The sequence below is a fragment of the Streptomyces sp. NBC_01320 genome (genome assembly GCF_035974375.1).
GTDB lineage: Bacteria > Actinomycetota > Actinomycetes > Streptomycetales > Streptomycetaceae > Streptomyces > Streptomyces yanii.
The window spans coordinates 1,148,482-1,379,167 of sequence record NZ_CP108390.1 but is presented as its reverse complement, the minus strand read 5'-3'; the positions used below and the strand labels follow the sequence as shown (position 1 = coordinate 1,379,167).

Annotated in this window: 189 protein-coding genes and 12 pseudogenes (2 of these 201 running past the window's edge); 112 read left to right on the top strand and 89 right to left on the bottom strand. The window is 69.8% G+C overall.

The features are described from left to right. The 5 genes from OG395_RS06730 to mmsB form a co-directional block, all read right to left on the bottom strand. Nucleotides 1-986: the 5' portion of an acyl-CoA mutase large subunit family protein gene (locus OG395_RS06730; RefSeq protein WP_327242062.1), read on the bottom strand. Its footprint begins 604 nt before the window's first position; the window shows 986 of its 1,590 coding nt (coding positions 1-986); its start codon is at nt 984-986; its stop codon lies off the left edge, out of view. Nucleotides 987-1,000: 14 nt separating this feature from the next. Then, the gene (locus OG395_RS06725; RefSeq protein ID WP_327242061.1) at nt 1,001-2,176 is read right to left on the bottom strand and encodes a CaiB/BaiF CoA transferase family protein; all 1,176 of its coding nucleotides are present in this window, start codon (nt 2,174-2,176) and stop codon (nt 1,001-1,003) included. A 3-nt stretch (nt 2,177-2,179) separates the two neighbouring features. Further along, on the bottom strand, nt 2,180-3,673 hold the full coding sequence (locus OG395_RS06720; RefSeq protein ID WP_327242060.1) for an aldehyde dehydrogenase family protein: 1,494 nt from the start codon (nt 3,671-3,673) through the stop codon (nt 2,180-2,182). A 53-nt stretch (nt 3,674-3,726) separates the two neighbouring features. Next, nucleotides 3,727-5,118: an MFS transporter gene (locus OG395_RS06715; RefSeq protein WP_327242059.1), complete on the bottom strand. Its 1,392-nt coding sequence runs from the start codon at nt 5,116-5,118 to the stop codon at nt 3,727-3,729. An 80-nt stretch (nt 5,119-5,198) separates the two neighbouring features. Beyond that, a complete protein-coding gene (gene mmsB, locus OG395_RS06710) occupies nt 5,199-6,086 on the bottom strand; it encodes a 3-hydroxyisobutyrate dehydrogenase (protein ID WP_327242058.1) in 888 nt (295 codons plus the stop codon). Between the two features lie 108 nt (nt 6,087-6,194). Between mmsB and OG395_RS06705 the strand changes: the two genes are divergently transcribed. The 6 genes from OG395_RS06705 (at nt 6,195) to OG395_RS06680 (ending at nt 11,994) form a co-directional block, all read left to right on the top strand. Beyond that, on the top strand, nt 6,195-7,103 hold the full coding sequence (locus OG395_RS06705) for a LysR family transcriptional regulator (RefSeq protein ID WP_327242057.1): 909 nt from the start codon (nt 6,195-6,197) through the stop codon (nt 7,101-7,103). 92 nt (nt 7,104-7,195) lie between these two features. Further along, nucleotides 7,196-8,344, top strand: a complete 1,149-nt coding sequence (locus tag OG395_RS06700) for an acyl-CoA dehydrogenase family protein (RefSeq protein WP_327242056.1) — start codon at nt 7,196-7,198, stop codon at nt 8,342-8,344. Continuing rightward, nucleotides 8,341-9,423, top strand: a complete 1,083-nt coding sequence (locus OG395_RS06695) for an enoyl-CoA hydratase/isomerase family protein (protein ID WP_327242055.1) — start codon at nt 8,341-8,343, stop codon at nt 9,421-9,423. Before OG395_RS06700 ends, OG395_RS06695 begins: the two co-directional genes overlap by 4 nt. Beyond that, nucleotides 9,420-10,211 (top strand): enoyl-CoA hydratase, encoded by a 792-nt coding sequence (locus tag OG395_RS06690; protein ID WP_327242054.1) that lies wholly within the window; start codon nt 9,420-9,422, stop codon nt 10,209-10,211. The genes OG395_RS06695 and OG395_RS06690 overlap by 4 nt, the downstream gene beginning before the upstream one ends. Nucleotides 10,212-10,224: 13 nt before the next feature. Continuing rightward, nucleotides 10,225-11,016, top strand: coding sequence for an electron transfer flavoprotein subunit beta/FixA family protein (locus OG395_RS06685; protein WP_327242053.1), 792 nt, complete (start codon nt 10,225-10,227; stop codon nt 11,014-11,016). Nucleotides 11,017-11,037: 21 nt separating this feature from the next. Next, entirely contained in the window at nt 11,038-11,994 is a 957-nt protein-coding gene (locus OG395_RS06680; protein WP_327242052.1) for an electron transfer flavoprotein subunit alpha/FixB family protein, read from the top strand. A gap of 71 nt (nt 11,995-12,065) precedes the next feature. On the opposite strand, the gene OG395_RS06675 is transcribed toward OG395_RS06680, so the two are convergent. Next, complete coding sequence (locus OG395_RS06675; RefSeq protein ID WP_327242051.1) at nt 12,066-13,754, bottom strand: AMP-binding protein; 1,689 nt, start codon at nt 13,752-13,754, stop codon at nt 12,066-12,068. Between the two features lie 121 nt (nt 13,755-13,875). On the opposite strand from OG395_RS06675, the gene OG395_RS06670 reads away from it, so the two are divergent. Continuing rightward, complete coding sequence (locus OG395_RS06670; RefSeq protein WP_327242050.1) at nt 13,876-14,493, top strand: response regulator transcription factor; 618 nt, start codon at nt 13,876-13,878, stop codon at nt 14,491-14,493. 67 nt (nt 14,494-14,560) lie between these two features. Here OG395_RS06670 and OG395_RS58130 read toward each other — a convergent pair whose 3' ends face one another. Beyond that, nucleotides 14,561-15,304: a sensor histidine kinase gene (locus tag OG395_RS58130; RefSeq protein WP_442818739.1), complete on the bottom strand. Its 744-nt coding sequence runs from the start codon at nt 15,302-15,304 to the stop codon at nt 14,561-14,563. 717 nt (nt 15,305-16,021) lie between these two features. Beyond that, nucleotides 16,022-16,531: pseudogene (locus OG395_RS06660) on the bottom strand (site-specific integrase); the annotation flags it as partial. A 128-nt stretch (nt 16,532-16,659) separates the two neighbouring features. On the opposite strand from OG395_RS06660, the gene OG395_RS06655 reads away from it, so the two are divergent. From OG395_RS06655 to OG395_RS06645, 3 genes are all read left to right on the top strand, one after another. Then, the gene (locus tag OG395_RS06655) at nt 16,660-17,067 is read left to right on the top strand and encodes a hypothetical protein (RefSeq protein WP_327242049.1); all 408 of its coding nucleotides are present in this window, start codon (nt 16,660-16,662) and stop codon (nt 17,065-17,067) included. Further along, complete coding sequence (locus OG395_RS06650; RefSeq protein ID WP_327242048.1) at nt 17,067-18,626, top strand: hypothetical protein; 1,560 nt, start codon at nt 17,067-17,069, stop codon at nt 18,624-18,626. Before OG395_RS06655 ends, OG395_RS06650 begins: the two co-directional genes overlap by 1 nt. Before the next feature lie 449 nt (nt 18,627-19,075). Beyond that, the gene (locus tag OG395_RS06645) at nt 19,076-19,282 is read left to right on the top strand and encodes a hypothetical protein (protein ID WP_327242047.1); all 207 of its coding nucleotides are present in this window, start codon (nt 19,076-19,078) and stop codon (nt 19,280-19,282) included. 152 nt (nt 19,283-19,434) lie between these two features. Here OG395_RS06645 and OG395_RS58125 read toward each other — a convergent pair whose 3' ends face one another. The 3 genes from OG395_RS58125 to tnpA form a co-directional block, all read right to left on the bottom strand. Next, nucleotides 19,435-19,740: a GNAT family N-acetyltransferase gene (locus OG395_RS58125; protein WP_442818738.1), complete on the bottom strand. Its 306-nt coding sequence runs from the start codon at nt 19,738-19,740 to the stop codon at nt 19,435-19,437. A 257-nt stretch (nt 19,741-19,997) separates the two neighbouring features. Then, nucleotides 19,998-20,603, bottom strand: a complete 606-nt coding sequence (locus OG395_RS06640) for a hypothetical protein (protein ID WP_327242046.1) — start codon at nt 20,601-20,603, stop codon at nt 19,998-20,000. 178 nt (nt 20,604-20,781) lie between these two features. Then, the gene (gene tnpA, locus OG395_RS06635; protein WP_327241271.1) at nt 20,782-21,210 is read right to left on the bottom strand and encodes an IS200/IS605 family transposase; all 429 of its coding nucleotides are present in this window, start codon (nt 21,208-21,210) and stop codon (nt 20,782-20,784) included. Between the two features lie 50 nt (nt 21,211-21,260). On the opposite strand from tnpA, the gene OG395_RS06630 reads away from it, so the two are divergent. Then, nucleotides 21,261-22,460, top strand: a complete 1,200-nt coding sequence (locus OG395_RS06630; protein ID WP_327242045.1) for an RNA-guided endonuclease InsQ/TnpB family protein — start codon at nt 21,261-21,263, stop codon at nt 22,458-22,460. A 545-nt stretch (nt 22,461-23,005) separates the two neighbouring features. Next, nucleotides 23,006-24,346 carry a group II intron reverse transcriptase/maturase gene (gene ltrA, locus OG395_RS06625; protein ID WP_327242044.1) on the top strand — a complete coding sequence of 447 codons (1,341 nt, stop codon included), beginning with the start codon at nt 23,006-23,008 and terminating at the stop codon, nt 24,344-24,346. Nucleotides 24,347-24,422: 76 nt separating this feature from the next. Here ltrA (OG395_RS06625) and OG395_RS06620 read toward each other — a convergent pair whose 3' ends face one another. From OG395_RS06620 to OG395_RS06570, 12 genes and pseudogenes are all read right to left on the bottom strand, one after another. Further along, a complete protein-coding gene (locus OG395_RS06620; protein WP_327242043.1) occupies nt 24,423-24,623 on the bottom strand; it encodes a hypothetical protein in 201 nt (66 codons plus the stop codon). After that, complete coding sequence (locus OG395_RS06615; RefSeq protein WP_327242042.1) at nt 24,620-25,384, bottom strand: AAA family ATPase; 765 nt, start codon at nt 25,382-25,384, stop codon at nt 24,620-24,622. Before OG395_RS06615 ends, OG395_RS06620 begins: the two co-directional genes overlap by 4 nt. Then, nucleotides 25,384-25,539, bottom strand: a complete 156-nt coding sequence (locus OG395_RS06610) for a hypothetical protein (RefSeq protein WP_327242041.1) — start codon at nt 25,537-25,539, stop codon at nt 25,384-25,386. Before OG395_RS06610 ends, OG395_RS06615 begins: the two co-directional genes overlap by 1 nt. After that, complete coding sequence (locus tag OG395_RS58120; protein ID WP_442818520.1) at nt 25,536-25,841, bottom strand: Mu transposase C-terminal domain-containing protein; 306 nt, start codon at nt 25,839-25,841, stop codon at nt 25,536-25,538. The genes OG395_RS06610 and OG395_RS58120 overlap by 4 nt, the downstream gene beginning before the upstream one ends. A gap of 428 nt (nt 25,842-26,269) precedes the next feature. Next, nucleotides 26,270-26,539: pseudogene (locus tag OG395_RS06605) on the bottom strand (2'-5' RNA ligase family protein); the annotation flags it as partial. A 42-nt stretch (nt 26,540-26,581) separates the two neighbouring features. Beyond that, nucleotides 26,582-27,814: pseudogene (locus tag OG395_RS06600) on the bottom strand (IS256 family transposase). A gap of 238 nt (nt 27,815-28,052) precedes the next feature. Further along, nucleotides 28,053-29,654, bottom strand: coding sequence for a peptide-N4-asparagine amidase (locus OG395_RS06595; RefSeq protein ID WP_327242040.1), 1,602 nt, complete (start codon nt 29,652-29,654; stop codon nt 28,053-28,055). 366 nt (nt 29,655-30,020) lie between these two features. Further along, nucleotides 30,021-30,746, bottom strand: coding sequence for an IS6 family transposase (locus OG395_RS06590; RefSeq protein WP_327249261.1), 726 nt, complete (start codon nt 30,744-30,746; stop codon nt 30,021-30,023). Nucleotides 30,747-30,923: 177 nt separating this feature from the next. Further along, complete coding sequence (locus OG395_RS06585) at nt 30,924-31,055, bottom strand: hypothetical protein (RefSeq protein WP_327242039.1); 132 nt, start codon at nt 31,053-31,055, stop codon at nt 30,924-30,926. A gap of 498 nt (nt 31,056-31,553) precedes the next feature. Next, a complete protein-coding gene (locus tag OG395_RS06580; RefSeq protein WP_327242038.1) occupies nt 31,554-32,207 on the bottom strand; it encodes a hypothetical protein in 654 nt (217 codons plus the stop codon). A gap of 259 nt (nt 32,208-32,466) precedes the next feature. Continuing rightward, complete coding sequence (locus OG395_RS06575; protein ID WP_327242037.1) at nt 32,467-33,534, bottom strand: aldose 1-epimerase family protein; 1,068 nt, start codon at nt 33,532-33,534, stop codon at nt 32,467-32,469. After that, nucleotides 33,531-34,277 (bottom strand): SDR family NAD(P)-dependent oxidoreductase, encoded by a 747-nt coding sequence (locus tag OG395_RS06570; protein ID WP_266991460.1) that lies wholly within the window; start codon nt 34,275-34,277, stop codon nt 33,531-33,533. The genes OG395_RS06575 and OG395_RS06570 overlap by 4 nt, the downstream gene beginning before the upstream one ends. Nucleotides 34,278-34,478: 201 nt before the next feature. On the opposite strand from OG395_RS06570, the gene OG395_RS06565 reads away from it, so the two are divergent. Genes OG395_RS06565 through OG395_RS06545 form a run of 5 tightly spaced genes read left to right on the top strand, consistent with a single transcriptional unit; the run spans nt 34,479 to nt 39,879 of the window. Continuing rightward, the gene (locus OG395_RS06565) at nt 34,479-35,687 is read left to right on the top strand and encodes a CaiB/BaiF CoA transferase family protein (RefSeq protein WP_327242036.1); all 1,209 of its coding nucleotides are present in this window, start codon (nt 34,479-34,481) and stop codon (nt 35,685-35,687) included. Further along, complete coding sequence (locus OG395_RS06560; RefSeq protein WP_266991456.1) at nt 35,684-36,781, top strand: extracellular solute-binding protein; 1,098 nt, start codon at nt 35,684-35,686, stop codon at nt 36,779-36,781. The genes OG395_RS06565 and OG395_RS06560 overlap by 4 nt, the downstream gene beginning before the upstream one ends. Beyond that, nucleotides 36,778-37,581: an enoyl-CoA hydratase/isomerase family protein gene (locus tag OG395_RS06555; RefSeq protein WP_327242035.1), complete on the top strand. Its 804-nt coding sequence runs from the start codon at nt 36,778-36,780 to the stop codon at nt 37,579-37,581. Before OG395_RS06560 ends, OG395_RS06555 begins: the two co-directional genes overlap by 4 nt. Before the next feature lie 10 nt (nt 37,582-37,591). Then, complete coding sequence (locus tag OG395_RS06550; protein ID WP_327242034.1) at nt 37,592-38,764, top strand: fumarylacetoacetate hydrolase family protein; 1,173 nt, start codon at nt 37,592-37,594, stop codon at nt 38,762-38,764. Then, complete coding sequence (locus tag OG395_RS06545) at nt 38,761-39,879, top strand: LacI family DNA-binding transcriptional regulator (RefSeq protein ID WP_327242033.1); 1,119 nt, start codon at nt 38,761-38,763, stop codon at nt 39,877-39,879. Before OG395_RS06550 ends, OG395_RS06545 begins: the two co-directional genes overlap by 4 nt. A gap of 83 nt (nt 39,880-39,962) precedes the next feature. Here the strand turns inward: OG395_RS06545 and OG395_RS06540 are convergent, their stop codons facing one another. After that, the gene (locus tag OG395_RS06540; RefSeq protein ID WP_327242032.1) at nt 39,963-40,622 is read right to left on the bottom strand and encodes a ThuA domain-containing protein; all 660 of its coding nucleotides are present in this window, start codon (nt 40,620-40,622) and stop codon (nt 39,963-39,965) included. 510 nt (nt 40,623-41,132) lie between these two features. Here OG395_RS06540 and OG395_RS06535 point away from each other — a divergent pair. Next, entirely contained in the window at nt 41,133-41,882 is a 750-nt protein-coding gene (locus tag OG395_RS06535; RefSeq protein ID WP_327242031.1) for a FadR/GntR family transcriptional regulator, read from the top strand. 63 nt (nt 41,883-41,945) lie between these two features. Here the strand turns inward: OG395_RS06535 and OG395_RS06530 are convergent, their stop codons facing one another. The 10 genes from OG395_RS06530 to OG395_RS06485 all read right to left on the bottom strand — a co-directional run bounded on the left by OG395_RS06530 (nt 41,946) and on the right by OG395_RS06485 (nt 55,028). Continuing rightward, complete coding sequence (locus tag OG395_RS06530) at nt 41,946-44,645, bottom strand: right-handed parallel beta-helix repeat-containing protein (RefSeq protein ID WP_327242030.1); 2,700 nt, start codon at nt 44,643-44,645, stop codon at nt 41,946-41,948. Nucleotides 44,646-44,927: 282 nt separating this feature from the next. After that, the gene (locus tag OG395_RS06525) at nt 44,928-45,269 is read right to left on the bottom strand and encodes an L-rhamnose mutarotase (protein ID WP_327242029.1); all 342 of its coding nucleotides are present in this window, start codon (nt 45,267-45,269) and stop codon (nt 44,928-44,930) included. 144 nt (nt 45,270-45,413) lie between these two features. Beyond that, complete coding sequence (locus OG395_RS06520; protein ID WP_327242028.1) at nt 45,414-46,256, bottom strand: carbohydrate ABC transporter permease; 843 nt, start codon at nt 46,254-46,256, stop codon at nt 45,414-45,416. After that, on the bottom strand, nt 46,253-47,164 hold the full coding sequence (locus tag OG395_RS06515) for a carbohydrate ABC transporter permease (RefSeq protein WP_266991439.1): 912 nt from the start codon (nt 47,162-47,164) through the stop codon (nt 46,253-46,255). Before OG395_RS06515 ends, OG395_RS06520 begins: the two co-directional genes overlap by 4 nt. A gap of 2 nt (nt 47,165-47,166) precedes the next feature. After that, nucleotides 47,167-48,435, bottom strand: coding sequence for an ABC transporter substrate-binding protein (locus tag OG395_RS06510; protein WP_266991438.1), 1,269 nt, complete (start codon nt 48,433-48,435; stop codon nt 47,167-47,169). 87 nt (nt 48,436-48,522) lie between these two features. After that, nucleotides 48,523-49,968 (bottom strand): hypothetical protein, encoded by a 1,446-nt coding sequence (locus OG395_RS06505; RefSeq protein WP_327242027.1) that lies wholly within the window; start codon nt 49,966-49,968, stop codon nt 48,523-48,525. A 62-nt stretch (nt 49,969-50,030) separates the two neighbouring features. Beyond that, on the bottom strand, nt 50,031-51,032 hold the full coding sequence (locus tag OG395_RS06500) for an aldo/keto reductase (RefSeq protein ID WP_327242026.1): 1,002 nt from the start codon (nt 51,030-51,032) through the stop codon (nt 50,031-50,033). A 5-nt stretch (nt 51,033-51,037) separates the two neighbouring features. Continuing rightward, a complete protein-coding gene (locus OG395_RS06495; RefSeq protein WP_327242025.1) occupies nt 51,038-52,060 on the bottom strand; it encodes a hydroxyacid dehydrogenase in 1,023 nt (340 codons plus the stop codon). Further along, entirely contained in the window at nt 52,057-53,277 is a 1,221-nt protein-coding gene (locus tag OG395_RS06490; RefSeq protein WP_327242024.1) for a mandelate racemase/muconate lactonizing enzyme family protein, read from the bottom strand. Before OG395_RS06490 ends, OG395_RS06495 begins: the two co-directional genes overlap by 4 nt. 593 nt (nt 53,278-53,870) lie before the next feature. Beyond that, on the bottom strand, nt 53,871-55,028 hold the full coding sequence (locus OG395_RS06485; protein ID WP_327242023.1) for a GntR family transcriptional regulator: 1,158 nt from the start codon (nt 55,026-55,028) through the stop codon (nt 53,871-53,873). A gap of 588 nt (nt 55,029-55,616) precedes the next feature. Between OG395_RS06485 and OG395_RS06480 the strand changes: the two genes are divergently transcribed. Together OG395_RS06480 and OG395_RS06475 are read left to right on the top strand one after the other, a co-directional pair. Then, a complete protein-coding gene (locus tag OG395_RS06480; protein ID WP_327242022.1) occupies nt 55,617-57,497 on the top strand; it encodes a right-handed parallel beta-helix repeat-containing protein in 1,881 nt (626 codons plus the stop codon). Between the two features lie 173 nt (nt 57,498-57,670). Next, the gene (locus OG395_RS06475) at nt 57,671-60,103 is read left to right on the top strand and encodes a glycoside hydrolase family 95 protein (protein WP_327242021.1); all 2,433 of its coding nucleotides are present in this window, start codon (nt 57,671-57,673) and stop codon (nt 60,101-60,103) included. Nucleotides 60,104-60,219: 116 nt separating this feature from the next. On the opposite strand, the gene OG395_RS06470 is transcribed toward OG395_RS06475, so the two are convergent. The 8 genes from OG395_RS06470 to OG395_RS06435 all read right to left on the bottom strand — a co-directional run bounded on the left by OG395_RS06470 (nt 60,220) and on the right by OG395_RS06435 (nt 70,139). Then, nucleotides 60,220-61,185, bottom strand: coding sequence for a sugar-binding transcriptional regulator (locus OG395_RS06470; RefSeq protein ID WP_327242020.1), 966 nt, complete (start codon nt 61,183-61,185; stop codon nt 60,220-60,222). Between the two features lie 205 nt (nt 61,186-61,390). Then, nucleotides 61,391-62,845: an FGGY family carbohydrate kinase gene (locus OG395_RS06465; RefSeq protein ID WP_327242019.1), complete on the bottom strand. Its 1,455-nt coding sequence runs from the start codon at nt 62,843-62,845 to the stop codon at nt 61,391-61,393. Next, a complete protein-coding gene (locus tag OG395_RS06460; protein ID WP_327242018.1) occupies nt 62,842-63,798 on the bottom strand; it encodes a transketolase family protein in 957 nt (318 codons plus the stop codon). Before OG395_RS06460 ends, OG395_RS06465 begins: the two co-directional genes overlap by 4 nt. Continuing rightward, entirely contained in the window at nt 63,795-64,703 is a 909-nt protein-coding gene (locus tag OG395_RS06455; RefSeq protein WP_327242017.1) for a transketolase, read from the bottom strand. The genes OG395_RS06460 and OG395_RS06455 overlap by 4 nt, the downstream gene beginning before the upstream one ends. After that, nucleotides 64,700-65,743 (bottom strand): TIM barrel protein, encoded by a 1,044-nt coding sequence (locus OG395_RS06450; protein ID WP_327242016.1) that lies wholly within the window; start codon nt 65,741-65,743, stop codon nt 64,700-64,702. Before OG395_RS06450 ends, OG395_RS06455 begins: the two co-directional genes overlap by 4 nt. A gap of 97 nt (nt 65,744-65,840) precedes the next feature. Then, on the bottom strand, nt 65,841-67,241 hold the full coding sequence (locus OG395_RS06445) for a glycoside hydrolase family 28 protein (RefSeq protein WP_327242015.1): 1,401 nt from the start codon (nt 67,239-67,241) through the stop codon (nt 65,841-65,843). Nucleotides 67,242-67,443: 202 nt separating this feature from the next. Then, nucleotides 67,444-69,399 carry a glycoside hydrolase family 127 protein gene (locus OG395_RS06440; protein WP_327242014.1) on the bottom strand — a complete coding sequence of 652 codons (1,956 nt, stop codon included), beginning with the start codon at nt 69,397-69,399 and terminating at the stop codon, nt 67,444-67,446. Between the two features lie 8 nt (nt 69,400-69,407). After that, complete coding sequence (locus OG395_RS06435) at nt 69,408-70,139, bottom strand: GntR family transcriptional regulator (protein ID WP_266991407.1); 732 nt, start codon at nt 70,137-70,139, stop codon at nt 69,408-69,410. Nucleotides 70,140-70,598: 459 nt separating this feature from the next. Here OG395_RS06435 and OG395_RS06430 point away from each other — a divergent pair, with 459 nt between their 5' ends. The 12 genes from OG395_RS06430 to OG395_RS06375 all read left to right on the top strand — a co-directional run bounded on the left by OG395_RS06430 (nt 70,599) and on the right by OG395_RS06375 (nt 86,649). Further along, nucleotides 70,599-72,116, top strand: coding sequence for a pectinesterase family protein (locus tag OG395_RS06430; RefSeq protein WP_327242013.1), 1,518 nt, complete (start codon nt 70,599-70,601; stop codon nt 72,114-72,116). A gap of 10 nt (nt 72,117-72,126) precedes the next feature. Beyond that, the gene (locus OG395_RS06425) at nt 72,127-73,332 is read left to right on the top strand and encodes a hypothetical protein (protein ID WP_266991403.1); all 1,206 of its coding nucleotides are present in this window, start codon (nt 72,127-72,129) and stop codon (nt 73,330-73,332) included. Between the two features lie 79 nt (nt 73,333-73,411). Then, nucleotides 73,412-75,700: an Ig-like domain-containing protein gene (locus OG395_RS06420; protein ID WP_327242012.1), complete on the top strand. Its 2,289-nt coding sequence runs from the start codon at nt 73,412-73,414 to the stop codon at nt 75,698-75,700. 187 nt (nt 75,701-75,887) lie between these two features. After that, nucleotides 75,888-76,847 (top strand): dihydrodipicolinate synthase family protein, encoded by a 960-nt coding sequence (locus OG395_RS06415; RefSeq protein WP_327242011.1) that lies wholly within the window; start codon nt 75,888-75,890, stop codon nt 76,845-76,847. Beyond that, complete coding sequence (locus tag OG395_RS06410; protein WP_327242010.1) at nt 76,847-78,850, top strand: ABC transporter substrate-binding protein; 2,004 nt, start codon at nt 76,847-76,849, stop codon at nt 78,848-78,850. Before OG395_RS06415 ends, OG395_RS06410 begins: the two co-directional genes overlap by 1 nt. Nucleotides 78,851-78,868: 18 nt before the next feature. Further along, nucleotides 78,869-79,870, top strand: a complete 1,002-nt coding sequence (locus OG395_RS06405) for an ABC transporter permease (RefSeq protein WP_327242009.1) — start codon at nt 78,869-78,871, stop codon at nt 79,868-79,870. A 6-nt stretch (nt 79,871-79,876) separates the two neighbouring features. Further along, a complete protein-coding gene (locus tag OG395_RS06400) occupies nt 79,877-81,028 on the top strand; it encodes an ABC transporter permease (protein ID WP_266991393.1) in 1,152 nt (383 codons plus the stop codon). A 9-nt stretch (nt 81,029-81,037) separates the two neighbouring features. Beyond that, a complete protein-coding gene (locus OG395_RS06395; protein WP_327242008.1) occupies nt 81,038-82,087 on the top strand; it encodes an ABC transporter ATP-binding protein in 1,050 nt (349 codons plus the stop codon). Continuing rightward, nucleotides 82,084-83,148 (top strand): ABC transporter ATP-binding protein, encoded by a 1,065-nt coding sequence (locus OG395_RS06390; protein WP_327242007.1) that lies wholly within the window; start codon nt 82,084-82,086, stop codon nt 83,146-83,148. The genes OG395_RS06395 and OG395_RS06390 overlap by 4 nt, the downstream gene beginning before the upstream one ends. Next, nucleotides 83,145-84,257, top strand: coding sequence for a sialidase family protein (locus tag OG395_RS06385; protein WP_327242006.1), 1,113 nt, complete (start codon nt 83,145-83,147; stop codon nt 84,255-84,257). Before OG395_RS06390 ends, OG395_RS06385 begins: the two co-directional genes overlap by 4 nt. Further along, nucleotides 84,254-85,675 carry a DUF5060 domain-containing protein gene (locus tag OG395_RS06380; RefSeq protein ID WP_327242005.1) on the top strand — a complete coding sequence of 474 codons (1,422 nt, stop codon included), beginning with the start codon at nt 84,254-84,256 and terminating at the stop codon, nt 85,673-85,675. The genes OG395_RS06385 and OG395_RS06380 overlap by 4 nt, the downstream gene beginning before the upstream one ends. Further along, nucleotides 85,672-86,649 (top strand): DUF5605 domain-containing protein, encoded by a 978-nt coding sequence (locus OG395_RS06375; protein ID WP_327242004.1) that lies wholly within the window; start codon nt 85,672-85,674, stop codon nt 86,647-86,649. Before OG395_RS06380 ends, OG395_RS06375 begins: the two co-directional genes overlap by 4 nt. A 1-nt stretch (nt 86,650) precedes the next feature. Here OG395_RS06375 and OG395_RS06370 read toward each other — a convergent pair whose 3' ends face one another. Then, nucleotides 86,651-88,135 (bottom strand): ABC transporter substrate-binding protein, encoded by a 1,485-nt coding sequence (locus OG395_RS06370; RefSeq protein WP_327242003.1) that lies wholly within the window; start codon nt 88,133-88,135, stop codon nt 86,651-86,653. Nucleotides 88,136-88,281: 146 nt separating this feature from the next. Between OG395_RS06370 and OG395_RS06365 the strand changes: the two genes are divergently transcribed. Further along, on the top strand, nt 88,282-90,339 hold the full coding sequence (locus tag OG395_RS06365; protein ID WP_327242002.1) for a hypothetical protein: 2,058 nt from the start codon (nt 88,282-88,284) through the stop codon (nt 90,337-90,339). Here the strand turns inward: OG395_RS06365 and OG395_RS06360 are convergent. Genes OG395_RS06360 through OG395_RS06345 form a run of 4 tightly spaced genes read right to left on the bottom strand, consistent with a single transcriptional unit; the run spans nt 90,285 to nt 96,430 of the window. Next, the gene (locus OG395_RS06360) at nt 90,285-91,964 is read right to left on the bottom strand and encodes a DapH/DapD/GlmU-related protein (RefSeq protein WP_327242001.1); all 1,680 of its coding nucleotides are present in this window, start codon (nt 91,962-91,964) and stop codon (nt 90,285-90,287) included. The genes OG395_RS06365 and OG395_RS06360 overlap by 55 nt on opposite strands. Beyond that, nucleotides 91,951-93,303: a glycoside hydrolase family 28 protein gene (locus OG395_RS06355; protein ID WP_327242000.1), complete on the bottom strand. Its 1,353-nt coding sequence runs from the start codon at nt 93,301-93,303 to the stop codon at nt 91,951-91,953. The genes OG395_RS06360 and OG395_RS06355 overlap by 14 nt, the downstream gene beginning before the upstream one ends. After that, nucleotides 93,300-94,712 carry a glycoside hydrolase family 28 protein gene (locus OG395_RS06350; RefSeq protein ID WP_327241999.1) on the bottom strand — a complete coding sequence of 471 codons (1,413 nt, stop codon included), beginning with the start codon at nt 94,710-94,712 and terminating at the stop codon, nt 93,300-93,302. Before OG395_RS06350 ends, OG395_RS06355 begins: the two co-directional genes overlap by 4 nt. Beyond that, on the bottom strand, nt 94,709-96,430 hold the full coding sequence (locus OG395_RS06345) for a hypothetical protein (RefSeq protein WP_326793486.1): 1,722 nt from the start codon (nt 96,428-96,430) through the stop codon (nt 94,709-94,711). Before OG395_RS06345 ends, OG395_RS06350 begins: the two co-directional genes overlap by 4 nt. A 237-nt stretch (nt 96,431-96,667) precedes the next feature. Here OG395_RS06345 and OG395_RS06340 point away from each other — a divergent pair, with 237 nt between their 5' ends. Genes OG395_RS06340 through OG395_RS06320 form a run of 5 tightly spaced genes read left to right on the top strand, consistent with a single transcriptional unit; the run spans nt 96,668 to nt 105,975 of the window. Beyond that, nucleotides 96,668-97,675, top strand: a complete 1,008-nt coding sequence (locus OG395_RS06340) for a zinc-dependent alcohol dehydrogenase (RefSeq protein WP_327241998.1) — start codon at nt 96,668-96,670, stop codon at nt 97,673-97,675. A gap of 32 nt (nt 97,676-97,707) precedes the next feature. Beyond that, nucleotides 97,708-98,973, top strand: a complete 1,266-nt coding sequence (locus OG395_RS06335) for a RuBisCO large subunit C-terminal-like domain-containing protein (RefSeq protein WP_327241997.1) — start codon at nt 97,708-97,710, stop codon at nt 98,971-98,973. Further along, nucleotides 98,970-100,358, top strand: a complete 1,389-nt coding sequence (locus OG395_RS06330; RefSeq protein ID WP_327241996.1) for a four-carbon acid sugar kinase family protein — start codon at nt 98,970-98,972, stop codon at nt 100,356-100,358. The genes OG395_RS06335 and OG395_RS06330 overlap by 4 nt, the downstream gene beginning before the upstream one ends. Continuing rightward, nucleotides 100,355-102,907, top strand: coding sequence for a family 78 glycoside hydrolase catalytic domain (locus tag OG395_RS06325; protein ID WP_327241995.1), 2,553 nt, complete (start codon nt 100,355-100,357; stop codon nt 102,905-102,907). The genes OG395_RS06330 and OG395_RS06325 overlap by 4 nt, the downstream gene beginning before the upstream one ends. A gap of 56 nt (nt 102,908-102,963) precedes the next feature. Next, nucleotides 102,964-105,975 (top strand): glycoside hydrolase family 2 TIM barrel-domain containing protein, encoded by a 3,012-nt coding sequence (locus OG395_RS06320; RefSeq protein ID WP_327241994.1) that lies wholly within the window; start codon nt 102,964-102,966, stop codon nt 105,973-105,975. On the opposite strand, the gene OG395_RS06315 is transcribed toward OG395_RS06320, so the two are convergent. After that, entirely contained in the window at nt 105,918-108,152 is a 2,235-nt protein-coding gene (locus OG395_RS06315) for a beta-galactosidase (protein WP_327241993.1), read from the bottom strand. The two genes, OG395_RS06320 and OG395_RS06315, sit on opposite strands and share 58 nt — an antisense overlap. A 50-nt stretch (nt 108,153-108,202) precedes the next feature. Between OG395_RS06315 and OG395_RS06310 the strand changes: the two genes are divergently transcribed. Together OG395_RS06310 and OG395_RS06305 are read left to right on the top strand one after the other, a co-directional pair. Continuing rightward, nucleotides 108,203-109,729: an alpha-L-fucosidase gene (locus tag OG395_RS06310; RefSeq protein WP_327241992.1), complete on the top strand. Its 1,527-nt coding sequence runs from the start codon at nt 108,203-108,205 to the stop codon at nt 109,727-109,729. Between the two features lie 11 nt (nt 109,730-109,740). Further along, nucleotides 109,741-112,578, top strand: a complete 2,838-nt coding sequence (locus OG395_RS06305; RefSeq protein ID WP_327241991.1) for a family 78 glycoside hydrolase catalytic domain — start codon at nt 109,741-109,743, stop codon at nt 112,576-112,578. A gap of 11 nt (nt 112,579-112,589) precedes the next feature. Here the strand turns inward: OG395_RS06305 and OG395_RS06300 are convergent, their stop codons facing one another. Then, nucleotides 112,590-113,585 (bottom strand): aldo/keto reductase, encoded by a 996-nt coding sequence (locus tag OG395_RS06300; RefSeq protein ID WP_266991365.1) that lies wholly within the window; start codon nt 113,583-113,585, stop codon nt 112,590-112,592. A 260-nt stretch (nt 113,586-113,845) separates the two neighbouring features. Between OG395_RS06300 and OG395_RS06295 the strand changes: the two genes are divergently transcribed. From OG395_RS06295 to OG395_RS06285, 3 genes are read left to right on the top strand one after another with little or no spacing between them, the layout of a single operon-like run. Continuing rightward, a complete protein-coding gene (locus OG395_RS06295) occupies nt 113,846-115,273 on the top strand; it encodes a four-carbon acid sugar kinase family protein (protein ID WP_327241990.1) in 1,428 nt (475 codons plus the stop codon). After that, a complete protein-coding gene (gene pdxA / locus OG395_RS06290; protein WP_327241989.1) occupies nt 115,270-116,322 on the top strand; it encodes a 4-hydroxythreonine-4-phosphate dehydrogenase PdxA in 1,053 nt (350 codons plus the stop codon). The genes OG395_RS06295 and pdxA overlap by 4 nt, the downstream gene beginning before the upstream one ends. Beyond that, nucleotides 116,319-117,104, top strand: coding sequence for a DeoR/GlpR family DNA-binding transcription regulator (locus OG395_RS06285; RefSeq protein ID WP_327241988.1), 786 nt, complete (start codon nt 116,319-116,321; stop codon nt 117,102-117,104). Before pdxA ends, OG395_RS06285 begins: the two co-directional genes overlap by 4 nt. 148 nt (nt 117,105-117,252) lie before the next feature. Here the strand turns inward: OG395_RS06285 and OG395_RS06280 are convergent. Next, nucleotides 117,253-117,751: pseudogene (locus OG395_RS06280) on the bottom strand (diaminopimelate decarboxylase); the annotation flags it as partial. A 121-nt stretch (nt 117,752-117,872) separates the two neighbouring features. On the opposite strand from OG395_RS06280, the gene OG395_RS06275 reads away from it, so the two are divergent. The 3 genes and pseudogenes from OG395_RS06275 (at nt 117,873) to OG395_RS58115 (ending at nt 119,146) form a co-directional block, all read left to right on the top strand. After that, entirely contained in the window at nt 117,873-118,775 is a 903-nt protein-coding gene (locus tag OG395_RS06275) for an IS5 family transposase (protein ID WP_442818519.1), read from the top strand. Between the two features lie 21 nt (nt 118,776-118,796). Beyond that, nucleotides 118,797-119,066, top strand: a pseudogene (locus OG395_RS06270) (IS110 family transposase); the annotation flags it as partial. Beyond that, a complete protein-coding gene (locus tag OG395_RS58115) occupies nt 119,030-119,146 on the top strand; it encodes a helix-turn-helix domain-containing protein (RefSeq protein ID WP_442818737.1) in 117 nt (38 codons plus the stop codon). The pseudogene OG395_RS06270 and the gene OG395_RS58115, both read left to right, overlap by 37 nt. A gap of 39 nt (nt 119,147-119,185) precedes the next feature. On the opposite strand, the gene OG395_RS06265 is transcribed toward OG395_RS58115, so the two are convergent. Together OG395_RS06265 and OG395_RS06260 are read right to left on the bottom strand one after the other, a co-directional pair. Further along, entirely contained in the window at nt 119,186-119,344 is a 159-nt protein-coding gene (locus OG395_RS06265) for a hypothetical protein (protein ID WP_327241986.1), read from the bottom strand. 142 nt (nt 119,345-119,486) lie between these two features. Beyond that, entirely contained in the window at nt 119,487-119,876 is a 390-nt protein-coding gene (locus OG395_RS06260) for a hypothetical protein (protein WP_327241985.1), read from the bottom strand. 190 nt (nt 119,877-120,066) lie between these two features. Between OG395_RS06260 and OG395_RS06255 the strand changes: the two genes are divergently transcribed. Beyond that, nucleotides 120,067-121,299 (top strand): helix-turn-helix domain-containing protein, encoded by a 1,233-nt coding sequence (locus OG395_RS06255; protein WP_327241984.1) that lies wholly within the window; start codon nt 120,067-120,069, stop codon nt 121,297-121,299. Here OG395_RS06255 and OG395_RS06250 read toward each other — a convergent pair. Next, on the bottom strand, nt 121,280-121,942 hold the full coding sequence (locus OG395_RS06250) for an HAD family hydrolase (RefSeq protein WP_327241983.1): 663 nt from the start codon (nt 121,940-121,942) through the stop codon (nt 121,280-121,282). The two genes, OG395_RS06255 and OG395_RS06250, sit on opposite strands and share 20 nt — an antisense overlap. A gap of 449 nt (nt 121,943-122,391) precedes the next feature. Further along, nucleotides 122,392-122,625: a hypothetical protein gene (locus tag OG395_RS06245; RefSeq protein ID WP_327241982.1), complete on the bottom strand. Its 234-nt coding sequence runs from the start codon at nt 122,623-122,625 to the stop codon at nt 122,392-122,394. A 338-nt stretch (nt 122,626-122,963) separates the two neighbouring features. Between OG395_RS06245 and OG395_RS06240 the strand changes: the two genes are divergently transcribed. From OG395_RS06240 to OG395_RS06225, 4 genes and pseudogenes are all read left to right on the top strand, one after another. Beyond that, nucleotides 122,964-124,502, top strand: a complete 1,539-nt coding sequence (locus OG395_RS06240) for a pentapeptide repeat-containing protein (protein ID WP_327241981.1) — start codon at nt 122,964-122,966, stop codon at nt 124,500-124,502. A 490-nt stretch (nt 124,503-124,992) separates the two neighbouring features. After that, nucleotides 124,993-125,367 carry an FAD-dependent oxidoreductase gene (locus tag OG395_RS06235; RefSeq protein WP_442818518.1) on the top strand — a complete coding sequence of 125 codons (375 nt, stop codon included), beginning with the start codon at nt 124,993-124,995 and terminating at the stop codon, nt 125,365-125,367. Between the two features lie 47 nt (nt 125,368-125,414). Beyond that, complete coding sequence (locus OG395_RS06230) at nt 125,415-126,677, top strand: IS701 family transposase (protein ID WP_442818486.1); 1,263 nt, start codon at nt 125,415-125,417, stop codon at nt 126,675-126,677. A 120-nt stretch (nt 126,678-126,797) separates the two neighbouring features. After that, nucleotides 126,798-127,547, top strand: a pseudogene (locus tag OG395_RS06225) (FAD-dependent oxidoreductase); the annotation flags it as partial. Between the two features lie 12 nt (nt 127,548-127,559). Here the strand turns inward: OG395_RS06225 and OG395_RS06220 are convergent. The 7 genes and pseudogenes from OG395_RS06220 to OG395_RS06190 form a co-directional block, all read right to left on the bottom strand. Further along, nucleotides 127,560-128,132, bottom strand: coding sequence for a helix-turn-helix domain-containing protein (locus OG395_RS06220; RefSeq protein ID WP_327241980.1), 573 nt, complete (start codon nt 128,130-128,132; stop codon nt 127,560-127,562). Between the two features lie 122 nt (nt 128,133-128,254). Next, complete coding sequence (locus tag OG395_RS06215; RefSeq protein ID WP_327249760.1) at nt 128,255-128,392, bottom strand: hypothetical protein; 138 nt, start codon at nt 128,390-128,392, stop codon at nt 128,255-128,257. Between the two features lie 48 nt (nt 128,393-128,440). Further along, nucleotides 128,441-129,534 (bottom strand): annotated as a pseudogene (locus OG395_RS06210) (integrase core domain-containing protein). Nucleotides 129,535-130,019: 485 nt separating this feature from the next. Then, the gene (locus OG395_RS06205; protein WP_327241979.1) at nt 130,020-131,276 is read right to left on the bottom strand and encodes a M20 family metallopeptidase; all 1,257 of its coding nucleotides are present in this window, start codon (nt 131,274-131,276) and stop codon (nt 130,020-130,022) included. Further along, entirely contained in the window at nt 131,273-132,028 is a 756-nt protein-coding gene (locus tag OG395_RS06200) for a trimeric intracellular cation channel family protein (RefSeq protein WP_327241978.1), read from the bottom strand. Before OG395_RS06200 ends, OG395_RS06205 begins: the two co-directional genes overlap by 4 nt. A gap of 138 nt (nt 132,029-132,166) precedes the next feature. After that, entirely contained in the window at nt 132,167-132,340 is a 174-nt protein-coding gene (locus OG395_RS58110) for a hypothetical protein (protein ID WP_442818517.1), read from the bottom strand. A gap of 124 nt (nt 132,341-132,464) precedes the next feature. After that, nucleotides 132,465-132,695: an integrase core domain-containing protein gene (locus tag OG395_RS06190; RefSeq protein WP_327241977.1), complete on the bottom strand. Its 231-nt coding sequence runs from the start codon at nt 132,693-132,695 to the stop codon at nt 132,465-132,467. A gap of 47 nt (nt 132,696-132,742) precedes the next feature. Here OG395_RS06190 and OG395_RS06185 point away from each other — a divergent pair, with 47 nt between their 5' ends. The 4 genes from OG395_RS06185 to OG395_RS06170 all read left to right on the top strand — a co-directional run bounded on the left by OG395_RS06185 (nt 132,743) and on the right by OG395_RS06170 (nt 136,695). Next, nucleotides 132,743-133,000 carry a DUF5372 family protein gene (locus OG395_RS06185; RefSeq protein ID WP_266977827.1) on the top strand — a complete coding sequence of 86 codons (258 nt, stop codon included), beginning with the start codon at nt 132,743-132,745 and terminating at the stop codon, nt 132,998-133,000. 174 nt (nt 133,001-133,174) lie between these two features. Continuing rightward, a complete protein-coding gene (locus tag OG395_RS06180; protein ID WP_266977828.1) occupies nt 133,175-133,678 on the top strand; it encodes a helix-turn-helix domain-containing protein in 504 nt (167 codons plus the stop codon). Nucleotides 133,679-133,772: 94 nt separating this feature from the next. Continuing rightward, entirely contained in the window at nt 133,773-133,952 is a 180-nt protein-coding gene (locus tag OG395_RS06175; protein WP_266977829.1) for a hypothetical protein, read from the top strand. Between the two features lie 664 nt (nt 133,953-134,616). Next, nucleotides 134,617-136,695 (top strand): recombinase family protein, encoded by a 2,079-nt coding sequence (locus OG395_RS06170; protein WP_327241976.1) that lies wholly within the window; start codon nt 134,617-134,619, stop codon nt 136,693-136,695. A gap of 3 nt (nt 136,696-136,698) precedes the next feature. Here the strand turns inward: OG395_RS06170 and OG395_RS06165 are convergent. The 9 genes and pseudogenes from OG395_RS06165 to OG395_RS06125 all read right to left on the bottom strand — a co-directional run. Then, nucleotides 136,699-137,052, bottom strand: a pseudogene (locus OG395_RS06165) (DDE-type integrase/transposase/recombinase); the annotation flags it as partial. Nucleotides 137,053-137,113: 61 nt separating this feature from the next. After that, nucleotides 137,114-138,328, bottom strand: coding sequence for an IS110 family transposase (locus OG395_RS06160; protein WP_327241975.1), 1,215 nt, complete (start codon nt 138,326-138,328; stop codon nt 137,114-137,116). 187 nt (nt 138,329-138,515) lie between these two features. After that, the gene (locus OG395_RS06155; protein WP_327241974.1) at nt 138,516-138,917 is read right to left on the bottom strand and encodes an IS3 family transposase; all 402 of its coding nucleotides are present in this window, start codon (nt 138,915-138,917) and stop codon (nt 138,516-138,518) included. Continuing rightward, nucleotides 138,914-139,225, bottom strand: coding sequence for a transposase (locus tag OG395_RS06150; RefSeq protein WP_327241973.1), 312 nt, complete (start codon nt 139,223-139,225; stop codon nt 138,914-138,916). Before OG395_RS06150 ends, OG395_RS06155 begins: the two co-directional genes overlap by 4 nt. 69 nt (nt 139,226-139,294) lie before the next feature. Then, nucleotides 139,295-139,618: pseudogene (locus OG395_RS06145) on the bottom strand (transposase); the annotation flags it as partial. Between the two features lie 78 nt (nt 139,619-139,696). After that, complete coding sequence (locus tag OG395_RS06140) at nt 139,697-141,025, bottom strand: FAD-dependent oxidoreductase (RefSeq protein ID WP_327241971.1); 1,329 nt, start codon at nt 141,023-141,025, stop codon at nt 139,697-139,699. A 26-nt stretch (nt 141,026-141,051) separates the two neighbouring features. Continuing rightward, nucleotides 141,052-141,762: a maleylpyruvate isomerase family mycothiol-dependent enzyme gene (locus OG395_RS06135; protein ID WP_327241970.1), complete on the bottom strand. Its 711-nt coding sequence runs from the start codon at nt 141,760-141,762 to the stop codon at nt 141,052-141,054. Continuing rightward, nucleotides 141,762-142,610: a fumarylacetoacetate hydrolase family protein gene (locus OG395_RS06130; protein WP_327241969.1), complete on the bottom strand. Its 849-nt coding sequence runs from the start codon at nt 142,608-142,610 to the stop codon at nt 141,762-141,764. The genes OG395_RS06135 and OG395_RS06130 overlap by 1 nt, the downstream gene beginning before the upstream one ends. Further along, nucleotides 142,607-143,788 (bottom strand): cupin domain-containing protein, encoded by a 1,182-nt coding sequence (locus tag OG395_RS06125; protein WP_327241968.1) that lies wholly within the window; start codon nt 143,786-143,788, stop codon nt 142,607-142,609. Before OG395_RS06125 ends, OG395_RS06130 begins: the two co-directional genes overlap by 4 nt. Nucleotides 143,789-143,947: 159 nt before the next feature. Here OG395_RS06125 and OG395_RS06120 point away from each other — a divergent pair, with 159 nt between their 5' ends. Further along, nucleotides 143,948-144,625, top strand: coding sequence for an IclR family transcriptional regulator (locus OG395_RS06120; protein ID WP_442818736.1), 678 nt, complete (start codon nt 143,948-143,950; stop codon nt 144,623-144,625). 99 nt (nt 144,626-144,724) lie between these two features. Here the strand turns inward: OG395_RS06120 and OG395_RS06115 are convergent, their stop codons facing one another. Then, a complete protein-coding gene (locus OG395_RS06115) occupies nt 144,725-145,462 on the bottom strand; it encodes an IclR family transcriptional regulator (protein ID WP_327249260.1) in 738 nt (245 codons plus the stop codon). Between the two features lie 246 nt (nt 145,463-145,708). Between OG395_RS06115 and OG395_RS06110 the strand changes: the two genes are divergently transcribed. The 6 genes from OG395_RS06110 (at nt 145,709) to OG395_RS06085 (ending at nt 152,745) form a co-directional block, all read left to right on the top strand. After that, nucleotides 145,709-147,109 carry an MFS transporter gene (locus tag OG395_RS06110; RefSeq protein WP_327241966.1) on the top strand — a complete coding sequence of 467 codons (1,401 nt, stop codon included), beginning with the start codon at nt 145,709-145,711 and terminating at the stop codon, nt 147,107-147,109. Next, the gene (locus OG395_RS06105) at nt 147,106-147,471 is read left to right on the top strand and encodes an NIPSNAP family protein (RefSeq protein WP_327241965.1); all 366 of its coding nucleotides are present in this window, start codon (nt 147,106-147,108) and stop codon (nt 147,469-147,471) included. The genes OG395_RS06110 and OG395_RS06105 overlap by 4 nt, the downstream gene beginning before the upstream one ends. Before the next feature lie 10 nt (nt 147,472-147,481). Beyond that, a complete protein-coding gene (locus tag OG395_RS06100; protein WP_327241964.1) occupies nt 147,482-148,306 on the top strand; it encodes an SDR family NAD(P)-dependent oxidoreductase in 825 nt (274 codons plus the stop codon). 65 nt (nt 148,307-148,371) lie between these two features. Next, a complete protein-coding gene (locus OG395_RS06095) occupies nt 148,372-149,766 on the top strand; it encodes an FAD-dependent oxidoreductase (RefSeq protein ID WP_327241963.1) in 1,395 nt (464 codons plus the stop codon). Nucleotides 149,767-149,780: 14 nt separating this feature from the next. Beyond that, nucleotides 149,781-151,175 carry an FAD-dependent oxidoreductase gene (locus tag OG395_RS06090; RefSeq protein ID WP_327241962.1) on the top strand — a complete coding sequence of 465 codons (1,395 nt, stop codon included), beginning with the start codon at nt 149,781-149,783 and terminating at the stop codon, nt 151,173-151,175. A 31-nt stretch (nt 151,176-151,206) separates the two neighbouring features. Next, nucleotides 151,207-152,745: an FAD-dependent oxidoreductase gene (locus tag OG395_RS06085; protein WP_327241961.1), complete on the top strand. Its 1,539-nt coding sequence runs from the start codon at nt 151,207-151,209 to the stop codon at nt 152,743-152,745. 109 nt (nt 152,746-152,854) lie between these two features. On the opposite strand, the gene OG395_RS06080 is transcribed toward OG395_RS06085, so the two are convergent. Continuing rightward, nucleotides 152,855-153,247, bottom strand: a complete 393-nt coding sequence (locus tag OG395_RS06080; protein WP_442818516.1) for a helix-turn-helix domain-containing protein — start codon at nt 153,245-153,247, stop codon at nt 152,855-152,857. A 437-nt stretch (nt 153,248-153,684) separates the two neighbouring features. Between OG395_RS06080 and OG395_RS06075 the strand changes: the two genes are divergently transcribed. The 16 genes from OG395_RS06075 (at nt 153,685) to OG395_RS06000 (ending at nt 172,466) form a co-directional block, all read left to right on the top strand. After that, nucleotides 153,685-154,248, top strand: a complete 564-nt coding sequence (locus OG395_RS06075) for an amino acid synthesis family protein (protein ID WP_327241960.1) — start codon at nt 153,685-153,687, stop codon at nt 154,246-154,248. 46 nt (nt 154,249-154,294) lie between these two features. Beyond that, the gene (locus tag OG395_RS06070; protein WP_327241959.1) at nt 154,295-155,653 is read left to right on the top strand and encodes an aminotransferase class III-fold pyridoxal phosphate-dependent enzyme; all 1,359 of its coding nucleotides are present in this window, start codon (nt 154,295-154,297) and stop codon (nt 155,651-155,653) included. Between the two features lie 50 nt (nt 155,654-155,703). Then, entirely contained in the window at nt 155,704-157,125 is a 1,422-nt protein-coding gene (hydA, locus tag OG395_RS06065; RefSeq protein WP_327241958.1) for a dihydropyrimidinase, read from the top strand. A 118-nt stretch (nt 157,126-157,243) separates the two neighbouring features. Further along, nucleotides 157,244-158,251 carry an LLM class flavin-dependent oxidoreductase gene (locus OG395_RS06060; protein ID WP_327241957.1) on the top strand — a complete coding sequence of 336 codons (1,008 nt, stop codon included), beginning with the start codon at nt 157,244-157,246 and terminating at the stop codon, nt 158,249-158,251. A gap of 5 nt (nt 158,252-158,256) precedes the next feature. Beyond that, a complete protein-coding gene (gene npdG, locus OG395_RS06055) occupies nt 158,257-158,958 on the top strand; it encodes an NADPH-dependent F420 reductase (RefSeq protein ID WP_327241956.1) in 702 nt (233 codons plus the stop codon). Further along, nucleotides 158,955-159,788 (top strand): nitrilase-related carbon-nitrogen hydrolase, encoded by an 834-nt coding sequence (locus OG395_RS06050; protein WP_327241955.1) that lies wholly within the window; start codon nt 158,955-158,957, stop codon nt 159,786-159,788. Before npdG ends, OG395_RS06050 begins: the two co-directional genes overlap by 4 nt. Continuing rightward, nucleotides 159,785-160,468 carry a 2-phospho-L-lactate guanylyltransferase gene (gene cofC, locus OG395_RS06045; RefSeq protein ID WP_327241954.1) on the top strand — a complete coding sequence of 228 codons (684 nt, stop codon included), beginning with the start codon at nt 159,785-159,787 and terminating at the stop codon, nt 160,466-160,468. Before OG395_RS06050 ends, cofC begins: the two co-directional genes overlap by 4 nt. 29 nt (nt 160,469-160,497) lie before the next feature. Next, a complete protein-coding gene (locus tag OG395_RS06040; protein ID WP_442818735.1) occupies nt 160,498-163,086 on the top strand; it encodes a bifunctional FO biosynthesis protein CofGH in 2,589 nt (862 codons plus the stop codon). A gap of 405 nt (nt 163,087-163,491) precedes the next feature. Further along, nucleotides 163,492-164,436, top strand: coding sequence for an ABC transporter permease (locus OG395_RS06035; RefSeq protein ID WP_327241952.1), 945 nt, complete (start codon nt 163,492-163,494; stop codon nt 164,434-164,436). Nucleotides 164,437-164,466: 30 nt separating this feature from the next. After that, nucleotides 164,467-165,261 carry an ABC transporter ATP-binding protein gene (locus tag OG395_RS06030; protein WP_327241951.1) on the top strand — a complete coding sequence of 265 codons (795 nt, stop codon included), beginning with the start codon at nt 164,467-164,469 and terminating at the stop codon, nt 165,259-165,261. Next, complete coding sequence (locus tag OG395_RS06025) at nt 165,258-166,076, top strand: ABC transporter permease (RefSeq protein ID WP_327241950.1); 819 nt, start codon at nt 165,258-165,260, stop codon at nt 166,074-166,076. The genes OG395_RS06030 and OG395_RS06025 overlap by 4 nt, the downstream gene beginning before the upstream one ends. A gap of 76 nt (nt 166,077-166,152) precedes the next feature. After that, nucleotides 166,153-167,319, top strand: coding sequence for an ABC transporter substrate-binding protein (locus tag OG395_RS06020; RefSeq protein WP_327241949.1), 1,167 nt, complete (start codon nt 166,153-166,155; stop codon nt 167,317-167,319). Nucleotides 167,320-167,423: 104 nt separating this feature from the next. Then, the gene (locus OG395_RS06015) at nt 167,424-168,215 is read left to right on the top strand and encodes an IclR family transcriptional regulator (protein WP_327241948.1); all 792 of its coding nucleotides are present in this window, start codon (nt 167,424-167,426) and stop codon (nt 168,213-168,215) included. 100 nt (nt 168,216-168,315) lie between these two features. Further along, entirely contained in the window at nt 168,316-169,800 is a 1,485-nt protein-coding gene (locus OG395_RS06010) for an NAD-dependent succinate-semialdehyde dehydrogenase (RefSeq protein ID WP_327241947.1), read from the top strand. After that, nucleotides 169,797-170,666, top strand: a complete 870-nt coding sequence (locus tag OG395_RS06005) for a nitrilase family protein (protein WP_327241946.1) — start codon at nt 169,797-169,799, stop codon at nt 170,664-170,666. The genes OG395_RS06010 and OG395_RS06005 overlap by 4 nt, the downstream gene beginning before the upstream one ends. A 264-nt stretch (nt 170,667-170,930) precedes the next feature. Further along, nucleotides 170,931-172,466, top strand: coding sequence for an NCS1 family nucleobase:cation symporter-1 (locus OG395_RS06000; protein ID WP_327241945.1), 1,536 nt, complete (start codon nt 170,931-170,933; stop codon nt 172,464-172,466). 180 nt (nt 172,467-172,646) lie between these two features. Here the strand turns inward: OG395_RS06000 and OG395_RS05995 are convergent, their stop codons facing one another. Next, entirely contained in the window at nt 172,647-172,838 is a 192-nt protein-coding gene (locus tag OG395_RS05995; protein ID WP_327241944.1) for a hypothetical protein, read from the bottom strand. Nucleotides 172,839-173,361: 523 nt separating this feature from the next. Here OG395_RS05995 and OG395_RS05990 point away from each other — a divergent pair. Further along, on the top strand, nt 173,362-173,853 hold the full coding sequence (locus OG395_RS05990) for an IS110 family transposase (RefSeq protein ID WP_327241943.1): 492 nt from the start codon (nt 173,362-173,364) through the stop codon (nt 173,851-173,853). 426 nt (nt 173,854-174,279) lie between these two features. Here OG395_RS05990 and OG395_RS05980 read toward each other — a convergent pair. Continuing rightward, nucleotides 174,280-175,179, bottom strand: a pseudogene (locus OG395_RS05980) (integrase); the annotation flags it as partial. A 313-nt stretch (nt 175,180-175,492) separates the two neighbouring features. Here OG395_RS05980 and OG395_RS05975 point away from each other — a divergent pair. Continuing rightward, nucleotides 175,493-176,116: a TetR/AcrR family transcriptional regulator gene (locus tag OG395_RS05975; RefSeq protein ID WP_327241942.1), complete on the top strand. Its 624-nt coding sequence runs from the start codon at nt 175,493-175,495 to the stop codon at nt 176,114-176,116. 23 nt (nt 176,117-176,139) lie between these two features. On the opposite strand, the gene OG395_RS05970 is transcribed toward OG395_RS05975, so the two are convergent. The 4 genes from OG395_RS05970 to OG395_RS05955 all read right to left on the bottom strand — a co-directional run bounded on the left by OG395_RS05970 (nt 176,140) and on the right by OG395_RS05955 (nt 181,494). Further along, entirely contained in the window at nt 176,140-176,892 is a 753-nt protein-coding gene (locus tag OG395_RS05970) for an SDR family NAD(P)-dependent oxidoreductase (protein WP_327241941.1), read from the bottom strand. A 71-nt stretch (nt 176,893-176,963) separates the two neighbouring features. After that, nucleotides 176,964-178,475: a 3-hydroxyacyl-CoA dehydrogenase gene (locus tag OG395_RS05965; protein WP_327241940.1), complete on the bottom strand. Its 1,512-nt coding sequence runs from the start codon at nt 178,473-178,475 to the stop codon at nt 176,964-176,966. Between the two features lie 27 nt (nt 178,476-178,502). Next, the gene (locus tag OG395_RS05960; protein WP_327241939.1) at nt 178,503-179,603 is read right to left on the bottom strand and encodes a 2-oxoacid:ferredoxin oxidoreductase subunit beta; all 1,101 of its coding nucleotides are present in this window, start codon (nt 179,601-179,603) and stop codon (nt 178,503-178,505) included. Then, the gene (locus tag OG395_RS05955) at nt 179,596-181,494 is read right to left on the bottom strand and encodes a 2-oxoacid:acceptor oxidoreductase subunit alpha (protein ID WP_327241938.1); all 1,899 of its coding nucleotides are present in this window, start codon (nt 181,492-181,494) and stop codon (nt 179,596-179,598) included. Before OG395_RS05955 ends, OG395_RS05960 begins: the two co-directional genes overlap by 8 nt. Nucleotides 181,495-181,965: 471 nt before the next feature. Here OG395_RS05955 and OG395_RS05950 point away from each other — a divergent pair, with 471 nt between their 5' ends. The 23 genes and pseudogenes from OG395_RS05950 (at nt 181,966) to OG395_RS05845 (ending at nt 206,286) form a co-directional block, all read left to right on the top strand. After that, nucleotides 181,966-183,561, top strand: a complete 1,596-nt coding sequence (locus OG395_RS05950; RefSeq protein ID WP_327241937.1) for a class I adenylate-forming enzyme family protein — start codon at nt 181,966-181,968, stop codon at nt 183,559-183,561. Then, nucleotides 183,558-184,331, top strand: coding sequence for an SDR family oxidoreductase (locus OG395_RS05945; protein WP_327241936.1), 774 nt, complete (start codon nt 183,558-183,560; stop codon nt 184,329-184,331). The genes OG395_RS05950 and OG395_RS05945 overlap by 4 nt, the downstream gene beginning before the upstream one ends. A 40-nt stretch (nt 184,332-184,371) precedes the next feature. Continuing rightward, nucleotides 184,372-185,403, top strand: coding sequence for an LLM class flavin-dependent oxidoreductase (locus tag OG395_RS05940; protein WP_327241935.1), 1,032 nt, complete (start codon nt 184,372-184,374; stop codon nt 185,401-185,403). 337 nt (nt 185,404-185,740) lie between these two features. Then, nucleotides 185,741-186,976, top strand: coding sequence for a Rieske 2Fe-2S domain-containing protein (locus OG395_RS05935; protein ID WP_327241934.1), 1,236 nt, complete (start codon nt 185,741-185,743; stop codon nt 186,974-186,976). Next, on the top strand, nt 186,969-187,400 hold the full coding sequence (locus OG395_RS05930) for a nuclear transport factor 2 family protein (protein WP_327241933.1): 432 nt from the start codon (nt 186,969-186,971) through the stop codon (nt 187,398-187,400). The genes OG395_RS05935 and OG395_RS05930 overlap by 8 nt, the downstream gene beginning before the upstream one ends. After that, on the top strand, nt 187,397-189,073 hold the full coding sequence (locus OG395_RS05925) for an FAD-dependent oxidoreductase (protein ID WP_327241932.1): 1,677 nt from the start codon (nt 187,397-187,399) through the stop codon (nt 189,071-189,073). Before OG395_RS05930 ends, OG395_RS05925 begins: the two co-directional genes overlap by 4 nt. After that, the gene (gene fdxA, locus OG395_RS05920; RefSeq protein ID WP_326791441.1) at nt 189,070-189,420 is read left to right on the top strand and encodes a ferredoxin; all 351 of its coding nucleotides are present in this window, start codon (nt 189,070-189,072) and stop codon (nt 189,418-189,420) included. The genes OG395_RS05925 and fdxA overlap by 4 nt, the downstream gene beginning before the upstream one ends. Before the next feature lie 24 nt (nt 189,421-189,444). Continuing rightward, nucleotides 189,445-190,152 carry a PIG-L deacetylase family protein gene (locus OG395_RS05915; RefSeq protein ID WP_327241931.1) on the top strand — a complete coding sequence of 236 codons (708 nt, stop codon included), beginning with the start codon at nt 189,445-189,447 and terminating at the stop codon, nt 190,150-190,152. Further along, nucleotides 190,152-190,850, top strand: a complete 699-nt coding sequence (locus tag OG395_RS05910; protein ID WP_327241930.1) for a 4-carboxy-4-hydroxy-2-oxoadipate aldolase/oxaloacetate decarboxylase — start codon at nt 190,152-190,154, stop codon at nt 190,848-190,850. Before OG395_RS05915 ends, OG395_RS05910 begins: the two co-directional genes overlap by 1 nt. A 36-nt stretch (nt 190,851-190,886) precedes the next feature. Beyond that, a complete protein-coding gene (locus OG395_RS05905; protein ID WP_327249259.1) occupies nt 190,887-191,792 on the top strand; it encodes a fumarylacetoacetate hydrolase family protein in 906 nt (301 codons plus the stop codon). A gap of 6 nt (nt 191,793-191,798) precedes the next feature. Continuing rightward, complete coding sequence (locus tag OG395_RS05900) at nt 191,799-192,737, top strand: hypothetical protein (RefSeq protein WP_327241929.1); 939 nt, start codon at nt 191,799-191,801, stop codon at nt 192,735-192,737. 35 nt (nt 192,738-192,772) lie between these two features. Further along, nucleotides 192,773-193,921 (top strand): acyl-CoA dehydrogenase family protein, encoded by a 1,149-nt coding sequence (locus tag OG395_RS05895; RefSeq protein WP_327241928.1) that lies wholly within the window; start codon nt 192,773-192,775, stop codon nt 193,919-193,921. Next, a complete protein-coding gene (locus OG395_RS05890) occupies nt 193,921-195,348 on the top strand; it encodes a CoA-binding protein (RefSeq protein WP_327241927.1) in 1,428 nt (475 codons plus the stop codon). Before OG395_RS05895 ends, OG395_RS05890 begins: the two co-directional genes overlap by 1 nt. Nucleotides 195,349-195,358: 10 nt before the next feature. After that, nucleotides 195,359-196,150, top strand: coding sequence for an enoyl-CoA hydratase/isomerase family protein (locus OG395_RS05885; RefSeq protein WP_327241926.1), 792 nt, complete (start codon nt 195,359-195,361; stop codon nt 196,148-196,150). A 4-nt stretch (nt 196,151-196,154) separates the two neighbouring features. Then, nucleotides 196,155-196,355, top strand: coding sequence for a ferredoxin (locus tag OG395_RS05880; RefSeq protein ID WP_327241925.1), 201 nt, complete (start codon nt 196,155-196,157; stop codon nt 196,353-196,355). Continuing rightward, nucleotides 196,352-197,077 (top strand): annotated as a pseudogene (locus tag OG395_RS58105) (NAD(P)/FAD-dependent oxidoreductase); the annotation flags it as partial. The gene OG395_RS05880 and the pseudogene OG395_RS58105, both read left to right, overlap by 4 nt. A 128-nt stretch (nt 197,078-197,205) precedes the next feature. Next, the gene (locus OG395_RS05875; RefSeq protein ID WP_327241924.1) at nt 197,206-197,559 is read left to right on the top strand and encodes an oxidoreductase C-terminal domain-containing protein; all 354 of its coding nucleotides are present in this window, start codon (nt 197,206-197,208) and stop codon (nt 197,557-197,559) included. 133 nt (nt 197,560-197,692) lie between these two features. Next, a complete protein-coding gene (locus OG395_RS05870) occupies nt 197,693-198,877 on the top strand; it encodes a cytochrome P450 (RefSeq protein ID WP_327241923.1) in 1,185 nt (394 codons plus the stop codon). Beyond that, entirely contained in the window at nt 198,874-199,962 is a 1,089-nt protein-coding gene (locus tag OG395_RS05865; protein ID WP_327241922.1) for a zinc-binding dehydrogenase, read from the top strand. Before OG395_RS05870 ends, OG395_RS05865 begins: the two co-directional genes overlap by 4 nt. Next, nucleotides 199,959-201,425: an aldehyde dehydrogenase family protein gene (locus tag OG395_RS05860; RefSeq protein WP_327241921.1), complete on the top strand. Its 1,467-nt coding sequence runs from the start codon at nt 199,959-199,961 to the stop codon at nt 201,423-201,425. Before OG395_RS05865 ends, OG395_RS05860 begins: the two co-directional genes overlap by 4 nt. 136 nt (nt 201,426-201,561) lie before the next feature. Beyond that, complete coding sequence (locus OG395_RS05855) at nt 201,562-202,743, top strand: ABC transporter substrate-binding protein (RefSeq protein WP_327241920.1); 1,182 nt, start codon at nt 201,562-201,564, stop codon at nt 202,741-202,743. After that, a complete protein-coding gene (locus OG395_RS05850; protein ID WP_327241919.1) occupies nt 202,740-203,618 on the top strand; it encodes a branched-chain amino acid ABC transporter permease in 879 nt (292 codons plus the stop codon). Before OG395_RS05855 ends, OG395_RS05850 begins: the two co-directional genes overlap by 4 nt. After that, nucleotides 203,611-206,286 carry an ATP-binding cassette domain-containing protein gene (locus OG395_RS05845; RefSeq protein ID WP_327241918.1) on the top strand — a complete coding sequence of 892 codons (2,676 nt, stop codon included), beginning with the start codon at nt 203,611-203,613 and terminating at the stop codon, nt 206,284-206,286. The genes OG395_RS05850 and OG395_RS05845 overlap by 8 nt, the downstream gene beginning before the upstream one ends. A gap of 1,399 nt (nt 206,287-207,685) precedes the next feature. On the opposite strand, the gene OG395_RS05840 is transcribed toward OG395_RS05845, so the two are convergent. Next, nucleotides 207,686-208,495, bottom strand: coding sequence for a helix-turn-helix domain-containing protein (locus OG395_RS05840; protein WP_327241917.1), 810 nt, complete (start codon nt 208,493-208,495; stop codon nt 207,686-207,688). 83 nt (nt 208,496-208,578) lie between these two features. Here OG395_RS05840 and OG395_RS05835 point away from each other — a divergent pair, with 83 nt between their 5' ends. The 3 genes from OG395_RS05835 (at nt 208,579) to istA (ending at nt 211,595) form a co-directional block, all read left to right on the top strand. After that, nucleotides 208,579-209,508, top strand: a complete 930-nt coding sequence (locus OG395_RS05835) for a transposase family protein (RefSeq protein ID WP_327241440.1) — start codon at nt 208,579-208,581, stop codon at nt 209,506-209,508. Nucleotides 209,509-209,571: 63 nt separating this feature from the next. Then, complete coding sequence (locus tag OG395_RS05830; protein ID WP_327249258.1) at nt 209,572-209,967, top strand: group II intron maturase-specific domain-containing protein; 396 nt, start codon at nt 209,572-209,574, stop codon at nt 209,965-209,967. Between the two features lie 119 nt (nt 209,968-210,086). Then, nucleotides 210,087-211,595 carry an IS21 family transposase gene (gene istA, locus OG395_RS05825; RefSeq protein ID WP_442818734.1) on the top strand — a complete coding sequence of 503 codons (1,509 nt, stop codon included), beginning with the start codon at nt 210,087-210,089 and terminating at the stop codon, nt 211,593-211,595. 6 nt (nt 211,596-211,601) lie between these two features. On the opposite strand, the gene OG395_RS05820 is transcribed toward istA, so the two are convergent. Further along, the gene (locus OG395_RS05820) at nt 211,602-211,892 is read right to left on the bottom strand and encodes a hypothetical protein (RefSeq protein WP_327241915.1); all 291 of its coding nucleotides are present in this window, start codon (nt 211,890-211,892) and stop codon (nt 211,602-211,604) included. 49 nt (nt 211,893-211,941) lie between these two features. Here OG395_RS05820 and OG395_RS05815 point away from each other — a divergent pair, with 49 nt between their 5' ends. Beyond that, complete coding sequence (locus tag OG395_RS05815; protein WP_327241914.1) at nt 211,942-212,931, top strand: ATP-binding protein; 990 nt, start codon at nt 211,942-211,944, stop codon at nt 212,929-212,931. A 107-nt stretch (nt 212,932-213,038) separates the two neighbouring features. Here OG395_RS05815 and OG395_RS05810 read toward each other — a convergent pair whose 3' ends face one another. The 3 genes from OG395_RS05810 to OG395_RS05800 form a co-directional block, all read right to left on the bottom strand. Beyond that, nucleotides 213,039-214,418 carry a tyrosine-type recombinase/integrase gene (locus OG395_RS05810; RefSeq protein WP_327241913.1) on the bottom strand — a complete coding sequence of 460 codons (1,380 nt, stop codon included), beginning with the start codon at nt 214,416-214,418 and terminating at the stop codon, nt 213,039-213,041. Between the two features lie 271 nt (nt 214,419-214,689). Beyond that, a complete protein-coding gene (locus OG395_RS05805) occupies nt 214,690-215,004 on the bottom strand; it encodes a helix-turn-helix domain-containing protein (RefSeq protein WP_327241912.1) in 315 nt (104 codons plus the stop codon). Beyond that, entirely contained in the window at nt 215,001-215,927 is a 927-nt protein-coding gene (locus OG395_RS05800; protein ID WP_327241911.1) for a tyrosine-type recombinase/integrase, read from the bottom strand. The genes OG395_RS05805 and OG395_RS05800 overlap by 4 nt, the downstream gene beginning before the upstream one ends. Before the next feature lie 92 nt (nt 215,928-216,019). Between OG395_RS05800 and OG395_RS05795 the strand changes: the two genes are divergently transcribed. Beyond that, on the top strand, nt 216,020-217,447 hold the full coding sequence (locus OG395_RS05795) for an IS1182 family transposase (protein WP_442818733.1): 1,428 nt from the start codon (nt 216,020-216,022) through the stop codon (nt 217,445-217,447). 62 nt (nt 217,448-217,509) lie between these two features. Here the strand turns inward: OG395_RS05795 and OG395_RS05790 are convergent, their stop codons facing one another. After that, entirely contained in the window at nt 217,510-217,773 is a 264-nt protein-coding gene (locus OG395_RS05790) for a hypothetical protein (protein WP_327241910.1), read from the bottom strand. Nucleotides 217,774-217,906: 133 nt separating this feature from the next. On the opposite strand from OG395_RS05790, the gene OG395_RS05785 reads away from it, so the two are divergent. The 3 genes from OG395_RS05785 to OG395_RS58100 all read left to right on the top strand — a co-directional run bounded on the left by OG395_RS05785 (nt 217,907) and on the right by OG395_RS58100 (nt 220,774). Continuing rightward, nucleotides 217,907-219,640 carry an IS1182 family transposase gene (locus OG395_RS05785; protein ID WP_327241909.1) on the top strand — a complete coding sequence of 578 codons (1,734 nt, stop codon included), beginning with the start codon at nt 217,907-217,909 and terminating at the stop codon, nt 219,638-219,640. A gap of 152 nt (nt 219,641-219,792) precedes the next feature. Next, nucleotides 219,793-219,921 (top strand): ATP-binding protein, encoded by a 129-nt coding sequence (locus tag OG395_RS05780; RefSeq protein ID WP_327241908.1) that lies wholly within the window; start codon nt 219,793-219,795, stop codon nt 219,919-219,921. A 181-nt stretch (nt 219,922-220,102) separates the two neighbouring features. Further along, nucleotides 220,103-220,774 carry a helicase associated domain-containing protein gene (locus tag OG395_RS58100; RefSeq protein WP_442818515.1) on the top strand — a complete coding sequence of 224 codons (672 nt, stop codon included), beginning with the start codon at nt 220,103-220,105 and terminating at the stop codon, nt 220,772-220,774. 16 nt (nt 220,775-220,790) lie between these two features. Here OG395_RS58100 and OG395_RS05775 read toward each other — a convergent pair whose 3' ends face one another. The 5 genes and pseudogenes from OG395_RS05775 to OG395_RS05755 form a co-directional block, all read right to left on the bottom strand. Beyond that, nucleotides 220,791-223,112 (bottom strand): serine/threonine-protein kinase, encoded by a 2,322-nt coding sequence (locus OG395_RS05775; RefSeq protein ID WP_327241907.1) that lies wholly within the window; start codon nt 223,110-223,112, stop codon nt 220,791-220,793. Between the two features lie 259 nt (nt 223,113-223,371). After that, nucleotides 223,372-224,712, bottom strand: coding sequence for an IS4 family transposase (locus OG395_RS05770; protein WP_327241906.1), 1,341 nt, complete (start codon nt 224,710-224,712; stop codon nt 223,372-223,374). A 10-nt stretch (nt 224,713-224,722) separates the two neighbouring features. Further along, complete coding sequence (gene ltrA, locus OG395_RS05765; protein WP_327241905.1) at nt 224,723-226,165, bottom strand: group II intron reverse transcriptase/maturase; 1,443 nt, start codon at nt 226,163-226,165, stop codon at nt 224,723-224,725. 606 nt (nt 226,166-226,771) lie between these two features. Then, a pseudogene (locus OG395_RS05760) lies at nt 226,772-226,963 on the bottom strand (transposase domain-containing protein); the annotation flags it as partial. 510 nt (nt 226,964-227,473) lie between these two features. After that, nucleotides 227,474-229,078, bottom strand: coding sequence for a PucR family transcriptional regulator (locus tag OG395_RS05755; protein WP_326791675.1), 1,605 nt, complete (start codon nt 229,076-229,078; stop codon nt 227,474-227,476). A gap of 128 nt (nt 229,079-229,206) precedes the next feature. Between OG395_RS05755 and OG395_RS05750 the strand changes: the two genes are divergently transcribed. Next, a protein-coding gene (locus OG395_RS05750; protein ID WP_327241904.1) for a purine-cytosine permease family protein crosses the window boundary here: on the top strand, nt 229,207-230,686 show its 5' portion. 89 nt of this gene lie beyond the right edge of the window; only the first 1,480 of its 1,569 coding nucleotides appear in the window; it begins with the start codon at nt 229,207-229,209; its stop codon lies off the right edge, out of view.

Here is a 230,686-nt window from a genome sequence, read left to right as displayed (position 1 = left end):
CCGAGGACGGCCGCCAGGCCCTGGACGGCGACCCGTACCAGGTTGACCTCGGGCTGCTGGGCGGTCAGCTGGACACCGGCAGTCTGGGTGTGGAAGCGGAGCATCAGCGACTTCGGGTTCTTCGCGCCGAACTCCTCCTTCATCACCCGCGCCCAGATCCGGCGGGCCGCACGGAACTTCGCGACCTCCTCCAGGATCGTCGTCCGCGCCACGAAGAAGAATGACAGGCGCGGGGCGAAGTCGTCGACATCCATACCCGCCGCGACGGCCGTACGCACGTACTCGATGCCGTCAGCCAGCGTGAACGCGATCTCCTGCGCCGGCGACGCACCCGCCTCCGCCATGTGATACCCGGAGATCGAGATCGTGTTCCACTTCGGGATCTCGGCCCGGCAGTACTTGAAGATGTCCGCGATCAGCCGCAGCGACGGCTTCGGCGGGAAGATGTACGTGCCTCGCGCAATGTACTCCTTGAGTACGTCGTTCTGGATCGTGCCGGTCAGCTGGTCCGCCGGAACCCCCTGCTCCTCGCCGACCAGCTGGTACAGGAGGAGAAGGAGCGCGCCGGGGGCGTTGATCGTCATGGACGTGGAGACCTTGTCCAGCGGGATCCCGTCGAACAACACCCGCATGTCGTCGATCGAGTCGATCGCCACACCCACCTTGCCGACCTCACCCGAGGAGATCGCCGCGTCCGAGTCGTGGCCCATCTGGGTCGGCAGGTCGAAGGCGACCGACAGGCCCATGGTGCCGTTGGCGATGAGCTGCTTGTAGCGGGCGTTGGACTCGACGGCGGTGCCGAAGCCGGCGTACTGCCGCATCGTCCAGGGCCGCCCGGTGTACATCGAGGGGTACACACCGCGCGTGAAGGGGTACGAGCCCGGCTCGCCCAGCTTCTCGGCGGGATCCCAACCGTCCAGGGCGTCCGGCCCGTAGACCGGCTCGATGGGCAGCCCGGATTCGGACGGACGTGGTGTCGCTGTCATGTGCGTTTCTTTCCTCAGGCGTCCAGGCCGTGCAACCAGGCACGGACGGTGTCGTCGTGTTCGCCGAGCCGGGGCGGGGCGATGTGCCGTGCCCGCCCGCCGTCGTCGAACCGGACTGCGGGGCCCGGGAGTTCGATGGTGCCGAGCGAGGGGTGGTCGACCTCGATGACCAAGCCCTGGGAGCGGGTCTGCGGGCAGTCGTAGACCTGGTCGAGGGTGCGGACCTCGCCGGCCGGTACCCCGGCGGCGTCGAGCAGGGGCAGCCAGTGCGAGGCCGGCCGTTCGAGCAGTGCCTTCTCGATGTCCGCGACGAGCTCGTCGCGGTGGGCCACACGCCGCACGTTGCTGTCGTAGCGGGCGTCGGCGGTGTCCAGGCCGAGGATCTCCGTGAACCTCACCCACTGGGCGTCGTTGGCGGCCGCCACCTGTATCGCTCCTCCGTCGCAGCGGAACAGTCCGTACGGGGCGATCGCCACGTGGTGGTTTCCGGCGGCCCGGCCCACCTCGCCGGCCACCGTGTAGCGGGTGCCCTGGAATGCGTGGACGCCGACGATCGAGGCCAGCAGTGAGGTGCGTACGACTTTGCCCCGCCCGGTGTGCTCGCGCTCGTACAGTGCGGACACCACCCCGTACGCGCCGTTCATCCCGGCGAGTACGTCCCCGATGGGCACCCCGACCTTCGTCGGGCTCTCGGGGTCGGGCCCGGTGAGGCTCATCAGACCGGCCTCGCCCTGGGCTATCTGGTCGTAGCCGGCGCGTCCGCCCTGCGGTCCGTCGTGGCCGAAGCCGCTGATGGAGAGGATCACCAGGCGCGGGTTGAGCTCGTGCAGGCGGGCGGCGGAGAAGCCGAGCCGGTCCATCACACCCGGCCGGAAGTTCTCCACCAGGACGTCGGCGTGCCGGACGAGTCGGGTCAGCAGATCGACGCCCTCGGGAGACTTCAGGTCGGCGGTGACCGACTCCTTGTTGCGGTTGCAGGACAGGAAGTACGTCGACTCGGGCGCTTCGTCGGGGCCGACGAACGGGGGTCCCCAGCCGCGCGACTCGTCACCGGTGCCCGGGGCCTCGACCTTGATGACCCGGGCGCCCATGTCGCCGAGCATCATGGCGGTCTGGGGTCCGGCCAGGGCGCGGGAGAGGTCGACGACGACCAGGCCCGCCAGCGGACCCGTGGTGGTGGCGGTGTTCATGGCTCAGCGCTCCAGGTGGACGGAGACGTGCTTGCGCTGGGTGTAGCTGTCGAGCATGCCCTCCAGGGAGAACTCCCGCCCGATGCCGCTCTGCTTGAAGCCGCCGTACGACTGGCCGAGCACCTGGCCACCGCCCTGGTTGACCTGGACCCAGCCGGCCTCCAGAGCGTGCGCGGTGCGCAGTGCGGCGCCGAGGTCGTGGGTCCAGACGTATCCGGCGAGGCCGTAGTGGGTGTCGTTGGCCATGCGGATCACGTCCGCCTCGTCCCGCCACGGGATGGCGCAGACCACCGGGCCGAAGATCTCCTCGGCGGCGATCCGCCAGGAGTTGTCGACGCCGGCGAAGACCGTGGGCCGGTGGTACCAGCCCTGGGCGAGGGGGCCTTCCGTGGGCGGCAGGCCGCCGAGCGCGAGGTCCACGCCGGGCTGCTCGATCCCCTCGGCGATGTACTCGCTGACCCGGTCGAACTGTCGGGCGTTGACGATCGTGCCCAGGTCGCTGGCCTCGTCGACCGGGTCGCCGATGACCAGCTTGGACAGCCGGTCCACGAGCCTGCCGACGAAGGAGTCGAAGACGGACTCGTGGATGAAGAGCCGGGAGCCGGCGGTGCAGGACTGGCCCTGGCGGAAGAACCGCATTCCGCTGATGGTGCCGTCCACCACCCAGTCCTCGTCCGCGTCGGAGAACACGATCTGCGGGCTCTTGCCGCCCAGTTCCAGCGACACCGGGACGATCCGCTCGGCGCCCTTCTCCATCACGCGGCGGCCGACGGCCGTGGAGCCGGTGAAGGACAGCTTGGCGACCGAGGGGTGGGAGGTGAGGGCCTCGCCGGCCTCGGTGCCGTAGCCGGTGATCACGTTCAGCACGCCCTTCGGCAGGAACTCCTGGCAGACGCGTGCGACGGCCAGGACGGCCAGCGGGGCGTCCTCGGCCAGCTTGAGGACCAGGGTGTTGCCGGTGACCAGGGCCGGGGCGATCTTCAGCGCGGAGAGCATGAGCGGGGCGTTCCAGGGCACGATGGCGCCGACGACGCCGAGCGGTTCGCGCCGTGAGTAGTCGAGCACCTGGGGGTTGAGGGGGATGCTCTCGCCCTTGGCCTCGCCGGCGACTCCGGCGAAGTAGCGGAAGGCGTCGACGACGAACTGCATCTCGCCGCGCGACTGGGTGCGGATCGCATTGCCGTTCTCCAGCGAGAGGAGCCGGGCGATGCGCTCCTGCTCCGGCTCCAGGGCGTCGGCGATCCGGCGGAAGAGGTCGCCGCGGTCGCGGGGCCGCAGGTCCCGCCACCCGGGGAAGGCGCGGGACGCGGCGTCCACGGCCCTGCGGACGTCCTCGGCTCCGCCGCGCGGGACCCGGCCGAGGATCGTCCGGTCGCGCGGGCTCTCGACGTCGATCCACCAGCCGTCCGCGGCCTCGGTCCACTCACCGGCGATCAGCATGGGGGCGTCACCGACGTGGTGCTCGGACAGGGGGGTGGTGTGCTGCTGGATGGTCATGATGGTCGGGTCCTTCGGAGCGTGAGGTGTGAAGGGGGTGGGGAGGGAGCGGATCAGCCGAGTGGTGCGGTGAGGGCTCCCGGCGCCGGCTCGGTGCCGTCGGTCCGCCGGCGGACGGGTGCCTCGTCGTCCATGTCGTTGCCGCGAGTCTCCCGGGCGAGCAGGACGCCGATGGCCGAGACGAGCGCGGCCGCGGCGAGATAGACGGCGATCGGCTGCCATGAGCCGAAGCGGTCGAGGAGGTAGAGGGCGATGAGCGGCGCGAGGCCGCCGCCGACGATGTTCGTGACCTGGTACGTGAACGAGGCGCCGGAGTAGCGGATCCGGGTGCTGAACATCTCGGCGAAGAACGCCGCCTGGGGGCCGAACATCAGGGCGTGCACGACCATCCCGGCCACCAGCGTCGCGGTGACCACGACCGCGTCGCGGGTCTCCAGGAGCGGGAACATCACGAACCCGAAGGCGCCCATCAGCACCGTGCCCGTCAGGTAGACGGGCCGTCGCCCGAGCCGGTCGGACAGAGCACCGAACGCCGGGATGGCCAGCAGGTGGCAGGCGTTGGCCACGATGAGCCCGCCCAGGACCAGATCGCGGCGCATGCCGAGGGTGTCGGCGGCGTAGGCCAGGGCGAACGCGGTGATCACGTAGTACGAGATGTTCTCGACCAGCCGCGCGGCCATCCCGCACAGCACCTCGCGGCGGTGCCGGCTCAGCACCTGGAGCAGCGGTGCGCGCTCCTTCGGTCCGGCGTCGGCGGCCCGCTCGGCCTCGGCGAGAGCCTGGGCCTGACGGAAGGCGGGGGACTCGTCGACCGAGACGCGGATCCAGTAGCCGACCGCCACAAGGACCGCTGACAGGAGGAAGGGCAGGCGCCAGCCCCAGGCCAGGAAGGCTTCCTGGCTGAGCGTCACCGACAGGATCCACAGGACGAGGGCCGCGAGCAGGTTGCCCGCCGGTGCGCCGGCCTGCGGCAGGCTCGCCCACAGTCCGCGGCGTCGCCGGTCGCCGTGCTCGGCCACGAGGAGGACGGCGCCGCCCCACTCCCCGCCGATCGCGAAGCCCTGCACGAACCGCAGGGCGACGAGCGCCGCGGCGGCGCCGGCGCCGAGGGTGGCGTACGTCGGCAGGAGGCCGATGAGGAACGTGGAGCCGCCCATCAGGATCAGGCTGAGCGTCAGCAGCTTCTTGCGGCCGATCCGGTCGCCGAAGTGACCGAAGACGATGCCGCCCACGGGGCGCGCCACGAATCCGACGGAGAAGGTGAGGAAGGCGAGCATGGTGCCGACGAGCGGGTCGGCTGAGGGGAAGAAGAGCTTGCTGAAGACCAAAGCGGCGGCGGAGCCGTAGAGGAAGAAGTCGTACCACTCGACGGTGGTGCCGACGACTCCAGCGCCGATGACCTTAGCCAGGGAGGTGGAGGGGCGAGTGCTGGGGGAGTGGGGCATGGCGGAACACCTTGCGGAGGCGGAGCGGGGGGAATGGGGGCGCAGGGGCGGGGAGGGAAGGCCCGAAGGTGAGAGCGGGGTCAGTCCCTGCCGCGGATCTCGCGGATCACCGCGGACGCGTCGAGGTGACCCTCGGTCGAGGCGAGCGCCGCGAACACCGCGTCGGCGCGGCCCGAGACAGGTAGCTCGACCCCGGCCTCCTCGGCGGCGGTCAGGGCGAGGCGGAGGTCCTTGCTCATGAGCGCGGCGGCGAAGTTGGCCCGGTAGCCGTTGTCGGCGGCCGAGCCCTCGACGAGGCCGGGCCAGGGGCAGAAGTTGCGGAGCGCCCAGCTGTCGCCGGAGGAGCTGCTGACGATGTCGTAGAGGCTGCTGGCGTCCAGACCGAGGCGCTCGGCGAGGACGAAGGCCTCGGCGACGGCCGTCATCGTGGTCCCGAAGAGCATGTTGTTGCAGATCTTGGCGGCCTGCCCCGCACCGGCGGCGCCGGTGTGGACGATGTTCGCCCCCATCGCCTTGAGGTACGGGGCGGCGAGCGCGAAGGCGTGCGGGGTGCCGCCGACCATGAACGTGAGCGTGCCCGCCCTGGCCTTGGCCACGCCGCCGGATACCGGGGCGTCCACCATGGGCAGCCCGCGGTCGGTCAGCGCCTCGTGGACGGCGCGCGCGCTCTGGATGTCGATGGTCGACGAGTCGATCAGGAGAGTGCCGGGGCCGACGTGCGCGAGCACGCCGTCCTCGCCGAGGACCACGTCCTGCACGTGCCGCCCGGTCGGCAGCATCGTGACGACGACCTCGGCCTTCGTGACGGCGTGCGCGACGGAGCCGGCGATGGCGACTTTGGCCTCGCGGGCGGCCACGACGGCGTCGGCCGAGAGATCGAAGCCGTACACCTCGTGCCCGGCGGCCACGAGGTTGGCGGCCATGGGGCCGCCCATGTTGCCGAGACCGATGAATCCGACGGTCGTCATCGTGCTACCTCCGGGAATCGTGGAGTTCGTGTCGGGGTGTTGGCGTCCAAGGTCGGACCTGCACACCTGCACGAGCAAGAGGCACTTCGGCACAGGTAGTGTGCAGATATGCACAGCTACGGAAAGGTCAACCTCGACGACCTGCGCTTTTTCCTCGCGCTGGCCCGCCATGGGCGCATGGTCGCGGCCGGGGAACGGCTCGGCGTCGAGCACACCACGGTCTCCCGTCGGGTGGCCGCCCTGGAGAAGGCCGTCGGCCACCGGCTCTTCGAGCGGACGCCCACGGGCTGGACCATGACCGGAGCCGGGCGACGGCTGCTGCCGCACGCCGAGCGGATCGAGGCGGAGGCGGTCCTGGCGTTCACCGACGCGGACGACGAGAGCCGCCCGGTCTCGGGTCTCGTACGGCTCATCGCCACGGACGCGGCGGGTTCGCTGCTCGTCACGCCGGCGCTCGCGCCGCTCCATGCCCGGCACCCGCGCATCGACCTGGAACTGGTCACGACCAGCGCGCTGATCAGCCACCAGACGGGCCAGTTCGACGTGGCCGTCACGCTGCACCGGCCGGAGCTGCCCCGGATGCACGCCAGACCGCTCGGCACGTACGCGATGCGGCTGTACGCGTCCCCCGGCTATCTGCGGGAGCGGGCACCCATCCGTACCCCCGACGACCTCGCCGAACACGAGATGGTCTGGTACATCGAGTCGCTGCTCGACCTGCCCGAGCTGCGGGTCTTCCACCAGGTCTCCGAGACGGCCGCCTTCGCCTTCCGCAGCAGCAGCGTGTTCGCTCAGCTGGAGGCGGTCGCCGCCGGGATGGGCGTCGGCCTGCTGCCGGCCTTCCTCGCCGAGAGCGACCCCCGGGTCGTCCCCGTCCTCGCGGCGGAGCTCGAGGTCACGCGCACGTTCTGGATGATCGTGCCGTCCGCCCTGCTCAACGTGGAGCGCGTACGGATCGTGTGCGAGCACCTGACGGAGTGGTTCGAGGAGCGGGCGGACGTGTTGCACCCCCGCTGAAGAGTTCCCTCTCTATCCGGAGGTACTGGTCCCTCCGCTTCGCCCTCAGCATGAGCGCATGAGCGACACATCCATGAACGGACGGTGACTCCATGCTGACCACCAACCTCACCGAGGACCAGCTGGCCATCGTCGAGACCACGCTGGACTTCGCGCAGGAACACCTCGCCCCGCGGGCCGACGCCTGGGACCAGCAGAAACACTTTCCCGTCGACGTCCTGCGCAAGGCCGCCGAACTCGGCCTCGGCGGTGTGTACGTGGGGGAGGAGTGGGGCGGCTCCGGCCTCACCCGCTCCGACGGCGTCCTCGTCTTCGAAGCACTCGCCGTCGGCTGCCCCACCATCGCGGGCTACCTCTCCATCCACAACATGGTCGCCTGGATGATCGACCGCTTCGGCGACGACACCCAGCGCGCACGTTGGCTGCCCGGCCTGTGCTCCATGGACGCCCTCGGCAGCTACTGCCTCACCGAGCCCGGTGCGGGATCCGATGCCGCCGCACTGCGTACCCGTGCTGAACGGGACGGCGACCACTACGTCCTGACGGGCGTGAAGCAGTTCATCTCCGGTGCGGGCGCCACCGACGTCTACATCGTCATGGCCCGCACCGGCGAGGACGGACCTGGCGGAATCACTGCCTTCGTCGTCGAACGCGACGACGCGGGGCTGTCGTTCGGGCCCAACGAGAAGAAGATGGGCTGGAACGCCCAGCCCACCCGCCAGGTGATCCTGGACGGCGTCCGCATCCCCGCCGACCGCAGGATCGGCGGCGAGGGCGACGGGTTCCGCATCGCCATGAAGGGACTCAACGGCGGCCGGCTCGGCATTGCCGCCTGCTCCCTGGGCGGGGCCCAGAGCGCCCTAGACCGCAGCCGCGCCTACCTCTCCGACCGCGAGGCCTTCGGCGCCCCACTCATCGAGTCCTCCGCGCTCCAGTTCCGCCTCGCAGACATGGCCACCGAACTCGCGGCCGCCCGCGCCCTGGTCCGGCAGGCGGCCGGCGCCGTCGACCGAGAGGACCCCCAGGCCCCCCAACTGTGCGCCATGGCCAAACAGTTCGCCACCGACACCGGCTTCGCCGTCGCCGACCGCGCGCTCCAGCTGCACGGCGGATACGGCTACCTGAGCGAGTACGGCATCGAGAAGATCGTCCGTGACCTCCGGGTCCACCAGATCCTCGAAGGATCCAACGAGATCATGCGCCTCATCGTCGCCCGGAGTCTGATCGGAGCCGCCCGATGACCGGCCCCGCGTCCCCCCGGATCACCGACGACTCCGTCCTCGTGGAGGTCCGGGGCCGCACCGGATACCTCACCCTCAACCGCCCCAAGGCCCTCAACGCCCTGAGTCACATCATGGCGCGCCGCATCGACGACGCGCTGACCGCATGGGAGACCGATCCCCGGATCGACACCGTGGTGATCAGCGGGGCGGGGGAACGGGGACTCTGCGCGGGCGGTGATATCCGCTCCATCCACGACGACGCCCGCAGCGGCGGGATGGCCTCGGCGGACTTCTGGTACGACGAGTACCGGCTCAACGCCAGGATCGCGCGCTACCCCAAGCCGTACGTCGCACTGATGGACGGGATCGTCATGGGCGGCGGCGTCGGGATCTCCGCCCACGGCAGCGTGCGCGTGGCCACCGAGCGTTCCCGGATCGCGATGCCGGAGACGGGCATCGGCTTCGTCCCCGACGTCGGCGGCACCTACCTGCTCTCCCGTGCCCCCGGAGAGCTCGGCACCCATCTGGCGCTCACCGGCGCACCCATCGGCGCCGCCGACGCCCGACTCTGCGGCCTGGTCGACTGCTTCGTCCCGTCGCAGCGGCTGCCCGACCTCGTCGCGGCACTCAGCTACACGCCCGCGAACGAGGCGGTCGGCCGTTACGCCGCCGAGCCGCCGCCCGGTGAACTGGCCGACCAGCGCGACTGGATCGACGAGTGTTATGCCGCCGACACCGTGGAGGAGATCGTCCGCAGGCTGCTCGACACCGGCGTCGCCGCCGCCAAGGAGGCCGCCGGAACGATCCACACCAAGTCGCCGACCGCGGTCAAGGTCACCCTCGCCGCCCTGCGAAGCGCGCGTGAACTCGACTCCCTGGAAAGGGCCCTGGAGCAGGAGTACCGCATCGCCTGCGCCGCCCTCTCCTCCCCGGACCTGGTGGAGGGAATCCGTGCCCAGGTCATCGACAAGGACCGCGACCCCCACTGGTCCCCGCGCACGCTCGCCGAGGTGACGGACGCCGACGTGGCCCGCTTCTTCAGGCCGCTGGGCCGGCATGACCTCTCCTTCGCCGAAGAGATCGGAGCACAGTCATGACGGACACCGCCGCCACGCCGTACGAGACCATCCTCGTCGAACGCAAGGGCAGGACCGCCCGGCTCACGCTCAACCGGCCCAAGGCGCTCAACGCCCTCAACCTCCAGGTCATGGAGGAGGTCGTGGCCGCCACCGAGGCCCTGGACCGCGACCCGGAGATCGGCTGCATCGTGCTCACCGGCTCCGCCAAGGCCTTCGCCGCCGGCGCCGACATCAAGGAGATGCAGCCCCAGGGGTACATGGACATGTACCTCAGTGACTGGTTCGGGGCCTGGGACCGGCTCGGGCGGGTCCGTACCCCGACCGTCGCGGCGGTCTCCGGGTACGCCCTGGGCGGCGGCTGCGAACTCGCCATGCTCTGCGACATCCTGCTCGCCGCGGACACGGCCGTCTTCGGCCAGCCCGAGATCAAGCTCGGCGTGATCCCCGGCATCGGCGGATCCCAGCGCCTTACGCGTGCCGTGGGCAAGGCGAAGGCCATGGAGCTGTGTCTGACCGGCCGCACGATGGACGCGGCGGAGGCCGAACGCGCCGGCCTGGTCTCCCGCGTCGTCCCCGCCGACCAGCTGCTCTCCGAGGCCCTCGCGGTCGCCGAGACGGTCGCGGGCATGTCGAAGCCCGTCGCCATGATGGCCAAGGAAGCCGTCGACCGCGCCTTCGAGACGACCCTCGCCGAAGGGGTGCGGTTCGAACGCCGCCTGTTCCACGCGGTGTTCGCCACCGCCGACCAGAAGGAAGGCATGGCGGCCTTCGCGGAGAAGCGCCCGTCCACGTTCACGCACCGCTGAAAGGAACAGCGCTATGAAGATCGTTGTCTGTGTGAAGTACGTGCCCGACGCCACCGGCGACCGGAAGTTCGCCGATGACCTGACCGTCGACCGCGAGAACGTCGACGGCCTGCTCTCGGAGCTCGACGAGTATGCGGTCGAGCAGGCGCTCCAGATCGCCGAAGAGGCGGACGACGCCGAGGTCACCGTGCTCACGGTCGGCCTCGAGGACGCCAAGGAAGCGCTCCGCAAGGCGCTCTCCATGGGCGCCGACAAGGCGATCCATATCGAGGACGACGACCTGCACGGCACCGACGCCCTCGGCACCTCCCTGGTCCTTGCCAAGGCGATCGAGAAGGCCGGCTACGACCTGGTCATCTCGGGGATGGCGTCCACGGACGGCGCGATGGGCATCCTCCCGGCCCTCCTGGCCGAGCGCCTGGGTGTCCCGCAGGTCACCCTGCTCTCCGAGGTCGAGGTCGAGGTCGAGGTCGAGGGCGGGCTGGTGAAGGGCCGCCGTGACGGTGACACCGCCTCCGAACAGCTGCAGGCCTCCCTCCCGGCCGTCGTCTCCGTGACGGACCAGTCGGGCGAGGCCCGTTACCCGTCCTTCAAGGGCATCATGGCCGCCAAGAAGAAGCCGGTGGAGTCCTGGAACCTGTCCGACCTCGACATCGAGGCCGAGGAGGTCGGCCTGGAAGGCGCGTGGACGGCGGTCGACTCGGCCGCCGAGCGTCCGGCTCGCACTGCGGGCACCGTTGTCACCGACGAGGGCGTGGGCGGCAAGCAGCTGGCCGAGTTCCTCGCGGGCCAGAAGTTCGTCTGAGATCCCAGGAGTCGATGTCCCATGACTGAAGTCCTCGTCTACGTCGACCACGTCGACGGAGCCGTCCGCAAGCCCACCCTTGAGCTGCTGACCCTCGCCCGCCGTCTCGGCGAGCCAGTCGCCGTCGCGCTGGGCAACGGCGCCGCCGACACCGCCGCCGCGCTCGCCGAGCACGGGGCGACCCGGGTGCTGACCCACGAGGCGTCCGAGTACGCCGAGTACCTCGTCGTCCCGAAGGTCGACGCCCTCCAGGCCGTGTACGAGGCCGTCTCCCCATCCGCTGTGCTGATCCCGTCCTCCGCCGAGGGCAAGGAGATCGCCGCGCGTCTGGCGCTGCGCATCGGTTCGGGCGTCATCACGGACGCCGTGGACGTGGAGGCCGGCGACGGCGGCCCGGTAGCGACACAATCGGCCTTCGCCGCGTCGTACATCACCAAGTCCCGTGTCTCCAAGGGCACCCCGGTCATCACCGTCAAGCCGAACTCGGCCCCGGTCAAGGCCGCCCCGGCCGCCGGCGCCGTCGAGGCCCTCACGGTCTCCTTCGGCGCGATGGCCACCTGCACCAAGGTCACCGCGCGCACCCCACGCGAGTCCACCGGCCGCCCGGACTTGACCGAGGCCGCGATCGTGGTCGCCGGCGGCCGAGGTGTCAACGGCGACTTCACCGCCGTGGAGGCACTGGCCGACGCGCTCGGCGCGGCCGTGGGGGCCTCGCGAGCCGCGGTCGACGCCGGCTGGTACCCGCACTCCCACCAGGTCGGCCAGACCGGCAAGTCGGTCTCGCCGCAGCTGTACATCGCCGCCGGCATCTCCGGCGCGATCCAGCACCGCGCGGGCATGCAGACCTCGAAGACCATCGTCGCCGTCAACAAGGACGCCGAGGCCCCGATCTTCGACCTCGTCGACTACGGCGTTGTCGGCGACCTCCTCGACGTCGTCCCGCAGCTCACCGAGGAGATCAGGACCCGTAAGGGCTGATCCGCCGCCCTCAGGCCCGAGGCCCCCTGCTCCAGGAGCAGGGGGCCTCGGCGTTGGGGGTGCTCTCGGGGTCAGCCCTTGAGGTCGGGGAAGTCCGACTCCCAGTACTCGTTCGGGCGGCGCCGCTCGTCGCGCTGCTGCTCCTGCCCGCGCAGCTCGACCCGCCGGATCTTCCCGGAGATGGTCTTGGGAAGGTCGGCGAACTCCAGGCGGCGGATGCGCTTGTAGGCGCTGAGCCGGTCGCGGGTGAACCGCAGGATGTCGCGGGCGAGCTCCGGGCTCGGCTCGTGGTCGCCGGTGAGGATCACGAACGCCTTGGGGACGGCAAGCCGCACCGGGTCCGGCGAGGGCACCACGGCGGCCTCGGCGACCGCCGAGTGCTCGATCAGGACGCTCTCCAGCTCGAACGGTGAGATCCGGTAGTCGCTCGCCTTGAACACGTCGTCGGCGCGGCCCACGTACGTGACGTAGCCGTCGGCGTCCTGCGAGGCGACGTCCCCGGTGCGGTAGAAGCCGCCGCGCATGGCCTCGGCGGTGCGCTCGTCGTCGTCGCGATAGCCGCGCATCAGGCCGGCCGGGCGGCGGGCCAGGTCGAGGCCGATCTCGCCCTCCCCGGCCGGATTGCCCTCCGGGTCGAGAAGCGCGATGCGGTAGCCGGGCAGCGGGCGGCCCATCGAACCGGGCTTGAGCGGCTGACCGGGGGTGTTGCCGATCTGGGCGGTCGTCTCGGTCTGTCCGAAGCCGTCACGGATGGTGAGGCTCCAGGCCTTGCGGACCTGGTCGATGACCTCCGGGTTGAGGGGCTCCCCGGCGCCGACCAGCTCGCGCAGCTTGACGTCGTACTTCTCCAGGTCCGTCTGGATGAGCATGCGCCACACCGTGGGAGGGGCGCACATGGTGGTTACCTCGCAGCGGACCAGCACGTCGAGCAGCTGGGTGGCGTCGAAGCGGCCGTAGTTGAACACGAGCACCGTGGCCTCGGCGTTCCACGGCGCGAACAGGTTGCTCCAGGCATGCTTCGCCCAGCCGGGGGACGAGATGTTCAGGTGCACGTCGCCGGGCTGGAGCCCGATCCAGTACATGGTGGACAGATGCCCGATCGGATACGAGGTGTGGCTGTGCTCCACCAGCTTCGGCTTCGAGGTCGTCCCCGAGGTGAAGTACAGCAGCATCGGGTCGTCCGCCGGCGTCTCGCCGTCCGGCGTGAAGTCCTCCGAGGCCGTGTCGACCGCCGCGTACGACATCCAGCCCTCGGGCGCGCCCGGTCCCACGGCGATCCGCAGGTCCGCCCCCGGCAGACCCGCGAAGCGCTCCGTGACGTCCTCGGCGGCGATCACGGCACGCACCTGGCCGCGATCCAGCCGGTCCGCCAGATCGTCGGGGCTGAGCAGCAGCGTGGCCGGGATGACCACGACCCCGAGCTTTATCGCGCCGAGCATGACCTCCCACAGCTCGGGGACGTTGCCCAGCATGACAAGCACTCGGTCCCCGCGCCGCAGGCCGAGGGCCCTCAGATGGTTGGCCACCTGGTTCGAGCGCCGGGACAGCTCGGCGAACGTGCGTGTCTGCTCGCCGCTGTCCTCGTCCACGACCCACAATGCGCGCCGGTCGTTGCCGTCGGCGATACGGTCGAAGTAGTCCAGGGCCCAGTTGAACGTCGTCGGCCGCGGCCACTCGAACTCGCGGCGTGCGGCGTCGTAGTCGACCCGGTGACGCAGGAGCACCTCGCGGGCGGAAAAGAAGTCATCGACCGAGCCCATGGCCCATCTCCTTGATGTTTCGGTACTGTCACCCCGATATTTCATCCCCCTGGTCCGTTCCGGTTCCTCCAGGTGGAGAGGAGAGTTCATCAACGTGGTACATGTTTCCGCAGGACAGACCGTGCGACTGCTCATCGTCGACGACCATCCAGTGGTCTGCGACGGAGTCCGCTCGCTCGTCCGCGACGCCCCTGACCTGGAGGTCGTGGGCTCGGCCCGTATGGCGCGCGAAGGGGTCGAGCTGGCCGCGGCGCTCCGTCCGGACGTCGTCCTTCTCGACCTCAGGCTCCCGGACATGCTCGGGAGCGAGGCGCTGCCGCGTGTGCTGGCCGTCTCGCCGGCCACCCGTGTTGTGATCTTCACCGCATTCGAGGACCACGCGGCGCTCGACGCGGCGATGTCGGCCGGCGCCCATGGCTGTCTGCTCAAGGACGTCACCCACACGGACCTCGTGGAGCAGTTGCGGCGCATCGCCGCGGGAGTCCGGGTGGTCGACCCGCGCCTGATGGAGTCGGGCGGGGCGATGCTCCAGGCCCGCCTGTTCCAACTGTCGCTGAGCCGACGCGAGTACGAGGTCGTACGGCTCGCCGCGACCGGCAAGACCAACCCCGAGATCGCCGAGGATCTCGGCCTGGCCCGCAACACCATCAAGACGTACCTTCAGACGGCCATGCAGAAGCTGGGCGCCCGTAACCGGGTCGAGGCTGTACGGCGGGCCCGGGAGGAGCATCTGCTCTGACCGGGGGCGGCTGGTCGTCGGCCCCGGTCGGTACCGGCGGGGCTACCCCGCCGATACGCCATTGCCGTCAGGACACCGACGGGCGCGGGAGCGGGACATCGCACCGCAGGGTTGTGCCGTCATCCTCCAGCACCAGCCGCAGCGAGCCGCCCAGCCGCCCCACCCTGGTGCGCAGGGCGGGCAGGCCGACGCCGGTGCCAGTCGTCGCCGGACCATCCTCCGCCGCCGCGGAACCGCCCCTCGCCCGACCCTCCGGCGTCTCGTCCGGTTCCGGGTGGCCCACGCCGTCGTCCATGACCGCGATGCTCACCCGGTCGTCGTAGGCGGCGAGGGTGACCACCACGGACCGGGCCCGTGCGTGCTTCTCCACGTTGAGCAGCGCCTCGTCCACCGCGCGGACCAGGACCGCCCGTCGCTCGGGGTCCAGCTCCGGCGTACGCCCGACCGGTACGAAGCTTGCGGGGATGCTCGTACGAAGCTGAAAGCTGTGCACGGACCCCGCGACATCGGCCGCGAGGCGGCCGGGGTCACGCTCGGACCGTGCGTCGTGCAGCCGGGATACGGACTCGCGCAGCGTGCTGCCCGCGAGCGACAGCTGGTGCTCGATCACGGCGAGCCGCTGGGCCACGTACGGTGTCTCGCGCGCCTCGGTCTGCAACTGGCGCAACGAGGAGCCGATGCCGAACAACATCGCGCCCACGCTGTCGTGCAGCGACTCGGCGATGCGCCGCCGCTCCGCGGCCACCGAGGTGTCGGCGAGCGTGGCCGCGCCGTCGGCCACGTCCACCGCGAGGGTCGCGAGGCGGGACATCCGCCCCAGTGCATCGACGGTCCTGTCACTGATCTCCGTCGCGTTCCGCTGGGCACCGTAGATCACACCCCGTGCCGTCCCACTGCCGATCGGCAGGCCGACCATGCCCGTGACCCGCTCCCGGCTGACCTGGGAGTCGAAATCATGGGTGATCCGGTCGGAGCGGCAGTAGTCGCCGACGACCACCGGCCGGCCGACGGCGGCCACCCGGCCGCCCACGCCGAGCCCCAGGGGAATGGGCAGGTCGTGGAGGGCGTCGAACTGGGTTCCCGCCCAGATGCGCAACACCAGGTCACGGTCCTCGACCAGTCCGGCGAGGGCGATGTCGAAGCCGTGCTCGTGGCGTATGCGGTCGGCTAGGGCGCGCAGCACCGCGTGTGTGTCGAGGAGGCTGAGCCGCTGCTCACGCTCCGTGTCCAGATGGAAGAGCCGGTCCAGCCCTTCCAGGACCTCCTGCTCGCGCTCACCGTGACCGCTCATGTCGGAGCCCTTCTCGTAGGGGCATGGTACGTGGGGGCCCGCCTCGACAGCCAGAGGCGCCCACGGCGGTTCGCCAGCCACCTTGGCGTGGCGCAGGTCACAGCACCACCTCCAGACGGAGATGCGGTTCCCCCAGGGGCTGTGGCCGGTCCGGGAGCGTTGCCCGTGGGCGCCATACGTGATCTTCTCTGCGGGCCGCGGTCGCCAGGTATCGGCGAACTGCGTCGGTGGTCCGGTCCGGAGGCCGAGGAGTTCGCCCTTGCGGAGTCCGGTGCGCAGTGCGAGTTCGTACAGCGCGTGCAGCCGGTCGTTGTTGGCCTTGTAGAGGAACTGCCGGGCTTCGGAGGCGGTGAGAGGCTGGAAGCGTCTGGGGCGGGGCGTGGCGGTCTTGACGTTCCGGGCGACATTGCGTGGCAGCTCGTCCTCGCGGACGGCTTGTTTCAGGGCGGATTTGAGGACCGCGTGGACGTACGTCACGGTCAGCGGGGACAGGCGCTTTTCGCAGCACTGTCCGATGGCGCAGCAGGACCGCCGGACGGAGTCTCGTTCCTGGGCGCAGCGTTGGCAGGTGGTGCGGAGCCCGTCGAGGAAGGTGGGGACGTCGCGGGTGGTGAGCTGGGCGAGCTTCTTGGTGCCGAGGCCGAGGCCGGGGTTGAGGTGGAGGTGGATGGAGGCGGCGTAGCGGGTGTGGGTGTTCTCCCGTAAGTGGTGAACGGCGACGCCGTCCAGCCAGTACGCAGGGAGATCCGGGTGTCCTTTCAACCGGACACGTCGTTGTCCACAGAGACCTCTCTGTCCACAGGGGGCTGGGAGCTTTGACGGGGACGGTGTCACGATTGCCTTATGCGCATATTTTCAGGGAGGGGATCGAGGTCATGAGCGCAGGGCTGAACAGAGTGAGTGAAGCGCTGTCGGAGTCGGACGCATACACGGTTCTGGCCGGCGCATGGGATGCGCTGGACCTCGCGGGCCGTCTGGCGGACGCCATCGCTTGGGACGAGGGGAGCGACGAATTGCAGGCGCTCATCGTTGCGCAGGAATGCGTCACCGCCCGGGATCTGCTGCCTGTGCCGGAGACGGGCGTTCCCCTCAACCTGGCAGAGATCGAGCCCGGAACGGCCGGTCTTGCTCCCTACATCGGTCTGCTCGATCGGACCCATGGGGCGCTTGTTCGCCTCGCCTCGGCCGGGGACAGCAGCTCAGGCGCGCAGAGCCGCCTGAGCGAGGCGGCCCGACACGCATCCGCCGCGCGGGAGGCTCTCACGACGGTCCGGGAGCAGTAGTGGCCACTCTGGGAGAGCTCTTCGATACAGCCGGCGCGAATCTGCGAGCCGCGGCCGAGCAGCCCGTCACGTCTGACCGGGCAGCCGTAAGCCGCCTCTTAGACCAGTTCCTGGCGGACCTGGCGGCGGGGCTCAGCGTCATCGACGACGCCTCGCCGGCGAGCGACCTCGGCTTCCACCTTGCCCAGGCCCGAGACGCCTTGCAGACAGCCCAGCGACTGCTGCCATCCCCGTCGGCGATCGCGTCCGACTCGGCGGGGGACGGCATCTCGGGTGCGACCGCAGCTGTGAACGCGGTGCGTGATCTCATCGAGAGCCATCACGGGCCCGACCGGGCCCCGCTGACCGCTTACGCCTACGCGTTCAGTACCCGTCCCGCTCGCGAATACCTCGCCCGACGGTCCGCCGAACTGGCGTGGGAGGCAAACCGGATCGCTATCGTCCTGGGCAGGGGCGCCGAGGACCCCGGCGTTGAAGCAGCCTTCGCCGATGTCCGGTCATCGCTGGCCAAGGCTGCGGTATTCGGCCGGGAGGGGACCCGGAACGCCGACTGGGGGATCGCGGCCTTCTCGCTCGCATTGCCCGTCGAGCCGGTCCAGGCGCACGGCAGCGACGACACCCGGGATGTCCCCGAGCGCCTGGCTGAGGACTGCGACCGGTTGTCCCGGGTCGCGTTCGACACCCTGCACGACCGATCCGGTCACCGGCTGAGCGGATCGGACCTGCAACAGCTGTCCCGCTGGACAGCGATGGGACGCCTGCTGTCGGGCCGATTGCTGTTGCACGTCGCCGAGCAGCTCCCAGACCCGGCGGTCGCTGCAGTTCAGCGGGAGGCAGCCGGGGCCCTGCGGAGTTCCGCACAGGCGTGGCAGCAGTCTGCGGCCGCGTGGCATCGGATTGTGGACCTGGCCGACCCACGGGCCCATCCCAAACTGCCGCCGCCCAGCTATGACATCGTCCGTCGCGGCCAGGTGGTCCGCCTGCCACAGGTCGTCCCCCATCCGGCCACCGTGATCGCCCACACGTCGGCCGTGAGGGTGGGCCAGCTGCTGTTCGGTGCGCAGTGGCGACCGGACGGAGCAGGACGCCCCGAAGCGCGGCCGGTCCGCGACATCCTGGACGACGTGCGGGGTGTGGGCGCTCTGGCGGCAGTGCTGTACCGGCTGCCTGCCACCGGGTGGCAGCTGGCCGCCGCCACGCCACTGGCGGTGAAGCGGGCGCAGAGCGGACTGGTCACCGATTCCGTCGAGCACCGACCCGGCCCCGACCATCCGGGACAGCGGCGCTTCTACCCCGTTCACCACCGACAACTGGACTCGCTGACCGACACGTACCGGACCGTGATGCCCGCCGAGCAGATCGCTGCGGCAGCACTGCTGGAGACGGCACGCCAGGGCGGAGCCACCGTCCCGCGAGCTCTCCTCGATGCCGCGGCGCACCGCAACATCGCGGCACAGCAGCAATGGGGCCATGCGCAAGCGCCGCGTCCCGCCGTACGAGCGGGGATCCCCGGGCTGCGCACGCAGCCGTCCGCACGGCGTGGAGGATCCCGTGTGTAGCTCTTGCCTGGCAGATTCGTCCCCTGCAGATCGGCCGGATCGTGCGTCGCAGGGCGGCGTTTCTGCCGGCCGGAGCAGGCATGGTGGGGGATGCACAGGCTTACGAAATCAAATAGGGCCATCCTTCACGCCCAGTAGCCCAATGAGCTGTGGCCCTACAACCGCCTCGTGTGGGTGATGTCCCATGCGCTGCACGCACTTCTGCGAGGGAGAGCCGTTGACCCTGGCATGCGAAGGATCATGTGTATGACAGTCGGTGTCGTACTACTCGTGTCGGCCCCGATGCTCGCGGAGGCCCACAGCAAGGCCAGCTCGGTGGAGACTCACCGATGTACCCGGAGTAAGGACTACTGCATCGTCATCGAATACACCGAGGCGTCGCCCCACCGGGTGCCGCTGATCATCGCCCACAAGGTGTCGGGCAAGAAGGGGTACGCCTACTGGGCCCGGTGGACGTACAGGAAGTCCGGAGGGGCCCGAAGGCCAGCCGATGGAAGAAGTCCAGCTGGACCGGCGACAACGGCAGGGCACCCGGGGTTGCAGTGGAGACCCTGTGGGGCCACAGCGGACGGGCGGGCGTGCCAAAGCTGACCAAGGGGACGGTCTGTACCCAGTTCAAGGGCTCGAAGCAGAAGGCATGCTTCCGGCTCGACTGACGCGGCGACCTACCATCGTTCGCCCTCCACGGACCGCCCACACTGCTTTGGCCGGGACACACGCCTTCACGCTGAATTCGCAGACCACTTGTGATCGAAGGTCGCGTGCACGGCCGAGCGAGTCCCTACATTGTCCGTTCCGCAGGATGCGCTCAGAGATACGGCTCGCCTCCACGAGTCCGGCCCGCGTCATCGTCCGCGCCGATCCCGTGTCGAGGGGGAGCGGGCCCCCACACCCGGTGCCGGCCCAGGTCCTTGAACCCGCACGCGAGGAGCAGGCGGACGGTTTCGATTCCGTAGCCGACGCCCCACGCGCCGGAGCGCAGCACGAGGCTGAACGTGGCGCCAGGGGGCTGGTCCGGGTCGTCGACTCGACGAGCTGCGTGGCGCGTACCGTCCCACCTGGGCTGTTCGTACGGGCACCGGCGGCTCGTCGCCGCGAACCTCCAGGAGTGCACCCGGCTCGACACGCTCGGCTGTCAGCAGCCGCGTTGCTCGGCCTCGGCCGGGACGGTGACGGGATGGTCGGACCGGTGCCGAGACGGCGGCGCATCGTGATCGCGACCGTATGCGTGCCGTCCGGAGTGCTCGAGGGAACCCCCTTCGTCCTCCCGGATATCCGGGAAGGACGAAGGGCGCCGGGAAGCTGTCGTCTGCCATGGGGATGCCAGTTGGTTCTGCCACTGGCATGTCAGTGGTTCTGCCATGAGGCGTGTCAGTAGGTAGGCGTCTCGTCGGAGTCGAGGAGGCGGAGGCCGTACTGGACGTCGTCGGCGAGGACGGCGGTGTCACTCTTGGTGTGCACGAGGAGGCCGGGGTCGATGACGCCCGCAGTGGCGGTGGCCCACTCCGGTGAGTCCCGGTCGTCCGGGGAGACGCTTCCGTCGTGGTGCGCGTGGAAGAGCACCGCGGCGTCGAGGTCGGTGAGGACGTCGCGCTCCAGGGGCTGGCGTGGGTTGCGCCAGGTCAGGTTGTGGTGGGCGGGGTGGAGCCAGGTCATCTGCTGGTCGGTGAGGACGTCGTTGCGCGGGCTCAGGGTGAAGTGGTGGGGTGCCGCGCGGCGGAGGGCGTGCGGGCCACCGAGGTCGGGGCGGGCCCAGGCGTGGGCGAGGGCGTCGGTGGTGCGGTCGTAGGTCCAGCGCAGCGACTCGGCGAGGTAGTCCGCGGTGAGCGGGCGGCCGGCGTGGGCGAGCGCGTTGAGTACGGCGGTCGCGTCCGCGTCGGCTCCGGGGTCCTCGGGTGGGCACTGGGTGTCGTGGTAGCGGGGCAGGCCGTAGACGGCTTCGGTGTACGGGGTGAGGTCGGCAGGGTGGAGGTCCACGATGCTCAGGCGGCAGGTCCGTACGGCGGCCGGGTTCTTGCCCGCGCCAGCCAGGACATCCCATCCGTCTTCTTCGGAGGGAATCCCCGTCTTCAGGCGGGGAGGGAATCCGATCCTGAACCCTGCGGCGCGGAGCGCCGCAGTTTCGCTCCGGAGTGCCTCGCCCGCGGAGCCGCGCTCAGTCGGGCCGCTTCTGGTTCTCGATGTAGTCCTTCACCACCTGGAGTGGTGCGCCGCCGCATGATCCGGCGAAGTAGGAGCCGGACCAGAAGCGGCCGTGCATGGTTGCGCGGTTGATGCGGTCGGGGAACTCGGCGCGCAGGTACCGTGAGCTGACGCCCTTGAGGCTGTTGACCAGGCTGGAGAGGGCGACTTTCGGGGGGTAGTGCACGAGCAGGTGCACGTGGCCTTCTTCGCCGTTGAACTCGATCAGATCCGTCCCGAAGTCGGTACAGACGTTCCGCATGATCTCCTCGCAGCGCGTCAGCATCTCGTCATTGAAGACGTTGCACCGATATTTGGTGACGAACACCAAGTGTGCGTGAAGGTTGTAAACTACGTGACGGCCGCGCCGCACATCGGGGTTGGGTTCCCAGCGTGGTGACATGCGCCAAGTCTAGTGCGGTCGATGGAATCGACGCGGAGGAGGTGGGCTGGATGATCCGTGCATACAAGTTCCTCATGCGGCCCACCGCCCGGCAGGAACAAGCGCTCGGTGAGATGCTGCGCGATCACGGTTCCCTCTATAACGGGGCATTGCAGGAACGCCGCGACGCCTACCGGCACGCCTCGAAGACGACGGTCCGGTACGGGCAGCAGTCCGTGCAGCTCAAGGAGATCCGGGCATGCGACCCGGAGCGTCAGGGCCGCTGGTCGTTCTCCTCGCAGCAGGCCACCCTGCGCCGGCTGGACAAGGCGTTCGCCGCGTTCTTCCGGCGCATCAAGGCCGGGGACAAGCCGGGCTGTCCGCGCTTTAGGGGGATCGGCCGCTTCGACACGGTGGACTTCCCCAAGGACGGTGACGGCTGCCGGTGGGACTCCACCGCGCATGACCCGGTCACCCGCGTCCGCTTTCAGGGCATCGGGCACGTCAAGGTGCACCAGCACCGGCCGGTGGTCGGCCATGTCAAGACCGTCTCGGTCAAGCGTGAGGGCAAGCGCTGGTATGTGATCCTGACCGCTGAGCGGCCCCGGCCCGAGCCGCTGCCCGCGACCGGCAGCGTGGTCGGCATCGACCTGGGCATTGCCAACTTCCTCGCCGACTCGAACGGCGAGTTCGTGCCCAACCCGCGTCACGGGCGAAAGGCCGCAGCGAAGCTCGAAGCAGCTCAGCAGGCACTGAGCAGGTGCAAGCGCGGAAGCAAGCGCCGCCGCAAGACCGTGGAGAAGGTCGCTACCCTGCACCGCAAGGTGCGCCGCCAACGGCTCGACCACGCCCACAAGACCGCCCTCGACCTCGTACGCGAACACGACCTCATCGCGCACGAAGACCTCAAGATCCGCAACATGAGCAAGGCCCCCGAACCGAAGCCCGACCCCGACCAGCCGGGCAGCTTCCTGCCCAACGGGGCAGCGGCCAAGGCCGGGCTCAACCGCTCGATATCGGATGCCGGCTGGGGGGTGTTCCTCGCGATCCTGAACGCAAAGGCTGAGAGCGCCGGGCGGGAAGTGATGGCCGTGGACCCCCGCAACACCTCCCGGCGATGCCCCGAATGCGGGCACACCGCCAAGGAGAACCGGCCCACCCAGGAGACGTTCCACTGCGTCTCGTGCGGCCACAGCGCGCACGCGGACACCGTCGGTGCTCTCAACGTTCTACGGGCCGGGCTGGTCCGTCGCGAAGCCCAACCGGCATAGCGAGAAGCCACCCCGTTCACGGGGTGGAGGAGTCAGTACGCCCGACATGGGCAGCAGCTAAAGGGTGAAAGTCCCGACGAGAAGAGGTGAGACTAACTCGCTAGCCGAACGGCAAGGGCGTCATCGCGAGGTGGGGTCCGAAGGAAGCCGGAGGCAAAACCGGGTACCGATGTACAAGAACCGCATTTGAGGCTAGGCGTCTTGGGCAAGGTGGCTGACTGCATCGAAGCCCGTTCTCACCAAGAAAGACGCAGAGTATATGCGGCGGCGATCCGGGGAAAGTTGCTGTTCTTATTCGGGGAGGTCTGCCCGGGTGTCACCTGTAACGGTGTGTCGGCCGCGATTGTGACGACCGATGCCAGCAATGGCACTGGTTTGCCGGACAGAAGTCAGCAGAGGTCATAGTACCGAGACGGGAAGGCAGTAGGCCGACAAGGACTCGGGAAGGGCCGAACGTTTAGCGGATTGGAAGAAGGGTGTCTGCTCGCGCAGGTCACGATGACCGCCGTAAATCTGCCCCGGCAGACCCTGGGGTGACGGGGTCGGTGCATACGACCGCCCAGCCCAAGGGGCGCAGTGACCAGCCGGCGCTACACGCGGACAACAATCACCGCGAGGTCTCCCTCTGGGAGACGGTGTTCTCGAAGGAGAACCTTCTCGCGGCGCTCAGGCGCGTCGAAGCAAACCGGGGTGCCCCCGGCGTTGATGGGATGACGACGGATGAACTCCGGCCATGGATCGCCCAGAACTGGCCCAAGGTATGGGCTGAGCTCGATGCGGGGACATATAAGCCCGCTCCTGTCCGTCGGGTGACCATCCCTAAGCCGAATGGTGGGGAGCGGATGCTAGGTGTCCCACGGGTGCTGGATCGCTTGATCCAGCAGGCAATTGCGCAGGCCCTCGTGCCCGTCTTCGATCCCCACTTCTCTGGGGCGTCGTTCGGGTTCCGACCAGGGCGTTCGGCCCACCAAGCCGTAAGGGTTGGTCGCCGGGCCGTCCAGGACAGAAACCGTTGGGCCGTGGACCTGGACCTCGACAAGTTCTTCGACCGAGTGAATCACGATGCGCTTATGGCGCGGGTGGCTCGCCGGGTGAGGGACAGAAAGGTCCTGAAGTTGATTCGGCGGTACCTGGAAGCCGGGATTATGAGCGACGGCGTGATGGTGAGGAACGAGGAAGGGACCCCGCAGGGTTCCCCTTTGTCCCCGTTGCTGTCGAACATCATGCTGGACGACCTTGACCGCGAACTCTTCAAACGCGGACACCGGTTCGTGAGGTACGCGGACGATGTGATGATTTTCGTCCGGTCCGAGCGAGCGGCGCAGCGGACCCTCGCCTCGGTCACGGCCTTCATTGAGAAGACCTTGAAACTGAGGGTGAATCGTGAGAAGTCGAAGGCGTGCCCCATCTGGTGGACGTCACTCCTGGGATTCGGGTACTACCTCGCCAAAGGGCAGGTGAAGATCCGGGTGGACCGGAAGGCCGTGAGACGGCTAAAGTCCACCGTTCGGCGAGTCACCTCCCGGACGTGGGGCGTATCGATGGCCCACAGGATGGACAAACTCAACCGTTTCTCGGTCGGCTGGGTGGCCTACTTCAGTCTCTCCGACAGCCTTCGGGTTTTCGAGGAGATTGATCACTGGACCCGCCGCAGGCTACGGCAGGCCCAGTGGGTGCAGTGGAAGACCAGTCAGCGCAAGAACTCCATGCTCCAGAAGCTCGGTTACGAATTTGGAGACCAGGAGCAAGGCGTTGCAGTGCAACGCAAGCGATACTGGCGGGCCTCCCACCTGAAACCACTGGAAATCGCTATGAATAAAGCCTATTGGGATGCGCAGGGCTACAAGTCGTTCAAGGGCTCGTGGTCCCGCCTGAAGCTCGCCTGAGATCAGCTGGACGAACCGCCGGATGCGGGCCCGCATGTCCGGTGGTGTGGGGGGCGGGCCGGGCAAACCGGCCCGCCTACCCGATCACCAGGTCGTAGGAGGACCGCACCGGGTTGGGGCAGACGACGATCCGATCCGCGGCCTCCAGCGCAGCCAGTCGGCGGGAGAGGTACGGGTCATCGTTGGCGTCGACCACGACGCGCACAGTGCGGTGCGGTTCGGGTGGCCGGGCGGCGGGGGCGTCGGCCTGCGCGGCGGCGGGCCGGGTCTCGGTCACTGGAGGCCGCCGCCGAGGAGGGCGTAGGCGTTGTGCACGGTGGCCTCGTCGACGGTGGTGATGCCCTGGTCCACGCACAGGGAGGCGGCGGTGTGGGTGAAGACCGCCCAGTCGCGCATGGTGCCGTGGCCGTACGAGCTGTCCACCTCCGCGAGCAGCTCGGCGTCCGCCTCGGCGTAGATCGGGTGGTAGCGGCGCATGAGGGCGGGGACCTTGATGGGGTCGAGCGGGGAGAAGGGCAGGCGGCGGAAGACGCGCGAGCGGAGCATCGGCTCGCGGGAGAGGACTTCCCAGCAGCCGTCACCGCCGACGTAGAGCAGGGCGAAGCGGGTCTTGGGGTGGTCGTGGAGGTGGCGCAGCAGCTCGATGCAGTCGCCGGTCAGCCGCTGGGCCTCGTCCACGACGACCAGGCGCATCGGGGTAGCGAGCAGGCCGACCAGCTTGGTGGTGAGGTCGAAGCGGTTGCGGGAGGAGGGGTTCTCCGTGCCGGTGAGCTCGCGCAGCAGCTGGTCGGCGATCATGCGCATGGTCGGGCGGGCGGGGAAGGTCAGCACGCACAAGCGCGGCCGTGCCAGGGGTTCGAGCGCGTCGAGGGCTTCGAGGGCGGCCTCGACGGCGAAAGTCTTGCCGGTGCCGGCCGGGCCGTGGACAACGCCAGTGACGGCGTGCGCAACGAGGTCGTGGACGATCCGGGCGGTCATCTGGAAGTGGCCGTTGGGCAGGGCGGCGGCCCCGGTCAGGTCGACGAAGTGGCGCGGCATCAGCTCTCCGGGTCGGCGGTGGGGTCGATCAGTCCGAGCAGGCTGGTGCTGGCCCTGGCGGCGAGCGCCTGGTCGCGCTCGCGCTGGGTACGGGAGCGGCCGTCACCGGCGGGCACCAGACGGGACTCCGCGGCCGGGGTGCCGTCGCCGGTCATCGGCGCGAGGGTGCGCCGGGCCTGCCGGGAGGTGCGGCGCCGCTCCCTCCGTCCGAGGCGTTCGGCCTCCGCGCGGGCGTGCTCGCGGAAGGCTTCGGTCTGTTCGGGGGTGAGCTGCGCGGTCGGGTAAGCGGTGCACAGGTGCTCGGTCCCCAGGTAAACCTCGATGGTCCGGTCGTCGTGCGGCTGTACCGGATCTGGACCCGCTGTCCGCCACGCCCGTCCAGCTCGGGCGCGACGTAGGCCAGGCCCTGGAAGTTGATGCCGTCCTTCTGCACGATCCGTGTCGCCCCGGCGAGCATGAGGTGGCGTAGCTGGTCGGCGTCGATGCGCCGCAGCGGTGCTGGGGGTCTCGCCGTTCTAGCCGTGCGTGGGCGGGTAAAACGCTAGGGAGCCACTCACATGAGACACGGAAATGTGTCTGGAGAACCGTCGAATTTCGGTTATGCGCTGTTGAACTGTCCGCGAGTACTGTCCGGCCTCATGTCGATCACGGGATGGCGGGCGCACTTCACTCGCCGGGAGGCGGCGTGGCCACGCGAGTCAACGCCGCTCATGTGGGAGTTCGCCGAGCTCTTTGCGTAGTTGGACGAGAAGCTTGACGAGGGCATGGTATCGGAGGGGCAGCCGTTCTTGATCGGGCCGACCGGCGAGTACGACGTGCCGCACTCGACGATTTTATCGCCCGCCAGGTCGAGTACTGCCTGTCGGCTGGCCCTGGTTGGTTCGTTCAAGATCCAGCGCAGTTCTCGTTGCCGAGGGCCCAGGTCTTGATGTCGCGGTATTGGATCGGTCCACGGCTACGGCCGACGTTGCTGCCGACCAGGTGCAGACGTTCGGCAGGCCATTGGCGGCCGGTGAATCCGGCGAGCCCTTCGGCGATTTCTCCTGCCGAGGAGCGGTCTCCTCGGCGGGCACGGGCCAACGTTAGATGGGGGCGCAGGGGCCGGTCCTCGAAGGCGACACCGCAGCTCTTGACTGCGGTTCGTACATCGGCGGCGGGGTCTGTAAAGTTAACGGTGGTTCTGGAGTTGTTAGTGGGTCAGCGGCGGGCGGCGGAGAGCCGACCGTCGAAGGTGATCTCGAAGGCGTTGAGTGCGGCCTTCCATCGCTGTGACCAGCGTTTGCGACCCTGCCCCGTCGGGTCCAGGCTCATGACGGCCATGTAGACGCACTTGATCGCTGCCTGCTCGTTCGGGAAATGTCCGCGGGAGCGGACGGCCTTGCGGATGCGCGCATTGACCGACTCGATGGCGTTCGTCGTGCACACAACTCGCCTTATTTCTGTGTCGAATTGGAGAAACGGCACGAACTCGGCCCAGGCGTTCTCCCACAGCCTCACGATCGCTGGATACTTCCCGCCCCAGGCGTCACTGAACTCCAGGAACCGTTCCGTGGCGGCGTCCTCGGTCGGGGCTGTGTAGACCGGCTTGAGCGCCTTCGAGATCTTGTCCCAGTCCTGCCGGGCCGCGTAACGGAACGACGCCCGCAGCAGGTGAACGACACAAGTCTGCGTGATCGCCTGCGGCCAGACCGCCCCGATCGCGTCCGGGAGACCCTTGAGGCCGTCGCAGACGACCATGCAGACGTCTTCGGTGCCGCGGTTCTTGATCTCGGTCAGCACCTGGAGCCAGTACTTGGCGCCCTCGCCGCCGTCGCCGGCCCACAGCCCGAGGATCTCGCGGGTACCCTCGACGGTGACCGCCAGGACCACGTAGATCGGCCTGTTGGCCACCTTCCCGTCGCGCAGCTTCACGTGCACGCAGTCAATGAACAGGACCGGGTAAACCGAGTCGAGGGGCCGGTTCTGCCATTCGTTCATGCCGTCGATCACCTTGTCCGTGATCGTGGAGATGGTCGTCTTGGAGACTTCGGCGCCGTAGACCTCCGCGAGATGGGCGGAGATCTCCCCGTGGGTCAGGCCGCGGGCCGACAGCGAGAGCACCATCTCATCGACGCCGGTCAGCCGGCGCTGGCGCTTCTTGACGATCTGCGGCTCGAAACTGCCCGCCCGGTCCCGAGGGACCTCGATCTCGACCGGCCCGACCTCGGTCACCACGGTCTTCGAACGAGTGCCGTTACGGGTGTTGCCATCGGCGGCCCTCTCATGCTTCTCGTGGCCGAGATGATCGGTGATCTCACCCTCGAGAGCGGACTCCAAGAGCCTCTTCGTCAGCTGCTACAGCAGCCCGCCCTCACCGGTCAACTGGATCCCGCCAGCCTTCGCGCGGTCCACCAGTTGCCCGATCAACTGGTCATCCAGGGCCTCCGGCATCCCAGCGGGCTGCACTTCCTCGACGGCCTCAGCCGAGACGATCACGTCTGTCATCAGGTGTCACTTCCTGTTCGAAGATCCACCGTTGACCGTACAGACCCGGAATTAGCCACCAAGATCGCGCAGGGCTGCAAGCTCTCCTCCGGGGATCGTATCGCGGTCGAAGGGAACTGACATTCGAAATCACATGAGTTGGAGAGCGCGGGGCCCGGCACGCACAGCCGGGCCCCGCGTGGGCTCAGCAGCCCGTACGGTCCTCCGTCAGGGTGCCCTGCTCGGTCCGCAGTGTGCGGTCGTAGCAGCCCTCCGACCCGTCCAGCCGGTAGCGCTCGCTCGACGTGCCGACGGCATGGCGTTCGTCACGCGGGACACCCAGCGTCCAGGTGGCGTCGCCGGTGTACGTATCGTCGAGCCGCGACCAGGAGATGCGCTTACCGGCGCGGACGACCGAGGTGTCCGCCCGGTCACCGAGCGTGAGGACGGTGCGCAGCCGGTTGTCCGTGCCGATCGTGGTCTCGCCGTCCATGGTGTAGACGCGATGGGTGTGCGCGACCCGCGCAGGGCCCCGGCCGTCCACGGTCACCGTCTCGTCGTCGTCCCAGCGGGCCGTGAGCCCGTCGGTGTTCTCGTCCTCCGTCCAGTGGTGGGCTGAGGTGTTGGCGAGGGTGCGCGAGACGGTGGTCTCGACGCGCCCATGCGAGGTGTTCACATAGCCGGCGACGGTGAGCCGGTGGCCACCCTTGGTGTCGAGCCGGTTCAGTGAACCGGGCGTGATCGTCGTCGAGTTGGAAAGATCACTCTGATCGTGCTTCGTGAGCGCCCCGGTGACGTGCTCGCTGCCCTCGTCCTGCCAGACCAGCACGTTGGCGGGCGTGCTCCAGCCGCTCTGTCCGGCGGGCAGTCCGGCGACGGACACCTCGACGCGGTGCTCGCGCCCGTCGTTGAGGATGCCCGCGAACGGCGTCAGGTCGTACTCGATCGGCTTCACGTCGAAGGCACGCGGCGCCGGAACGACATACCACAGGAAGGGGTTGGACCAGCCGCCGGTCCACACGTTCGGGAACGGCGCTGCGATTCCCGCGAGTTGGCCGTCGACCTTGACCTGCACCTCGCGGTACGGACCCTTGTCCGCCTTGCACGAGTAGGGCTCGGTGTCCGGCACGGTCAGGTACCAGTACTCCTCGCAGCCGCCGCCGGATCCGGTGCCGTACACCTCGGCGACGATGCGCTCGGAGTTACGCGGCGTGGTCAGCGTGGCGCCCTCCAGCGGGACCACCTTGTCGGGCGTTTCGGCGGCCTTCGTACTGCCCTTCGCGGCGTAGAAGGTCAGCGTGACCTTGACGTCGATGACGCCGGTGTACGTCTCGTCGACGACATTACCGATGAGCATTTCGACGGGCTGCTCGCGGCGCAGTGTGTCGCTGTAGTGGGTGACGTCCTTCTCCACCGACCAGGTGATCCCGTCGACGGAGGGCTCGGGCGTGGACGTACGGAACACCTCGACGCCACCCATACGGAGGTAGCCGAGCCGGTCGTACTGACGGCCCTTCACCTTTCCGTCGAGGCGCAGCACCACCTTGCTCCAGCGGTCTCCGCACTCCATGGGCGGGGCGTAACTTCCCCTGTACGGCGTGAAATCGCGGAACTGCGCCTCTGCGATGGTGACTTCGCAGGATCGGGTGTCGGGCTTCTCGATGGCCGACGCCGCGGTCAGCGGGTCGTGCCAGTCGGTGCCGAACTCCACGGGAACCGGCTCGGCCGCGGCCGCCGGGCTCGCGCCGAGCGCCGATCCGGCGGCCAGCACCAGTCCGGCGAGCATGGACGTGATCTGTCGTTTCATGAGTCAGGAGTGAAGCGCGGGACGAACAAGTGCGCCAGGGGTGAATGTTCGATCTTGGTATGATCTGTGCGCTCGTGCGGAAAAATCGATTGCCGCGAACTCCGGCGGAACGCGAACCTTGCACGGTTTCATCACTCGCCACCCCTCAGCGCTCCATAGGACGTCATGCAGATTGGCGACCTTCCGTATTCCGATCCCGTCGGCCTTGACGTACGCTCAGGTCCTCACACCTTGCTCAGACTCGACCCAGAAGTCCTTGCGCCGGCCTGACCTTCTACGCGGGCCGCCGCGGGCATTGTCAACTTGTTGGTGTGCGGTTACTTGAGGGTGTGCGGGGGTGTGCTGGGCTTGGTTTCCGCCTCTGGTTCAGGCCTCGGTGGGCATGGCGGTAGTGCCGGTGATCTCGTTCCAGGTTCCGAAGCGGTGGCGCCTCTCGGTGCGGTAGCCGGTGGCGGTCATCCGGTGGCGGCGGGGCCGGAAGTGCGGTGAGATCTGGCTGAACGCGGACACGAACCTCTGGGCTATGCCGACTGTGCGGAAGCCCTTCATCGCGCGTTCGCGCTGCCTCGTCGGCTGATGGGAGTTCTCCGCACGGTTCTTCAGGCCCTTGTGGGAACGGTGATCGACCGAGGACATCAACTCTCTGTGGGCGACGCCGTAGGAGCGGAGCTTGTCGGTGACCAGCACCCTGGGTATCCCCCGCTGCTTCTTCATCAGCTTGGCCATGAACCGCCTCGCGGCCTTCGCGTCCCGCTTGGACTGCAGCAGGATGTCGAGGACAGTGCCGTCCTGGTCCACGGCCCGCCACAGGTAGTGCCGCTCCCCGTTGATCTTCAGGAACACCTCGTCCAGGTGCCACTTGTCGCCGGCCCGGTGTCGGCGGCGGCGCAGGGCGGCCGCGTACCAGGGGCCGAACCGGTCGCACCACCGGCGGATCGCCTCATGGGAAACGGTGATCCCGCGGGCCAGGAGCAGCTCCTCGACTTCGCGGAAGGAGAGCGGGAAGCGGTGGTACAGCCACACCCCGTGGGAGATGACCTCCGCCGGGAACCGGAACCCCTTGTACGACGGCCCGTCCCCGGCGCCCTCCACCACCGGCTCCTCCCGAACGATCAACAAACCCGGCCACCATCCCAGCCCGGAGACCACTCACTCAACTTGACAGTGCCCGACAACGACCTCCCCCAAGTCGCGCAACGCATCCTGGCCCGAGGGAACCTGACCGCCGCGGAGCGCCCACGTGACACACTGATGTCTTGTCTCTCGAGGTCAGGCTTTGAGGGTGTCCAGGGTGGCGCAGCCACGGTACCCCGAGATGCAGATCTTGATGGAGATGGTCTCGCCCTCGTCGATGTCCAAGTCTGCCGTGCCGCTATCACCCTTGTCGAGGTCGCCGGCCAAGACTGGCCAACCGTTCGCGGTCGCCAAGTACGAGACGGGTACGGAAGTGTCGTTGTAGACGGTGAAGTGTTCACCGTGGGCGAGGAATCCGATGTACGCCCGGATGGAGTCGTTGCCGGACCAGTAACGGGCGGCCGATCCGCTGACTCCTCCGGCGTCGCCGTCGGTGGTGTCCCTCCAGTACTCGTTCGTCCACTGCGCCGCCCAAGCCGGTCCCGTCGAACTTACGCGGCGCCCAACGCCAACCCGCAGACCGCCGCCGCCTTCGCGGCCCTGATTATTCGTGTTCCCACGGTGTTCCCCCTATGTTGTGTGCCGGATGATTCAAGCCGCCCCGGCAAGGCCGAGCGTCAGCCCCAACACCAGTGACGGTAGCCGTTCCCGGAGATGTGCCGACAACCTTTTCTTCCTGCTGCAATAGTTCACCGTGGAACCGCACGAACCGTCCGGCCGTCCTCAGTGCAGGAGCTACTCGGGGAGGACACTGTTGCTGCGGTTTCACCTCTCGGCCCATGACCTGACCCGGATGCGCGTGGCTCCACGGCCCATCCGCTCTGGGAGATCTACTTCAGCCTCTTGCTGCTGCAGAGCCGCGAGGCGGCCGTGGACTTCGACCCGTGGCGTCAGACGGTCCGCAAAACGCTCGCCCAAGCGGAACTGACGGGTGCCGTCCATACGCTGACCCGCCTGTACCCCCCGCAGGCTTACTCCCCGGACTTCCTCGTCCCCGGAGACGAACCCGTCGATCTGGAAGTCGGCCTGGACCTGCTCATGTCGACACCGCGCAGCACACTCAGGACCCAGATGACAGCGATGGCCCGCAACGGACGGCGTCTTCCGGACTGGTGTCGCTACGTCGCCGATGGCGATTCGGCCATGATGAAGCGGCTCGGTGACCTGCTGCGCCGTTATCACGGGATCGCGGTCGCTCCCTACACCCACCACCTCCAGCAGGCGTTCACGGCGGAGCACGAGCTGCGTGTCGACGTCCTGCTCGGCAGTGGCGTGGAAGGCCTGCTCACGAGCTATTCGTCGCAGCTGCTGGCCTGGCGCGGCGGCACGCTGAGCATGCCGTGCTCCCTGCAGGAGGACGTCGACTTCTACGTCGACGGCCGTGTGCTGACTCAGCTGCCATCCCTCTTCAGCGTCCACCTGGCGACGAGTGCGGCTCAGGATCGCCCCCTGACGCTCGCCTATCCGGTCACCCGCCGACTCGGCTGGCAGCGACGAGCCGGTACCCGTGCCGCAGCGCGTCGCCTTCCGGCGGGTCCGGGCCGAGCAGGTTGCGCGTACACGCCCCGGGGCCCGGCGGCCTCCCGCCCTCGCCCCCCTGTGCGCACGTATCCGGAGCGGCCGTGCCGTTGCCGGGGCCGGTGCTCGGCCCCGCGACGCGGTCCGCTCCGTCGGGTGATCAGCCGGTCCGGCCTACCCGGAACGTCGTCGTGTACAGGCGTTCCTCACCCGGCTCCAGGAACGTCATGGACCCGTCCTCCCGGGCCGCGGTCTCGCCCTGCACATGGTGCGTGGAGGGCTCGAAGCCCACGGCGTAGGCGCCCTCGCGCAGGTGCATCCACTGGAAGAAGGACGGGAACTGCGCCTGGTCGTACTCCAGCTCGAAGTACATCCCCAGGCGGTCGTTCACCAGCCGGGGCCGTACCGAGCCGTCGGCGTCCGGTTCCAGTTCGTGCTCGTAGACCTGCTCGACGAATCCGGACAGCGGGCCCGGCATCTCGGTGTTCGAGACGCCCTGTTCGGCGACACTGTCGCTCTGCCACAGCGTGCGGCGCAGCGGCATCTCGTAGCGCGCGCCCTCGTCCAGGAAGGGCCAGCCGACGTTGATGTGGTAGAGGAACATGTGCGGTGTGGGGTCGAAGCCGGCGTTGCGCACCCGGTCGATGAGCCGGATCTCCGTGCCGCCGAGATCGGCCTCGATGCGACGGGTGAGCCGCAGGTGCTCACCGAAGATCGCGGCCTGGCGGACCTCGCCCTCCGCCCAGAGGACGCAGTGGTCCTCGTCCTGCCACTGCTCGCCGTAGCCGGTGAGCCGGGCGGGCAGGTTGCCGACCCGGCCGTGCAGTGCGTGGGAGGCGGTGCGGCGCGGCGGGTAGCGGTACTGCGAGGCGTCCACCTCGGCGCCGAACAGCGTGTGGTCGAGACCGGCGGTGAGCAGCAGACCCGAGAAGCTGCGCATCATCGACAGGCCGTCGTCGTCGCGGTACTCGTGCAGGCCGGGGTGGCGGAACCCGGTCGCGGAGCGCCAGCCGAACCCGCGGCCCAGGAACTCCGCCCCGCCGAGGTCCATGGCCCGGTCCACGAGCACATCGAAGGAAAGTCCGGCGCCGGTACGGAACTCCAGCGTGCGGATGCCGCGTTCGGAGCCGTCGTCCAGGACGACGGACCGCACACCGCCGGCGGCTGCGAGGTCGCCCGCGTGCCGGGCGAGGGCGTGACGGTCGTAGTCGCGTCCGTTCAGCTTCACGCCATCACCCACCCTCCGTTGACCTCCAGGCACTGGCCGGTGACGAAGGAGGAGTCCGGTCCGGCGAGGAAGGAGACAGCCGAGGCCAGCTCCTCGGGGCGGCCGCGCCGCTTGAGAGCCTGATGGTCGAGCACATGCCGCGTATAGGCCTCGGGATCGTCGTGGATCTCCTCGGCCGCCGTGGGGAACGCGCCGGGGGAGACGCAGTTGACGCGGATCTCCGCAGGCCCGAGCTCGCGGGCGAGTGCGCGGGTGAAGGCGACGGCCGCGCCCTTCGTGGAGATGTAGGCGGCGAGCGAGTCCCAGCCCCCGTGCATGGTGATCGAGGCGACGTTCACGATCGCCCCGCCGCCCGTGCCGGCCATGCGGCGCGCGGCCGCCTGAGCGGCGACCCAGTAGGCGCGCTGGTTTACCGCGACCACATCCTCGTACTCCGCCAGCGGCACATCGAGGAAGGGCCGGCTCGGGTACACGGCGGCGTTGTTGACCAGGACGCGCAGGGTGCCCAGCTCGGCCGCGGACCGTTCGACGGCCGCTTCGACCGCCTGTGCGTCGCGCAGGTCGGTGGTCAGAGCCAAGACGCGGGCACCCGACTTCCGCACCTCCTCGACTGTCTGCTCCAGCGATGCGGCGTCGCGGTCGAGCACGGCCACATCGTGCCCGTCGGCGGCCAGACGGGAGGCTATGGCGCGCCCCAGGGCGCCGCCGGCGCCGGTCACGAGTGCTGCTTGCGGTTGACTCATCGGTGGTTCCCATCTTCCCGGTGCCGGCCGGGCGCCGCGGGGCGGATCGAGGCGTTGACACTGCGAGCGGTGCCCGCATAGCGTGAATGTTAGCGCTGCCGGTAGCGCTAACAACAGAGCTTGGAACAACAAATGCGGCGACGGCGCGGCGAGTTCCCTTCCCTCCCTCCTCTTCGCCTCCCTCCCCTTTCAAGGAGTCCCATGACGACGCCTGACAAGCCCGGGATACTCACCGGGTACCGGGTTCTCGACTGCTCCATCGCCATGGCCGGCCCGTTCGCGGCCCAGCGGCTCGGCGACCTCGGGGCCGACGTGGTCAAGGTCGAGCCGGTCACCGGGGAGTGGCAGCGTCATGCAGCCGCGGGAGGCGCGGGCGGGAACCGGATCAACGTCTCCTTCCTCTCGCTGAACCGCAACAAGCGCTCCCTCGCCGTCGACCTCAAGGACCCGGACGGCAAAGAGGTGCTCCGCCGGCTCGTGGCCGACGCCGACGTCTTCCTGCAGAACTACCGCCCCGGCGTCGCCGACCGCCTCGGCGTCGACTACTCCTCGCTGGCGGAGATCAACCCGTCGCTCGTGTACGTCTCCATCTCCGGCTACGGCGAGGACGGTCCCTACGCCCAGCGCCCCGGGCAGGACCTGCTGCTCCAGGCGATGTCCGGTGCCATGCTCTCCGCGGGCCGCGCCGGCGAGGCACCGCAGGCCGCGGGCCAGTACCTCGTGGACGCCGTCACCGCGTCCACCGCCTTCGAGGGGGTGCTCGCCGCGCTGCTGCACCGCGAACGCACCGGTGAGGGACAGCTCGTGACGGTGAACATGCTGGACGCCGTCACCACACTCCAGATGCAGGAACTGTCGGTGCACACCGTGGGCGGCCTGGCGCAGAACCGCTCCGGCGAACCGCACGCACATGTCTACATCCGCGCACCCTACGGTGCGTTCGAGACCGCCGACGGCTACATCGTCCTCGCCTTCCCGCCGCTGAAGACACTCGGCGAACTCCTCGGCGAGGACAGCTTCCTGTCCATGGAGGACGAGGAGCACGGCTGGACCCACCGCGACGAGCTCTTCTCGCGCACCGCGTCCCGGCTCCGTACCCGTACATCGCGCCACTGGCTCGACGTCTTCGAGACCGCGGGCGTATGGGCCGGACCGGTCTACGGCTACGCGGACCTGGTCGACGACCCGCAGATCCGCCACAACGGCACCTTCATCACCTACGACCACCCCACCGAGGGCCGTGTGAAGGTGCCCGGGTTCCCTTACAAGTTCTCCGCCACGCCGCCCCATATCGACCGCGGCGCCCCGCTCACCGGCCAGCACTCGCGCGAGATCCTGGCCGAAGCGGGCCTCGGCCAGGAGGAGATCGAGGCGCTGTTCGCCTCCGGCACCGTGACGGAGACCCAGTGACCTACGCCGGACTGACCTGGGACCACCCGCGCGGCCACGACGCCCTCGCCGCGGCGGCCGGCGACCTCGTGCACTGGTCCGTCCAGCCGCTGGAGGGTTTCGAGTCCCATCCCGTCGACGAGCTCTGTGCCCGCTACGACCTCGTCGTGCTGGACCATCCGCACCTCGGCGAGGCACTCGCCTCGGGCTGCCTTCGCCCGCTGGACGATCTCTTCGGCAGGGAGGAACTGGACGGCTGGCGCGCCGGCTCGATCGGACCCACCATGCGCTCGTACGCGATGGACGGCAGTCAGTGGGCCCTGCCCCTGGACGCGGCCACCCAGGTCTCCGCGACCCGCACCGATCTTGCCGGGGAGCCGCCCACCACCTGGGAGGAGGTGCTCGGCCTCGCGAGCCGCGCGCCGGTGGCCCTGTCGCTCGCCGGACCGCACGCCTTCCTCACCTTCGCCTCCGTCGCGGTCGCCCTCGGCGAGGAACCGGCCGCCGACCCCGGTGAACTGATCAGCGACACGACGGGACGCGCCGTCCTGGACCTCATGGCCGGGATCGACGCCCGCGCACCCGCCCGTACGCGCACTCTCAACCCGATCGGGCTGCTGGAGCTGATGGCGGGCACCGACCGCCTGGCGCACTGCCCGCTGGTGTACGGCTACGTCACCTACGCGGACCGGCTGACGTTCACCGACGCCCCGGCCGCCCGACCGGGGGGACGGCCGGGCTCCACCCTAGGCGGCACCGGACTCGCCGTCAGTTCCCGCTGCACCCCCACCTCGGAACTCCTGGACCACATCCGCTGGCTGATGTCGCCCTCCGCCCAGTGCGGATTCCTGCCCCGGCACAGCGGGCAGCCGAGCGCACGCGCCGCCTGGACCGACCCGGCGATCGTCGCAGCGGACTTCTATCGCCGGACCACCGCCACCTGTGAACAGGCGTGGGTCCGCCCCCGCCATGCCGGCTACATCGGCTTCCAGAGCGCCGCCTCCGCCGTTGTCCGGGACGCCCTGGCCGGCGAGACCGGCCACCGGGCGGCAGTCGGCCGGCTGCGAGCTCTCTACCGCGCGAGCCGGACCACGAAGGAAGTAGGACGAGCATGACCGATACCACCAGCACCCCGCCCGACCTCGGCACCGGACACGTCCTGCTCGACGTCGCCGACAGTGTGGCCACCCTCACGCTGAACCGGCCCGAGAAACTGAACGCCGTGACCCCCGAGATGTCCCGCGCCCTGGTCCGGGCCGTGCAATGGTGCGACACCACGGACGACGTCCGCGCGGTGATCCTGACCGGTGCGGGCGGGCGCGCCTTCAGCGCCGGATCGGACATCCGCGAACTCGACGGATACCGCACGCCGTGGGAGTTCCGCAACCGCGTCGACTACTGCGACGCCATCCGCGAGGCCCGGACGCCCACGATCGCGGCCGTCGGCGGCTACGCCCTCGGCGGCGGGCTGGAGACCGCCCTGTCCTGCGACATCCGGATCGCCTCACGGACGGCGTCCTTCGGAGCACCGGAGATCACACTCGGCTGGATCGGGGGCGGCGGCATGGCGGCCTTCCTCAGCCGCGCGGCCGGCCCGAGCAACGCGGCACTCATGCTGCTCACCGGCGACCGCATCGACGCCGCACGGGCGCTGGAGTGGCACCTGGTCAGCGAGGTGGTCGCCCCCGGCGAACTGCTCGACCGGGCCCAGGCCCTTGCCGCGGTCATCGCCTCCCGGGCCCCCGTGGCGGCGGAGACCGCCAAGATCAACCTGCGGGCGGCCGGGAATCTGCCCGAGGACCAGGCTCTCGCCTACGAACGGGACCTGCAGACCATCTGCTTCGCCACCGAGGACGCCGCCGAAGGCCGCCGCGCGTTCGCCGACAAGCGCCCGCCCGTTTTCCGCAAAGCCTGAGAGGAACGACATGACCCAGTGGCCCGACGCCGCTACCACCCTGCCCGACGACGGCACGGAAGGGGCCCTCGTCGGCCGGGTCTGGCAGCCCGGCATCGGTCCCTGCGTCGTCGCCGTCCGCGAGAGCGGTGTGCACGACGTGACGGGGACCTTCCCGACCGTCCGCGACCTCTGCGAAACACCCGACCCGGCGGCGCAGTTGCGCACGGCCGACGGCGAGTGCCTCGCCGGACTCGACGAACTGCTGGCCAACACACCGCCCGAGACACGTGATCCCGCACGTCCCTGGCTGCTCGCCCCCGTGGACCTTCAGGCGGTCAAGGCCGCCGGCGTGACCTTCGTGGTGTCCATGCTGGAGCGGGTGATCGAGGAACGTGTGCGGGGCGAGGCCTCCGGCGCCGCCGAGGTGCGCGAGCGGATACGCGGACTCGTCGGGGACGATCTGGCATCCCTGCGGCCCGGCTCCGCGGAGGCCGCCGCGCTGAAGGAACTCCTGGTCGCCCGGGGGATGTGGAGTCAGTACCTGGAGGTGGGCATCGGGCCCGACGCCGAGATCTTCACCAAGGCCCCCGTGCTGGCCGCCGTCGGCACCGCGACCGATGCCGGGGTCCTTTCCACCTCGCGGTGGAACAACCCCGAACCGGAGATGGTGATGGTCGTCTCCTCCGCAGGGAAGGTCGTGGGCGCGACTCTCGGGAACGACGTCAACCTCCGTGATGTGGAGGGCCGTTCGGCACTCTTGTTGTCGAAGGCGAAGGACAACAACGCCTCTGCCGCCCTGGGGCCGTTCGTGCGGCTCTTCGACGCGACCTTCGGGATGGACGACGTGCGGGAGGCGGCGGTGACCCTGACCGTCGAGGGCGAGGAAGGCTACCGACTCGACGCGGTGTCCTCCATGTCCGCCATCAGCCGCGATCCACTGGATCTCGTCGGTCAGCTGATCGGTCCGCACCACCAGTACCCCGACGGTGCGGTGCTCTACCTGGGCACGATGTTCGCCCCCGTCGAGGACCGTGACACTCCGGGCCAGGGCTTCACCCATCACGACGGAGACCTGGTCACCATCGCCACGCCCCGGCTCGGTTCACTCGTCAGCCGGATCAGGCCGAGCGATGCCTGCGAGCCGTGGAACTTCGGAATCTCCGATCTGATGCGCTCCCTGGCCGCACGAGGAGCGCTGTGACGCAGGGCGCGCCGTCCGCCCGGACCGGCCGGGCGGACGGCGCGGCGGCGGGCGCAATGGATATCGTCTCGGATGTGACCCAGCCACCCCGCCGCCCACGCAAGCGTTCCGCCACCCGTTCGGTGACCCTGTCGGACGTGGCGGCGGCGGCCGGGGTGTCCGCCCAGACGGTCTCCCGGGTCGTGCGCGACCCGCGGTCGGTGCCGGACGAGACCCGGGCCAACGTCGAAGCGGCCATCGCGGCGACCGGCTACGTGCCCAACCTCGCCGCCAGCAACCTGGCGTCGAACCGCAGCCGCACGGTCGGTGTCCTGGTCCCGCAGATCAACGCGTCGGTCTTCGCGGACACCGTTCACGCCTTCTCGACCGCCCTGGCGGCCCACGGCTACCAGATCTTCGTCGGCACGACCGACTACCGGCCGGAGCACGAGGAGGACGTGCTGCGGAGTTTCCTCGGCCGGCGGCCGGACGGACTGCTCATGGTGGGAACCGACCACACCCCCGGAACCCGTGCCCTGCTGGCCGCTGCGGGAGTGCCCGTCGTGGAGACCTGGGGCTGGTCGGACGATCCGGTGGACCTGCTGGTCGGCTTCTCCAACGCGGCGGCGGCCGCCGCGATGGTCGGGCACCTCGTCGAGCGGGGCCGGCGCAGGATCACGTTCGCCGGGCGGCACACCTCCGGCGACCCCCGGGCCGCCGAGCGGCTCGACGGCTACGCGACCGCTGTCCGTGAGCTGCTGGGGACTGCTCCCCGCACGGTGGACGCGGGACCGGAGCCGGTCACCATGGACACCGGCGTCACGCTCCTGGACCTTGTGCTGGAACGGCATCCGGACTCCGACGCCGTGATGTTCTCCAGCGACGTCTTCGCCGCCGGCGCCCTGCAGGCGTGCGTGCGCCGGGGGATCGACGTCCCCGGCACGCTGGCCCTGGCCGGGTTCGGCGACTTCGAGCTGGCCCGGCACCTCGTCCCCTCGCTCACCACGGTGGCGGTGCCCGGCACCCTCATCGGCGAGCTGGGGGCCGAGTTGCTGCTGGAGAGGATGCGCGGCACCCCGGTCGGCGTTCCGCACCGCGACGTGGGCTACCGGGTCGTCGCCCGCGCAAGCTCCTGACGCAGGGGCGCCGCCCGGGCCGGGGCGGATCCCGCTGAGGCCCGGGGGCGGCCGGCGCACCGGCGAGCGGCCGCCCTTGGGCCTCAGCGTGCTGCCCAGACCAGGCCCCGTTCGACCATCTTCGCGGTCTGCGGCACCTCCAGGTCCGCGACGCGGTGGCCGAGGGTGCAGACGAAGACCCGGCCGGCTCCCCAGCGGCGCGTCCACACGACGGGGAACTCGACCGGCTCGTCCCACTGGCCGCCGTCGGGGGAGAGCACCGAGGTGGCCAGCACCGTGTTCAGAGTGTCCGTCAGCACCCAGTAGTGCTCGGTGACGACGTCGAAGTCCTCGATGCCCTGGGTGATCTCGCCGTCCCGCTCCGGCAGGGCCGTGATGCGGACGGTGAAGTCCTGGAACCCGTCCGGGTGCCACAGGAACCGTCCCCCCACCATGCGCAGATAGCGAGCGGCGGCGACATTCGTTCCGATGACGCCGCCGTGCCAGCCGGCGAAACCCGTTCCCGCCTCCACGGCCGAGACGAGCGTGTTTTCCTGAAGGGGCGTCAGTTCGCCCCCGGACCATGAGTGGACGACGAGGTCGGTGGCGGCGAGCAGGTCCGCATCCTCGTACACCGAGAGGTCCTCGGCGACGGATACATCGAACCCCGCGCGTTCGAGCCGGGGAATGAACATCCGGGTGCATCCGACCGGGTCGTGCCCCTCCCAGCCGCCGCGTACCACCAGGGCGTTGCGCTGACTCACTTCGGATTGCCTCCGTACGGTGTCGGTTGTCCCTGCGGCTGTGGTGGTTCCGCTCGGCCGCTGCCGGGCGGAACCGCGCCCGGTCGATTGCTGCCGGCTCCCTCAACTCCCCGTCCCTGAGTGCGAATTAAGGACCGGGGAGTAACCTGGCGCGAAGCGCTCCGAGCCTTCCGGTGGTCAGGCTTCGTTCGCTCCTTGGCCCGCTGTTCCCGTCGTGGCCGTGGACCGGAACCCAGTGACATGCGTCGCACCCCGCCTTCGGTTGAAGCGTGTCGCACGGTGGTGACGGGCGAATCCTGCCCCCGGAGCCCTGACCGGGCATGCCCGAAGTGCCTTTCGCGGGCGGCCGGTCCGGCCCCGGGCGTGCTCTCGCCTCCGGGGCGGTGGCGTGACCGGAAACCTTGGTCATCACTTATGATACGAGTGATGACCTTAGCATGTTCCGCTAGCCTTGAGCCCTCGGACAGTGGGGACCGGGCACACCTGCACACATTGGGAGTCGCTGACCAGATGAGTAACCCATCCGCGGACGCCGTTGCCGTGTCCCCCCGTCAACGGCGTCGGCCTCCCCTCGCCGCCGCCGTCGTGCAGAGCCTGGCGACGGCCATCGTGCTCGGCGAGTACCCGCCCGGAACGGCACTTCCCTCGGCGGGCGTCCTGTGTGAACAGTACGAGGTGAGCCGCACCGTCATCCGCGAGGCGACCATGGCCCTCTCCGAGAAGGGCCTCGTCGCGACGCGCCAGGGATGGGGGACGGTCGTGCTCGATCAGGAGCAGTGGAGTCTGCTCGACCCCCTGATCCTCGACGCGCTCTTCCAGCGGAAGGACCGGCTGGTCTTCCTCGACAACCTGATCGAGATCCGGACGACCCTTGAGTGCGCCATGTCCGCCCGCGCCGCCCGTCTCATGGACGACACGCAGGCGGCGGCGCTCTCGGCCAAGCTCGACGAACTCGCGGCTCTGCGAGGCGACCCGGAGGCCTACTCCCGCGCCGACATCGAGTTCCACGAGATCATCCACCGTGCGTCGCGGGACGCGTTCGGGCGGGCCATCGTGTCGAGCATCCAGGGCAAGGCCGTGCGCTACCCCCAGTACAGCGGCGATCCCACGCGTGAGCACATCGAGCTGACGCACGAGGCGCACGCACGGATCGCGGCCGCCCTGGTCGCCCAGGACGCCGACGAGGCGGCCGAGGCGATGCGGGACCACATCACGTCCTCCTGGGAGCGCCGGCGACCACTCGACACGTCCGGCGCGTGACGTACGCCGGGGCATCCGTGTGCGGTGGATGCCCCGGCGCGAGGAGACGGTGTCACCCGGCGGCTACCGGTGGACGGCGTCCGTGTCGCGGTTCGCCGGGCGGCCGATGCCTTGCGTCGTGACGCTGCGGTTCCACTCCCGGACCCACGCGGCCCCGTACGACCGCGCCACCGAGCCGGAGGCCGAGAACCTGAGCGTGCCGAGGTCGAGGCCGGTCTCCGCCACCGAGGCGGCCAGGACGGGGTTGGTGTTGACCCGGTTGCTCCACCGCGACAGGCTGTACTGTGATGCCGGCTCGGCGAAGTCGGCCTTCGTCTCGATGAAGCCGCAGCAGCCGACGATCACCGCGTGGTCGATCTCGACCCGCGACGGCACCCAGACCGAGTCGGGATCCTCCCACACCGACGCGCGGCTGCAGCCGTTGGTCCCGGACGTGGTGTAGACGGCGGCCGTGCACTCCTCGCCCGTCGCGGTCACGCGTGGCACGTACCAGTCGGTGATCTCCGGATACGTGATCGGCTTTCCGTCGGAGTACTTCTGCTTCCCGTTCGTGTAGTGCGCGTGCCAGGCGGCGACGGTCCGGGGGGTCGCGCTGTACTTCTCGCCCTCGCGGACGTCGAGGAACGTGTTGTAACGGCTCTCCAGCACCCAGCTGTTGGCCGGCGGAAGGCGCGTCTCGCCGTTCTTGTGGTAGATGCCGCCGTGGCCCACGTGGTCCACCCCGATGAACACGTTGTCGTTCGCGGTGTTGCTGTGGCCGGAGTTGAAGTTGACGCCGGACTTCGCGTCGCTCACGACATTGTGGTGGAAGCGGACTCCGGTCGCGCCGTCGTCCATGTACAGGGCGTCGTTGGAACCCCCGATCTTCTCGAAGTGGTTGTAGGCGATCTCGTTGCCGAGGTAGGTGAAGTCCCGCCCGGCGTAGACGACCCCCATGTCGCCCGCGTTCTTCACCACGTCGTAGAAGTGGTTGTGGTTGACGCGCATGTCGTTGCCCATGATCTGCACGGCCATGTGCGGCGCGTCGTGGACGTAGTTGTACTCGAACGTGTTCCCCACGCCGTACATGTAGCCGGCCGGGGTGTACGTGGCGAGTTTGGAGAAACGTGTGATCTCGTTGTGGCGGGCGACGTTGTTTCCGCGTTCGAGCGTGGCGCGGTCCCCGCCGCCGAGCAGTACGCCTCCGCCGCCGAGACCGTGGAGGTAGGAGTTCTGCACGACGTTGTCGTGCCCGCCCTGCACGGTCTCGTAGTCCGGCATGCTGGTGATCGTGTCCGTCGTACGCCCGATCCGGATCGCGTCCATGCTCACATTGGAGATGTCGACCCCGTCGATGAGGGTCCCGACGGCGTCCAGCAACTGCACGCCGCTGATCAGCGACCCGGTCATGGCCAGGCCCCGGACCGTCACGCCCCGGGTGCCGTCGAGCAGCATGAAGTTCTTGTCGAACGTCTGCAGCGTGGTGGTCCTCCCCTCGATCGTGCCGTTCTGGGGCCGGTAGTAGAGGACGTCGTTGTCGTGGTAGCGGTCGATGTAGTACTCGCCGGCCGTGTCCATCTCCGACAGGACGTTGAGCACCTTGACCTTGGTCCAGGAGTCCTGCGGGATGTACATGGAGGGGTACTTCGTGTACAGCTTGTCGCCGCTCCACGACAGGATGCGCAACATGTCGTTGGCGTAGTTGTTGCCGAGGTAGCCCGAGAGCCAGCCCTCTGTCTCGGACTTGGTGTTGTCGATGTCCTCGATCCAGCGCGGATCCAGCTGGACCGGTACGTCGGAGTACTCGCCGAATCCGCGGGTGCCCGGATCATCCACCGCGGGCACCGCCTCGGGTGCCCAGTTCCGGTAGCGGTCGCCACTGGCGGCGCGGCCGCCGACCGCGAAGACGGACGGGGTCATGCGCCGCATCTCCTCCGGGCTCCAGGTGTCCCGCTGCCCGGTGTCGGGGAGGAGCTGCTTCTTGTCCTCGAACTGGGCGCGGGGCGTCGTGCCGGAGCTGTTCCAGGCGCTCTCCGGCCCGAAGCGGGCGTCCAGATCCACATTCATCAGGTCCCGGGGGCCGTCGGCCTTCCACTTGGCTCCCGTCCCCCACAGGTGGCAGGCGGTCTCCGTGGTGGTGCACGAGTTGCCGTCCGGGTACTCGGCCAGGGTCTGGGTGCCGCCGTCGACGACGAGTTCCGGAGCGAACGGCTGCTGGACCCAGTTGAAGCCGTTCTTGTAGAGCGTGCCTGGGTCGATCCCGTGCGCGCCGAGGTCGAACACCCACACACCGTCACGCAGTTCCGGTGTGTTCAGGCGGGTGTTGGAGGAGTACCGGGGCTCGGCGAGCGTGTCGTCCGAGAGGTCGGTGAGCCTCTGCCACCCGTCCGCCGGAAGTTCGTGCGACCCGGTCAGCGTGACCGTCTCATCGCGGTACGCGGCGTACGTCACCCATGAGTTCTCCTTGCCGCTGAGCCGGATGGTGTCGTCGAGGACGTACGTCCCGCCCCGGATGTACACCGTGCCCCGCGCCCCGGGGGAGGTGCGGCCGGCCAGTGCGTCCCGCGCCGCCGTGATCGTCCGCAGAGGGGCATCGCGGCCCCCGCTGTTTCCGTCGTCGCCGTCCGAGGCCGACACGTATACCGTGAGGGCCCCGGAGGAGGCCGCCTGGCCGGACGGCGTGGCCGACGCGGTGCCGGCCGCCGGCACGCCGGCGCTCGTCACCAGCGCCAGGGCGACGGAGGCCAGTAGGGTCCGCGCCGGTCGTCTCCCGGTTCTCGACATGGAGGAGCCTTTCGTTGGATTCCGTGATTCCGTCCCGGCCGCGACATCCGGTCCGCTTCGAGGCGTCCCGGCGTCCGTGAGCGGACGCCGGAGGGGGCGTCCGACAGCCCCTGTGCCGCCTGGGTCAGCGCCGCAGGCAAACAGAACATGTATGACATGTGCAGACTATGACTCCCGTTGACCCCGCACAAGCGTCACGACAGAACCGGGCGCCGGAGAGCGGGCGCGAGGGAACGCGGCGGTGGGAGGTGGCCGGGCCGGGCGGAGTCGGCGGACGGCGGGTCAGTCCAGATGGAAGACCTCCTCCGCGTCCACCCAGCGCTCCCCGGGCTCCGCCGAGCCGAGAGGCTGCTGGCAGGGATCGGTGAGGGTCCACCACCGCTGGGTCTCCGGGTCGGCGGCGACGGCGGCCATGTCGGCGTCGTAGTCGTCGCCGGTGTACTCGTAGTAGGCGAACAGTGTGTGGTCGCGCAGGAAGATGGAGTACGAGGTGATGTGGGCGCGGGACAGGGTGTCCAGGACCGGCTGCGGGACCGACCGGTGCAACTCCCGGTACATCTCTTCCTGTTCCGGACGCAGACGGATCACGGACGCGACACGGCGCGGGGTACGGGGGGCGGGCATGGCGGGGCTCCTTCATGACGCGGGCCGGTCGGCCCGCCAACGGCCTTTGCCGGCCGGGCGGAAGGGCCGGGCCGGTCGGGTCTGGGGGAGGAGAGGGACGGGCGGGCCCGCCGGGAGATGTCCGGCCGGCCCCGCCATCGGGGATCAGCCCTTCACGCCTCCTGCCGCGAGGCCGCTCATGACGTGACGTTGCATCACGACGAAGATCACCAGAATGGGGATCACGGCGAGCAGCAGGGTCGGGAACACCTTGGTGTAGTCCGTCGAGTACTGGCCGACGGCGGCGTACACACCGGTGGTGACGGTGTAGACGTCACTGCCGGGGCCGAGGATCATCTGCGGACTGGCGAAGTCGTTCCACACGCTCAGGGAGTTCAGGATGAACACGGTGGCGATGATCGGCCGCATCAGCGGCACGATGATCCGCCACAGCGTGTAGTACTTGCCGGCCCCGTCGATGGCCGCGGCCTCGTCCAGCGACCGGGGCAGCACGCGGATGTAGCCGAAGAAGACGAACAGCGTGAACGGGATGGTGGTGGCTGTCATGAAGAGGATGAGGCCGGGCATCGTGCCCATCAGTCCCACGGCGCGGAGCACGAAGATGACCGGCACCAGGATCACCTGGGTCGGGATGAACATCCCCGCGATGAAGAAGAACAGCAGCAGCCGGGAGATTAGCTTCGGTGTGCGGGCCAGTACGTAGGCCGCGGGCGCGCACACCACCATGGCCAGCGCGTTCACGCAGAGCACCAGCGCGAGCGTGGTGCCGTAGCCCTTGAGAATGCTGAAGTCGGGGTTGTTCCACGCGTCCGCGAGGTGCTGGAACGTCGCGGTGCCGAGGTCCAGGGTGAACGGGTTGCTGAGGATCTCCCGCTGACTCTTGAAGGCGTTGACCACCAGGAGGTACATCGGCACGAGCATGCCGAGGGACGCCAGGGTGACGAACGCGACGCGCAGGGCGGCGGCCGAGGTGAGTGTCTTCTTCATCCGATGGACTCCGCGTCGTTCTCGGCGCGCCTGCGCAGGAAGAGGACCGTGAGGGACAGGACCGCGGCCGCGAGGATCAGCAGCACGGCCTGGGCCGATGCCAGGCCGATGTTCCGCTGGGGGAACGAGACCGCGAGGATCGAGTAGGCGAGGGTCTTGGTCGATCCCGCGGGACCGCCCCCGGTCAGCGACACGACGACGTCGTACGTCTTCAGCAGCGAGATGCCCGAGGTGATGACGGCGACCGTCACCGTGGAAGCCAGCGATGGCCAGGTGACGGCACGGAAGGTCTGCCACCGGCCGGCTCCGTCGAGCTTCGCCGCCTCCAGCAGATCCTCCGGCACGGCCTGGAGCCCCGCCAGATACAGGATCAACTGCACGCCGAACAGGGACCAGACGATGACGAGGATCATTGACCACAGGGCCCAGTCGGGGTCGCTGAGGAAGGGCAGGCTGTCGGTTCCGACCTTCTCCAGCATGGTGTTGACCACACCCTGGGGCCCGAGGATCGCCTGCCACAGGAAGCCGACGACCAGCGCGCTCAGGACATGCGGGTAGAACATGACCACCCGGCCGAAGGTGTTGAACCGGTTGGTGCGCTTCAGCAGCAGCGCGAGGCCGAGCGCCGCGACGTTGACGGCGACCGCGCCCACCACGGCCACCACGGCGGTGATCACCATGGTGCCCGTCATGTCGTCGGAACCGAAGATGGTGCGGTAGTTGTCCAGCCCGATGAACTCGGGGACGCGGGTGGGGAATCCGTTGTACTCGGTGAAGCTGTAGTAGAACGCGTAGATCACCGGTACGACCAGGAGTGCGGCGTAGATCAGCACCGCGGGGACGACCATGCTGATACTGACGCCCGCGTTGCGCCATCGCCGCTGCTTCGAGGGGAGTGTGCGTGCCATGGTCAGCGGTTCTCGTCGGTCCACTGGTCGATGGCCTTGGCGGCGTCGGCCGGGCTCGCCCCCGTGTAGAGGCTCTGAGCGACCTCGGTGAACTTGGGGTTGAAGCCCGTCACCGGCAGCCGGACGTTGCCCTGGCCCTCGCCCACGGCGACGAGCGCGGGAGCATTGTCGAGAATGCCCTGGATCAGGGCGTCGGTACCGGTCTGCTTGACGTCGGACTCCTGGCGGAACACCCCGTCGGAGCCGAGCTGCGCCTTGACGGCCGCCGGGTCGGTCACGAGGAACTCCACCAGCTGCTTCGCGCCGGCCTCGTCCGACGCGCCCTTGTGCACCATGTACGGGTTGGCCATGGTGGCGCCCTGCGGACCGGGATAGCTCTTGCCGTCGGCGGCCGGCGGGGAGAACACGCCCACCTCGAAGGGCAGTTTCCCGGCCTTGGCCAGCGTGGCGGCGAACCAGCTGCCGTTGGTGTAGAGACCGGCCTTGCCGGCGATGAAGTTGCCGTCCGCCTGCGAGGGGTTGAGTCCGGCGTCGCTCTTGGCTATGTATCCGGCGTCGATCCAGTCCGCGTACATCTGGAAGGCGGGCTTGTAGGCATCGCCCACGGTGAGCTTCTGGTCCGTGACGGCGCTCTGCCACTTCGGGTGGAGCTCGTTGAGCGTCGGGTGGTAGATCTGCTGGAGCTGGAGGCCGGTCTGGTAGTCGCCTGCGGTCTGCATCGGCGTGTAGCCGGCCTTCTTGAGCTTGCCCAGATCGGCGGTCATCTCCTTCCAGGTGGTCGGAGTCGCGGTGATGCCGGCCTTCTTGAACGCGGTCTTGTTGTAGTAGACGAGCGACTGGGTCTGGGTGCCGACGCCGACGGCGAAGTGCGTGTCGCCGATGGCGTACGCGTCGAACATCGGGGTCCCCTTGGCCCAGGCCTCACCGCTGAGGTCGACCAGCTCCGGAGCCGTGTCGTCGTCCGGGAAGATGGACTGGATGACATCGGGGGCGGTCCCCGCGGCCAGTTGCTGGGGGAAGGACTCGGCGACGGACTTGCCGGTCGGGCCCTCGATCTTCACCTTCAGACCGGTCTTGTCCTCGAACGGCTTGACCAGCTTCTCCCAGTAGGCCCGGTCGAGGTTGTCGGTCAGGTTGACCATCATCCGGATCTCGCCGTCCTTGCCGCCGGACGTACCGGAGCCCGACGAGCAGGCCGCGAGGAGCAGCAGCGGAACCACGGCGGCAAGGGCGGCTCCGCGCGCCTTGCTCCCTCGGTTGGCAGACATCATTGTCGACTCTCTTTTCCTCGGTAGGGAAAGCTGGTGATCAACGTTCGCTGGACTGCGGGGCGTGCGGATGCGGGTCGTGCTCCGGTGTCACAGCCGCCCCCGGTAGGGCAGGGGGCCGACGGCCGTGATGTCGGTGGGTGCCTCGTCGCCGTCGACGCGGTAGATGCCGTCGTTGGCGACGAAGAACTCGAGCGCGTCCGGATACCGCAGGTCCTCGGGCAGCGGCTCGCGGTCGGTCCAGGCGAAGAACTCCCGGGTGAAGGTGTCCTTGTCCTTGCGGCCGTAGATGTGCAGGTCCCCCGCGGTCAGCGGTGAGCGCACGCACCAGTGGACGCCGGACTCGGCCCAGAAGGCGCGGTCGCTGATCAGTACCGACTGCCGGTCCCTGGGGGCAAGCACCTTGTCCCAGAAGCCGTCGCCCGGTCCCAGCCGCGCCATCAGGAACATCAGGTCGTGGGCGTGCCAGGCGGTGCTGGGTGCGATGTCGGCCTCGTTGTGCCAGCCGCTGGCGGAGGCGAAGTAGCCACCGGGCGTCTGGTAGCCCGCATAGGTGGCCAGGCACGCCTCGGTGAACGCTTCCAGCTCGGCGTCGGGACCCTCGGCCAGCACCTCGTGGATGCCGTAGAGCGTCAGGCCCATGCCCGCGATCAGCATGGGCGTGTCCGTCTTCAGGGCGCGGTCGCCCTGGACGTACCAGTAGCGGTGGTAGCGGACGGCGCCGGTTTCGTCGGTCCACGCCGAGCGGGCCACGTGCCGGCACAGCCGCCTCGCCTCGGCCAGCAGTTCCGGATCGCCCTGGGCGCGGTAGCCGAGCACCAGGGGGACGATCATGAGGCCGTAGTACTCGGCCGGTTCCAGGATGCCGCCCTCGGTACGGTCCCGCACGGTGCGGAACGTGCCGGAGCTGTCCGCGTCGGGTACGCCGCGGTGGTGGAACAGGCGGACCAGGGTGGCGAGGTCCTCGGGTATCTGCTCCGCGTAGGTCTTGTCGTCGGCCAGCTCCGTGTAGAGCTGCTTGACCCACACCCGGGCGTACTCCTGGTTGCAGGTACCGTCCTCACCGGCCCGGCCGCCCCCGTACATCTCGCACGCGTCGAGATTGCGGCGTACGGCCGCGAGCGCGGCGTCCACCTCGTCGTCGGGCAGCAGATGACGTGCGTGCTTCAGCGCGAGCAGCACACCGAGGCTGCCGACGGCGTTGTGGATGAGACCGGTGGTCGCCGACTCACCGACCTGGAAGCCGATGTGCCGGTACTGGCCGTCGTCCTGGAACTCCGTGGCCTGGTAGCGCACCAGCCGCCGCAGCAGCTCGACGCCCCGCTCGTCGGGCTGTTCGGCCAGGGCCTGTGCCAGGGCCCCGACGGCCGGGCCGGCGAACGTGGTGTGCCCGCTGGTGAAGTCGAGGAAGGTGAAGGGGTTCGTGCCCCACACGCTGTGGTTGTGGAAGCCGTTGACCGCGCCCTCCTCCGTGATCCAGCTGTGCAGCCAGCCGGCGAGTGCGGCCGTGTCCGGCTCGGTTGTGCGGTGTTCCATGGCGTTCCTTCCGTAGTGGTTACACGGCCGTGCGGCGTCCGGCCGCGCGGAGTCGGTGACGTTCATGTCCGTCCCCCCGCGGGCCGCGTCGCCCGGCTCGCGGGAAGCAGGGACAGCGCGGTCAGTTCGTCCCAGAGCGCGTCGGGGACAAAGGCCGCCAGCCGGTCGGCGTTGGTACGGGACTGGTGGGCGTTCCGTGCGCCGAGGACCACCGAGGTGACCGCCGGGTGCCGCAGGGGGTGGGCGATGGCGGCCTCCGGGAGGCTGCTGCCGTGCCGCTCGCAGACATCGGCGATCGCGGCGGCCCGGCCGAGCAGTTCACGGGAGGCCGGCCGGTAGTCGTAGGTGGCGTGCATCGGTGGGCGGGGGGCCGCGAGCAGCCCGGAGTTGTACACCGCGGCGGCGACGACGCCCACGCCCCTCTCCAGGGCGAGCGGGAGCAGCTCGTCCGCGGCGGAGTGGTCGAGCAGGGTGTGGCGGCCGGCCACCATGACGATGTCCACGTCGCAGCGGCGGACGAACTCGGTGAGCATCCCGGTCCGGTTCATTCCGGCGCCCACCGCCTTCACCACCCCCTGGTCGCGCAGTTCGACGAGGGTGTCGACGCCCGTCGTGGACGCCTCCTGCCAGTGGTCGTCGGGGTCGTGGAGAAAGACGATGTCGACGTGGTCCAGGCCGAGACGTTCCAGACTGCCCTCCAGGGACCGCAGGATCCCGTCCCGGCTGAAGTCCCAGCTGCGGCGGGACGCCGCGGGCACCACGAATCCGCCGTCGTCCCCGAGGTGCGCCGTCTCCGGACTCGGCACCAGCAGCCGGCCCACTTTGGTGGAGACGGTGTACTGGGACCGGGGACGCCGCGAGAGGGCCGCGCCGAGGCGGCGTTCGGACAGCCCGAGCCCGTAGTGCGGGGCCGTGTCGAAGTAGCGGACGCCGCTCCGCCAGGCCGCGTCGACAGCGCCCGAGGCGTCCTCGTCGCTCGTGACCCGTCCGAGGTTGCCCAACTGGGCCGCGCCGAAGCCGAGTTCTGTCAGAGCCGGGGTGCGGGCGGCGGTTCGGGTACGCATGCGCCTCACCGGACCCTGGCGCGCGCGGAGGCCGCGAGGTCCTCCGGGTGGGCGAACGGACGGCCCGACGCGAACCGCTCCACCTCGTCGACGACGGCGTCTCCGATGCGGTGCAGCTCACCGCCCATGGAGCCGGCCAGGTGCGGGGTGAGCACGACGTTGTCCAGCGACCACAGGCCGCTGTCCGCGGGGAGCGGTTCCGGGTCGGTGACGTCGAGCACGGCGTCGATCCGGCCGCTGCGGAGCTCCGCGGTCAGGGCGTCCTGGTCGACGACGGCTCCACGGGCGGTGTTCACGAGCGTTGCCCCGTCGCGCATGAGGGCGAGCAGGCCCGCGTCGATCTGCCCCCGCGTTCGCGGTGTCAGCGGCTGGTGCAGGGACACCACGTGACTGCTTCTCATGAGTTCGTCGAGCGGCACCGGCCGTGCACCGAGGCCGATGGCCTCCTCCGCGGTGAGGGTGGGGTCGTACAGGAGCACGTCGACATCGAAGGAGCGGAGCAGGGCGAGGACCGCGCGGCCCACGGTAGAGGCGCCGACGATGCCCACGGTCTGCCGGTAGTTGCCGGGTACGGAGTGCGTGGCCGGATGGTCCGGAACGCTCCTGGACCGCCGGTACGCCCGCGCGGCGGGCAGCGCCCGCTTGCCGGCCAGAAGGATCATGGCGAGCGTGTACTCGGCCACCGGGACGGAGTTGGCGGCCCGGGCGTTGGCGGCGACCACCCCGCGGGCGGCGAAGGACTCGGGGTCCTCCAGGCAGGTCGCGGCGACACCGCCCGCGTAGACCACGGCCCGCAGCCGGGAGACGTACGGGAGGTGGGCGGCGCGGACGACGGGTGCGTTCCAGCCCGCGACGAGGATGTCCGCCCCGGCCAGGGCCTCCCGTGAGCGGGCGGATTCCAGCTCGGTGAGAACGAGGCCGGTGTCGATGTCGGCGGCCCGGCGAAGGCGGGCGAACGCGTTCTCGTCGAAGAGGGAGCCGGGCAGACCCGGCGGGTTCATCGCGAGGACGGCACGTGGTCGTGTCACGGGGCGATCCCCTTCCGGGCGCGCCCGACGGCACGAGGGTGCCCGGCGGCGGCGCTGTCGGTGGGCTGGCCGTCGTGTCCGGACTCGGCCACGAGGCGCAGGCCGGCATCGGGCGGCCGGACGTGGGGTCCGGCCGGCTGGGCCCAGCCGGCCGTCTCCTCAAGACGCGCGATCGCCGCCTCGTCGACGGTGATGCCGAGCCCCACGGAGTCACCGAGGACGATGCCGCCGTCGGCGATCTCCTGGTCCACGGTGAGTCCCACCGGGGCCGAGGTGTCCTGCACTTCGGTGACCAGGTGGTTGGGGGTCGCGGCGGCGGCGTGGGCGAGGGGGTTGGTCTCGTATCCGACCGGGCTGACGGGCAGGTCCTGGCCGTGGGCGAGGGTGGCGACCCGGAGGAAGTGGGTGATGCCCCAGACGCTGCCGGTCTGAACCACCTGCACGGCGTCCCCGGCCAGGAGGGGCCGGAACTGCTCCAGTCCGGTCAGGTTCTCGCCGGTGGCGACGGCAGTGCGTGCGGCTCGCCCCACGGCCCGGTTGCCTGCCACGTCCCACCGGCGGACCGGTTCCTCGATCCAGGTGAGATCGACGTGCCTCTCGATGCGGGCCAGCAGCCGCACCGCCTGGTGTCTGCCCCAGGTCTCGTTGACGTCGAGCATCAGGGCGGGGGAGCGGGTGGTGGCTCGTAGCACGTCCGCCACCGCGTTGAGCCGTGTGATGTCGCGGTCGGTGTCGAGTCCGCCCTTGATCTTGGCTCCGGTGAAGCCGCGTTCGGCCCAGCCGGTGTACAGCGCGACGAGTTGCTCGTCGTCCAGGGCGATGTCCAGGCCGGAGGCGTAACCGGGAACCAAGCGGTCGGCGGCGCCGAGTGTGCGCCACAGTGGTTCGCCGGCCATTTTCGCCTTGAGGTCCCACAGCGCCATGTCGAAGGCGCCAATGGTGCCGAACACGGTGCCACCGTGGCCGGTCTTGAACGTGTGGGCCAGCATCCGGTCGTAGAGGGCGGTGACGGCCCGGGGGTCCTGACCCTCGATGGCGGGGAAGATCCGATGGGCCTCGGTGTGGGCCCCCAGGCCCACGCCGGTGAGACCGTCGTCGGTTTCGACCAGGACGACCGGGACTTCGGTGACCCCGCTTGCGACGAAGCCGTTCGCGTCCCCGACGGGGCGGCCCCAGTTGTGCACGGTCCGCAGGGACCGGTATCCGGTGATCTTCATCTGCTCCCCCTCTGAGTGCTCGTTAGCAGCCCCTGGATGGAGGCGCGGGAGGCCTCCGGGGTGGCTGGTGCGTCCCTGGACCGGTGACCTGTGGTCCGGGAAGGCCGGGCGCGGGCCGCGGGGGATGGTGCCGGGGCACGCGGCTCGCGCTCGACGACCGCGCCGTTTGCTGATGGTTCGGGGGCGTTTTCTCTTGGCGCGGGCCATGGCGTCGCGCCGTCGAGGGGGAGGCCCCGTGCCACCCCTTCAACAGTCGTAACGTATCATACAAGTGACGACCTGGAAGCTCTGCGGTAACGCCGAACTCGCCTGTGCTGCACGGTTCGTGGACGGCAAAACGCCATGTCGGAGCACATGCTGTGCCCGATGAGCCCGGATCCGACCCCGGCAGGTCCGTCGCCCGCACCAGGGGGCGACCCTGAACGCGCGGGCCGGTCGTGCATGGTCCATCCCGGCCGGCCCGCCTCCCGTCCGCCCGTGCGGCTGTGTCCGGTGATGCCCCGCCCACGCCCATCGACCGGGGGCCCGGTTCCGCGTTCTGCCCCGCGCCGTGCGGACCGTCGAGCCGGAGCATTCCCGAGGCCGCCCGGCTGTCAGCCCGAGGTGCCCGGGCCTGTCGGACCGGCGAGGTAGCCGTCCACCTCGCCCGCGGCGTGGGCGGCGAACATCGGCCCGGCGATCTCGGGATCCCCGGAGCGCAGGACCTCCAGGAGCTCCGCGTGGTGCTCGGCCAGCGCGCCCCAGCCACCGTCGTAGCGGGGGTCGCCCAGTACGTGGAGATCCCAGAGGCTGGACTCGATCACGCGCCACAGCCGGATCAGCGCGTCGTTGCCGGCGGCCGCGCACACATGCCGGTGAAACGACATGTCGGCGCCGCGGAAGGCCGCGATGTCGCCCTTGTCCACGGCGAGGCGCAGCCGTGCCACATCGTCCGTCAGTAGCCGTGTGTGCTCGGCGTCCAGGCGGCCGGCCGTGCGACGGGCCACGTACTCCTCGAACATGACCCGAATGTCCCTCACGTCCTGGGCCTGTTGCTCGGGGATCCGGGCCACGCGCGTGCCGCGGTGCGGCTGGGAGGTCACCAGGCCCTCGTGCGCCAGACGCTTGATCGCCTCGCGCGGCGGTGCCTGACCCGTGCCCACCCGGCGGGCGATATCCGCCTCCACGAGGCGCTGGCCTGGCGCGAGTTCACCGCTGACGATCCAGTCACGCAGCAGCGCGTACACGTGGTCCGAGGGCGGCCGGTGCGGGAGGCGTGCCGGGGACGGGGCCGTTCCCGCCGCGCTTCGGCCGCCCCCTCGCCGGCGCCCGCCCTTCGGCGGTTGCACCCCCTCGGGCAGCTCGGCGGCCTGCTCGCGCCGGATGCGCGCCACGGTGGACTGCGACAGGCCCAGGGCGTCCGACAGGGTGCGGGTGGACGGCACCGGAGTGCCGTCGCCAGCCTGCGCGAGCACCTCCGCGATACGCGCCTCCGCCTCCCGTCTGGTGACGCTGCGCGGTCGGCCCGAGCGGGGAGCGTCCCTCAGTCCGGCCACGCCCCGGCGCACGTAGCGGTCCCGCCACTTGGCCACCGTGGCGGGACTGACCTGGAACCGCTGAGCCACCTCGGCGTTGGTCAGCCCTTCGGCCAGGGCCAGGACGATGCTGCTGCGCAGACGCACGGCCCCGGGCAGTTGACGCGAGTAGTCGGACAGAGCCGCCCGGTCCTCCTCGCTGAGCTGGGGAAACGCCTGCGGATCGGAAAATGTCATGGCTTTGCCACTCCACGGTTGGGTGAATTTATGACTCGGAGGGCCACGGGAATGACGTCCCGCACACATCAACTTATTGTTCGCTCCGGCGTATTGACGGCGACCGGGCGCGAACATCTTACTTATCGTGCTCAGCCAGTGACCCACCAGATCGTGCTCCGCGAAGCCCCCCGAGGAGGAAACGCTGCGTGAACGAAGGACCGGAGGGACGGGGTCCGGAAGAACCGGCGCCGTGTCTCCCGTCCGCACCTGAACACCGTCCCCGGCCCGGCCCGGGACACCAGGAACCCCCCGGGGACAACCGCCCCCGATCATGACGGCCCGCGCGACGGCACCCCCGTGCCCGCGCTTACCCGGGCCGAATCCTTCCTGCGCCCTTCCGCGCACGTACGGCCCGGGCGGAGCGTTCCTGCTCCCCGGTGACCGGCGGGCGATGACAGACCGAACGTGAAGCCGCGATGACGTGCTCGGACGTCGTCATTGCGTGCAGGAGCACGGCCCGGTGCGGCACGACCCGTGCCCCGCCCGGCGGCCGCACGTCCACGGCCGAACGACAAAGCCACACAACGCACGTGGCAAGGAGACCTCATGCCCCTCACCACCCTCGTACGAAACAGGTCAAGACTTCCCCTGCTGCTGGCGGCCGGCGCCCTGCTGGTCAGCGGAGCGACACTGAACGTCCCCGACGCGCAGGCGCAGGCGACCGGCTGCAAGGCCACCGATCTCTTCGTCGCGCCCGACGGGAGCGACCGGGCCAAGGGCACCGAGGCCAGCCCCTTCAAGACCATCGAAGGCGCCCGCGACCACATCCGTGACAAGGGCCTCAACCGCCCCGGGCGCATGCGTTGCGACATCAACGTCAATCTGCGCGCGGGCGACTACCCGGTCTCCACCACGATCGACTTCGACGACCGGGACTCGGGTGCCGACGGGCACCGGGTCGTCTACCGCTCCTACGACGGCGCGGGCAAGGCCCGTGTGATGGGCGCGGCCCCGGTCACCGGCTGGGAGGAGTACAAGGACGGCATCTACCGTGCGGACGTCGGCACGGACAAGCCCTTCTACACCCTCTTCGAGGATGGCAAGCGCGCCACCACGGCCCGCTACCCCAACCGCAAGTCCGACGACGAGTGGGCCCCCTACATGACCTCCGTGCTCGCCGAGCCGGAGAAGGAGGCCGTCCGCCAGTGGCTGTACTCCAGCCCCGGCGACTGGGACGCGAGCTGGAATCTCGACCAGGCCTCGGCCGTCGTCTGGTCGGGCGGCAGCTGGAGCTGGTTCACCGACACCGTCCCGATCCGGGACTGGAACGCGGCGAAGAACCAGATGACCCTGAAGTACTGGACCCGCTACGCCCTGATGAACTCCCGCGGGGGCTCCCGGTACTTCCTGCAGAACTCGCTGGACTTCCTGGACCAGGCGGGCGAGTACTACATGGACTTCAAGAAGGGCCAGGTGTACTACAAGCCGCGTGGTGACATCAACGACGTCACCGTTCTGCGGCCCACCGTGAAGACCCTGTTCAACCTGGCCGGACCCAGCCCGGACCGGCGCGTGCAGAACCTCTCCCTCGACGGGCTCTCGCTCCAGTACACCGACTTCGTCGACTGGTACCGCTACGGCTGGATCAGCGACGGCGACTCCGGCGAACCGCACAAGTACCCGGAGTACGACCGGCAGATCGAGCTTCCCCGCAACCGCTTCGGCGCCGTCACCGTGACCAACAGCAAGGACATCACCCTGTCCCGGCTGCACATATCCGACACCGGTTACCACGCGGTGTACGCGCTCTTCGCCAACGACGGACTGACGGTCAGGGACAGCCTGCTGGAGAACATCGGCGGCGACGGCATCAAGGTGGAGGGCCCGTACCCGGGCGAGGGCAACACCTCCAACGGACACCTGCTGACCAACAACTACATCACCCACTACGGCGAACTGGTGCCCGGCGACGCCTCCGGCATCGAGCTCCAGAACACCGGTCACAACACCATCAGCCACAGCCACATCAAGCACAGTGCGCGCTACGGCGTGAGCCTCGAAGTGCGGCCCGAGGTCGCTCCCGCGGACGACTACGCCCGCGACAACACCTTCGAGTACCTGCGCATCGACCAGGCCGGCCTGGACAGCGGTGACATGGGCGCCTTCTACACCTACGGAGTCAGCAACGTCGAACCGCACACGATCGACAACCACGTCCGCCAGATGGTCATCGGCGATGTGATTCCGGACGGTTCCATGCCGGACAGCGGAACCCGCGGTGTCCACATGGACGCCGGCGGCTGCGGGTTCAGCTTCGAGAACATCGAGGTCGGTAAGACCACCGACCAGAGCTACCAGAGCTACCGGTGCAACGACGTGAAGAACGCCAACTGGGAAGACGGCTACGACGCCTCGAAGATGGAGTACGACAAGATCGGTGTCTCCGCCGACTTCCCGTACCCGCTGCCCGAGGGCGACACCCAGTGACCGGTCACTGACCGGACACCCCGAGAGGTACGGGCCCGTCCGCGGGACCGGCGACGGTCCCCACCCGGACGGGCCCGTACCTCCGCACCCCGGGGGCGGGACGCGGCCGCGCCCCCCGCCCCGCGACCGGCACGTCACCTGCCCGCACCGCACCACACATCTGGAGGCACCCCATGTCCGAGTTGTCCCGACGGAACGTCCTGGCCGTTGCCGGAGCATCCGCGGCGTCGATGGCCCTGAGCGCCGGAAACGCACAGGCGGCCGGAGCGGCCGGTGCCGCCGCACCGGCGGCCGGCGGCTCTGCGCACGGTCCCAACCCCATGCGCCTGTGGTACCGGTCCCCGGCGGCGGAATGGCTGGAGGCACTGCCGGTCGGCAACGGGCGGATCGGCGCCATGGTCTTCGGCGGTGCCGACACCGAGCGGCTCCAGCTCAACGAGGACAGCCTGTGGGCCGGGGGCCCGCACGACTACGTCCGTCCCGGTGCCGGAACACACCTGGACGAGATCCGCCGCCTGGTGGTGGAGGAGAAGTGGAACCAGGCGCAGCGGCTCATCGACACCGACTTCATCGGCAGCCCCTCCGAGCAGGTCGCCTACCAGGTGCTCGGTGACCTCGAACTCGTCTTCGACGGCACGGGCGAAGTGACCGACTACGAACGCGAGCTGGACCTGGAGACCGCGGTCGTGCGCACCGGCTACACGCGCGCCGGAGTCCGCCACGTGCGGGAGGTCTTCGCCAGCAGCCCCGACCAGGTCATTGTCGTACGGATGACCGCCGACACACCGGGCGCCATCGGTTTCACCGCCCGCTTCACCACTCCCCAGCAGGCAACCGGCTCCACCGTGGACGCGCACACCGTCGCGCTCGACGGCGTCAGCGGCGACTGGTACGGCCTGCCCGGGTCCGTGCACTTCCGCGCGCTCGCCCATGCGCGGACCGAGGGCGGCCGCGTGTCCACCGCTGACGGCGCGCTGACCGTCGAGGACGCCGACAGCGTGACCCTGCTGATCTCCATGGCGACCAGTTACCGCAATTACCTGGATGCCGGAGCCGATCCCAAGGACCGAGCCCGCCGACACCTCGCCCCGGCGGCCGGACGGCCGTACCAGCACCTGCGCACCCGGCACGTGGCCGACTACCGGCAGCTGTTCTCCCGGGTCGCAATCGACCTGGGTCCCTCGGAGCGGACCGCTCTGCCCACCGATCAGCGCATCCCGCTCTTCTCGGACGGCAAGGACCCGCAGTTTGCCGCCCTGTACTTTCAGTACGGGCGCTACCTGCTGGCCTCCTGCTCCCGGACACCGGGCCAGCCCGCCAACCTCCAAGGCCTGTGGAACGACAGCCTCAACCCGGCCTGGGAGTCCAAGTACACCGTCAACATCAACTTCGAGATGAACTACTGGCCGGCCGGACCCGCCAACCTGGCGGAGTGCTGGGACCCGGCCGTGCAGATGGTCCACGAACTGGCCGAGTCCGGAACCCGTACCGCCAAGGCGATGTACGACGCACCCGGCTGGGTGCTGCACCACAACACGGACGGCTGGCGGGGGACCGCGCCCGTGGACGCCGCACAGTACGGCATGTGGCCGACCGGTGGCGCATGGCTCTGCCTGATGCTCTGGGACCACTACCGCTTCACGGGTGACAGGGGCGAGCTGAGCCGCAACTACCCGGTGATGAAGGGCGCGGTCGAGTTCTTCGTCAACACGCTCGTCGTGGATGCGAAGACCGGCTGGCTCGTCACCAACCCCTCGCAGTCCCCCGAGGTCACCCATCACCAGGACGAGGGCGAGAGCGTCAGTATCTGTGCCGGTCCCACCATCGACATGCAGCTCCTGCGGGACCTGTTCGACGCCTACCGGAAGGCCGCCCGGGAACTGGGCCGGGACGCCGGACTCGTCGAGCGGGTCAGTGAGATCCGCGACCGTCTCGCGCCCACGCGGGTCGGGTACCTCGGCCAGATCCAGGAGTGGCTGGAGGACTGGGAGGAGGCCGCGCTGGTCCGCAGCCGTCATGTGTCCCACCTGTACGGCGTCTTCCCGAGCGCGCAGATCAATCCGCGCACGACTCCCGAACTCGCCGCTGCCGCGGTGAAGAGCCTGGAACTGCGCGGAACGGCCGGTCAGGGATGGTCCCTCGCCTGGAAGATCAACATGTGGGCCAGGCTCCTGGACCCGGCACGGGCCTACAAGCACCTGGCGGACCTGCTCACCCCCGCGCGCACCGCCCCCAATCTCTTCGACCTGCACCCGCCGTTCCAGATCGACGGCAATTTCGGCGGGATCTCCGGCATTACGGAGATGCTGCTGCAGAGCCACGCCGACGAGATCGCCCTGTTGCCGGCGCTTCCCGAGTCCTGGCCCGCCGGCTCCTTCCGCGGGCTGCGGGCCAGGGGCGGATTCGAGGTCGACCTCGCATGGACGGCGGACGGGATCACGCACGCCGAGGTGCGCTCGCTGCTCGGCAACCCGGTGCGTGTCCGGACCCCGCACCCGGTGGACGTCGAGGGTGCCGGTGCCGACCGGCCCGAGGAGTGCGTGGTGTCCTTCGATACCCGCTGCGGCGGACGGTACCTGCTGACCGCCCGGTCCACGGGGCGCTGACGCGGGGGAGCGGCCCACCGGTCAGCGGCGCGACGACGGGCTGCGCCGCGGCCCGATCCTCGGTGGTCCGGAGCCGCGGCAGCAGCTTGTGCGTCCAAGTGCCGTAATCTGGCGGGTCACTTCAGCAGTTCCCTCGCCACTTCGACATCGGTGATCAGGATGTTGGCCCATTTGCCGAGCATCGCACCGCGGATCGCGGCAGCCTTGTCCATGCCTCCGGCAACCGCGATCCGGCGTTCCACCGCCCGCAGCCGGTCGGGTTCGATGCCGATGAGGCGGTCGTTGAAGCGCGCGTCGACGGCATGCCCGTCGGCGTCGAAGTACCGGGCGCACACGTCACCGACTGCCCCCAGTTCTCTGAGGTGCCGCTGGTCCTCGTGGGTGATCGCGTTGCCGGAGCGGCGCAGCAGAGGCGACGGGTCGAGGCTGCCGACCCCGAGCAGGGCCAGCGTGAGCCGGGACCACGCCTGCATGGTCTCGGCCATCGCCGGTTCCTTTGAGAGCAGGTCACGCAGCTGCGGGCTGCCGACCAGCGCGGCGGACGGAGCGAACACCGGCTGGGCGCCTGTCAGTTCGGCGAGGCGGCTCGTCAGGCGTGTGGCGTGCAACTGTACTTCCGGGCTGCCGGAGCCGCCGAGGAGCTGGACGACCTCGTGGGCGACGGACGACGTCTTGGCCCGCATGATCTTCACGGACTCCAGGAGCGTCGCGCTCCAGGAGGAGACCCCGATGGTGTCGCCCCCCTTGAGCGTGGCGTCGAGGTAGGTGGCGGTCGCGGCGGCGAGGGCCGGGATCACGTCCGTGCCCGGGCCCTCCACCTCGACCACGACGGCGTCCCGGAGCGCGAAGCGCTCGACCAGGGCCTCCTCGAGCTCGGCGTGGACGCCGTCGGGGGAGACGACCACCGTGCGCACCACACCGCGGTCGACCGCTTCCTTGAGGAGCCGGGAGACACGGGGCTGCGACATGCTCAGCTGCGCCGCGATCTCGGGCTGCCGCATACTACGCTCGTGGTACATACGGGCCACCTTGACCAGCAGCCGCACATGGTCGGGTCCGGGATCCGACGATCCTGCCGCCATCGTGCCTCTCTTCTCCAGGTCCGAACGTGTCCAACGTGGTCAATGTATCGCCGGGTGAATGCTCGGGTGAGCAGCCGGTCGCCGCGTGATTCGCCGGATCTCACGCAGGCTCGCTGCTCGCCTTCGTGCCGCGCTACGGGTGGGGCCGGGCCTGCCGGATCCACGCTGGTCATGACATCTGTGTGCCCTTCGGATACTTGAGTCCTCACCCACTGGGCGGGCGGATCGAACCGAGATCGCGGGCAGCGCCGAGTCGGCGTCGCCACCGGGCCCGGGCAGCGTCACGCCGCGCACGGTCCCATGCGGGCCGGCTGATCCGCAGGCGGCTGTCGGCCCGTTCCGACAACTCGTCGAGCGTCCACAGACCCAGGCCGAGCCCGGCGAGATGGGCCGCTCCCGCAGCGGACATCTCATGGTGCGCGGTGCGGGCCACGGTCACGCCCGAGACATCGGCCTGGAGCTGCATGAGGGCGTCGCTGCGACTGAGCCCGCCGTCGGCCACCACGTACCGTGCCACAGGGAGGGCAGCGAGCACATCCCAGACCTGGAAGGCGACCGACTCCAGTGCCGCGCACGCCAGTTGAGCACGACCGGTACCGAGATCGAACCCGGCCAGCACGGGCACCGCCCGCGCGTCCCACCAGGGAGCGCCGATCCCGCCGAAGGCCGGGACCAGCGTCACGTCACCCGCGTCGGCGCCGGCCGCGAGCCGGATCAGTTCGTCGGGGGAGGCGCCGAGGAGATCTGCGAGCCAGGTAACGGTGCGCCCTGTGGAGCGGATGTTGGCCTCGTGGGCGTAGGCCGGGCGGCCGGTGGACCAGGCGATGGTGGTGCACAGGTTCTCGGCCGCCCGGGGTTCGTCCGTGACGGTCATGACGGAGGAGCCGGTGCCGTACGTGGCCTTCACGATGCCGGGACGCCATCCACCGTGTGCGAACAGCGCGGCGTGTGAGTCGCCCATCACCGCGAGCACGGGGGTGCCGTCCGGCAGCGGATCCAGCCGCCGTACCGTTCCGAACGGCCCGGTGGAAGGCACGACCCGGGCCAGCGCCTGGCGCGGGATGTCGAACAGGCCGAGCAGTTCGTCGTCCCACTCGCCGGTGGCGAGGCTGAGCAGTTGGGTCCTGGAGGCGTTGCCGATCTCGGTGACCGGCTCTCCCGTGAGCGCCTGCAGGAGGAACGCGTCCACTGTGCCCAGTCGCAGCCCACGGGTGCGGCCGGGGTCGTACTCGTCGAGCAGCGCAGCCATCTTCAGGGCCGAGAACATGGGGTCGAGGGGGAGCCCGGTACGCCGCCGGATGTCGTCGCCGTGACCCTCGCGGCCGAGGCGGGCCGCCAGCTCGCCACCCCGCTGGTCCTGCCAGCTGACCAGCGGGGCCACGGGCTCTCCCGTCGCCGCGTCCCACAGGACGACCGACTCGCGCTGCGTGCTGAGAGCGAGACCGGCCACGCTGCGCGGATCGGCGTCCCGCAGGCAGTCGGCGACGGCGGCCCGCACACTCTCCAGGAGCGTCCAGGCGTCCTGCTCCACGCGGCCGGGGCCGGGGTGCGATTGTGCCAGCGGGATCACGGCCCGGGCGACGACGTCTCCGACCGCGTCGAGGAGCAGGGCTTTGGTGGAACTGGTGCCCTGGTCGACAGCGAGCAGATGCGGTCTCATCGAGCCCGTCCCAGGGCCGATCGTGCGGCGCCGGCGATCCCCTCGGCGTTCAGGCCGAAGTGGTCGAGCAGGAAGGACGCGCTGCCCGTCGGCGCGAAGCCCGGAACACCCAACATCCTTACGGGTACGGGATGTTGCTCGGCCGCCACCTTCGTGACCGCGGCGCCGAGCCCGCCGGAGAGCAGTCCTTCCTCCGCGGTGACGATGGCCCCGGTCTCCCGCGCGGCGGCGACCACGGCGGCCTCGTCGAGCGGTTCGACGGACGCCATGTTGAGAACGCGGGCCGACACGCCCTCCGCGCCGAGGATGCGGGCGGCCTCCAGCGCACGCGAGACCATGGTGCCGACGGCGATCAGAGTGACGTCCCGGCCTTCGGTGAGCCGCGTGGCCCGACCGGTCTCGAACCCCGTGCCCTCCGGCATGACGGCGGGCACCTTGAACCGGGGGATGCGGATGTACGCGGGCCTGCCCGACGCGGCGGCGTAGCGCACCGCGCCACGGGTCTCGGACGGATCGGCCGGAACGATGATCTCCAGGCCGGAGACCGCGCGCATCCACGACAGATCCTCGATCGAGTGATGGGTGGGGCCCAGTTCGCCGTACGCCATGCCCGGGCTCTGGCCGCACAGGACGACATGCCGTTGCGTGTAGGCGATGTCCGCCTTGATCTGCTCCAGCGCGCGACCGGTAAGAAACGGCGCGGCGGCGGACACGAACGGGACGAATCCCGCATTGGCGAGCCCCGCGGCGACACCGACCATGTCCTGCTCGGCGATGCCGACATTGATCAGCCGGGTGGGGAACTCCGCCCGGAACCGCACGAGGTTGCTGGAGCCGACCGAGTCGTTGCACACCGCCACGATCCGCTCGTCGGCACGCGCCAGGGCGGCCAACTCGGCGGCGAAGTCCACCCGGCAGTCGTACAGCACCGTCTCCCGCGCAAGGCTGTTCATCGGCCCAACTCCGCAAGTCCGAGGCGTACTTGTTCGTCGGTGGGTACTTTGTGGTGCCACTCGACCCGGTCCTCCATGAACGAGACGCCCTTGCCCTTCACCGTCTGCGCGATGACCGCGACGGGGCGTCCGGCGGTCGACGGCGCGTACGCCTCCTTGATCGCCCGGTGGTCGTGACCGTCGATGACGCGGACCTCCCACCCGAAGCTCGCCCACTTCCTGCCGAGGGGTTCCAGGGACGAGGTGTCCTCCGTGCGGGCCCCCTGCTGAAGCCTGTTCCGGTCCACCACGGCAGTGAGGTTCGCGAGACCGTAGTGGGCGGCCGTCATGGCGGCCTCCCAGTTGCTGCCTTCCTGCATCTCGCCGTCGCCGAGGACGACGACGGTTCGCCAGCTCTCCCTCCGCAGGAGCGAACCGAGTGCGATGCCGGTGGCGACGGGGAATCCGTGACCGAGCGGACCGGTGTTGGTCTCCACGCCGGGCACCTTGAGCCGGGCGGGGTGGCCGTTCAGCGGCGACAGCGGTGCCATGAACTCGCGCAGCCGGGCCCGTGGGAAGAACCCGCAGGAGGCGAGCGTCGAGTACAGAGCCGCGGCGCAGTGTCCCTTGCTGAGCACGAAGCGGTCGCGCTGCGGGTGGTCCGGCTCGTCCGGGTGCATGCGCAGGGTCCCCCACAGCGCGGTGACCAGCAGATCGGTGACGGAGAGGTCGCCGCCGACATGCCCCATCCCCGCCGCCTGGATCGTGGTCAGGACATCGCATCGTACGGAGGCGGAGAGTCCGGCGAGTTCGGCGGCTGCCTCGGTGGGCGAGGCGGCGCGCAGGCGCGCGCCGATCCCGTGGTACGCCCGGGCCGCGGGTGCGTCAACGGCGAGCGGGGCGGTGGCCTCCGCGGTGGCGGTCACGCGGACTCGCTCTCCGACTCGGCGAGGGCACGGAACAGTGCCCGCTTCGCGATGCGCTGGGCGCCGAGCGCGTCCTGCGAGGCCTGAGCGGCGGCCAACGCATCGCGGTCGAGGTAGCCGAGGGCGCGGTGGAAGGCGCGCATCGTGCGGATGCCGGCGCGCGCGGCCTCGACGGGGTCCTCGCGGAAGGGGAACTGATCCAGCTGCCACACCCCGTCCCACCCGGCCTCGTGCAGGGCGAAGAAGAACTCGAACGTCTCGAGAAGGTGGACGGATCCGACGACCATGTCGTCGTCCCAGCCGCGGAAGTTGTCGTTGACGTCGATGGCGAAGAGCTTCGAGCGGGCGATCGCCATCCGGGCGGCCTCCGCGGGGGTCTCGCCCCCGTACAGCGAGTGCCCGAAGTCGAGCAGCACCCCCACGTTGTCCACCCCCATGTCCTCGATGGCGAGAAGGGTTCGCGCGACGGAGGAGAAGACCATCCGGTTGCGGGGCTCACGCGGCTTGTACTCGATGGCGAAGTTCAAGTCGGGGAAAGACTGGGCGAGTTCGCGCAGCGCGCCCACCGACTTGGCCCACAGGTCCGTGTAGTCGGCCTGGAAGGGGTAGTCGTACCCGTCCTGCCCCGGCCAGATCTTCACGTACTCGACACCGAGCTCGCGCCCCACTTCGGCGGAGGCGGCGACCAGGTCGATGGCCTGGCGGCGCACGGCCGGGTCGGGGTTGGTGAAGCCGCCCCTGGCGAACTTGCCGGTGTAGAACTCAGGGGTCACGGCGATGGCCCGCAGCTTCTGTTCGGCCAACGCGTCGCGTACCTCGGCGGTGCTGATGCCCCCCGGCGGGAAGGGCCAGTTGAGGTCCAGCACGGACAGGTCGCCGACGGCACCGGCCAGCTTGATGGCGTCCAGGACCGTGCGGGGTTCGCCGTATCCGTCGGTGGCGTAGCGGTCGACGTACGTGGCGAAGTGCCAGACGCCGGCGCCGTAGACCGGTTCACCCGGACTCGGCGAGTGAATATCTATGCGTTGGTGAGTGGACATGCAAATCAACGTACGAATGCGCGTCGAGTGCGTCAACCCCCGTGCAACGACAGCTATTGGCCACGCGTGCGGCAGGGCCGGGGGAGGCCTCCTGGGGTTACGGCGCGCCTTCCTGGAGGCGGCCGTTGACCATGACGTGCCGCACGGTCAGGTCGTTCACGGACTGGAGCAGGATGTCCTGTGCGGCGTCGTCGAAGGTCAGGCGGTCCAGGGTGACGTCGCTGACCGGCGCCTCGGGCCGGGCCCGTACGCGCACCGGGTACTCGCAGGGGCCGCGCATCGACCAGCGCGCCGCCGACAGCCGGGTCACCTCGGCGGGCGTGGCACCGCCGGCGTCACCGGCGTACTGGAACGTGACCTCGAACGGCACGTACGTCCAGGCCGGCGCATCCACGTCGACGACACGGATGTTTCTGACGTAACCGCCCCTTGCCGGGGTGGACTTGACGACCAGGACCGAGGCGACGGACGCCTCGCCCAGGGCGGGGTCGAAGGGCAGGCGGAGCCGCTGGGCGAGCACATCCGACACGCCGCCGCTCATCTCGCTGCCGATCGCCACAGCGGCTCCGCCGCTGAGGTACACGCAGTCCCGGATCCGGATGCGCCGTGACGGCACGCCCACCCGTCGGCCGTCCTGGTCGCGGCCGGACTTGATGGCGATGCAGTCGTCGTGCGTGGCGAAGGTGACGCGCTCGATCGTGACGTTCTCGCACGAATCGGGGTCGCAGCCGTCGCTGTTGGGTCCCTCGCACTCGATCCGGACGTCGCGCACGGTGATGTCACGGCTCAGCACCGGATGGATGTTCCAGAAAGCGGAGTTGCGGAGCGTGACGCCCTCGATCAGGAAGTCCGTGCATGCGTACGGTTGGATGAAGCTGGGGCGCAAGTAGTGACCCTCGCCGAGCACGCGCTCCGCGACCGGCACGTTCTGTGCGCCCCACTGCTCCAAAGTCGCCCAGTCGGCCCGTTCATTGGGCATTCCGGGCTTCCAGCCGTACTGCCCGGAGCCCTTCCACGGCCACCAGTGTGTGTTGTCGCTCCGAGCGTCGAGGATTCCTCGCCCGGTGACCGCGATGCCGTGCTGGCCGTAGGCGTAGATCATCGGTGAGTAGTTGAACACCTCGATGCCCTGCCAGCGGGTCCGCACCACCGGCAGGTAGGCGGCCGGATCGGTGCTGAACAGCACCGTCGCGCCCTCGGCCACGTGCAGGTCGACGCCGCTGAGCAGGTGGATGGGGCCCGTGGCCCAGCGCCCGGCGGGTATCAGTACGTGCCCACCGCCGGCCGCATGGCACGCGCTCACGGCCGCCCGGACGGCGGCGGTGCAGTCGGTGGCGCCGTCGCCGACCGCACCGTGGTCGGTCACGGGGAACCAGGCGTCGGGGAAGCGGGGGCCGCCGCGGTCGGCGGCTGCCGCGCCGCCGGAGCGGGCCAGCGGGAGCGCGGCGGCGGCCAGGGCTCCGAAGCGGAGGAGTTGTCTGCGTACCGGATCACTCATGGATGTGTCCCTCGGTGAGATGGGTGGTGGTCCGCGGTCGCTTCACTGCCCGCGAGAGGCGTCCGGCCCGGCTACCCGGTCGAGGCCACCGGCGCGAAAGCGTTCCGTCCCGGGGGATCCCTGGTGCCCTTCGAGGCTGCCCGCGCGCCGGTTACCGGCCGGCCGGCCGCCGGGGCCGGTGGCCCGGGCGGACGCCGGGGGGTCACGCGGAGGCCGGCCCCGTGTCCCCGACGTACAGCGGCATCCAGACCCGCATCGCGCCCTCACCGCGGTTGTCCCACAGGTGGTAGGGCACCGCGGTGGCGGTGACGGGCCGTGCGGTGTCCACCGCGGCCGGGCCGCCGAGCGTGCGGTAGGGGAGCCCCGCCTCATGGGCTCCTGACACGGCGACGGCGGGGGCCCGCAGGGTGACGGCGGGGCCGAGACCGTCCAGGTCGCCGTGCGCGACCTCCTCGAAGACCGTGTCGGGGAAGATCGCCAGGTCGTCCACCTCGACGCCGTCCTGCTGGTCCGCCTGCTCGAAGCAGTAGACCAGCGGGCCGCGTTCGACGGCGGCACAGCCGCGCACCGCGTCGACGCGCGGGTGCGGAAGCGTCAGCCGGGGAGCCATGTCGAGATTCAGCACCACGGTGTCCCCGGCCCGCCACTCACGCTCCACCACCGCGTACCCGTCCTGGTCGGCGGTGACCGCGACGTCCTTGTGGTCCGGGGTGTCCAGCCGGGTCCGGGCGGACCACGGCGGGACGCGCAGCGCCAGCGCCCACGGTCCTTCGGGTGCCTCGGCGACGGTGATCGCGACACGGCCCTGCCAGGGGTAGTCCGTCTCGGCCCGCAGCCCGATCCGGCCGCCGGCGAAGGGGGCGGTCAGGGAGAGCGGCGCGTACTGGTGCAGATGCAGGGTCGGCACACCGGCGTGCTCGGAGACAGTCGCGGCGTAGTGTTCAAGGGAGGCGACCAGCCGGGTGACCGCCGGCGGACAGCAGGCGGAGAAGAACCACTCGTCGCGGCAGCGTGGATCGCCGACCGCCTCGGCGTGGTCCGCCCGGCGCTGGAGCGGGTTGCCCTTGTAATAGGTCCGGCCGTCGGCCGAGCGCGCGGCGGCGAAGGCGTTGAAGAGGGTGCGCTCGATCAGGTCGGCGTACCGTGCCCGGCCGGTGGCCAGCAGCAGCCGCCAGCTCCACTGGATGCTCGCGGCCGACGCGCACGTCTCGTTGTACGAGAGGTCCGGCGGGAGTTCGTACCGTTCGCCGAACACCTCGCCGACCTGGCGCGAGCCGAGACCGCCGGTCAGGGACGTCCGGGCGGCGACCATGTCCAGCCAGCGGCGCTCCGAGGCATCGAGCAGGGAGGCGTCGCCCGTCTCCGAGGCGAGGTCGACGACCCCCGCCTCCAGATAGAGGCCCCGCACCGCGTGACCGGTGACCGCCGGGGCCTCGCGCACCGGCAGATGGTCCTGACGGTGCCTTCTGCCGTGCTTGTGCGCGCCGACCAGCCCGCGCCCGCGCCGCTCCACGAAGACGGAGGCCAGCGCGAGATGGCGTTCCTCACCCGTCGTCCGGTACAGCTCGACGAGCGCGGTCTCGATCTCGGGATGGCCGTCCAGTCCAGGCCCCTCGTCCTCCAGGAACACATCGGCGAGGTGGTCCGCGAACCGGCGCGCGACGTCGAGCAGCGCGGTGTCGCCGGTGGTGCGGTGGGCGGCCACCGCGGCCTGTATCAGATGGCCGGCGCAGTACATCTCGTGGCTGTCGACCAGCCGGGTGTAGCGCTGACCCGGCTGCTTCACGTCGTAGGCGGAGTCGAGATAGCCGTCGTCCCGCTGGGCGCGGGCCAGCAGCCGGGTCGTGTCCGCGAGGAACCCGGCCAGATCGGGGTCGTCGGCGGACCCGAGTTCCCAGGCCGCCGTTTCGAGGACCTTGTACACGTCCGAGTCCATGTAGACGGGACCGCGGTGCTCACCGGCAGCCTCCCCCGCGGCGATCCGGAGATTGTCCAGATTGCCGGCGCGCTCCAGCCACTCCCGGGCGAGTGGCAGGCTGACGGCGCGGTTGACGTCGCGCCACCGGCGCCACGGTCCGCCGGTCAGCTCCGGTTGCTCCAGTCGGAGCGGACGGTGTGCGGTGCGCGCGTTGCTGGTGGGTACCGCAGGTCCCGACATGGTCTCCCCTAGATGGTGGGACGGGCTAGGAAGGCGATGGTCTGGTCACGCACCCGCAGGATGTGCGCCTCCAACAGGTCCCGGGCCGCCGACCGGTCGCCACGTTCCAGCGCGTCGACCACGGCGCGGTGTTCCGAGACGGCGGTGTTCAGCCTGGACGCGGTGATGGGGGCCTCCATGCCGGTGCGGGTCACATGGATGCTGAGATGCAGGTCGTCGTGGAGCTCCAACAACCGGGGGAGTCCCCCCAGTTCCACCATGGCGCGGTGGAACCGGCCGTCGTTCTCCCGGAAGTCGATGTAGCGCGTGTGGTCCTCCACCGACTCCCGGGCCAGTACGTCGGCCTCGTCAACGAGTTCGCGCAGCCGGGCCGGCGGCTGCCGGTCGGTGCGCTCCCCGAAGAGGCGCAGGGCGTGCGATTCGAGCATCAGCCGCAGCTCGAATAGTTCGTAGATGCTGGACAGCGAGGGAATGGCGACGGTGAAACCGGCGACGGGGTCGTAGGCGAGCAGGCCGCGCTCGTAGAGACGGCCGACCGCGCTGCGCACCGGGGTACGGCTCATCCCCAGCCGCCGGGCGAACTCCCGCACAGGGACCGGCTGGCCGGGAGCGGGGTGCTCCTTCGTCAGCCAGTCCACCAGTGCCTTGCGCGCCCGGTTCTCCAGGCTCTCCTCTGCCGTGACGGCGATCGACGACGTGGCCGGTTCGCGCGGGGTCGAATCCGCCTTCGGTGGGGTCATGCCGTCCTCCTGGCACTCCGTGACTGTGGTCCGGGCCACCGTACCGTTCGCCCTGCACGCCCGTGACGAATGGTATGCCACTGGTAGGCCAACTGTCCGCCCGTTGGGCGAGATCGTTCCCGCGAGTACCTTGAGGGCCGCCGTCGGCGCACCCCGGGGCGGTCTCCCGCGGCGGCCGGGCACAGGGGAGTGCTGCTCTCCGGGATGCGATCGGACCAGACGGTCGAGGGTGACCCCGCGCCGCCGCGACCAGCGGTTCCGAGGGCGGGCTTCCGTCCGGACAGGTGCCGGACCATGGTGAAGGGGCCCGGTCGGTCCGGCTGGTCCGCCTTGTCCGCCTCGGTCCCCAGTCGTCGTGTGGGCCGTCGTTCCGGCGCTGTACAAGGGGTGTTCACCCTGCCGGTCATGTGCTTCCATCGCTGGCATGCCATAGGTATGCCGGGATGAGGAGCCGTTCCCATGCGAACGAAATTACGTCAGCTCGTTGCCCTCGTACGACCGGTGCTGCGCGCCGGTTCCGTCCTCGCCGTCCTGCTCGCCCCGACGGCCGTGCCCCTGCCCGCGGTGGCCGGGGTCCTGCCCGACCCCCCCGGACCGCCGGCCGCGGTCGCCCCCAGCGGCACCGCACGCGCCGTCTGCGCCGACACACCCCTGCGCCTCACCTTCGACTCGGACGTCCGGGTCGGTTCCGGGGGCCGCCTGACCGTGCACCGCCCCGACGGCAGCGCCGTCGACACCATCGACCTCGCCGACCCGGCGTCGTATCAGCGCCTCATCGGCGGGGCACGCTCCGACTACGGCGAACCGCATCGCTGGACCTACGAGCCGGTCGTCGTCGAGGGCCGCACCGCCACCGTCCTGCTGCACCGCTCCCTGGACCCGGGGAAGCAGTACTACGTCACCGTGGACCCGGGCTTCTTCGAAGGGCACGCGGGCATCACCTCGCCCCGTACGTGGCGGTTCCGCACCGCCGCCGCGCCCCGCCCCGGAACCGCGGAACTGCGCGTGGACGCACACGGCGGCGGCGACTTCTGCACCGTGCAGGGCGCCGTCGACTTCGTCCCGGAGGGGAACGAGCAGGAGATCACGATCGATGTGGCCCCCGGCACCTACCGGGAGATCGTCTACATCGGCCAGAGCCGGCCGCACCTGCGGGTGAACGGCTCCGGAGCAGGCCGCACCGTCGTCGCCTACCCCAACAACAGCGTGCTCAACGGCGACTCCGCCATGGCCGACGTGCCCCCGGAGCAGAGCTACTGCCCGCGACGGGTACTGCCGCAACCGGACCGGTTCAACTGCTGGCGTGCCGCGTTCGGCGTGGACGCCGACGACTTCCGGCTGCGGAGCATCACCGTACACAACCTCACCCCCGACGGCGGCTCGCAGTCCGAGGCGTTCCGGGGCAACGGCGACCGCATCGTCCTGGACCGGGTGCGCATCCTCAGCCACCAGGACAGCCTGCGCCTCCAGGGACGCGCGTACGTGGCCGACTCGTACATCGAGGGAGACGTCGACTTCTTCTGGGGGACCGGCGGCGTGTTCGTCCGTAACTCCGAGCTCAAGGCGCTCGACCTCGGATACATCAGCCAGATCCGCAACGCTCCCGACGGGCCGGGCGTGGTCTTCTCCGGCACCCGGCTCACCCGCGCGCCGGGCGTGGCCGACGGCAGCGTCCTGCTCAGTCGCATCGACAGCCGCTTCCCCGCCAGCCAGGCCGTCTTCATCGACACCGCCATGGACGCCCATGTGGCGCCCGTCGGCTGGGGCCTGACCGGATTCGACTGCACGACCGGTCAGCAACTGCGCTTCTGGGAGTACGGCAGCACGGACCTGCGCGGGGCTCCGACGGACACCTCGCAGCGACTGTCCTGCTCACGGCAACTGACCGAGGCCGAGGCGCTCACCTGGCGCGACCCGGCGACCCTGCTGGACGGCTGGGACCCGTCCGCCACGACCGGCCGCGGCCGGGGAAACTGAGGTGCCCGCCATGCCGAACGTCAGCCGCAGATCCCTCCTGGGAACGGTGGGCGCCGCCGCGACCACTGCCGCCCTCGGAACCGGTACCGCCCGGGCGCAGAGCGCCGCGCCCGCGGCCCGCCCCGCACGCCCCCGCCCGGTGGCGCCCGTCAATCAAGAGGTGGCCGCCGCCCACAGCATCGACTACAAGGCCCTGCCCCAGCAGGTCGTCGGGGTCGACGTCGAGCAGTTGATGACCGTGCACACCGAGGCGGACGTGGAACGGCTCCGCGCACAACTCGTCGCCGAGGTCTGGAAGTCCGCCGACGGCCGGCTGCCCGACACGCTGCCTGAGGTCGAACAGGGCGTCGTCGTACCCGATCTGCCCGCCTTCACCGGGCTCCGGCGCGTCGACCGGCTCACCGTCACCCTGCCGTACGACCTGAAATCCGTCGTCTACCTGCTGCTGCCGCGCCGCCCCGCCGCCCACGGGCGCTTCGCCATTTACCACAACGGACACGGCGAGACGCCCGAGACCATGCAGCGCACCGCACAAGCCCTGGTGGACGCCGGATACGGCGTACTGCTGTGTGCCATGCCGCTCTACCACTGGAACCCCAAGCAACTGCGCAGCCCCACGGACCCGGACACCTTCGTGACCCCGGAGAACCACAACGACTTCGGCACGTGGGAGACCGCGGAGTTCTCCACCCTCCGGTTCTTCCTGGAACCCCTCACGGTCGCCGTCAACCACGTCACCCGGACCTACCGGCCCCCCTCCCTCCAGATGATCGGCCTGTCCGGCGGCGGCTGGACCACCACGGTCTACCCGGCGCTCGACCCGCGCATCACCCGCAGCTACCCGACGGCCGGATCGCTGCCGTTCTTCCTGCGCTCCGCACCGCCCAAGCCGAGCCCGACCACGGGCGACTGGGAGCAGCGGCTCGACCGGCACCCGGTCTTCTACGGGATCAGCGACTTCCCCGACATCTACGCGCTGGCGTCCGTCGGGCGGCACCGCCGGCAGACGCAGATCCTCAACCGGTTCGACGCCTGCTGCTTCAACGGCGTCGGCCACCGCAGCTACGAACCGGTGGTGCGGCAACGGATCGAGGTGATCGGCAACGGCCACTGGGAGCTCCTGGAGGACGCCACACACGGCGAGCACACCATCAGCCCGCACGCGCTCGACGTCATCCTCTGGGACCTCGACGTGAACTGCTCCGACGAGCCCTGAGCCGCGCCCGCCCCCACGGCGCACCGGAGCCGCACGCCCGGCGCGCGACCACCTTCCACTCACCGAGGAGAGCAACGTCATGACCCCACTGAACGGAACCGCCGCCACGGGCAAGGAGAAGGGCGAAGCGATGGCCCGCCGTGCCTTCGTCGTCGGAGCCGGCGCGCTCCTGGGCACCGCGGCGCTTCGAGTGCCGACGGCGCAGGCGTCGGAGAAGCTCGCCGCGGCGGCCGAGGCAGCAGGCGATGTCCTCGCCTTCCCCGGGGCCGAGGGCGGCGGCCGGTACGCCACCGGCGGCCGCGGCGGCTCGGTCTACGAGGTCACCACCCTCGCCGACTCCGGGCCCGGCTCGCTGCGCGACTCCGTGTCCGGCAGTGACCGCACCGTCGTCTTCCGTGTATCCGGCAACATCGAGCTCAAGGGCGGACTCGACATCACCGGGTCCAACCTCACCATCGCGGGCCAGACGGCCCCGGGCGACGGCATCTGCGTGGTCGGCAACGAGACCAAGGCCAACGGGGTCGAGAACATCATCATCCGGCACCTGCGCTTCCGCGGTACGGACATGCTCGGCACCGCGATCGACACCTTCGGGATGGAGGGCTGCCGCAACGTCATGATCGACCACTGCTCCTTCAGCTGGGCGGTGGATGAGTGCTGCTCCGTCTACGGCAACGAGAACCTCACACTCCAGTGGTGCATCATCGCGGAGGGGCTGTCGGTCTCCGTCCATCCGAAGGGCCGGCACGGCTACGGCGGGCTGTGGGGCGGCGACAACGTCACCTACCACCACAACCTGCTGATCCACCAGGGCGGCCGCAACCCGCGCTTCAGCTTCGTCGAGGACGTCCCCATGCGCACCGACCACCGCAACAACGTCATCTACAACCACGGCTACACCTCCTGCTACGGCGGCGAGTGGGCCGACGGGGTCAACATCGTCGGCAACTACTACAAGCCGGGCCCCAACACCCTGGCCGAGATCGCGCCGGTCATCGTCTCGCCCGACCGCGGCGGGAGCTGGCACGTCGAAGGCAATGTCGTGGAGGGGCAGGCGGAGGTCACCGGCGACAACGGCCGGGGCGTCAAGTTCCCGCTCGGCGGCGTCACGTTGCGCGAGGAGCCGTTCGAGGTCCTGGACCCGATCCCGTCGCAGACCGCCAAAGAGGCGTACAAGGCGGTGCTCGACGGCGTCGGCGCCCTGCTGCCGCGCCGCGACGCGACCGACGCCCGTCTCGTCGCCGACGTGCGCAACGGGACCGGCCGCATGATCAATTCGCAGAAGGAGGTCGGCGGCGTTCCCCCGCTCGCCTCCGCCGAGGCGCCGAAGGACTCCGACAAGGACGGCATCCCCGACGTCTGGGAGAAGCAGCACGGCCTGAAGGGCAAGGACGCCGCCGACGGCAGCGCCATCGACCCGGCCACCGGCTACAGCAACCTGGAGCTGTACCTGAACTCCCTCACCCGTACCGGGGCCGCCAACCCGGTGGTGAGACTGACCGCCCCGGCGATCGACGCGGTGCACACCTCGGACACCGGGGCCCACGACATCACCTTCCGTGCCGAGGCGGAGGCTCAGGACGGCGCGACGATCGCCTCCGTGGTCTTCTTCGCCGACGACAAGCGGGTCGGCGAGGCGACCTCGGCCCCCTTCGAGGCAGTCTGGAAGAACGCCCCCGAGGGCACCCACCACCTCACCGCGCGTGCCACCGACTCCACCGGCACGTCCACCACCTCCAGCATGGTGCCCGTCCACGTCGACCGGGTCGGACCGCTCGGGAACTGGACGGCCGTCGACATCGGCCCGGTGCCCATCCAGGGCGGATCGGCCCTGGCCGGCAGCTCGTTCACACTGCGCGGCTCGGGCAAGCTCCGCGGCCGTTCGGACTCCTGTCACTTCGTGTACCAGGAGGTCGATGCCCCCGGCGACGAGGTGGTGGAGCTGATCGCCCGCCTCGACTCGGTCAGCGACGTCTACCAGGAGGTGCTCGGCGGCATCATGATCCGGGAGAACCTCACGCCGGACTCGCCGTTCAACCTCATCGGTGTCCACCTCGGCGACGGCGGCCACAAGGGCGTCGTCAAGCGCATCCATTCCCACGGCACCGAGATGAGCGTCGGTACCTGGCCCTACGAGGAGGACGAGGTGATCGACGCGAAGCCGTACTGGCTGCGCATCACCCTGCGCGGCGACGAGTTCACCTCGGAGATCTCGCCCGACTCGCTCCAGTGGACCCGCATCGGCTACGAACGCATCCCCATGGGCGACAAGGTCTATGTGGGCATGTTCGTGGACGGCAACAAGGAGGCCAACGGTGTCGCCCACTACACGACCGCCAAGTTCAGCCAGGTGAAGATAAACCACTGACCGTACGCCCGGCCTCCCGGGCCGCGGAGGGACGTCCGGACGTCTGTGAAGACACCTGGTATGCCGCAGGTGGACCACTACTGATGGAACATCACGTGCACGGACTATTGCCTTTGTCGAAAGGGTTGACGACCGATGTCACACTCAAGAGACTCGTGGCATTCCACCGACATACCGCGAGGAATCGATGCCGACACATGAGCTCCACGGGATCATCGCGCCCACCGTTCTGCCCATGGACGAGAAGGGGTGCCTCGCGCGGAAGTCACTGGAACGCCACCTGACCGGACTGATCGAGGCCGGGATCCACGGACTGTGGATCAACGGAACCACGGGCGAGTTCCACGCCCTGGACCACGACGAGCGGGCGCTCGCCGTGGCCGTCGCCGCCGAGGTGGCGGGCGGCCGGGTACCGGTCATCGCCCATGTGGGCGACGCGGCCACCGCCGTGACGGTGCGTCACGCACGCGCCGCCATGGCCGCCGGAGCCGACGAGATCGCCGTCATCGCCCCGTACTTCGCCGGCTACGGCAAGGAGGAGCTCCGCGACCACTACCGCGCCGTCGCCGAGGCCGTGGGCATCCCCGTCCTCGCGTACCACATGCCCCAGCTCACCCCGTCCGCCCTGACCGTCGACTGCGTCGTCGAACTCACCCGCGAGGGCGTGCTCTGCGGCATCAAGGACAGCGCGGGCGACATGAGCTGGCTGCGGCTGCTGCTGCGCCGCGGCGCACGGCAGGGAGTGGAGGTGCGCTGCTTCGCCGGCGGGAGCAGCCTGACCGACGTCTCGCTCTACGCGGGGGTGGCAGGCGCCACCACCTCGCTCGCCAACGTCACCCCCCGTCTCCTGGTCGACCTCTACGAGTCCGCCCGTGCCGGGGACTGGCAACACGCCCGGAGCCTCCAGGAACAGCTGGAGGACCTGCTCGATCTGATGCGCGAGGCCCGCCGCGAACCGACGCTCGCCGCACTCGTCGCAACCTTCAAGTTCGTCCTGGCGGCCCTCGGCCGCATCGACGAAGCCCACGCCGCCGAGCCGCTGGCACGCCTGGACGACGAGGAGCGGGGCCGGCTGACCGCGACCGTCGTCCCCAAGGTCCGCGAGCTGGAAGAGGCGGCACGTACACGCAAAGGAGCGTGGACCTGATGACTGACCGCACGCCATCCCCCGACCGGCGCGGCATGCTCGACCGGCGTTCGCTCCTGCGGGCGGGCGGTGGCCTGTTGGTGGCCGCCTCGCTGTCCGGTTGCGGGTTCTTCGACACCGAGCCCGAGGGCGCGGGAGCGGCGACCGGCGCCAAGGGCAAGGAAGCACCCGCGCTGAAGAAGCTCGCGGACGCGGGGAAACTGCCCAAGGTCGCCGACCGGCTTCCGGCCGCCCCGCTGAAGGTGACCCCGCTGGAGAAGTCCGGCGCCTACGGCGGCACCTGGCACTCGGCCATGATCACGCAGGAAGACGTGATGTGGCTGCACTACAGCATGGGTTACGAGCCGCTCGTCGCCTGGGGCCCCACCTGGCAGGGCATGACGAAGACGGAACTCCTGCCGAACGCCTGCGAGAAGTACGAGGTCAAGCAGGGCGGCGCGGAGTTCGTCTTCACCCTGCGCAAGGGCCTGAAGTGGTCCGACGGCCGGCCGGTGACCACGGACGACTTCGCCTTTGCCTACCACGACTACAACGTCGACCCGGACCTCCACCCGGGCGGCGTCTACGACCTGTGGATGTCGAAGTCCGGGAAGAACGCGAAGTTCGAGGTGGTCGACGACCACACCGTCCGTTACGAGTACGAGGAGCCCAAGCCCGGCTTCCTGGAGGAGATGGCGGGCACCTCCGGCATCGTCATGCTGCTGCCGGCCCACTACATCAAGCAGTTCCACCCCAAGCACGGCAAGACCGCCGACGCGCTCGCAAAGAAGGCCGGCCTGAGCAGTTGGACCGACTACCTGCCGCTGCGCGCCGACTGCTGGGCCAACCACCAACTGCCCACCCTCAACGCCTGGTTGTCCAAGAACGAGCTGGGCAAGGGCAGCAGCCTGGTCGCCGAGCGCAACCCGTACTACTGGAAGGTCGACCCGGACGGAAGCCAGCTCCCGTACATCGACAAGGTCGTCGTGGAGAACATCCAGGACGTCGAGGTCGAGGTCCTCGAGGTCACCAACGGCGACCTCGACATGCAGCTCACCCACTTCGGGACGATCCGCAACAAGCCAGTGATCTCCCGCAACCGGAAGAAGGGCGCCTACCGCCTGATCGAGGTGAAGTCGGCCCTCGCCAACACGATGATCATCGGGTTCAACCAGACCCACTCCGACCCCAGGAAGCGCAAGCTCTTCGCCAACAAGGACTTCCGGATCGGCCTGTCGTACGCCATCGACCGGAAGAAGATCATCGACACCATATACGGCGGCCAGGGCATCCCCTGGCAGTGCGGACCCGCGGAGGGCGACGAACTCTACAACAAGCAACTCGGCAGCCAGTTCACCGAGTACAGCGTCGACCGTGCCGCCGAGTACCTCGACAAGGCCGGCTTCACCCGCCGCAACGGCGACGGCATCCGCCTCACGAAGGACGGCGACACGGTCGCCTTCACCGTGCTGGTCGTCTCCGACCAGCCGGACCAGGTGGACGCCTGCGACCTGATCCGCGGCGACTGGGCGAAGGTCGGCGTCAAGGCCAACATCCAGCGGCTCGCCGAGACCCTGTACTGGGAGCGCGTCGAGGCCGGCGAATCCGAGGCCGCGACCTGGCAGGGCGGCTCGTTCGACCTCCGCACCGGCGCCGGCGGCAACCACTACTACCTGCCGACCAATCCCCGTGGCTCCTCCCGCTTCGGCGGCAAGTGGGCCGAGTGGTACACCAGCGAGGGCAAGTCGGGCGAGGAGCCGCCGGCCCGCGTACGCGAGCAGCTCGAACTCAACGACAAGCTGCGGGGCACCTTCGACGCCGACGAGGCGCTGGGCCTGGCCAGGAAGATCCTGGCGATCACCCAGGAGGAGTTCTACTACATCGGGATCTCCACCCCGCCGTCGGAGTACGGCATCGTCCGCAACAACATGTTCAACGTGCCCGAGGAGTTCAGCGCGGCGGTGGCGCACCAGGCCCCCGGGCCGAGCAATCCCGCGACCTACTTCTTCTCCGGCAAGGCCTGACCCGGACGGGGGACACCCATGCTCTCGTTCCTCTCCCGCCGTGTCATGTGGATGGTCGTCACCCTGTGGGCGGTCTCCCTGGCCTCGTTCTTCATCATCAGCCTGCCGCCCGGCGACTACGTCTCGACTCTCCAGGCCGAGGCGGAGAGCCGCGGCGAGATGATGAGCGATTCGCAGCTGTCCGCCCTGCGCTCCCGCTACGGCCTGGACCAGTCCTTTCTCGCCCAGTACTGGAAGTGGATCTCCAACATCGTCTTCCACGGGGACTTCGGGCAGGCGTTCGCCTGGAACAGCCGCCCGGTTTCCGACCTCATCTGGGACCGCGTCGGACTCTCCTTCTTCCTCTCCGTCTCCACCCTGCTGTTCGTCTGGGCCATCGCTTTCCCGATTGGGATATTCTCCGCGGTGCGCCAGTACTCGCCCGGCGACTACCTGGCCACCTTCTTCGGCTTCTTCGGCATGGCGGTGCCCGAGTTCCTGCTCGCCCTCGTCTTCATGTGGGCCGGCATGCGGTTCTTCGGGACCAGCCCCGGCGGCCTGTTCTCCCCCGAGTACCAGGACGCCGCCTGGAACCTCGGCAAGGTGCTCGACATGGGCGCCCATCTGTGGCTCCCCATCGTCATCATCGGGCTGTCCGGTACCGCCGGCCTGATCCGCATCACTCGCGCCAACCTCCTGGACGAGCTGTACAAACCGTACGTCGTCGCGGCGCGCGCCCGCGGGATGCCCGAATGGAAGCTGCTGCTCAAGTATCCGGTCCGGATGTCCATGAGCCCGTTCTTCTCCACCGTCGGATGGCTGCTGCCGGGCCTCATCAGCGGCGAGACCATCATCTCCATCGTCATGAGCCTGCCCACCACCGGACCGCTCCTGCTGAGCGGGGTGGAGAACCAGGACATGTACCTCGTGGGCAGCTTCGTCCTGATCCTGTCCACCCTCACCGTCATCGGGACTCTGATCAGCGACCTCGCCCTCGCCTGGTGGGACCCCAGAATCCGGCACCGCTACGAGGGAGGGTGAGCCGCCGTGCTGACCAGGAACCACAAGCCGGCCGCACCGCCGGCCGAGGCGGACCCGGAGCTCGAATTCGATGCCGCGGCCGCCAGGAGCTCCCCCTGGCGGCTCGTGTGGCGCAAGTTCCGCAAGCACAAGCTGGCCGTGGCGGGCGCCGTGGTCGTGCTCCTCGCGTACGTCGTCGTCGTCTTCGCCGAGTTCCTCGCGCCCACCTCGACCAGCACCAGTGACTCCACCCTCACCTACGCCCCGCCCCAGATGGTCAAGGTCGACCTGAGCTGGTCCGACGGCCTGCAGATGTACGTCAACGGCTACCGCACCGAGCGGGACCCCGAGACCTTCGAGCAGATCCACACCCTCGACCCCGACCTGCGCGTCCCCTTGAGGTTCCTCCCGCGCGGCGACTCCTACGAGATGTGGGGGATCATCCCCTGGGACCGCCATCTCTTCGGCGCGGCCCATGCCAAGGACAAGGTCTTCCTGCTCGGCAGCGACCGGCAGGGACGTGACCTGCTGTCCCTGATCATCCAGGGCTCGCGGGTCTCGCTCTCCATCGGCCTCATCGGGGTCGCGGTGAGCTTCCTGCTCGGCCTGCTGTTCGGCGGCGTCTCCGGCTACTACGGCGGCGCCCCCGACACGCTCATCCAGCGCGTCATCGAGTTCCTGATGGCGATCCCCACCCTGCCCCTGTGGCTCTCCCTCTCCGCCGCCGTGCCGGCCGACTGGGGGCCCATGATGCGGTACTTCGCCATCACCACCATCCTTTCCGTCCTCGGCTGGACCGGACTCGCCCGCGTCGTGCGCGGACGGTTCCTCTCGCTGCGCGAGGAGGACTTCGTGACGGCTGCGCGGCTGGACGGCTGCGGCCGCATCCGGATCATCTTCCGGCACATGGTCCCGTCGATGTCCAGCCATGTCATCGCCTCGCTCACCATGGCCGTCCCGGCGATGATCCTCGGCGAGACCGCCATGAGCTTCCTCGGCCTGGGCCTCCAGTCGCCCGCCGTGAGCTGGGGCGTCCTGCTCCAGGAGGCCCAGAACGTGCGGACGCTGGAGACGGCGCCGTGGCTGCTGATACCCGGCGTCGCGGTCTTCGTGACCGTGCTCGCCATGAACTTCGTCGGTGACGGGCTGCGGGACTCCGCAGACCCGTACAAACAGTAAGGGGGTGCGATGCCGACGACAGAGGCATCGTGGGAGCGTCAGCAGACGCCACCGCGGCAGAACATTCTCGAAATCGAGGGTCTGCACACGCAGTTCGAACTCGATGACGGCGTCGTGAAGGCCGTCAGCGGCGTCGACCTCGCCATCGCCCGGGGTGAAGTCCTCGCCGTGGTGGGGGAGTCGGGCTGCGGCAAGAGCGTCATGGCGCGCTCCGTGCTGCGTCTCGTGGACCGGCCCGGCAGGATCACCGGCGGACAGATCCGGGTGCGCACCGACGACGGCGCGGCCGACATGGTGAGCGCCGCCCCCGAGACCGTCCGGGAGGTGCGGGGCAAGCGGGTCGCCATGGTGTTCCAGGAACCGATGTCCTCGATGAGCCCCATGCACACGATCGGCAACCAGATCGGCGAGGCGATCCGGCTCCACGAGCGTGTCACCAAGGCCGAGGCCCGTGCCCGCGCCGTCGAACTCCTCGGCCGCGTCGGCATCCCCGCACCCGAACGGCGCGTCGACGAGTACCCGTTCCAGATGAGCGGCGGCATGCTGCAGCGCGTGATGATCGCCATGGCGCTCTCCTGCGGCCCGCAGCTGCTCATAGCCGACGAGCCGACGACCGCGCTCGACGTCACCACCCAGGCCCAGATCCTCGACCTGCTGCGCGGCCTCCAGGAGGAGACAGGAATGGCGGTCATGCTGATCACCCACGACCTCGGGGTCGCCGCCCAGATGGCCGACCGCGTCGCCGTGATGTATCTGGGCACCGTCGTCGAGGAGGGGCGCGTCGAGGACGTGTTCCGAGCGCCGCGCCATCCGTACACCACAGCGTTGCTGCGCTCGGTGCCCAAGCTCGGGTCCGGATCGCGTGAACGGCTCCGGCCGGTCCGGGGCATGGTGCCCCATTCCTACCGGCGGCCGTCCGGATGCCCCTTCCACCCGCGCTGCGACGAGTTCATGGCCGGCCGTTGCGACGTGACGGTCCCGGAGCCGCTGCGGGACCAGAGCCGTCCGGGCGCGGTGAGCTGCCTGCTGTACGAGGAGCACGAGGAGACCACCCCATGACGGCACCGCCCTCCGAAGTCACGGCCACGGCCGCAGCCACGGCCACCGGAACCGCCCCGCTGCTGCGGACACACGGCCTCACCAAACACTTCCCCATCCGGCGAGGACTGCTGGGCCGCGCCGTCGGCCGGGTACGCGCGGTCGACGGAGTGGACCTGACCGTCCCGGCAGGCCGCACGGTAGCCCTGGTGGGAGAGTCGGGCTGCGGCAAGAGCACCCTGGGCCGCTGTCTGATGCGGGTCTTCGAACCCACCTCGGGCGAGATCTCCTACCGTCGCACCGACGGCACGGTGATCGACCTGGCCAAGCTCGACGAGCGTGCCCTCAAGCCGTACCGCAGCGAGATCCGGCTGGTCTTCCAGGACCCGTTCGCCTCGCTCAACCCCCGCATGACGCTGCTCCAGATCATCGGCGAACCCCTGCGCGTCAACCTCGGTCTCGGCACCGCCGAGACCGAGGAACGGGTCGCGGAGCTCCTGCGCCGCGTCGGGCTGCGCCCCGAGTACCTGCGGCGCTACCCCAACGCCTTCAGCGGCGGCCAGCGCCAGCGCGTCGGCATCGCCCGTGCCCTCGCGCTCGCCCCGCGCATGGTCGTGGCGGACGAGGCTGTCAGCGCGCTCGACGTGTCGGTGCGGGCGCAGATCCTCAACCTGCTGAAGGACCTCCAGGACGAGTCCGACCTGACGTACCTGTTCATCTCCCACGACCTGGGCGTCGTGGAGTACATGGCCGACGAGATCGCGGTGATGTACGTGGGCAAGGTCGTGGAGACGGGGGCGACCGACGAGCTGTACGGGCAGCCGCTGCACCCCTATACCGAGGCCCTGCTGTCCGCGGTGCCCGAACCCGACCCGGGGGCGCGCCGCCGGGAGCGCGTGGTGCTGCGCGGTGAGGTGGCCGACGCCTCGAACGTGCCGCGGGGCTGCCCGTTCCACCCGCGCTGCTTCTACGCGCGCGACCGCTGCCGCACGGAGGTGCCGGCGCTGCGGGAGATCGCACCCGGCAGGACGTCGGCCTGCCACTTCGCCGGAGAACTGGAACTGAAGGGATGCCGAGCATGACGGGAACGGAACAGGGGAGGGGGCCGGCGCACGACCCGAGATTCGATGGTGTGCTGCGGCCCCGGCCGGGCGATCCCGGTGTGCGGGAGGCGCTGCTGCCCGCCCCGCACCCGGGCGACAGCCACTCCGCGAGCCTCCTCGAACTCGACGACGGCGACCTGCTGTGCGCCTGGTTCAACGGCCCCGACGAGGGCGACCGCGACACCAATGTGGTGCTGTCCCGGCTGCCGCTCGGCGGCGACCGCTGGACCGGGGCCATGGCCATGTCCGCCGACCCGGACCGCTCCGAGCAGAACCCGGTGCTCGACCAGCGGCCGGACAGCACCGTGTGGCTGTTCCACCCGTCCAACGAGCCGCACGACCAGAAGACCGCGCACCTGGTCGCCCGCACCTCGCACGACGGCGGCCGCACCTGGGACCCCGCGCACATCGCCCATGAGGGACCGGGCGTCTTCGTACGCAACCCGCCGCTCGACCCCGGTGACGGAAGCCTGCTGCTGCCCGCCTACCGCTGCCGCGCCGAGGGGGAGCACAGCACCGTCCTGATCAGCGAGGACGAGGGCGCCTCCTGGAAGGAGTACGACGTCGAGGGGAGCGACCACCTGGTCCAGATGAGCGTCGTCCGGCGCGTCGACGGTTCGCTGCTCGGCCTGCTGCGCAGCCGCGCCGCCGACCGCATCCACGCCACGGTCTCCACCGACTCCGGACGCAGCTGGAGCAGGGCGGTACCGACCGAGCTGCCCAACAACAACTCCGGCGTCCAGGTCACCCGGCTCGACAGTGGTGCCCTGGCGCTGGTCTACAACCACGCGAGCCTGGAACGCGGCGAGTTCCGCTGGGTCGGCGAGGGCGAGGGCCGCCGCAGGAAGGCACTGCGCACCCCGCTCACGGTGGCCCTCTCCGACGACGACGGCCGCACCTGGCCGGTGCGCCGCGACCTCCAGTGCGCCGACGACGAGTACTGGGAGGCCGGCGAATTCGGCTACTCCTACCCCTGCGTCATGCAGAGCCGCCGCGACGGCCTGCTGCACATCGCCTACTCCTACCTCCGCAGGACGATCAAGCACGTCACCGTCTCCGAGGACTGGGTCAGGGAAGGACGCTCATGACCACCGGCACCACGGTGGAGCGCTGGGGCACCTTCGAGCTGACGCTCGGCGGCCCGGCCGACGGGAACCCCTACCGCGACGTCGAGTTCGGCGCAGAGTTCCGCCACGGCCACCGGGTGGTGCCCGTCGACGGCTTCTACGACGGAGACGGCGTCTACCGCGTCCGGTTCATGCCGGACCGGGAGGGCGCCTGGACGTACACCACGCGCTCCCGCGCCCCGGCCCTCGACGGCACCGCGGGCGGCTTCACCTGCACCCCGGCCGGCCCGGGCAACCACGGCCCGGTCCGGGTCGCGGGCCCGAGGACCTTCCGGTACGCCGACGGCACCCGGTACCTGCCGTTCGGCACCACCTGCTACCACTGGACCCACGACGAGGACCTCAAGGCGGAGGAGGAGACACTGCGCACCCTCGCCGCGTCCCCCTTCAACAAGGTCCGCATGTGCCTGCTGCCGACGCTCGACATGGCACCGCCCCGGCTGGTCTTCCCCGGCCTCGGCCCGGGCCGGCCCCGGCCCGGCGAGCTGGACAGGTCCCGTTTCGACCCGGCGTTCTTCGCCCACTTCGAAGCACGGGTGCGCGACCTGCTGGAGCTGGGCGTCGAGGCCGACGTCATCATCCTGCACCCGTACGACAAGGGGCACTGGGGTGTGGACGACATGAGCTCCGAGGAGGACCTGTTCCTCGTCCGGTACGTCGTCGCCCGCCTCGCCGCATACCGCAACGTCTGGTGGTCGGTCGCCAACGAGTACGACTTCAACAAGGCCAAGACCGTCGAGGACTGGACCCGCATCGGCCAGTACGTCCAGCGCCGCGACCCGTACCAGCACCTGCGGTCCATCCACAACGGCACCCGGATGTACGAGTACGAGCGGATCTACGACTTCCGCCACGCCTGGACCACCCACCAGTCCATCCAGCACTGGGACGCGCGGATGACCCCCGAGTGGCTGGACCGGGTGCGAAAGCCGGTGGTGATCGACGAGATCGGCTACGAGGGGGTGCTCGGCCGCCGCTGGGGCAACCTCTCGGGCCGGGTGCTCCTGCGCCAGTTCTGGCACGGTATGGCCGCGGGCGCCTATGTCGGACACGGCGAGTGCTTTCCCGAGCAGGATCCGGACGACTGGGCCTGGATCTCCCGAGGTGGCCGGCTGCACGGCGAGATCCCGGCGCGCATCGCGTTCCAGCGCCGGCTGTGGGAGGAGTCGCCCGATGCGCGGTTTTGGTACTTCGGCGACCGGCTGCACCGCCATTACGACGTGGAACTGCCCGACGACGGTGTCCCCCGGGTCCTCGACCTGATCGACACCTGGAACATGACGGTGAGTCCGCTGCCCGGCGGGCCGCACCACGGCACGGTCCGCGTTCCAATGGACCACCGGCCGGACCTGGCCCTGCGTATCCGGAAGGTGACATGACAACGCACTCTGCGGCTCCGCGCACGGACCACGGGCCCGTGCGCGTACACGGAACCCGCTTCCGGCACGAGGACGGCACCCCCTTCCATCCGTTGGCCACCAGCGTCCCGCAGGCCGACGAGAAGACCCTGCGGGCCCTGAAGGACGCCCCGTTCACCAAGGTGCGGCTGCTCGACCACGCCCTTCCGCTGGACGTCCTCGATCACCAGGTCGCGGCGCTCGGCGCACTCGGCCTGCAGGCGGAGGTGATGCTGGACGGCCGGGACATCCCCCGGACCGTCGCCCGGCTGGCGGGGCGGCCCAACGTCTGGTGGTGCGCGCCCCCCGTCCACGAGGCGCAGACCGATGTGCAGGAGCACGACCACGGACACCACCCGCTCACCGTGCACGGCCCGCCCGGGACCGACTTCGGCGCCCCGTGGATCACGCACGCCTCGGTCGCGCACCCGCAGACGCGGGCCGTTTCGGGCCTGGTGCGGGATCTCCGCAAGCCGGTCCTCGTCGACGACTGCGGCGCCGAGGGCGACGACCCGGAGGATCCGGAGCGTGCCCTGACCGGAACGGAGCTGCTCTGCCGCCTCTGGGAGGCGGTGTGCCGTGGCGGCTACGGCGGGCACGCCGAGGCGTGGGGCGAGGACGCCTGGAGCGACGGCGGCGGCCGGCTGAGCGGCACCGCCGTGGAGCGCGTCGCCTTCCTCGGGGATGTGCTCGGCGCGGCCCCGGCCGGCCTCGGCCACACTCCCGAGACGTACGACGCCTCGACCTTGGAGGCGCCCGGCGAGTACGTCCTGCAGTACCTCGGGCCGCACCGCTACCCCAGGCGTTCCTTCGCGCTGCCCGGCGGCACCTGGAGCGTGGAGGTCCTGGACACCTGGAACATGTCGGTGCGGGCGCTCGACGACGCCGGCGGCGACCGGGTGACGGTCGAACTGCCCGCGGAGCCGTACCTCGCGATACGGCTCCGCAGGCGGTGACTCACCAGTCGAAGCCTGCCGCCACCTGGGACTTGATGTAGGCGGGGATGTCGGTCTTCTCGGTGATCTCCAGCGCCGAGGAGACCTTCAGCCCGTCCCGCAGGACGTGCTGCCGGAACACCATGTACAGCGGCAGGTCCCAGAACTCCGTGTTCTCGTAGTCCCGCACGACGGCGTTGTCACCCCAGAAGACCGCCGAGGTGTCGATCCTGTCCAGTTCGGGGATCGCGGTGCCGAAGGCGGCCTCGACGGCGCCCGAGCGCAACGCGGGCTTCAGGGCGTGCCGGGACAGCTCGGTCTGGCCCTCCTGGGACACCAGCCACTTGAGGACCTGGAGGGCCTGGGCCTTCTTGGAGGACTGCGGCGGCAGGAACGCGGCGATGGTGTTGGGCTGGTAGACGGCGTTGTCGCCGCTGCCGAGCACCGGCACGGACGTGATGCCCAGGTCGATCTTCTTGGCCAGCTCGCGCCACTCGTCCGCGTCGTCCTCCTCCAGGTACAGCGAGCTTCCCGCGTACGCGGGAAGTTTGCGGAGGTTGTCCACCGCCATCGCCACGCTGCCGGTGGTCAGGTAGTCGTCCACCGTCGTGAAGATGTTGTGCGGGTGGAGCAGGAAGCGCTCCAGGTTGCTGCCGAGCCGCTGCCAGCCCTCCGAGGTGATGTTCACCTTCACGTCCTCGGGCGCGGGCGTGCCGCCCCGCCCGGGCACGAACGGATACAGACCGAGCTGGTTGAACTCCAGGTACATGTCCGGATGCTGGAGGTATCCCTTGTACGCGACCAGGTCCTGCTCGAAGGTCAGCTTCTTGGCGAGGCGGAAGGCCTCGTCGTAGGTGACGCCGTCGGCCGGGGTCCTCAGACCCTTCTTGTCGAAGACCTTCTTGTTGTGGAACATGATGTATTCGTCCAGGAACACCGGCACGCCGTACAGGCCGCCGTCCGAGCGGGCCTTGATCTGGGCGACGGCGCCAGGGTTGAGGGAGCCGAGGTCGATGCCGGTGGCCCGCAGGTCGTCGGTGAGGTCGCGGGTCCAGCCACGTGGTTCCAGATCACGGTCGATGCGCCGGCGTGGGTCCTCCAGGATGATGTCGGGAACGACGCCCGCCTTGTCCAGGTCCTCGTACCGGACCGGCTGGTCCCAGGCCACGGCCTTGATCTTGAGGCCGGGGAAGGCCGCGCGCATCGCGTCGCCCACGACCGTGTCGAAGAAGCCGGGGTACTCGAACGGCTTGTAGTTGGCCATGAAGACGAACAGCTCGTCGTCGCAGACTTCGAACGGCTCGTCGTACTTGTTCGGGATGGCGGTGCAGGAGGCGCCGGACGCGGAGGTGGTGACCCGCCCGGTGGCGGTACGGGCCTGGGCCGGAGTGGACGCGCCGATGCCGACTCCGGTGAGCGTCGCGGCGCCGACCGCGGCGGCGGCTCCGCCGACGAACTTCCGGCGGCTCGGCGGCTGCTGTTCACTCTGCTGCGGGTGCGGGGTCATACGTGTGCCTCTCCTTCTAGGGGGAATCGCCGACGGGCCAGACGATAAGGCCGGCAAGGAACGCCACTGGTATGCCAGTCGAATGCCACAATGGTTCACCTGACGGTTCGAACGGTCAACAGTGCCTACAGAAAAGGGAGTTGTGAATGTTGAGGATCAGCAGCGGAGCCAGATACGTCGAGTTCGCCGAAGGCGACGGACGGAGCCCGTCGCGACTGGTGCTCGGCCACGACGACGGTGGGGAGCCGGCCCGGCTCGCGGTCCCGCTGGATGACCTCCTCGTCCTTTCCGTCGGCCGCCCCTGGGCCCCCACCCGGCCCGGCGTCGGAGCCTGCGAGGTCCGGTCCGCCGGGGACCGGCTGGAGATCCACTGCACCCTCGCGGACCCGTCCGAGCTGGAGGTCCGGCTCTCCCTGGTCTTCGAGGACGACCTGCTGCACCTCCGCACCACCTGGCGCTGGAACGGCGGCACTCCATGCCGGGACGTCGTCCTGGGCATCGCCCTGCCGCTGCCCGCCCGGCGGCCGGAAGCGGTCACGCTGCCCCTGGTCCTCTACCGCGGCAACCCCTCGGCCGACCCCGGCCGCGTCGTCCCGCGCCTGGCGGCGGACACCGGCGGACTCGTCGTCGAGGACCACCGGCTGCCCGTCCCCTGCGCACACGCCGAGTGGGGGAGTGGCGGCGAAGACCGGTATGCCACTCTGTTCGCGGCCCGGCCGGGACCGGGCTCCCTCGGTGCGATCCACCGGCCCCGGGGGGTCACCCTGCTCGGCGTGAGCGGCGCCCTGCTCCTCAACGGCGAGCCCGACGTCGCCTACGTCCACAAGGCCCGCACCGCCCCGTGCGCGGCGGGCTACCGCGACCTGGCCCCGGGCGAGGAGCACCACGCCCACCACGCCCTCGACTGGGGCCGCACCAGCCGGCCAGGACACGGCTTCCGCACCCTCGTCCACCGCGGTCTGGCCCTGTACCGGCCGCGCGGCGCGAACCCGCTCTCCCAGGACGCACTGGTCCGCCTCAAGACCGAGGCCCTCGACCGGCGCTGGTACGACGACGGCGACGCCGCCGGCTACCTCAAGTTCACCGGCCCCGGCCACCGGGCCGGGTTCATGTACGGATGGACGGGCCAGAGCCTCCGGCTCGCCTGGTGCGACGCCCGCCTGGGTATCGAGAACGACGAACCCCGGCGCGTCGAACGCTGCCGCAAGGCCGTGGAGTTCCATCTCGCTGGCAGCGCAGTCCCTGGCGCGCCTGGACTGCACCTCAGCTTCTACGCCACCCGGGAACGCCTCTGGGCCGGGTTCGACGGGGAGGAGGGCCCGTACGTCTCGGCCCGGGCCTTCGGCGACAACCTCTGCGATCTCGCCGACATCGTACGGCTGTTCCGCCGGCACACCCTCGACGTCCCCGGCGCGTGGGTGCGGACGCTCACCGAGGGCGTCGCGGCGGCCTGCGGTGACGGGCCGCCGCCCTTCGGCTGGCTCACCGACGGCACGCCCCTGACCTCCTTCGCCGGGACGGCCGGGCTGCCCTGTGTCCTCGCGATGCTCAAGACGTACCGCGTCACCGGCGAGCCGCACCTGCTCCGGGACGCCGGGGCGCTCGTGGAGGAGTACCACCGGCGCTTCGCCGACGACTACACCACCCCCTTCGCCCGCGCCACGCTCGACGCCGCCTGCGAGGACAAGGAAGGCGGCATGGCCTACTTCCTGTGCGCCTACGAGCTGCTGCGGCTCACCGGCGAACAGCGGTGGGCCGACCGCGCCCAGGAGGCCGCCGACTGGCTCCTCACCTGGGTCTACCAGTGGGACACGCCCTTCGGACACGGCTTCTCCACCACCGGCTGGCCCGGTGTCAGCGTCCAGAACCACCACATCGACGTGTTCTTCCCGGCGTACGAACTCGCCCGGCTGGGCGACCTCGTGGACCGGCCGGTCTACCGCGAGCTCGGCGAGCTCATCCTGAACGCCTTCGGCCAGGGCATCTGCACCCGGCCGGGGGAGTGGGGCTTCGACGACCCGGGAGAGCAGGCCGAGGGCTTCTTCCCCACCAACTGGCAGGACCGCGGAAGCGGCAACACCTGGAACCCCTCCTGGGTGACGGCCCAGGTGTTGTCCCAGGTGCTGCGCATGCGGTCCGGCCGGTCCCCTCAGCCGGCGCCGCCGGGTGCCGGCTCGGGCCGGTGGATGCCCCGGGGGCGGTAGCCGAGCGCCTCGCCGACCCCGAGCAGGTCGGCGAGCAGCCAGGTCACCGCGAGCCACATCTCGGTGCCCTGCAGTCCGGGGAGGCGGTCCTTGCGCTCCCCGGGCTCCAGGGCGAAGGAGAACCCGGCGCCGTCCTGCCACCTGGTCAGCACCCGCTCCAACTGCCCCCGCGCCCAGTCCCGGCCCTCGCCGGCCCGGTGCCTGGTGCGCCGGGCGCAGAGCCACAGCGGATGGGCCACGTCCAGGACGTCGCACGCCGTGCCCCGGTCCGGACCGAACCATGCCGGATCGAGGCTGTGCGCCAGCACCGTGTCCACGACCCGCTCCGGATACGGAACCGGAAGCCCGAACTGCGCGAAGGACCCGCGCGAGACCCGGTAGAAGCCGTTGACCGGCTGTCGCCAGCCCTCCCTGGCATCCGGCTCGCCCCACAGGCCGTGCCGTGGGTCGGCCCGCGACAGCAGCCAGCCGAACAGCGCCTCGGCCTGCGGTGAGGCGCTGGGGGAGGCGTCCAGGGAGGCGAAGTGCAGCGCCGTCCCCACCCCGTCCACCCAGTTCCCGCTGCGCCACGCCTCGGTCCGCCACGGCAGCGCGTCCAGCCGCTCCACCAGCCGCTCGGCCGGCAGTCCGGTGACGGCCCGCACCGGGTGCGCGAAGCGTGAGCCGAGCAGGCCGAGCGCGTAGCCGACACAGAGGATGTGGTACATCGCCGCGTGGTCGTCCAGCGACGGGGCGGGACCACCGATCTCCGGCACCAGCCCCGTCAGAGGGTCCTGGAGCGCCCGCAACCGCTCCACCAGCGCGTCGCGGTCCTCACCGGGCGGCGGGCCGCCCAGCAGCAGGTCCGCGATCTCCACCGCGTCGCAGCCGGCGCGCACCGTCGGCGCGGCCCCCGGCCGGTCGGCCGGCACGCCCTCCTTACGGCAGCGGTCCAGCACCCCGGCCGCCTGCTCCCGGGCCCGCCGCGCGAACGCCTCGAGCCGTCCGTCGAGACCGCCCGCCGACGGCCGGGCGGAGGAAGGGCCCGGGCCCGGCGCGGTGTCCCGCCGGTCCCGCAGCCGCCGTGCGGGGCTGCCCGCCGCCACCGACCAGGCCGGCAGGTCCTTGGTGACCACCGCCCCCGCCCCGACGACGCAGTGGTCGCCGATGGTCACCCCGTCCACGACCACCACGTGGGAACCGATCCACACGTCGTCGCCCAGGACGATCCCCTTCGAGGTCAGGGGCTGCTTGTGGACCGGCGCGCCCGGGGCGAAGCCGTGGTTGAACCCCAGCAGCGAGGTGTGCGCCCCCACCCGCACCCCGTCTCCCATCAGCACCTTGCCGCGGGCCGTGGAGAACGGGTTGAGCGTGCAGTTGCGGCCCATCGACACCTCGTCGGTGACGACCGCGTGCGCGCCGACGTACGACCGGTCGCCCATCCGCAGGGAATCGGTGTGGACCCCCGCCCACGGAGACACGAACACCCGGTCGCCGAACTCGGCCGTACCGCCGTCCGCGCGCAGCCGCTCCGCGAGCGCCTCCTGGTGGGCGAGCTGCGCGGCACGCTCCTCGTCGTCGCTCCTGCTCCAGAACTCCCAAGGACAGTGATCGAACCGCCCGGGGCGTGCCTCACCCTCCGTCACGGCCACCGGTCACCTTCTCCCTCGCGTATCCGGACACGTGCGTGACGATGTCCTCCTCCGCCAGTTCCTCGAACCTCACGTCCTCCAGGAGCAGTTCCCGGATCGGCGCGTGGGCGTATCCCCGGGCGAGCACGCCCCGGCGGGCCCGGCCGACCGTCGCCCGGCTGACGCTGACGTTCTCCACCCGGGGCGGGTAGGCACCCGTGTCACCCTCGCCCCGGTCGAAGTCGCAGGTGATGAACTCCTTGGTCAGGTGGGTGACCGTCAGGTCCGTGAGGTGGACGTTCTCCGCGAAGCCGCCGCGCACCGAGTTGGTCTTGATGTACAGGCCGAAGTACAGGCCCGGGCCGCCGATGCGGCAACGCCGTACGTACACGTTGCGGATGCCTCCGGTCATGTCGCTGCCCAGGGTGATCGCTCCGTAGCGGTGACGCAGCACGCAGTCCTCGATCACGATGTTCTCGCTCGGCGTGGCGACCCGGCGGCCGTCGGCCTCGCGCCCCGACTTGATGGCGATGCAGTCGTCGCCGGCCGTGATGTCGCAGCGCCGGATCACCACGTCCCGGCAGGACTCGGGGTCGATGCCGTCGTTGTTGGGGCCGATGCTGTCGATCACCACATCCTGGACGGTGACGTTGGTGCACAGCACCGGGTGGATCTCCCACATAGGTGAGCGGACGATCGTCACCCCCTCGATCAGCACGCCGTGACACCGCCGGAACTCGATGAAGTCGGGGCGGAAGTGCCGTCCGTCGGCGTACACACGCTGTTCGACCGGGTCGTTGTCCTCGGCCTGCCGCCACAGCTCGGGCCAGTCCTGCTCCTGGTGCGGCATGCCCGGCCGCCAGCCGAACTCCTCCTGCCCGGCCCAGGGCCACCAGTGCTCCTCGTCGGCCTGACCGTCCAGCACACCGGAACCGGTGACCGCGATGTCCCGCTCGTCATGGGCATGGATGAACGGCGCGTAGCCGTAGCACTCGACGCCCTGGAACCGGGTGAGCACGGGCGGCAGGTACCGGGCCGGTTCCTGGACGAAGCGCAGCGTGGCGCCCTCCTCCAGATGCAGCTCCACCTGGCTGCGCAGTCGCACCGGACCCGTGAGGAAGACTCCGGGCGGGACGGTGACCCGGCCGCCGCCCGCCGAGTGGCAGGCGGTGACGGCGTGCCTGATCGCGAGCGTACAGTCGGTCCGCCCGTCACCGGCGGCGCCGTACGCGGTCACCGGGAAGTCGCGGCCGGGGAACCGGGGCGGCACCACCCGGGCCGTCACCGCGTCCGCCTCGGCCCACGGGTCCCCGACCGGAGGATCTGCCGGAGTTCTCATCTGCGGGCCGGTCAAGGCGACGCCTCCTGGCCGTTGATGGTGACGTCGCGCAGCACCAGGCCCTCGATGTTGCACTGCTCGTTCGGACCGGTCATGCCGTTGAAGGCGCAGTCGCTCAGCAGCACGTCGTGGATCGGGTTGGCGTCGTTGCCGATGAAGGTCCAGGCGCGCGGTCCCGCGCTGGTGGTGACCCGGTGGATCTCGATCCGCCGCACGTCCGGGTAGAAATCGCCGGTCTCCACCCGTTCGTAGTCCAGCGCGATCTCCACGACCGCGTCCCCGACCTCGCCGACGGTGATGTCGTGGCACAGCACGTCGCGCAGGTAACCGCCGCGCAGCGGGTTCGACTTGAGGCGGATCGCCCGGTCCAGGCGCGGGCTGTCCATCACGCAGTGCCGGGCGACGATGTCGGAGATGCCGCCGGAGTTCTCGCTGCCCAGGGTGACGCCGCCGTGCCCGTCGCGCATCTCGCAGCGCTCGACCAGGGCGTGCTCCATCGGCACACCCACCCGCCGGCCGTCGGCGTTCTTGCCGGCCTTGAAGGCGATGCAGTCGTCACCGGTGTCGAAGAGGCAGTCCTGGATGAGGACGTACGAGCACGACTCGGGGTCCACCCCGTCGTTGTTCGGCCCGACCGGGCTGTCCACGGTGACACCGCGCACGGTGACGTTGGTGGACAGCACCGGGTGGATGTTCCACATCGGCGAGTTGCTGACCGTGACGCCCTCGACGAGCACGTCCTGGCAGCGGTAGAACTGGATCATGTTGGGCCGCAGGAAGTGCCCCGCGCCGAACACGCGTTGCGGCACGGGGGTGCCCGCGTCTCCCATCGCCAGCAACTGCTTGATGTCGGGGTTCTGCGGCGAAGGGCCCCCGTCCACCCCCTTGGTCCAGTCCCACCAGTGCGTCCAGTCGGCCTGCCCGTCGAGGGTGCCCCGCCCGGTGACCGCCACCGTGCGGCACTCGAAGGCGTACACCAGCGGCGAGTAGTTGAAGCACTCGACGCCCTCGTACCGGGTGTAGACGGCCGGCAGATACGCCTCCGGCTCCTGCCGGAACCGCAGGGTGGCCCCCTCCTCCACGTGGAGGTCGATCCGGTCCCGGAGGTGGACCGCCCCCGTCAGCCATTCGCCGGGCGGCACCACGACGTGTCCGCCGCCCGCTCGCGCACATGTCTCGATGGCGTCCCGGATGGCGTCCGTGCAGTCGTGCACGCCGTCCCCGACGGCTCCGTGGTCGGCGATCGACACCCGCAGCTCCGGGAAGCGCGGGTCGTGGATCCTGGCGAGAATGCGGGCGGCCCGGCGCTGCGCCCCGGGCACCGTGGACCCTTCCGCGTGCGTGGTGGATGCGGTGCCGGCCGCCACCCCGGCGGCGGCGAGACCCGCCGTGGCGAGGAAGGTCCTGCGGTCGGGGGCGTTCACCAGGACCACTCCTTCGCGGGAACGTGCAGCGTGTACTCGCGCAGGGGGGCCTGCGGCGAGGGGGTGCGGTTCGGATACATGGGTCGGGTGATTCCTTCCGGGTCGATGCCGATGACGTCGTCGCCGCGCCAGCGCGTGCGGTAGACACGTCCGGCGGCGGTCTCGTCGGTGACGTTCTCGGGCAGGGGAAAGGTGACGGTGACGCGCTCGCCCGCGCGGGGCTCGCGCACCGAGAGCGAGCCGTCAGAGGCCCACAGGCCGGGCTCGTGCCCGTGCCGGGTGCGCTCGCTCCCGCCGGGCGCGGTGCGGACCACCCGCACCTGCGCGTAGCCCGCCCAGGCGGGGACGCGCAGCCGCAGTTCGCGGCAGTCCTCGCGGACGTCGAGGTCCACCCTCCCGGTGTGCGGGAGGTGGCTGAGCACGTGGGCGAACCGGCTGCCGCGGTTGAGCAGCAGGTTGACGCGGACCAGCCGCTCGTCGCCGGTGACGGCGAGGGACCAGCCGGTGAACAGGCCGCGGACGCCGGATCCGACGCAGCAGGCCTGTACGTCCGCGGTGTGGCCCCGGCCGAGGACGCTGTCGCAGACATAGTCGTTGGGCGCGCCGTACCCGGCGAACGCGCCGCGCAGCCGCTCACCGACCCGGTGGTGGGTGACCCACCCCGGCTCGTCCAGCGTGCGGTCGGGGGCCGAGCGGACCCAGGAGACGTCCAGGAGCTGAGCGGAGGTCAGATGGCCCCGCAGGAAACGCTCCAGTACGCCCCAGTAGCGGTGGTGGCCCGCGCCGGCCAGGGTGCCCGCGATGGCGATCAGGTCCACCAGGGAGCAGGTCTCGTGCTCGTAGCGCTGGCCGGCCAGGTCGCCCGGTGTCCACCCGAAGGCGGTGCACCGGCCGAGCGCCCAGTCGAAGGAGCGGCGCACGAACTCGGTCAGGGCGTGGTCGCCCGAGTCCACCGCGTACCGCGCCAGGCCGTCCAGGGTGCCGAGCCGGGTGTGGAAGTGCCCGCTGCGGTAGGCGAGCGCCGAGTTGAACGAGCCGTCCGGAAGGAACACCCCGCTGTGCTCGGTGATCAGCCGGGCGAACCACCCGCACAGTTCCCAGGCCTGCTCGTTGCCGGTGAGCCGGTGCCAGCGCAGCAGCGGCATGATGAGCCGCCCGCAGAACGACGCCGGATCCGGGGCCAGATGGAGTTGTACCGCGTTGGCGGAAGGCCAGCCGCGGTCGGTGTACTCGGACGCCGGGTAGTACCAGACGTCGCGTTCCTTGACCGCGATCCGGTGCAGTGCCGCCACCAGCCGGTCGGCCGCGGACGCGGCCTCCTCGTCGCCGCTCTCCTGGTACCAGGTGGTGAGCGCGAGCAGGGTGGCGCGCTGGTCGATCATGTTCGCGTTCGGCTCCCAGTGGCCGCGCGGATGGCTGCGCCGCCGGGTGAGCCCGTCGTCGCCGATCAGGGCGAGCAGTGTCTTCCTGTACACCGCCTCGACGTCGCTCCACGACGAGACGCCGGTCATCTGCCGGGCGAGCACGCAGGCGTCGGTGAGCCGGCCATGGCTGGAGCCGTAGTCCCAGTCGCCGTGCCGCAGCGCGGCCGGCTCGGCGGTCAGGTCCGCACCGAAGAAGGGGATGCCGCCGAGATCGGGGTCGGCCAGCCCCACCACGGCGTTCATGGCCAGCTCGGCCCGTTCTTCCAGGAGCAGGGTTGCTGGTATGCCAGTCATCGTTTCCACGCCGTCTCTGAGTCCGGTGAATCAGTGGTGCGCGCGTCGGGGAAAGACGCTAAGCGCGGTAGTGAAGGGCGTCAAGAGCCGCGAAAGTGCTGTACATGACCGCGTGTTGGGGAGCTGGAGGGTGTTGACGCCACCTTTCAAGGGTTCTACGGTTCCGGACGTTCGCCCCTCTCCAAGTGGCATGCCAGCCACCGGCGAGGCAGGGGCGAGGGAGTGGGCGGAGGGCTGATGCGCAGTGCCGTGCTGAAGCGGGCCGGCGGGATCGAGATCGAGGAGTCCGGGGTTCCGCCATTCGGCGAGGGGGAGACCCTGGTCGAGATGCGGGCGGTGGGCCTGTGCGGCAGCGACACCGCGGCCTTCCGCGGCCGCCATCCGTTCCGGGAGCCACCGGTGGTTCTGGGCCACGAAGGAGCGGGCCGGGTGGCGGAAGCCGCTGACGGCACGGTTGCGCGGGGCACCAAGGTCGCCGTGCTGCCACTGGCCTCCTGCGGGCGGTGCGGACACTGCGAGAGAGGGCTGTCCCACCTGTGCGCGTACCGGCGGCTGCCCGGCGCGGGCCTCCCCGGGCTTCTCGCCCAGTACGTCGTGCTGCCGCGGCGCGCACTGGTGCCGCTGCCCGGTGCACTGTCGTACGCGCAGGGCGCGCTGATCGAGCCCGCCGCGGTGGCCTGGCACACCGTCGGGACGGCGGGCGTGCGGTTCGGGACCCGCCTCGCGGTGCTGGGCGCGGGCACCATCGGCCATCTGACCGCAGCGGTCGCCCGCCTGCACGGTGCCGAGGACGTCCTCGTCACCGACGTGCGCCCCCGGGCACTCGACCTGGCCGCCCGCGCCACCGGCTGCCACACCCTGGACACCCGCTACGGAGCGGTGGCGGGTGAAGGACGGGCCGGCGCCTTCGACGCCGTCGTCGTCGCCTCCGGGCACCCGGGCTGCATGGACGAGGCGCTCGCCCTCTGCCGCCCGCGCGGCACCGTCGTCGTGCTGCCGATGTTCGGCGAGACGGTGCGCGCCGGGCTGAACCCACTGGTGCTCAAGGAGATCCGGGTCAAGGGCTCCTCCCTGTACACCCCCGGCGACTTCCGCGCCGCGGCCCGTGCCGTGGCCGGCGGCGCGCTCGACGTACGCCCCCTGATCACGGCCGAACCGGCGCCGCTGGCCGCGGCCCAGGACGCCTTCGAGGAGCTCGACCGGGGGAGCGACGTCATGAAAGTCCTGCTGGACCCGGCGCGCTGACCCCGAAGAGCCCGTACAGAAGAGAGGCAGGCATGGCGGACGAACAGGTCGTCGCGGTCTACGACGTCGAAAGCTGGCTGCCGCCCCGGGCGGCGGCCGCGGTACTGGCGAACGAGCAGTCCACCGGCACCTTCGTACGCGTCCCGGGCGAGAGCGACGCACTGCGCACCCGGTTCGGGGCGACCGTCCTCGAGGTGACCGCCCTCCCCGACTCCGGGAACCCCCCGCTGCCCGGGGCGACCAGACCCCCGGAGGCCGGCCCGCGCCCACACCGTGCCCGCGTCCGGATCGCCTTCCCGCTGCACAACTTCGGCCCATCCGTACCGAACCTGCTGGCGGCGGTCGCGGGCAACCTCTTCGAACTCCGCGAGATGGCCGCCGTGCGTCTGGTCGACCTCGACCTGCCCGCCGCGTTCGCCGGACGCTACCCCGGCCCGGCCTTCGGCACGGCGGGCACCCGGCGCCTCATGGGCGCCCCCGACGGCACCCTGATCGGCACGATCGTCAAGCCCGGGGTCGGCCTCCGGCTCGATGCGCTGCGCACCCTGGTGCGTGAACTGGCCATGGCCGGGATCGACTTCGTCAAGGACGACGAACTCAACGGGAACCCGCCGCACGCCCCCCTGCCTGAGCGGATCAAGGTCGTCAACGAGGAGCTCGACCGGGCCGCCGACCTCACCGGCCGCCGCACCATGTACGCCTTCAACATCACCGACGACATCGGACGCCTCGAAGCCAACCACGACCTGGTGCGCGAGGCCGGCGGCACCTGCGTGATGGTGTGCGTGCAGACCGTGGGTCTGGCGGGCGTCGCCCATCTGCGCGAACATGCGACGTTGCCGATCCACGGGCACCGCGCCATGAGCGGGGCGCTGCTGCGCAGCCCCCAGCTCGGCCTCGGCCCCCTGGTGTTCCAGAAACTCGCCCGGCTCTCCGGCGTCGACCAGCTCCACGTCGGCGGCATCGACAGCAAGTTCTACGAGACCGACGAGGATGTGGTCGCCTCGGTCCACGCGATGCGCACCCCGTTCCTCGGCGGCTACGAGGCCCTGCCCGTGCTTTCCTCCGGCCAGTGGCCCGGCCTCGCCCACCGCACCCTGGAACTCACCGGCACGCCCGACCTGCTGGTCCTGGCCGGCGGCGGCATCCACGCCCACCCGCAGGGCCCCGGCGCCGGCGTCGCGGCGATGCGCTCGGCGTGGCGGGCGGCGGCGGAGGGCGAACCACTGGCCGAGGCCGCCGCCCGGGACCGGACGCTGGCCCTCGCCCTCGAGCGGTTCGGCGGGATCCGCGGATGACGGCCGCACCCACCGGCCACGGCCCGGCCTCCTGCGTGACCCCGCCCCTGGCGGCGTTCTACGGCGACGACGTCACCGGGTCCACCGACGCTCTGGCCCAGTTCCACCGGGCAGGCCTGCGCGGTGTGCTGCTCTTCGACCCCGGCGCGGTGCGGAAGGCCGCCGCCGCGGGCGGGTTCGATGTGATCGGGGTGGCGGGCGCCGCCCGCGCGCTGCCCACCGCCGAGATGGCCGACGTGATCCGGCCCGTCCTGGAGGAACTGCGCGCCACCGGGGCCGGATTCGTGCAGTACAAGATCTGCTCCACCGCCGACTCCTCACCCGGAACGGGGAGCCTGGGCCGTGCCGCCGAGACCGGCCACGAGGTGTTCGGCCGGGCGCCCGTGCCCGTCCTGGCCGCGCAGCCCGACTTCGGGCGGTACACCGCCTTCGGCCACCACTTCGCCCGGGACGACGACGGCCGGGTGCACCGTCTCGACCGCCAGCCCACCATGTCCCGTCACCCGGTCACCCCCATGGGCGAGTCCGACCTGCGCAAGCACCTCGGCCGGCAGACCGGACTCCCCGTCAGCGGCCTCGACCTGACGGTGTACGAACTGCCCCTCGCCGAGGCCCGGCTCGTCTACGAGGCGGCGGCCGCCGGCCGCCCCGGACTCGTAGTGCTGGACGCGCTGACGCCCGCGCACGCCCGGCACGCGGCCCGACTGGCGCTCCTGGGCGGCCCGTCCCCCGTCTTCGCACTCGGTTCGGGCGGCCTCAGCCTCGCGGTCGGTCAGGTGCTCGCCGGCACCGGGCGGACACACCCCTACGGCGCGCCGGAACCCGCCCGTGCGATCGTCGTCTCAGGCAGCCGCGCCCTCCGTACCGCCGCCCAGATCCGCCACGCCACGGACCACGGCTGGGCAGGCGTGCCGGTGCCGGTGGACCCGGACCACGGCTGCGACACCTCGCCCGCCGCCCTGGCCCGGCTCCGCGGGGCGGTGCTGCGCGCCCTCGGCGGCCGCGCACCCGGTGTCGTCGTGCACGCCGTGCCGGCCGGCCGCCGCGACGCTCCGGGCACCGACCCCGCGGACTGCCTCGGCGGCATCCTCGTCCACGCCGTACGGGCCGCCGTCGACGCCGGAGTGCGCCGCGTGGTGGTGGCGGGCGGTGACACGGCGGGACGGGTCGCCGCCCGCCTGGGCACCCGCACCGCCGAGATCGACACCCTGCTCGCCCCCGGCGCGGCCCTGTGCCGGCTGACGTTCGAAGACCCGCGCCTCGACGGCGTGTCGGCCGTCCTCAAGGGCGGCCAGGCCGGTCCGGTCGACCTCTTCGACCGGGTGGCCGGACGCATCCGCTCCATTGACCCGACCACCGACCCACCCAGGGAGCCCGGGACGTGACGACCGCACCGCACACTCTGCGTACGGCCCATCTCGCCGACCCGCTCGGCATCGACGAGCAGCACCCGGACCTGTCATGGCGGCCCGCCGGCCGGCAGCGGGCCTACCGGATCCAGGCCGCCACCGACCCCGGCCTGCTGGCCTCCGGCGTCTGCGACCTCTGGGACAGCGGACCGGTGGAGGATCCGCGCAGCACCTGCGTCCGCTACGACGGCAAACCGCCCGGCGCCCGCCGGCGCGTCTGGTGGCGGGTCCGGGTCCGGTACGACGACGGACTCTCGCCCTGGAGCTCCGCCGCGACGTGGGAGACCGGGCTGCCCACCGCAGCCGACTGGTCCGGCGCCCGGTGGATCACCGCCCCGGACACCGGCGGGCCCGCCCGGCTCCCGCTGCTCGCCGTGGACTTCCACCTGCCGTCCGCCCCGGTCACGGCCCGTCTCCACGCCACCGCCCTCGGCTCCTACGAGGCCTCCGTCAACGGCGTCCGCGCAGGCCGCGCCCTCCTCGAACCCGGCTACACCGACTACGGAACCCGTCTGATCTACGCCACCTACGACATCACCGACGCACTGCGCCCGGGCGACAACACCGTGGGGCTGAGCCTCGGCAACGGCATCGCGCACGCACCGAGGGTCCCGGGGCGCTACGCCAAACTCCACATCGACCACGGCCGCCCCCGGGCCATCGCCGTGCTCCACGCCGTCCTCGCCGACGGCACCTCCACCACTCTGGTCACCGACGGGGCCTGGCATGCCGCCGGGGGCCCCGTGACCCTGTCGGCCTGGTTCGGCGGCGAGGAGTACGACGCCCGCCTCGAACGGCACGGATGGGACCGCCCCGGACACGACCGCGCGCAATGGAGCGCCGCCGTCGAGGCCCCGCTGGAGGGCGTGACACTGAACGCCCGCACCCACCCGCCCGTCGAGGCGGTCGACACCGTCGCGCCGGTATCGGTCGCCGAACCGAGGCCCGGCATCCATGTCTTCGACCTCGGCGTCAACATCGCGGGCCGCCCGTGCCTCACGGTCACCGGACCCGCCGGGGCGTCCGTCGTGATCCGCCCCGCCGAACTGCTCGCCGACGACGGCACGGTGAACCAGCGCTTCACCGGCACCCCCTGCTACGACCGCTACACCCTGCGCGGGGACCCGGGAGGCGAGGTATGGGCCCCGGCGACGGTGTACCACGGATTCCGCTACCTCCAGGTGGAGGGACTGCCCGGCGACCCCGCGCCGGACACCGTACGCGGCGACGTCATGCGGACCGCCAACGCGCGTGCCGGTGGCTTCAGCTGCTCGTCGGACCTGCTGAACGGCATCCACCGCATCATCGACCGGGCCGTTCAGGGCAACATGTTCAGTGTCCTCACCGACTGCCCGCACCGCGAGAAGCTCGGCTGGCTGGAGCAGGCCCACCTCGTCTTCCCCGTCGTGGCCGGCGGCTACGACGTCGCCGCGTACTACCGCAAGCTGGTGCGCGACATGACCGACGCGCAGACCGCCGAAGGCCTCGTGCCGGGCATCGCCCCCGAGTACACCGTGTTCGAGGACAAGTTCCGCGACGACGCCAACTGGGGCGGCGCCCTGGTCCTCGCCCCCTGGCACCTGTACCGCACCTACGGCGACACCACGACACTGCGCACCCACTACCCGGACATGCTGCGCTACCTCGGCCACCTGCACTCCCGCTCGGACGACGGCCTGCTGCTGCACCACGGACTGGCCGACTGGATCGCGTTCGACAACTCCACCCCCAGGGCAGTCACCGCGACCTACGCCCACCAGCGCATCGCCGCCGCGCTGGGCGACATCGCCGAGGCGATCGGCCGGCCCGACGACGCCGCCGCCCACCGCCGGCTCGCGGACCGCGTCGCCCGGGCCTTCCACACGGAGTTCTTCGACCCGGCCCGCCACACCTACGGCAGCGGCAGCCAGGCCTGCGACGCGCTCGCCCTGGAGATGGGCGCCGTCCCTGCCGAAGAGGTCCCGACCGTGCTGGACCACCTGGTCGACTCGGTCTGGGCAGCGGACGGCCACGTCACCGTCGGCGAGATCGCCCTGCCCGCACTGCTGCGCGTCCTGTCCGCGCACGAACGCGACGACGTCGTCGCGGACCTGCTGAGCCGCACCGACAGCCCCAGTTACGGCTACCAGCTCGCCCACGGCGCGACCGCGCTGACCGAACGCTGGGACGGCCCCACCCGCGGCTCCTCCCAGAACCACTTCATGCTCGGCGCCGCCTCCGAATGGCTCACCGCCTCCCTGGCGGGACTGCGGCAGGCGGCGGACTCCGTCGCGTACGAGCGCATCGTCGTCCGGCCCGCCCCGGTGGGCGGCCTCACCCGGGCGAGCGCCTGGTACGAGACACCGCGGGGACGCACCGCCGTGGCCTGGCACCGACGACCGGACGCATTCCGGCTGACCGTCATGCTGCCGCCCGGCGCACCCTCCCGGGTGGAACTGCCACTGCCTGGCGGCGGCCGGGACGTACGGGAAGTGGAGCCCGGCAGCTGGGAGTTCACGGTCCCCGGCGACTGGACGGCGCGATGAGCGAGCGACCGCTACCAGAAGTGCGACAGCGGCCGCCGGCCGAAGGTGAGGGACCGATGACGGACACGGACCGCCCGGCGGCGTCCGCACCGCACCACGGCGACCCGATGGACACCACCGCCTCCGCGGCCTACTGGGCCGATCTGACCCCGGGGAGCGGCCGTCTCGCGCCGCGCGCCCATTTCCCCCTCGGGGGCCGGCGGCTGGACCTCGGCGGCACCTGGTCCTTCCGCCTGTCGCCGGTCGCCGACGCGCCCCTCGACTTCCTCGCGCCCGGCGGCCCTGCCGAGGACGACCCCTCCTGGTCACCGCTGACCGTCCCCGGCCACTGGGTCCTCCAGGGCCACGACGTGCCGCGCTACACGAACACCGCCTACCCGTTCCCCATCGACCCGCCGCACGTCCCCGACGCCAACCCGACCGGCGACCACCACCGCACCTTCGACCTGCCCGACGACTGGCCGGTCACTGGCGACGGCTCCACCGTGCTGCGCTTCGAGGGTGTCGACTCCTGCTTCAAGGTCTGGCTCAACGGTGTCGAACTCGGCACATCGAAGGGCAGCCGGCTGCCCGCGGAGTTCGACGCCGGACCCGCGCTGCGCCGCGGCCGCAACGACCTCGCGGTACGCGTCCACCGCTGGTCTTCCGGCAGCTACCTGGAGGACCAGGACATGTGGTGGCTGCCCGGCATCTTCCGCGACGTGACGCTGCTGGAGGTCCCGCCGGGATCGATCGGCGACTACTTCGTGCACGCCTCCTACGACCACGAACGGGGCAGCGGGACCCTGCGCATCGAGTCCGACGTCCCCGCTCTCGTGTCGCTGCCCGGCCTCGGCGTCCACGACCACCCCGCTGACCGGCCGATCCAATTGCCCGGCGTCGAACCGTGGAGTGCCGAGCTGCCCCGCCTGTACGCCGCCGACCTCGCCCCCCTCTCCGGCGCCGCACCCGTCCGCCTGCGCATCGGCTTCCGCACCGTGGCGATCCGCGACGGCCGCTTCACCGTCAACGGCGTCCCCGTGCTGCTGCGCGGCGTCAACCGGCACGAGCACGACCCCGACCGGGGCCGCGCCATCGGCCGCGACACCATGCGCGAGGACCTGCTCCTGATGAAGCGACACAACATCAACGCGGTGCGTACGGCGCACTACCCCCCGCACCCCGCCTTCCTCGACCTCTGCGACGAACTCGGCATGTGGGTCGTGGACGAGTGCGACCTGGAGACCCACGGCTTCATCCACGCGGACTGGGTGGGCAACCCCGTCGACGACCCCCGGTGGCGCCCGATGATCCTGGACCGGATGCGGCGCACCGTCGAGCGCGACAAGAACCACCCCAGCGTCGTCATCTGGTCCCTGGGCAACGAGAGCCACCACGGAACCAACCTGGGAGCCCTCGCCGACTGGACCCGGGAGCGCGACCCGTCGCGGCCGCTGCACTACGAGCGGGACCGCACCTACCGCCACTCCGACTTCTACAGCCTGATGTACGCCCCCGTGGACGAGGTGGACCGCATCGGCCGCCATGAGGAGGAGACGCCCCCCGAGACGGCCGACGCTCCCGAGGTGGAGGCCCGTCGACGACAACTTCCCTTTCTTCTCTGTGAGTTCGCGCACGCCATGGGCAACGGTCCCGGCTCGCTCACCGAGTACCAGCGCACCCTGGAATCCCACCCGCGCTGTGCCGGAGCCTTCGTCTGGGAGTGGATCGATCACGGTCTGCGCCGCACCGGCGAGGACGGCGGGACGTACTTCGCCTACGGCGGCGACTTCGGGGACAGCCCCCACGGCGGTACCTTCTGCATCGACGGGCTGCTCTTCCCCGACCGCACCCCCTCGCCCGGCCTCGCGGCGTACAAGAAGGCCGTCGAGCCGGTCGGGATCGGCCTCGACCCCGCGGCCGGCCGGATCGCACTGCGCAACCAGTACGACGCACGGGACCTGGCGCACCTGCTGTTCCGCTGGACCCTGGAGACGGACGGGACCCCGGTCGCAGACGGCGAGCTGAGGACGCCACCGGTGCCCGCGCGCCAGGACGCGGACATGCCCTTCCCGGAACTGCCCTGCCCCCCGGAACCGCCCGGCCGGGCTGCCGGGCCCGCGGGGGAGACCTGGCTGACGGTTCGGGCCGTGCTGGCGGCCGACGAACCGTGGGCGCCGGCCGGTCACGAGGTCGCCTGGGCCCAGGCCCGCGTCGGCGGGCCCGTCCCCCGCCCGGCGGCCACCGGACCCGGGCGGACCCCGGCGGCCGGCACCTTCGACGAGCGCACCGGGCTGCTGGCAGACCTGGCCGGCCTGGAACTGGAGGGCCCGTACCTCGACGTGTGGCGGGCGCCCACCGACAACGACCGGGGAATGGGCGCGAACTCCGTGCTGCGCCTCTGGCGCAAGGCCGGACTGGACCGCCTGGTACTGCGCACCGAGAGCGTCGAGCGGCGCCCGCACGAGTTGCTCGTGCGTTCCAGGTCGGCGCCGGACGGACTGCCGCACGGTCTGCGTGTCCGCCACACCTGGGCCCCGAACGGCGAGGCGCTGCGGCTGACCGTCGAGATCACCCCGGACGGCCCCTGGGCCGGCCTGACCTTGCCGCGCGTGGGCGTGCGCTTCACGCTGCCCGCTCGCCACGACCGGGTCCGCTGGTACGGAAAGGGCCCGGGAGAGGCGTACCCGGACAGTGCACAGGCCGCCCGCGTCGGACTGTTCGCCGCGGACGTCGCCGCCCTCCAGACCCCCTATGTCGTCCCGCAGGAGAACGGACGGCGGGCGGACGTCCGCTGGGCCGAACTGGCCGACCCCGCCACCGGCCGGGGGCTCCGCGTGGAGGCGGCCGGCGGGGTGGGAGTGTTCGGCCTCACCGTCCGCCCCTGGTCCGTCGAGCAGCTCGAAGCGGCCGCTCATCCGCACGATCTGGTGCCGGGCGAGCACCTCCACCTCCATCTGGACGTCGCCCAGCACGGACTCGGCAGCGCCTCCTGCGGGCCGGCGCCCCTGGACCGTCACCAACTGCGGCCTCAGCCCTGGCGGATGGAGTTCCTGCTGCGTCCGCTCGCGCCCGGCGGTCCGGCGTGACCCGCGTCGCGGCCGCCGTCCGCGCGGAGCACCCGGACGTCCCACGCGCCCAGCCGCAGCTCCTCACGCGGGGCGAGGCGCTCCTCGCCGAGCACGTCCCGCACCGCCTCGGGTACCGCGACCCGCACCGGCTCCCACGCCCAGTTGTGGACGAACCACAGGCGCTCGCCGAGCCCGTTGCGGGCCGAGGTCACGTGCACCGTCGCGGGCAGCGGGCCCCAGCACGCCGCCGCGGTCGTGCAGCCCGCCACATGCCGGGCCAGCGCCTCGGCGAAGGCGCTGTCCGGCAGCGTCCCGACATAGGTCACCCGGCCCCGCCCGTGGTCCCGGACGGTCGCGGCCGGCCACCGTCCGAAGTGCGGGTGGACGTAGTGCGCGAGCGGCAGGGCGCCGTCCGCCTCCAGGCCGTCGGCCCACTCCAGGGCCCGCGCGCCGGATGCGAGCGGCAGCCCGGACCCCTCGGCCGCCGTGACGGTCAGCGGGCCGGTCAGATTCGCGTACTCCACGCAGCGCACCCCGGCTGCCGCCCGCAGCACCGCACCGGGGGCAGTCTCGGCGCGGGCTCGCGCCTCCTCGTCGGCGTAACCGGTCCGGAACGTCAGCACCAGATGGCCGCCGGAGCGCGCGTACCCGTCGAGAAGATCCGGCAGTTCGCTATCGCACAGGTACAGAGCGGGCACCACCAGGATGCCCGGGAGCGTGCCGGGGGAGCGGCGCAGGGAGGCGGCGAGCTGTCGGGGCGACATGATCCGGGCCTGCGCGCCCGAGTCGAAGAACCCCTTGAAGAACGCGCCGAATATGCGCTCGTACGACCGGGGATCGGGGGTGAAGGTCCCCGGGAGCGACAGCGGCGGCTGGCACCGCATCGCCCAGTCGCTCTCCACGGACCGGACGAAGACCGCGTCCGCGTCCGGGACCAGCCCGGTCAGGGAATCCCCGGCCGCCTCGAACTCCGAGGCCACCCGGGCGACTTCGCGCTGAATACGGCCGGGTTCGAGGTCGTGCCCGAGGATGCCGCCCCAGTAGGTCTCCGCCCCGTACGGCAGCGTGTGCCAGTGCCAGTACTGCATCAGGCGCGCGCCCCGCGCGGCCAGCGTCCAGGCGGCCTGCCGCAACTGCCCTTCGTAGCCGGGATGGCTGGCATGCGACGCGTTGATGGAGGAGGCGTTCGTCTCGGTGACCAGGAAGGGCTCCTGGCGGGCGCCCCACAGCCGGTCCGCCGACAGGTGGATCTGCCACACTCCCTGGCCGAACCAGCCGCCCTCGTACCGTCGGCCCTCGTCGGGCAGCGCCACTTCGTCCTGCGCCACGTAGTAGACATTGCCGGCCGTCACATCCAGTGCCTCCGTGACCGCCTCCTCGTCCACCGCCGGGCGGGTCACCGCCAGGCAGGTCGTGACGTACTGCCCGGGCCGGGCGTACTCGCGCACGATGTCCGCCTGCCAGGCGATGAACTCGGACGTCAGATCCGCCTGAAAGCGGCGCCAGGCCAGGTCGTAGGACGGGGTGGTGTTGCCGCCGGGCCTCCACAGCTCGGTCCAGGAGGACAGCCGGTGCGACCAGTAGGTCAGCCCCCACGCCGAGTTGAGCCTCTCGACGCTCCCGTACCGCGCGCGCAGCCGGGACACGAACTCCTCGAACACCCCGTCGTTGTGCAGCAGGAGCAGACCCGGCTCGTTGTCCACCTGGAACCCGGCCACCGCGGGGTGGTCCGCGTGCGCCGCGACGACACGGCGCACCACCCGCTCCGCGTACCTGCGGAACACCGGGTGGGTGAAGTCGACTTCCTGCCGGGCGCCCCACGGCACCCGGCCGCCGTCCGCCCGGACCGCCGCGATCTCCGGGTGGGCGCGCTGCAGCCACGGCGGCACCGCGTAGGTCGGGGTGCCGAGCAGTACGCGGATGCCGCGGGCGTGCGCCCCGTCCAGGACCGGCACCACCCAGTCCACGTCGAAGACCCCGTCCTCGGGCTCCCAGGTGGACCACACCGACTCGCCGACCCGGATCAGCGAGAGCCCCGTCGAGGCCATCAGATCGAGGTCCGTCTCCAGGCGGTCGGTGGGCTGGTACTCGTGGTAATAAGCGGCCCCCACCCGGACCCGGTCGGTGTCCGCGGCTGCTCGCTCGCGTTGTTCCGTGCGTTCCAGTCGTTCCAGTCGTTCGAGGAAGTCAGACATGGCCAGAAGGTGGCATGCCACCTGAATGCCGTCAAGGGAAAGGGAGTTGGATGACCGCCGACCATGACCTGAGGAACACCTACCGACCCGACTGGGAATCGCTGCGCGGCCACCGGGTGCCGGACTGGTTCCGTGACGCGAAGCTCGGTATCTGGGCGCACTGGGGCCCGCAGTCCGCGGCCCGCAGGGGTGACTGGTACGCCCGCCACCTCTATGGCCCCTACGAAGGCACCGAAGGATTCGAACGGGAGCGGACAGCACGTCAGACGGCCCACCACCGCGAACACTTCGGCCACCCCTCCGTTTTCGGCCACAAGGATCTGTGCCACTCCTGGAAGGCCGAACGGTTCGACCCGGAGAAGCTGATGGACCGCTTCCGCAGGACCGGCGCCCGCTACTTCGTCTCCCTTGCGACGCACTGCGACAACTTCGACCTGTGGGACTCCTCCCACCAGCCGTGGAACTCCGTCAACGTCGGGCCGCACACCGACATCGTCGCCCGCTGGGCCGATGCCGCCCACGCCGCCGGACTGCGCTTCGGCGTCAGCATGCACGCCGGCTCCTGGACGTGGCGCTGGCTCGATTCGGCGTTCGGCCGGGACGCCGACGGTCCCCATGCGGGCGTCCCGTACGACGGACACCTCACCGCGGCGGACGGGACCGGCACCTGGTGGGAAGGGCTCGACCCGCGGGCCCTGTACGGCCGCCCCCGGTGCCCCGGCGACAAGCCGGACGCGGCCTTCGTCGACGACTTCTATGCGCGGCTGCGCGACGTCGCCCTCCGCCACGACGCCGACCTCGTCTACCTGGACGACTCCAGGATGCCCTTCGACGAGGGGAGTGTGTGCCAGGCGGCCCCGCCCAGCCGCCGCGGTCTGGAGTTCCTCGCCGACTACTACGCCCGCAGGCCGGAGGGGACCGTCTCCATCAAGACCATTCCCGACGAGGACCGCGGTGCCGTACTCCTCGACGTCGAACGCGGGCAGCTCGGTGGTCTCGACCCGCACCCCTGGCAGTACGACACCAGCATCGGCGACTGGTTCTACGCCGACGGCGAGCGCTACAAGACCGCCCCCGAGATCGTTCACCTGCTGGTCGACACCGTATCCAAGAACGGCTGCCTGCTCCTCAACGTCCCCCAGCTCCCGGACGGCACCATCGACGAGGCGACCGGCGCCGTCCTCGACTCGCTCGGTGCCTGGACCGACAGGTGCGGCGAAGCCGTCTTCGGCAGCCGCCCCTGGAAGGTCTACGGAGAAGGCCCCACCAACGTCACCGGCGACCGCGCGCGAGAGAAGGCGCTCGTCTACACCCCGCACGACCTCCGCTTCACCGTCGGCGCCGACCGCCGCACCCTCTACGTCTTCCTGATGGTCTGGCCCGACGACCGCACCGTCCGCATCGAGAGCCTCGCCCCTTCCCGGGGCCTGGTCAGTACCCCGCCCCGCCGCATCACCCTGCTCGGCACCGACACCCCGGTCCGCTGGACCGAGGGCCCGGACAGCCTCGATGTCCACCTGCCCGCCGGACGGCCCCCCACCCCGTACGCGCAGGTCCTGCGCGTCGAACTGGACTGAGAGGACCCGCCGTGCAGTACCCGACGACGGTGACGGCCCCCACCTTCGAACACCACCGCCACGCACTCGGCATCGGCGAACCTGCCCCGCGCCTGAGCTGGCGGACCCTGACCGACGAACCCGACTGGACGCAGCGCGCCTACCGCGTACGGATCGCAGGAGCCGACGGCGCGATACTCGCCGACACCGGGCGCACCCCCGGCGCCGAGTCCGTGCTGGTCCCCTGGCCCGGCCCCCCGCTCGCCTCGCGCAACCGCGCCACCGTACGGGTACGGGTGTGGGGCGGCGCCGACGACACTCCCAGCCCCTGGTCCGAGCCCGCCGACGTCGAGACCGGGCTGCTGGACCCCGCCGACTGGAGCGCCTCGTTCGTCACCCCCGATACCGGCGACGACGAGGGCGCACTGCCGGCGGCCCTGCTCCGCCGGGACTTCCGCATCGACGCAGACATCGCCTCCGCCCGCCTCTACACCACCGGCCTGGGCGTCTACGAGACCGAGATCAACGGAGTCCGCGTCGGTGACGAGGTGCTCGAACCCGGCTGGTCCTCCTACCACCACCGGTTGCGCCACCGCACCCACGACGTCACCGCCCTGCTGCGGCCCGGCCCCAACACGATCGGCGCCCTCCTCGGCGAAGGCTGGTACACGGGACGCCTCGGCTGGGACGGCGGCAGCCGCCACCACTACGGGCGGCGGCGCGCCCTCCTCGCCCAGCTGGAGTTGCACCACACCGACGGCACCGTCCGGACCGTCGCCACCGATTCCGCTTGGCACGGGGCCACCGGCCCCCTGCTGCGCTCCGAGCTGTACGACGGCGAGCATTACGACGCCCGCCTGGAGCGGGACGGCTGGTCCCGGCCGGGCCACGACACCCGTGGCTGGTCCCGGGTGCGCGAACTCCCGCCGCCCACCGCCCGGATCACCGCACCCACCGGCCCACCGGTCCGCCGTACTCGCACGGTCCCCGTTCGCGAGGTACTCACCACGCCCTCCGGTCGCACCGTGGCCGACTTCGGTCAGAACCTCGTGGGACGGCTCCGGATACGCGTCACAGGTACCGCCGGACACACCGTCACCCTGCGCCACGCCGAAGTCCTTGAGCACGGCGAAATCGCGGTGCGCCCACTGCGCCGGGCCGCTGCCACCGATACCTACGTGCTGCGCGGCACGGGGGAGCCCGAGACCTGGGAGCCCCGCTTCACCTTCCACGGGTTCCGGTACGCGGAGTTCGACGGCTGGCCCGGCCCCTTCGACGAGGCCGCGGTCGAGGCCGTCGTCCTCCACACCGACCTGGAGCGCACCGGATGGTTCGACAGTTCGGACGCGACGGTGAACCGGTTCCACGAGAATGTCGTCCACTCGCTGCTCGGCAACTTCGTCGACCTCCCCACTGACTGCCCGCAGCGCGACGAACGGATGGGCTGGACCGGCGACATCGCCGTGTTCGCACCCACCGCCGCCTTTCTGTACGGCTGCACCGGCATGCTGTCCGGCTGGCTGCGCGACCTCGCCGCCGAACAACTGGCCCGCCCCGACAGTTCGGTGCCCCTGGTGGTCCCCGACATACTCGACCCGCCGATGGGCGGACAGCCGCACGCACTGTGGGGCGACGCCGCCGTCCTGGTCCCGTGGGCGCTGTACCGGGAGACCGGTGACTTAGAACTGCTGCGTACCCAGTACCCCTCCATGACCGCGTGGATCGCGTGCGCGTCCGGCCACGGGCCCGAGGGCGGCGGGCTGTGGCGGGACCCGGACCAGCTCGGCGACTGGCTCGACCCGGGGGCGCCGCCCGATGACCCCGCCGCCGCCCGCACCGATGCCGGGCTCGTCGCCCTGGCCCACCTCGTCCACTCCACCGACCTGCTGGCCGACATCGGGGAACTGCTCGACGAGAAGGACGACGCCGCCCGCCATCGCGCCCTCGCCGCCCGCCTTCGCGGCGCGTTCGCCGACGAGTTCGTCACCCCGGCCGGACGTCTCTCATCCGACTCCCAGACCGCCTACGCGCTGGCGCTGTGCTTCGGTCTGTTCCGCGAGGAGGCACAGCGGCGGCACGCCGGGGAACGTCTCGCGCAGCTCGTGCGCCGGGCCGGGTTCCGTATCGCCACCGGCTTCGCCGGAACCCCGCTGATCTGCGAGGCGCTCTGCCTGGCCGGCCACGCCCCGCTCGCCCACCGCATGATCGCCGAACGGCACTGCCCGTCCTGGCTCTACCCCGTCACCATGGGGGCGACCACGATCTGGGAGCGCTGGGACTCGATGCTGCCCGACGGCAGCGTCAACCCGGGGCAGATGACGTCCTTCAACCACTACGCGCTCGGCTCGGTGGCCGACTGGCTCCACCGCACCGTGGCAGGTCTCGCCGCCGCCGCACCCGGCTGGCGCCGCATCCGGGTGGCACCCACACCCGGGGGCACGCTGACCCGTGCGCGGGCTGCCCACCTCACGCCCTACGGAAGGGCCGAGGCCGGCTGGCGCATCGAGGGGACGACCCTGGTCGTGGAGGTCCTGGTACCGCCCGGGGCGCGGGCCGACATCCATCTCCCGGGCGGCGGAGCGCCACTGACCCGGGGCGCGGGACGCCATGTGTTCGAAGTCCCGCACGTCGCCGACGGCCGGACGGTGACGGTGACGGGCCACCCGTTCGTCGCGGGCAGCGACGAGGACTGCGGCTGCGGTTCGCTGGGTCCGGGGTCGGCGACACCGCCCTGTGATCCCCGCGCCGGGGCCGTCGACCAGCGGTTGTGGAGGAGTGCGGCCGGGGTTCCAGCAGTGGCGCGGCAGGCGACGCCTGCTCCGTCGAGAGGCGGTGCCAGGTGCGGCGGGAGTGTCTGCGGGGCGTCGTGACGGGACAGCCCTCAGCGGTGGTAGGGCGGCATGGGGCCGCGCAGGCCGTTGCTCGCCTGTTCGCAGGCGTCGAGTACGTCCTCGGGCAACGGGCCCGCCGCGGCCGCCTCCAGGTTGCTGCGCAGCTGGGCGGTGTTGGACGAGCCGATCAGGACCGCGTGGGTGGAGTCCCGGTGCAGCAGCCAGCGCAGCGCCAGGGCGGCGAGCGGGATCCCGGCCTGCTCGGCCACGTCCGTCAGCCGGGCCACGGCCGCGAGTAGCTCGTCGTTCCAGTAGCGGTCGTGGTAAGCATCGGCGAGACGGGAGGTGGTGAACCGGCCCGCGCCGGGCTTCTCCCGCCCGGAGTAACGCCCCGTCAGCAAGCCGCCTGCCAGGGCGTTGAAGGCCATCAGGCGTATCCCGCGTGCCGTCGGGTGCGCGGCGTACTCGATGAACTCCTCCTCGATGCGGCGGGCCAGCAGATTGTGCAGTTGCTGGGCTACCACGGGCCGCGGCGCGTTCATCTCGTCGGCGAGCCGCATGAGTTCGGCCACCCGCCAGGAGGGGAAGTTGGAGACACCCAGTGCGCGTATGCGGCCCTCGGACGCCAGCTCCGCCACCGCCTCCATCGTATCGGCCGCCGGTGTTGCGTGGTCGGGCTGGTGCAGATAGAAGAGGTCGACGTACTCCGTGCCGAGCCGTTTCAGGCTGCCTTCCAGCGCGGCCCGCAGTCCCGCACGCGACAGCGGGGCGTGGCCCTCCTGGTCCGGGTGCGGGATGCCGGCCTTGGTGGCCAGCACCATCCGGTCGCGTCGTGACGGCAGCAGCCCGGCGAGAATGCGCTCCGTCTCACCGCCGGCGTAGACGTTCGCCGTGTCCACCCCAGTGATGCCCGCGTCGAGTGCCATGTCGAGCAGGTCGGCGGCGCCCGCCCGGTCGACGGTGTCGCCGAAGGTCATGGTGCCGAGCACCAGGGGGGACAACGGAACGGGTACGCCCGGGAGATGGACGTCGCGGGCGGTGACCATGGGGATTCCTTCCACGAAGGCGGCGATGGTGTCGAGCCCGCCCGGCACTCCGGGCCGCGGGACGTGCAGTCGACGGTGGCAGTCGTGCGCACTTCACGCAAGGGGTCTCGCGCGAAGTGCGCAGGACTGTCATGCTGGCCGCGAAGGCCCGGACCGCCGTGGGGCTGCGGCAGGCTGCTTCGTGCGTGGCCCCGGCGGTCGTTCGGCCACGCCCGCAGGCGAGGAAGCCGCGGGCGACGGAGGAGAGTAGGAGGCCGCTCGTGCCGCCCGTGCCGTTCGAAGGGTTCGACGACGAAGTGGGTTCGTCGCTCGTGGTGCTCGCGGACGACCTGTCCGGTGCGGCGGAGTGCGCGGCCCTGCTGCCCTGCTGCCGCGCGATCGATCTCGACCCGGCCGCCTCGGGTCCGCCCGGGCGGACCCGGGTCATCGACCTCGACTCGCGGCGGAGCAGCGCCGCCGGGGCGGCGCTGCTCGTGGCACACGCGGTGCACCGCCACGAACCGGCCGGCGGACGGCTGGTGAAGAAGGCCGACTCGCTGCTGCGGGGCCATTTCGCCCCGGAGGCCCGGGCGTTCGGGGAAGGGGCGGAAGGTCTCCTGGTGATACCCGCGCTCCCCGCCGCCGGCCGGACCGTCCGCGACGGGGTCGTACGGCTGCACGGAGTCCCCCTGCACCGCACCGACGCCTGGCAGGCGGAACCCGGACCGCCGCCCCGGTCGGTGGCCGAGGCGCTCGGCGCTGCCCGCACCGTCGCCGTACGCCTGGACGACGTACGGGCCGGAGCACGGAGCCTGGAACACCGGCTGCGCTCCGGTCTCGCTGCCGGCACGGCCCTGGTGTGCGACGCGGAGACGGACGCCGACCTGGACGCCCTCGCAGGAGCCCTGCTCAGGCTGCCGCGGACCGTACGGACCATAGGCGCCGGCGGTATCGTCGCCGCCCTGGGACGGCGGTCCGCTACCGGGGTGCAGAGCACCGGCCCCGGGGGACGGCGGTCCGCCGCCGGGGGACAGCGCATCGGCCCCGGCCGGCCGGCACCGGAGACCCTCCGTCCGGTCGCGGTCGTCGTCGGCACCGCACACCGCGGCGCGGCTGCGCAGATCGCGCAGCTGTCCGCGCGTGGTGCCCAGCACATCGCCCTTCCTGCCGCTTCCCTTCCTGCCGCTTCCCTGGTCGCCGACCCCCGGAGCGGCCGGCCGGGCGCACCGGACACCGAGCACCGCGCCCCCGCCACCGCCATCGGCCACGTCCGCGCCCGTGCCCCGTACACGGGTCCCGGGCCCGTCCGACTGCCCGCCCCGGTCACGGTGTTCAGCATCGCCCCCACCGGCACGGTCGATCCCTCGGCGGCGCCCCGCCTCGTGCACGGTCTGTGCCGTGCCGTCGCCGGACGGCTGCCGCCAAACGCCGATCTCGTCCTCACCGGCGGCGAGACCGCCCGGACCCTCCTGGACGCGCTCGCGGTCACCTCGCTGCTGCCTGTCGGGCAGGTACACCACGGCGCGGTGCTCTGCCGCACCGCGCAAGGACGCGGCGTCGTCATCCGTCCGGGAAGCCACGGCGGCCCGGACTCCCTGGTGCGCATGGTCGAGGCACTGCTCCCGGACCGCAACCGCCCGGCCCGCGCCGGAACAACGCCCCCAACGCCCGCAGGCACGAACACCCCATCCGATGGAGGACCGCGATGAACGCCCCCTTGCACAGCCCCGACCGACCCTGGACGGCCACGCCTGCCGACGACCACCGCCCCTTGGTCGCGGTCACTATGGGGGATGGTGCGGGTGTCGGCCCCGAGGTCGTCATGGCGGCGCTCGGCCACCCCGACATCGTCCACGGCTGCCGGCCCCTGGTCATCGGTGACGCCCGCAGGCTTCGGGAGGCCGCCGCCCTCGTCGGCAGCGGCGACACCGTGGTCACGGTGACCGGACCCGGGGACGCCGACTGGACTCCCGGCCGCGTCAACGTCGTCGACCTGGACCTGCTCCCCGCCGGCCTGCCGTGGGGGCGGCTCGCCCCGGAGGCGGGCGAGGCCGCCTACCGCTACGTCGAGGAGGCCGCGCGGCTGGCGGTGGGCGGCGACGTCGACGCCATCTGCACGGCCCCCCTCAACAAGGAGGCCCTGCGGCTCGCCGGTCACGAGTACGCCGGACACACCGAACTGCTCGCGCGGCTGACGGGCGTGGACGAGGTGTCGATGATGCTGACCACCCCTGAGCTGAACGTCATCCATGTCACCACCCACCTCGGCCTCATCGACGCGGTGAACCGCATCGATCCGCCCCTGGTCGAGCGCACCGTGCGCCGCGGTCACCAGGCCCTGGTGCGGGCGGGGACCGCCGAGCCCGTCATCGGCGTCTGCGGCATCAACCCGCACGCGGGCGAGAACGGCCTCTTCGGCAACGGCGAGGAGGAGGCGAAGATCGCTCCCGCCCTCGCGGCGCTGCGCGCCGACGGCATCGACGCCCAAGGTCCGCTTCCCGCGGACACGGCGTTCTTCCTGGCCGCCCGGGGGGACTACGATCTGATCGTGGCGATGTACCACGACCAGGGCCATGCCCCGGTCAAGGTCCTCGGCATCGAGAACGGCGTCAACGTCACCGTCGGACTCCCCGTCATCCGCACTTCCGTCGACCACGGCACCGCCTTCGACATCGCCGGAACCGGCACCGCCCGGGGCGGCAGCATGGTCGAGGCGCTTCGCCAGGCGGTCGCCCTTGCCACCGAAAGGCACCGATGACCAGTGCGGAAGCCCGCGCCAGGCGCGAAAGCATCGTGGAGCTGGCCCAGGACGCCGGTCCGACGGGAGTGGACGAGCTCAGTGTGCGCTTCGCGGTGAGCCCGTCCACGATCCGCCGCGACCTCGCCCGCCTCACCGCCGACGGACGCCTCGCCCGCACGTACGGCGGAGCCATGGCGCTGACCGCTTCCGCCGAGACGTCCCTGCAGCGGCGTACGGCCGAGGCGGCCGAGGCCAAGCGGGCCATCGCGGCGCTCGCGGTGACCCGCATCGCGCCGGGCGCCACGGTCCTGTTCGACGCCGGTTCCACGGTGGCCGCACTGGCCCGGGCCCTGCGCGGGGTGGCGGACGGGGTCACCGTCGCGACCCCCAGCCTGTCCGCGGTGTTCGAACTCGGCGGGGCCGAAGGCGTGCACCTCACCTGCCTGGGTGGCCACTACCGGCCGCTCAGCCACGCGTTCGTCGGCCCGCTCGCCGAAGCGGCGCTGGAACGCATGACGTTCGACGCGGTGTTCCTCGGCACTGATGGCGTCTCGCCCGCACTCGGGATCTGCGAGGCCGACGCGGAGCAGATCAGGCTCAAGGAACTGATGGCGCGCCGGTCGCACCGGGTGTACATCCTCGCCCACGCGGCGAAGCTGGGAGCGGCCCCCTTCCACGCCTGGGCCCCCTGGCAGCCCGGCTGGACCCTCGTCACCGACACCTCGGCGGACCCGGCCCTGCTCGACGCGCTGCGCGCCCGCGACGTCGAGGTGCTGCTCGCGCCACCGACGTCTGACTGACCGGGCAGCAGCGGCGCCCAACGCCTGCCCGGCCGACCGCACGGGTCCGCCGCCGGGCGTGATCTTCGATCGAACGAAGCGCGCTTCGAGTCCGGTGCGGCCGGCCGGTGCGCCGGCACGGCCGCAACCCCGGGCGCTCCCGTACCGCTCAGGACGCAAGGCCGAGCAGGGCGTCCGCGACCGCCGGTCCGCTCTCCTCGGCGATCGAGTCCGGCAACTGGGCATCGCGCACGGGCGCGAAACGGACCGAAGAGGCGTCCTGCGCCGTACCCGGTCCCGTACCCCGTCCCGCGTCCGTCGCCATGCGGAATCCGTGCACCGCGGGCCGCGGCAGGCTGTTGTTACGCCCATGGCGTGGAGAAGTAGTACGCGCCGGTGTCGTACAGCACCATGTAGTCGCCTTCCCGCAGTTCGGGCAGCTCCCGCGCATGGGCAACGACGTCCCCGGCGAAGCAGCACGGCCCCGCCACGTCCTGGGCGAGCACCGGACCGGTCCTCGGGGCACCGTCCGCGTCGAACGCGCCGACCCGCAGCGGCCAGGCGTCCGGCGTGACGACGGTACGGGTGGCGGTCTGCGCGCCGGCGTGGGTGAGCGCGATGCGCCGTCCCCCGGCGTCCTTCGTGTACTCCACCAGCGCGCCGATCCAGCGGAGTCTCCTCCCATCCGGGTTGCCGCTTAGAGCCTGTCGGGTGGCTGATCATGCGTGAAGCGTGACGGTTGCGATCTGCCCTCCGGGCATGGCGACGGCCCCGGAATGATCACGTGGTGTGTGCCAGTGCGAAAACTCCGAGGCCGTCAGCGGCCCATGCTATCCGTCGAGCCTGACCGATGAGATGTGGGAGATCATCCAGCTGCTTCTTCCCGTGCGTGACCTGCGAAGAGGCGGCGGGATGCGCAAGTACGGGGACCGGTTGGTGCTCGACTCGGTGTTCTACGTGCTGCGGTCGGGCTGCCAGTGGCGGATGCTTCCGCGCGATCTGATGCCCTGGGACGCGGCCCACCGCTGGTTCACCAAGTGGCGGCGGGACGGTACCTGGGACCGCGTCCACGACGAGCTCCGCCGCCAGGTGCGGATCGGGGCCGGACGCGATCCCGAGCCGTCGGCCGCCGTGATCGACGCCCAGTCGATCAAGACCAGCGAGGGCGGCGAGGCGCGTGGGTTCGATGCGGGCAAGCGAACGACAAGGCGGAAGCGGCACATGATCGTGGACACGATGGGCCTGCTGCTGGTCGTCGCGGTCACCTCCGCGTCTGTGCAGGACCGGGCCGGAGGCCGCATCGTCCTGGCCCGGCTCGCCGCCGGCTTCCGCACCATCAGTCTGGTGTGGGCCGACGGCGGATACGCCAACTCTGTTGATTCCACGCTGCTTTCATGGGCCCGGGACGCGTTGAACATCGTTGTGGAGATCGTGAAGCGGACCGACGACGTCAAGGGCTTCAAGGTCCTGCCCCGCCGCTGGGTGGTGGAGCGAAGTTTTGGCTGGCTGGTCCGAAACCGTCGGCTGGCCCGCGACTACGAACGGCTGACCGCGACCTCCGAGGCCATGATCAAGGTGGCGATGATCCGCTTGATGCTCGTCCGGCTCGCCGGGCAACCATCGCGGTGGAGCCATGAATCCCACCGCAAGACGGCCCGAACCAAGACCGTCGAGGACCTTATCGCAGCGTAATCAACTGGCCACCCGACAGGCTCTCAGGCGGTGGCTGTCCTGGCCCGAGCCCAGCAGGACGCGGTCTGGAACCGGCAGCAGGTCTGCAACAAGCTCCGCTCTTTGCTGCGCGAGTACTTCCCGGCATTCCTGGAGGCGTTCAGGGACAAGCCGGGCGGTCTGGCCCGTCCCGACGCCCGCCGGATTCTCGCTGTCGCGCCCACGTCCGCCCTGGCCGCGAAACTGCCGCTCTGGCCGTGGCCGCCCGTGCGGGCATGGACCGGGCTACGTACAACCGCATCGAGCAGGGCCACAGCGCCCCGTTGCTAGACTCGCTCATCCTCATCGCCGACGCGCTCGGCGTACCGCTCGCTGACCTCGTGCGGGAGTAGCCCCGCCCGCGGCGGATCGGCGTCGCCGCGGGCGAGAGTTCAGCGACGGTAGTACGTCGGATACGAGCGCGTCGTCGGCGGCTGCGGGCACAACTGCTTGTGGACCTGCACCGTGCCACCCGGTCCGTCTGCACCGTGGACGGCGTACTCCTTGGCCTCGCCGGGTTCGAGCGGCTGGTCGCAGCGGGCGCACATCATCGGCGCACCGCCCGCCAGGCGCGACCGAGCCGAGCAGCCGTGGGGCAGGGCGCCCCCGCGCGGCACCCGGTGCAGACCACGGTGTGGCCGACGAGCTTGCGGTATGCGACCTCAGCACGGTCGCTGGGCTTCGACAGCGCGATCATCCGAAGTGCTCCGCTCCGATACGCGGGCCAGCAGCGTCCTCGAGTGCGGCTTGTAACGCCGCGGCCTCCGTAACCCACTCGTCGTCACCCGGGCAGACGCGCCAATGCGGGCCGGGGCCCTGGGTGCGCCGGTGGGGAGGGATCACCAGGTGCGCATCCTCGGCGAGGATCCGCGTCCCGGGGACATCCCAGTCCTCCCGGGAGCCGGGGGCAATGAACCAGTACAGGGCTGCGGCAAGTGGGTCCTCGAGGACTGCCCCCGACCGGCCGCCAAGGATGGACAGGGCGTCGAGTCCGACGCTGCGGGGAACGCGGACGGCGTCCCACTCCACACCCGCTCCTTCGAGACGGCAGTTCCTGATAGTGCGGATGCTTGGTGGGGCCATCGCTGAGTCTCCTCGGTGCACTGTGGTGGGCAGTGCGCCAAGAGTGGCCCTTGCCTGCACGCGTTTCGAGGACTTCTAGAGGTCTTTTCGCGACACCAAAGAGGACTTTCGCGCCGTCATATGAGTGACGGCTGGCCTCCGAAAGGGCCTGCTGTGACACTGACTTGAGATGCCGTCATGGAGGTGCAGCGTGTCGCAGCCCGCGAGCAATACCCGACTGAGGTCAGCACGTCATGCCGCGGGCTACCGCTCCCAGCAGGAGTTGGCCACGGCCCTTGGCGTTGGTGTCCGGCAGGTCCGACGCTGGGAGTCCGAAAGCCCGCCGTGGCCTCACCCGGACCTGCAGCAGGCTCTCACGCAGCTTCTCGGCCAGGACATGGAATCGCTCGGATTCACCCCTCCGGCAGGTCGCGACCGGCCGGACCCGGTTCGGCGGAGCCTGGTAGGTGCGACGGTGGCTGCCGTGGGGCTGGCTGCTGTGCCGATACAGTCCGCGACCGCCATGCAGCCCGCCTCCGTCGCAGCAGACTTCGAGGCCGTAACCCGCTCGCACCGGCGCCTGTACTGGTCCGTCGCGCCCGCCACACTGCAACCTGCGGCCATTGCACACGCCTCACTGGGCTGCGCGCTGCTACCCGAAACCGCCGGCCAGACCCGGCGCGCGGTGGCCGCGGCGCTGGCCGAGACGTGGATGCTCGCCGGGCGTATCGAGTTCTTCGACCTGTGCGAGCCGGAGCGGGCAAGTCAGACACTGCTGCGCGCTCTGCAGGCTGCAGGCGAGGCCGACGACCCGCTGCTCGGGGCTGCCATCCTTGCGCACACGGCATTCATCCCCGGGTGGGACGGGCGCCGGGATGCAGCGGTGGAGCGCATGGTCGCCGCCCGGACCTACGCGCGCCGCGGCCCCGCCTCGGCGGAATTCTGGGCATGGCTCGACGCGGTAGAGGCAGAGTGCGAGACACGATGTGGGAACACCCAGACCGCCCTGCATCTGATCGGGCATGCGGAAGACACCCTGGCGGCGGGCAGCGAGCACGCAAGCCCGGCATGGATGGACTGGTTCACTCCCGTTCGCCTCGCTGCATTCAAGGGAAACACGCAGCTCAAGGCCGGTCATCTGCCCCAGGCGCGGACGACGCTCCTGGGAGTCCTCGACAACATGCCAGCCACCGAGGACAAGCAGCGCACGGTCATCTGCGGCGACCTCGCCGCAGTCGAGGCGGCGTCCGGAAACCCGGAGGCAGCCTGCGACTATGCGTGCCGGGCGCTTGATCAGCTTGAGATCACCTGGTACGCAATGGGAATGGACAGGGTGCGGGAAGTACGGCGTGCCCTGGCCCCGCACCAGAACCAGCAGTGTGTGCGGGACCTGGACGAACGGCTGTATGGGTGGTCGACGACGGTCAGCGCGCTCGCTCGTTGAACTGCCGGATCTGTTCCGGCAGTTCGAGGAGCGAATCGAAACGGAACGTCGGCAGGTCGCGGGCTTCGGCTGTGTTCCACTGGATGGTTCCCCATGGCCCGCGGTGGATGAGCGCGGTGTGCATCCCAGCGGAGACGGCCGGGCGTAGGTCGTTGTCGATGCGGTCGCCGACGTACAAGATCTCGCCGGGCTCGTGTGGAACGACGTCGGCGACCCGGACGAAGAACTCCGGGTCGGGCTTTGACGCGCCCCAGTCGTCGCTCGTGCCGATCAGGTCGACGTCGTCGGTGAACAGCTGGCGAAGGATTCCGCCGGCCCGGACGGTCTGGTTGCCAGCGATGCCGAGCCAGAGCCCGTCGGCTCGCAGCTGGGCGAGGGCGGGGCGGACGTCGTCGTACAAGTCCGACTCGTCGAAGTGCTCGGGTTGCCCGGCCTGCGCGCGCTTCTCCCGCTCCGCGTACAGGTCGAATCCGGGCTGGAACTCTTGGAAGGTCTCGCGGTAGTCGCGGCCTTGAGCGATGACGGCGCCGAACATGGCTACGAAAGTGTGCCGCGGTACTCCGAGCCAGTCGGCCCAGGTGCCGTACTCGCGGGTCTCGTCTACCAGACACTCACCAACATCGAAAACGACTGCGCGAATCATGGCCGCATCCTATGCGGCCGCCCATGAGGCCATGGCGAGGCCGTTGCCGAGCCGGATACTGCCCGGTCGTGAACGCACGAAACCGCCCCCGTCCCGGCCGTAGCCGGAACTAGGGGGCGTGGTGCTGGGGGGCAGCGGAGGAGAGCGAGGAGGCCGGTCGCGGCGCCCGCGACACCGGACAAGACACCGAGCGTCGGCATCGGCCACCGGGCCCGCTCCAACGGCGTGAGACGGGCGTCCAGGGCGTCGCCCTTCGGCAAAGTCTCCAGCGTAGCGTACGAAGCCGCGCCTCGTGGTCGGCCACGTCACCGCGGATGTCCTTGGCCTCGTTGAGGACCTCGCGAGCTTGAGCTTGATGCGGTCGACTGTTCTGGCCAGGTCCCGTACCTCCTGATACGTCTGCCCGTTGCTGATGTAGACGCCAGCGTCGGGTGGCTGTGGCGTCGCCATCACACTCCTCGGGCGAGGGACGGTGGGTCGGCGGCCGCGGGCAGCGTAGACGCGGTGCTCTTCCGGCCGAGCCGCCCCGCCACCCACGCCTTGGCGGTGGCCAGGACCAGTGCCTCCGGGGCGGCCCACCAGACGGGGATGTCGGCGAGCTCCGTCGCAGCCAGGCGCAGGGATGCCTGCGCCCCGGTCCACGCGGACCGCTCCGTCAGATCAAGCAGCAGCTGCTTCTGCATGGTCAGGCGTCCTTGTCTTCTCCGCGCGAGCGGAGGTGAGCCGCACACACACCTGTATGGCGAGCGAGGTCTCGAGTCTCCTCTGCGCGAGCGGAGGTGAACCGAACGACGGCCTGCTGCGGACGAACCGGACCGGGTCTTCTCCGCGTGAGCGGGGGTGAGCCGTTCGGGCGGGACGGTCCAGGCTCCGTGTCGCCTGGGCTGTTCGGCGCCTGCTTACGAGGTTGGCAAAGGCGTTGTCGTCCCTTTTGTCGGCGGTCCGCATGTGACCTGGCGTCTCGCGGCAGCCCGGTGGCCGCATGTGGCAACCGCGTGGCATGCCCAGACGTCCTTCGAGCATGACGCCTTCGAGCCCGCCGAGCTGGCCGCCCTGTGGCCACGGCGCCGCCCCTGCGACCGATCCGGTTGGCTGCCGTGGCAGGCATGTACCCGGACACAGCGCCTGCCTGGCTCACCTGGATGAGGCCGACCGCAACGCGTACCTTGCCACCCTGTCTCCAGGCGCGGGCATCGATCACAGCGGCACTCCCTTCACCGGAGAGCTGCTGAGCAGCCTGCTCGCCGCGCTCACGGACTCCGCAGGCCGGCCCTGTCTCGGCGTCGCCCAGTTCAACGAGGCGCAGTTCAGCGGCGACGCCGAGTTCGGCGGGGTGAAGTTCAGCGGCGACGCCTGGTTCAACGAGGCGCGTTTCAGCGGCGACGCCCACTTCGGCGGGGCACTGTTCAGTGGGAGCACTCACTTTGGCGGGACGCTGTTCAGCGGGGGCGCCGAGTTTTTCAGAGCGGTGTTCGAGCGCACTGCAGCAGTGGGGCCGCTGGTGTGCACGGGGACGCTAGATCTGTCGGAGGCGGTGTTCGGGACTGCTGTGACCATCGAGGCGGCAGCGTCCTCGCTACGCTGCCGCCGGACGCGGTGGTCCTCCACTGCCGCGCTGCGGCTGCGTCATGCCACCGTGGACCTGAGCGACGCGGTCCTGCAATTCCCGGTGACGATATCCGCCCGCTCCCGGCCCTTCACCGTGGACGCCCGGGAACTGGCTGAAGCCGGCCTGACAGGCCCCCGCGTGCGGGCCGTATCGCTGCGGGGGGTGGACGCGGCGCACCTGGTGCTCACCGATATCGACCTCGCCGACTGCCGGTTCGCCGGGACCATCCATCTCGACCAGCTGCGGCTGGAGGGGCTCTACCTTCTGGCTGCAGCCCCCTCCGGTCTGCGTCGGCGTGGGGTGTGGCCTGTGCGTTGGACGGCACGCCGGACGCTGGTCGAGGAGCACCACTGGCGTGCCGCCCGCCAGGCGGGCGCAAACGGCTGGAATCCAGCGCCGGAGGGGGAAGAGATACTGACGCCTGCCGCGCTGGCGCCGGTATACCGACAGTTGCGCAAGGTTTTCGAGGACGGCAAGCACGAACCCGGTGCAGCCGACTTTTACTACGGCGAGATGGAGATGCGCCGCCATGCCAGCGACATCCCCTGGAGCGAGCGGAGCCTGCTTGCCGCGTACTGGGCGGTTTCCGGCTACGGGCTGCGCGCCTCCCGGGCCCTGGGATGGCTGTTGGTGGCCATGACCGCCACCGTGGTGGCGATGATGCTGTGGGGTCTACCCCAGGACGGCCCGAAGCCAGCCGGCACCGGCCGCCGCATCACGATGACCACCCACGCCCCCAATGCGGTGAACCCCTACGCGTCGTATGGGGAGCGTCTGTCGACAGACCGGTTCGAGAGGTCCCTTCGAGTCGTGATCAACTCGGTGGTCTTTCGGTCTTCCGGGCAGGGCCTGACCACCGCCGGCACCTATGCCGAGATGGCCTCACGCCTTACCGAACCCGTCCTGCTGGGCCTGGCCGTCCTCGCCATCCGCAGCCGCGTCAAACGCTGACATCTCCCGCCCCACCACAGCCCAGGCAGTGCCAGATACATCCTGGCACCGGCCCGAGTCTTCTCTGTGCGAGCGGAGGTGAGCTGGTGATCTGTCCCTCCGTGCCTGCGGTTCGCCCCCGACGGCAAGACCGCCCTCAACGCCCACGAATGGCGGGCTGGCTCGAGCCAGCGGCCCTCGGCACATCCGTCGCCGTCAGCTTGCTGCGCCAGGCGGCTGCGCCTCCGGCGATATGGCCATGCGTCCTCGTCCATGACGCATTGCGATACGGCACCACCCGTCCGCCCACCTGGGCAGGCTCCGTCGTGGGTACGGGCGCTGACGAGGCGTGTTCCAGCACTGGCAGTAGGACGCCCGGGGCCACCGACTTTCCGCCCTCGTTCTTGATCTTGCTCCGGGAAAGGACTGGTTGCGGACCCGTGGTCGAGCCTGCCTTGCTGAAACGGCATGAATGTTTGCCGCTAACTGATGGGGGTTGCAGTGTGGCGGCATGAGCGAGAACGAGCTGGTGCAGCGGACGGATGGAGTTTGGGATGTCGTGGTCATTGGGGGTGGTGTCGCGGGTTTGTCGGCTGCGCTGACGTTGGCGCGGGTGCGTCGGTCGGTGCTGGTGATCGATGCGGGTGAGCCGCGTAATGCTCCGGCTTTGGCGGCGCACGGCCTGATCTCCCGGGACGGGATTGCGCCGCTGGAGCTGCTGAGGCTGGGCCGGGAGGAGATCCTCTCGTACGGCGGGCGGATCGTCTCCGGCCGCGTAGCGGGGGTACGCCGCGAGGAGGGGCACCTGATGGTGAGCACCGAGGACGGTGGCGGCGCGGCGGCGCGGCGACTTCTGGTGACCACGGGACTAGTAGGGCTTTGTTAGGTACCCCAAGTGATCTTCGTTGGATAGATTGTGATCTTCTTTCAGTTGTGACTCCTGAGGAGATGGAAGAGGTCCGTCCGCGTCTGGAGGCGTTCGCGGCCGAGATGCTGGGCTCGTTGGCGCGTCGGGACCAGCGGGCCAAGGGTGAGTTGTACCTGCGTGGGCTGATGCTGGACGGCAAGCGCAAGTCGATGCAGCCGATGGCCGAGCGCCTGGGCGTGGACCACCAGCAGCTCCAGCAGTTCGTGTCCTCCTCCACCTGGGACTACTCCAAGGTCCGTGAGCGGCTGGCCCGTTGGGCTGCGGCGCACATCTCGCCCGAGGCGTACGCGATTGACGATGTCGGCTTCCCCAAGGACGGCTACGACTCGCCGGGGGTGGCGCGGATGTACTGCGGCGCGCTGGGCAAGCGGGGCAACTGCCAGATCGGGGTCAGTGTGAACCTGGTCAGCGACCGCGCCTCCTCGGCCGTCGACTGGCGTCTATTCCTGCCCGAGGGCTGGGACGACACCAAACATACCAAGGACGCGCTGCTGGCTTCGGCGATCCGCCGGCGCCGCGCCAAGGCCGGCATCCCCGAGACTGCTCGCCACCGGGAGAAGTGGCGCCTGGCCCTGGACATGCTCGACGAGGTCCGCGGGGACTGGGCGTTGCCGGGCCTGCCGGTCGTCGCCGATGCCGGATACGGCGACGCCACGGGCTTTCGGGAGGGCCTGACCGAACGAGGCCTGACCTACGCGGTCGCGGTCAAGGCCACCACGACCGCGCACCCGGGCGACGCCACGCCCGAGCGTCCGCCGTACTCCGGGCAGGGCCGCCCTCCCGTGTCCGCCTACCCCCAGCCGCACAGCACCCTGCGCGTGCTGGCCCTGGCCGCCGGGCAAGCGGCCGCCCGCACCGTTACCTGGCGCCAGGGCAGCAAGGCCACCAAGCACAACCCACGGGCCGAGATGCGCTCGCAATTCCTGGCCCTACGGGTCCGCCCGGCCAACCGGCACATCCGCCGCGCCGCCGACGGCTCCCTGCCCGAATGCTGGCTGCTCGTCGAGTGGCCACCCGACTCCGCCGAGCCCACCGACTACTGGCTCTCGACACTGCGCGCCGACACCCCACTGCGCGAGCTGGTGCGAATCGCCAAGATCCGCTGGAGAGTTGAGCACGACTACCGCGAGCTCAAGGACGGCCTCGGCCTGGACCACTTCGAGGGCCGCAACTACCTCGGCTGGCACCGCCACGTCACCCTCGCCTCCCTCGCCCAGGCCTTCTGCACCCTGCTGCGGCTCGACCCAAAAGCCCCTGCGCCGGCCTGACCCTCTACGCGGTCCTCCGCGAACTCCAGGCCCTCCTGGCCACCTGGACCGGCGCATGCTCCATATGCGGCCAACCCGCACCAACCCCCGAACCCCACCAAAGGACCTAACAAAGCCCAACTAGTGGATGAACTGCCCGGCGTGCCGGGGCTCGCGGAACGGTGGGGGCGCGATGTGCTGCACTGTCCGTACTGTCACGGCTGGGAGGTCCGGGATTCAGCCGTCGGCGTGCTGGGCACCGGCCCGGCCGCGTTTCACCAGGCTCTGATGTTCCGCCAGTTGTCACCGGAGGTGACGCTGTTCCTGCATACCGGCGTCGAGCTGGCTGAGGAGCAGTGGGAACAGCTGGCCGCGCTGGGCGTCGGTGTGGTCGACGGTGAGGTCGGTGGCCTGGTCATCGACGGCCAAGACCGGCTGGCAGGCGTGCGCCTGGTCTCGGGCACGTCGGTCGCGGTGGATGCTCTGGTGGTGGCCCCGCGGTTCGTGGCGCGTGCCTCGATGCTCACCGATCTGGGCCTGTCGGTGACGGAACACCCGATGGGTGTGGGCGAGCAGTTGGTCTGTGACGCAAGCGGTTTCACCGGCGTCGAGGGTGTGTGGGCCGCGGGCAACGTTACCGACCTGATGGCGGGTGTCCCGGCCGCCGCCGCATCCGGAACTCAGGCGGCAGCGGCAATCAACATGGACCTCATCGGCGCCGATGCGAAGGCTGCGGTCGCCGCCCGCGCCGTCGGTGGCGTCGGGGTGTTCAGCGCTGAGACGGAAGCCGAGGTGTCCCGGCGGGTGCTGGGCGACCGCCGCCACGGCCTGGAGACGCTGCTCCCGTCCGGGCTGGCTGTCGACCGGGAGTTCCCGAGCGGCACGGTCTGATGGGTCCGTAGGTCAGGTGGTGCGGGCGCGCAGGTGGGCCCGTTCGCCCTGGTGGCCGAACAGGACGAGCAGTTCGACCGCGTGGTCGTCGTCGGGGCCGAGCCAGTGCGGTACGTGGGTGTTGAACTCGGCGGCCTCCCCCGGCTTGAGGACCAGGCTCTGCTCGCCCAGGAGGAGGCGCAGTCGCCCGGCGAGCACGTAGAGCCATTCGAAGCCGTCGTGGGTCTTCAGTTCCGGCTCGGCGCCGGGCTTGGGAAGGATAAGGAGTTTGTGGGCCTGGACGCCGCCGGGATGGCTGAGCGGCACGTAGGTCATGCCGTTGCGTGTCACCGGGCTCAGGTGGATGCGAGGGTCGCCGGTGCGGGGCGCACCGACAAGGTGGTCGAGGGGTACCGCGTACACCTCGGCGAGCGGCAGCAGAAGTTCCAGGGTCGGTTTGCGGTTCCCGCCCTCGAGGCGGGACAGAGTGCTCTCGTTGATTCCGGTCCGCTCGGCGAGCTCGGCAAGCGTCATCCCGCGCCGGCGCCGCAGCTCGCGCAGACGGGGCCCGACCGCCTCCAATACGTCCTTCTTTGCGTTACCCATATCCACCAGGTTGCCGAAACAGCATGAGGCTTTGCAACTCCAGCGGGGGTGGCGCACTGTCGTCGAAGCGGGGCCGGCCGTAGAGCCTGCCCATTGCACTGACGTGCCTATCTCCCTGCTTCTCACGAGGACTGGCCTGTCATGACTACGGAGACCGGCACCTTGAATAGGGGTGTCCCCGCCCTGGATCCGCGGCGCTGGCTGGCGCTGACGGTGATCTCGGTGGCGACGCTGATGGTGGTGCTGGACGCCTCCGTCATCAACATTGCCCTCCCGCACTGCGGATGCCGATTAATCATCCGCCCTGATCAGGCGGCATGTTGGTACTCGCGAAGGGTTCCGCCGAGTCGATCTCGTCGGCCGATCTCCAAGTGCTTGATCTGCCCTGGTTCGGCGGTCGGTGTGGGCAGCGGGCGGAGCGGAGCGGCTTGCCCCAGGGCCCCGGTGGGGGCGATGGCCGTTGTAGAACGACTCGAACTCGCGCAGGGTGTGGAGTAGGTGCCGCTGGCCCCATATGAGGGTGCGGTCCAGCAGCTCACGTCGACAGGTTTGTATCCATCGCTCCGTGATCGAATTCATCCGCGGCATCCGGATACCGCTGAGGATGACCTCCAGCCCGGCGTCGGCCATCACGGCGTCGAAGGCCTTGGTGAACGTGGAGTCCCGGTCGCGGATCAAGAACTTGGCCTGGCTGCCCGCGTCCTGGAGATCCATGGCGAGATTGCGTCCGACCGGTACCACCCAGTCCGCGGTGGGGTGTGCGGTGGCGCCCAGGAGCCGGATCCTGCGGGTGGTGTGCTCGATGACGGCGAAAACGTACAGGCGCGCCCCGGCCAGGGTGCGGGTCTCGAAGAAGTCGCAGGCGAGAAGCGCGCCGGCCTGGCTGCGCAGGAAGTCAGCCCAGGTCGTGCCTTCGCGTTCGGAGGCGGGCGGGATGCCGTGCTCCTTGAGAATCTCCCAGACGGTGGAGGCGGCGATCTTGATACCGAGCGCCGCGAGCTCACCGTGGATGCGCCGGTACCCCCAGGAGCTGCTCTCGCGTGCCAGGCGCAAAACCAGGCTGCGGATCGAGCGGACTGCGGGTGGGGCGCCCTCGCCGCCTCGGTGCGTACGTGACGGCATGGCGCTGTTTGAGCAGGTCGCGGTGCCACCGCGAGATCGTGTCGGGACGCACCAACAGCAGGAGCCGGCGCAGCTTGTTCATCGGGCGACGATGGAGCAGGCCAGCGAGCAGCGCACGGTCGGTGTCGGTGAACGCGAGCTTGCCGACCTGGCGCTGCAGGACCAGCAGCTGGTGCCGCAGCGTGAGGATCTCGATGTCTTTGTCCCGCTCACTCATCGGCAGCAGCCGCAGGAGCGTGAACGTATGGGTGACGGCGAGGTAGGCCAGGCGCAGCAGCACGACAGATCATGATGCCGCCGACGGCCATCCGGGTGAACAGCACGGGCGCGAGTGGCGCGCGAGCAGAAGGCCTGCCAGCGACGATCAAGCTCCTGACCTGGCCGGATGACTTGTCGGCACCCGCAGAGTCGACCAACGCCACCACCGACACCGGTACCTGAGGTGCCGCGCGCAGATCGGCGTCGGCCGGGCACCCGCACCATCAACCGGCTCCGTGCCCATCTCACCGGCATCTTCCCCGGCCTGGAACGCGCCCCGGAGGCCGGCCGCCACCGCCCAGCGCACCAGCTGCCCGGCCAGTCGGCATCCGGGCAGCCTCCTGAAAGCGGCACATCGGAGGCTCCCCGCCACCCCGGGCGTGGAGACGTAACTGATTTGGTGTGGTGTTGTGGTGTCACCGCTGGACCGGGCGAGTACGCGGCCCTGGTGCGTATGATCGCCTACCGCGCCTCCGCGCGCGGCTCGCCGTGGACGGCAGGTCCGTGTCAGCTGCCGAGCCAGGCGAGGGCAGCCACCGTCATGGCGCTGACGCCGGTGTCCAGGGTGGGCTGGATGACGGGGGCGAAGGTGGGGCTGTGGTTGACCGGGATGTCCCGAGCGATGGTGCCGTTCTTGGCGGCCTCGGCGTAGCGGCCGGGGTCGATCCCGCCGATGCCCCAGTAGGTGAACTGCGTGCCGAACGCCTTGGGGATCTCGCTCATGTCCTCGCTGGCGGTCTGCAGGTCGATGGTGTGTGCGTCGTCGCCGAAGTGGGCGGCGAACGCGTCGGCGACGCGCCGGGTCGGCGCCTCGTCGTTGACGGTGGGCGGGAAGGACGTGGTTCGCTCGATCTCGGGTGCCCTGGGCGAGCGGGATGCCTCGCACTCGGCTTTGACGATCCGTTCGATCGCGTCCAAAACCTGGGTGCGCGAGGCGTCGTCGTAGGTGCGCACGTTGAGCTGGATGACGGCGCTGTCAGGGATGACGTTCGGGCCGGTACCGGCGTGGATGCTGCCCACGGTGACCACGGCTGGGGTGGTGGCGGCCATTTCCCGGGAGACGATGGTCTGCAGGCGTACGACGATCATCGCGGCCATTACCACGGGGTCGACCGATGCCTGGGGCATGGAACCGTGCGCCCCTCGTCCGTGGACGGTGATGCGCAGGCTGTCCGCGGCCGACAGGAACGACCCGGGGCGGGTGCCGACGTAGCCGGCCGGATAGGGCAGGACGTGCTGGGCGAGCACCACGTCGGGCCGGGGCGACCTGGACGTCAGACCGTCGTCGATCATGGCGTCGGCGCCGTCGCCGTTCTCCTCCGAGGGCTGGAAGAGCGCCACGAAGGTACCCCGCCAGGCGTGCCGGTCCTGGGCCATCAGCCGTGCGCAACCGATCAGGCAGGTCACGTGCACGTCGTGCCCGCAGGCGTGCATGACCGGCTGCTCGGTGCCTTCCGGACCGGTGACGGTCACGGTGGACGCGTAGGGCAGGCCGGTCTGTTCACGTACCGGAAGAGCGTCCATGTCGGCGCGGGCCATGACGACCGGGCCGACGCCGTTGGCCAGGACCCCGATCACGCCGGTGCCGCCGATACCGTCGGTGACTTCGTAGCCGAAGGACCGCAAGGCGTCGGACGCCTTCTTCGCGGTGCGGCGCTCTCGCAGGCCGAGTTCGGGGTGCCGGTGCAAGTCCTTGTACAGATTCTCGAGGTCGGAGCGGATGCCGTCGAGGCCGGCCAGCACGGTGTGGGCACGGTCGGTCATGATGACTCCTTGGGTGGGTGGGACTGGTCTTCTTCCCCGTTTTGGGTGGCGGGACCGGAGCGGCGCCGCGCCGCCGAGGCCAGCTTGGAGTGGGGCTGCCACTCCAAGCTGTTGGGCAGGTTCCAGCCGTAGTGCACTGCGGTGAGCCGGAGGACCAGGGCCAGAGCGATTCCCAGGCCGACGCCGACCCGGGGGACGCCGAGGTACGAGCAGAGCACCGTGACTCCGGCGACCGCAACGGCGACGGTGGCGTACAGACCGTTGCGGCCGAAGACAGCCGGCACCCGGCCGAGGATGACGTCGCGCAGGGCGCCTCCGCCAACGGCGGTCAGGGTGCCCAGCAGGATGGCCGGGAGCCAGCCCAGACCGACCGCCAAAGTCTTGTTGGCGCCGGTGACCGCCCAGAACCCGATCACTGCGGCGTCGAGCGCGGTGAACAGCCGGTTCCAGGACTCCTCACTGATCTTGATGAGGAAGACCACCACGGACCCGGCGACGGCAGTCAGAAGGTAGGCGTAGTCGGTCAGCGCGACCGGTGTGCCGTGCTGCAGCAATACATCCCTGATCATGCCTCCGCCCAGGCCCGAGATGATGCCGACGACCAGGAACCCGAACAGGTCCAGGCCGGCTGTGCGGGCCACGGCACCGCCCAGCAGTGCGCACGAAAAAACGCCGGCGAGGTCGAGGTAACGCGTCACGACGGCCATACCGGCGGGAATCAGGGAAGCTGACAGCACGGACGAAGTGGACACGTGGCGAGCATAGTCACGATCTTCGCCATCTCCCCTGGCGAACGAATCGATCACAAAGCATGACGAACAGTGACAGTACGCGAGGTCGCATCGCGCCCCGCTAGAGAAGACGGACTAAAGGCGTGTGTGATGTTGTGATCAACTGGTTGTCGGTAGGAGGTCGTCGGTCCAGATCATCGAGGCGCGGAGGCGGAGGCCGGCGAGATAGCTCCCGGACACGGCCTCGTCCGGCTGCCGTACGGGCAGGCCCGCGCCCTGCTCGATGAGCACACGGCCGTCAGCGATGTGCCGGGCACGGGCTGGGACCTGCACGAGTGGCGGCAATCCGGCCTCACCCACCTCAGCGAGGCCGGCGCGAGCCTGCCGATGCTCATGGTCAAGTCGAGGCACAAGAAACTGAGCTGCCCCGAGCTTCGTAGAGTCCGCGATCGTGTGATCAAGCGGTCTGCGGGGCTTCCTCCAGGCTCGCCCAGTAGACCTGCTCGTACTCGTCGGGTGGGACGTAACCCAGGGCGGAGTGGAGTCGTTCACCGTTGTACCACGCGACCCACTGGAAAACGGCCCGCTCGACCTCGTCGAAGTCCCGCCACGGGCCCTGATGCTCGATCACTTCGGCCTTGAATGTCCCGTTCAGAGCCTCGGCCATCGCGTTGGCGTGATCCGTCAACTGCAAGTGATCCCGACTCTGGAGACGGAGGTCAGGGGCGGGTGCGGGTGACGCATCCGTTCCATCCCCTGGCGGGGCTGGAGTTGGAGTTCATCGAGCGTCGGCAGTGCTGGCGTGGGGACCGGGTGTACTACTTCGACGAGGTGGGCGGCCGGTCGAAGATCCCGACGGAGTGGACGTCGGTGGCGCCGGTGGACGCGTTCGTGGTCGCCGCCGAGGGTTCGTGTCCGTTCCGGACGCAGGATCTGGTGGAGCTGGCCGGGTTGATCGACCGGCTGCGGGGTGTCGGGGAGATCACGTCGTGAGCGTCGTGGTGTTCGTGCCGTGGCTCGGGGAGCTCGCCGGTCCGGATGGGGGCGCGTTCTTCGCCGGGGTATGCGCTGGCCTGCTTCTTTCACTCCTCGTGGTATCGGCCTGGGGGTTGGCCGGGCCCGGTGGCGCCGGAATCCTGGTGACAGGCATCGGGAGAGGAGGCGGGCATGGCGACGAGGGTGGTCGATCCGGCGAAGGTGCGGGCCCTGGAGGAGTCCCGGACGCTCAACCCGCGGCCCGAGCAGGTGGTGGACGAGGCGTTCATCAACTCGCCGTTCCTGGATCCGTACGATCTGGTGCAGGTCAAGTACGAGATGGTGCGCCGGGTGCGGGTGGACAAGGTGCCCGTGGCGCGGGCGGCGCCCGCGTTCGGGTTCTGCCGGCAGTCTTTCTATGCGATCGCCGCCGCGCTGGACGCGGGCGGCCCGGCGGCTCTGGCGCCGGGCAAGCCCGGCCCGAAGGGCCCCAGCAAGCTGACCGGGCCGGTCATGGAACACCTCGAGGCCCTGCTGGAGACCAACCCCGGGCTGAAGGCGCCGGCCTTGGCGGTCGTGGTGGCCGAGTCGTTCGGGATCACCGTGCACCCGCGGTCCGTCGAGCGGGCCCTGGCCCGCAGGCGCGAGGCCCGGGCCCACGGCCAGGAGGAGAACATACGAGGCGCCGACCGCTGAGGCGGACGGCGGGACAAGGACCTCGGAGGAGTACGAGCGGCTGCGGTCCGCGGTCGTTCACGGTCACGGCGGTGGATGGCGGCACGGTTTCGCGGTGCTGGCCCGCTCGGGCATGGCCGCCTGGAGTCGCGCGATCCTCGCTCTGGTCGCCGTCCGTGACAAGCCGCCGGGGCCTGCGGCCCCGGCGGCCGGGGGCGATGTCACCGCTGATGTCGCAGCCGAACTCGTCGACGCCCTGGCCTCGCTGGTCCTGGGACGCCTCCAGCCACCCTGATCCCGTCACCGTCACCGTCACCGTCACCGTCACCGTCACCGTCACCGTCACCGTCACCGTCACCGGGAGTGTTGCGCTCGTAAGGGAGTCCGTCATGCAGGATCAGCCGTCCGGAGCGGGGAAGGTCACCGCTTGTCCGGTGCCACTGAACCTTGACCGTTTGCCACTGAAGTTTGACCGGCACCCCGGCGCCCGGCGACCGCTGTCTGGGACACTCGCTCCATGCCTGGTGCCAGACAACATGATTCCAAGCCCTTGCGGTCCATGCGGCTTGCCGCCTGGATCTTTCCCGTGGACATCGACGGTCGGCAACGACAGTCGTGGTCCGAGTGGACGAACTGGCGGATGTTCGTGCTACTCCTCTCAGGGCCGTTCATGCTGATTGGTGCGTTCACTGTCCGAGGCCCCGGAGTGACTTGGTGGGAACGAGGCGGTTTTGCTGCGGTCGGCGCCGCCGTATCGGCGATCTTGGTTCGCGCGGTGATCGGGTACAGGCGGCTGACAGCCTCAACTCGGCAGGGGCCGAAAACGTAGCAGCAGGCCGTCGTCGACCTCTGCCGGCGCCCCCACTGCCCCTACAAGTCGCCCCGAGTCCCAGCCGGTCAAACTTCAGTGGCAGGAAACAACCACTCGTCAAAGTTCGGTGGCAAACGGTCAAGGTTCAGTGGCACCGGACACCGCTGATCAACTCCGGCGAGGGGCGTATCTCTATGTCCGTCAGTCCTCGCTGAAGCAGGTCGTCAACAACACCGAGTCCACCCAGCGGCAGTACGCGCTGCGGGGCCGGGCCATCGCGCTGGGTTGGGGCGAGGGCCAGATCACCGTGATCGACACCGATCAGGGACAGTCCGGGGCTTCCGCGGCGGGCCGGGACGGCTTCCAGCTGCTGGTCTCCGAGGTCTCGCTCGGGCGGGCCGGGATCGTGCTCGGCCTGGAGGTGTCCCGCCTCGCGCGGAACAACACCGACTGGCATCGGCTCCTGGAGATCTGCGCGATGACCGGGACGCTGATCCTGGACGAGGACGGTCTCTACGATCCCCGCTCGTTCAACGACCGTCTCGTCCTTGGGCTCAAAGGCACCATGTCCGAAGCGGAGTTGCACCTGCTCAAGGCGCGTCTTCGGGGCGGTCAGCTGTCCAAGGCCCGGCGCGGGGAGCTGAAGCAGTGCCTGCCGATCGGCTATGTCCATGATCCACTGGACCGGATCGTCAAGGACCCTGATGCCGCGGTCCGCGGCGCTGTCGAGCGGGTCTTCACCCTGTTCGCGGCGAGTGGCTCGGCCCGCCAGGTCGTCATCGCCTTCGCCGCCGACCAGCTGTCCTTCCCCGCCCGGATCCGCACCGGCGCCCACAAGGGTGAGCTGGTCTGGGGCCCGCTGAAGCACTGGCGGGTACTGAACATGCTGCACAACCCCTGCTATGCGGGCGCGTTCGTCTACGGACGGAAACGTTCCGGCCGCACCCCGGAGGGGAAGACCACGCTGTCCGACGTCCCGCGCGAGCAGTGGACCGCGTTGATCGAGGACCACCACGAGGGCTACCTCTCCTTCGAGCAGTGGGAGGACAACGGCCGACTGCTCCTGTCCAACGCGACCGGCCGGGGCGAGGGGAGCAAGGCCGGGCCGCCGCGGGAAGGGCCGGCGCTGCTGCAGGGGCTGGTGATCTGCGGGAAGTGCGGCCGGCGGATGACGGTCGGCTACCGCTTGCACCGCGGCGAACTCCTGCCCGACTACCGGTGCATGACCCATGCCATCCAGGACGGCGCCCGGATCTGCGAACGCCTGCCCGGCAAGGCCCTGGACGCCGCCGTCGCCCGCCTCGTCCTGGGCGCTCTCACCCCGCTGGCCATCGACGCCGCCCTGAAAGTCACCGACCAGCTCACCGCCCGCGCCGCCGAGGCCGACCAGCTCAGGGCCAGCCACGTGAAACGGGCCCAGCACCACGCCGACCTCGCCCGGCGCCGCTACCTCGCCGTCGACCCCGACAACCGCCTGGTCGCCGACGCCCTGGAAGCCGACTGGAACCGCGCCCTGCGCGAGGTCACCGAGGCCAAGGACACCTACGAACGCGCCAAGAGCGAGGCCGCCCCGCTCGAGGCAGCCGTCCGCGACCGGCTGGGCACCCTGGCCGCCGACGTCCACCGCCTGTGGGCCGATGCCGACACCCCGATGCGGGAACGCAAACGCATCGCCCGCCTCCTGATCACCGATGTCACCCTCACTCGCACCGACCAGATCACCGCGCAGATCCGGCTGTCCGCCGGGCAGCACCACACCCTGAACCTCCCCATGCCGCTGGCCGGCGGGAAGGTCTGGAAGACCCCCGCGGCCACCGTCGACCTGATCGACCAGCTCCTGGAGGACCACACCCACCGCGAGATCGCCGCGATTCTCAACGCGCGTGGTCACGCCAGCGGCAAGGGCCAGCCCTTCACCGCCCTGCTGGTCCGCAACATCCGCGACGTCTACCACCTCACCCACCGCTACGACCGTCTGCGGGCACGCGGCCTGCTCAGCTTCACCGAGTACGCCGACGCGATCGGCGTCAGCGAAACCACCGTCAAGATCTGGCGGCGCACCGGCCTCATCCACGGCATCGCCTACAACGACAAGAACTGCTACCTCTTCCACCCACCCGGCCCCGACCACCCCGCACCCGAGGTCGCCCAGGGCATCAGGCTCAGCGACCGCATCGCGGCCCAACAGGCCGCTCTGTCCGCAGAATCCCGAAGGAGCGCAGTGTGATGGCAACGGTTTATCGTACGAGTCTGCGACGGAGCCGACCGATGCCGAGGCTCCGACCTCCGCCAGTCGCTCTGTGTAGCGAATGGACACGTATTGCGACCCGCGGTCGGAATGATGAATGAGGTCGGCGTCCTTCTTGATCTTCTGCCGCCACAGCGCCATCTCCAGCGCGTCCAGAGGCAGGTCGGTGCGCATGTGGGTGGCGGCCTGCCAGCCCACGATCCGACGCGAGTAGGCATCCAGGACGAAGGCGACGTAGACCCAGCCCGACCAGGTGCGGATGTAGGTGAGGTCGGCCAGCCACAGCTGGTTCGGCCGCTCGGCGGTGAATCGTCGGTTGACCAGGTCCGGGGGTCGGGGGGTGCCTCTATGTTCTTCGTCAAGGTCATGCCGCCTGGTTTGTGACTGTTTGGGTTGGTCATGCAGCGAGGGTGACGGCGGGGGTTCGGGGTTCGTAGAAGGTTCCGTCGCGGAGCATGGCGAACAGGACGCTGATGCGCTGGCGGGCGAGGCGGAGGAGGGCCTGGGTATGGGTTTTCCCTCGGGCTCGTTGGCGGTCGTAGTAGGTGCGGGAGGCGGGATCGGCGTTCATGCAGGCGAAGGCGGAGAGGAACATTGCACGTTTGAGTTGCCGGTTTCCGCCTCGGGGTGCGTGTTCGCCGTGGATCGAGGTGCCGGATTGCTTGGTGGTTGGGGCGAGGCCGGCGTAGGAGGCGAGGTGGGCGGCGGTGGGGAAGCTGGTGCCGTCGCCGACGGTGGTCAGCAGGACTGCGGCGGTCCTGACGCCGACGCCGGGCATCGAGGTCAGGACCTGGGAAAGAGGGTGGGATTCCAGCAGGGTGCTGATCTGGGTTTCCAGGGCTCGGCGTTGTTCGTGGACGGCGCCGAGCGAGCGGGCCAGGGAGGGGATCACGACGTCGAGGGTGCCGGTGCCCGGGACGACGACGGTCTGTTCGTCGAGGGCGTCGAAGACGTCGTCGATCAGTCGGGTGGCCATGCGCGGGGCCTTGGGGCGGATGAGCTCGGCGAGCCTGCGGCGGCCGGCTTTGCGCAGGGCGGCCGGGGATCCGTAGCGCTCCAGCAGCCAGGTGACGGCCTGGTGGTCCAGGCGGGGCCCGAGGACGCGTTCGAGGCTGGGGTGGAACTGGGTGAGCAGGCCACGTATCCGGTTGGATGTGCGGGTGGCCTCGGCGGCGAGGTCCTGGTCGAAGCCGACGAGCACGGTCAGCTCGGCGGTGATCTCGTCGGTCAGCTCCAGGGTGCGCAGGGTGTGGGGCATGGTGCGGGCGGCGTCCGCGATGACCGCGGCGTCTTTCGCGTCGGTCTTGGCCTCGCCCGGGTAGAGATCGGCGATCCGCCGCATGGCCAGGCCGGGCAGGTAGGCGACCTTGCAGCCGGCGTCTCGGGCGACGGTCAGCGGGAGGGCGCCGATGGAGGCGGGCTGGTCCACGATCACCAGCACGGTGCCGAACTTCGCCGTGAGCTTGTCGAAGACGGCCCGCAGTCTGGGTTCACTGTTGGGCAGCGGCTTGTCGAAGACCTTCTTCCCCGCCGGGGTCAGCCCGTGCCCGTGATGGGTGCTCTTGCCGACGTCCAGGCCCAGGAAGACGCCCACCTCGGTCGTGTCGAACATCGTTACTCCCTCTCCCCAAGGGGTGTTCTCAGTGCCGGCCTCGGCGTCGGTGTCGTGCTCGCGCATCCACGTTATGCAGACCTGCCGCCCGCGAACTGCCCGGCATTGCGCCGGACCAGACGGTGGCCGGACCTCTCATCAGCGTCTCCGACGACACCTCCCGGGCCCGGTGACACCACCCCCCAGGTCATGCCTTCGACAGGGGGACACAGTCATGCCGGGCCGGGAGGCCAGCGGTCCCGTTGCAGGACCGCGAAAAACATAACGGGGGGGCGGCCGGCTCTGGGATCGTGGTGCGGCGGCGTTGCCCGCGGATGACGCCCTCGATGCCGAGCTCGCGCATCAGCCGCTCAACCGTGCACCGGGCTACCTGGTGTCCGGCGCGGACCAGGGCCCGGGCGACCCGGCGGGCGCCATAGGTGCGACCGGAGTCCTCCCACACCGCTGTGACCAGCGGAATCAAGTCCTCGTCGCGGAGTCGGCGGGCCGACTTCGGACGCTGCTTGCGCGCGAAGTACGTTGACGCAGACAGCTGAAGCACCCGGCAGACGGGATCGACCCCGAAGCCGTCGCGCAGGTGGTCGATCACCTGTTCGGCCTCGTCCGGGGACGGTCGATCTCCTGGGCAAAAAACACGCTGGCCGCTTTGAGGATCTCGTTGGCCCGCCTCAACTCGGCGTTTTCCTTGCGGAGTTCTTTCAGCTCGTCGCGTTCGGCGGTGGTGAGGCGGTCGTCGCGCTCGCCTGCGTCGGCCTCGGCCTGGCGGACCCAGGACCGCAGGGCTTCCTTGTGGATGCCGAGATCACAGGCGACGTGCGCCACGGGCCGACCGGTCGAGCGGACCTCGCGGACGGCGCGCTCGCGGAGTTCATCGGGGTACTTACGGGGTGCTGGCACTGCTGGTGGTTCTCCTTACGCCTGGGTCGTAACCCAGGCTTCAAGGACTCCACGAAGTTCAGTGCAGCTCACCAGGACCCCGCCCGGGTGCGGCGCGGTCTCGGGATCGGCCAGCAGCAGTTCCGCCCTGCGGGCGTTGACCCGCTCGTGGTCCCAGGTCGACTCGGACAGGAAGAACTGCAGCCGTTGTACCGAGGGGTGCTGGGCCCCGACCACGGGCTCGGTGCTGGCCAGGCAGGTCAGCGTCTTGTTGCGGTCCCGCGGCAGCAGCAGACCGGTCAGGTACTCGCGGAAACCCCGGCGCTGTGCCAACGTGGACAGCAGGTCATCAAAGCGTGCGGCGTAGCCTTCCAGCGGGCCCGGCGCGGGCGGACACGGCAAACGACGGGTCATCACAGCCCCCAGTCAGCGAGGCGACGTTCCTCTGCTACCGGCCTACGGCTGCCCTGACCCGCAGTCAACAAACCACCGCTAGCGGGCACTCGCCAGCTCCGAGGGAACCTCTGCCGTGCCGGCCAGGTCGGACACATCGACGGAGGCCAGCGGGATCGTCGAGAACATCGGCGGCTCCTCCTCGGGCGTCAGCGCCGTCGGGCCGTAGATCCACTGGGTGAAGGCGTAGTCGTAGGTGTCGCGGTCCCGCAGGATAGCGTTGCGCTGTAGCCGGGCGACGCCGTCGAGGTGCCACAGCTCGCCCCACGCGCGCGCTGTGGTCAGCACTCGTCGGCAGTGCTCGGGGCGGACCGCCTCGTATGCTGCGAGCGTGCCCGGCCAGTCGACCGAGCCGTCCTCGGCGCGCCGCGCCGCGACGTGCTTGGCGAGCACCCATCCGTCCTCGATCGCCATGACCGCGCCCTGCGCCATGTACTGAAGCGGCGGGTGGGCGGCGTCACCGAGCAGTGCGATGTTGCCACGGACCCAGTTCATGATCGGATCGCGGTCAAACATCCGCCACCACCGGTCGCGCCACATGAGTGGGATGCCGGCTCGGACCTCCGGGCAGGTCGAGGCGAAGCGGGCGTCGAGTTCGTCGGGCGTGCCCCAGTTCTCCTCGCCGGCGAGAGCCTTAGGGGACTCGAAGACCGCGACCTGATTGAGCATCTCGCCACCGCGCAGCCCGTACTGGACGAAGTGACAGCGCGGGCCGACATGAACCGAAACCTCGCTGAGGTCGACGTCCCGACCGGTCACTTGCTCGATGGGCACCGCAGCACGGTAGGCAACGTACGCCGAGCTGACCGGCTCGTCCTCGACCAGGAGCCGGCGTGCGACAGAGTGCAAGCCGTCCGCGGCGATGACGATCCGGGCTTCGTCGGTCCGACCGTCCTCCAGCAGCACTCGAGCACCGGACTCGGTGTTCTCATAGCCGCTCACGCGCGCGTCGGTCACCAAGTCGACTCCCGCGCGCCGGCAGGCACGCAGGAACATGCCGTGCAGGTCGCTGCGGTGGATGACCATGTACGGGAAGCCGTACTTGCGCTCCAGATCGACCAGGTCCAAGCGGGTCAGCTCGCTGCCGTCGACGGCGTCACGCATCACCATGCTCGTCGGCACCACGCCGAGACTCTTGGCCTCGTCGAGCAGGCCGTACTCGTCCAGGATCCGGGTGCAGTTGGGTGCGATCTGGATGCCGGCGCCGACCTCGCCGAACTCGCGGGCCTGGTCCAACACGCGCACCTGCATGCCCTCGCGGGCCAGCGCGAATGCCGCGCTCAGGCCGCCGATGCCGCCCCCGATCACCAGGACGTCGCTGGCAGTCGTGTTCCCGTCGGGTGCGGGCGGGGTCGTGGGTGTGGCCATGTTGTGCTCCTCGGTGCCGGGAACTCTCACAACCACGCCGGCAGGGCCGGCGCGGGGGAGCCGTCGGTTTTTGTCAGGGTGTGCGGACGGCCGACGAGGTACGCCGTGACCTCCGCAAGCGGGCCGACGACCGGGGCGATGGCGCCTTCGCCGGGCAGCGCCCAGCGGTCGTCGGTGTCTGTGGTGGTGAGCACGACTGCAGGGCCCAAGGCACTGCTGCGCATGGTCACGACGTCGTCGGCCAGGGCTGCGAGGAAGCCGAGGGGCAGGTCGGCGAATGCGACACCGGCGGCCAGGTCGACGGCGTGTACGCAGACCTCGCGCGAGCGCAGCCACGGGATCTCGGTCGCGGGGACCGTGCGGCCCTGAGCGGTGACCACCTCCGCGCGCCACTGCTCCGTGTTCAGGCCGGCCATGCCGAAGGCGAGTCGCTCCGTAGACTCGCGCAGCCAGCCGGCCAGCTCGGCGGCCGGCTCCGTGGCGCCGGCCGCAATGTCGGCATTGCGCTGCTGGGGCGAGGAGTACATGGGGGTTTCCTCGCCAGTAGCGGCCCAGTGCACCAGGTTGCTCAGCGCGTCGGCGTCCGCGGCCACGTGGGCCACGAGGTGCTTGCGGCTCCAGTCGGGGAGCGCGGAGGGGGCTGTGTACTGCTCCTCGCCCCACCCCGCGGTGGCGTCGAGGAGCAGCTTGGTGCCTGCCTCGCTCCAGCGCAGAGCGTCGTCGAAGGTGCGGCGCATCACACCACACCTTCCTTGGCCACGATGTTCTCAAGCCGCCCGATGCCCTCGATCTCGGTGACGACCCGTTCGCCGCCAACCAGGTAGCGCTTCGGGTCACGGGCGTGACCGACGCCGCCGGGAGTGCCGGTCGCGATGATGTCGCCGGGGTTGAGACGCACCACGGTCGAGACGTACTCGACCAGCGCGACCGGGTCGAAGAGCAGATCGCCGGTGTTGTCGTGCTGCATGACCTCGCCGTCGACGCTCAAAGTGACATCGAGCGCGGGACGCACGCCGCCGGGCAGCTCGTCGGAAGTCACGAGGTACGGGCCGACCGGGGTGGAGGAATCCCACATCTTGCCCTGCAGCCACTCGCGGGTCCGGAACTGCCAATCCCGACAGGTGATGTCATTGAGGATGGTGAAGCCGGCGATCGCGGCCTCGGCATCCGCGCCCGAGGCATGACGGACCGGCGCACCGATCACCAGGGCGAGTTCGACCTCCCAGTCGACCTGCTCGGTCTCGTCGGGGCGGGCGATCTCGTCCGTGGCGCCGATGAGGCAGTCGGCGAACTTCGCGAACAGCGTGGGGTACTTCGGCAGGTCGCGCCCCATCTCCTGGATGTGGTTCTTGTAGTTGAGCCCCACACAAACGACCTTCGAGGGACGTGGGACGACCGGCGCGAAGTCCGCGCCCTCGACCGGGTACGTCGTGGCGGTGTCGGCATCGACGGCCGCGGCCTTCTCAACCCAGCCGTCCTGGGCGAGGAGCTCGCCGAGATCGGAGACGCCGAGATCGACCAGCCGGTCGCCGTCGAGACGCACGGCTCGGGTCGAGCCGCTGTCGCGGAGGGTGGCGAGCTTCATCGGGTGGGCCCCTCAGCGCTGGTGTCGTGCTGGGTACGGTTGAGCTGGAGAGCTTCGAAGACCGGGGTGTCGCTGAAACGGAACAGGTCCAGTGCGTCGGAGTCGGAGTCGGTGGAGCCGGCCTCGGAGCGTGCCGAGAAGGCCTCCCAGGACGGAACGATGAACAGGTCGCCGCGGGTGACCGACCAGGTCTTGTCGCCGACGGTGACGGTGCCGGAGCCGTCGAAGACCTGGTAGACCGACGAGCCGGTCTCGCGGACCGGGGCGGTTTCGGCGCCGCGGGCGATGCGGTGCATCTCGGCGCGGATCGTGGGCAGGACGTCGGCGCCGGTGGCGGGGTTGGTGTAGCGGACCGCCGCGTGGCCGGATTCGACAGTGCCACCGAAGCCTTCGGACTCGATGGCGAGTTGATCGGCCAGGGCGCGGTCGGTGAACTCCCACTTGTAGGACAGGAGCGGGGTGCCCGGGGAGAGTTCGCCAACCGACAGCGGACGCAGACCCGGGTGGGCCCACAGCCGCTCGGAGCGGGAGCGCTCGGGCGTGATCCGCTCGGCGTCAGTGATCTCGGCGCGGCCGAACTCGAAGAACTGCGCCTCGGTGACGTACTGGAGGGGAATGTCGAGGCCGTCGATCCAGGCCATCGGCTCGCTGGTCGCGTTGTGGTGGGCGTGCCAGTTCCATCCGGCTTGGGGAAGGAAGTCTCCGCGGCGCATCGGCACCGCGTCGCCGCCGACGACCGTCCACACGCCCTCGCCCTCCACGACGAAGCGGAAGGCATGCTGGGTGTGGCGGTGCTCGGGGGCGTCCTCCCCCGGCATGAGGTACTGGATCGCGGCCCACAACGTAGGGGTCGCGAAGGGGCGGCCGCCCAGCGTCGGGTTCGCCAGCGCGATCGCACGCCGCTCCCCGCCACGGCCGACCGGGACCAGGTCGCCGGCCTGCGCCGCGAGCGAGCGCAGGTTCTCCCAGCGCCACAGGTGCGGCACCGCATGCGACCGGGGGTGCGCCGGCATCAAGTCGCCGATCTCCGTCCACAGCGGTACCAGCAGCTCCTGCTCGAAACCGCGGTAGAGATCCTCGAGAGCGGGGGTGATGGCGGGCTGGTCCGGCGTATCGACTGCGCGGAGCCGCACTGGAAACCGGGGCTCCGCGGCGGTCGTGGTCACAGGAGTACTCATGCCGGTTAGTGTTGCTGCCGGAACACGACGAAGAACCAATAATTCTGCTCTTCAGAATTCTCACCTGAGGCGTGGACAAGCTGCTGAAGTCCCCGCCGACACGATCCGCAGCGTGAACCCGCCCGGCGGGTCGCCGCGACGCTGTAGCTCGAGGGTGAGCTGACCGTCTCGGAGGCGGCCGAGCGACTGGGCGTGGCCCGCTCCACCGCACACCGGTTGCTCGCGATGCTGGTGTGCCGGGACTTCGCGGTCCAGGACGAGCGACACGTCTACCGGGCAGGTCCGGTCCTGGAACTTGCCGCCCACTCGCCCTCGTTTGCGTTCCAGCTGAGGGCCACGGTCCTCCCGCATCTGCACCGGCTGGTCGGCGTGTTCGACGAGTCCGCCAACCTGTCGGTGCGCACCGGTGACACGGTCTGGTTCATCGCCAGTGTCGAGTGCGCCCGGTCACTGCGGGTGGGCTCTCACGAGGGCATGGTATTCCCGGCGCACCGCACCACCGCGGGGCTGCTGCTGGCCGAGATGCCCGGCCAGGAACTCGAAGAGGTCTACGCGGCCGAACGGTACGACCGGCCGGGGGAGCGGCCCGATTTGGCTCAGCTGCAGACTGAGCTGGCCCGGGTGCGGCGCACCGGTTTCGCGCTCAACCAGGGCCGCTCCGAGCGTGGAGTGGTGGCGCTGGGCGTGCCAGTGCGGGGGCCGGACGGAGACCCTCTCGCCGGCCTGTCTGTGTCGATGCCGAGCGTGCGCTACGACCGGCACCAGTTGCCGTCGCTGTTCAACATCCTCACCCGCGCGGCAGGTGCCATCGAGGCCGAGCTCGCCCGGGCCGCCTGAGCCGGATACAGCCCGGATGCACCGTGGCGGCGGAACGAGCGGTGGATCGTGCAGCGAGTGGACACGCCCCGTCCGCCCGTCCGTCAGGGGCGGGAGTGTTCACGCGTCCCCCAGCGCCTCCCGGGTCTCCTGAGCGGCGGCGAGCAGGTGTGCGGCGAATCGGTCGACATCCCCCTGGGCGTACCGGGCGAAGGGCATGGCGATACTGAAGGCCGCTCGCTCGCCGTTGATCACGCCGAGCGACACAGCGAAGGCCGCGACGCCTGCTTCAGACTCCTCGAAGTTCACGCCGATCCTCTGCAGGCGAGTTTGCTCGAGGTCCTTGTGGATCTTGTCCAGATCGATGTCGGGCTCGCGCCCCCGCACACCCGAGAGCGCAACCCCATAACGGGCGTTGACCTCGTCACGGGGCAGCTCGGCCAGCGTAGCTTTGCCGGCCGAAGTTGTGTGCGCCGGGAGCCTGACGCCGGTCCGCAGGCCGAACCGCAAGGCGCGGGATGTCGCCTCGATGCCATCGACATGGTGGATCTCGGTACCGACGAGAGTCGCCAGGTGCACTGTTTCGTGCACATTCTCGAACAGTCGCTCAAGAAAGGGGCGCACCGCCGTTTTCAGTGGCGGCACCGGCCTCACCATTCCGGGACGCAAGAACTCCGGGCCGGGCTCATAGCGCTTGCGCTCACCCTGCTGGGCGAAGCCGTCGGCAGCGAGTGTGGCGAGCAGGCGCTGCGCCGTTGAGGGGTTGACGTCCAGGGCTCTGGCCGCCTCAGTGACGCTGAGGCTGCCCTGCTTCGCCATCAGTTTGAGCAGCACGAGCGCGCGGTGGACTGCGCCCACCAATACCGGGGGGTTTGAATTGCGTATCACGCAATCCAAACTATCACTCTTGTGCTCTCTGCAATTATCGGGCTACGTTCTCCGGCACGCGGGACGAAGGAAGCCCCCTCCCGCCCCACCCCCCTCGCATGGCGGCAGAGGGATCGGGCTGAAGCCTCGCGAACAACAGCGGCCCGGACGACGTCACAAACTGCCGCCATCCCCCCTTCTCACGGGCCGGCCCGCCCACTCCAACAAGGAGTCCCGATGAGTCAGTCAGTCCCGGCCAAGTTGATCAAGCGACCTAGCCGCCCTGCTACGTCCGCCTCGCCCCAGGCGAAGCGCGCCGTGGTCAGCGGGACGTTCGGTTCGGCGCTGGAATGGTTCGACTTCGCTGTCTACGGCGCGATGTCCGCGACCGTTTTTCCGTCCCTCTTCTTCAACGAGTTGGACCCCGCCATGGGGCTCCTGGCCTCCTTCGCCGCCTTCGGCGTCGGTTTCTTCGCCAGACCGCTCGGCGGCATCGTCTTCGGTCACCTCGGCGACCGCATCGGCAGACGCAAGGTCCTGCTCACCACGTTCATCTCCATGGGCATCGGGTCCCTGTTGATCGGACTCCTCCCGTCCTATTCCGCGATCGGCTTCGCGGCACCCCTGCTGCTGGTGCTGATGCGGTTCATCCAGGGCTTCGCCCTCGGCGGAGAGGCCACCGGCGCGCAGCTGATGACCATGGAGCACGCGCCGGCCGACCGCCGCGCCTTCTACGGCGCGCTCATGGCAATGGGGTCACCGATCAGCCAGGTGGCAGCGAACGCCATGCTCGCGCTGCTCTCCGGCGTCCTCAGCGAGGAGGCGTTCATGTCCTGGGGCTGGCGCGTGCCCTTCCTGCTGAGCATCCTGCTCGTCGCCGTCGGCATCTACATCCGGGTCAAGGTGGAGGAAACCCCGGTCTTCCAGGAGGGCAAGGAGGAATTCGCCGAGGAAGCCACGAACCCGGCGGCGGTGCTGCGCACCCACGGCGTCACGATCGCGCGGCTCATCCTGGCGTACTCGCCGATCGTCCTCACCTTCTACGTCGTGTCGGTCTTCGGAATCAGCTACCTGACCCAGCACGGCTTCACCAGGAGCCAGACGTTCACGATCATCATGATCTCGAACTTCCTGTCCGTGATCGCGATCTGGTGGGGCGGGCGCCTGGCCGACCTCTACGGCCGCCGGAAGATCCTCGTCATCGGCTCCATCGGTTCGCTCGCCGCGGCCCTTGTCTTCTTCCGCGTCGTCGACCTGGGCAACTTCCCCATCACGCTGGCCATGGTCTCGTTCGCGCTTGTCGCGGCCCAGTTCGGCAATGCCGGCCAGGGAGCCCTCTTCGCCGAGGCGTTCCCCACCCACATGCGTTACACCGGTTCAGCCCTGGCGCTCACCGGCTCGAACCTCCTCTTCGCCGCTCCGGCCCCGTTCCTGGCCTCGTGGCTCACCGGCCTCAACGGTGGAGGCACCATCTACATCACGGTCTTCTGGGTGGCCGTCATTGCTGCCGCGATCATCAACATGCTGCTGATGGGCGACGGCAAGACGCTCGAGGGCGGCGAGCACCGGTTCGGCCGGTACGTGACTGCCGCCGAGACTGACGGGGAGCCGGCTCGTACAGGAGTGGTGGACCGGTGATTGTCGAGCAGCGCATCTACGTTCTCCACACGGGCGCGAGCCTGGCTGAGTACCTCGACGCCTACGAGAACATCGGCCTTCCGGTGCAGAAACCGATTCTCGGCGGCTTCCTCGGATATTTCACCACCGAGTTCGGCCGCCAGAACGAAATCAATCACTTCTGGGCCTACACCGACCTTGAGGACCGTCGCCGACGGCGTGCCGAGCTCGCCCAGAACGAGCAGTGGCAGAAGTGCCTGGCCATCATCCGCCCCATGATCATGACGATGGAGAACAAGATCATGTATCCGACGTCATTCTCGCCGATCCGCTCCCTGCCCGTCTCCGTCACCGACGCGGACACGGCGTTCACCACGAAGTAAGGACGTGACGATGACGACGACCCTGCCCCAGACCGACGCGTCCACCCCTGCCCGGGGGCGCACCCAGACGGCCATCGTCACCGGCGGTGCCGGCGGTATCGGCGCCGCGATCAGCCGACGGCTGGCCGAGGCCGGCTACGGCATCGTCGTGGCCGACATCGACGCCGAGGCCGCCTGCCGCACCGCGGAAACCCTTCCTGAGGTCGACGGTGCCGAACACCGCGGCTTCGGCGGGGACCTGACCAGTTCGGCAGTCAACCGCGAACTCACCGCCTTCGCCGCGGACGGCGGGCCCCTCGGTGCCATCGTCAACGCCGTCGGGATCTCACCCAAGCGCAACGGCAAAAAGATCCCGTTTCACGAGCTGAGCGACGACGAGTGGAACCGGGTGATGGCGGTCAACGCCTCCGCCCCCTTCTTCATGGTGCGCGAGGCCCACCGGTACATGCCCACCGACGGCAGCGCGAGCATTGTCAACCTGCTCTCGATCACGGCGAAGCTCGGGGCAGGCGGCGCAGAGCAGGCGGACTTCCCGCCCTTCCTGCCCTCCACGATTGCCTACGCCGCCAGCAAGGCCGCGCTGCAAAACCTCACGGCCAGCCTCTCCCGCGAGCTCGCCCCGCTGCAGATCCGGGTCAACGGCGTCGCGCCCGGGTTCGTGCAGACGCCGATGATGGGTGGTGTCCCGGCCGACCGGCTCATCAGCCAAGTTCCGATGAAGCGGTTCGCCCGTCCCGAGGAGATCGCCGAGGCCGTCGCGTTCCTCGTCAGCGACAAGGCCAGCTACATCAACGGCACGAGCCTCGACGTCAACGGCGGCTGGCTCACCTGTTAGCACCCATCCACTTTCATTTCCCGCTTGTTTCGTCCCGAAAGGCAGTAGCGCCCATGCCCATGTCCATGTCCATGCCCGAGCACACCTTTGACCTGGTCGTCGTCGGTTCCGGTATAGCAGGCCAGGCGGCGGCGACGGCTGCGGCCGAGTCCGGCCTCGAGGTGGTCCTTCTGGAGAAGACCGACGAGCTGGGGGGTTCCTCCGCGATGAGCGGCGGGTGGTTCGCGTTCACCGGGACACAGGAGCAGGCCGCGGAGGGGATCGAGGACTCGGCCGAGCTGTTCCTCAAGGACATGCTCGAGGTCGGTGAGCACCTCAACGACCGATCGTTGCTGGAGGCGTACCTGGCGAACCAGGAGGACACCTACCGGTGGCTCAAGGCCCACGGTGTGGTCTTCCGGGAAGTGGAGATCAGCTCGGGGCAGTCAGCCAGGCGCAGCCACAACTCCGTGATCAAGGAGGTCCTCGGCACCCTCCACCAGGCGTTCACCACCGTCGGCGGGCAGACTCGGCTGAACCACCGCGCTGTCCGGCTGGTGCGGGACGCCTCCGGCCGGGTGAGCGGGGTGGTGGCCGACACCCCCGACGGGCAGGCCCTGTTCAGCGGGCGAGGCGGGGTGGTGCTGGCCACCGGCGGCTTTTCCCGGGGCACCGACCTGTTGAAGATCTTCGCCCCCGAGCAGCTCGCAGCGATCCCCTACGGCGGCAAGGGCAACACCGGCGACGGGCTGAAGATGGCGTGGAGGCTCGGAGCCGGCATGGCCGACATGTCGTTCGTCTCCGGGACCTACGGGTCGCACCCGGAGACTGGTGAGGAGTTCCATGAGCTGCTCACCAGTTACTACATGGGCGCGATCATCGTGAACAAGCACGGCCAGCGGTTCGTCGACGAGTCCCAGTCGTACAAGACGCTCGGACGGGTGGTTCTCGACCAGCCCGATGGGCTCGGATTCCAGATCTTCGACGCCAAGGTGCGGGCCAAGTCCCACCGCGGTATCCCACTGAAGGACATCGACATGCTCGAGGACATCGGCCACGTCTTCAAAGCCGACACCCTCCAAGAGCTCGCCGAACTGGCCGGCATCGAACCCGCCAGCCTGCTCGAAACCGTGGAACGGTACAACGCCGTGGCGGCCGGAGAGCAGGCGGACCAAGTGGGGCGTACCAGCCTGTGCAACGGCGTCGGTGACCTGCTGCCCATCGATCAGGCACCCTTCTACGCCTACCCGGCCAAGTCGCTGATGACCACCACCTATTGCGGCATCACGATCAACACGCACGGTCAGGTGCTCGACGTCGACGGCGAGGTCATTGACGGCCTGTACGCCATCGGGGAGGTCACCGGCGGGTTCCACGGTGCCGCCTACATCACGGGCACCTCGCTCGGCAAGGGCGCCGTCTTCGGCCGCATCACCGCTCAGCATGCCGTCACCGACGTCGCCACCAGCGTCCGCGCCTGAAGGGAGTCATGGCCATGAAGCATCCGCTTACCGTTGACGAGGTCCGTCGAGCAGACGTCGTCGTCGTCGGCTCCGGCGTCTCCGGCTCGGCCGCGGCCATGACCGCGGCCCGGGCAGGTGCCAAGGTCGCCCTGCTGGAGAAGCTCGACACCTTCGGTGGCTCCGCCGCCCTGTCGGCCGGAATGTTCTGGACCGCGCCGAGCGTGGAGGCCTTCCGGGCCCGGATCCCGCTCGGCAACCTGGAACTCGGCGCCGAACTCGTGGCCGACTACGAAGAGGCCCTCGCGGAACTGCGGGCCTCAGGAGTGCGGGTGGCCGACGAGCCCCAGCGGGACATCATGACCTTCGGCATCGGCTACTCCACAGACATCCAGGGCATTCTCGCCTGGTGCCGCGAACAGGTCATCGCGGCCGGCGGCGAGGCGCGCACCAGTCACCCCATCGTCGAGCTCCTCCGTGACGGCCGGGAGGTCACCGGCGTCGTCGCCCGCGGCGGCGATGGCCGGCTCGTGCGCTACGACGCGGCCGCCGTCGTTCTCACCACCGGCGGGTTCCAGGGCGCCCGTGACGAGCTCAGCCGGCACATCGGCCCCAACGCCGACCGGCTCCTGCTGCGCTCCAACCCCGGCAGTGTCGGCGACGGGCTGCGGCTCGCCCGCGCCTCCGGCGCCGCGGGCACGACGGCCATGAGCACCTTCTACGGCCACCTGATTGGCTACCCGGTGCACAGGTTCGAGCCCGCCGACTTCCTGCCCAACTCGCAGTACTACTCCAGCTCCGCCGTGCTCGTAAACCTGCGCGGGGAGCGGTTCGTCGACGAGACCCAGGGCGACGAGCTGCTCAACCAGGCCGTCACCTTCCAGCCCGAGGCCCGCGGCGTCCTCATCTTCGACGAGCACGTGCGCACCACCGAGGGCACCGAGGAGCCCTTCCCGGGCCTCGGCACGATCGACCGGTATGCCATGGCCGTCGAGGCGGGCGCCCAGCACGCTGAGGCCGCGACGCTGGAGGAGCTGCTCGGCGCCGTCGCCACATGGGGAATCGACGACGGGCGGTTGCACAGCACCCTGACGCGCTACACCGAGGTCGCGCGCGCCGGTGGTGGCGTCGCGCACAGCGTGCCGGTCGCGGCAACGGCGCGTCCGCCACAGACCGGACCGTTCTACGCGCTCATGGTCCAGCCGTCGATCACCTTCACCTTCGGCGGCGTTCGTACCGACACCAACGGCGCAGTCCTCGACTACGACGGCGAACCCGTGCCCGGGCTCTTCGCCGCCGGCGCCGACATCGGCGGGCTGTCCAACTACGGCTACGCCGGCGGCCTGGCGCCCGGCTACATCACCGGCCGGTGGGCGGGCCGGTCGGCCGCCGCCCGAGGCACTGTCCCGCTCGCCACCGGAAGGCACTGACCACCACACGTCAACGCACAGCAAGGGAAACATGATCTACACGGCAGACGTCCTCATCATCGGTGGTGGCGGCTCGGGCATGAGCGCCGCCATCTCCGCGGCCACCAGCGGGGCCTCGGTCATCGTCCTCGAGAAATGCCCGCAGGTGGGGGGCAGCACCGCGATGTCCGTGGGCTCCTTCACCGCGGCGAACACCTCCTACCAGTACCGGGCCGGGGTCAACGACAGCATCGACCTGTTCATCGAGGACATGAAGGTCGCCAACGGTCCCTTCGAGGAGCGGGAGAACAAGGAGCTGCGCCGAATCCTGGCGGAGAACGCCGGACCGACCGTCGAGTGGCTCTCGAGCATCGGCGTGCAGTTCCTCGGTCCGACCCCGGAGCCGCCGTACGAGAAGCCGCGGATGCACAATGTGCTGCCCAACTCCCGGGCGTACCGCGACGCGCTCCTGCGCGAGTGCAGGAAGCGGGGCGTCACCATCTGCATGAGCATGCAGGTCGACAGGCTTCTGCGGAACGCCGCCGGGGAGATCATCGGCGCCGGCGCGAACGGCATGAACTACTTCGGCCGACGTGGCGTCATCCTGGCCACCGGCGACTACTCAGCCTCCACCGAGCTCAAAGCCCGGTTCGTCGGCGAGGACGCGGCCAAGGTCCCGCCGGTCAACCCGAGCAACACCGGGGACGGGTTCAAGCTCGGCAGCGACGTCGGCGCGGTCATGACGCAGATGGACCGGCTCTACGAAGGCCTCCGCTTCGCGCCGTCGAACCGGCCTGACTTCATCAAGATGCTCCCTTCGCACCCTGCCGTGTCCCGCGTCATGCGGGCCGTCACCGAGCGCCTGCCCAAGAACCTCCTCGCCTACGTCATCCGCGGGGCGCTCACCACCTGGATAGGTCCGAACAACACGATGTACCGCGCGGGGGCGATCCTTGTGACGCCGGACGGGCGGCGCGTGGCCAACGAGGATTCCGACAAGCTCATGGCCCGGGCTGTCGCGGCCACCGACGTCAATGCCGGCTACATGGTCTTCGACTCCCGCGTCGCCAGGAAGTTCTCCGCGTGGCCCAATCCTGTCTCCACGTTCCCAGGCGTGGCCTATGCCTACGTTCACGACTACAGGCGCTACCGCCCGGACGTCTACCACCGCGCCGACACCGTCGAGGAGCTCGCCGCCGACATCGGCGTCGACCCAGAAGCCATGCGGTCGACGATCGACAAGTGGAACCGGCAGGTCGTGGCGGGCGAGGACAGTGAGTTCGGCCGTGGGAACCTCGGCGAGGGCATCATCAATGGCCCCTTCTACGCGCTCGGCCCGATGCAGGCCTACGTCACGCTGGCCGACGGTGGCCTCGCCGTCGACACCGAACTACGGGTGACCGATGCCGACGGCGATCCGATCCCGGGCCTGTGGGCTGCGGGGTCCACCGGACAAGGCGGCCTGCAGCTGCTCAACCACGGCCTGCACATCGGGTGGGCGATGATCTCCGGCCGGCTCTCCGGCCGACACGTTGCTCAGGCACAGAACCGGCTCGACCTGAAGCCGGTGGAGCCTGCACCGACGGGTTGAAGACCTATCGGCCGCGCCGTCCATCCCAGAAACGGCGCGGCCAGTGCTCCCCGCTCCGGGACCCCGGGCATCATCGGCAGCACGGGCTGGGACCGGTCCGGTGCTGGATCTACGACTTCTCATCCACACAGAACACCAACGCCCGCTCGGGCGGGTCCAAATAGAGGCCGACGACATCGTGGACCTTGTCGTTGAAGTACGGATCCGTCGACAGCAGAGACGGCTCCGAGCGGTGCGGCTGCAGGCCGAACGCCAGCCAGATCCGTGACACCGACGACTGCGACAGGCCCATCTTCTTGGCCATCGACCGTGTCGACCAGTGCGTTGCGTTCTTCGGAGTGGATTCCAGTGTCCTGGTGACCACCGCGGCGACCTGCTCGTCCGTCACCGTCCTGGGTCCACCCGGACGCGGCATGTCACCCAGACCGGCGGTCCGGTATTGCACGAACCGGGCCCGCCAGCGGCCCACCGCCTGTGGTGTGGAGCCGAGTTGAGCAGCCACGTCCTTGTTCGAGGCACCCTCAGCGCAAGCCAGGATGATCCGGCACCGCAACGCCCACGCCTGCGGCGTGGACCGACGCCGCACCCACCCCTAAAGTGCGGCCCGTTCCCCGTCCGACAACGTCAACTCGGCCTTCGGCCGCCCCATCCGCGCCATAGAACTACACATCTACACGGAATTCCTGACTCACAACACGGGCCGTGCACCGAGATGCCACTCACGTCCGCCGTGGATACGCGGACATTTCAGGCGTTCATGGTTTCACGAAGGATCGGGCCACGCGATTTGCGGTGGCCGCATGAGCGCATGGTTCCCCCGCCCGCCAGGCCGCGAAGAAGGTGCCCCTCGACCGCCCCTTGACACCTCGATCGACGCTGGCGAATATATGAACCAACGGTTCACTTAGCGAACCGGTGAGTCAGTTCTGGAGGAGAGCCGTGAGCATTCGGGTGCGCAAGATCATCAAGCAGCTCGATGAGACGAGGCTGGAGAACGGCCGTGTCGTGGACCCGGTGCACCGGGTAGCGTTCGTCGGGGCCGTCATTGAGAACCCGTTCCCCAGCGAGTACGTCCAGGACCTCGTCACCCTCGCCGACGAGCTGGGCGAGGAGATCGGCGAGCTGGTCGGGCCTGCCTGTGTGGAGCTGCTGGGTGGCCCGGTCGAGGCGTTCGGGAAGGCCGCGCTCGTCGGCATCGAGGGAGAGGTCGAGCACGGCTCGGCGCTCATCCACAACCTGCGCTTCGGCAACGTCTTCCGCACCGCCGCCGACGGCACCGAGCTGCTGCCGGCCGCGGAGAAGGTCGGCCTTCCGGGCAGCCCGATCGACATCCCGCTCAAGCACAAGAAGAACGCCAAGACCCGCTCCCACCACCAGACGGTGACGCTTCAGGTCGCCGATGTCCCCCGGCCGCGCGAGATCTTCGTCGTGTGCGCCGCCGCGAACGCCGGCCGCCCGCTGGCCCGGCTCGCCGCCTTCGGCGCCGAGACCCGGAACCAGTAGCCAGCCCAGCACGCAGCAGCCGACGAACGACGAGGAGGGCAGTTCGTTGACCATCACCGAGACCGATACGTGGACCGGGCAGCGCGTCAAGGAAGCCGACATCGAGTACGTCATCCACTCCTGGTCCGTCCAGGGCGCGCTCAACCCCATCCCGGTGGCCGGCGGTTCCGGGTCCTGGTTCTGGGACTACGAGGGGAACCGATACCTCGACTTCCAGTCCCAGCTCGTCAACCTCAACCTGGGCCACCAGCACCCCAAGCTGGTCGAGGCCATCCGAGAGCAGGCCGACAAGCTCTGCTACATCGGCCCCGGCTTCGCCGAACGCTCCCGCGCCGAACTGGCCGAGATGCTGGCCGGACTCACCCCCGGCGACCTGAAGATGAGCTTCTTCACCACCGGCGGCGCCGCGGCCAACGAGAACGCGATCCGGCTCGCCCGCCATGTGACCGGACGCCACAAGGTGATCGCCCGCTACCGCTCCTACCACGGAGCCACCAACGGGGCGATGTCGCTGACCGGCGACCCGCGCCGCTGGTCCGCCGAACCGGGCGGGATGCCCGGCGTGGTGAGGATGCTCGACCCGTACACCTACCGCTGCCCGGCCGGACACCCGGACCCCTGCCCGGTCTGCTCCGGGGGGCCGCACCTGGAGGAGATCCTCCAGTACGAGAACCCGAACACCGTCGCCGCCGTGATCGTCGAGCCGGTCACCGGAACCAACGGCCTGCTCTACCCGCCCGACGGCTACCTGCGCTCGCTGCGCGAGGTCTGCGACCGGTACGGCATCCTGCTCATCTTCGACGAGGTCATGGCCGGCTTCGGCCGCACCGGTGAATGGTTCGCCTGCAACCACTGGGACGTCACCCCCGACATCCTCACCACCGCCAAGGGCCTGAACTCGGGTTACGTCCCGCTCGGTGCGATGACCGTCTCGGCCCGCGTCTCCGAGTGGCTCAGGGACAACAAGTTCTGGGGCGGTCTCACCTACGCCGGACACCCTCTGGCCTGCGCCTCCGGTGTCGCCTCCCTGCGCATCATGCAGGAGGAGAACGTCGTGGAGAACGCGCGGGCGCGCGGCGAGCACCTGGGTGCCGGACTGGCCAAGCTTTCCGAGAGCCACCCGAGCATTGGCGAGATCCGTGGCCGCGGCCTGTTCTACGGCGTCGAACTGGTGAAGAACCGGGAGACCCGCGAACCGCTGGTGCCGTTCAACGCGAAGGGGCCCGCCGCGGCGCCGGTCGGCCGGATCGTGAAGGAGGCCATGGCCCGGGGCCTCTACCTCACGGCCAACTTCAACGTGCTCCGGCTGACCCCGCCTCTGGTCATCACGGACTCCGAGATCGACATCGCGCTCGGCGTGCTTGACGACCTCCTGAGCCTCGCCGACGAGCACTACGTAGGGTGAGGCGCAGGGGTGAGGGGCACGCGGACGCACTTCGGGAAAGGAAGGGCAGCATGGGATCCACGCTGATCAGGGGCGGCACGGTCGTCAACGCCGACGCCGCCGTCCGGGCCGACGTACTGATCCGCGACGGTGTGGTCGCCGCGCTCGGCGCGGGCACGGACGACTGGAGCGCCGACCGGGTGATCGACGCGGAGGGGATGCTCGTGATGCCCGGCGGCATCGACGCGCACACCCACCTCGAATATCCCATCGACGGCTTCACCACCCGCACCGCGGACGACTTCCACTCCGGGACGGTGGCCGCCGCCCACGGCGGCACGACCACGGTCCTGGACTTCGTGAAGAAGGAACCGGAGCGGAGCCTGCTCGACACCTACCGGTCCCGGCGCGACGTCGCGGCCGGCAAGGCGGTGGTCGACTTCGGGCTGCACGCGATCGTCCCGCCCCGCGAGCAGCAGCCCGACGTCCTGGACGACCTGCGGCGGCTGGCCGGGGAGGGGGCCACGAGCTGGAAGTTCTTCATGGCCTACCCCGGCACTCAGATGGTCGACGACGGGGAGCTGCTGGAGGGCTTCGAACTCGCCCTGCAGCACGGCGTACTGCCGATGGTGCATGCCGAGAACGGCCACATGATCGCCCGGGAGACCCAGCGGCTGCTGGCCGACGGCCGGACCGCCGAGGTCTTCCACGCCACTGCCCACGGCCACGAGGCCGAGGCGGAGGCCGTGCACCGTGCGGTGGTGCTCGCCGAGTCCGTCGGCGCCCCGCTGTACGTCGTGCACGTCTCCAGCGCCGCCGCGGCCGACGAGATCAGCCGGGCCAGGGCCGCCGGGGCCCGGGTGTGGGGCGAGACCTGTCCCCAGTACCTGGCCGTCGCCTACGAGGACTACGCCGAACTCGGCGAGAAGGCCGCCGCCTACCTCTGCTCGCCCCCGATCCGGGAGCGCGGCAACCAGGAGGGACTGTGGCGGTCCCTGGTCACCGGGGCGATGTCGACGGTGGCCACCGACCACGCCGGCTTCTGCCTCCACCAGCCCGAGGATCTGCCGCCGCAGAAGCTGCGCAGTCCTGGGTACTTCCCGAAGGTCCCCAACGGGGTCCCCGGGATCGAGGACCGGCTCATGGTGCTCTGGGAGACCGGCGTCGCGAGCGGCCGGTTTGACGCCTGCCGGTTCGTGGACCTGGTCTCCACCCGCCCGGCCAAACTGTTCGGGATGTTCCCGCACAAGGGCGCCGTCGCCGTGGGCGCCGACGCCGACCTGCTCGTGTGGGACCCGGCCGCCGACCATGTGATCAGCGCGGCCGGAAGCCACATGCGCACCGACTACAACCTCTACGAGGGAATGCGCGTGACCGGCCGTCCGGTCCGTGTCTTCTCCCGGGGCGAGCAACTCGTGGGCCCCGACGGGTCCTTTGACGGGGCCGCGGGGCGAGGTCGCTTCCTCACCCGGGGCAAGCCCCAACTGTACTGAGAACCCCCACTCCCTTGACGCGTACGCCAACTGACACGTGTCCGTAGTGCGGAACCCCTGGCAGGCGGGTTCCGCACTACGGGCGCACGTCACGCAACACGAACGGAACGGTGGCTCGATGAAACTCCCCCTGGGCATCCACGTCGGCGAACGGCTGAGCCTGGAGCAGACGTACTGGCAGGCCGAGCTGGCCGACCAGAACGGTTTTGAATCCGTGTGGGTCGCGGAGGGACGGCTGGCGCGCGACGGCATCGTCCCCGCCGCCGTCATCGCCAGCAAGACCCGCAACGTCAAGATCGGCACCGGCGTCGTCAACAACAAGAGCCGGAACGCCGCCCTGATGGCGGTCACCTTCAAGACCCTCGACGAACTGGCCCCCGGCCGTGCCATCCTCGGAATCGGCGCCTGGTGGGAGCCGTTGGCCACCAAGGTCGGCCAGCCGCTGCGCAAGCCCATCGCCTCGATGCGCGAGTACATCACCGTGCTGCAGACCTTCTTCCGCAACGAAGTCGTCTCCTTCGAGGGCGAGTTCGTGCAGATGCAGGACGTGCGCTTCGACAGCATGTACCGGGAGAACAAGCCGGTCGACATCCCCATCTACATCGGCGCCGTCGGCCCTCGGATGCTGGAGCTGGCCGGTGAGATCAGCGACGGCGTGCACATGGACTTCCTGCTCCCGCCCTCGTACCTGGTGGGCGCGAAGGAGGCGATCAACCGGGGCATCGCCAAGCGGACCGACGGCAAGGACTCGATCGACCTCACCCAGATCGTCGCGTGCAGCGTCAACGACGACGACCCGCAGGAGGCCATCGACGCCTGCAAGGCGTTCCTCACCCTCTACCTCGCCCAGCAGCCGCACATTGCCGAACACTGCGGTGTGGAACGCGAACTGGTGGACCGTATCCAGGAGCGGGCCGGCTGGCCCGCCACCCCCGAAGCGATCAAGAAGGCCATGGCGCTGGTCCCCAACAGCCTGGTGCAGAACGTCACCGCCTGCGGCACCACCGACGAGGTGTTCGCCAAGTTGATGGAGTACCACGAGGCCGGTGTCCGCTGCCCGATCATTTCCACCCTGGGCGACAAGGAGCAGACGCTGACCCGCCTCGCCCAGGCCGCGAAGGGCTGAGGGCGATGAGCGACTTCCCGACCGCCCGGATCGCCGTGGTCGGCGGCACCGGTCCCCAGGGCAAGGGTCTGGCCTACCGGCTCGCCCGCGCCGGCCACCCGGTGGTCCTCGGTTCGCGCGACGCCGACCGAGCCGCCGACGCGGCCGAGGCACTGCGCGCCCTGCCCAGCGTGGCCGCGCCCATCGACGGGGCCTCCAACGAGGACGCCGCCCGGCGGGCGGGAACCGTGCTGTTGGCCGTCCCCTACCAGGGCCACGCCGAACTGGTGACCTCGCTGGCCGGCGTCCTCGCGGACAAGGTGGTCATCTCCTGCGTCAACCCACTTGGATTTGACAAGGGCGGCCCCTACGGTCTACGCGTCGCGGCCGGAAGCGCCGCCGAGGAGGCGGCAGGGCTCGTCCCGTCCGCCGCGGTCGTCGGCGCCTTCCACCACCTTGCGGCCCCGCTGCTGCTCGACCCCGAGGCCGACCTGAGCCATGAGGACGTCCTCGTCTGCGGGGACGACGCCGACGCCAAGGCCTTGGTCCTGGCCCTGGCCGCCGACGTCACCGGGGGCCGGGCGGTGGATGCGGGCCGGCTGCGGCTCGCCGCCCAGCTCGAACCGCTCACCGCGGTTCTGATCTCCGTCAACAAGCGCTACAAGACCAGGTCCGGCGTGGCACTCACCGGCCTGGCCCCCGCCGCCGTCAAGGAGGAAGTGGCATGAGACTCGCCGCGGTCCAGCTCCGGGCCACCGACGACCGGGCCGAGACCATCGAACGCGCCGCCGACCTGGTGGACGCCGCCGCCGATCAGGGCGCCGGGATCGTCCTGCTGCCCGAGCTGTTCGCCGTCCCGTTCGTCCAGCCCGACCCCGACCCGGACTACTTCCGGCTCGCCGAAAGCCTCGACGGACCCTCCAACACCATGGCGGCGCAACGTTCCCGCAGGGCCGGCATCACCGTCGTCTCTTCCATCTTCGAGGAGGGCGAGGTACCCGGCGTCTACTACAACACCGCCTGCACCTACGTACGCGGCGAACTGAAGTCGGTCTACCGCAAGTCCCACCTGCCGTTCTCCAACGGCTTCCCCGAGAAGTTCTACTTCCGGCCCGGCGGGACGGAGCCCGAGGTCGTGGACACCGGCGAGACTGGCGTCGGCACGATCATCTGCTACGAGCGGCACTTCCCCGAGCTGAGCCGGATCGTCGCCCTGCGCGGAGGCTCCGTGCTCTGCGTGCCGGTGGCCTCGGCGAGCGCGCCGATGCGCGAGGTGTTCCAGCTCGAACTGCGCGCCCACGCCGTCTTCAACGGGATGTTCGTCATCTGCTCCAACCGCGTCGGCAGGGAGGGCGTCAAGGAGTACTTCGGGCTCAGCGCCGTCTACGGCCCCGACGGCGACATCCTCGCCCAGGCCGCCGACGACCGCGACGACATCGCCGTCGCCGAGGTGGACCTGGAGCGCGTGGCCGCCACCCGGCGCAGCCGCCCGTTCCTGCGCGACCGCCGCCCGGAGCTGTACGGCCGGCTGACCGGAATGGGACCGGCGACGCCATGACCACGCCATGGATCGCGCTGGTACCGGCCAAGCCCTTCGCGCGGGCCAAGAGCCGGTGCGCCGGGCTCACGTCGGACGCCAGGCGTTCCCTGGCCAGGGCCATGCTGACCGATGTGGTGCAGCGGCTTCGAGAGGTACCCGCTGTCCACTCGGTCGTCGTGGTGACGACGGACCCCGAGGCAACGGGCCTGGCCCTCGCCTCGGGGGCTGCCGTCTCAGGCTCAGGGCGCTTTCCCGGCCTCAACGGCGAGATCAGCGAGGCCCTTGAGCTGATCGGCGGTGCCGTCCCCGGTACCGGCCTCGCCCTGGTCATGGGCGACCTCGCGGGGGCGGGCACCGCCGACTACGCGACGGCTCTCACCCTGGCCGCCCGCCACCGGCGCGCGGTCGTCGGAGACGCCGACGGCGCCGGGACGACTCTGCTCACCCTGCGCGACGCAGCGGACTTCCGGCCGTTCCTCGGCGCCGGCTCCCTCGCCCAGTTCCTGGCCGCCGGATACCACCACCTCGAGGTGGCCCCGGCGTCCCCGCTGCGCCGGGACGTCGACACCGTCGACCACCTGCGGTCGCTGCCCCCGCACACGCTCGGTCCGGCGACCCGGCGATGGCTCGCCGCCCTCGTGTCCGGCGGGCCCCGGCCGCGCACGACCACACACGAACGAAGGGTTGGAGTACTGTGAACGGCCTTCCCAGCCCCACTCGCTCGGCCATGAACCGGGCGCTGCGCCGGGCCACCGACGCCGTGACGCTCGACGCCGCCGAGGCGGAGGTGCTGCTGCACGCGCGCGGCGCCGACCTCGACCGGCTCTGTGCGGCGGCGGGCCGGGTGCGCGACGCCGGCCTCGAAGCCGCCGGGCGGCCCGGCGTGATCACCTACTCCCGCAAGGTGTTCATCCCGCTCACGCGGCTGTGCCGCGACCGGTGCCACTACTGCACCTTCGCCACCGTCCCCGGACGGCTCCCCGCGCCCTACCTCGGACCCGACGAGGTGCTGGACATCGCCCGCGCGGGCGCGGCGGCGGGCTGCAAGGAAGCGCTGTTCACCCTGGGTGACCGGCCAGAGGAGCGCTGGCCCGCGGCCCGCGCCTGGCTGGACGCGCACGGCTACGACGACACGCTCAGCTACGTGCGCGCCATGGCGATCCGGGTGCTGGAGGAGACCGGCCTGCTGCCGCACCTCAACCCCGGGGTGCTGTCCTGGACCGACCTGCAGCGGTTGAAGCCGGTGGCGCCGAGCATGGGCATGATGCTGGAGACCACGGCAACCCGGCTATGGTCCGAGCCCGGCGGCCCGCACTACGGCTCACCCGACAAGGAACCCGCGGTGCGGCTGCGGGTGCTTCAGGACGCGGGGCGCAGCAACGTACCGTTCACCACCGGCATCCTCATCGGCATCGGGGAGACCCCCGCCGAACGGATCGACGCCCTGCGCGAGATCCGCCGGATCTCCCGGGCGTACCGGGGGATTCAGGAGGTAATCGTGCAGAACTTCCGGGCCAAACCGGACACAGCGATGCGCGACGCCCCCGACGCCGGGCCGTCCGAACTGGCCGCGACCATCGCGGTGGCGCGGCTGCTGCTCGGCCCCGCCGCCCGCATCCAGGCCCCGCCGAACCTGGTGGGCGAGGAGTTCGCGCTGATGCTGCGGGCCGGCATCGACGACTGGGGTGGGGTGTCCCCGGTGACCGGCGACCATGTCAACCCCGAGCGGCCCTGGCCGGAGATCGAGGATCTGGCCGCGCACACCGCCGCCGCGGGCCTCACCCTCCGTGAGCGGCTGACGGTCTACCCTGAGTACCTGCGGCGCGGTGAACCGTGGCTGGACCCGCGACTCGCCCCGCATGTGGCGGCGCTCGCCGATCCCGTGACCGGTCTGGCGGCCGACGGGGCGCGGCCCCAAGGCCTGCCCTGGCAGGAGCCGGAGACACCGCTCGTGGCCACCGGCCGCACCGATCTGTTCGCCGCGATCGACACCGAAGGACGCACCACCGACCGGCGGGCGGACTTCGACTCGGTGTACGGGGACTGGGCGGCGGTCGCTAAGGCGGTACCCCAGGCCGCCCGCGCGCCCGAGGCGACCGGCGGAGAGGACGGGTCCGCCCCGGTTCCGGCCAGCCGGCCGGAACGGCTGCGCCCCGAGTTCGCGGCGGCGCTGCGGGCGGCGGAGGCCGATCCCGCGGGGCTCGCTTCCGCGTCCGCGATCACCTTGCTCGGCGCCGCGCCCGGTGCGGAGATCGAGGCGCTGGCCGCGCTTGCCGACGTGCTGCGGGCCGAGGCAGTCGGGGACGAGATCACCTATGTGGTCACCCGCAACATCAACTTCACCAACGTCTGTTACACGGGTTGCCGCTTCTGTGCCTTCGCCCAGCGCCGCACCGATGCCGACGCCTACACCCTGTCGCTGGAGCAGATCGGTGTGCGGGCCGAGGAGGCGTGGGCGGTGGGAGCGAGCGAGGTCTGCCTCCAGGGCGGGATCCATCCGGACCTGCCGGGCGGCGCGTACTTCGACATCGCCGCCGAGGTCAAACGGCGTACCCCGGACCTGCACGTGCACGCCTTCTCGCCGATGGAGGTCGTCAACGGCGCGACCAGGATGGACCTTTCCGTGCGGGAGTGGCTCCAGGCGGCCCGGGAGGCCGGCGTGGACTCGCTGCCCGGCACGGCCGCCGAGATCCTCGACGACGAGGTCCGCTGGGTGCTCACCAAGGGGAAGCTGCCCGCGGCCCAGTGGATCGACGTGGTCACCACCGCCCACGCGTTGGGCATGCCGACCACGGCGACGATGATGTACGGCCACGTGGACACCCCGCGCCACTGGGTGGACCACATCAAGTTGATCGGACGCCTCCAGGAGGAGACGGGCGGGTTCACCGAGTTCGTCCTCCTGCCGTTCGTCCACACCAACTCCCCTGTCTATCTGGCCGGAATCGCCCGGTCCGGGCCGACTGCCCTGGAGAACCGGGCCGTGCACGCACTGGCGCGGATTCTGCTGCACGGCAGGATCCGCAACATCCAGACGAGCTGGGTGAAGCTGGCGCGGCACAGCGTTCTCGACGTCCTGCGGGGCGGTGTCAACGACATCGGCGGCACGCTGATGGAGGAGACCATCAGCCGGATGGCGGGCTCGCAGCAGGGCAGCCACAAGAGCGTCGCCGACCTGGAGGCGATGGCCTGCGACGCCGGCCGCCCAGCCCGGATGAGGACCACCACCTACGGCACCGTCAGCGCGGAGCGGGAGGCGGTGGCCCGCACGCACGACGGAGTGTCGCGGCCGTCGCTGACCCTGCTGAATTCCTAGCGGACGGCTATCCCGCTCACCTGCCGGGACGACCATCCTCCGCGGGGCGCGACGGATATCGGGCAATCCCCGTGGATGCGCCCGGGGATTCACGGGTGGATTCCTCCGTCGATGCCCCACGGATTCTCCGTGGATCGCCTTGCCAATTCACCCTAGAGCGGTGGTCGACGCGTATGGCCGTGCCGTGATTCCCCCGTGTTCGGAAGCTCCCGGAACGCGGGATTCAGTTCCTTACAGAAACCGGCCGCGCGTTTCGGCCGAACCGTTGACGAGAGCTAAACCGGCCTCTAGCGTGAACCAACAGTTCACTCAGTGATCCAGCTGCTGAGTGCCCGACAGGTTGACAGGGCGACACAGATCGCCTCCCTGGACGACACATCCGAAGGATTCGGAGAGTGCCTGAGCATGACTGCGACCAACATCTCTGCATCGCCCAGACCACCCGCGGCCCGTAAGGGCCAGGCGGATCCCGCGACTTCCCGCGAGCCAGGGAGCGGCGGCGACCTCGTCCGCCGGCTCACCGAGCCGGTCGGCGCGCTCCTCGTCGTGGTCGTCCTCGCCGGACTGTGGGAGGGCTACAAGGCGCTCGGCCGGGCCGTCGACGACCGGATCCTCGGGATCGGCCTGCCGGTCGCCACCGACGACCTGTCGATGCCGCACCTGTGGACGATCCTCGGCTCGCTCACCGCGCCGGCCCGCGCGGGCGACCCGGCCTCGCTTGCGGTGTACCTCATCGGCGAGACCACCGTGACGCTCCGCGAAGCCCTCTACGGCCTGGCGGCCGGATCGCTCCTGGGTCTCGCGCTCGCGGTGCTCTTCCTTCATCTGGCACCGGTGAGAAAGGGCCTGATGCCCTGGCTGGTCGCCTCCCAGACGGTGCCGCTGGTCGCCATTGCCCCGATGATCGTGATCTGGGGTGGCAAGGCCGGCCTGCAGCCGTGGGTCGCGGTCACCGGCATCGCCGCCTATCTCGCGTTCTTCCCCGTCACCATCAACTCCCTGCGCGGATTGAAGTCCCCGCCCAAGGTGCAGCTCGAGTTCATGCGCAGCGTGGGCGCCGGGCGCGCCCGGGTGCTGTGGTCGCTCCGGTTCCCGGCGGCCCTCCCGTACGTCTTCGCCGGGCTGCGCCTCGCCGCTACCGCGAGCGTCGTGGGCGCCATCGTGGGCGAGTTGTCGGCCGGGACTGGCCGCGGTATCGGCCGCGCGATCCTCACCTCCGCGTACTACTACTCGAACGGCCCGGAGAAGCTCTACGCCGCCGTCCTCGTCGCTGCGATCGCCGGAATCCTCTTCGTGCAGGTCCTCGCCCTGCTGGAGCGGTTCGCCCTCCGCCACCGGCACGCCCGCTAGCCGAGAATCTTTCAACTTCTGGAGCCCCTGATGGCCGAGCCCGCAATCATCTCCGTCCGCGGAGTCAACAAAGTCTTCAACGGCGGTTCCGACCGCGCGGTCACCGCTCTGCAGGACATCGACCTGACCATCGGGCAGGGCGAGTTCATCTCCTTGCTAGGGCCCAGCGGCTGCGGCAAGTCCACCCTGCTGCGGGTGATGGCGGACCTCACCGCACCCACGAGCGGCACCGTCACCGTCAACGGCAAGACACCGGGCGCGGCCCGCGCCGACCGCGACTACGGCATGGTCTTCCAGCAGGCCGGCCTCTTCGAGTGGCGCAGTGTCCTGCGCAACGTCGAACTGCCGCTCCAGGTGGCGGGGGCGAAGAAGGAAGTCCATCGGGCCAAGGCCCTGGAGATGCTCGAGCTGGTCCGCCTCAGCGAGTTCGCCGGGCACTACCCCTGGCAGCTCTCCGGCGGTATGCAGCAGCGAGTGGCGATCGCCCGCGCCCTCTCCGCCGACCCCGAGATCCTCTTCATGGACGAACCGCTCGGCGCCCTCGACGAGATGAACCGCGAACGGCTCCAGGGCGAGCTGCTGCGCATCTGGGGCGACACCCACACCACCGTCGTGTTCGTCACGCACAGCATCTCGGAGGCCGTGTTCCTCTCCTCGCGGGTCGTGGTGATGTCCGCGCGGCCCGGGCGAGTCGCGGCCTGCATCGACGTGGACCTGCCCTACCCCAGGACCGCCGAGACCCGCACCACACCGGAGTTCTTCGAGAAGGTCAAGGACGTCCGCCAGGCCCTGCACGGGGCTCCGAGCGAGCAGGCAGCGGCATGAGTACCCTCCGTCTCTCCCGCCCTGTCGGCGGTCCCGTGCTGAAGGCTCGCGCCCTGCGGCTCGCACCGGTCACGCTGACCGCTGCCCTGCTGCTCGGCCTGTGGCAGGCGGTTGTCGTGCTGTTCGACGTGCCCGTGTTCATCATGCCGACGCCGGTCATGATCGCGGAGGCGTTCCAGCACGACTTTGGGACGATCATGTCCGCGTCCCGGTCCACCGTCGAGACCGTCCTCGTCGGCCTCGTCCTGGGCTCCCTCGGGGGCGTCGTCGTGGCCCTCGTCGTCAGCCGCTTCCCCCGGATGTCGGGCCCGGTCCTCAACGCCGCCGTACTGATCAACTGCGCGCCCATCGTCGCCCTGGCACCGATCTTCAACAACTGGTTCGGCGTGACCAGCCTGCTCTCCAAGGCCGGGGTCGCCGCCGTCATGGTGTTCTTCCCGGTATTCGTGAACACCACCCGCGGCCTGCTCCAGATCGCGCCCCTGCACCTGGAGATCATGGAGTCCCTCGCGGCCCGCCCGCGCCAGGTGGCCCTCCTGCTACGGCTGCCCAACGCGCTCCCGTTCGTCTTCAACGCGCTGAAGCTCGGCACCACCCTCGCCGTCATCGGCGTGATCGTCAGCGAATACTTCGGTGGCAGCACCGAGGCACTCGGCGTGTACATCGCCTATCAGGCGGCCCTTCCCCGTTTCGATTACGCCTGGGCCGGAATTCTCGTATCCGGTGCGCTCGGACTCGTCATGTTCGGAGGCGTGACCCTCCTCGAGCGATTCCTCATGCCCTGGCACGAATCCCTGCACGAAGATCAGTCCTGACCGCCACGAAGCCATTTCCCTTCCTTTCCTCGGTTCTTTCCACCCACCCCTTTCTTCCTTCCCTCGCGGAGGTAACGTGTCCAGAAACCAAGTACGACTGCCGATATCCGGCCGCCGACCCGTCCGGATGGCCGCAGGTCTCTCCGCCGCCGTGATGTTGCTCTCCGCCTGCGGAGGCATGTCCGAGCCGTCCAGCCAGGCCGCTGCCGACGCCGGCAAGGACTGCGAGTCCCGGACGAAGGTCCGCGTCGTCCTCCAGTGGGTCGCCCAGGCCCAGTTCGCCGGGTACTACGCGGCGAAGGAGAAGGGCTACTACGACAAGGCGTGCCTCGATGTGACGATCCAGGAAGGCGGGGTGAACATCGTGCCCCAGCAGGTCCTGTCGGCGGGCAACGCCGAGTTCGCCGTCTCCCACGTCACCAAGACCATGGTCACCCGCGAGCAGGGCGCCGACCTGGTCAACATTGGCCAGGAGTTCCAGCGCGGCGCCTACATCCAGGTTGCCTGGGCCGACTCCGGCATCAAGACCCTCGTCGACCTCAAGGGCAAACGAATCGGGAGCTGGGGATACGGCAACGAACTGACCCTGTTTGCCGCGCTGCGCGGCTCGGGCATCGCCCCCAAGAAGGACGCTAAGATCATCCAGCAGCCTTTCGACATGTCGCTGCTGCTCAAGCGCCAGGTCGACGCGGCCCAGGCCAAGACCTTCAACGAGTACGCACAACTGCTGGAGACCACGAACCCCAAGACCGGAAAGCTCTACCAGCCCTCCGACTTCGTCGCGATCAACCTCCAGGACGAGGGTTATCAGACCCTCGAGGACGGCATCTACGCCCGGGGGGACTGGCTGGCGAAGAAGGAGAACCAGGACACCGCGGTCAAGTTCCTCAAGGCCACCTACGAGGGCTGGGGGTACTGCCGCGACGAACTCAAGGGCTGTGTCGACATCGTGCTGAAGAACGGCAGCGCGCTCGGCAAGGGGCACCAGACCTGGATGCTCAACGAGGTCAACAAGGTGATCTGGCCCGCCGCGAACGGCGTCGGAACGATGGACAAGGCCGCCTGGGACCAGACCATCGACATCGCGGTGAAGGCCGGCGTCCTCAAGGCACCGCCCACGGACGGGGCCTACCGCACCGACCTGACCGAACGGGCGCTCAAGGAGCTGAAGGCGGAGGGATTCGACGTCACCGGTGAGTCCTATCAGCCGGAAACGGTCGAGGTCACCCCTGGCGGCAAGTGAAAGGACGCTCCCGCCTTATGCCGGTCCGGCGGACCGGGCCGGGACGTGCCTGCCAGGATGGTCGGACCGCCCGCAGCGATCTCGACGTGACACACGGAGGAAGTATGGCAACCAGTGAAGCAGGTCTTGTCCGCAGGACGATCTGGCTGCTGCGGACGGTTGCGGCCCACCCGGAGGGGGTGGGGCTCAGCGATATCGCCCGCGAGTCCGGCATCCCCAAGGCCACCTGCTACCGGGTCCTCACCGTCCTCGAGCGTGAGAGCTGGCTGAACCTGGACCCGGTCACCCGCCGCTACCGCGTCTCGCTGGGCCTGCTGTCCATCGTCGGCGGACTGCTGGACGGAGGCGGCGCCTACGGGCACATGCGGGACGTGCTGCGCGACCTGGCCAAAGAGACCAAGGAGACCGCGGGCTTCGACGTCCTGCTCGCCCCCAACGTCATGGTCGTCGCCCAGGTTCCCGGACCGTCCCTGATCGGACAGACCCTCAAACCCGTACCCAGGACCCAGCCCGTCTGGGCCACCTCCACCGGCAAGGTGCTGCTCAGCGCCCTCGACCCGGAGGGCATCCGGGCAGAGTTCGGCGAGGAGTTCGAGGCCAACGCACCCGAACAACTCGGCGGGCTCGACGCGTTCATCGCGTCCATGGCCGAGGTGCGGGACCGCGGCTACGCCGTCGCCTACGACGAACTGGAGGTGGGTGCAGCCTCCGTCGCCGCGCCCGTCCGGATCGGCGGCGCCACCACCTACGCCGTCTGGATCGGCGGACCCACCTACCGGCTGACCCGCTCACGCATCGACGAGGTCGCCCAGTCCGTGATGAAGGCGGCCCGCCAGCTCAGCGAACTGCTGAGCGTCACCGGCATCGAACTGCCCACGGGATTCACCGAGCGCTAGCGCCGTCACCGGCTACCGGCGCACTGCGTCCCCGTGTGCGAGCACCATCCCACAGCCACCACCGCCCGGTGGGGCTGCGGAGCGATCGAGGAGGAATCGAATGACGGCACTTCAGGAGCGGCTCCGCGCCGCCCGAGAGGTCATGGACCGGATACCCAAGGGTCTGCACATCGACGGCGAGTGGCGTCCGTCCCGCAGCGGAGCGACCGTCGCAGTCGAGGACCCGGGAACCGGAACGGTGATCGCAGAGGTCGCCGACGCGGGTCCGGCGGACGCCGTGGACGCCCTCGACGCCGCGGTGCGGGCCCAGGCGTCCTGGGCAGCGACGCCTCCCCGTGAGCGCGGCGAGGTGCTGCGCCAGGCCTTCGAGACGATCATGGCCCGCAAGGACGACCTGGCCCTGCTGATGACCCTGGAGATGGGCAAGCCCTTCGCCGAGTCCCAGGCCGAGGTGGCCTACGCGGCCGAGTTCCTGCGCTGGTTCGCCGAGGAGGCCGTCCGTATCGACGGCGGCTACATGACCGCTCCGGGCGGCGGCTCCCGGGTGGTGACGATGCGCCAGCCCGTGGGCCCCTGTCTGCTGGTCACCCCGTGGAACTTCCCCATGGCGATGGGCACCCGCAAGATCGGTCCAGCGCTCGCGGCCGGCTGCACCGTCGTCGTCAAACCGGCCAAACAGACCCCGCTGTCCATGCTGGCCCTGGTGGACATCCTGCGGGAGGCCGGAGCACCCGCCGGCGTGGTGAACGTCTTCACCACCAACCGCTCCGGCGAGGTCACCGACCACCTGCTGAACGACCCCCGGCTGCGGAAGCTGTCCTTCACCGGGTCCACCGAGGTCGGCCGCGCGCTGCTCGCAGCGTCGTCGAGGAACGTGCTGCGCACGTCCATGGAACTCGGCGGCAACGCCCCCTTCCTGGTCTTCGCCGACGCCGACCTGGACGCGGCGGTGGAGGGCGCGTTCCAGGCGAAGATGCGCAACATCGGCGAAGCGTGCACGGCCGCCAACCGCTTCTACGTCCACTCCTCGGTCGCCGAGGAGTTCGGCCGCCGCCTGGCCGAGCGGCTGGCCGCCCTTCCAGTCGGCCACGGCCTGGACCCGGACAGCCAGGTCGGCCCGCTGATCGATGCCAACGCGGTGAAGAACGTCACCGCCCTGGTCTCCGAGGCCACCGCCGCCGGGGCCACCGTCCTCACCGGGGGTGCGGAAGTCCCCTCGGACGGCCACTTCTTCGCGCCGACCGTGCTCAGCGGCGTACCGCTCGGGGCCCGCACCCTCACCGAGGAGATCTTCGGCCCGGTCGCGCCGATCGTCGCCTTCGACGACGAGGACACGGCGGTGGCCCTGGCGAACGACTCCGAGTACGGACTCGCCGGCTATCTGTTCACCGAGAGTCTGAGCCGTGGCCTGCGGGTGAGCGAGCGGCTGGAGTGCGGCATGGTCGGACTCAACCAGGGGATCATCTCCAACCCCGCCGCGCCCTTCGGCGGGGTCAAGCAGTCCGGGCTCGGCCGGGAGGGCGGGGCGGTGGGCATCGACGAATACCTGAGCATCAAGTACCTGGCGATCAAGGCGGCACCATGACGGGCTTCATCCTGGCGGGCATCCAGTTCGAACCCGCCCTCGGCGACCCCGCGGCGAACATCGAGACGTCCTCGCGACTCATCCGCGAGGCGGCGGTCGGCGGGGCCCGGCTGGTCGTCCTGCCGGAAGCGGCCTCGGCCGGATACATGTTCACCGACCGCGCGGACGCCCGCAGGAACGCCGAGCCCGTTCCCGACGGGCCGGTCTCCTCCGCCTGGGCCGCGCTCGCCGCCGAACTGGATTTGTGGATCGTCGCAGGGATCACCGAACTGGCGGGCGAGGAGGTGTACAACTCGGCGGTTCTGATCGGCCCCGAGGGGCACGTCGGCACGTTCCGCAAGGCGCACCTGTGGAACTTCGAGAAGGAGCTGTACGACCGCCAGGAGGACGGCTTCCCCGTCTTCCGTACCCCGCTCGGCGTCATCGGGATCGGCATCTGCTACGACGCGTGGTTCCCGGAGACCTTCCGCAGCGCCGCGCTCGGCGGCGCCGACCTGCTGGCCCTTCCGTCGAACTGGGTGCCCGTACCCGGGCAGCCAGAGGACACTCCGGTGATGGCTAACTTGATGTGCATGATCGGGGCGCACAGCAACCAGTTCTTCGTCGCCGGGGTCAGCCGTACCGGCACCGAGCGCGACCAGCCCTTCATCGGCCGGTCGGTGATCGTAGGCCCGGACGGCTGGCTGCTGGCCGGACCGGCCGGCGGCGAGGAGACCATCGTCCTGGCCGAGGTGGACCTGATCGGCTCGCGCAAGGAGCGGCTGGGTAACCCCTTCAACCAGCCCCTCGGCGACCGGCGCACGGACATCTACCGCACCGGCGACTTCGCCCCGGACCTCTCGGGCGTCTCCGGCGACACCGCCTGACCACAGGGGCCCCTGCCTCTTTCCCGGGCCTGTTCCGGGCGCCCTCACCCTCGGGGAGCCCGGACGCCCAACCGTGCCCGCGCAACCCTCCCTGGAACCCCGGACGCCCGTCCACCCCGTGCACGGGCGTCCGTCCCACACCCGACTCTTCCCGCTCGTGGGGGACACACCGGCATCTATTGACAGGTCGGTGGTCCTCACACAGACTCTCCCTCACCCTCTGAACCCATGGTTCACTGAATGGACCAAAAGGTGTGAACGGCTATGCGAGCGATCGAGCGCAGCAGCGCACAGGTGGAGCTCACCGACCCGGGCAGCATCAAGGCGAGCCCCCTCTACAACGCGGACCTGGCGCCCGTACCCCTCTCCGGCAGGACCTGGACCAAGTACAACTATGCGGCCCTGTGGATGGGGATCGCCCACGGCATCCCCACGTACTACCTCGCCAGCGGTCTCATCGACCTCGGCATGAGCTGGTATCAAGCCGTCATGACGATTGCCCTGGGCAACCTGCTCGTCCTGGTGCCCATCCTGCTCAACAGCCACGCCGGTGCCAAGTACGGTATCCCCTACCCGGTGTTCGCCCGCGCCGCCTTCGGCACCCTCGGCGCCAACGTGCCCGCGCTGCTGCGCGCCCTGTCCGCGTGCGGATGGTTCGGCATCCAGACGTGGATCGGCGGCCAGGCCGTCTACACCATCACCGGCGCCTTCGCCGGTGACGCGTGGCTCAACGCGGGCGAGTTGTGGGGTCACCCCAAGACTCTGTGGCTGTCCTTCGCGGTGTTCTGGCTCCTGCAGATCGCGCTCATCGTCCGCGGTGTCGCATCCATTCGCCGCTTCGAGAACTGGTCCGCGCCGCTCATCCTGATCGTCGCCGCGTTCCTGCTGGTCTGGATGGTCATCCAGGCGGACGGTTTCGGCCCGCTCGCCACCGAGGGGTCCAAGCTGGGCTGGGGCGCCGACTTCTGGCTGCTGTTCGCGCCCTCCCTGATGGGCATGGTCGCCTACTTCGCCACGATGTCCGTGAACATCGCGGACTTCACCCGCTTCGCCAAGGGCCAGCGGGAGCAGATGCTCGGCCAGTCGCTGGGCCTGCCCACCACGATGACCGTGTTCTCCATGATCGGCGCCCTCACCACCTCGGCCACCATCGCCGTCTACGGGCACGCGATCTGGGACCCCGTCGACCTGGTCAGCCGCTTCTCCAACCCGATCGTCATCCTGTTCGCGCTGCTGTGCGTCATCGTGGCCACCATCGCGGTCAACGTCGCGGCCAACACCGTAGGCCCCGCCTACGACTTCTCCAACGCCTTCCCGCGCCTCATCAGCTTCCGCGTCGGCGGCGTAATCGCCGGTGTCATCGGCATCCTGATGCAGCCGTGGCGGCTGCTGTCTTCGCCCGAGCTGTACATCTTCACCTGGCTCGGCGTGACCGGCGCCGTCCTCGGCAGCGTCGCTGGCATTCTCACCGCCGAGTACTGGCTGCTGCGCAAGAGGGAACTCGACCTCGCCGGGCTGTACCAGCGCGGCGGCCCCTACGAGTATGCCAAGGGCTTCAACTTGCGCCCGCTGCTTGCGCTCGCGATCGTCCTGTTCCTCTCCCTCGCCGGCGCGTACTCCGAGAACGGCGAGGGACCTTTCCCGGCGGACGGCTACATCCCGTTCCTCAAGCCGCTGTTCGACTACAACTGGGCCGTCGCCTTTCTCGGCGGTGCCGCCCTGCACGCCCTGTTCAGCAGGATCGTGCCTTCGCGTGCTCCGCGCGTGGCGGTGGAGAACGCGGACCGGGTCACGGTCTGACGCCCCGGACGGCCGGGCCCCAGCCGGCCGCTCCCGGCCCGTCGTTCCTGTCCCGCGATTCCTTTCCTGCCGCACCGGGCTGCCGCCCTCCGTTCCGGCGGCGTTGTCGCCGACCTCCCTGGAGACCTGTGCCGCTCGAAAATGCGAGTTGCTGCTGTGAGCTGCGGTGATGGGGTTCGGTCAGGCGGCGCGGAGGTACTCGTTGACCGGGCCGCCGAGGACGGGGCGTCGCCGGATCCGGTGCGCCTGGAGGTCGGTGACGGTGGCCGCGGTGGGCGGTTCGTTGCTGGCCGGGGGTAGCTGCGCCCGGGACTGGTGGGGGGTGCCGACGTCCAGGCCGAGGAACACGCCCACGTCTTCGGTGTCGAACATTGCGCCCTTCCAGGGTTGTTGAACGTGCCGGCCTCGGAGCTGGTGTCGTACGCGCGCATCCACGTTATGCAGACCTGCCGCCCGGGAGCTGTCCGGCGTTGCGCCGGACCGGGCGGTGGCCGGACCTCTGATCAGCGTCTCCGACGGCACCTTCCGGGCCCGGTGACACCACCCCCCCCAGGTCACCGTTCGACAGGGGGCAACAGTCATGCCGGGCCCGGAGGCCAGCGGCCCTCTTGCAGGACCGCGGAAAACATAACTGTGAGAGTTCTTCTGCGGCCCGGGATGGGTTGCTGCCAGGCTCGACGCTTGTGATCCGGCATGACTCGAAACATAACTGGCGACCCAGCGGCTGCCGTTCCCCCGAGATGTCTGCCGGACGCGGGCGTCGGCCTGGCCCACCCGTTGGCTTGATCAGCAGGTTGTCCGCCTTGCGGCGTGACTCATCACAGTTCCGCCACGCGGTGACTCCACCCAGGCCGACGCCACCTGCAGCCGTCCGCCCAGTAAGGAGAACAACCGCGTGGCCATCCTCGCAGAACAAGTCGACGGCGTCATCGGCGTCGATACCCACCGCGACACCCTTGCGGCAGCAGCCGCCAGTCCCATCGGCGCCGTGCTGGCCAGCACCGATTCACCCGCCAACGCCCGCGGCTACCGCCGCCTGCTGGACTTCGTCCGCGGGCACGTCCCCGGGCGGCGCTGCTGGGCCCTGGAGGGCATCGGCAGCTACGGCGCCGGCCTCGCAGCCTTCCTTGACCAAGCAGGCGAGCGCGTCGTCGAGGTCTGCCGGCCCAAGCGGTTGCCCAATCGGGGCGGGCGCAAGACGGACATGCTCGACGCCATCCGGGCCGCGAAGGAAGCACTGGCCACCGAGCATCTGATCCAACCCCGGCTTCGCGGCGAACGCGAGGCCCTGCGGGTGGATCCTCCACACCGCCGGCAGGGCGGGCGAGTTGGCCCTGTATCCGGCGGTGGTCCCAGTTGCTGTTCTCCCGGGCCAGGCGCAGGATGAGCTGCTTGACGGCGGGCGCGGTGGAGGGTCTGCCGGGGCGGCGGTGCCGGGTGAACGTCCACTTCCGGGCGATGAGTCGCCGGTGCCAGGCCAGCAGTGTGGTGGGGGCGACCGCGAAGGCCTGACGCCAGCGCTCGCGCGGGACCAACCGTGAGAGCGCGGCAAGCCAGATCCGGTCGGCGGGCTCGTAGCGGACCCGGGCGATCTGACGGCGCAGCACCGCGTTCTCGTGCCGCAGCACGAGAACCTCTGCGTCCATGGCCACGCGGCTGCGCAGGACGGCTGCGGGCACCGTGATCAGATTCCGAACGAGCGCGGTGACGGTGGACAGCGGCATCGAAGGATCGTCGCAGATGCTGTGTGGGCCGGTCTTCTGGGCTGGAAACTGCCAGGTCAGGCCCGGAATCGTGTTTTCGAGCGGCACAGGCGCCGGTCCCAGATCAACGTGCAGTCCAGCAGCTCCCGCCGGCAGTTCTGCACCCACCGCTCCGTGATCGAGTTCATTCTCGGCATCCGGACGCCGCTGAGCACCACCTGGATGCCCGCGTCGTTCAGGACGGTGTCGAAGAGCTCGGGGAACGTGCCGTCTCGGTCCCGGATGAGGTAGGGCACCCGGCGTCCTCCAGGTCCATGACGAGATTCCTCGCGGCCTGGGCCGCCCAGGACGCGGTCGGATGTGCGGTGGCGCCCAGGACATGGATCGGGTGGTTGGCATGCTCGATCACCGCGAACACGTACAACCGGGCCCCGGACAAGGTGACGGTCTCGAAGAAGTCGCAGGCCAGCAGGGCGTCGGCCTGGGAGCGCAGGAAGTCGGCCCGGGTACTGGAAGCTCGTTGGGGGTGCCGGTTGGATCCCGGCCTCCTTCAAGATCTCCCATACCGTGGACGCGGCCACCTTCACCCCGAGCACGAGTAGTTCGCCATGCACCCTCCGGTAGCCCCAGTCGGGATTCTCCCTGGCCAGGCGCAGGACCAGCACGCGGATCGAGCGCACGGTGCGCGGCCGGCCGCCGCGCTTGGGCCGGGACCGGGCGGCGTACCGGCGGGCGATCAGGTCGCGGTGCCAGTGCAGGACCGTGTCCGGCCGGACCAGCAGTCGCATCCGGCGTCGCACCTCGCGGGGCACGCCGTGGAGCAGCGACGCCAGGAACGCCCGGCCGGTCGGCGTGAACCGCACCCGCTCCCCACCCAGTTGGCGCTCCAGGACGGTGATCTGGTGGTGCAGCGCCAGGATCTCGACGACCCTGTCCCGGTCGCTCATCGACAGCAAGCGCAGCAACGCGAACGCGTTCGTCACACCGATGTAGACCAGTCGCAGCAGCATGGCGGATCATCATGCCGCGCTGACCGCCAACCGCGCGAGGGCCCGGTGCCATCAGTCACAGCTGGCATGCCCCAGACCCCGTAGACGGCTCCCACCAGGATGGATGAGTTTTCGGCAAGGGCAACGTGCCGCGACCCTACGCCGTCACGCTTCCGATCGGAAGGTTTTTGTTGCCTGCATCCCTGGACTAGCCATACGTTCGGTAGGCTGATCACGCCGGTCTCGGGGACACTCCGGTCGGCACGCACGCACCCCACTTCATCTGGCCGGACCAGGCAGTCGACCGATCGGCTGATCCCAAGGGAGGACATCCATGCCGCCCAGGCGCGACCCGCAGAAGCATGCCGAGGTGCTGGACGCGGCGATCGAACTGATCCGGCAGAAGGGCATCGACGGGACGAGCCTCCAGGATGTCGCCGATGCGGTCGGCATCAAAAAGGGGAGTCTCGTCACGTACTTCTCGTCCAAGGCGGAGCTCGCGGACCTGATCCAGGCGCGCTTCACCGAGGTCGCGGAGCAGGAACTCGCGGAGATCGCCGGACGTGAAGGCCTGAACCCTGAGCAGCGGCTGCGCGAGCTGCTGCACTTCCACGCCGAGCACTGCACCGTACGGCTGTCCTCGCCGGTGCTTGTGAGCTTCATGCAGCTGTGGTCCGCGCCGGGCACGCCCGCCGGGCGCAAGCAACTGGAGATCCGGCGGCAGTACCAGCAGGTGTTCGAGGACGCCGTGGCGGAGTGCAGCAGGAAGCGGATCTTCCGGAAAGTGGACCCGGAACTCGTCGTCAACGGGCTGATGGGCGCGATGAGTTGGTGTGCGTTCTGGTACGACGAGGAGAAGCACGGACCGCTACGCCCGCTGGTGGACTCGCTCATCGACATGTCCTTCGTCGGACTGCGTCCGCGTCCTAGGCGGGGCGCGGCATCGTTGCAGACCTGACGCCGCGCCCCGGTCCGGAAACGTCAGCGTTGTGGCAACCGGGTACCGGCGTCCAGCCGGATGACCTCGCCGTTGAGCATCTCGTTGGTGAGGACGGCACATGCCAGGTCCGCGAACTCCTCGGGTCTGCCGAGCCGTCTGGGATAGGCGGCCGACGAGATCAGCTGGTCCTGTAGCGCCGACGGCAGGTCGGTGGTGAGCGTCGTTTCGAACGCGCCGGGTGCGATGGTGACACACCTGATGCGGTGCTCGGCGAGTTCGCGGGCCGCCGGGAGGGTCATGCCGACGACGCCGGCCTTGGAGGCCGCGTAGGCCAGCTGACCCTGCTGACCCTCGAAGGCTGCCACGCTCGCGGTCGTGACGATCACGCCGCGCTCCGTGCCGTCGCTCCGCTCGTTCCGGCTCATGTGCCAGGCGGCGGCCCGCAGGACATGGAAGGTGCCGAGCAGGTTCACGTCCACGATCCGGCGGAAGCGCTCGGGGTCGACGGGGCCGTCCCTGCCGAGCAGCCGGAAGCCACCGGCTGTGCCGGCGCAGTGTACGACCACATCGAGGCGGCCGAAGGCGCGGACCGTCTCGGCGAAGACGCGGTCGACCTCAGTGGCGAGCCTGATGTCGGCGGCGAGCGGGAGCCAAGCGCCGTCCGGGCTGCCGTCCGGCGCGTCGAGATCGAGAGCGGCGACGTGTGCGCCGCGTTCCAGAAGCCTCCGCGCCGTGGCTTGCCCCAGCCCTGCCGCGGCCCCGGTCACCACCGCGACCGCACCCTTGAGTTCCATAACTTTCCATCCTTTCCCTTCCTGTGTCCTGTACGGGCCGCCGCTGGCATGTGCCGCCCACGCGCTGCCGGTTACTCATCAGCGAGGCGTGGTACCGCGGCGCTGGGGTATCGGGGGGAATCGCGCAGCGACATACCGAGGTGGACCCGGCGGGTGAGCCACACGCTGGGGCGGTAGCGGGGGTCGCGATAGCCCGTGTGCAGTCCTTCCAGGACCCTCAGCACCTTCGCTGGGCCGATGCGGTCGCCCCAGGCCAGCGGTCCGTGCGGATAGCCGAGGCCCAGCATCACTGCGGTGTCGATGTTCGCCGGTGAGGCGAGCCCGAGCTGGGCGATCTCACATGCGGTGTTGACGATGACGGCGAGGAGGCGTTGCGCGATGAATCCGGCGCTGTCGGATGTGACGCTCACCGCATGGCCGGTAGCCGCGAGCGCGCCATGCGCGGCCGCGACGGCGGCACGCGAGGTCGCCGGGCTCGCCGCCAGCGTCAGACGCCCGGTGAACCCACCGCACGGATCGACACCCACCGTGCGCTGCGGAGGTAGACCGGTGTCGAGGCCGGCGGTGGTCACGTCTGCGCCCCAGGGCGTCACGATCGCCACAGTGCCGGGCCCCGGTTCCGGGACGACGGTGACGCCCGCCGCACGTAGCATCGAGGCGAGCTGTGCATCCTCGCTCCAGACCGGGGTCCCTTGATACGCCGGTGCCAGGAGTTCCGGCACCGGCTTGGGACGGCCGGAGTCGTCGTACCGGTAGAAGCCTTCTCCCGTCTTGAGGCCCAGGCGGCTGGCGGCGAGGCGCCTGGGCCCGGTGGGTGAGGGCCGCAGTCGCGGGTCGTCGTAGAAGCCTCGGTAGACAGACTCCGACACGGCAACGTTGACGTCGAGACCGGTGAGGTCGATCAGCGCGAAGGGGCCCATCCGGAAGCCGGCCGCCTCGCGGCAGATCCGGTCGATGTCGGCCGGCGCGGCGATTCCCTCGTCGAGCAGCCGCAGCGCCTCGGTGGTGTAGGGCCGCCCGGCATGGTTGACCAGGAACCCCGGCGTGTCGGTGACGACGATCGGCTTGTGGCCGAGCCGTCGGACAAGGTGCGCGAGACGCCCGGGGAGCTCGGGGTCTGTGCGCTCGCCGGGCACCACCTCGACCAGCCGCATGAGCGGAACCGGGTTGAAGAAGTGCAGGCCGCAGAGCCGTTCCGGATGGTCGAGTCCCGCGGCGATCGCGGTGACCGACAGCGAGCTGGTGTTGGTCGCGAACACGGTCTTCGCACCCAGGCGGGCCTCCAGCTCGGCGAAGAGCCGTCGCTTGACCTCCAGGTCCTCCACGACGGCCTCGATCACGAGGTCGGCGGCCGGGATCTCCTCCACCGTCCGGAGCCGTTCCTTGACGGCCGCCGGGTCGTCAAGGCGCCCCTTCCCCGCCAGCCGGTCGATCATCCGGTGCACATGCGCCACTGCCTCGTCGGCTGCCTGCGGCCGCACATCGGTGAGCAGCACCCTGTGGCCGCCGGCCGCGAACAGTTGGGCGATGCCGCGCCCCATCGCACCTGCACCGACCACGGCCACGGTCAACTCGTCCTGCACGGTGTATCTCCTTCGCGGTGGCGCGGATCAGGCGATGGTCCAGGTGTCGCTGCCGGTCAGCAGCGCGGCGAGGTCACTGGGTCCCTTCTCGGCGGCGGCCCGGTCGAGCTGATCGGCCATCATGTCGTCGTAGACGGGCCGGACGACGTCGCGGAAGATGCCGATGGGGGTGTGCGCCAGGGTCGTGGTGTCGGCCAGGCGCGACAGCGCGAAGGCCAGTTCGGGGTTGTCGGCATGGGTGTCGTGGACCAGGAGCTGCTCACCGCCCACCTCGGCGACGTCCACGATCCGCAGGCCGGAGTTCGTGCGGATGACACCCTTCGAGTTCCCCTCAGAGCCTTCGGCCTGGGAGGTACTCCCAGCACCGAACCGTATGGGCATGCCGTGCTCCAGCCGGATGGTGAAGTCCCCACGGGTGTCCGGGTCCTTGAAGACCCCAAAGGCGCCGTCGTTGAAGATGTTGCAGTTCTGGTAGATCTCCACCAAGGCGGTGCCGGGATGGGCGGCGGCGGCGCGGAGCACGTACTGCAGGTGCTTGCGGTCGGAGTCGATGGTGCGAGCGACGAAGGTGGCCTCGGCACCGAGCGCCAGTGAGACTGGGTTGAAGGGCGCGTCCAGCGAGCCCATCGGCGTCGACTTGGTGATCTTGCCGCGCTCGCTCGTGGGGGAGTACTGCCCCTTGGTGAGGCCGTAGATCCGGTTGTTGAACAGCAGGATCTTCAGGTTCACGTTGCGTCGCAGGGCGTGGATGAGGTGGTTGCCGCCGATGGACAGCGCGTCGCCGTCGCCAGTGACCACCCACACGCTCAGGTCGCGCCGGGAGGAGGCCAGGCCGGTGGCGATAGCGGGGGCGCGGCCGTGGATGGAGTGCATCCCGTAGGTGTTCATGTAGTACGGGAAGCGGGAGGAGCAGCCGATGCCGGAGACGAACACGATGTTCTCGCGGCGCAGACCGAGTTCGGGCAGGAAGGACTGGACGGCAGCCAGGATGGCGTAGTCGCCGCAGCCGGGGCACCAGCGCACTTCCTGGTCGGACCGGAAGTCCGCGGCGCTCTGGCGGATGTCGTCCTTGGGCACCAGTCGCAGGGACGGGTATTGCGCTGCCGACGGGGTAGGCGATTCAGACACTGGCGATCACGTCCTCGATGGCGGCGGCGAGTTCGGCAGCCTTCAGCGGCAGGCCGCACACGCGGTTGAAGCTGATGGCGTCGACCAGATAGCGGGCGCGGACGAGAGTGGCGAGCTGGCCGAGGTTCATCTCGGGGATGAGGACCTTGTCGTAGGCCCGCAGCACGTCGTCGAGATTCGCCGGGAACGGGTTGAGGTGACGCAGGTGCGCCTGGGCCACGGGGCGGCCGGCGGCGCGTACCGCCTGACAGGCGGCGGCGATGGGGCCGTAGGTGGAGCCCCAGCCGAGGACGAGTACGCGGGCGTCGCCCGTGGGGTCGTCGACGGCGAGCGGGGGAGCGCTGCGGGCGATGCCCTCCACCTTGGCCTGGCGGGTGCGGACCATGTGGTCGTGGTTGGCCGGGTCGTAGGAGATGTTGCCGGTGCCGTCCTGCTTCTCGATGCCGCCGATCCGGTGTTCCAGCCCCGGGGTGCCGGGGATCGCCCAGGGCCGGGCCAGGGTCTCCGGGTCGCGCTTGTACGGCCAGAACACCTCCGCCCCTTCGGCGGTGGTGTGGTTCGGGCCGTAGGCGAACTCGGTGCGCAGGTCAGGGAGCGCGTCGGGCTCGGGGACCCGCCAGGGCTCGGAGCCGTTGGCCAGGTAGCCGTCGGAGAGCAGGAAGACCGGGGTGCGGTAGGTGAGCGCGATTCGGGCGGCCTCCAGTGCCGCATCGAAGCAGTCGCCCGGGGTGGAGGGCGCGACGATCGGCACCGGGGCCTCGCCGTTGCGGCCGTACATCGCCTGCAGCAGGTCGGCCTGCTCGGTTTTGGTGGGCAGGCCGGTGGAGGGGCCGCCGCGCTGGATGTCCACGATGACCAGGGGGAGTTCGAGCGAGACTGCGAGGCCGATGGCCTCGGACTTCAGCGCCACACCCGGGCCGGAGGTGGTGGTGACGCCGAGGGCACCGCCGTAGGCGGCGCCGAGCGCGGCGCCGACGCCGGCGATCTCGTCCTCGGCCTGGAAGGTGCGCACACCGAAGTTCTTATGTTTGGACAGTTCGTGGAGGATGTCGGAGGCGGGAGTGATGGGGTAGGAGCCGAGGAACAGCGGCAGGTCCGCCTGCTGGGCGGCGGCGATCAGACCGTAGGCGAGCGCGAGGTTGCCCGTGATGTTGCGGTACGTGCCGGAGGGCAGGGCAGCTGGGGCGATCTCGTAGGAGACCGCGAAGTCTTCGGTGGTCTCGCCGAAGTTCCAGCCGGCCTTGAACGCCGCGATGTTGGCCTCGGCGATCAGCGGGCGGGCCGCGAACTTGGACCGCAGGAACCGGAGGGTGCTCTGGGTCGGCCGGTCGTACAGCCAGGACAGCAGCCCCAGCGCGTACATGTTCTTGGCCCGCTGGGCGTCCTTCTTGGAGATGCCCAGATCCTTGACCGCCTCCAGGGTCTGCGAGGTCAGTGCGAGGGCGTGGACGTGGTATGCGTCCAACGAGCCGTCCTCCAGCGGATTCGAGCCGTAGCCGACCCGGGTCAGGGCGCGGGGCGTGAACTCGTCGGTGTCGACGATGATCTCGGCGCCGCGGGGCAGGTCGGGCAGGTTGGCCTTCAGAGCGGCCGGGTTCATCGCGACCAGAACCTGCGGGGCGTCCCCGGGCGTGGTGATGTCGTGGTCGGCGAACTGCACCTGAAAGCTGGACACGCCCGGCAGGGTCCCGGCGGGGGCCCGGATTTCCGCCGGGAAGTCCGGCAGCGTGGAAAGGTCGTTGCCCAGCGACGCGGTCTGGGAGGTAAACCGGTCGCCGGCCAGCTGCATGCCATCGCCGGAGTCACCGGCGAAGCGGATGATGACGCTGCTGACGCGCCGCCGTGTTGCCGGGCGCTGCCCGGACAGGTATTGCCCCTGAGTCAGATTCATGGTGGGAACCGCCAACTTCTGCAGGCCGCCCGTCGTTGTCCGCGGCGCGGATACGACTGCCGCGCCGTGCCGACGGAGGGTGGGGGCGCCGTCCGAGGGGATCGGAGCCCATGGAGTGGGGCCACTTAACTACCTGACGATCGGAAGGTCAATAGCCCCTTCGAAGGTGGCGTTCCCGGCTCGTTCGATGTGTTGGTGAGCGCCTATTGACCTGACGATTGTCAGGCTCATACGCTCGGTTCACCCGTCGTACCGAATCCCGCCGGGATGCGCCGCGGCAGCGCGGCGACCGGTGCGGGCTCGCGGGTGAGCCCGTGAATCGCCGGTATGAGAGGCCGTCCGGCCGCGCGGCGTTCCGCCGCCCGCGTGCCGCATCCGCTGCGTTCGTCAGCGACATTCCCAAGGAGTGGCCGTGCCCATGTCTCACGTTCCCCGCGTGCCCGTTGCACCCTTCCGAGCCGGAGGAGGGCGATGAAAGATGTCCTGCTGCCCGCAGGCGCGCGGGAAGGCGCCGCGCCCCCCGTCGCCGATGTGGCGGTGGGGGCCGATCTCACCTGGCCGCTGCGGCGGGCGGCCCACCTCTACGGCGAGCGGGTCTCGGTCGTCGACGGTACGACGAGGCTCAGCTACCCCGAGTTCGTGGCGTGGTGTGACCGTCTCGCGGATGCCGTGCGGTGGTGCGGTGCGCAGCCGGGGGACCGGATCGGCGTGCTCGGGGCCAACAGCGCCGAGTACCTGGCCGCGTACTTCGGCGTCCCGGCGGCCCGGTGCGTGTTCGTGCCGCTCAACGCGCGCCTCGCCGACGCGGAGCTGGCCCAGGTGGTCGCCGACTGCGAGCCGGCACTGCTGATCGCTGATGCCGGCCATGCGGCCCGTGCGGCGCAGCTGGCGACAGCCACGGGCATCCGGTGGGTGACCATGGAGCAGTTGATCGGCGAGTGCGGCGACGCACCCCGGGAGAGGTCCGCTGCCGAAGAACCTGCCCCCAACGATCCCGCCGCGATCTTCTACACCGGCGGCACCACCGGTCGCGCCAAGGGTGCGGTGCTCACCCACCGCAGTCTCACCGCCAACGCCCTGCATATGTCCGTCGGTCTCGGATACCGGGACGACGACGTCTACCTGCACTGCGCGCCGATGTTCCACCTCGGCGACGGGATGTCCGTGCATCCGGTGACCTGGGCCGGCGGCCGCCATGTGGTCATTCCCCGGTTCGACCCGGAGGCGGTGCTGTCGGCCATCGAGACCGAGCGCGTGACCTGCACCTTCCTCGTGCCGACGATGCTCACCTTGCTGATCGACCATCTCGACCGGCTGGAACGGCAGCCGGACCTCTCCTCCCTGCGGCTCGTCGTGCACGGCGGCGCCCCTATCGCGCCCTCGCTGCTGGAACGCGCCATCGCGCGGCTCGGATGCTCGTTCACGCAGTCGTACGGCATGACCGAGGCCGGACCGATCCTGAGCTTCCTGCCGCACGAGGAACAGCTGCTGGGCCGGCCGGAGCTGCGTTCCGCGGGACGGCCGGTGGTCGGGGTGGAGGTCCGGGTCGTGCGTCCGGACGGCACCGAGTGCGGACCCGGCGAGGTCGGCGAGATCGTCGGCCGGGGACCGAACTTCGCCCTCGGATACTGGCGGCAGCCGGAGGTGACCCGGGAGAAGTTCCGCGACGGCTGGTACTGGTCGGGCGACATGGCCCACCGCGACGCGGCCGGCCACCTCTACATCGTCGGGCGCGCCGGAGACGTGATCATCAGCGGTGGCGAGAACGTCTACGCGGCCGAGGTGGAGGCCGCGCTCGCCGCCCACGAGGACGTGCTGGAAGCCGCGGTCATCGCGGTGCCGTCCGCGCAGTGGGGCGAGCAGGTCCACGCGGCCGTCGTGCTGCGCCGCGGCGCGGCCACCGCGGTGGCCGACCTCGACCGGCACTGCCGCGGCCTGATCGCCGGGTACAAGAGCCCGCGCTCTTACGAGTTCCACGAGGTACTGCCCCGTACCGGACCCGGCAAGATCGACAAGCTTGTGCTGCGGCGGCCGCACTGGGCGGAGCAGGAGCGTGGAGTGTCATGACCGAGCACAGCGCAGCACAGCGGCCGGTCGCCATCGTGACCGGCGGTTCCCGGGGCATCGGAGCGGCGTGTGCCATCCGCCTGGCGGCACAGGGCTGCCGGGTGGCGGTGAACTACGCACGGTCGCGGCCCGCAGCGGACGAGGTCGTACGCCGCATCCGCGGCAAGGGTGGTGAGGCCGTCGCCGTCCGCGCGGACGTGTCGCGACTCGGCGCCGCGACGGCCCTGGTCGACGAGGTCACGGAACTGCTGGGACCGCCCCTGGTCGTCGTGAACAACGCGGGTGTACAGCGCTCTCGGGCCATGATCCGCCAGGAGCCGGAGGCGCTGAAGGAGATGCTCACCACCAACGTCCATGGCGCCTGGGCGGTCACCCGCGCGGCACTGCCGCACATGTACGAGGCCGGTTGGGGGCGCGTGGTGTTCATGAGCTCGGTGCTGGGGGCGACGGGCGGCCCGGGGGACACGGGCTACAGCGCCTCCAAGGCGGCGCTCCTCGGCATGTCCAAGAGTCTGGCCTTCGAGGTGGCCCGCCGCGGCATCACCTCCAACGCGGTGCTGCCGGGGACGATCCTCACCGACCTCGCCACCGAGGTCGAGCCCGCCGTGCTGGACGCCAACATCGCCTCGCTCGCCGCTCGGCGCGGCGGCGAGCCGGAGGAGGTGGCGGCCGTGGTCGCCTTCCTGTGCTCCGCGGAGGCCTCGTACGTGAACGGCGCGGAGGTTGCCGTCCACGGCGGTGGCTGGGTCAGCCTTCCGCCGACGGCCTGACACACCGTCATCAACGTGTGGAACCAATGGAGGGACAGGAATGCGCTGGGGATTGGGTTTGTACACCGGCCAGGTGCCGCCCGGGCAGGACATCGGCTTTCATGACGAGTACGCGAGGATCATCGAGCAGGCCCGGCTTGCCGAGGAGCTGGGACTGGACTCGGTCTGGCTGAGCGAGCACCACGGCGCCGACGACGGCTATCTGCCCTCGTTGCTGCCGCTGGCCGCCGCGATCCTGGCGTCCACCGAGCGGCTGGTCGTGGGCACGGCGGTGCTTCTCGCGCCGCTGCACCACCCGCTGCGGCTGGCCGAGGACGCCGCGGTGGTGGACCAGCTCTCGGGCGGCCGGCTCGTGCTCGGCCTGGGGACGGGATGGCGAAGCGGCGACTTCAGGTCCTTCGGCGTCGACATGTCCACGCGGGCCGCGGGCCTGGAGGAGACCGTCCAGATCCTGCGTCGGGCCTGGCAGGGCGAGCGGTTCGACTTCGAGGGGCGAGTCCATCGGATCGAGGGAGGGGTAGTGCGCCCGCGCCCCTTCACGCCCGGCGGCCCGCCGATCTGGCTGGGCGGGACGGGTCCCCGTGCCCTGCGGAGGGCCGGCCGCCTCGGCGACGGGTACTTCGGGGTCGGCGCGCCCTTCGACGACGCGATGGGTGCCTTCGCGGCCGCGCGGGACGCCGTTCCAGAGGACCGGCAGGCGCCCTTCTCCTTCGGTCAACTGCGGTCGGGCTTCATCGCGCAGGATCCGGAGGAGGCGTGGAAGCTGGCTGGCCGCGGCATGACCTACACCCTGGATGTCCATGCGCGCTGGGCCGCGGAGGAGGCGGGCCGGGTGGTGGCGCCCGACGAACACCTGGTGCCCGAGGACACCGTGCGGCAGTACAACCTGCTCGGGACCCCCGCAGACATGACGAACGCCCTGCTGCCCTATGCGGGGCGGTTCGCCAGACGTCAGGACTGCCACCTCGCGTTCCGGCTCTATCACCCCTACATGCCCCACGACCAGGTGCTGGAGGCCATCCAGGCCTACGGCCGGACGGTGGTGCCGGCGTTGAACGAGGCGGCGGGGTAACACAGGCCGCCCCGCCGTATTGAGGCGCGGCGGGTCGTGGGCGACTGGTTGGACGGGACTCGGTGACGAGTCCCGTCCAACCAGTCGTTCGCGTTTTCCGGTGCCCGGGCGGCTGCCGGACCGTCCGGCGGAGGAGGCTGGGCCGATTCTGAGAAAAACCTGACGTTCGTCAGGCTTAGGGGTTGATTCGAGATGCCACCCTCGTTAGCCTTCCGATCGACAGGGTAACGGATTTGATCCGCCCTCACGGCGGAGACGCGTGCAGCTCTCCGGCCGCTCCATCAGAGGCGATATCCACCCCCGCCGGACCACTGGCGCGGATGACTGGAGGCCCAGCATGCTCTCGCGTGAAGACGACGAACTCCTGACCCGGGTCGAGGAATCGGCGCCCATGGGCGCCTACCTCCGGGAGTACTGGACGCCGGCGGTTCGCTCCGCCCGTCTGGTCGCGGACGGGGCCCCCGTGCGTGTCCGGCTCTTCGGGGAGGATTTCGTGGCGTTCCGGGCCACCGATGGACGGGTCGGGTTCCTGGACGAGATGTGCCCGCACCGCCGTGTTTCGCTCGCGCTCGCCCGCAACGAGGACTGCGCACTGCGCTGCATCTACCACGGCTGGAAGATCGACGTCTCCGGATCCGTGGTGGAGGTCCCCTCCGAGCCGGCGGAGCGCACCGACTTCGCTGAGAAGATCCGGGTGCGCCACTTCCCGACCCACGAGGTCGGCGGCATCGTGTGGGTCTACCTCGGGGCGCGTGACCAGGCCCCGCCGTTCCCGCGGTTCCCCTTCAGCGAGGTCCCTGCGGACCACGTCCGCCCTCTGGTGGCCGAGACCCGCTGCAACTGGCTGCAGGCGGTGGAGGGGACCCTGGACTCCTCCCACGTCTCGATCCTGCACAAGTCCTGGCTCGGCGCGGGCCGCGGCGAGCTCGGCCAGGCGGCGTACGACTCGGCGCCGCGCTACGAGTTCGACCACCAGGACTACGGCATCCGGTTCGCCGCCATCCGGCACACCGACAGCGCGACCAGCCACGTGCGGGTCACCGAGTTCGTGATGCCGTGGATGGCCTACATCCCCACCGGTGACGAGGACCGGATCGCGATCATCGGCACGCCCGTCGACGACGTGACCTCCCGGCAGTGGTTCATCCGCTGGAACGACGACCACCCGCTCACCGAGGACACCGACACCCACTTCTGGTACGACGAACTGACCACGGCCCCCGACGACTTCTCGGCTCTCGTGCGCGGCAAGGAGATGTGGGGCCAGGACCGGAAGCTCATGGCGGAAGGCCACTTCACCGGGATCACCAATCTGATCCTCGAGGACGTGGCGATCCAGGAGAGCCAGGGCCCGATCGTTGACCGGTCCCAGGAGAAGCTCGGCTCCAGCGACATCGCGGTGATCCGTACCCGCCGGCTCCTGCTGGACGCCGTGCGCGCCCACGGCAAGACCGGTGAGGTCTTCGGCCAGGCCCCCGAGGCCGGGCGCCCCGGCACCGCCGGGGTCGCGTTCAGCATCTCGGCCAGCGACGACTGGCGCCCGGCGCTGTCGGCGCAGGCGCGCTATGTCTGAGGCCACGGCGGTCGAGTTCGCGGACTGGCTGGCGATCCGCGAGCTGACGGCGACCTACAACCGCTGCTTCGACGAGGCCGACGCCGAAGGATGGGCCCGGACCTTCACCCCCTCGGGGCGCCTCGAGGTGGCCGGAGGCGGCATCGCCTGCACCGGCTGGACGGAGCTGGCCGACTTCTGCCGGTCCAGGGGGTGGGGCTATCTGCACATGACCCTCGACCCGCGGATCCGGGTCGAGGAGGCCCTCGCCAGGCAGGAATGCAACCTGCTCATGCTGCGCCGCCGCAAGGACCAGTCCCCGCCGACCCTGCTGGCTACCGGCCGCTACACCGACGGACTGGTACGGACCCCTGCCGGGTGGCGCTTTGCCGAACGGCGGATCGAACTCGACAACCGCTTGGACGGACCCGGAGGACAGCCATGAATGACGGCGTGCGCACCGTGCGCGGCGGGACCACGGTCAAGATGCCACCGGACGCCCCGACAGCTGACGTCATCGTGATCGGCTCGGGCGCGGCCGGCCTCGCGACGGCGGCCACGGCCGCCCACGCCGGCTGCGACGTCCTCCTCTTTGAGAAGGCCGCGGCACTCGGAGGCACCACCGCGAAATCGGGCGGCGTCTACTGGATACCCGACAACCACCTCATGCGGGCCCACGGCATCGACGACCCGCGCGACGGCGCCCTGCGCTACATGGCCCGGGTGAGCGCGCCGACCCGCTACGCCCCGGACGACCCCCGACTCGGCCTGACTCCTTGGGAGTTCGGCCTCCTCACAGCGTACTGCGACCTCGCCCCACGGGCCGTGGAGTTCCTGGGCACCATCGGCGCGCTGCGCTCCACGATCGAAGCCGCGCTCCGCTTCCCCGACTACCACATGCACCTGCCCGAGCAGGGCGACGTCTACGGCCGTGCACTGTGCCCCGCCGACGCGGACGGCCGGCCGTCGGGCGGTGCGGAACTCGTTGCCCAACTGGCAACGGCCGCCCGGCAGTCAGGGGTCAGGCTGGTCACACGGCACGCCTTCACGGACCTGCTGGTCGGCGAGCGGCGTGTCGAGGGCGTCCACGTCCGAGACCTGGACACCGGAAAGGACGTGCTCGCGCGGGCACGAGCCGGGGTCGTGCTCGCAACCGGCGGATTCACGCACCACGCCGAGCGCCGTGCCCGCCACCTGCCCGCCCGGGTGTGGGGCGGCTGCGCGGCCGGCACCAACACCGGCGACGCGCTGCCCGTGCTCGAAAGCCTCGGCATCCCCCTGCACAACATGGACCAGGCCTGGTGGGACCAGGTCGCCGTCGAGCACACCACGAACGGCTCTACGGAGACCCCGGCCGGCATGTGGGTCGCCCCGGGAGACTCCTCGCTCGTCGTGGACCTGACCGGCCGCCGTGTCGGCAACGAGAAGACCTTCTACCACGACCGCGCCAAACTCCACCTGGGCGACGGAGCGCCGCAACTGCTCCTGCTGCTCTTCGACGCTCGCACCGAAAAGCTCTTCTCCTGCGAGGACTTCGCCTACCCGCTGGTGCCGCCCGGCGAATTCGCCCCGCACATCGTCACCGGCGAGACCTGGGACGAGGTCGCCGCCGAAGTCGGCCGACGGCTGGAGCGCCTGCGCGAGGTGACCGGTGGAGCCCGGCTGAGCCGCGACTTCACCAAGAGGCTCCGGGCGACTGTCCGCCGCTTCAACGAGATCGCGCGCGCCGGCGACGACCCCGACTTCGGGCGCGGAGGGGAGCCGATCGAGGTCTTCTTCCACGGTCCGGCGCGCCCGGACGGCGGACCGGACCCGACGATGGCCCCGCTGGCAGCCGAAGGCCCCTACCACGCCGTCCTGATCGGACTGGGCACGCTCGACACCAAGGGCGGGCCCCGCACCAGCCCGCACGCCCAGGTGCTCGGGCGCGACGGCAGCGCCATCGACGGCCTCTACGCGGTCGGTAACTGCGCCGCATCCCCCTCCAACGACGGCTACTGGGCGGCCGGCGCAACCATCGGTCCGGCCCTCGCTTTCGGCTACGCCGCCGGCCGCCACCTGGCGCAGCGCCGGGCGGCCTTCCAGACCAGTACCCCCACCCGCTGGAGCACGACGTGACGTTCATCATCGGAGCCGCGTGCGTCGACCTGAAGGACCGGGCCTGCGTGCAGGAGTGTCCGGTCGACTGCATCTACGAAGGCGAACGCAAGCTCTACATCAACCCCGACGAGTGCATCGACTGCGGCGCCTGCGAACCGGTCTGCCCGGTCGAGGCGATCATCTCCGACCGCGAACTCAGCGACGACTTCGATCCGCACCTCACCGACAGCGCCACGTTCTTCCAGACGGTGCTCCCCGGCCGGACCGAACCGATCGGTGCACCGGGCGGCGCACGGCAGACCGGACCGATTGCCGCGGACACAGACCTCGTGCGCTCCCTTCCCGACCGCACCCCCAACACCTGACCACCAGACAGGAGATCCACCGACATGACCAAGATCACCGTTGTAAGCGCCCACGGAATGGACTGGGTGTGGCGCTCCGGAGGGACGATCCTCAAGTACGTCAAGGCCGGTGCGGACGTCACCGTGGTGTGCCTGTCCATGGGCGAGCGCGGTGAGTCCGCCTCGGCGTGGTCGGAGCCGGGCCAGACCGCCGAGCAGGTGCGCGCCATCCGCCTGCGGGAGGCTGAGAAGGCGGCCGCCGTGGCCGGCGTCGAACTGCGCACCTACGACTGGGGCGACTACCCCATGGTCATCGACGACGAGCGGCGCCTGGAGATGGTTCGCCTGCTGCGGGTGCTGCGCCCCGACATCGTGCTCACCCACGGTCGCAAGGACCCCAACAATCCCGACCACGTGGCAACGGCACAGCTAGTGGAGAGCGCCGCGATCTGGGCACGGGCGCACGGCCGGATGCCAGACGCAGAGCGGTTCGTGGTGCGCCAGACCTACGGCTACGAACCGGAGTTCCCCGAGTTCTGCGAATTCCAGCCCGACCGGTACATCGACATCAGCGACGTGGCCGAGCAGAAGCTGGAGATGATGCGCTGCTCCTCCGTCCAGGAATTCATGATCGAGGTGTACGAGCAGCGGGCACGCTACCGCGCCATCATGGCGGGCCTGTTCCTCGGTCGCCGGGTCACTCACGCGGAAGCCTTCGAAAGCTTCCTGCCCGCCGCCGGGGACAGCTTCTGATGCGCGGCCCGCACACCACCCCGTGCATCGTCGAGCAGGTTGACCGCGGCGTCCGCTCTCTGGCGCCGGCCTTCGCCGAACTCGGCGTCGCCACCGTGCACGAGTCCCAGGGGCGCGGGGGCCTGATGGACGCGGCGATCAAGCCGCTCGCGGTGGGCGCCCGCGCCGCGGGCCCGGCCGTGACCTGCCTCAACCAGCCCGGCGACAACCTCATGCTGCTGGCGGCGATGGACCTGTGCCAGGAGGGCGACGTCCTGGTGGTCGCCAACCTCGCGCCGTCCGCCATGGGAATGGTCGGGGAGATCATCGCCAGCATCCTGATCGCACGCGGTGTCGCCGGCCTGGTCGTGGACGCCGGCGTGCGGGACATCCGCGAGCTGCGCCGGCTGCCGCTGCCGGTCTGGTCGAGGACCGTCTCGGCCGCGGGCACCACCAAGGGCGGACCGGGCTGGGTGAACGTGCCCGTGGTGGCGGGCGGGGCCACCGTCAGCCCGGGCGACATGGTCGTCGCCGACGACGACGGGGTCGTGGTGGTCCCGCTCGACGCCGCTCCGGCCGTCCTGGACCGCGCCCGCGCCCGTGCCCAACGCGAGGCCGAACTGCTCGCCTCCATCGCGGCCGGCAATGTGCCCACCCTCTCGCCCGAGCTGCGCGACCAGCTGGTCCGGCTCGGCGTCCGCCGCATCCCGGCCTCCTGACCGACCTGACACGACGCGACCGAGAGGCACGTGCCGATGCGTCTTTGCTCCTTTCCGACCGACGACGGGCTGCACGCCGGCGCCGTCCTCGACGACGACCTGGTCGCCGACCTGACCGAGCTCGCCGGGGCGCACAGCGGCAACCTGCCGCGCACGCTCCTCGACTGGATCGGCCTCGGCGACGAGGCGGTCGAGCGGCTCACCGACCTGTGCGCGAGCGCGGGCCGCTCGCACATCGTGAGATCACTCGCGGACCTGCAGCTGACCGAACCCCTCGGCCGCCTCCCGCGCAACGTGATCTGCGTCGGGGCCAACTATCGCGAGCACATCGAGGAGTCCGAGGAGGCGGTGGGCCCGCTCGACCTGCCCGACGAGCCCGTCTGGTTCACCAAGGACGTGCGGAGCATCTGCGGCCCGTACGACGACATCGCCACGAGCGACAAGGCCACCGGGCAGCTGGACTGGGAGGTCGAGCTCGCGGTCGTCATCGGCCGCGCGGGACGGAACATCGACCCGTCCGAGGCACTCGGCCACGTCTTCGGCTACGCCGTGCTGAACGACGTGAGCGCACGCGACGTCCAACTGGGCCGCAAGCAGTGGTGGAAGGGCAAGAGCCTCGAACTCTCCTCGCCGTTCGGCCCGTACATCGTGACCCGCGACGAGGTGCCGGACCCGCAGAACCTCGAACTGTGCTGCTGGGTGGACGGCGTCGAGAGGCAGCACTCGAACACCAAGCTGATGATCCACGACATCGCCGCCCTCATCTCCGACCTCAGTCGCACGCTGACCCTCGAACCCGGCGACGTCATCAGCACGGGGACACCCGCCGGTGTCGGGCTCGGCAGCACGCCACCGCAGTGGCTGCGCCCCGGGACGGTGCTGGAGAGCGAGATCACCGGCCTGGGCCGGCAGCGCAACCGCATCGTCCCGGAAGTGGAGTGAGCAACCATGGCACAGCTCGCAGGAGTCTTCGGCACCTCCCACAGCCCGGCGTTGATCACGCCGGTCCCGGACTGGCCGGCGCTCGAACCCCGAGTCCGCCGCCCGCCCGTCAGCGGTCTGACCGATGTGCGTGCCGCCTGGGACGAGCACCAGGCCCGGTTCGACCGTGCGATGAAGCAGCTGCGGCACGCGATCCTCGCGGTCGAACCGGACGTGCTGCTCATCGTGGGCAGCGACCAGGGTGAGAACTTCGGACCCCGGTCCGCCCCGGTGTTCGAACTGTTCCTCGGGGACCGGGTCGAGGCCAGCGCCGCCGACCGGCGCGGTGAAGGACCGGAGCAGTTCCGGGTGTCCATGCCCGTCGCGACCGGCCTCGGCCAGGACGTCCTTAAGCATCTGTGCGCCGCCGGATTCGACGTCGCCCATGTCAGCGAGACCTCGCACGAGTACGGCATCGGCCACGCCATCACCTGGCCGCTGAGGTTCCTCGACCTGCTCGACTCCGACCTCCAGCTGCTGCCCCTGGTCACCAACGTGTGGAACCTCCCGAACGTGCCGGGCGTGTCCCGCTGCGTCGCCTTCGGACAGGCACTGCGCACGGCGATCGATGCGTCCGAGGCACCGGTGCGCGTGGCGGTGCTGGCCTCCGGGGGACTCAGCCACCTCGTCCTGGACGAGGACCTGGACGCCCGGGTTTTGGCCGCGCTGCGATCCGACGAAATCTCCACCTGGCGGGCCATCGACGACGACGAACTGCACCTCGCGCACGAGAAATACGGCCTGACGGTGCGTCTCAACGGCACCTCCGAGATCACCGACTGGATCATCGCCGACGCCTGCGCCGCGGCCCCCGCCGAGGTCATCGACTACGTCCCCGCCTACCGCACCGAGTCCGGCTACGGAGTCGGCATGTGCTTCGCCCGCTGGGACCGCCCCGCCGGCTGACCGCTCCCGCCCCCGAACGAAGACCTGGAGGCCCCATGCACACCGATCTGCCCGATGAGTACGCCGAACTGCAGCAGACCCTGAGGCGCTTCGCGCGCACCGTGGTGAAGCCACGCGCCCAGGAGATCGACCGGGACAACCAGTACCCGGAGGACATCTTCAAGGCACTCTCCGACGCCGGTCTCCTCGGTCTCGCCACGCCCGAGCAGTACGGCGGCGCCGGAGCCGGGACGCTCGGCCTGACCCTCGCCATCGAAGAGGCGGCGAAGTACTCGAACGCAGTCGCGCTGATGCTGCTGCTCACCCGGCTGCCCGCACTGCCGATACTCATCGGCGGCACCGAGGAGCAGAAGAACACCTACGTCCGCGACCTCGCGGGCGGCGCCCGCCGCGCCTCCTTCGGACTGTCCGAGCCACAGGCCGGCTCGGACGTGCAGGGCATGCGGACCCGCGCCGCCGAGGACGGCTCGGACTGGGTGCTCTCCGGTAGCAAGTGCTGGATGTCCGGCCTGGAGCAGGCCGACTTCTACACCGTCTTCGCACGCGTCGGCGACGGCTTCGGCTGCTTCATCGTCGACCGTGACCTGCCCGGTGTCAGCGTGGCCCGCGTCGACGACAAGCTGGGCGTGCGCGGCGTCAACACCGGCGAACTCCTCCTGGAGGGCGTGCGGGTGCCCGCCGACCGTGTCGTGGGCACCCCCGGCCAGGCGTTCAAGCTCGCCATGTTCACCCTCAACTCGATGCGTCCGATCGTCGCCGCGCGCGGACTCGGCCTCGCCGAGGGGGCGCTGATGTACGCCGTCGAGTACATGCACTCGCGCCAGGCCTTCGGCGCTCCGCTGACCCAGCAGCAGGGCCTGGGCTGGATGGTCGCCGAGCACGCGGCGGAGATCGAGGCGGCCAGGCTGCTCACCTACCGGTCGGCACGCATGGTCGACGACGGAAGGTTCGACAAGAGCGCCGTGCCGTTCCTGTCGATGGCCAAACTCGTCGCCACCGAGACGGCCGTCAAGGTGTCCGGCACCGCCGTGCAGCTGCTCGGAGCGGCCGGCTACATGAAGGACCACCCGGTGGAGATGTACTACCGGGACGCGAAGCAGCTCACGATCGTCGAAGGCACCAGCCAGATCCAAAAGAACCTGCTCGCCGAAGCGGTCTTCAACCGAACCCTGTGGTGGGACTGATGAACGTCCACCACACCGGGCACGCGCTCCCGCTGCCCCTGCGCGGGCACCCGTCCCCGCTGCTGAACCCGCGACACGTGGCCGTCGTCGGAGCGAGCAACCGGCCCTCCAACGCCGGGCTGTCCTTCGTACGGGCGCTGCGCGCCGCACGGTTCGGCGGACGCATCTCCGCGGTCAACCGGGACGGCGCGAACGTGGAAGGAGCACTCGGCGCCACATCGCTGGGGGACCTTCCCGACCCGCCCGACCTGGCGGTCCTGGCGGTGCCCGCGCCCCTGGTGACCCGCGCGGCGAAGGATGCCGCGGCGGCCGGGGTGCGCGCCCTGCACGTGTTCACCGGCGGCTTCACCGAGCTCTCCGACGCCGAGGCCGCCGCCGAGCAGGATCGACTGGTACGGACCTGTGACGAGGCCGGCATCGCTCTCATCGGCCCCAACTGCATGGGCCTGTACCGGCCGCGGGCCGGTCTCGCCTTCCGGGAGGACCAGCCGATGCTCGACGGCCCGGTCGGGCTCGTCTCGCAGTCCGGCGGCGTGGTGATCGCCGCCACGCACCAGCTCGCTGCACGCGGACTCGGCGTGGCCACCGCGATCTCCTTCGGCAACGGCGCACAGCTCGGCGCCGGATCCTGGTCGGAGTTCCTGGCCGAGGCCGGAGAGCACTCCGTTTTGGCGGTCTACGTGGAGAGCGCCAACGAGCCCGACCTGGCCGAGCGCCTGGAACGGGCCGCCCGCCACCGGCCGGTCGTGGTGTGCGTGGGACCGTCCGGCCACGCGGCGACGGCCGCCGCCCGCCGGCACACCGGGGCACCCGGCGGGCCGGTGCTCCCCCAGGAGTGGCCGGACGGCGTTGTGGCCGTGTCGTCGATCGAGCAGCTGATCACCGCCACCGAGTGGCACGCCCGAAGGCCGCTGCCGGAGCGACCGCCCAGAGCCGCTGTGGTGACCATCAGCGGCGGTGTGGGGGTGCTAGCCGCATCATCCCTGGAGGCGGCCGGGGTGCGCCTGAGCCGGTTCACCGACGATACCCGGCAGGCACTGCTGGGCCATGCGGGCCGAGCCCTGGTCAGCATCGAGAACCCGGTCGACCTCGGCGCCCGCTACCTGTCCCGCAAGCTGGCCGCGGGGGTGCTCACCACCCTGGGGGCCGACCCCGGCGTCGACATCACGCTGTTCCACCTGGTCTGGGACCACCTCGTCGACGTCGACCGCCGCAACCCCGGCTACGCCGAGGGCTATCTCAATCTGCTGCTCGGGCACGCCGAGAACAGGGACGACTTCGCCGTCTACTTCCCGCCGATGGTGGACGACGCACAGGAGCGCAGCATCCGCGACCGGCTGCACCAGGCCGGCATCCCGGTCTTCGAGACCTGGGACGCTGCCGCCCGAACCCTGTCCGCCACCCGCTCACCCCACCGAACGAACTGAGGTACACGTCATGTCATTGAACGACTACCCGGGATCCGACGAGGACATCCTGCTGTCGGTCGAGGACCGCATCGCCTGGATCACCTTCAACCGACCGGACACCCTGAACGCGTTCGGCCCGCGCCAGTTCCACTGCCTCGCCGACCTGCTGGACGAGGTGTCGGTGAGTTCGGACGTGGGCGTCGTGGTGCTGACCGGAACCGGCCGGGCCTTCTCGGCGGGCGGTGACGTCCGCGAATTCACCAAGAAAGGCCTGGTCGACACCGGTGTGTACGCCCTGCGCGCGATCACCGCGATCCGGCGCTGCCGCAAGCCCGTGATCGCCATGGTGAACGGTCTGGCGGTGGGCGGCGGAAACGAGCTCGTCATCGCCTCGGACCTGGCCATCGCCGCGCGCAGTGCCCGCCTGGGCCAGGCCGGCACGCTCATCGGCGCCTGCCCGGTCATCGGCGGCACCAACCTGCTGTCCCTCCAGATCGGGGAGAAGCGCGCGAAGCAGATCGTGTTCTTCAGCGACAAGGTCGAGGCCGAACAGGCCCTGGCCTGGGGCTGGGTCAACGAAGTCGTGGACGACGCGGAACTGGTCAAGACGACCCGTCGCTGGGCCGACCGCCTGCTGGCCCTGCACCCGCAGTCGCTGCAGATCGCCAAGGCGTCGAGCAACGTGTGGTGGAACCTCTCCTACGACTCGATGCTGGCCGGCCTGGAGATGATCGCCATGGGCGTCCCTGCAGAATCCGTCGACGAGGGACGCGACGCGTTCCTGGAGAAGCGGCCCGCCGACTACTCGCCGTGGCGGTGACGGGATGAAGGTCACGGTGGACCTTGCGAAGTGCGACGGCTACGCGAACTGCGTGGCGGCGGTACCCGGCGTCTTCGACGTCAGCGACGACACCGGCAAGGTCATCGTCCTCACCGGCCGACTCGACGAGGAATCCTCGGAGGGCGTCGTCGAGGCCGTCCGTGACTGCCCCATGAGGGCGCTCTCGGTTGAGGGCCCTTCGTGACCGAACGCCCAGTGGTCGTGGTCGGCTCCTCTCTCGCCGGAGTATCGGCCGTGGAGACCTTGCGGAAGGCCGGATACCAGGGGCCGCTGATACTGATTGGTGAGGAGCCCCACCAGCCTTACGACCGCCCGCCGTTGTCCAAACAGCTGCTGCTGGGCACCGGGGCGCCCGGCGACACCGCCTTGCGCCCGGACGGCCACCTGCGCCGCTCGGGGTGGAGCTTCACCTGGGCCGACGGGCGGTCGCACTGGATCCGGCCGCTCGCACACTCACCCTGGACGACGGAACGCGGTCGGCCTACACGGGCGTTGTTATCGCGACCGGGGCCCGACCACGCCAAGGTTCCCGACCGGGCCGATGTCCATGTGCTGCGGTCGCTCGACGACGCCCTGGCGCTGCGTACCGCGTTGGAGGCGCGGCCCAGGGTTGTGGTCGCCGGAGCGGGTTTCATCGGGCTGGAGGTCGCCGCGGCCGCGCGCGCCGTGGGCTGCGAGGTCACGGTGCTCGAGCCGCTGCGGGCGCCGCTGACTCGAGTCCTCGGAGCGACCGCCGGTCGTCGCTTTGCGGTACTGCATGCCGAGCACGGGGTGCGAGTGGAGTGCGGGGTGGGGGTGAGCGGAGTCCGGGGCGCGGGCCGTGCCGAGCAGGTCCGGCTGACCGACGGGCGCGTTTTCACCGCCGATGTCCTCGTCGTCGGGGCCGGCGCTGTACCGAACACCGAGTGGCTGGACTCCTCAGGCATCCCTGTCGGTGACGGCGTGCGCTGCGACGTCTACTGCGCGGCCGGACAGCAGGGGTCTACGCCGCCGGTGACGTGGCCCGGTGGCCCCATCCGCTGTTCGGCGAGGAAATGCGCGTTGAGCACTGGACCAATGCCGTCGAGCAGGGCAGGGCGGCCGCACGCAACCTGTTCGCGGAGTTGCGGGGACACCCTGCGGAACGCCGCCCCTTCGGGCCGGTGCCCTTCGTCTGGTCCGATCAATGGGGCGAGAAGATCCAGTTTGCGGGCCGGGCAGCCGCGGAGGACCGTACGGCGGTCGTGCTCGACCGGCCCGATCGGCGGCGCTTCGCCCTGGCCTACGTCCGAGGGGACAGGCTCCGCGGTGCCTTGGTCGTGAACGCACCCGGGGTACTGGCCACATTGCGCCGCCTGGTGGCTGCCGGCGCCTCGCTGGACGACGCGTTCGCCGCCGTACAGATCTGAAAGAAAGCCTGACGATCGGCAGTGAAAAGCATTGACCTGCCGATCGGAAGGAAATACCGTCTGACGCCAAGTCGCCCGCTTCAGGGCCCTCTTCCCCGTGGCCGAGAGCCGCCCATCCCTTTCAGGGGGATCTGTGGATATCCGCACCGACAGCTATGACCACCGCCACGTCGCCACGTTGGACAATCACGACGACGTGCACCACGAAATGCGGGCTAAGTGCCCCGTCGCCCACAGCGAGAACTACGGAGGCTTCTGGACCCTCACCCGGCACGAGGACGTCGACCTCGCAACCCGGGACACCACCCGCTTCTCCTCGCTCCCGACGGTCACCCTGCCCGCCGTGGGTGCCCCCAAGCCGTTCATCCCGGTGGAGTGCGACCCGCCGGAGCACCAGAAGTACCGAACTCTGCTCAACATGGTCTTCCGGCCGCGCCGGATCGAGGAGTTCGAGGGCCGGATCCGCGAGCATGTCGTCCACCTCGTGGACGCCTTCGCTGCGAACGGCCGGGCGGACCTCGCGAAGGACTTCGTCTTCCCGCTCACGGCGCGGGTCATCACGTGGTTCCTGGGCATCCCCGACGAGGACGTCGCGCGGTTCAGCCAATGGTCCCTCGGTCTGGTCACGGTGGGCGATCCCGAGGAGGAACTGCGCCTCCAGACGGAGATCCGGGACTACTACCTCGGTCTCATTGCCCGCCGCCGGGAGCGCCCGGCCGACGACCTGGCCAGCCACCTACTGGCCTCGACCATCGACGGCCGCCCCGTGACCGAGGAGGAGACGCTCGACATCTACCTCACCCTCACCGGGGCCGGCGGCGAGACCACCGCCGCCACGGGCAACCATCTGTTCCGCCTGCTCGACCTGCACCGGGACCTGCGGGAGAGGCTGCTGGCCGAGCCGGAGCTGATCCCCTCGGCGATCGAGGAGATCCTGCGCTACGTCACCCCGGTCTACGGGTTCCGCCGGACCACGACCTGCGAGGTCGAGGTCGGGGGCACCCGGATTCCGCAGGGGGAGGCGGTGTGGCTGTCCTGGCTGTCAGCCAACCACGACGAGTCCGAGTTCCCGGAACCGGGCCGGATCATCCCCGATCGCAAGCCGAACCGCCACCTCGCGTTCGGCGCGGGGGTGCACCGCTGCCCCGGCGCACCCCTGGCCCGGCTCCAACTACGCGTGATGCTCGAGGAGATCCTGACCAGGCTGCCGGACTACCAGCTGGCCGACCCGGACGCGGTCTCCATCGTCCCGGCCGTCACCCGCGTCATCACCTCACTGCCCATAGTCTTCACCGCACCGCCCAGGAGTAACCGATGAGAGCAGCAGTCAGCCGCGGGGTCGGCGAGATCGCCATCGAGGAGCTGGCGGACCCGCGCCCCGGAACGGGTGAGGTGAAGGTACGCCTGGTGAGCTCGGGCATTTGCCACACCGACGTGTCTGTCCTGGAGGGGCACCTGCCCTCGCCGCGGCCGATCGTCCTCGGCCACGAGGGGGCGGGAATCGTCGAGGAGGTCGGGGCCGGAGTCGAGGACTTGGCCGTCGGCGACCACGTCATCTGCTCGATCATCACCTCGTGTCACTCGTGTCCCCCGTGCCTGCGGGGGGAGGTCGCAATCTGCGAGCGGGCGGTCGCCTTCGCCGGCACCATGCTGGACGGGACGACGCGGCTGCGGCGCGCAGACGAGGACGTCCACGTCCTGTTCTGCCAGGGCTCCTTCGCCGAGTACGCGGTGGCCCCCGCATCGGCAGCGGTGAAAGTCCGTGAGGACGCGCCGCTGGACAAACTCGCCGGACTTGGCTGCGGCTGGTCGACCGGGCTCGGGGCGGCGATCATCCGCGCCGAGGTCCGGCCCGGCAGCAGCGTCGTGGTGATCGGCGCCGGCGGCGTCGGCTTGGCAACCATGATGGGTGCCCGCGCTCTGGGCGCCACCACCGTGATTGCGATCGACATCGCGGAGCACAAGCTCGCCCGCGCCCTCCAACTCGGGCTCGCCACGCACACGCTCGCCGCGTCCGGCAGCGAGGCCGTCGAGGCGGTCCGCGATCTGACGGGCGGCCGGGGCGCCGACTACGCCTTCGACGCGGTCGGTACCTCCGGAACCTTGGAGACCGCGCTGCAGTCCACACGTCCCGGCGGACTCGCCGTGGCGATCGGTGTGATGGACGCTTCGGTGACGGCCACCTTCGACCTCTTCGGGTTCCTGATGCAGAAGCGGTTGACCGGCACCTATGCCGGCTCGATCGTGCCGGGCCGGGACATCCCGGTCTTCGTCGACCTCTACATGCAGGGCAAGCTGCCGCTCGACGACGTCATCGACGCGCGGTACTCCCTCGACGAGGTGCCCAAGGCGCTCGGCCAGCTGGCCGCGAACGAGATCACCAAGGGCGTGGTGCTGCTGTGAACGCCTTCGACCTGCAGATGTACATCGACGGGCAGTGGTACGACCCGGCCCGCAGCGAGCGCATCCCGGTGCACAACCCGGCCCGTACCGCACAGGTGGTTGGATCGGTACCGGACGGCCGGGCCGAGGACGTCGACCGCGCGGTGGCCGCCGCCCAACGGGCGCAGCGGGACTGGGCCGGGCTCCCGCTTGCCGAGCGAGCTATGCACCTTGCCCAGGCCGCGGCCCGGCTGGCCTCGATCGACGAGTCGGGGCCGCGGGCGCTCACCCAGGAGATGGGCAAGATCCTGGCCGAGTCGGTCATGGACTTCCAGTCGCCGCCGTGGGTGTGGTCGTACTACCTCGATGATCTGGACGGCGTCGAGCGGCTCCTCACCGAGCGGCTGTCGGACGAGGCGGGCGACCTGGAGATCCGCCGCCGCCCGGTCGGGGTGGTCGGCGCGATCGTCCCGTGGAACTGGCCGATCGCCCTGCTCGGCGTGAAGCTCGGCCCGGCGCTACTGGCCGGCAACACGGTTGTCGCGGTGCCCTCCCCGTTTGCTCCGCTCGGCGTGCTCAAGGCCATCGAGGCGATCGGCGACGCCCTCCCCCCGGGCGTGGTCAACGTCGTCACCGGTGCCGGCGAGCGGGTGGGGGCGGCGCTTGCCGCGCATCCCGATGTGGCCATGGTCGCTTTCACCGGCGGTCCCGAGGCCGGCCGGTCGGTGGCACAGACGGTCGCCGCGCGGCTCAGGCGCGGCGTCTTCGAACTCGGTGGCAACGACGCGGCGGTGCTCCTGGACGACGTGACCGTCGACGACGCCCTCGTGCGGCAGCTGGCCACCGGGTTCAGCATGACCTCGGGCCAGGTCTGCTTCGCCATCAAGCGCCTGTACGTGCACGAGTCCCTGTTCGCCGACGTGGTGGCGAGGCTCAGTGACGCTCTCCAGGAAACCGTCGTCGGCGACGGCCTCGATCCTGAGGTAACGATGGGTCCGCTGGCCAACGAGCGGCAGTACAGACGCTTCAGGGCGATGCTGGCCGACGCCGAAGCCGGGGGAGCCACCGTGCGGGTCTTCGGCCGCAAGCGGGACGCCGCCTCCTGGGACCAGGGATACTTCCACCTCCCGGCGCTGGTCACCGATGTCCGGTCCGACGAGCGGATCGTCGCCGAGGAGCAGTTCGGTCCGGCACTGCCGATCATCCCGTTCTGCACCGACGAGGAGGCCGTGGCCCTGGCCAACGGCACCAACTACGGCCTGACCGCGAGCATCTGGTCGGCGGACCGCAGTCGTGCCTGGGAGCTGGCCGGCCAGATCGACGCGGGGGTGACCGCCGTGAACATGCACGGATTCACCTCGTTCGACGCACGGGCGCCCTTCGGGGGGGTCAAGGGCAGTGGATACGGCCGCGAGATGGGCAAGGACGGGCTCCTGGAGTTCACCTGGGCCCAGCAGCTCAACGATCGGCACCCTGTCCAGTAGCACCAGAGAGAAGACGGGCGGCCCGGGAGCGGAGTCCCGTTGCCGGCCCACCCGCCCCGACCGGGGGATGCCCACTACCCGCTCCACGACGGAGCGGTATGCCACGAGAGGTTTCGCCTTGTACACACATTCGCGCTTGAGAAGCGCCGTAGCCGTCGTCACGACTGTTGCCGCCTCGGCCGCGCTGGCGGGTTGTGGCGGGTCCGGAGGTTCGACGGCCTCGGATTCGGACCAGAAAGTGATCAGACTCGGCCAGACCACCCACCTCAGTGGCCCTGCGGGGGCGTTCGGCAAGAGCTTCAGCGAAGGGCAGCAGGCCGTCTTCAAGGCGGTCAACGACGCGGGCGGGGTGAACGGCCGCAAGATAGAACTCACGGTGCTCGACGACGGCCTGGACGTCGCCCGGGCCGTGCAGAACGTCCGGACACTGATCGGCAAGAAGAGCGTGGCGATCGTCGGCGTCTCCGGCGCGGGCTCGATCGAGGCCATGGTGCCAATCCTCAACCAGGCGAAGATCCCGCTGCTCTTCCCATCGAAGTCGACGGCGAGCTTCGCCAACAAGGTCGTCCCCTACGCGTTCGCCGGCATCCCGGCCTATCCGGACCAGGCTCACGCGGTCGTGGGGGCGGCGTTCAAGAAGAGCGGCCCCGGCAGCGTCTTTCTTGTGCAGACTGCGTCGGACCAGAGCAAGGCCAACCTGGCCCGGGTCAAGAAGGCCGTCGCCGACGGTGGGGGGACCCTGGCCGGGGAAGTGATCGTGCCGTTCGGTGCCGACGTGTCCCCCTTCGCGCTGCGGGTGGCCAAGCAGCGCACAGACTACGTCCTGTTCACCTCCGGCCCCTCCGAGACCACCAAGGTCGTGCAGCACCTGGCCAAGGAGAACCGGCTGCCCCGGCGCGGGATCCTCGGGCTGACCACGCTGCCGGGCGACACCTTCGCGCAGGGCACCCCGACGAGCGCCCAACGCCTGGTGTACACGCTGGCGGCGACCAAGCCCCCGACCGACCCCAGCGCGAAGGAGTGCAAGGACGCCCTGGCGAAGTACTACCCCGACACCAAACCCGACTACGTCACCACGTTCGGCTGCATGGACGCCCAGATGGTCGTCGCCGGGCTCAAGGCCGCGGGCGACGACGTGACCGGTCCCGGCATAGTCAAGGCTCTGGAGTCGCTGAAGGAGAGCCAGGCCAGCCCCCTCATCCCGCCAGTCTCCTTCTCCTCCACCTCGCATGTCGGCCTGACCTCCCTGCCGGTGGTCACCGTCAAGGACGGGGAGTTCGTCAGCGCCGGCACCGTCCCCGTTCCGGTGGGGTCGTGAACCTGCTGTTGCCCGCCGTCGTCAGCGGTATCGCGGTGGGCATGCTCTACGGACTACTGGCCTTCGCCACCGTGGTGCTATTCAAGGCGACCGGAACGGTGAACTTCGCGCAGGGCTCGATGGGTGCCCTGTCCGCGTTCGTCACCTGGCGGCTGCTGACGAATCACGGGGTCAACACGGCTCTCGCGGTGGTGACCGGGCTCGCCTTCAGCATTCTGCTGGGAGTCGTGACCTACCAGGTGGCCATCAGGTTCCGGGACCGCGGCGACGCGACCAACACCATCGTCCGCACCCTCGCCCTGTCCCTCCTCTTCACCGCATTGATCGACCGGTTGTGGGGAGCGGGCCAGCCCTTCCAGTTCCCGCAGCTGCTCACGTCCGGCGGGATGTCCGTCGCGGGTGTGCAGGTGAGTTACGCGGCGCTGGAGACACTGGGCATCGCCGCCGTACTGCTGGCCGGCTTCGGGCTGCTGTTCCGCTTCACCGACTTCGGCCTGCTGACCCGGGCGATGGCCGATTCACGCGAGGTGACCCGGCTCCTCGGAGTGCCCAACCGGCGCCTGGCCACCGCCATCTGGGGCATCACCGCGGCGCTGGGCACGGTCGTGGCCCTGCTCTCGGCGCACACCCTGTTCCTTTCGACCTCGATGATGGACAGCTACCTGCTCTACGGGTTCACCGCGGCCATCGCCTTCGGCCTGAACAGCCTGACCGGCGCGATCATCGGCGGACTCGTCGTCGGGCTGATCAGCAACGTCGTGAGCACGTACCAGGGCTCCGACTGGGCCAACGTCCTCATGTTCGCGGTGCTCGTCGCCATCCTGATCATCCGCCCGCAAGGGCTGCTCGGCCGTGCGGAGGTACGACGTGTCTGACACCGACACCAACCCGGAAGGGGCGCTGGGCGGTTCCCAGCGGCGGTACAGGTCTCCGGTGCTCCTCCTCGCGACGCTCGCCGTACTTGGTCTGCTGCCTCTTGATCCGACCTGGCAGACGGTACTCACCGTGGGGGTGGCCTGGGCGGCGGTCGCCTCGACGCTCAACGTGTGGCAGGGCCACCTCGGCGAGATGTCCTTCGGTCACGGCGCGTTCGTCGCCGTGGGCGCCTACGCCTGGACCGTGGCGCGGTTTCGGGCCGAACTGTCACCCGCCCCCGCGCTGCTGGTGACGCTGGTGGTCACCCTCGCGGTCTGCGCCGTCGTCGGACTCGCCGTTGTGCAGCTGTCCCACTTCGGCTCGGCCATCGTCACCCTCTTCCTCGCCTTCGTCGTCGCGGCCGGACTGCAGTCCAGCGAGTTCACCTCGATCACCGGGAGCCAGGCCGGGCTGCTCGTTCCCGAACTGCGGCTGCTGGGCCTGAACCTCGGAGCGGAGCGCGGCCTGTACTACCTGGGCCTCGGCTTCCTCGGCATCGTTCTGCTCCTCACCGCCAACTACGTCTCCAGTGCCCGTGGCAGGGCGCTGCGCCTGATCCGTGCCAACGACCAGGTGGCCTCGCTGCTGGGCGTCCGCGTCAAACGGGTGAAGTGGGCGGCCTTCGTCTACACCGGAGTCGGGGCGGGCCTGGGCGGCGTCGTGCTGGCACAGGTGCTCACGGTGGTCACGCCAGACTCCTTCGCGCTGCACATATCGATCACCGCGGTCGCCATGATCGTCGTCGGTGGGCAGGAGACTACCGCCGGGCCGGTGCTCGGGGCGTTCTTCTTCGGAGCGCTGCCGACCGTGTTCCAGTCCTCTCCAGTTAACCAGGCGCTGTACGCCAGCATCACCTTCCTGGTGTTCCTAGTCCTCGCCCCGACCGGGCTCGTGGGACTCGGAGTGGGGCTGTTCCGCGCGGTGGCACACGGGCGAAGCGGCGCGAAGGCCGCCCCGGGCCCGCTGCGAATCGGGGGGTCGCACCTTGTCGCGGAGGCCGCGTCCGCCCCCGCGGTACCGCCGGTGCCCTCGCCCGCGGACGAGGGCACCGGATCCCCTGTGGCTGCCGTCGAGGTCATCGACGTCGACGTGACCTTCGCCGGTGTCCACGCCCTGCGCAAGGTCACCGACATGCTGACGGCAGGGCGGACCCATGCCCTGATCGGCCCCAACGGCGCCGGAAAGAGCACCTTGATCAACGCCATCACGGGGATCCAGCCGGTCGCCTCCGGCGCCATCAAGGTCTTCGGCACCGACGTCACCCGGCTGCACCCGCACGCGATCCGCAGGGCGGGCGTCGGCCGTACCTTCCAGAACCCCTCCCTGGTGGACGACCTTTCGGTGCTGGAGAACGTCCGGCTGGGCCTTTTCAGCGAGCAGCAGCAACCGCTCGTCCTGGATCTGCTGCGCGGCTCGCTCGGCCGCCGGTCGGAAGCGGGGGCGGTCGCGCGCTGCGAGGACGCACTGCGCCAGGTCGGCCTCGCGCCATCCCTGTGGTCACAGCGGGCCGGGGGTGTCTCCCTGGCCGATCGCAAGCTGGTGGACCTGGCCAGGGCCCTGGTGTCGCAGCCAAGGGTGCTGCTGCTCGACGAGCCGACCGCGGGCCTCGGCGAGGACGAGATGCACGTAGTGGAGAACGCGCTGCTCCGTCTGCGGTCGACGGGGCAGGTGTCGATCCTGCTGATCGCCCACCATGTCGCGTTCGTCCGCAGGGTCGCAGACTCGGTCACGGTGCTCGACGCCGGTGAGGTGCTGGCCAGCGGATCTCCGGATGAGGTCACGAACGACAGCTCCGTTCTGGAGGCTTTCGTCGGTACACCGCTCGAGCTCCGCCGCTCCCGTACTGCCCAGAAGGTCGCGGTGTCCGCTGACGCCGGTACATCCTCGGTAGGCGCCCTGCCTCCCACTACGCCTCCTGCCTCCGCGCGGTCCGGATCCGGGCTCGTCGTGGCCAGCTTGTCGGCGGGGTACGGCCTGGCCCGGGTGCTGGACGATGTGAGCCTTTGCGTGCGACGCGGCGAGCTGGTCGGGCTCGCGGGGCGCAACGGCGTGGGCAAGACCACCCTCCTGCGGTCCCTGTCCGGAATCAGCGGGCGGGCGGGCGGCACGGCGGCCATCGACGGCAGACCTCTGCCCCGGCGACCGGAGGCGGCGGCCCGGGCCGGCTTGATCCACGTACCGGAGGGGCGCGGCGTCATCCCGTCCCTCACCGTGTTGGAGAACCTCCGGGTCGGAGCTCTCGCCGTCGGGGGCAGGCTCACCGAGGACCGGCTCGACCGCACCGTCGACCGCTTTCCCACCCTGGGCCGCCTGCTGAGGCGGCAGGCAGGTCTCCTCAGCGGGGGTGAACAGCAGATGCTCGCCATCGCCCGCGGACTGGTCGCGGATCCCTCCATCCTGATGATCGACGAACTCAGCCTCGGCCTGTCCCCCAAGGCGACCAGCGAGGCGCTGGAGGTGGTGTCCGCCATCACAGACAGAGGCGGCCCGGGCGTGCTGGTGGTCGACCAGAACATCAAGACTCTGGCGAGCGTCTGCGACCGTCTCTACGTCCTCAAGGACGGAACGGCAGTCGAGGTCGAATCCCATCGCGAGTCGATCCAGGATCTCCAGGAGGTTTACTTCTGAGTCCCCGCCGGGTCGGTGTCACCACGAGCCGAGTCCGCCGTCCGTCGCGGCCGCATGAGCCGAACGCATGCCGCGGACAAAGGGGCAGACCAACGCTCGCCGGGAACCGCCCTGATGGCGCTCTCGAATCTCTCCCACGGTGAACGCGGCGAAGTAGTAGCGGTTGGCCGGGGTGACCAGGATGTCCTCGGCCGTGCCGATCTGGATGGCTGCTCACTTTGGTTCCTCAGGCGGTTAATGAATGAACGGCGGGGTCGCCCGCTGTTCGATTTTGGGAGCGTGCCCGCTCCGTCAAGGGCGCCTTCGGCAGCGCAGAGCGCTGAGCTGCGCTCACCCTTGACCGAGCTGCCATGCTCCTGGGTTGGCGTCTATCGGGCGGCCCCTCCCGAATGGCGCCCGGTGGGGAACAGAGGTGAGCAGGTCTGGCCGATCGCCCTGAGCGCCGGATGAGGAGAGAATCAGGGAGCCTCACGAGCCCCGCCGCTCCCGGCGAGCTGGCCTGCCCATCGCGGCGCGACCGTCGCCTGACTCAGCCGGGTTGGGTGCGCCTCGCTTGCTAGACCTCCGCCCCTTCACGCTCGCCCGGGACTGTCCGGTCCTGGGCGAGCGGGACCACTTTTCCGTGAAGTCTGCACCCCTGTCCGTCGAGACGGTAATAGTCCGATGACGACATATTGGGGTGTGGGTATTGGGTGTCCATCTGCGGGAATCACTACTTGCCACCGCGGGACGGATTCGCCCGCAACAGGAGGGTTCCGGACCGGGGACCATTGGCCAACGGCAACCACCCGGCACGTCGCGGGTTTGCTCGACCGGTATGTCGAGCGGCGCGCCGACCGGCGGGGGCGGCTCCTGGAACTCGAAGGACACCTGGGTGGTCTCACCTTGGCCGGCACAGGCGACTTGGGTAACGCCGGCGCCGCTGGGGCCAGGCCGTACCTGATCCGCCGTATGCGGCACCGCCCGGTGGAAAGGGGCAAACACTCCGCGTGGCTCTTTGCTCTGCTGGGGCGCGAGTACACGCGCTTTGTGACTGGCGGATGGCCCAAGCGTGCTTCATCGACGCTGTCTCCCATCGGGGGCCCGCCGCGCGAACTCCGCTCGGCGTTCGCGGCCATGGTGGTGTGCGCCATGAACTCCGGCGACACCCGCTCGGCGCTCGAGGCACTGGAGATGGCCAAGGGTGCCACTCACCGCCCGACACGCGCATTCCACGGCCGCTGCCACCTGATACTCGACCCCACGCCGCGGGTCCCCCCGCGGAGAACGGGCTGGAACGAGTCCGCCCCCCTCGGCCTCCTGCCCCACACCTGTCTCGCCTCCGGCCTGGTCGAGCGGCTCAGCGCCGCTGAGGCCCACGACCGTGCCCTCGGTCTGGCCGCGCGTGCTGTCGTGTATCTCACGGAGCCGCGGCCGAGCCCTGACCGGTGGGCGACATCGAGCAGCACGCGGCGAGAGCCTGCGTGGCCGCGGAACGGTACGAGGAGGGTCTGCGCCTTGCGGTGGCGGCATGAGGGAAACTCGACGCGCAGCGGTACCGAACCTGCGGCACCTGCTCATGCCCGTGCGGCTCGACCTGACCAAGTAGCCAGGGGGCTTCGCCGATCTCCGGGAACAGCGTTCCGCGACGGGTTCCGCAGTCAGTGGTGATCACTCGGCTCGTGATTGTCGAGCAGAAGATCAGGGCGTACAGGCGCCCCAGCGCCACGGTGTCGAGGTGCAGGAAGTCGGCGGCGATGATGCCGTGGGCCTGGGTGGTGAGGAACTGACGCCAAGTAGGGCCGGAGCGATGCGGCGCGGGGTCGACTCCCGAGGACTGCAGGATCTCCCATACGGTGGACGGGGCGATGGAGTAGCCAAGGCGGACGAGCTCGCCCTGTATGCGGCGGTGGCCCCAGGTGCTGTTCTCGCGTGCCAGACGCAGGATGAGCTGCCTGACGGTGGGCGCAGTCGGGGGCCGTCCCGGGTGGCGGCGCTCGGTGAGTGTCCATTTCCGGGAGACCAGGCGTCGGCGCCGGGCCAGCAGCGTGGTCGGCGTGACCGCGAAGACCTGGCGCCAGCGCTCCCGCGGGACCAGCCGGGAAAGGACGGCCGGCCAGATCCGGTCGGCGGACTCATAGCGGACCCGAGCGATCTGGCGGCGCAGCACCGCGTTCTCGTGCCGCAACGCCAGCACCTCCGCATCCTCGACCACCCGGCTGCGCGGCACGGCAGCGGGCACCTTGATTACGGCGTGGTGTACGACAGCGGTTTCGGCTGGTCGGGAACGTGAGGAGAGCCGTACGGGTTGGGATGGTTGTGAAGCGATCCTTGGCCCGTACGGCTCTCTCGCATCGTATCTGCACGGGCATCTCGAGGCGTCGACTCGGGGCGCTCATCGCCGAGTTGGCCAGCCCGTGGATGGCGCGGGAAGAGTCCCGGCTGGGCGAACGCCGAGGCCATGAGCGTCTGCGCGCCGAAGGTGGCGGACCCAGCCATCAACTGGTCTTCACCGACCGGGTGATCGCGACCCTGGTGATCCTGCGGTTCCAGCTTCCGCACGCCGCCCTCGCCGTCTTCTACGGCGTGGACCGCTCCACCGTCACGCGGGCCGTCCATGAGATCCGTCCGCTCCTGGCGGCGCGGGGCTTCGCGGTCCCCGGCGAGGCGGGACTGCGTCTGCACACGCTGGCCGATGTCTTCGCCTACGCCACCGCGAAGGGTGTTGAGCTGCGCCTGGACGGCACCGAGGTTCGGGTCCGGCGTCCGAAGGCGCGCCGCCCCGGCCGGCGTGCGTTCGTGTCCGGCAAGATGCGGCAGAACACCAAGAAGGCCACCGTCATCACCGACGGACAGGGCCGCACTCTGTGGACCGGCGCGGTCCGGCCGGGCCGTATGCATGATCAGACGGCGGTCAAGACCGAGGGGATCGAGGCCCTCTTCGAGCAGTACCCGCAGGTCAAGGCCAAGGTGGATGCCGGATACCGGGGCCTGGCCAAACGGTTTCCCGGCCAGGTCCAGGCGCCGCCGAAGAAGCCCGCCAAGGACGCGTCGGCCGCGGAGGTGACCGTCTGGGAGGAGGCCCGCAAGAAGCAATCCTCGGAGCGGATATGCGTCGAGCACGCCAACGCCGAGCACAAGCAGTGGAGGCCCCTCCAGCGGTACCTCGGCCGCCGTGAGTACTACACCGAGACCCATCTGGCCATCGCCGGCCTCGTCTCCGACCGCACCGCAGAGCGGTAATCACCCATCAGCCAACCCGCCAGGCCAACACGCCCCAACCTCAGTCGCGCACGACACCGTTAGATTCCGGACCAGTGCGGTGACGATCGACAGCGGCATCGAAGGATCATCCCAGGCGCCGCGGAGGCCGTTGCCCCACACGGAGAAGCTGCAGGCCAGGCCCAGAATCGTATTTCCGAGCGGGACAGGCTGCACCACCGCACCAGCCTGACCGAAGCGGATCTCGCACGGTTCATCAACCCGATCATTCGCGGGTGGATGGCGTACTACGGGGCCTTCTGCCAGTCGGCCCTCTATCCCCTCCTGGAGCGTGTTAACGCCTACGTGATGCGGTGGATGCGCAAGAAGTTCAAACGGCTGCGGGGCAGGAAGATGACGGCGGCCGTGGCAAAGTCCAGGTGTGCGGCCAGCGGGGTCCAGGCTGATGGCCACCGGAATTCCAGGTGGATGGCCGTCTGACCTGTGGTGTTCCTGATCGCTTCCTTATCTGAAGGAGACCCCTCCGTCCGGTTTGCTGGTGTTTGCACGCATCAGCTACCGGCCGGAGAGGTCCTGTGACGAAGTCTGACACGGAGATTATGGAAATCCTTGAGGCGTACGACCTGACCGGGACGGTCTGGTCGGCGGCGACCTTGACGGGGCACGACCCGAAGACGGTCAAGAGGTATGTCGAGGCCCGCAACGGCGGGCGTAATCCCTATGAGCGAGAGCCGCGGCCGAAGATGATCGACGCGTTCCTGGAGAAGGTCGAGGAGTGGGTCGAGCAGTCGAAGGCGACGATCCGCGCCGATGTGGTCCACGAGAAGCTCGTGAAGATGGGCTACCGGGGCAGCGAACGCTCGACGAGGCGGGCCGTGAACGCGGCGAAGAGCGCGTGGAAGGCGGGTAAGCGCCGAACGTACCGGCCGTGGATTCCCGAGCCGGGCCGGTGGTTGCAATTCGACTGGGGCGAGGGTCCGCGGATCGGCGGCCGGCGGACCTGGCTGTTCTGCGCGTGGCTGTCCTGGTCGCGGTTTCGGGTGGTGATCCCGGTCTGGGACTGCACGTTGGGCACGTTGGTGGCCTGCCTGGACACTACGTTGCGGCGGATCGGCGGGGCGCCGACGTATGTACTGACCGACAACGCGAAGACGGTCACAGTCGAGCACATCGCCGGGATCCCGGTACGTCATCCGCAGATGGTCGCCGCGGGCCGGCATTACGGCTGCCAGGTGGTGAGCTGCGTGCCCTACGACCCCGAATCGAAGGGCGGTGCGGAGGCCACGGTCCGGATCGCGAAGGCCGACCTGGTGCCCACATCTGCGAACCTGCTGGCCGCCTACGACGCCTTCGCCGAGCTCACCGATGCCTGCCTGACCTGGTGCGATGCGGTGAACTCGCGCCGTCACCGGGCGACCGGGCAGATACCCGCGAGCCGTCTGGACATCGAACGCACCACGCTGCATGTCCTGCCCATCGAGCCGCTCGCCCTCGCGCTGGGCGAGGAGAGACTGGTTGGCTCGGACCGCACCATCAGCTTCAACTCGGTGCGCTACTCGACCCCGCCGGGCTATACCGGTGCCAAGGTGTGGTGCCGGGTCGTCGGCGAGGAACTCTCCATCACCGCCCGCACCAAATCCGGTGATCTCTCGGAGATTTGGCGCCACCAGCTCTCCACCCCGGGTGTTCCGCAGATCATCGACGAGCACTACCCCGACCATCCCGACGGCCGCAGCATCCACCAACCCAGACTGCAGCCCCGCTCGGAGGCAGAGATCGCATTCGTGGGCATCGGCCCCGGAGCCGGACGCTGGCTCAAGGAAGCCGGACCTGCCGGCGCCACCCGCATCCGCGCCAAGATGGCCCGCGCGGTCGAGCTGGCCACCGTCCTGGGCAACGACAAAGTCGACCACGCCCTCGGACTTGCGGCCACGGCCGGACGCTTCGCCGACGACGACCTCCTCTCAATCCTGGGACACATCGCGGACAGCAAACCCGCCGGCGAGGTCGTCCGCGCGGACGAAGCCCACTCCGTCCAGAACGGAACCGCCGGCTGGCAAGCCCTCGGTCAACTGCAACCCGTCCCCAGGGAGTTGACGGCCGACTGACCACTGTCAGTCCCCGACGAACCACAGATACCGGTGCACTCGCTGCTGAACGACCTGGCACAACTCGCGGGCCTGCCCAACCCAGTCACCGCCGCAAGCGGCCGGGAGCCGGTCGAGCTCCGCCAGCAGTAGCGGCACCTGCCGGTGGTTGAAGACCGCGTCGCCATACGGGTCCAGGGACCAGAGCATCGGAAACTCCGCCGGGTCCAGATCCGCGAATGCAGCGGTCCACTCCACACCACCCTGGGCCCGGGCCACCACGTTCCCGCGGTCGCCCCGCACCGACATATTGATCATCCGCCGAACCTATCGGCGCCCGCCCCGACCCACGAAGGAATTAACGACTATGACGTTTCCCCAGGCCCCGGCGCTGCCCGAGGAGCTCGACAAGCTCATGCGCCGCATGCGCCTGCCCTACATGCGCAAAGCGGCCCCGGACGTCCTGGCCACCGCCCGAGCCCAGCGGTGGGATCCCGCCGAGGTCCTGCGGCTGCTGATAGCCGAGGAGGTCACCGGCCGCGACGCGGCCACCCGGCGTCTTCGCCGCCACTCGGCGAACTTCCCCACCGGCAAGACCCTGGGCTCCTGGCGGGCCGAGGACTCCACCATCCCCGAGCCCACCCAGAACTCCCTGACCACCCTGGAATGGATCGGCCGCGCCGAGAACTTGGTGATCGCCGGCCCGTCGGGGACGGGCAAGAGCCACTTCACCGAGGGCCTGGCCCAAGCCGCGATCGAGAAGGACATGCGGGTGTCCTGGTTCACCCTGGAGACGCTGAGCGCCGCGATCGGGAAGTCGAAGGTCGACGGGTCCACCGCACGGACCGTCGCCCGGATCTGCCGCGCGGACCTAATCGTCATCGACGACATTGGCCTGCTACCGGTCGGGGAGGACGCCGCCGAGGCGTTCTACCGGATCATCGACGCCGCTTACGAGCGCCGGTCCATCGCGGTGACCAGCAACATTCATCCCTCGAAAGCGCACACGTTCCGGCGAACCCGTGCGAGGTGCTGCCGAAACTTCACGGGTTCAAGCGGAGGGCGAGATGGCTGTGGTCACCGTGTCGGGGATCAACGCGATCAGCTGTTGAGACCAGCAATCCGATTGCTGGGTTGCAACCTCCGCTCCGCAGGCATTGCAGACGAGATTGGGGCCGTCCAGGCCGTCGAGTCCACAGCATCCGTTGAGGCGCCCGTGGTCGGGGTGTCTGGCCACTCCCGAAATGTCGTCGGGATTGAGGACGAACCCGCCGGTGTGAAGGCTGACTGCGTACGACCCGCGCGGCATCAACGGTGGCAGGAACCTGTGTCCCGGTGCTTCCTCTGTCACCGGTGACGGCATCGGCACTTCCCGGAGGTCGGGACTGATTCGCTGCTGACAGGCACTGCAGGAGAAGACGGTCATGGTCGTAATTCTGCGTGAGCCTCCGGTGCTGTCTCTCGTCATTTCCGGTCCGGCTCGGAGGTAGGAAGCCGCCCCTCATCGACGTGGTCGGCGAGATAGATCAGCGTGGCCTGGGGATCCATGCCGAACGCGGCGGCGACGAGTTTGGGGTCCATGGTGTTCACCAGGTCGACCAGGCGGGTGCTGCGGATCAGCCGGGGCGGGAACCCGCAGTCGTCAAGAACGTGTGAGAGATAGGCAGTTGAGGCCGGGCTCCGCCCGGCCTTTGTTCCTTTGGTCACCATGACGTGAGGGTTGTCGGTCCGCCATGCCGCGCGGTGTTCCAGGCACCGCTGCAGCACCGTCCACGAGGCGGGATCCAGCGGAAGGGGGTGAGGTCGCTTGCCGAACCGGACTTTATGGACCTGGTGGTCGACGTCGTCGGCCTTCAGCATCCGCACCTCGGAGCTGGAGGCGCCGTGCAGCAGGGCGAGTATGCCCATCAGGGCTTCGTGCGGGTGCACGCCTTCGACGGTCGTCCATCGTCGGAAGAGGTCGCGCTGCTGGTCGAGGGTAAGTGTCCGTCCGCGGAAGCCGTTCGATTCCTTCGATGTCAGGCCCCGGGCCGGATCGATCAGCACGATGTGGTGGGAGCGTGCGAAGCGGAAGAACTGCCGCAGTACGGTCAGGCGCCGTTTTCGGGCCTTGGGCAGTGTGGTCAGGAAGGCTTCGATGTCGTGCACGTCGGCCGTGGCCCAGTCGTTCTTGCCGCAGTGGGTTACGAGGAAGATCGCCAGGTCACGCAGGATGGAAAGGGCTGTTTCCAGGGTGTGATCGGTGCGGGGCCGGGTTCCGGCCCGCCGGGCTCGGTCCTGGGCCCGCATCCGGGAGGCGTCGAAGGCGACGACGGCCGGGCGCAATGGCTCGGGGACGGCGCCGAGGCGACGTCTTCTCCGTCCGGCGGCGAGCCGTTCGGCCTGGTCTGTGGGAAGGGCCAGGCCCCGAAGTGTGAAGAAGTCTTCGAGTGTGCGGGCGAAGGAGCCCATCGAGCGTCCTGGCTGGCGGGACCGTTCCAGCAGGGCTTGGGGCGAGTTGGAATGGTCGTCGTCGAGGAGCTGGCCCAGGCTGGTGACGAAACCGCAGGCCCTCGCGACGCAGTAGCGGGCCGCGATATGAGCGACGAAGTCGTCCAGCCACGGGGGCGGGTCGGTGAGCCGGTCGCGGAGGTGTTCACCTCGGATGAAAGGGCGGCCGGGGTGTTTCTGCCAGCAGGCTGAGCAGAGCCCCAGCCCGGCATGACGTCTCAGATGCCCGCAGTCGCGGCAGATCCGTGGTGGGTGTTTCGGTGAGCCGGGGTGAGAACACGGACCGCACCAGCCGGTCGCCTTGCGCAGATAGCCGGGCTTTCCGCAGCGCGGGCAGGGCTGTTGGGCCTCCATCTTCTCGGCCTTGTGTCGGCAGTCCCGGCACCGGGAGTTCTGCGCGGAACGGACCGGATGCCCGCAGTCCACGCAGACACGCGAGCACACCACGCACCGGCCCGTGCCCGGTTGCAGAACTCGCTCGCGACCGCAGGACAGGCAAGTCGCCCTGGCTGCTTGTTCGTTCAGGCGACGCTGGCACCGGCAGCAGTGCTGGCGATCGAGATATCCGACCGGGGCACCGCAGGTGACACAGTCCCGTTGCTTCTTGCCCATCTCTCACCGCCGGTCACAGGGGAGGCATCGACCGGCCCCGGGCGGAAGCGGCCCGGGGGAGGTCGGCAACCGGCCGAGGTGGGGCGATCGGGCGCTCGACGGGGGTGGTGTCCACTTCGATCAGATCGTTGGGGGTGCACTCCAGGGCGGTGCACAACGCGGCCAGCGTGGTCATTTTCACCTGGGAGGGTTCTTTGGTGAAGAGCGCGGACACCGACGCCGAGGACAGCTCCAGGCCGGCTTTCTCCGCCAGCAGCCGCCGCAGCTCGGTGCCCGTCCACACCTCCCGCTTGGCGGCGGCCATCCGCAGCCGCCATTGGATCTTCATGCCGTGGAGTCCTTCCCGGTGAGCTCGGCCAGGGTGCCGGCAACCGCCCGTTGATAGGCGTCCTCGATGAAGGTGGCGGAGGGCCGGACATAACGCATGGTCGAGCTGACAGTCCAGTGTCCGAGCATCTGCTGGATCGCCACGAGATCCACGCCGCGTTCGTAATTGTGGGTCGCGCACGCCCGTCGCAGGGCATGCGGGCTGAACCTCTCGGCCGCGGGTCTGCCTTCGAGTTCCATGAGATAGCGGAGCCGGTTGCGGATGGTCCCGCGATGGAGGCTGCCGCCGGACTCATCGGCGAACAGTACGGATGAGTCGGGGAACTTGGGCCGCACGTCTTCCAGGAACCATCGCAGCACCAGGTCGAGGCTGTCGAGCATGGGCACCCAGCGTGGCCGCGGGCCGGATGTGTGGGCGCCCTTGCCGAAGCGGACGTGGAGTTTGCCGAACGGGCCGCGGGAGAAATGGAGGTCCGGCCGCTCCAGCAGCGAGGCTTCCTCCGAGCGGAGCCCAGCGTGATAAAGCGTCCGGAACATCGCATAGTCCCTGGCCGCCGGTCCGTACTTCCGGGCGGTCGCGATCCGCTGCTTCATGAAGTCGAAGAACTCGGCCACCCGCTCCGGTGTCGGGGGTGGCAGAAGGGCCGGCGAGTCGTCTCCGACATGCCGCGATGCATTGAACTCGTCGATCGGACAGACCAGCCGGACGCCGAACACGGCCTCGATCTCGACTGACTTGCGGGCCTGCAGGAACCGGTGGAAGCCCTTGAAGATCTGTACATACTCGCGTCGGGTCGATGCCTTGCGGCCCTGGACCGCGAGGTCACCGACCACGCGGTCGATATCCTCCGGCGTCACCTCCCACGCGGGCCGGCCTAGGAGCGTGTCCCAGTAACCCGCACCCCGCCTGCGGTTCGTGATCATTCGTGCGGGATGATCACGGTATGCGTGATCGGGATGGGCTGTTCGAGATCGAGCCGGGTGAGAAGAAGCAGCCGCAGGGTCGTCCCGCGGCGGTGGACAAGACGTTCCGGGCGTTCGACCCGCACCAGGTCCTGCTGCTGCCGCCGTCGCTGGAGGACTGGCTGCCCCAGGACCACCTGGCCCGGTTCGTCGCCGACCTGGTCGACGAGGTGCTCGACCTGTCGCCGATCCTGGCCGACTACACCGAAAAGCGCGGCTACCCGCCCTACGACCCGCGGCTGATGGTGCGGCTGCTGATCTACGGCTACACCACCGGGGTGCGCTCCTCGCGGGCGATCACGCGTAAGTGTGTCGATGACGTCGCGTTCCGGTTCCTGGCCGCCGACCAGACTCCGGACTTCCGCTCGATCGCCCGGTTCCGCCGCCGCCACCTGGACGCGCTCGCCGGCCTGTTCCTGCAGTCGCTGCACCTGGCGCGGAAGCTGGACATGGTCAAGATGGGCCGCGTCGCGCTGGACGGCACCAAGCTGGAGGCCAGCGCCTCCAAACACAAGGCGATGAGCTACGGCCGCCTGATCGGCAAGGAAGAGCAGATCGAAGCCGAGATCGCCGCCTTGGAGGCCGCGGCCCGGTCCCTGCTGGACGACGCCGAAGCAGTCGATACCACCGAAGATGCCCGGTTCGGCGTGGACGGCAAAGAGGCCGACCTGCCTGCCGAGCTGGACCGGCGTGAGAAGCGCCTGGCCAGGCTGCAGGCCGCCCGCGCGCAGATCGAGGCCGAGGCTGCCGACAAGGCCCGCCGCCACGCCGAGGACAAGGAACGCCGCCGTCAGGAGCGCGCCGGGACCAGCGACGAACGGGCCGTCACCGACGCCGGGCAGAAGGCCGCCGCGAAGGTCCGGCCCAAGCCCAAGGCCCAGGCCAACTTCACCGACCCCGACTCGCGGATCATGAAGAACAGCGACGGCGCCTACATCCAGGCCTACAACGCCCAAGCTGTCGTCGATGAAAAGCACCAGGTCATCACGGCCGCCGACATCACTACCAACGCCTCGGACGCGCTGAACTACACCCCGATGCTCGACCAGTCCGCGCAGAACACCGGCGTCCACCCCAAGCAGGCCCTCGTCGACGCCGGCTACTGCTCCGAAACCAACCTGGAAGCCGCCCAAGAGCGCCAACTCGCCTGCGGCACCGACACGTTCATGGCCACCGGCCGACTCGGCCACGACGAACAGGTCCCGCCCGCGCCCCGCGGACGCATCCCTGCCAGCGCCACCCTCAAGGAGCGCATGGCCCGCAAACTGCGGACCAAGCCCGGCAAGGCCGCCTACAGCCGCCGCAAAGCCATCGTCGAACCCGTCTTCGGCCAGATCATGACCTGCCAGAACGGCCGCCAACTCCTCCTGCGCGGTGAGGACGGAGCCCGCGGCGAGTGGCGACTGTTGGCCGCCTGCCACAACCTCCGCAAGATCTTCCGACACGCCGGAACCGCAGGACTCGCCGCGGCGATCAGCTGACCAGCCCGGTCAACGGCCCCCTTCAGGCCGATCCCCAAGCCGACATAACCAGGCCACCCGCCTCAGCAGGCACCCAGCGAGCAACCACCGATCTCACCGTCACGATCACCAGCCGATTGCCCGTTACCGGGACACGCTCCTAGCGCTGTGAGCGCCCGCTCCAACAGCCCGATGTCGTTGTCGACGGTCACCGGACTGAACCCGCGGGCCCGCCATGAGGCGACGAACGCGTCGACACAAGCAGCCTGGAACTGCCACGGATCCGTGGTCAACGACTCCTGCGGGACGGCTCCACCCGCGATGACCTGCAGCCTCGCCTCGCCCACCGGCACACCTTCCTCGCACCTGAACCGTCAAGGCAGCGACTCTGCTGCGCAATTCCGTGCGGGGGTGAGGGTGGGCGCGCGATGATCGTTCGTGTGGTCGTTGTCCTGTCGTGCGGCCGTGGGGGTGGTGTGGATGTCGATGCGGCCGAAGGGGCTGCCGGAAGTCCCGGAGCAGACCGTGCTGGTGGCGCGGGCGGCGTTCCCGCGGGGGAGCCTGGCGATGCGGGTGCGAGACCGGCTCGCGGAGGTCTTCGCGGACGAGCCGTTCGCGTCGGCGTTCGGGGTGCGTGGGGCTCCGGGTCTGTCTCCGGGGGTGTTGTGCCTGGTCACGGTGTTGCAGTTCGCGGAGGATCTGACCGATCGGCAGGCCGCGGCGATGGTGGTGCGGGCGATCGACTGGAAGTACGCGCTCGGGGCGGAGCTGACGGACACCGGCTTCGATGCCAGCGTGCTGAGCAGGTTCCGTTCCCGGCTGGTCGGCAACGGCATGGAACGGGTGATCTTCGATCGTCTCCTTGAGTACTGCCAGGAGGAGGGGCTGGTCGCGGCCGGGGGCAAGCAGCGGACCGATTCCACCCATGTGATCAGTGCGGTGCGGGACTTGAACCGCCTCGAGCTGGCCGGGGAGAGTGTGCGGGCGGCGTTGGAGGCCCTGGCTGTCGCGGCGCCGTCGTGGCTGGCCGGGCAGGTCGATGTCGCCGAGTTCGCTCACCGGTACGGGCCGCGGGTGGACGGCTGGCGCATGCCCGCCTCGCAGACGAAACGCGACCGGCTCGCGCAGGTCTTCGGCCAGGACGCGCTGGCGTTGTGCCGGGCGGCCTGGTCACCCGGCACACCCCCATGGATCCGTGAGATCGAGTCCGTACAGATCCTGCGGCAGATCCTCGTCCAGACCTACTGCCTGAGCACCGACACCAGGGGACGGGAGGTGATCAAGAAGCGGGCCGCCGACGACGAGGGTGTCCCGCCCGGTCATCGCCGCCTCGCCTCCCCCTACGACGCGAACGCACGCTGGGCGGCCAAGGGCGAGGATCTGTTCTGGATGGGCTACAAGGTCCACCTCACCGAGACCTGCGACACTCCCACCGAAGCCGAAGCCGAAGCCGAAGCCGAAGCCGAAGCCGAAGCCGGTGTCCGGGCGGCACCGAATCTGATCACGGACGTGTGCACCACCGATGCCACCGTGCCCGATGTGAAAGCGACCGCCGCGGTCCAACAGCGCCTGGCCGAGCACGGCATCAGGCCCGCCGAGCACTACCTCGACTCCGGCTATCCATCCGCCGACCTCATCGCCGCCGCGCTGGAACAGGGCACCCGTATGGTCACCCCGGTCCTGCTGGACCACTCCGCCCAGGCCAAGGCCGCTACCGGCTTCGACAAGAGCGCCTTCACCATCAACTGGAAGGCCCGCCAGGTCCGCTGCCCCGCCGGCCAGAGCAGCGCGCACTGGAACCCCGTGAAACAGCACGGAACGGACGCGATCGTCATCACCTTCGGCGTCCGCACCTGCCACCCCTGCCCCTTCCGCGACCAGTGCACCAGCTCCGCGAAGGGCCGCCGCATGCTCACCCTGCGCCCCAGAGAGCCAGAAGAAGCCCTCGCCCAGGCCCGCGCCGAGCAGAAGACCGAGACCTGGAAGACCAAGTACGCCCTGCGAGCGGGCGTGGACGGCACCATCAATCAAGCCCTCGACATCACCGGCATACGCCAGGCCCGCTACCGCGGGCTGCCGAAAGTCCGCCTCCAACACGCCTTCTCCGCCACCGCGCTCAACGTGATCAGACTCGACGCCCACTGGACCGGACACGACCAGCATCACACCCGCAGCAGCCGCCTCGAACGCCTCGCCTACCGACTCACAGCCTGACCCAGGAATTGCGCAGCAGAGTCGGCAGCACCTTCAAAACCCGAGTACTGCCACGAGAATCAACGAGGACGGCAGGAGTGGGATACGGCCAGGTGGCAGCGGCAACTCGTGTGAGGGAACAAGTGCCAGCCCCAGTTGGCTTCGACACGATCATGCCGAAGACTCTCGCGGGCGCGAGCACCGACCGCCTCATGCATCACGCCCACCTCGTGAACACCACCGGCGACTCGCACCGCCTCGCCGAGGCCCTCGCCGGGAAGGGAGTGGTCCCCTTGAACTGACCCCCACCCCCAGGAACACCACCGGCCACACACCTGGGTTTCTGATGGCCACCAACCTGGCTATCCGACGGCCACCCACCTGGGCATCTCAGTGGCCGTTGACAGAAGAAAGCCCAAACGGCGTGGAACCAGGCCGTCGCACGGCGACCTCGGTTCTTCGCCCACTGGGTCTGGACCACCCATGCCCCCCGCGTCTGGTGACCAGAACGACAAGAGCCGTATGACGAGAGATCGTCACGTACGGATCTGTGAGGGCCGAGGGGTGAGAATCCCCTCGGCTACTCGGCGGGGAACTTCACACCTGCGGAACGTCCTGGACTCGGCAAGCCTTGAAACCCTGGAACGAGAACTCAGCCAGCCCGTGCCCGCAGAGCGCCCGACTTGGCAGTGGGCCAGCCCGCCCCCGCTGTTCCTGGAGGGACTGTCGGCACTGGAGGCTTTTGTTCTGCGAGAGGGGCACGCGCTCCCGCCGTCCGAGCATGCTGAGGGTGACGTTCAGCTTGGCCGATGGGTGATGCGTCAAAGGCGCCTGTACCGAGCTGGGAAGCTGCCTCAGCCGGAACGGCAGATGCTCGAGACTCAACCAGGATGGTCATGGGACTGGCGTGAGACCCGCTGGGACATGTTCGTTGTTGCTCTGAACGCCTTCGGAACGAGAGAGGGCCACCTACGCGTCCCCCAAGCCCACCTGGAAGACGGCTACCCGTTGGGGGCGAAGGTTAGCGTTACCAGGCTTGATCACCGTCGCGGGAAACTCTCTGCCGACCGCGTGAACGTCTTGGAGGCGATACCGGGTTGGACCTGGCAGTCCGGAAGACAGGTCAACACAGGGAGGCCTGACGGGCTGTGGTAGCGCCGTTGTCGGCGGGTCAGGCTAGCGGCTTCTGGGGGAAGTCGCAGTTCCGCCGAGCCCGGGTGTAGCCGCTGTCGCCTTGCACGTAGGAGATGCTGTACTCGCTGACCAGGCTGAGGCAGGCTGCGGCGGTTTTTGTCTTCGCTGTTCCCGGATCCAGGGCGTTCTCGGACGAGGACGTGTCCCCGGAGCCAGCGGAGTTCACGGTCATGTCGAGACAGCTTTGTGACGGGTCGTCGCCCTCGAGGTCGCCGCCGGCGGCCGAGGTGTCGAGGAGGTCGACCGCATCCAGACAGTCCAGCGGAATGTCCATCGTTGTGATCTTTGCTGACCTCACGATGGCCTCGATCTCTGCTGCGCGCTTGGGCTCAAGGGTTCCGTAGTCGTACAGCACGTAGTGGGAGGAGGGCAGAAACCATACGCGGTGGACGGCGGTCCGCTTGTGGTTGTGGTCCGGCAGGATGTCGGTTTGGACAGTCCATGCTTGAGCATCCTCGTTCGCCACGCTGACCTGCTTCATCGCGCTGGCGTGTGTGACGGTCTGCGGACGAACATCCCCGTTGAATTCGTACGTGCCGCCGGCGGAGGGGTTGGGGCCACCTGTGGAGAAGCGCGTGTCGAACATCCCAAAATTGTCGTTCTCGCTCCCGTTGGCTCCTCCCTTGATGGTGGTCATTCCAGGTGCCCACTCCACGGCCAGACCGCCGGTGCCGCTGGCACCGGCGGGGACCAGGTCCACCGCGTATTTGCTGTCCATGCCGTCATCGAAGTTCAGGCTGTCCTGAGGCACCGGAAGTGTGGACCAGGAGCTTGGGAGCGTGAGCTTCAGGCCGCCGAACAGGGTGACAGGGGCCGCAGGGTGAACGGGAGGAACGGTCGTCGTGGTGTCCGTGGGGGAGGGGCTGCTGCTGGTAGGAGCGACGGTGGCGGGGGTGGGGGCGGCGCTCTTCTCTGCGCTCGGCGTGGTAGCTGCCGCTCGCGGCCGTTGTCCTCCGGCCGGGTTCGCGGACCGCCCCATAGCGTAGGCCGCGCTGCCGGCTAGGGCGACAGCGGCCACGGCGGCAACGAAGGCTTTGCGCCGTCCGCGAGAACTCGGCACCGGACGTCCCGGCTCACGATGTGCCGCCTGCTGCTCAGCCAGCGTGGCGAGGACGTCGGCAGTGGCGACAGTGGCCGCATCGACGGCCCGGGATGCCGGTTCGCAGTCTGCGGCGCCAGCCCGGTCGTACTGCTCACGTACGGTGGCAAGCGCGGTGTCGGCGACACCCAGAGCGGCGCGAGCGTCGGACGTGTCCACGCGTGCTGGCTTGGTGCGGTCCAGTGTCTCCCGGAGATGAGCCAGCGTGGCTGTGGCGTCGTTGAGGAAGTCCTGTGTCTCGGATCGGATGCGCCAGCCTTCGGTCCGAGTAAAGGGGAGAGCCTTGGTGAGGTCGATTCCGGGGTCGGCAATCGACCAGGGCAGGTTGTGCGTTAGCGCGGAGTCTTCGGCCGTGGTTGACGGGGCCTGGCGCGTGTAGGCGACGGTGGGGAAAACCACGGTGCCTTCCGGTCCCAGCAGGTCCGCGGACTGCTCGGCAAGCAGCGCAGCGCTGGGCCGCGCGGCGGGGTCCTTGCGAAGAGCCCGCAACACCAGCCGCCGAAGCCGATCGGGGACGGCACCCAGGTCGGGCTTCGCGTGAACGATGCGGTGGTCTATGGCGGTGGGCAGCCCGAAAGGGTGCGCTGCGGCCGCGGCGTAGGCCACCAGGAGACCCCACGCGAAGATGTCGCAGGCCGGGGTTGTCTTCCCGAGAGTCAGCTGCTCAGGTGCCATCCAGCCAAGACTTCCAGACCGCGGCAAGGACGTGCGGGTGAAGGCTGTGGCGTCGACGTGGCCAGCGATACCGAAGTCGAGGACGCGCGGGCCGTCTTCGGCGAGGATGACGTTCGCGTGCTTGAGATCGCGGTGCGTGACGCCGGCAGCGTGGATGTAGGCGAGTGCAAGGGCGACGGCGGCGGCGAAGGTGAGGAGATTCTCTCCGCGGAGCGGCCCGTGGGCTTGGACGTGCTGCTGCAGCGTTTCGCCCCGCACGTACGGCATCGTCAGCCACGGGATGTCCGCTGCAGTGTCCGCGTCCGTCAGCGGGATCAGATAGGGGCCTGAAACTTTCCGCAGGACCTCGACCTCACGCGCGAACCGCTGTCGGTACTGTTGGTCGGTGGCGTACGCCGAGCTGAGGACCTTGATAGCAGACGGCTGCCCGCTCACGGGGTGGTAGGCGAAGTAGACCGTGCCCATACCGCCGGCACCGATCTGGTGCAGGGGTCTGTACGGACCTATACGCTGAGGCAGCGTCACGGGAAACTCCCAACTGTCGTCCTACTGCTCGAGAAGCCCGCCCGCAGCAGGCGGACAGCACTGGGATGTTATAGCCGAGAGGTGACGTTTCGGGGCGACTCCTAGACTCCCTGCGCGCTGAGGGCGCCAGGCGGATGCTGCAGTCTGCCCCAGGGCGGGAAGGCGAGCCGCCCCTGTGGGGCTCGTAAAGTCATCGCTGTTGGTCGGCACCCGCCTCCGGGCTCGTCGGTGGGGACTTGTAATGGTCAACACCGTTGCGTTAGCGCCGTGAGCGGCTATTGAGGCCGTGGTCGAAGAACGCGACGGTGGTGCGGACGGTGTAGTTCTGGGTCTTCTGGGGGTGCTGTCCGGCGTTCGGTTCGTACTTGCTGGTGGGGTTCTTGCGGGTGCGGGCCTTCGCTCGTTGCCGTCGGTGGGCGGGCAGGAGGGCGTCCAGGGCCGCGTGGCCGATCGTGCCGACCAGGTCGACGAGGGTGTTGGGGAAGATTCCATGGCCGGCGGTGACGGTGTCGGTTGCGGCGGCCAGCAGGACGGTGAAACTGATCCGTTCCATGGGTACTTCCGGCCGACCGGTCAGGGCGTCGTCGCCGGCGCGGATCAGAGCCTGGTAGGCGGTGAGCAGGGCGTAGACCTCCTGGTCGAGACCATCGATGCTGCGGGAGCGCAGGACGCGTCCGTCGAGCATCGTGGCCTTGATCGAAAAATACGTAGTTTCCGCCTGCCACCTGCGGTGATAGAGATCAACGAGCTCGGCGGCCGGATAGCGGACGGGGTCCAGCAGGTTGGTGATCAGCCGCCACTGCTCGGTGCGGACGGTGCCATCGGTCAAGGTGACGGTGAGGGTTGCCTCGATCACGCGTACCGGCAGCAGTACCCGCAGGACGCCGTAGCCGATGCGGGCGATGTAGGAGCCGTCGCCCAGGTGCTCGGCGGAGGTGGGGACACGGCGGGCCCCGGAGCGCACCAGGAACCGCGCCCCGCTGTGATGGACGGCATCAAGGAACTCGTTGCCGTCGAAGGCCGCGTCGGCCAGCAGGAGCATCGTCTTGTCCAGGGCGGCCAGAAGCCGCTTGGCATAGGGGAGTTCACCCTCGGACTCCGGTTTGAAGGCGGCGGCTATGAGCGCGCGGGTGCCGCACTCGACCAGGGTCAGCAGCCGTAGGAGCGGATAGCCGAACTCCAGACCCTCCCCGGCCCGTTTGGGGTAGCGCCAGGTGAGCGTCTCGTCGTCGGGGGTGTGCAGCAGGGTCCCGTCGACGGCCACCGTGCGCAGGCCCCGGTAGAAGGACCCGTCCTGACCGGGGCGGGCGACGGGCCCGGCCAGTGTCTCGAACAGGCGCCGCAGAAGTGCGGCCCCCACCCTGCGCCTGGCCCGCGTCAGCGAGGAGACCGCGGGACGCACCAGGGCCAGCGGGGTCAGGGCGGCGGTCAGTTTGGACCACACCGTGCGGTACGAGCGGTGCTCGAACAGTGCGAGGTGAAAGTCGGCCTGGGGCGCGGTTCCGGTCGTGAGACCGGCCCGTTTCCCCAGGCCGCTTCCCGAACCCGCCGTGCGGCTCTCACCGCAACGGGCTCTCCACAAGTCCCGCTGGGGGCTCACTGATTGGTCGTCATCCTGTGGTCGCCCAGGGAGTCGGGATCGCTGCGCCCCGGTACCGGTAGCGGGTCGTGCCTACCTTCTCGGGGTTGAACAGTGCCCTCTCCTGCCCGGTCGGCCATCCCCATGGGTCGCAGAAGCGACGATGGAGGTCCTTCCAGGTGATCCGGCGGTGTTTGCGGCGCAACCACCGGATGACCTGTTCACGCGCGTAATGCGCCAGGTATCCGAAGGTGGCACTGGACACGCCGGGTTGGAAGAAGGCGCACCAGCCCCGCAGCATCTGGTTGAGCCGGATGAGCAGGGTGTCGAGCGGCTGGCTCGTGTCCATCTCGCGGCACCAGGTCTTGACCTTGGCCATCAGGGCCTTGAGGGCCTTGAGGGCCTTGCGGGCCGGGTAGGTGTAGACGTAATACCGGTCGGTGCCTCGTTTTCGGTGGCGCTGGATGTGCCACCCGAGGAAATTCAGCCCGTCGTCGATGTGGGTGATCAGGGTCTTCTCCTGTGAGAGCCGCAGTCCCATCCTGGTGGACAGGACGTCGGTGATCTCCTCCCGCAGGGTCACGGCATCGGCTCTGGTGCCGGAGATCATCAGGCACCAGTCGTCGGCGAAACGGACCAGCCGGTAGTTCGGCAGCCCGTGACGGCGACGTCTGCCGCGCTCCACTTGACTGGAAGCGGGACCTCCCGGTCCTTGGGCGATATACCCGTCCAGGACCGACAGGGCCACGTTGCTGAGCAACGGGGACAAGATCGAACCCTGTGGGGTACCGGCGTTGTTCTCCCGCAACACGCGGTCCTCACCGAGGATGCCCGCCTTGAGGAACGCCTTCACCAGTGCCAGGACACGTTTGTCTCCGACTCGCGCCCGCACCCTGTCCATCAGGTCCGGATGCGAAATTTCGTCGAAACAGGCTTGGATGTCTCCCTCAACGATCCACTCGTAGGAGCGGGAGGAGAGGTAGCGCACCTCGGCCACCGCGTCGTGGACCCGGCGCATCGGACGGAACCCGTAGGAGCACGGGAGGAAGTCCGCTTCGAACACCGGCTCCAGCACCAGCTTCAAGGCTGCCTGGACCACCCGGTCGCGGATGGTAGCGATCCCCAGGCGACGCAGCTTGCCGTTCGCCTTGGGGATCATCCGCTCCCGTACCGGCTGGGGTTGGAAACTGCGGTCCTTCAGCGAGGCCCGCAGCCCGTCGAGAAAGCTCTCCACGCCCGTCCCCACAGTGACCGACGCCGCTGTGCGGCCGTCCACCCCGGCGGTCTTGGCACCCTTGTTACCCCGCACCCGGTCCCACGCCACCAGAAGGAACGCGGGATCGGCGACAAGATTGAAAAGATCATCGAACCTGCGATGAGGATCACCGCGAGCCCAGCGGTGCAGCTTGGTCTGGATCTCCAGTACCCGCAGCTCCGCCCTGAACAGGGCGTGCTCCAGCTCGTCGGTGTTCACCGGCGACAACCTCCCAGCCTTCCAGTCCTTCAGCCACCAACTTGCTGTCCTCCTTCGCCATGTACGCACCTCTCGTGCGCGCGGACTACTACGAGGACTCCGCCCCATCCCACGGCCCTCAGTCGGCAACGGACCTGCCCGCCCCCCAGACCGGCTGCCTGGGCCGCGGACGGCCGCGGATGGTTCCAACGTTCCCTACGCCTCGATCGGCCAAGTAGGCGCCCAGCTCTGCCCCGGCAGCCTCGCCATACCTACGCCGCAGACCTTCGGCATGGCCTCCCCACCGACCTCGCTCCTCGGCTTCGGAGTTGACTGACACCTCACGACGTCCGTCACGCGCTGCTGACCGGCCCCGATCCACCAGATTCGAGCCGGCACTTCGCTTACGGGACTTCAACCACTGATTCGCTTCCGCTACACCTCTTGGCCTCGCTCGCCGAACCCGGACCGTCTGGCAGTACCGATCCGTCCCGGCTTTGTCAGGACTGCTTCCCGCCCTCCCCGGCGATCCCCGGATCAGACTGCCCTCAGCTTCGATCAGGCCGCTGCGACGGCCCAACGGCAGGGTCCTTTCACCCCCGCTCGAACACGTAGAACCTCGTTGCGCACAGCGAGCACGAAATAGACCACCACCCGCGAAGGCAGCAGTCGCAGGCGCTTCTCGCGCCGGCCGGTTTCCTCCAGCACCGAGTCCACCAGCGCAAAGTCCACGATCTGAGTCAACTCCCCCAGATGACCCGGCGCGAACACACCCCGGGCTGTCTCGATCGTGGACGTGATGACAGATTTCTCCTGCAACGGGACCCCTGACCTTGATCGACTTTCTTCGCCGATCGTTGATCTATCAGGTGGTCCCGTTGCGCTGTTCAGCAGGGCTTGACGTACAGCTCAGGGGCCAAACGCAACGGTGTTGACATCGTCGTCCGTGAACAGCGCGGCCACCAGAGGGCGTACGGGCACAGGGCTCTTCTTCGCCTGTGGGCCGGTGCCCCGTGCCGGGCGTGCGGAAGGCCGAACAGCAGACAACCGCAATACATCAACATCAGTACCCGCAGGGGTACTTCTTCGGCCTGCGCGCCGCCCAGCCAGCCGGTTGTCAGTGGCGGGTGAAAGGCTGCCGTCCATCTCGACCACAGCAACGCGTGGGGGAGAAGTACAGGGAAATGGCGGCACGGAGAGACGGAGGCTGCCCGCCTGGCTGCAGGGCGGGCGGCCGCTGCGCCCGGCATCCGGCAACTATCCCCCGCGAGGGGCCCTGGGACGGTACGGACGCGGCCGACCTGGACGACCTCGCCGGGGTTCGCGAGATCATCCAGGCGTACCGGCACCGCGACTCTTGTGCATGCGGTGTGAGCTCAGAGCCAGATAGAAGTCGACTCTGTCGGTCATGCGGCTCAGGTCTCGCCGAGTGAGCTGTTCAATCCGAGCCAGGCGATATCTCAGAGTGTTGACGTGGATGTGCAACGTCTGCGCAGCTCTCTGCCACGAGCAGGCTGTGTCGAGGTACACCGTCAGCGTGTGGATGAGGTCGGTTCCGTGCTTGCGGTCGTACTCCATCACGGGGACGGTCAACTGACTGCGCAGTGTCCGGTGGGTGTCCTCGTCGGCAACGGCCAGCAGCAGCAGATGGGAGGCGACGTCCGCGGAGCCGGCCCACTGCTTGCCCTGTGGATCGGCGCCCGCGACCAAGAGAGCCTGCCGTGCCTCTGCCAACAGCCGTGGAAGCACGGGTGAGCCCTCAGAAGCTGCCGCGATTCCGACCGGCGTGGCCGTGCCGCAGACACACCGAATCGCCTCGACGACCGACGCAGCCAGCCCAGGGATGTCGATCGTGGGTGCCGCGCGAGCCGCAGGCGAGTCCGGTGTCGCGTTCGCGTCGTAGACATAGGCCACGAGCTGGTCGTCCTCGCCGAACGTGACCAGCGCTGTGAGTCCGTGGAATCGCGCCGCTGCCTCGATCGCGTCGATCTCGGCCCGGACCGACCGGCTTCCCCGTGCCACGATCACCGCGGATACCCGCTCGGCTCCCACTGCGAGGAGTAGCCGGGCCGCTTCGTCACCCGGCAGCGAACCGAGTTGAAACCGGGCGGTGAGCTCCTCAGCGATGATCTGGCGTTGCGCTTGCGCCTCTTGGCCGAGGCCGAGAGGCAGATACCGCGCCACGAGCGCGACGGCGATGTCGGCGCGTGATTGCACGGTCGCTTCGTCGCACTCGTAAACCATCAGCACACTCGGCGCCGATTCGGTCCGCGCCGACGGATCACCGATGACGACGTACGTGACCTGACAGCCGTCGGCCAGCAGGACCTGTCCGATGTCCCCTACGGGCCGTGCCCGCTCGAAGCCGGTGTGCCAGACACGCGTCATCGCTTCCAGCGGTGGGGGTTCGAGCGCCGTCACCTTGCCATTGCGCTGCAGAGCCCAGCACGCCACGCCGAGTTCGCGGGACATGACCTCCACAACGGCCATCGCGCCGTGCCCGGTGGCCAGATGGGTGGCAAGCTCCGAATCCAGAACGACCGAGCGCATCGCCGCGGTACGCCGCTCCTCCAGCAGGCTGGAGATCACCTGCTCGGTGATGTCCATGAACGGCACATCGGGAAGGACGAGCAAAAGCACGTCGCTCTCCTCGCACGCCTCGATCAGGCCCGTGGGAACGTCCTGATCGCCGTAGAGGGCCACGCCTAGTGCGTGGACTCGGTGCGATGCCAGCGCGCGCACGAAGCGCCGCGAGTCCTGCGGGCCGTGATGCCACAGCGCGTTGGTGAGGATCAGCTCACCGCCGCGCAGGTACGGCGACGGGTCGGCGAGGTCCGTGACATGTACCCATCGCACGGCCTCGTCCAGGCGATGCTCGCAGGCTGCCACCCGAACGTCGAACAGTGTGGACTCGACCAGCTCGCGTACTCTCATGCCTGGAGAATCCTCCTAGCGAAGCGCATCGAGTGGCGCTCCTCCTTGACCATCCTGTGCATTGTTTACCTGCTCGCTCTTGAGTCAAATGGTCTCCATCACCATTCCCTGAGCTTGGAGGAATCTCCATGTCCCAGCATCCACGGTCGGGAGCGCCACCGGCACGGGCCTTCACCATGGAGAACCGCGGGGTGGACACGGTGCCGCCGGAGGAACGCACCTTCCCTCCGCGCCGTATCTTCTCGGTGCTCTACGGCGGCGACTTGACCTACAGCGTGATCATCTTCGGCTCGTTCCCGATCGTCTTTGGTCTCGGCTGGTGGGCGTCCGTCGGTTCGGTCCTGGCCGGTGTCCTCGTGGGCTCCCTCGTCATCGCGCCGATGAGCATCTTCGCGCCGCGAACCGGCACCAACAACCCCGTGTCCTCGGGGGCGCACTTCGGCGTCGCCGGCCGGTTCATCGGCACGGTCCTCGCCTTGTTCTCCGCCCTCGGATTCACGGCGATCACCATCTGGACGAGCGGTGACGCGCTGGTCGGCACGGTCAACCGGATCACCGGCACGGCCACGACGGACCTCGGGCGCGGTATCGGCTACGCCGCGATGATCGCGATCGTGCTGACGATCGCGGTGCGGGGCGTGCACCTGATGACCCGCATCCAGGAGACCGTGATGGTCCCGGTGATGAGCGTGGTGCTCCTGGTGGGGCTGTTCGCGTTCGCGCCCGCATTCGATCCCGGCTACGCCGGTGGCGACTACGCCTTCGGTTCGTTCTCCGTCACCTTCGTCGCCAGCGCCCTGCTCATGGCCTCCGTCGTCATCTCCTACGGAGTGTTCATCGGCGACTGGGCCCGCTACATCGATCCCGAGGTGCACCCCATGCGCCGCGTGGCCGGTGCGACATTCCTCGGTGGGCTCGTCGGCATGGGCGTGCCGATCCTGTGGGGCACCTTTGTGGCCTCGACCTTCGCCGAGCAGGCACACAACTTCATCCCGGCACTCATCGCCCAGTCCCCGGGGTGGTACCTGGTCGGTCTCGTACTCCTCGGCGGTGTCGCCGGTGTCGCCCAGGGAACCGTCGGCCTTTACGGCACGGGTCTGGATACCTCGTCCCTCATTCCGCGGCTCAGCCGTCAGCAGTCGACACTGCTGATCGGTGCGGTGTCGGTGGCGCTGGTCTATCTCGGTACGTTCGTCTGGGACGCACTGGCAGTGGTCAACGGCTTCCTCGTCCTGCTCGTGGTCATCACGACCCCCTGGATCGTGATCATGGCGATCGGGTACTTTCACCGCCGGGGCCACTATCTGGCCGACGACCTCCAGGTGTTCACCCGAGGACAGACCGGTGGACGGTACTGGTTCTTCAGGGGCGTCAACTGGCGTGCGGCCGGGAGCTGGATGGCCGGCTCGGCGGTGGGCGTCATGTTCAGCGCCGCCCCGCCCATCTTGACCGGACCATGGGCCGACGCCGCTGGTGGAATCGACCTGAGCCTGGTGTCCGGCGCGGTCGCCGCCGCGGTCGTCTACACGGTGGTCCTGCGGTTCTGCCCCGAGCCCAGCTATGTCTTCGGCCCGGACGGCGGCCGGTTCGGCGTATCGCATACGGCAG

Coding starts and splice junctions, on each gene's coding strand:
- OG395_RS06690 (WP_327242054.1), top strand. CDS start 9,420: ATGACGGACACCGCCGCCACGCCGTACGAGACCATCCTCGTCGAACGC.
- OG395_RS06465 (WP_327242019.1), bottom strand. CDS start 62,845: ATGAGACCGCATCTGCTCGCTGTCGACCAGGGCACCAGTTCCACCAAA.
- OG395_RS06680 (WP_327242052.1), top strand. CDS start 11,038: ATGACTGAAGTCCTCGTCTACGTCGACCACGTCGACGGAGCCGTCCGC.
- OG395_RS06410 (WP_327242010.1), top strand. CDS start 76,847: ATGACTGACCGCACGCCATCCCCCGACCGGCGCGGCATGCTCGACCGG.
- OG395_RS06140 (WP_327241971.1), bottom strand. CDS start 141,025: ATGGCCACACCCACGACCCCGCCCGCACCCGACGGGAACACGACTGCC.
- hydA (WP_327241958.1), top strand. CDS start 155,704: ATGGGATCCACGCTGATCAGGGGCGGCACGGTCGTCAACGCCGACGCC.
- OG395_RS06555 (WP_327242035.1), top strand. CDS start 36,778: ATGACCGATACCACCAGCACCCCGCCCGACCTCGGCACCGGACACGTC.
- OG395_RS06085 (WP_327241961.1), top strand. CDS start 151,207: ATGATCTACACGGCAGACGTCCTCATCATCGGTGGTGGCGGCTCGGGC.
- OG395_RS05800 (WP_327241911.1), bottom strand. CDS start 215,927: ATGATCACGAACCGCAGGCGGGGTGCGGGTTACTGGGACACGCTCCTA.
- OG395_RS06405 (WP_327242009.1), top strand. CDS start 78,869: ATGCTCTCGTTCCTCTCCCGCCGTGTCATGTGGATGGTCGTCACCCTG.
- OG395_RS06715 (WP_327242059.1), bottom strand. CDS start 5,118: ATGCCCCACTCCCCCAGCACTCGCCCCTCCACCTCCCTGGCTAAGGTC.
- OG395_RS06180 (WP_266977828.1), top strand. CDS start 133,175: ATGGCGACGAGGGTGGTCGATCCGGCGAAGGTGCGGGCCCTGGAGGAG.
- OG395_RS05880 (WP_327241925.1), top strand. CDS start 196,155: ATGAAGGTCACGGTGGACCTTGCGAAGTGCGACGGCTACGCGAACTGC.
- OG395_RS05950 (WP_327241937.1), top strand. CDS start 181,966: ATGAAAGATGTCCTGCTGCCCGCAGGCGCGCGGGAAGGCGCCGCGCCC.
- OG395_RS06535 (WP_327242031.1), top strand. CDS start 41,133: ATGAGTAACCCATCCGCGGACGCCGTTGCCGTGTCCCCCCGTCAACGG.
- OG395_RS06685 (WP_327242053.1), top strand. CDS start 10,225: ATGAAGATCGTTGTCTGTGTGAAGTACGTGCCCGACGCCACCGGCGAC.
- OG395_RS06335 (WP_327241997.1), top strand. CDS start 97,708: ATGGCGGACGAACAGGTCGTCGCGGTCTACGACGTCGAAAGCTGGCTG.
- OG395_RS06450 (WP_327242016.1), bottom strand. CDS start 65,743: ATGTCCACTCACCAACGCATAGATATTCACTCGCCGAGTCCGGGTGAA.
- OG395_RS06570 (WP_266991460.1), bottom strand. CDS start 34,277: ATGAGTCAACCGCAAGCAGCACTCGTGACCGGCGCCGGCGGCGCCCTG.
- OG395_RS05785 (WP_327241909.1), top strand. CDS start 217,907: ATGTCGATGCGGCCGAAGGGGCTGCCGGAAGTCCCGGAGCAGACCGTG.
- OG395_RS06390 (WP_327242007.1), top strand. CDS start 82,084: ATGACGGCACCGCCCTCCGAAGTCACGGCCACGGCCGCAGCCACGGCC.
- mmsB (WP_327242058.1), bottom strand. CDS start 6,086: ATGACGACCGTCGGATTCATCGGTCTCGGCAACATGGGCGGCCCCATG.
- OG395_RS06015 (WP_327241948.1), top strand. CDS start 167,424: ATGGCAACCAGTGAAGCAGGTCTTGTCCGCAGGACGATCTGGCTGCTG.
- OG395_RS05930 (WP_327241933.1), top strand. CDS start 186,969: ATGTCTGAGGCCACGGCGGTCGAGTTCGCGGACTGGCTGGCGATCCGC.
- OG395_RS06030 (WP_327241951.1), top strand. CDS start 164,467: ATGGCCGAGCCCGCAATCATCTCCGTCCGCGGAGTCAACAAAGTCTTC.
- OG395_RS06630 (WP_327242045.1), top strand. CDS start 21,261: ATGATCCGTGCATACAAGTTCCTCATGCGGCCCACCGCCCGGCAGGAA.
- OG395_RS05970 (WP_327241941.1), bottom strand. CDS start 176,892: ATGGAACTCAAGGGTGCGGTCGCGGTGGTGACCGGGGCCGCGGCAGGG.
- OG395_RS06700 (WP_327242056.1), top strand. CDS start 7,196: ATGCTGACCACCAACCTCACCGAGGACCAGCTGGCCATCGTCGAGACC.
- OG395_RS06260 (WP_327241985.1), bottom strand. CDS start 119,876: ATGGCCCCACCAAGCATCCGCACTATCAGGAACTGCCGTCTCGAAGGA.
- OG395_RS06595 (WP_327242040.1), bottom strand. CDS start 29,654: ATGAAACGACAGATCACGTCCATGCTCGCCGGACTGGTGCTGGCCGCC.
- OG395_RS06090 (WP_327241962.1), top strand. CDS start 149,781: ATGAAGCATCCGCTTACCGTTGACGAGGTCCGTCGAGCAGACGTCGTC.
- OG395_RS06010 (WP_327241947.1), top strand. CDS start 168,316: ATGACGGCACTTCAGGAGCGGCTCCGCGCCGCCCGAGAGGTCATGGAC.
- OG395_RS06525 (WP_327242029.1), bottom strand. CDS start 45,269: ATGCCCGCCCCCCGTACCCCGCGCCGTGTCGCGTCCGTGATCCGTCTG.
- OG395_RS06460 (WP_327242018.1), bottom strand. CDS start 63,798: ATGAACAGCCTTGCGCGGGAGACGGTGCTGTACGACTGCCGGGTGGAC.
- OG395_RS06370 (WP_327242003.1), bottom strand. CDS start 88,135: ATGACCCCGCACCCGCAGCAGAGTGAACAGCAGCCGCCGAGCCGCCGG.
- OG395_RS05935 (WP_327241934.1), top strand. CDS start 185,741: ATGCTCTCGCGTGAAGACGACGAACTCCTGACCCGGGTCGAGGAATCG.
- OG395_RS05805 (WP_327241912.1), bottom strand. CDS start 215,004: ATGAAGATCCAATGGCGGCTGCGGATGGCCGCCGCCAAGCGGGAGGTG.
- tnpA (WP_327241271.1), bottom strand. CDS start 21,210: ATGTCACCACGCTGGGAACCCAACCCCGATGTGCGGCGCGGCCGTCAC.
- OG395_RS06375 (WP_327242004.1), top strand. CDS start 85,672: ATGACAACGCACTCTGCGGCTCCGCGCACGGACCACGGGCCCGTGCGC.
- OG395_RS05755 (WP_326791675.1), bottom strand. CDS start 229,078: ATGAGAGTACGCGAGCTGGTCGAGTCCACACTGTTCGACGTTCGGGTG.
- OG395_RS05875 (WP_327241924.1), top strand. CDS start 197,206: ATGCGCGTTGAGCACTGGACCAATGCCGTCGAGCAGGGCAGGGCGGCC.
- OG395_RS05835 (WP_327241440.1), top strand. CDS start 208,579: ATGGTTGTGAAGCGATCCTTGGCCCGTACGGCTCTCTCGCATCGTATC.
- OG395_RS06415 (WP_327242011.1), top strand. CDS start 75,888: ATGCCGACACATGAGCTCCACGGGATCATCGCGCCCACCGTTCTGCCC.
- cofC (WP_327241954.1), top strand. CDS start 159,785: ATGACCACGCCATGGATCGCGCTGGTACCGGCCAAGCCCTTCGCGCGG.
- OG395_RS06220 (WP_327241980.1), bottom strand. CDS start 128,132: ATGGGTAACGCAAAGAAGGACGTATTGGAGGCGGTCGGGCCCCGTCTG.
- OG395_RS06550 (WP_327242034.1), top strand. CDS start 37,592: ATGACCCAGTGGCCCGACGCCGCTACCACCCTGCCCGACGACGGCACG.
- OG395_RS06365 (WP_327242002.1), top strand. CDS start 88,282: ATGTTGAGGATCAGCAGCGGAGCCAGATACGTCGAGTTCGCCGAAGGC.
- OG395_RS06510 (WP_266991438.1), bottom strand. CDS start 48,435: ATGATGTCTGCCAACCGAGGGAGCAAGGCGCGCGGAGCCGCCCTTGCC.
- OG395_RS05925 (WP_327241932.1), top strand. CDS start 187,397: ATGAATGACGGCGTGCGCACCGTGCGCGGCGGGACCACGGTCAAGATG.
- OG395_RS05910 (WP_327241930.1), top strand. CDS start 190,152: ATGCGCGGCCCGCACACCACCCCGTGCATCGTCGAGCAGGTTGACCGC.
- OG395_RS06655 (WP_327242049.1), top strand. CDS start 16,660: ATGAGCGCAGGGCTGAACAGAGTGAGTGAAGCGCTGTCGGAGTCGGAC.
- OG395_RS05815 (WP_327241914.1), top strand. CDS start 211,942: ATGACGTTTCCCCAGGCCCCGGCGCTGCCCGAGGAGCTCGACAAGCTC.
- OG395_RS06445 (WP_327242015.1), bottom strand. CDS start 67,241: ATGAGTGATCCGGTACGCAGACAACTCCTCCGCTTCGGAGCCCTGGCC.
- OG395_RS05865 (WP_327241922.1), top strand. CDS start 198,874: ATGAGAGCAGCAGTCAGCCGCGGGGTCGGCGAGATCGCCATCGAGGAG.
- OG395_RS06245 (WP_327241982.1), bottom strand. CDS start 122,625: ATGCAGAAGCAGCTGCTGCTTGATCTGACGGAGCGGTCCGCGTGGACC.
- OG395_RS58100 (WP_442818515.1), top strand. CDS start 220,103: ATGCCCCCCGCGTCTGGTGACCAGAACGACAAGAGCCGTATGACGAGA.
- OG395_RS06515 (WP_266991439.1), bottom strand. CDS start 47,164: ATGGCACGCACACTCCCCTCGAAGCAGCGGCGATGGCGCAACGCGGGC.
- npdG (WP_327241956.1), top strand. CDS start 158,257: ATGAGCGACTTCCCGACCGCCCGGATCGCCGTGGTCGGCGGCACCGGT.
- OG395_RS06705 (WP_327242057.1), top strand. CDS start 6,195: ATGCACAGCTACGGAAAGGTCAACCTCGACGACCTGCGCTTTTTCCTC.
- OG395_RS05995 (WP_327241944.1), bottom strand. CDS start 172,838: ATGTTCGACACCGAAGACGTGGGCGTGTTCCTCGGCCTGGACGTCGGC.
- OG395_RS06385 (WP_327242006.1), top strand. CDS start 83,145: ATGACGGGAACGGAACAGGGGAGGGGGCCGGCGCACGACCCGAGATTC.
- OG395_RS05975 (WP_327241942.1), top strand. CDS start 175,493: ATGCCGCCCAGGCGCGACCCGCAGAAGCATGCCGAGGTGCTGGACGCG.
- OG395_RS06205 (WP_327241979.1), bottom strand. CDS start 131,276: ATGACCGACCGTGCCCACACCGTGCTGGCCGGCCTCGACGGCATCCGC.
- OG395_RS06095 (WP_327241963.1), top strand. CDS start 148,372: ATGTCCATGCCCGAGCACACCTTTGACCTGGTCGTCGTCGGTTCCGGT.
- OG395_RS06345 (WP_326793486.1), bottom strand. CDS start 96,430: ATGACTGGCATACCAGCAACCCTGCTCCTGGAAGAACGGGCCGAGCTG.
- OG395_RS06340 (WP_327241998.1), top strand. CDS start 96,668: ATGCGCAGTGCCGTGCTGAAGCGGGCCGGCGGGATCGAGATCGAGGAG.
- OG395_RS06000 (WP_327241945.1), top strand. CDS start 170,931: ATGCGAGCGATCGAGCGCAGCAGCGCACAGGTGGAGCTCACCGACCCG.
- OG395_RS05940 (WP_327241935.1), top strand. CDS start 184,372: ATGCGCTGGGGATTGGGTTTGTACACCGGCCAGGTGCCGCCCGGGCAG.
- OG395_RS06265 (WP_327241986.1), bottom strand. CDS start 119,344: ATGATGTGCGCCCGCTGCGACCAGCCGCTCGAACCCGGCGAGGCCAAG.
- OG395_RS06520 (WP_327242028.1), bottom strand. CDS start 46,256: ATGAAGAAGACACTCACCTCGGCCGCCGCCCTGCGCGTCGCGTTCGTC.
- pdxA (WP_327241989.1), top strand. CDS start 115,270: ATGAACGCCCCCTTGCACAGCCCCGACCGACCCTGGACGGCCACGCCT.
- OG395_RS06035 (WP_327241952.1), top strand. CDS start 163,492: ATGACTGCGACCAACATCTCTGCATCGCCCAGACCACCCGCGGCCCGT.
- OG395_RS58115 (WP_442818737.1), top strand. CDS start 119,030: ATGGACCGGGCTACGTACAACCGCATCGAGCAGGGCCACAGCGCCCCG.
- OG395_RS06315 (WP_327241993.1), bottom strand. CDS start 108,152: ATGTCTGACTTCCTCGAACGACTGGAACGACTGGAACGCACGGAACAA.
- OG395_RS06310 (WP_327241992.1), top strand. CDS start 108,203: ATGACCGCCGACCATGACCTGAGGAACACCTACCGACCCGACTGGGAA.
- OG395_RS05890 (WP_327241927.1), top strand. CDS start 193,921: ATGAACGTCCACCACACCGGGCACGCGCTCCCGCTGCCCCTGCGCGGG.
- OG395_RS06250 (WP_327241983.1), bottom strand. CDS start 121,942: ATGATTCGCGCAGTCGTTTTCGATGTTGGTGAGTGTCTGGTAGACGAG.
- OG395_RS06530 (WP_327242030.1), bottom strand. CDS start 44,645: ATGTCGAGAACCGGGAGACGACCGGCGCGGACCCTACTGGCCTCCGTC.
- OG395_RS06565 (WP_327242036.1), top strand. CDS start 34,479: ATGACGACGCCTGACAAGCCCGGGATACTCACCGGGTACCGGGTTCTC.
- OG395_RS05820 (WP_327241915.1), bottom strand. CDS start 211,892: ATGATCAATATGTCGGTGCGGGGCGACCGCGGGAACGTGGTGGCCCGG.
- OG395_RS06380 (WP_327242005.1), top strand. CDS start 84,254: ATGACCACCGGCACCACGGTGGAGCGCTGGGGCACCTTCGAGCTGACG.
- OG395_RS06615 (WP_327242042.1), bottom strand. CDS start 25,384: ATGCCGCGCCACTTCGTCGACCTGACCGGGGCCGCCGCCCTGCCCAAC.
- OG395_RS06005 (WP_327241946.1), top strand. CDS start 169,797: ATGACGGGCTTCATCCTGGCGGGCATCCAGTTCGAACCCGCCCTCGGC.
- OG395_RS05895 (WP_327241928.1), top strand. CDS start 192,773: ATGCACACCGATCTGCCCGATGAGTACGCCGAACTGCAGCAGACCCTG.
- OG395_RS05945 (WP_327241936.1), top strand. CDS start 183,558: ATGACCGAGCACAGCGCAGCACAGCGGCCGGTCGCCATCGTGACCGGC.
- OG395_RS06025 (WP_327241950.1), top strand. CDS start 165,258: ATGAGTACCCTCCGTCTCTCCCGCCCTGTCGGCGGTCCCGTGCTGAAG.
- OG395_RS06485 (WP_327242023.1), bottom strand. CDS start 55,028: ATGACATTTTCCGATCCGCAGGCGTTTCCCCAGCTCAGCGAGGAGGAC.
- OG395_RS06235 (WP_442818518.1), top strand. CDS start 124,993: ATGAGCGAGAACGAGCTGGTGCAGCGGACGGATGGAGTTTGGGATGTC.
- OG395_RS06100 (WP_327241964.1), top strand. CDS start 147,482: ATGACGACGACCCTGCCCCAGACCGACGCGTCCACCCCTGCCCGGGGG.
- OG395_RS06130 (WP_327241969.1), bottom strand. CDS start 142,610: ATGAAGCTCGCCACCCTCCGCGACAGCGGCTCGACCCGAGCCGTGCGT.
- OG395_RS06435 (WP_266991407.1), bottom strand. CDS start 70,139: ATGACCCCACCGAAGGCGGATTCGACCCCGCGCGAACCGGCCACGTCG.
- OG395_RS06300 (WP_266991365.1), bottom strand. CDS start 113,585: ATGGTCACCGCCCGCGACGTCCATCTCCCGGGCGTACCCGTTCCGTTG.
- OG395_RS06505 (WP_327242027.1), bottom strand. CDS start 49,968: ATGGAACACCGCACAACCGAGCCGGACACGGCCGCACTCGCCGGCTGG.
- OG395_RS06695 (WP_327242055.1), top strand. CDS start 8,341: ATGACCGGCCCCGCGTCCCCCCGGATCACCGACGACTCCGTCCTCGTG.
- OG395_RS06720 (WP_327242060.1), bottom strand. CDS start 3,673: ATGACCATCCAGCAGCACACCACCCCCCTGTCCGAGCACCACGTCGGT.
- OG395_RS05900 (WP_327241929.1), top strand. CDS start 191,799: ATGGCACAGCTCGCAGGAGTCTTCGGCACCTCCCACAGCCCGGCGTTG.
- OG395_RS05810 (WP_327241913.1), bottom strand. CDS start 214,418: ATGGAGGCCCAACAGCCCTGCCCGCGCTGCGGAAAGCCCGGCTATCTG.
- OG395_RS58120 (WP_442818520.1), bottom strand. CDS start 25,841: ATGCTCGCCGGGGCGACACGGATCGTGCAGAAGGACGGCATCAACTTC.
- OG395_RS06135 (WP_327241970.1), bottom strand. CDS start 141,762: ATGCGCCGCACCTTCGACGACGCTCTGCGCTGGAGCGAGGCAGGCACC.
- OG395_RS58130 (WP_442818739.1), bottom strand. CDS start 15,304: ATGTCCCGCCTCGCGACCCTCGCGGTGGACGTGGCCGACGGCGCGGCC.
- OG395_RS06110 (WP_327241966.1), top strand. CDS start 145,709: ATGAGTCAGTCAGTCCCGGCCAAGTTGATCAAGCGACCTAGCCGCCCT.
- OG395_RS06490 (WP_327242024.1), bottom strand. CDS start 53,277: ATGAAGATCACCGGATACCGGTCCCTGCGGACCGTGCACAACTGGGGC.
- OG395_RS06475 (WP_327242021.1), top strand. CDS start 57,671: ATGTCCGAGTTGTCCCGACGGAACGTCCTGGCCGTTGCCGGAGCATCC.
- OG395_RS05885 (WP_327241926.1), top strand. CDS start 195,359: ATGTCATTGAACGACTACCCGGGATCCGACGAGGACATCCTGCTGTCG.
- OG395_RS06430 (WP_327242013.1), top strand. CDS start 70,599: ATGCGAACGAAATTACGTCAGCTCGTTGCCCTCGTACGACCGGTGCTG.
- OG395_RS06050 (WP_327241955.1), top strand. CDS start 158,955: ATGAGACTCGCCGCGGTCCAGCTCCGGGCCACCGACGACCGGGCCGAG.
- OG395_RS06425 (WP_266991403.1), top strand. CDS start 72,127: ATGCCGAACGTCAGCCGCAGATCCCTCCTGGGAACGGTGGGCGCCGCC.
- OG395_RS05955 (WP_327241938.1), bottom strand. CDS start 181,494: ATGAATCTGACTCAGGGGCAATACCTGTCCGGGCAGCGCCCGGCAACA.
- OG395_RS06040 (WP_442818735.1), top strand. CDS start 160,498: ATGAACCGGGCGCTGCGCCGGGCCACCGACGCCGTGACGCTCGACGCC.
- OG395_RS06125 (WP_327241968.1), bottom strand. CDS start 143,788: ATGAGTACTCCTGTGACCACGACCGCCGCGGAGCCCCGGTTTCCAGTG.
- OG395_RS06470 (WP_327242020.1), bottom strand. CDS start 61,185: ATGGCGGCAGGATCGTCGGATCCCGGACCCGACCATGTGCGGCTGCTG.
- OG395_RS06675 (WP_327242051.1), bottom strand. CDS start 13,754: ATGGGCTCGGTCGATGACTTCTTTTCCGCCCGCGAGGTGCTCCTGCGT.
- OG395_RS06500 (WP_327242026.1), bottom strand. CDS start 51,032: ATGCGTACCCGAACCGCCGCCCGCACCCCGGCTCTGACAGAACTCGGC.
- OG395_RS06330 (WP_327241996.1), top strand. CDS start 98,970: ATGACGGCCGCACCCACCGGCCACGGCCCGGCCTCCTGCGTGACCCCG.
- OG395_RS06285 (WP_327241988.1), top strand. CDS start 116,319: ATGACCAGTGCGGAAGCCCGCGCCAGGCGCGAAAGCATCGTGGAGCTG.
- OG395_RS06725 (WP_327242061.1), bottom strand. CDS start 2,176: ATGAACACCGCCACCACCACGGGTCCGCTGGCGGGCCTGGTCGTCGTC.
- OG395_RS06440 (WP_327242014.1), bottom strand. CDS start 69,399: ATGTCGGGACCTGCGGTACCCACCAGCAACGCGCGCACCGCACACCGT.
- OG395_RS06420 (WP_327242012.1), top strand. CDS start 73,412: ATGACCCCACTGAACGGAACCGCCGCCACGGGCAAGGAGAAGGGCGAA.
- OG395_RS06480 (WP_327242022.1), top strand. CDS start 55,617: ATGCCCCTCACCACCCTCGTACGAAACAGGTCAAGACTTCCCCTGCTG.
- OG395_RS05780 (WP_327241908.1), top strand. CDS start 219,793: ATGCCGAAGACTCTCGCGGGCGCGAGCACCGACCGCCTCATGCATCAC.
- OG395_RS05915 (WP_327241931.1), top strand. CDS start 189,445: ATGACCAAGATCACCGTTGTAAGCGCCCACGGAATGGACTGGGTGTGG.
- OG395_RS06320 (WP_327241994.1), top strand. CDS start 102,964: ATGACGGACACGGACCGCCCGGCGGCGTCCGCACCGCACCACGGCGAC.
- OG395_RS06215 (WP_327249760.1), bottom strand. CDS start 128,392: ATGACGGAGGCGTCCAGCACCACCATCAGCGTCGCCACCGAGATCACC.
- OG395_RS06160 (WP_327241975.1), bottom strand. CDS start 138,328: ATGTTCGACACGACCGAGGTGGGCGTCTTCCTGGGCCTGGACGTCGGC.
- OG395_RS06060 (WP_327241957.1), top strand. CDS start 157,244: ATGAAACTCCCCCTGGGCATCCACGTCGGCGAACGGCTGAGCCTGGAG.
- OG395_RS06610 (WP_327242041.1), bottom strand. CDS start 25,539: ATGACCGGCGACGGCACCCCGGCCGCGGAGTCCCGTCTGGTGCCCGCC.
- OG395_RS06395 (WP_327242008.1), top strand. CDS start 81,038: ATGCCGACGACAGAGGCATCGTGGGAGCGTCAGCAGACGCCACCGCGG.
- istA (WP_442818734.1), top strand. CDS start 210,087: ATGGAAATCCTTGAGGCGTACGACCTGACCGGGACGGTCTGGTCGGCG.
- OG395_RS06240 (WP_327241981.1), top strand. CDS start 122,964: ATGACGCCTTCGAGCCCGCCGAGCTGGCCGCCCTGTGGCCACGGCGCC.
- OG395_RS05905 (WP_327249259.1), top strand. CDS start 190,887: ATGCGTCTTTGCTCCTTTCCGACCGACGACGGGCTGCACGCCGGCGCC.